Source organism: Trueperella sp. LYQ143 (genome assembly GCF_046599595.1).
Taxonomy (GTDB): Bacteria; Actinomycetota; Actinomycetes; order Actinomycetales; family Actinomycetaceae; genus Trueperella.
Genome location: NZ_JBKIWR010000002.1, coordinates 57,672 through 229,939 on the forward strand (window position 1 = coordinate 57,672; position 172,268 = coordinate 229,939).

The 172,268-nt window shown below is 53.7% G+C and carries 152 protein-coding genes, 2 tRNA genes and 1 other RNA gene; 116 read left to right on the plus strand and 39 right to left on the minus strand.

What is annotated here, in order from left to right:
* The first annotated feature begins 120 nt into the window (after positions 1-120).
* The 8 genes from rplS to ACLHIL_RS01260 all read left to right on the plus strand — a co-directional run bounded on the left by rplS (position 121) and on the right by ACLHIL_RS01260 (position 6,918).
* Positions 121-474, plus strand: coding sequence for a 50S ribosomal protein L19 (gene rplS, locus ACLHIL_RS01225; protein WP_411296044.1), 354 nt, complete (start codon positions 121-123; stop codon positions 472-474).
* 185 nt (positions 475-659) lie between these two features.
* Positions 660-1,454, plus strand: a complete 795-nt coding sequence (gene lepB / locus ACLHIL_RS01230) for a signal peptidase I (RefSeq protein WP_411296045.1) — start codon at positions 660-662, stop codon at positions 1,452-1,454.
* A 5-nt stretch (positions 1,455-1,459) separates the two neighbouring features.
* On the plus strand, positions 1,460-2,137 hold the full coding sequence (locus ACLHIL_RS01235; RefSeq protein WP_411296046.1) for a ribonuclease HII: 678 nt from the start codon (positions 1,460-1,462) through the stop codon (positions 2,135-2,137).
* A 10-nt stretch (positions 2,138-2,147) separates the two neighbouring features.
* Positions 2,148-2,462: a DUF2469 domain-containing protein gene (locus ACLHIL_RS01240; RefSeq protein ID WP_411296048.1), complete on the plus strand. Its 315-nt coding sequence runs from the start codon at positions 2,148-2,150 to the stop codon at positions 2,460-2,462.
* A 428-nt stretch (positions 2,463-2,890) separates the two neighbouring features.
* Positions 2,891-3,298: a YraN family protein gene (locus tag ACLHIL_RS01245; RefSeq protein ID WP_411296049.1), complete on the plus strand. Its 408-nt coding sequence runs from the start codon at positions 2,891-2,893 to the stop codon at positions 3,296-3,298.
* Positions 3,295-4,869 carry a YifB family Mg chelatase-like AAA ATPase gene (locus ACLHIL_RS01250; protein ID WP_411296050.1) on the plus strand — a complete coding sequence of 525 codons (1,575 nt, stop codon included), beginning with the start codon at positions 3,295-3,297 and terminating at the stop codon, positions 4,867-4,869. Before ACLHIL_RS01245 ends, ACLHIL_RS01250 begins: the two co-directional genes overlap by 4 nt.
* Positions 4,870-4,873: 4 nt before the next feature.
* Positions 4,874-6,007: a DNA-processing protein DprA gene (gene dprA, locus ACLHIL_RS01255; protein ID WP_411296051.1), complete on the plus strand. Its 1,134-nt coding sequence runs from the start codon at positions 4,874-4,876 to the stop codon at positions 6,005-6,007.
* Complete coding sequence (locus ACLHIL_RS01260) at positions 6,004-6,918, plus strand: tyrosine recombinase XerC (protein WP_411296052.1); 915 nt, start codon at positions 6,004-6,006, stop codon at positions 6,916-6,918. Before dprA ends, ACLHIL_RS01260 begins: the two co-directional genes overlap by 4 nt.
* 303 nt (positions 6,919-7,221) lie before the next feature.
* On the opposite strand, the gene ACLHIL_RS01265 is transcribed toward ACLHIL_RS01260, so the two are convergent.
* Positions 7,222-7,902 carry a M23 family metallopeptidase gene (locus ACLHIL_RS01265; RefSeq protein WP_411296053.1) on the minus strand — a complete coding sequence of 227 codons (681 nt, stop codon included), beginning with the start codon at positions 7,900-7,902 and terminating at the stop codon, positions 7,222-7,224.
* A gap of 302 nt (positions 7,903-8,204) precedes the next feature.
* Complete coding sequence (locus tag ACLHIL_RS01270) at positions 8,205-8,951, minus strand: trimeric intracellular cation channel family protein (RefSeq protein ID WP_411296054.1); 747 nt, start codon at positions 8,949-8,951, stop codon at positions 8,205-8,207.
* 826 nt (positions 8,952-9,777) lie between these two features.
* On the opposite strand from ACLHIL_RS01270, the gene rpsB reads away from it, so the two are divergent.
* The 6 genes from rpsB (at position 9,778) to ACLHIL_RS01300 (ending at position 14,934) form a co-directional block, all read left to right on the plus strand.
* On the plus strand, positions 9,778-10,638 hold the full coding sequence (gene rpsB / locus ACLHIL_RS01275) for a 30S ribosomal protein S2 (protein WP_411296056.1): 861 nt from the start codon (positions 9,778-9,780) through the stop codon (positions 10,636-10,638).
* A gap of 17 nt (positions 10,639-10,655) precedes the next feature.
* On the plus strand, positions 10,656-11,501 hold the full coding sequence (tsf, locus tag ACLHIL_RS01280; RefSeq protein WP_411296057.1) for a translation elongation factor Ts: 846 nt from the start codon (positions 10,656-10,658) through the stop codon (positions 11,499-11,501).
* Between the two features lie 150 nt (positions 11,502-11,651).
* Positions 11,652-12,404: an electron transfer flavoprotein subunit beta/FixA family protein gene (locus tag ACLHIL_RS01285; RefSeq protein WP_411296059.1), complete on the plus strand. Its 753-nt coding sequence runs from the start codon at positions 11,652-11,654 to the stop codon at positions 12,402-12,404.
* A complete protein-coding gene (locus tag ACLHIL_RS01290) occupies positions 12,401-13,294 on the plus strand; it encodes an electron transfer flavoprotein subunit alpha/FixB family protein (RefSeq protein WP_411296061.1) in 894 nt (297 codons plus the stop codon). Before ACLHIL_RS01285 ends, ACLHIL_RS01290 begins: the two co-directional genes overlap by 4 nt.
* Before the next feature lie 42 nt (positions 13,295-13,336).
* Complete coding sequence (locus ACLHIL_RS01295) at positions 13,337-14,632, plus strand: FAD-dependent oxidoreductase (RefSeq protein ID WP_411296062.1); 1,296 nt, start codon at positions 13,337-13,339, stop codon at positions 14,630-14,632.
* An 11-nt stretch (positions 14,633-14,643) separates the two neighbouring features.
* Positions 14,644-14,934 (plus strand): ferredoxin family protein, encoded by a 291-nt coding sequence (locus ACLHIL_RS01300; protein ID WP_411296064.1) that lies wholly within the window; start codon positions 14,644-14,646, stop codon positions 14,932-14,934.
* Positions 14,935-15,306: 372 nt separating this feature from the next.
* On the opposite strand, the gene ACLHIL_RS01305 is transcribed toward ACLHIL_RS01300, so the two are convergent.
* Positions 15,307-16,947, minus strand: coding sequence for an MFS transporter (locus ACLHIL_RS01305; protein WP_411296066.1), 1,641 nt, complete (start codon positions 16,945-16,947; stop codon positions 15,307-15,309).
* 257 nt (positions 16,948-17,204) lie between these two features.
* Here ACLHIL_RS01305 and ACLHIL_RS01310 point away from each other — a divergent pair, with 257 nt between their 5' ends.
* The 11 genes from ACLHIL_RS01310 (at position 17,205) to ACLHIL_RS01360 (ending at position 28,313) form a co-directional block, all read left to right on the plus strand.
* Positions 17,205-17,588, plus strand: coding sequence for an RNA-binding S4 domain-containing protein (locus ACLHIL_RS01310; protein ID WP_411296067.1), 384 nt, complete (start codon positions 17,205-17,207; stop codon positions 17,586-17,588).
* A gap of 32 nt (positions 17,589-17,620) precedes the next feature.
* A complete protein-coding gene (gene pyrH, locus ACLHIL_RS01315; protein ID WP_411296068.1) occupies positions 17,621-18,346 on the plus strand; it encodes a UMP kinase in 726 nt (241 codons plus the stop codon).
* Between the two features lie 7 nt (positions 18,347-18,353).
* Positions 18,354-18,911 (plus strand): ribosome recycling factor, encoded by a 558-nt coding sequence (gene frr / locus ACLHIL_RS01320; RefSeq protein WP_411296069.1) that lies wholly within the window; start codon positions 18,354-18,356, stop codon positions 18,909-18,911.
* Positions 18,912-19,805, plus strand: a complete 894-nt coding sequence (locus tag ACLHIL_RS01325; protein ID WP_411296070.1) for a phosphatidate cytidylyltransferase — start codon at positions 18,912-18,914, stop codon at positions 19,803-19,805. It abuts the gene before it with no gap.
* Positions 19,806-19,833: 28 nt separating this feature from the next.
* Entirely contained in the window at positions 19,834-21,102 is a 1,269-nt protein-coding gene (gene rlmN, locus ACLHIL_RS01330) for a 23S rRNA (adenine(2503)-C(2))-methyltransferase RlmN (RefSeq protein WP_411296071.1), read from the plus strand.
* Between the two features lie 9 nt (positions 21,103-21,111).
* Positions 21,112-21,657: a DivIVA domain-containing protein gene (locus ACLHIL_RS01335; protein ID WP_411296073.1), complete on the plus strand. Its 546-nt coding sequence runs from the start codon at positions 21,112-21,114 to the stop codon at positions 21,655-21,657.
* A 15-nt stretch (positions 21,658-21,672) separates the two neighbouring features.
* A complete protein-coding gene (dxr, locus tag ACLHIL_RS01340) occupies positions 21,673-22,893 on the plus strand; it encodes a 1-deoxy-D-xylulose-5-phosphate reductoisomerase (protein ID WP_411296074.1) in 1,221 nt (406 codons plus the stop codon).
* 8 nt (positions 22,894-22,901) lie between these two features.
* Positions 22,902-24,188 (plus strand): M50 family metallopeptidase, encoded by a 1,287-nt coding sequence (locus ACLHIL_RS01345; protein WP_411296076.1) that lies wholly within the window; start codon positions 22,902-22,904, stop codon positions 24,186-24,188.
* Between the two features lie 263 nt (positions 24,189-24,451).
* Entirely contained in the window at positions 24,452-25,588 is a 1,137-nt protein-coding gene (gene ispG / locus ACLHIL_RS01350) for a flavodoxin-dependent (E)-4-hydroxy-3-methylbut-2-enyl-diphosphate synthase (RefSeq protein WP_411296264.1), read from the plus strand.
* On the plus strand, positions 25,588-26,442 hold the full coding sequence (locus tag ACLHIL_RS01355) for a GNAT family N-acetyltransferase (protein ID WP_411296077.1): 855 nt from the start codon (positions 25,588-25,590) through the stop codon (positions 26,440-26,442). Before ispG ends, ACLHIL_RS01355 begins: the two co-directional genes overlap by 1 nt.
* 83 nt (positions 26,443-26,525) lie before the next feature.
* A complete protein-coding gene (locus tag ACLHIL_RS01360) occupies positions 26,526-28,313 on the plus strand; it encodes a proline--tRNA ligase (RefSeq protein WP_411296266.1) in 1,788 nt (595 codons plus the stop codon).
* Positions 28,314-28,978: 665 nt separating this feature from the next.
* Here ACLHIL_RS01360 and ACLHIL_RS01365 read toward each other — a convergent pair.
* Positions 28,979-29,812 (minus strand): hypothetical protein, encoded by an 834-nt coding sequence (locus tag ACLHIL_RS01365; RefSeq protein WP_411296079.1) that lies wholly within the window; start codon positions 29,810-29,812, stop codon positions 28,979-28,981.
* A 38-nt stretch (positions 29,813-29,850) separates the two neighbouring features.
* Between ACLHIL_RS01365 and rimP the strand changes: the two genes are divergently transcribed.
* From rimP to dapB, 12 genes are all read left to right on the plus strand, one after another.
* Entirely contained in the window at positions 29,851-30,300 is a 450-nt protein-coding gene (gene rimP, locus ACLHIL_RS01370) for a ribosome maturation factor RimP (RefSeq protein ID WP_411296081.1), read from the plus strand.
* Between the two features lie 17 nt (positions 30,301-30,317).
* Positions 30,318-31,322 (plus strand): transcription termination factor NusA, encoded by a 1,005-nt coding sequence (nusA, locus tag ACLHIL_RS01375; protein ID WP_411296083.1) that lies wholly within the window; start codon positions 30,318-30,320, stop codon positions 31,320-31,322.
* A gap of 56 nt (positions 31,323-31,378) precedes the next feature.
* Positions 31,379-31,681: a YlxR family protein gene (locus tag ACLHIL_RS01380; RefSeq protein ID WP_411296084.1), complete on the plus strand. Its 303-nt coding sequence runs from the start codon at positions 31,379-31,381 to the stop codon at positions 31,679-31,681.
* A gap of 91 nt (positions 31,682-31,772) precedes the next feature.
* Positions 31,773-34,616: a translation initiation factor IF-2 gene (gene infB, locus ACLHIL_RS01385; protein ID WP_411296085.1), complete on the plus strand. Its 2,844-nt coding sequence runs from the start codon at positions 31,773-31,775 to the stop codon at positions 34,614-34,616.
* Between the two features lie 125 nt (positions 34,617-34,741).
* On the plus strand, positions 34,742-35,167 hold the full coding sequence (gene rbfA / locus ACLHIL_RS01390) for a 30S ribosome-binding factor RbfA (RefSeq protein ID WP_411296086.1): 426 nt from the start codon (positions 34,742-34,744) through the stop codon (positions 35,165-35,167).
* A 22-nt stretch (positions 35,168-35,189) separates the two neighbouring features.
* Positions 35,190-36,254, plus strand: coding sequence for a tRNA pseudouridine(55) synthase TruB (gene truB / locus ACLHIL_RS01395; protein WP_411296087.1), 1,065 nt, complete (start codon positions 35,190-35,192; stop codon positions 36,252-36,254).
* Positions 36,255-36,258: 4 nt separating this feature from the next.
* On the plus strand, positions 36,259-36,648 hold the full coding sequence (locus tag ACLHIL_RS01400) for a hypothetical protein (protein WP_411296088.1): 390 nt from the start codon (positions 36,259-36,261) through the stop codon (positions 36,646-36,648).
* 3 nt (positions 36,649-36,651) lie between these two features.
* Positions 36,652-37,638 carry a bifunctional riboflavin kinase/FAD synthetase gene (locus ACLHIL_RS01405; RefSeq protein ID WP_411296090.1) on the plus strand — a complete coding sequence of 329 codons (987 nt, stop codon included), beginning with the start codon at positions 36,652-36,654 and terminating at the stop codon, positions 37,636-37,638.
* A 285-nt stretch (positions 37,639-37,923) separates the two neighbouring features.
* Positions 37,924-38,193 carry a 30S ribosomal protein S15 gene (gene rpsO, locus ACLHIL_RS01410; protein WP_411296092.1) on the plus strand — a complete coding sequence of 90 codons (270 nt, stop codon included), beginning with the start codon at positions 37,924-37,926 and terminating at the stop codon, positions 38,191-38,193.
* 228 nt (positions 38,194-38,421) lie between these two features.
* Positions 38,422-40,740 carry a polyribonucleotide nucleotidyltransferase gene (locus tag ACLHIL_RS01415; RefSeq protein ID WP_411296094.1) on the plus strand — a complete coding sequence of 773 codons (2,319 nt, stop codon included), beginning with the start codon at positions 38,422-38,424 and terminating at the stop codon, positions 40,738-40,740.
* A 66-nt stretch (positions 40,741-40,806) separates the two neighbouring features.
* Positions 40,807-42,120 (plus strand): M16 family metallopeptidase, encoded by a 1,314-nt coding sequence (locus ACLHIL_RS01420; protein ID WP_411296096.1) that lies wholly within the window; start codon positions 40,807-40,809, stop codon positions 42,118-42,120.
* Between the two features lie 9 nt (positions 42,121-42,129).
* A complete protein-coding gene (gene dapB, locus ACLHIL_RS01425; RefSeq protein WP_411296098.1) occupies positions 42,130-42,870 on the plus strand; it encodes a 4-hydroxy-tetrahydrodipicolinate reductase in 741 nt (246 codons plus the stop codon).
* A gap of 430 nt (positions 42,871-43,300) precedes the next feature.
* Here dapB and ACLHIL_RS01430 read toward each other — a convergent pair whose 3' ends face one another.
* Positions 43,301-44,077 (minus strand): hypothetical protein, encoded by a 777-nt coding sequence (locus ACLHIL_RS01430; protein ID WP_411296100.1) that lies wholly within the window; start codon positions 44,075-44,077, stop codon positions 43,301-43,303.
* 76 nt (positions 44,078-44,153) lie between these two features.
* Here ACLHIL_RS01430 and dapA point away from each other — a divergent pair, with 76 nt between their 5' ends.
* The 3 genes from dapA (at position 44,154) to ACLHIL_RS01445 (ending at position 49,721) form a co-directional block, all read left to right on the plus strand.
* Positions 44,154-45,059 carry a 4-hydroxy-tetrahydrodipicolinate synthase gene (gene dapA / locus ACLHIL_RS01435; RefSeq protein ID WP_411296102.1) on the plus strand — a complete coding sequence of 302 codons (906 nt, stop codon included), beginning with the start codon at positions 44,154-44,156 and terminating at the stop codon, positions 45,057-45,059.
* 108 nt (positions 45,060-45,167) lie between these two features.
* A complete protein-coding gene (locus ACLHIL_RS01440) occupies positions 45,168-46,841 on the plus strand; it encodes a ribonuclease J (RefSeq protein WP_411296104.1) in 1,674 nt (557 codons plus the stop codon).
* Positions 46,842-47,027: 186 nt separating this feature from the next.
* Entirely contained in the window at positions 47,028-49,721 is a 2,694-nt protein-coding gene (locus tag ACLHIL_RS01445) for a DNA translocase FtsK 4TM domain-containing protein (RefSeq protein WP_411296106.1), read from the plus strand.
* 155 nt (positions 49,722-49,876) lie between these two features.
* Here the strand turns inward: ACLHIL_RS01445 and ACLHIL_RS01450 are convergent, their stop codons facing one another.
* Entirely contained in the window at positions 49,877-51,142 is a 1,266-nt protein-coding gene (locus tag ACLHIL_RS01450) for a CapA family protein (RefSeq protein ID WP_411296108.1), read from the minus strand.
* Between the two features lie 77 nt (positions 51,143-51,219).
* Between ACLHIL_RS01450 and pgsA the strand changes: the two genes are divergently transcribed.
* The 8 genes from pgsA to miaA all read left to right on the plus strand — a co-directional run bounded on the left by pgsA (position 51,220) and on the right by miaA (position 57,743).
* Positions 51,220-51,810 carry a CDP-diacylglycerol--glycerol-3-phosphate 3-phosphatidyltransferase gene (gene pgsA / locus ACLHIL_RS01455; protein WP_411296110.1) on the plus strand — a complete coding sequence of 197 codons (591 nt, stop codon included), beginning with the start codon at positions 51,220-51,222 and terminating at the stop codon, positions 51,808-51,810.
* 2 nt (positions 51,811-51,812) lie between these two features.
* Positions 51,813-52,346, plus strand: coding sequence for a CinA family protein (locus tag ACLHIL_RS01460; RefSeq protein WP_411296112.1), 534 nt, complete (start codon positions 51,813-51,815; stop codon positions 52,344-52,346).
* A gap of 124 nt (positions 52,347-52,470) precedes the next feature.
* Positions 52,471-52,854: a helix-turn-helix domain-containing protein gene (locus ACLHIL_RS01465; protein WP_411296114.1), complete on the plus strand. Its 384-nt coding sequence runs from the start codon at positions 52,471-52,473 to the stop codon at positions 52,852-52,854.
* Between the two features lie 32 nt (positions 52,855-52,886).
* Positions 52,887-53,108, plus strand: a complete 222-nt coding sequence (locus tag ACLHIL_RS01470) for a DUF3046 domain-containing protein (protein ID WP_411296116.1) — start codon at positions 52,887-52,889, stop codon at positions 53,106-53,108.
* A gap of 462 nt (positions 53,109-53,570) precedes the next feature.
* Positions 53,571-54,617 carry a recombinase RecA gene (gene recA / locus ACLHIL_RS01475; protein ID WP_411296118.1) on the plus strand — a complete coding sequence of 349 codons (1,047 nt, stop codon included), beginning with the start codon at positions 53,571-53,573 and terminating at the stop codon, positions 54,615-54,617.
* Positions 54,617-55,198, plus strand: a complete 582-nt coding sequence (locus ACLHIL_RS01480) for a regulatory protein RecX (RefSeq protein ID WP_411296120.1) — start codon at positions 54,617-54,619, stop codon at positions 55,196-55,198. Before recA ends, ACLHIL_RS01480 begins: the two co-directional genes overlap by 1 nt.
* 83 nt (positions 55,199-55,281) lie before the next feature.
* Entirely contained in the window at positions 55,282-56,814 is a 1,533-nt protein-coding gene (miaB, locus tag ACLHIL_RS01485) for a tRNA (N6-isopentenyl adenosine(37)-C2)-methylthiotransferase MiaB (RefSeq protein ID WP_411296122.1), read from the plus strand.
* Positions 56,811-57,743, plus strand: coding sequence for a tRNA (adenosine(37)-N6)-dimethylallyltransferase MiaA (gene miaA / locus ACLHIL_RS01490; protein WP_411296124.1), 933 nt, complete (start codon positions 56,811-56,813; stop codon positions 57,741-57,743). The genes miaB and miaA overlap by 4 nt, the downstream gene beginning before the upstream one ends.
* A 140-nt stretch (positions 57,744-57,883) precedes the next feature.
* On the opposite strand, the gene ACLHIL_RS01495 is transcribed toward miaA, so the two are convergent.
* Positions 57,884-58,495 (minus strand): class I SAM-dependent methyltransferase, encoded by a 612-nt coding sequence (locus tag ACLHIL_RS01495; protein WP_411296126.1) that lies wholly within the window; start codon positions 58,493-58,495, stop codon positions 57,884-57,886.
* 90 nt (positions 58,496-58,585) lie between these two features.
* Here ACLHIL_RS01495 and hflX point away from each other — a divergent pair, with 90 nt between their 5' ends.
* On the plus strand, positions 58,586-60,091 hold the full coding sequence (gene hflX, locus ACLHIL_RS01500; RefSeq protein ID WP_411296128.1) for a GTPase HflX: 1,506 nt from the start codon (positions 58,586-58,588) through the stop codon (positions 60,089-60,091).
* A complete protein-coding gene (locus ACLHIL_RS01505) occupies positions 60,084-62,210 on the plus strand; it encodes an ATP-dependent DNA helicase (RefSeq protein ID WP_411296130.1) in 2,127 nt (708 codons plus the stop codon). Before hflX ends, ACLHIL_RS01505 begins: the two co-directional genes overlap by 8 nt.
* A 116-nt stretch (positions 62,211-62,326) precedes the next feature.
* Here ACLHIL_RS01505 and lexA read toward each other — a convergent pair whose 3' ends face one another.
* The gene (gene lexA, locus ACLHIL_RS01510; protein WP_411296132.1) at positions 62,327-63,106 is read right to left on the minus strand and encodes a transcriptional repressor LexA; all 780 of its coding nucleotides are present in this window, start codon (positions 63,104-63,106) and stop codon (positions 62,327-62,329) included.
* A 218-nt stretch (positions 63,107-63,324) separates the two neighbouring features.
* Between lexA and ACLHIL_RS01515 the strand changes: the two genes are divergently transcribed.
* Together ACLHIL_RS01515 and nrdR are read left to right on the plus strand one after the other, a co-directional pair.
* Positions 63,325-64,089, plus strand: a complete 765-nt coding sequence (locus ACLHIL_RS01515) for a LysM peptidoglycan-binding domain-containing protein (protein ID WP_411296134.1) — start codon at positions 63,325-63,327, stop codon at positions 64,087-64,089.
* Positions 64,090-64,182: 93 nt separating this feature from the next.
* Entirely contained in the window at positions 64,183-64,641 is a 459-nt protein-coding gene (gene nrdR, locus ACLHIL_RS01520) for a transcriptional regulator NrdR (protein ID WP_411296135.1), read from the plus strand.
* A gap of 404 nt (positions 64,642-65,045) precedes the next feature.
* Here the strand turns inward: nrdR and ACLHIL_RS01525 are convergent, their stop codons facing one another.
* A complete protein-coding gene (locus ACLHIL_RS01525) occupies positions 65,046-66,956 on the minus strand; it encodes an AMP-binding protein (RefSeq protein ID WP_411296137.1) in 1,911 nt (636 codons plus the stop codon).
* Positions 66,957-67,330: 374 nt separating this feature from the next.
* On the opposite strand from ACLHIL_RS01525, the gene ACLHIL_RS01530 reads away from it, so the two are divergent.
* A complete protein-coding gene (locus ACLHIL_RS01530; RefSeq protein WP_411296138.1) occupies positions 67,331-67,468 on the plus strand; it encodes a hypothetical protein in 138 nt (45 codons plus the stop codon).
* Between the two features lie 178 nt (positions 67,469-67,646).
* Here the strand turns inward: ACLHIL_RS01530 and serA are convergent, their stop codons facing one another.
* Both serA and ACLHIL_RS01540 read right to left on the minus strand, forming a co-directional pair.
* Entirely contained in the window at positions 67,647-68,855 is a 1,209-nt protein-coding gene (serA, locus tag ACLHIL_RS01535) for a phosphoglycerate dehydrogenase (RefSeq protein ID WP_411296140.1), read from the minus strand.
* Between the two features lie 38 nt (positions 68,856-68,893).
* Positions 68,894-71,179 (minus strand): AAA family ATPase, encoded by a 2,286-nt coding sequence (locus ACLHIL_RS01540; RefSeq protein WP_411296141.1) that lies wholly within the window; start codon positions 71,177-71,179, stop codon positions 68,894-68,896.
* A gap of 218 nt (positions 71,180-71,397) precedes the next feature.
* Here ACLHIL_RS01540 and ACLHIL_RS01545 point away from each other — a divergent pair, with 218 nt between their 5' ends.
* Both ACLHIL_RS01545 and ACLHIL_RS01550 read left to right on the plus strand, forming a co-directional pair.
* On the plus strand, positions 71,398-72,507 hold the full coding sequence (locus ACLHIL_RS01545; RefSeq protein ID WP_411296142.1) for a PAC2 family protein: 1,110 nt from the start codon (positions 71,398-71,400) through the stop codon (positions 72,505-72,507).
* A complete protein-coding gene (locus ACLHIL_RS01550; protein WP_411296143.1) occupies positions 72,504-73,919 on the plus strand; it encodes an MFS transporter in 1,416 nt (471 codons plus the stop codon). The genes ACLHIL_RS01545 and ACLHIL_RS01550 overlap by 4 nt, the downstream gene beginning before the upstream one ends.
* Before the next feature lie 346 nt (positions 73,920-74,265).
* On the opposite strand, the gene ACLHIL_RS01555 is transcribed toward ACLHIL_RS01550, so the two are convergent.
* Entirely contained in the window at positions 74,266-75,114 is an 849-nt protein-coding gene (locus ACLHIL_RS01555) for a spermidine synthase (protein ID WP_411296144.1), read from the minus strand.
* 72 nt (positions 75,115-75,186) lie between these two features.
* On the opposite strand from ACLHIL_RS01555, the gene dinB reads away from it, so the two are divergent.
* The 22 genes from dinB (at position 75,187) to dnaE (ending at position 101,708) form a co-directional block, all read left to right on the plus strand.
* A complete protein-coding gene (dinB, locus tag ACLHIL_RS01560) occupies positions 75,187-76,419 on the plus strand; it encodes a DNA polymerase IV (protein ID WP_411296146.1) in 1,233 nt (410 codons plus the stop codon).
* Positions 76,420-76,865: 446 nt separating this feature from the next.
* A complete protein-coding gene (locus ACLHIL_RS01565; protein ID WP_411296147.1) occupies positions 76,866-77,240 on the plus strand; it encodes a DUF3040 domain-containing protein in 375 nt (124 codons plus the stop codon).
* A 723-nt stretch (positions 77,241-77,963) separates the two neighbouring features.
* Positions 77,964-78,395: a division/cell wall cluster transcriptional repressor MraZ gene (gene mraZ, locus ACLHIL_RS01570; RefSeq protein WP_411296148.1), complete on the plus strand. Its 432-nt coding sequence runs from the start codon at positions 77,964-77,966 to the stop codon at positions 78,393-78,395.
* Between the two features lie 108 nt (positions 78,396-78,503).
* Entirely contained in the window at positions 78,504-79,511 is a 1,008-nt protein-coding gene (rsmH, locus tag ACLHIL_RS01575; RefSeq protein WP_411296149.1) for a 16S rRNA (cytosine(1402)-N(4))-methyltransferase RsmH, read from the plus strand.
* Positions 79,508-79,909 carry a hypothetical protein gene (locus ACLHIL_RS01580; protein ID WP_411296150.1) on the plus strand — a complete coding sequence of 134 codons (402 nt, stop codon included), beginning with the start codon at positions 79,508-79,510 and terminating at the stop codon, positions 79,907-79,909. Before rsmH ends, ACLHIL_RS01580 begins: the two co-directional genes overlap by 4 nt.
* A gap of 8 nt (positions 79,910-79,917) precedes the next feature.
* Positions 79,918-81,804, plus strand: coding sequence for a peptidoglycan D,D-transpeptidase FtsI family protein (locus ACLHIL_RS01585; protein ID WP_411296151.1), 1,887 nt, complete (start codon positions 79,918-79,920; stop codon positions 81,802-81,804).
* Positions 81,794-83,302 carry a UDP-N-acetylmuramoyl-L-alanyl-D-glutamate--2,6-diaminopimelate ligase gene (locus tag ACLHIL_RS01590; protein WP_411296152.1) on the plus strand — a complete coding sequence of 503 codons (1,509 nt, stop codon included), beginning with the start codon at positions 81,794-81,796 and terminating at the stop codon, positions 83,300-83,302. The genes ACLHIL_RS01585 and ACLHIL_RS01590 overlap by 11 nt, the downstream gene beginning before the upstream one ends.
* On the plus strand, positions 83,299-84,702 hold the full coding sequence (locus ACLHIL_RS01595) for a UDP-N-acetylmuramoyl-tripeptide--D-alanyl-D-alanine ligase (RefSeq protein WP_411296154.1): 1,404 nt from the start codon (positions 83,299-83,301) through the stop codon (positions 84,700-84,702). Before ACLHIL_RS01590 ends, ACLHIL_RS01595 begins: the two co-directional genes overlap by 4 nt.
* Before the next feature lie 2 nt (positions 84,703-84,704).
* On the plus strand, positions 84,705-85,790 hold the full coding sequence (gene mraY, locus ACLHIL_RS01600) for a phospho-N-acetylmuramoyl-pentapeptide-transferase (RefSeq protein WP_411296156.1): 1,086 nt from the start codon (positions 84,705-84,707) through the stop codon (positions 85,788-85,790).
* Positions 85,787-87,256: a UDP-N-acetylmuramoyl-L-alanine--D-glutamate ligase gene (gene murD, locus ACLHIL_RS01605; RefSeq protein WP_411296158.1), complete on the plus strand. Its 1,470-nt coding sequence runs from the start codon at positions 85,787-85,789 to the stop codon at positions 87,254-87,256. The genes mraY and murD overlap by 4 nt, the downstream gene beginning before the upstream one ends.
* Entirely contained in the window at positions 87,253-88,485 is a 1,233-nt protein-coding gene (locus tag ACLHIL_RS01610; protein WP_411296160.1) for an FtsW/RodA/SpoVE family cell cycle protein, read from the plus strand. The genes murD and ACLHIL_RS01610 overlap by 4 nt, the downstream gene beginning before the upstream one ends.
* The gene (murG, locus tag ACLHIL_RS01615; protein WP_411296162.1) at positions 88,482-89,597 is read left to right on the plus strand and encodes an undecaprenyldiphospho-muramoylpentapeptide beta-N-acetylglucosaminyltransferase; all 1,116 of its coding nucleotides are present in this window, start codon (positions 88,482-88,484) and stop codon (positions 89,595-89,597) included. The genes ACLHIL_RS01610 and murG overlap by 4 nt, the downstream gene beginning before the upstream one ends.
* Positions 89,594-90,940 carry a UDP-N-acetylmuramate--L-alanine ligase gene (gene murC, locus ACLHIL_RS01620; protein WP_411296164.1) on the plus strand — a complete coding sequence of 449 codons (1,347 nt, stop codon included), beginning with the start codon at positions 89,594-89,596 and terminating at the stop codon, positions 90,938-90,940. The genes murG and murC overlap by 4 nt, the downstream gene beginning before the upstream one ends.
* Positions 90,937-92,364 (plus strand): cell division protein FtsQ/DivIB, encoded by a 1,428-nt coding sequence (locus ACLHIL_RS01625; protein WP_411296166.1) that lies wholly within the window; start codon positions 90,937-90,939, stop codon positions 92,362-92,364. Before murC ends, ACLHIL_RS01625 begins: the two co-directional genes overlap by 4 nt.
* A gap of 502 nt (positions 92,365-92,866) precedes the next feature.
* Positions 92,867-94,087 carry a cell division protein FtsZ gene (gene ftsZ / locus ACLHIL_RS01630; protein WP_411296168.1) on the plus strand — a complete coding sequence of 407 codons (1,221 nt, stop codon included), beginning with the start codon at positions 92,867-92,869 and terminating at the stop codon, positions 94,085-94,087.
* Between the two features lie 13 nt (positions 94,088-94,100).
* Positions 94,101-94,850, plus strand: a complete 750-nt coding sequence (locus ACLHIL_RS01635; RefSeq protein ID WP_411296170.1) for a polyphenol oxidase family protein — start codon at positions 94,101-94,103, stop codon at positions 94,848-94,850.
* Between the two features lie 79 nt (positions 94,851-94,929).
* A complete protein-coding gene (locus tag ACLHIL_RS01640) occupies positions 94,930-95,340 on the plus strand; it encodes a cell division protein SepF (RefSeq protein ID WP_411296172.1) in 411 nt (136 codons plus the stop codon).
* A gap of 14 nt (positions 95,341-95,354) precedes the next feature.
* The gene (locus ACLHIL_RS01645; RefSeq protein WP_411296173.1) at positions 95,355-95,642 is read left to right on the plus strand and encodes a YggT family protein; all 288 of its coding nucleotides are present in this window, start codon (positions 95,355-95,357) and stop codon (positions 95,640-95,642) included.
* A gap of 215 nt (positions 95,643-95,857) precedes the next feature.
* Positions 95,858-96,445 carry a DivIVA domain-containing protein gene (locus ACLHIL_RS01650; RefSeq protein WP_411296175.1) on the plus strand — a complete coding sequence of 196 codons (588 nt, stop codon included), beginning with the start codon at positions 95,858-95,860 and terminating at the stop codon, positions 96,443-96,445.
* A 56-nt stretch (positions 96,446-96,501) separates the two neighbouring features.
* Complete coding sequence (gene lspA / locus ACLHIL_RS01655; protein WP_411296177.1) at positions 96,502-97,125, plus strand: signal peptidase II; 624 nt, start codon at positions 96,502-96,504, stop codon at positions 97,123-97,125.
* Positions 97,126-97,201: 76 nt separating this feature from the next.
* Positions 97,202-98,116 (plus strand): RluA family pseudouridine synthase, encoded by a 915-nt coding sequence (locus ACLHIL_RS01660; RefSeq protein ID WP_411296179.1) that lies wholly within the window; start codon positions 97,202-97,204, stop codon positions 98,114-98,116.
* 55 nt (positions 98,117-98,171) lie between these two features.
* A complete protein-coding gene (dnaE, locus tag ACLHIL_RS01665; RefSeq protein WP_411296180.1) occupies positions 98,172-101,708 on the plus strand; it encodes a DNA polymerase III subunit alpha in 3,537 nt (1,178 codons plus the stop codon).
* Between the two features lie 802 nt (positions 101,709-102,510).
* Here dnaE and ACLHIL_RS01670 read toward each other — a convergent pair.
* Genes ACLHIL_RS01670 through ACLHIL_RS01690 form a run of 5 tightly spaced genes read right to left on the minus strand, consistent with a single transcriptional unit; the run spans position 102,511 to position 106,130 of the window.
* Positions 102,511-102,723, minus strand: a complete 213-nt coding sequence (locus ACLHIL_RS01670; RefSeq protein WP_411296181.1) for an RNA-binding S4 domain-containing protein — start codon at positions 102,721-102,723, stop codon at positions 102,511-102,513.
* Between the two features lie 9 nt (positions 102,724-102,732).
* A complete protein-coding gene (locus ACLHIL_RS01675) occupies positions 102,733-103,206 on the minus strand; it encodes a Fur family transcriptional regulator (RefSeq protein ID WP_411296182.1) in 474 nt (157 codons plus the stop codon).
* Between the two features lie 20 nt (positions 103,207-103,226).
* Positions 103,227-104,165, minus strand: a complete 939-nt coding sequence (locus ACLHIL_RS01680; RefSeq protein WP_411296184.1) for a metal ABC transporter permease — start codon at positions 104,163-104,165, stop codon at positions 103,227-103,229.
* On the minus strand, positions 104,165-104,947 hold the full coding sequence (locus ACLHIL_RS01685; RefSeq protein WP_411296185.1) for a metal ABC transporter ATP-binding protein: 783 nt from the start codon (positions 104,945-104,947) through the stop codon (positions 104,165-104,167). Before ACLHIL_RS01685 ends, ACLHIL_RS01680 begins: the two co-directional genes overlap by 1 nt.
* Positions 104,948-104,975: 28 nt before the next feature.
* Entirely contained in the window at positions 104,976-106,130 is a 1,155-nt protein-coding gene (locus ACLHIL_RS01690) for a metal ABC transporter substrate-binding protein (RefSeq protein WP_411296187.1), read from the minus strand.
* Positions 106,131-106,287: 157 nt separating this feature from the next.
* Here ACLHIL_RS01690 and ACLHIL_RS01695 point away from each other — a divergent pair, with 157 nt between their 5' ends.
* From ACLHIL_RS01695 to dusB, 3 genes are read left to right on the plus strand one after another with little or no spacing between them, the layout of a single operon-like run.
* On the plus strand, positions 106,288-107,712 hold the full coding sequence (locus ACLHIL_RS01695) for a glycine--tRNA ligase (protein WP_411296188.1): 1,425 nt from the start codon (positions 106,288-106,290) through the stop codon (positions 107,710-107,712).
* Positions 107,712-108,947 (plus strand): YibE/F family protein, encoded by a 1,236-nt coding sequence (locus ACLHIL_RS01700; protein ID WP_411296189.1) that lies wholly within the window; start codon positions 107,712-107,714, stop codon positions 108,945-108,947. The genes ACLHIL_RS01695 and ACLHIL_RS01700 overlap by 1 nt, the downstream gene beginning before the upstream one ends.
* Positions 108,944-110,329 carry a tRNA dihydrouridine synthase DusB gene (gene dusB / locus ACLHIL_RS01705; protein ID WP_411296190.1) on the plus strand — a complete coding sequence of 462 codons (1,386 nt, stop codon included), beginning with the start codon at positions 108,944-108,946 and terminating at the stop codon, positions 110,327-110,329. Before ACLHIL_RS01700 ends, dusB begins: the two co-directional genes overlap by 4 nt.
* Before the next feature lie 211 nt (positions 110,330-110,540).
* Here dusB and ACLHIL_RS01710 read toward each other — a convergent pair whose 3' ends face one another.
* Positions 110,541-111,590, minus strand: a complete 1,050-nt coding sequence (locus ACLHIL_RS01710) for a hypothetical protein (RefSeq protein WP_411296191.1) — start codon at positions 111,588-111,590, stop codon at positions 110,541-110,543.
* A gap of 36 nt (positions 111,591-111,626) precedes the next feature.
* Here ACLHIL_RS01710 and ACLHIL_RS01715 point away from each other — a divergent pair, with 36 nt between their 5' ends.
* Positions 111,627-112,865 carry a deoxyguanosinetriphosphate triphosphohydrolase gene (locus ACLHIL_RS01715; RefSeq protein ID WP_411296193.1) on the plus strand — a complete coding sequence of 413 codons (1,239 nt, stop codon included), beginning with the start codon at positions 111,627-111,629 and terminating at the stop codon, positions 112,863-112,865.
* A 45-nt stretch (positions 112,866-112,910) separates the two neighbouring features.
* On the plus strand, positions 112,911-114,869 hold the full coding sequence (dnaG, locus tag ACLHIL_RS01720) for a DNA primase (RefSeq protein WP_411296194.1): 1,959 nt from the start codon (positions 112,911-112,913) through the stop codon (positions 114,867-114,869).
* A gap of 233 nt (positions 114,870-115,102) precedes the next feature.
* On the opposite strand, the gene ACLHIL_RS01725 is transcribed toward dnaG, so the two are convergent.
* The 4 genes from ACLHIL_RS01725 to ACLHIL_RS01740 form a co-directional block, all read right to left on the minus strand.
* Positions 115,103-115,366 carry a DUF6457 domain-containing protein gene (locus ACLHIL_RS01725; RefSeq protein ID WP_411296196.1) on the minus strand — a complete coding sequence of 88 codons (264 nt, stop codon included), beginning with the start codon at positions 115,364-115,366 and terminating at the stop codon, positions 115,103-115,105.
* A gap of 342 nt (positions 115,367-115,708) precedes the next feature.
* Positions 115,709-116,743, minus strand: coding sequence for a twin-arginine translocase subunit TatC (gene tatC / locus ACLHIL_RS01730; RefSeq protein WP_411296267.1), 1,035 nt, complete (start codon positions 116,741-116,743; stop codon positions 115,709-115,711).
* Between the two features lie 58 nt (positions 116,744-116,801).
* Positions 116,802-117,263 carry a twin-arginine translocase TatA/TatE family subunit gene (locus tag ACLHIL_RS01735; protein WP_411296197.1) on the minus strand — a complete coding sequence of 154 codons (462 nt, stop codon included), beginning with the start codon at positions 117,261-117,263 and terminating at the stop codon, positions 116,802-116,804.
* Positions 117,264-117,286: 23 nt separating this feature from the next.
* Positions 117,287-117,652: a translocase gene (locus ACLHIL_RS01740; RefSeq protein ID WP_411296198.1), complete on the minus strand. Its 366-nt coding sequence runs from the start codon at positions 117,650-117,652 to the stop codon at positions 117,287-117,289.
* A 220-nt stretch (positions 117,653-117,872) separates the two neighbouring features.
* Here ACLHIL_RS01740 and ACLHIL_RS01745 point away from each other — a divergent pair, with 220 nt between their 5' ends.
* The 9 genes from ACLHIL_RS01745 (at position 117,873) to ACLHIL_RS01785 (ending at position 124,306) form a co-directional block, all read left to right on the plus strand.
* Complete coding sequence (locus ACLHIL_RS01745; RefSeq protein ID WP_411296199.1) at positions 117,873-118,817, plus strand: hypothetical protein; 945 nt, start codon at positions 117,873-117,875, stop codon at positions 118,815-118,817.
* 514 nt (positions 118,818-119,331) lie between these two features.
* Positions 119,332-120,102: a MerR family transcriptional regulator gene (locus ACLHIL_RS01750; protein ID WP_411296200.1), complete on the plus strand. Its 771-nt coding sequence runs from the start codon at positions 119,332-119,334 to the stop codon at positions 120,100-120,102.
* A 146-nt stretch (positions 120,103-120,248) separates the two neighbouring features.
* Positions 120,249-121,100: a 4Fe-4S dicluster domain-containing protein gene (locus tag ACLHIL_RS01755; protein ID WP_411296202.1), complete on the plus strand. Its 852-nt coding sequence runs from the start codon at positions 120,249-120,251 to the stop codon at positions 121,098-121,100.
* 48 nt (positions 121,101-121,148) lie between these two features.
* Positions 121,149-121,222 (plus strand) — tRNA-Ile (locus tag ACLHIL_RS01760).
* A 58-nt stretch (positions 121,223-121,280) separates the two neighbouring features.
* Positions 121,281-121,730: a hypothetical protein gene (locus ACLHIL_RS01765; protein WP_411296204.1), complete on the plus strand. Its 450-nt coding sequence runs from the start codon at positions 121,281-121,283 to the stop codon at positions 121,728-121,730.
* A gap of 4 nt (positions 121,731-121,734) precedes the next feature.
* Entirely contained in the window at positions 121,735-122,358 is a 624-nt protein-coding gene (locus tag ACLHIL_RS01770) for a hypothetical protein (protein ID WP_411296206.1), read from the plus strand.
* Positions 122,355-122,837: a peptide deformylase gene (def, locus tag ACLHIL_RS01775; protein WP_411296208.1), complete on the plus strand. Its 483-nt coding sequence runs from the start codon at positions 122,355-122,357 to the stop codon at positions 122,835-122,837. The genes ACLHIL_RS01770 and def overlap by 4 nt, the downstream gene beginning before the upstream one ends.
* Before the next feature lie 132 nt (positions 122,838-122,969).
* Positions 122,970-123,476 carry a DUF3145 domain-containing protein gene (locus ACLHIL_RS01780; protein ID WP_411296209.1) on the plus strand — a complete coding sequence of 169 codons (507 nt, stop codon included), beginning with the start codon at positions 122,970-122,972 and terminating at the stop codon, positions 123,474-123,476.
* A gap of 116 nt (positions 123,477-123,592) precedes the next feature.
* The gene (locus tag ACLHIL_RS01785; protein ID WP_411296211.1) at positions 123,593-124,306 is read left to right on the plus strand and encodes a DUF4232 domain-containing protein; all 714 of its coding nucleotides are present in this window, start codon (positions 123,593-123,595) and stop codon (positions 124,304-124,306) included.
* Between the two features lie 403 nt (positions 124,307-124,709).
* Here ACLHIL_RS01785 and ACLHIL_RS01790 read toward each other — a convergent pair whose 3' ends face one another.
* Positions 124,710-125,291 carry an acyl carrier protein gene (locus ACLHIL_RS01790; RefSeq protein WP_411296212.1) on the minus strand — a complete coding sequence of 194 codons (582 nt, stop codon included), beginning with the start codon at positions 125,289-125,291 and terminating at the stop codon, positions 124,710-124,712.
* Between the two features lie 59 nt (positions 125,292-125,350).
* On the opposite strand from ACLHIL_RS01790, the gene ACLHIL_RS01795 reads away from it, so the two are divergent.
* Genes ACLHIL_RS01795 through ACLHIL_RS01805 form a run of 3 tightly spaced genes read left to right on the plus strand, consistent with a single transcriptional unit; the run spans position 125,351 to position 127,312 of the window.
* Positions 125,351-125,992, plus strand: a complete 642-nt coding sequence (locus ACLHIL_RS01795; RefSeq protein ID WP_411296213.1) for a hypothetical protein — start codon at positions 125,351-125,353, stop codon at positions 125,990-125,992.
* Positions 125,976-126,599, plus strand: coding sequence for an L-threonylcarbamoyladenylate synthase (locus tag ACLHIL_RS01800; protein ID WP_411296214.1), 624 nt, complete (start codon positions 125,976-125,978; stop codon positions 126,597-126,599). Before ACLHIL_RS01795 ends, ACLHIL_RS01800 begins: the two co-directional genes overlap by 17 nt.
* Positions 126,599-127,312 (plus strand): HAD hydrolase-like protein, encoded by a 714-nt coding sequence (locus ACLHIL_RS01805; RefSeq protein ID WP_411296216.1) that lies wholly within the window; start codon positions 126,599-126,601, stop codon positions 127,310-127,312. Before ACLHIL_RS01800 ends, ACLHIL_RS01805 begins: the two co-directional genes overlap by 1 nt.
* 222 nt (positions 127,313-127,534) lie before the next feature.
* Here the strand turns inward: ACLHIL_RS01805 and ACLHIL_RS01810 are convergent, their stop codons facing one another.
* Positions 127,535-129,343 (minus strand): ABC transporter ATP-binding protein, encoded by a 1,809-nt coding sequence (locus ACLHIL_RS01810; RefSeq protein WP_411296218.1) that lies wholly within the window; start codon positions 129,341-129,343, stop codon positions 127,535-127,537.
* Complete coding sequence (locus ACLHIL_RS01815) at positions 129,340-131,112, minus strand: ABC transporter ATP-binding protein (RefSeq protein WP_411296220.1); 1,773 nt, start codon at positions 131,110-131,112, stop codon at positions 129,340-129,342. The genes ACLHIL_RS01810 and ACLHIL_RS01815 overlap by 4 nt, the downstream gene beginning before the upstream one ends.
* Before the next feature lie 285 nt (positions 131,113-131,397).
* Between ACLHIL_RS01815 and ACLHIL_RS01820 the strand changes: the two genes are divergently transcribed.
* Positions 131,398-131,784: a hypothetical protein gene (locus ACLHIL_RS01820; RefSeq protein WP_411296221.1), complete on the plus strand. Its 387-nt coding sequence runs from the start codon at positions 131,398-131,400 to the stop codon at positions 131,782-131,784.
* A 205-nt stretch (positions 131,785-131,989) separates the two neighbouring features.
* On the opposite strand, the gene aceE is transcribed toward ACLHIL_RS01820, so the two are convergent.
* A complete protein-coding gene (gene aceE, locus ACLHIL_RS01825; RefSeq protein ID WP_411296222.1) occupies positions 131,990-134,746 on the minus strand; it encodes a pyruvate dehydrogenase (acetyl-transferring), homodimeric type in 2,757 nt (918 codons plus the stop codon).
* Positions 134,747-135,175: 429 nt separating this feature from the next.
* Here aceE and ACLHIL_RS01830 point away from each other — a divergent pair, with 429 nt between their 5' ends.
* The 5 genes from ACLHIL_RS01830 to rnpB all read left to right on the plus strand — a co-directional run bounded on the left by ACLHIL_RS01830 (position 135,176) and on the right by rnpB (position 138,296).
* Positions 135,176-135,589 (plus strand): DUF3052 family protein, encoded by a 414-nt coding sequence (locus ACLHIL_RS01830; RefSeq protein ID WP_411296223.1) that lies wholly within the window; start codon positions 135,176-135,178, stop codon positions 135,587-135,589.
* Positions 135,590-136,095: 506 nt separating this feature from the next.
* Positions 136,096-136,168 (plus strand) — tRNA-Val (locus ACLHIL_RS01835).
* A gap of 116 nt (positions 136,169-136,284) precedes the next feature.
* Positions 136,285-137,082, plus strand: a complete 798-nt coding sequence (locus ACLHIL_RS01840) for a Nif3-like dinuclear metal center hexameric protein (RefSeq protein ID WP_411296224.1) — start codon at positions 136,285-136,287, stop codon at positions 137,080-137,082.
* 102 nt (positions 137,083-137,184) lie between these two features.
* Positions 137,185-137,919: a zinc ribbon domain-containing protein gene (locus ACLHIL_RS01845; RefSeq protein ID WP_411296225.1), complete on the plus strand. Its 735-nt coding sequence runs from the start codon at positions 137,185-137,187 to the stop codon at positions 137,917-137,919.
* Positions 137,920-137,945: 26 nt separating this feature from the next.
* An RNA gene (gene rnpB, locus ACLHIL_RS01850) (RNase P RNA component class A) lies at positions 137,946-138,296 on the plus strand.
* Positions 138,297-138,361: 65 nt separating this feature from the next.
* Here the strand turns inward: rnpB and ppgK are convergent.
* Positions 138,362-139,129, minus strand: a complete 768-nt coding sequence (gene ppgK / locus ACLHIL_RS01855) for a polyphosphate--glucose phosphotransferase (RefSeq protein WP_411296226.1) — start codon at positions 139,127-139,129, stop codon at positions 138,362-138,364.
* Positions 139,130-139,209: 80 nt separating this feature from the next.
* The gene (map, locus tag ACLHIL_RS01860) at positions 139,210-140,121 is read right to left on the minus strand and encodes a type I methionyl aminopeptidase (RefSeq protein ID WP_411296227.1); all 912 of its coding nucleotides are present in this window, start codon (positions 140,119-140,121) and stop codon (positions 139,210-139,212) included.
* A gap of 258 nt (positions 140,122-140,379) precedes the next feature.
* Here map and ACLHIL_RS01865 point away from each other — a divergent pair, with 258 nt between their 5' ends.
* A complete protein-coding gene (locus tag ACLHIL_RS01865) occupies positions 140,380-140,631 on the plus strand; it encodes a hypothetical protein (RefSeq protein WP_411296228.1) in 252 nt (83 codons plus the stop codon).
* Positions 140,632-140,673: 42 nt separating this feature from the next.
* The gene (locus tag ACLHIL_RS01870; protein ID WP_411296229.1) at positions 140,674-141,297 is read left to right on the plus strand and encodes a histidine phosphatase family protein; all 624 of its coding nucleotides are present in this window, start codon (positions 140,674-140,676) and stop codon (positions 141,295-141,297) included.
* A 644-nt stretch (positions 141,298-141,941) separates the two neighbouring features.
* Here the strand turns inward: ACLHIL_RS01870 and ACLHIL_RS01875 are convergent.
* The 4 genes from ACLHIL_RS01875 to lpdA form a co-directional block, all read right to left on the minus strand.
* Positions 141,942-142,640, minus strand: a complete 699-nt coding sequence (locus ACLHIL_RS01875; RefSeq protein ID WP_411296230.1) for a DUF4191 domain-containing protein — start codon at positions 142,638-142,640, stop codon at positions 141,942-141,944.
* Positions 142,641-142,684: 44 nt separating this feature from the next.
* Positions 142,685-143,896: an MFS transporter gene (locus ACLHIL_RS01880; RefSeq protein WP_411296231.1), complete on the minus strand. Its 1,212-nt coding sequence runs from the start codon at positions 143,894-143,896 to the stop codon at positions 142,685-142,687.
* A 791-nt stretch (positions 143,897-144,687) separates the two neighbouring features.
* Positions 144,688-146,484, minus strand: a complete 1,797-nt coding sequence (sucB, locus tag ACLHIL_RS01885; protein WP_411296233.1) for a 2-oxoglutarate dehydrogenase, E2 component, dihydrolipoamide succinyltransferase — start codon at positions 146,482-146,484, stop codon at positions 144,688-144,690.
* A gap of 18 nt (positions 146,485-146,502) precedes the next feature.
* Positions 146,503-147,879, minus strand: coding sequence for a dihydrolipoyl dehydrogenase (gene lpdA, locus ACLHIL_RS01890; protein WP_411296235.1), 1,377 nt, complete (start codon positions 147,877-147,879; stop codon positions 146,503-146,505).
* Between the two features lie 138 nt (positions 147,880-148,017).
* Here lpdA and ACLHIL_RS01895 point away from each other — a divergent pair, with 138 nt between their 5' ends.
* Complete coding sequence (locus ACLHIL_RS01895; RefSeq protein ID WP_411296237.1) at positions 148,018-148,341, plus strand: oxidoreductase; 324 nt, start codon at positions 148,018-148,020, stop codon at positions 148,339-148,341.
* 675 nt (positions 148,342-149,016) lie between these two features.
* Here the strand turns inward: ACLHIL_RS01895 and ACLHIL_RS01900 are convergent.
* Complete coding sequence (locus ACLHIL_RS01900) at positions 149,017-150,432, minus strand: leucyl aminopeptidase (RefSeq protein WP_411296238.1); 1,416 nt, start codon at positions 150,430-150,432, stop codon at positions 149,017-149,019.
* 325 nt (positions 150,433-150,757) lie between these two features.
* Between ACLHIL_RS01900 and ACLHIL_RS01905 the strand changes: the two genes are divergently transcribed.
* Positions 150,758-151,210: a hypothetical protein gene (locus tag ACLHIL_RS01905; protein ID WP_411296239.1), complete on the plus strand. Its 453-nt coding sequence runs from the start codon at positions 150,758-150,760 to the stop codon at positions 151,208-151,210.
* A gap of 6 nt (positions 151,211-151,216) precedes the next feature.
* A complete protein-coding gene (locus ACLHIL_RS01910) occupies positions 151,217-152,230 on the plus strand; it encodes a quinone-dependent dihydroorotate dehydrogenase (protein WP_411296240.1) in 1,014 nt (337 codons plus the stop codon).
* Positions 152,231-152,659: 429 nt separating this feature from the next.
* Here the strand turns inward: ACLHIL_RS01910 and ACLHIL_RS01915 are convergent, their stop codons facing one another.
* Positions 152,660-153,358 (minus strand): DUF3043 domain-containing protein, encoded by a 699-nt coding sequence (locus ACLHIL_RS01915; protein ID WP_411296241.1) that lies wholly within the window; start codon positions 153,356-153,358, stop codon positions 152,660-152,662.
* Between the two features lie 127 nt (positions 153,359-153,485).
* Here ACLHIL_RS01915 and ACLHIL_RS01920 point away from each other — a divergent pair, with 127 nt between their 5' ends.
* From ACLHIL_RS01920 to ACLHIL_RS01935, 4 genes are all read left to right on the plus strand, one after another.
* On the plus strand, positions 153,486-154,829 hold the full coding sequence (locus tag ACLHIL_RS01920) for a dipeptidase (RefSeq protein WP_411296242.1): 1,344 nt from the start codon (positions 153,486-153,488) through the stop codon (positions 154,827-154,829).
* Positions 154,830-156,023, plus strand: coding sequence for a hypothetical protein (locus ACLHIL_RS01925; protein WP_411296244.1), 1,194 nt, complete (start codon positions 154,830-154,832; stop codon positions 156,021-156,023).
* Positions 156,024-156,234: 211 nt separating this feature from the next.
* Positions 156,235-156,585: a HesB/IscA family protein gene (locus ACLHIL_RS01930; protein ID WP_411296245.1), complete on the plus strand. Its 351-nt coding sequence runs from the start codon at positions 156,235-156,237 to the stop codon at positions 156,583-156,585.
* Between the two features lie 51 nt (positions 156,586-156,636).
* Entirely contained in the window at positions 156,637-157,608 is a 972-nt protein-coding gene (locus tag ACLHIL_RS01935; protein ID WP_411296246.1) for an FKBP-type peptidyl-prolyl cis-trans isomerase, read from the plus strand.
* A gap of 227 nt (positions 157,609-157,835) precedes the next feature.
* Here the strand turns inward: ACLHIL_RS01935 and ACLHIL_RS01940 are convergent, their stop codons facing one another.
* The gene (locus ACLHIL_RS01940) at positions 157,836-158,444 is read right to left on the minus strand and encodes a superoxide dismutase (protein ID WP_411296247.1); all 609 of its coding nucleotides are present in this window, start codon (positions 158,442-158,444) and stop codon (positions 157,836-157,838) included.
* 303 nt (positions 158,445-158,747) lie between these two features.
* Here ACLHIL_RS01940 and ACLHIL_RS01945 point away from each other — a divergent pair, with 303 nt between their 5' ends.
* Positions 158,748-159,170 (plus strand): two-component system response regulator, encoded by a 423-nt coding sequence (locus ACLHIL_RS01945; RefSeq protein WP_411296249.1) that lies wholly within the window; start codon positions 158,748-158,750, stop codon positions 159,168-159,170.
* Positions 159,167-160,237, plus strand: coding sequence for an anthranilate phosphoribosyltransferase (trpD, locus tag ACLHIL_RS01950; RefSeq protein WP_411296250.1), 1,071 nt, complete (start codon positions 159,167-159,169; stop codon positions 160,235-160,237). Before ACLHIL_RS01945 ends, trpD begins: the two co-directional genes overlap by 4 nt.
* A 473-nt stretch (positions 160,238-160,710) precedes the next feature.
* Here the strand turns inward: trpD and ACLHIL_RS01955 are convergent, their stop codons facing one another.
* Together ACLHIL_RS01955 and ACLHIL_RS01960 are read right to left on the minus strand one after the other, a co-directional pair.
* Positions 160,711-160,989: an Lrp/AsnC family transcriptional regulator gene (locus ACLHIL_RS01955; RefSeq protein ID WP_411296251.1), complete on the minus strand. Its 279-nt coding sequence runs from the start codon at positions 160,987-160,989 to the stop codon at positions 160,711-160,713.
* 286 nt (positions 160,990-161,275) lie between these two features.
* Entirely contained in the window at positions 161,276-161,665 is a 390-nt protein-coding gene (locus ACLHIL_RS01960; RefSeq protein WP_411296252.1) for a hypothetical protein, read from the minus strand.
* Positions 161,666-161,819: 154 nt separating this feature from the next.
* On the opposite strand from ACLHIL_RS01960, the gene ACLHIL_RS01965 reads away from it, so the two are divergent.
* Both ACLHIL_RS01965 and ACLHIL_RS01970 read left to right on the plus strand, forming a co-directional pair.
* Positions 161,820-163,049, plus strand: coding sequence for a pyrophosphate--fructose-6-phosphate 1-phosphotransferase (locus ACLHIL_RS01965; protein ID WP_411296253.1), 1,230 nt, complete (start codon positions 161,820-161,822; stop codon positions 163,047-163,049).
* A gap of 107 nt (positions 163,050-163,156) precedes the next feature.
* Complete coding sequence (locus ACLHIL_RS01970) at positions 163,157-164,497, plus strand: class II 3-deoxy-7-phosphoheptulonate synthase (protein ID WP_411296254.1); 1,341 nt, start codon at positions 163,157-163,159, stop codon at positions 164,495-164,497.
* 136 nt (positions 164,498-164,633) lie between these two features.
* On the opposite strand, the gene ACLHIL_RS01975 is transcribed toward ACLHIL_RS01970, so the two are convergent.
* Both ACLHIL_RS01975 and ACLHIL_RS01980 read right to left on the minus strand, forming a co-directional pair.
* Positions 164,634-166,805: a PASTA domain-containing protein gene (locus ACLHIL_RS01975; RefSeq protein ID WP_411296255.1), complete on the minus strand. Its 2,172-nt coding sequence runs from the start codon at positions 166,803-166,805 to the stop codon at positions 164,634-164,636.
* A 205-nt stretch (positions 166,806-167,010) separates the two neighbouring features.
* Complete coding sequence (locus tag ACLHIL_RS01980) at positions 167,011-168,075, minus strand: polyprenyl synthetase family protein (RefSeq protein ID WP_411296256.1); 1,065 nt, start codon at positions 168,073-168,075, stop codon at positions 167,011-167,013.
* Between the two features lie 126 nt (positions 168,076-168,201).
* Between ACLHIL_RS01980 and ACLHIL_RS01985 the strand changes: the two genes are divergently transcribed.
* The 3 genes from ACLHIL_RS01985 to ACLHIL_RS01995 all read left to right on the plus strand — a co-directional run bounded on the left by ACLHIL_RS01985 (position 168,202) and on the right by ACLHIL_RS01995 (position 172,218).
* The gene (locus ACLHIL_RS01985) at positions 168,202-169,320 is read left to right on the plus strand and encodes a DUF4192 family protein (protein WP_411296258.1); all 1,119 of its coding nucleotides are present in this window, start codon (positions 168,202-168,204) and stop codon (positions 169,318-169,320) included.
* Positions 169,321-169,475: 155 nt separating this feature from the next.
* Positions 169,476-169,871, plus strand: coding sequence for a universal stress protein (locus ACLHIL_RS01990; protein ID WP_411296259.1), 396 nt, complete (start codon positions 169,476-169,478; stop codon positions 169,869-169,871).
* Positions 169,872-170,094: 223 nt separating this feature from the next.
* Complete coding sequence (locus tag ACLHIL_RS01995; protein ID WP_411296260.1) at positions 170,095-172,218, plus strand: RNA polymerase sigma factor; 2,124 nt, start codon at positions 170,095-170,097, stop codon at positions 172,216-172,218.
* The last annotated feature ends 50 nt before the right edge of the window (positions 172,219-172,268 follow it).

Below are 172,268 nucleotides of genomic sequence, written 5' to 3' on the forward strand. Positions count from 1 at the left end.
CTCGCATATATCGTCTCCATATCTGCCGCAGGGGAAGGGGAACGATGTGCGAGTTTATGAGAACGAACGGGTAATCCCGGAAAGCACTCTGGCCTGCGTGCAGGGTGGTAGAGAAGAAGAATGAATATTCTTGACAAAATTAATGCGGCCTCAATGGTCGAGCGTCCGGATTTTCGCGCTGGCGATACGGTAAAGGTCAACGTGAAGGTTGTTGAAGGTAACCGCCATCGTATTCAGGTGTTCCAGGGCGTCGTTATCTCGCGCAAGGGTGGCACGGGCGTCAATGCCAGCTTCACTGTGCGCAAGAATTCCTTCGGGGTGGGCGTGGAGCGTCAGTTCCCGCTACATTCTCCGAATGTGGATTCGATTGAGGTTGTTTCCCGTGGTCGTGTGCGTCGCGCGAAGCTGTACTACTTGCGTGATCGTCACGGAAAGGCTGCTAAGATTCGCGAACTTCGTGAGGATAACAAGTAACGATAGCGAATGTGCTGGCGGCTACGTCGGCCAAGACACTCAAGAAGCGCTCCGGTTGGGGCGCTTCTGTTTTTTTTAACTAGAGATACTCTCTGCCTTAGGAGATGTGATCTACGGAGCGACCGTGGTATGAGGGTGTTTCTCTGATAATCCGATAGAGTTATGCTCAGGTTAAGGAGGTGTTAATGGATCAAATTAGTGCTGATGAGCAGCCCGATTCCATGCCTCCATCGTATCCTCCACAGGAGCGGCCTGAGCGTGCCTCAGTCGCTAAGGAGAATGCCGATTCTGAGACGAAGCGGCGCAAGGGAAAGCTGCGTGCCTGGCTATTAGAATTGGGAATGAGCATTACCCTTGCTTTGCTCATCTCAATCGTTATTAAGACTTTTTTCCTGCAGGCTTTTGAGATTCCTTCAGAGTCAATGGAATCTACCCTCATCCCTGGTGATCGCGTGATGGTCAATAAATTGGCAGATGATGAGGAGTCTTTGCATCGCGGAGATGTTGTCGTTTTTGTTGATCCTGGCAACTGGCTAGATGCATCCGATCATCCACAAAGTAGCGGCTGGCGGGCGGCGCTTAAAGGATTTGCTGAAATGACGGGAATTTTGCCGAAAAATTCTGGCGATCATTTGATTAAGCGCATTATCGGGATGCCCGGAGATCACGTGAAATGTTGCAATGAGGTCGGGCAGATTACCGTCAACGATGTGCCTATCACGGAAACCTATGTGAAATCAGGGGAAGTGCCCTCGCGAACTCCTTTTGACGTCACAGTGCCGCCTGACCATCTGTGGGTCATGGGAGATAACCGTTCGCACTCTAAAGATTCGCGCTATCATCAGGCTGCCTCAGGTTTCGGTTTTGTTCCCATTGACCACGTTGAAGGGCGTGCTTGGTTGCGTATTTTGCCTTTTGATCGCTTTGGTCGTTTGCCCTCTGGTACTGACGTATTCGACGCTGTTCCAGATGCAAAGTAGTCCACGTGATTGTCTATCCTGATCGCGCAATTGAGCGCAGATTGCTCTCCCAATTACATCAGGCTGCTGTGGGCAACCCCAAGACTCCCCAGTTCCTCGCGGGTGTTGATGAAGTTGGTCGAGGTGCCTTGGCTGGTCCGGCAAGTGTGGGCATCGCCTTGATTGACGCACACACTTCCGATGAGTTCCCGCAGGGTTTGCGCGATTCTAAGATGATGACCCCGAAAGCCCGAGCGGAGATTGTTCCCCAGGTTCGCCAGTGGGTGCGGGCCTATGCGGTTGGGCATGCGCCTGCCAGTGACGTCAATCGCTATGGGATCATCGGAGCTTTACGAGCGGCAGCCGGGCGTGCATTGGAACAGCTAGCAGATTTCCCGATAGGGATGGTGCTGCTGGATGGAGTACACGATTGGTGGACGAGCGATGAATTGCCAATCGGCCCCCAACTGCCCGCTATTCCCGTCGTTACTCAGGTAAAAGCTGACGCTCAGTGTGCGGTTGTGGCGGCAGCTAGTGTATTGGCTAAGGTGGCGCGCGATAATCTCATGATTGAGATGGCTTCCCACTATCCGGGATACGATTGGGAACGGAACAAGGGATATTCCTCGGCGCGGCATATCGCTGGCTTGCGAGAGCTGGGGCCGAGTGCAGAGCATCGAACTGCGTGGAAACTACCCAGTTGAGGAGGAGAGGATGCACGAGCTGGAGAACTACGAATCGGATGCTGAGCTAGCTTTATATCGCGAGTATCGTGATGTGGCGAGCTTGTTCCGGTTCGTTGTGGAGACGGAACGACGCTTCTATTTAGCAAATGATGTGGACGTCAAGGTGCGTGCCTCCGCAGCAGGTGATGTGTTTTTTGAGGTGACGTTGACGGATGCCTGGGTGTGGGATGTATTTCGCTCTTCGCGTTTCATTCGTGGAGCGCGGATCGTCACGTTTAAGGATGTCAACGTGGAGGAGCTTAATAAGCCTGACTTGACGCGCGAACTAGAATTCGATTCCTAAGTATGCGCTACCTGGCGTGATCGTGATAGTTGGCGAGATCTTCCTGCATAAGGATGATCTGCGTAGAAAATCGGAGAGGCTGCCCGTGCCTATCACGGCTGGTAGATAAGCGTTTTTATTCGCTAATGTCGGCGATAAAACGCGGGTTTCTGTGAGATGGGATTATCTCTTGCCGCTGTCTGCGTCAGTTATCTGCCTTAGTAGCTAGTTTTCATGCTAGGGCTGTCAGTAGTGCGGTGAAAAACAGGGTTTTGCCGCTTTGTAGTGGGCAGGAACGGGGAGATACCTGCCAAGCTATGCACTGGACGATCTCTAAGAAGCTCACGCTTTCGCGATTAATCTATCCACATGTGTTCATACGGCACAGTAATCCACATATCAGTAGGGATACCTGACGGAAAGTGGATAGGTTCCGGTGAAATCCTCTTATGACGATACAAACACAGAATATTCCAACACGTGTATTACGTTCATGTACCCGACGTGAATTAGGAGTATGGGGAGAAAATCTGGCAACTAGCTATCTGGCAGAACACGATTGGGCTATCTTAGAACGAAACTGGAACACCCGCGGGGGAGAGCTAGATATTGTGGCTTTCGATCCCCACCGCCATGCCTTAGTAGCGGTAGAAGTGAAAACTCGGCGCTCTCGTCGCAATGGCTCACCAGAACAAGCCGTTACTCCGGCAAAAGTTCAACGTTTGCGGGGACTACTCTTGCAGTGGGCTGTCATGCGAAAGAGCTACTGTGCCACATTGGCGATTGACGTTATCGGGGTAGAAGTTGATCCACAAGGGCGGCACGCTATCCATCATATCCAGGACGTGGGATCATGAGCGTCCTCCAATCCGCGCCAGAATCACATGCTCCCCGCGCTATGCCTGCTCCGGCTGGAACGGTAGGGCGAGCACGCACAATGTCATTATGCGGCTTGGCTGCGGCGCCCATTCTCGTTGAAGCGGTCCAATTAAACGGGCTACCAAATTTCACTATTGTCGGTTTGCCGGATGCGGCCGTCAATGAAGCCCGTGAACGCTTGCGAGCAGGATTTCAAGCATTAAATGTTCCCTGGCCAAATCGTCGGCTCACCGTCAATCTTTCACCGGCTGACGTCACGAAATCTGGGACGGGATTCGATCTGAGTTTAGCGGTCGCCATATTTGAATCGATGGGCTACCGATTCGCATATCCTCAGGCCGTTGTGATTGGGGAGTTGGGATTAGATGGATCAGTGCGAGCTGTTCGTGGAGTGCTGCCGGCAGTATTAGCAGCCTCAGAACAAGGGTATGAGGTCGCTGTTGTGCCCAAAGCAAATGAACGAGAAGCACGCATGGTAGGCAATATTCAAGTCATCCCGATTTATCACCTGGGGCAGATCGCCCAACTGTGTGGAATCCCAATTGTAGATATTCCGGATGAGCCACCAGAAGAGGAGAACGTGCGTTCCGACGAGGAATCAACTGATTTTGCAGACGTTTGCGGGCAAGAGGAAGCTATTGCTGGGGTGGAAGTAGCTGCGGCAGGTGGTCATCATGTACTGATGATCGGGCCACCTGGTATCGGAAAATCAATGCTAGCCCAGAGAATTCCCGCAGTTTTGCCCGATTTAACGCCACAAGACGCACTTCATGTGGCGGCTATTGAGTCCGTCATTGGAGCTAGACCAGTGACAGATTTGCCGATTCGACCTCCGCTCTGCGCGCCACATCACACTGCGACAATCGCCGCAATGGTTGGCGGTGGAACGGGTATTCCCCGTCCGGGTGCGATCACGAGGGCGCATGCGGGCATCTTGTTTCTTGATGAATATCCCGAGTTTGCTACGGCGGTGATTCAAGCACTGCGTCAGCCAATGGAAAACGGCTACATTGATATTGCTCGATCCCGTTTTCACGTGCGTTACCCCGCGCGATTTCAACTCATTGCGGCGGCTAATCCATGCCGGTGCGGGCATCGGGGCGATGGAACAAATCAATGCCACTGTACGTCACGCGATAACCGGCTGTACGAATTGGCATTATCTGGCCCTGTTCCGGATCGAATTGATATACAGCTTTCTCTGCGTCGGCCATCGCGAGCGGATTTACGTCGTGGCGGTACGATCACTTCCGATAGTATCCGGCAAAGCATTGCGCTGGCTCGCGAGCGCCAAGAGTGGCGGCTCAAGGAATTACCTATCGCTCGCAATGCGTATGTCTCAGGGAATTGGCTGCGAAATCATACGCGGATTCCCACGGCAATGAATGATCGGATAGATCACGCAATTCAATGTGGCTACATGTCATTTCGTGGGGTTTACCGGCTGCTACGGGTCGCCTGGACGATAGCAGATCTGGCTGGTCACGATTCTCCAAGCGCAGATGACATTAGCTATGCCTTTGCCTTGCGCTCGCGAAGCCGTAGGTGATCCGATGGAATCTGAACGTCACCGTTTTCATGAGGGGAGCCGCCGCGAAGCCTGGATGCGCTGGACGCAAATTGTGGAGGGTGGGGATAGCGCCGCTAATGAGCTTATTCAGCGGCTGGGCCCCGTTGAGGCATTAGTGGCGGTTAGGCAGGAACGGGGATTAACCGCCGCAGAACGACGCAGTCTTCCACGATGGCGGCAGCGCCTATGTGGTACCCACCCTCTCAATATGGCAGCACTTGCGGATCGCGGGATTCATTTGCTGTGCCCCGACGATGAACACTGGCCGATAGGTTTGGCTTCATTGGGCGCGCAGATACCGATTGCGTTGTGGGTTCGAGGATCGGTTAACGCACTGAGCCATCGAAGCAATATCGCTCTTGTTGGATCACGATCAGCCACACCCGCTGGCCTACATATTGCTCGCGATTTTTCTTACGAGTTAGCGGCAGATTTTACTGTCATCTCCGGCGGAGCTTTCGGAATTGACGCTCAGGTACACCAAGGCGCAGTTTTAGCGGAGAAACCGACGGTGGTTGTGTTTGCTGGCGGAGTGGACGAATACTATCCGCGGGCAAATGCTCAGATATTTAATGAGGTCTTGGCCTGCGGCGGGGCAATTGTGTCAGAATCTGCTCCGGGGGCGAAGCCCTATCGTTTCCGTTTTCTGGCGCGTAATCGCATTATTGCCGCATTGTCTGCGGCGACGGTGGTGGTTGAAGCGCCGATTCGCTCGGGCGCTTTATCAACAGCTCGCCATGCGATGCGAATCGGGCGAGAAGTTGGGGCTGTTCCCGGCCCGATAGATCAGCCAGGATGTGTGGGGAGTAATGAGTTAATTCGGCATGGCGCGCATCTGGTTGCTTCAGTGGCACACATTCGCGAGATGGTAGCCCCTATCGGGCAGTGTCTTGACGGGGTTGATCTATTTGAGCTTGCTGAGGACGATGAGGTGACAGTTGAGCAGCGTCGGGTGTTTGACGCGTTGTCGATTCGCCGTTCTCGTCCAGCTCAAGTGATAGCTACCCATTCAGGGATGTCGCTTCGTCAAACGATTGGCGCACTCGGAGCGTTAGCGTTGCGGGGGTGCGTCGAAGAACGTGATGGGCAATGGATTCGCATTACGCTACATTTATGACCTCGATTGCCGAAATTATGGACAGCTATCATCGTGAGCTAGCTGTGCGGCGTGGGCTATCGGAGCATACGGTGCGAGCATATATGAGCGAAGCCCAGTCACTTATTGATTTTTTGGCGCAACATTCAGATGATGTTGCCGCCTCGCTCTACCATCTTGACGTTATGGATATTCGCTCCTGGCTGGCGGCAGAACAATCAGCAGGCCATGCTCGTGCGTCCATGGCTCGACATTCGGCTGCTATCCGTTCCTTTACCTCGTGGCTGTTTCGTCAGGGGCTAGTGAATCAGGATGCGGCTCGTCGGTTGCGTGCTCCACGGGCAGCGCAGGAACTTCCGCGAATACTGAGTGTCAACCAGGCACAACTGTTATTGAATACGGCGCAGGATATCGCTCAGTCAGAGAAAAACGTCGATCCTATTGCGGTGCGAAATTGGGCCATGTTGGAGCTGCTATACGCCAGTGGGATTCGAGTGAGTGAATTAGTTGGATTAACGGTGACGAGTTTATATCCAGACGACACGATGCGAGTGATAGGAAAGGGCAATAAAGAGCGGATCGTACCCTACGGCCGCCCAGCAAGAAAGTCTCTTATGGCATGGCTTTCGGTGCGATCACAGGTGGCCCGTGCGGGAGAACCTGCATTGTTCGTCGGGCAGGCAGGAAACAGAATAGATCCTCGGGTGGTGCGTAAAGTACTTAACGATATGTGTGTAACTGCGGGTGTTCCGCGAGTTAGCCCACATGCGTTACGACATTCTGCAGCGACGCATTTGCTAGATGGCGGCTCGGATCTGCGCTCTGTTCAGGAAGTATTGGGGCACGTATCTTTGGGGACGACACAGCGTTATACCCACGTCAGTGCTGAGCGATTACGGGCCGCATTTGGGCAGGCACATCCGCGAGCCTAGCCTCTAGGAGGTCAGTACAAGAAAAGACGGGAACTGACGCTGATAGTCGTTGGCCAATGCGCAGGGTAGCTCCAATAACGGCGTTTCAGGTAATACGGATAGCGGATATTAACTAATAAAGTCGAGAAATACAGGCGCAAGACGGCGGATGGTGCAACACGGCAAATAAGCGAGGCCTTGCGACAGCAGCGAGTGAGGCTGCGAGCTACACGAGATAGGAAAGGTATCCACGGTATCTTGCCATATTGTGTGCCCTTCTGGAATGTTTATCTTTTCCTGACACGAGGTGCGGCTATGTGCCGCTCAGTTGTATAGCCGGATACGTTGATCAGCAAGCAGCGATAACGGATTGATATACTCTCGTGCACCGCGTTTAGCTCCCCAGTGCAGACACGATGAGGGCGCACAATGCGTGCCGGTGACCACGCCGATTTGTTGCCCACGAATAACCTGTTGCCCGCGCTTAACGTGTATTTCCACTGGCTCGTAAGTAGTCCGGATTCCGTCTGGGTGCTCGATTGAAATGACGGATCGATCATTGATTTCACCTGCATAAATAACTATGCCATCGGCAGCGGCATAGATTGGATCACCGGCATTTAGGGCTAAATCAACCCCACGATGACCGCGATCCCAGACATGTTGCCCAGGGCGAAAGGGACGAAGGACTGCAACCGGATGACCCGATGGCCACATGTACACGGTGTCGGAGAGCGATTCTGCAGAGGAAGGATCTCGTGCGGGTAACGAAGGGATAGCAGGAACATGCGTGGGATTAGAAGTGGAACTGCTGCCAGAATTTCCATCGGTATGTGGCGTAGCTGGTGCATGTTCTGCGGGAAGGCGCTGCTCAGATTCGCGAATGGCAGACCATAAAGCAGGAATATTGCGAGCGGCTGGTGGCAATGAAATATCAGGGACGTTCCCGTATCCGATGTGGAATACTCCGGCAAGAGTGATGAAGATAGTTACGGTTTTACTCATGCCCACAGCATGTCATCAGGAATATAAGGGTCATTTCCTAGGCAATCATGCTGTGAATAGCGAGGGCACATATCAAGCTGTGGAAAGAAAAATCATCACAGTTACTATTCAGGAGCGCCGAACATTAATGCGGTAGCGCCATGAAACCGCACGCAGTATTTCGGTTGCAACATCCGTTTTATGATGGCAATCGCGCCCCGCACTGAATAAAAAGCGTGGCGCATGAGCTGATTTTTATGCGATAGGACGCAACAAAATGACCGACAGCAGGAAGAGAACGGAAAGAGCGAAGAAGAACGATATTAGCTGGCGGATGAATGCGGTTCGGAATGTGAAGACTTCACCGAGTGGGACTCAGATTTTGACAGTTTGCGCTGGGAACGCAGCCGCAAATTCTTAATCTTCGTCCCATGCCGGCGAATCGGACGACTTAAATCCATTGCTCGTACTGGCAGAACCCAATTAAAACGACGCGCTGCCAGCCCAAATACCAGGCACACCAGAATCGCCAAAGCCATACCTAGCTCATAGGAGCCGTGAGACTGGAAAACCGTCATGATACCTGCGGCGATAATAGAAAATGTGGCGTACAGGGGATTAGAGCCAAAAATAGCTGGTGTTCTATGCACGATGACATCGCGAAGCAAACCCCCCGCCGTGGCGGTGATAACACCGAGAAAAATTGACGGGATAGGGGCTAAACCAGCAGCCAAACCTTTTGAAGCCCCCGTTGCAGACCAGCAGCCGAGGGCGAGCACGTCAGCCACTGAAAGGGCGCGGCGAGCCCATCGACCATCGAGAGGGATGAGATAGGCCAGCACCGACGCGCCAATCGCACCTGCGAGATACCACGGATCTGTTAGCGCGACGGGAAAACCAATCCCGAGGAGGGAATCGCGGATCATTCCACCGCCCAGAGCGGTGACAATTCCCAGGGTGAGAAACCCGATGATGTCGTATCCGAGGGCGCGGGCTAGCGTCGCCCCAATTAATCCGTTGGCCAGTACGCCACTGACATCGACCACACGGAAAAGCACGTCCGGATCCATGTAGCTCCCTCTGCTGACCAGATACGACAATCCCCATAGCTGAGCTACTACAGAAACCGGCGAGGACAAGCGCTTAATATTAACGAACATTTAATATTAAGACCTGGGAACTCGGCGGAGACTGCGTTACTCAGTCGGTTACTATTGTGCACGCTCAAGGCTGTTAGCGCGAATACAAGGGCGGAAATAGCTCAGCGGATTTTTTCTTTCCTTTTCCGGCACACCTGCCAATTGCGTCATCGTACCTATCGTTTCATACGTTCAGTGGGTTTAGTGGGTTACCGATTATGGAGGAAACCAAAAGAGGCGAAGAAAGAAACGGGAAGGAAGGACGGGAAACAGGGCAGGAAGAAAGAAGAGGCAAAACGTAGGCAAGGAAAGTAAAAAGTAAGAGAGCAAGGTTCCCTCAGTTACTACGGATGTGCCACAAACAGTTACGGGCATGCACAACAGTTGCGGGAGCGCCGCAAACTAGATACCGGAACGCTCAGGTGTTACCTGCTCTCTCAATCTCAGTTGCAGTGTTCAAGGCTGGCAGGTGCGACCGGAGGAGAGATGCGCGATACGGATGTAGGCAAAACCACCTTTATCTTCTAGGGAGCGCACTGGATGGGGCAGGTCGAGCTGAGGTAGGATGAGGAGGCTGTCTACGGGCAGCAATACGCGTGTTCGTTCGCTGCGCGTGCGCAGTCTCGCATGTTTCGGTGTGTGGGTCATCCTGGTCCAGATAAGTACATGCGATGGGGCACCAGGGCTAGTCGTCAGATGCGGCTAGCAGTAACCGTAAACCTACGCGCAGGTGATCTGCGCCTGAGAAAGGACGACGATGGCAGTCGTTACCCTGAGCCAGCTGCTGGAAGCTGGCGTCCACTTCGGGCACCAAACCCGTCGCTGGAACCCCAAGATGAAGCGTTTCATCCTCAATGATCGCAATGGGATTTACATCATCGATCTGCGCAAGACGATCGACGATATTAACCGCACCTACGAGTTCGTTAAAGAGACGGTTGCTCATGGCGGAAACGTGCTCTTCGTTGGCACGAAGCGTCAAGCTCAGCGTCCGATCCGCGAACAAGCTGAGCGCGTGGGGATGCCCTACGTCAACGAGCGCTGGCTTGGCGGTATGCTGACCAACTTCCAAACGGTGCATGCTCGCATTAAGCGTCTGAAGGAACTCGAGTTGGTGGACTTCGAAGATGTGGCTGGATCTGGTCGCACCAAGAAGGAACTGCTCATGATGCGTCGTGAGAAGGAAAAGCTGGAGCGCACCCTGGGCGGTATTCGCGATATGGTGAAGACTCCGTCGGCAATCTGGATTGTGGATACCAATAAAGAACATCTGGCAGTTGCCGAAGCACATAAGCTGAACATTCCAGTTGTCGCAATTCTGGATACCAATTGTGATCCGGATGATGTGGAATACCGTATTCCGGGCAACGATGACGCTATCCGTTCGATTGATATTCTGACCCGTATCGTGGCAGATGCCGTTGCGGATGGTCTGATGGCCCGTGGCGGTGGAGCTAAGGATGCCGAAGATCCCATGCCCGAGTGGGAACGCGAAGTTCTTGCTGCTGAGGAAACGGCTGCGGCTCCTGCCGAGGAAACGACCACTGAATCTGCTCCGGCAGCCGAGGAAAGTGTTGACGCTCCGGCTGACCAAGCATCTGAAACCGACGAGAAGTAACGCCGAGGAGATCAAGAATGGCAAACTTTACTGCCGCTGACATCAAAGCGCTGCGCGAAAAGACCGGCGCAGGAATGCTTGATGTGAAGAATGCGCTGACGGAATCTGATGGCGATACCGCCAAGGCAGAAGAGATCCTTCGTCTGAAGGGGCTGAAAGTTGCTGCAAAGCGCGAAGATCGCACTGCTAGCAACGGTTTAGTCCTTTCGCACATTAGCGATTCGGATGAAGGTCAGACTGGCGTTATCCTCGAAGTCAACGCCGAGACGGATTTCGTGGCAAAGAACGAGAAATTCATTGCGTTCGCAGAGAAGATCCTCGCTGCTGCAGTCGCCGCGAAGGCCACCACGGTAGCGGAAGTTCTCGCTGCACCCTCGGAGGATGGCACAGTCGAGGATTCGGTGAAGAATATGATCGGCATTATCGGCGAGAAGCTGGGTGTTGGTCGTATTGAGACGCTGAGCGGTGAGCACGTTGAGGCCTACATGCACCGTACCGCCACCGATCTGCCCCCGCAGGTTGCCGTGTTGGTTGCTACGGACGCTGCTGGCGCTGGCGTCGCTCATGATGTCGCAGTACACATTGCGGCAATGTCTCCTAAGTATCTGACCCAGGATGCCGTTCCGGCAGATGTTGTGGATAACGAGCGTCGTATTGCTACGGAGCTGACCATCGCTGAAGGTAAGCCAGAAAAGGCTGTTCCGGCGATCGTCCAGGGTCGTTTGCAGGGCTTCTTTAAGCAGGTTGTGCTGCTTGATCAGCCCTATGCTCGCGATCCAAAGGTTTCGGTTGGCAAGGTTCTCCAGGAAGCTGGCGCCACTGTTACCGGCTACGCGCGCGTTCGCGTCGGTCAGCAGGACTAACCATTACGCATAGCACGTGGGGTGCGCCGCTGACGCACCCCACGTGTTTTTATTACCGCTGAATAGCAATATGCGGGTTCACCTTAGGTGGTACCCAATGAGTAAATACCCCGAGATATGATCTGGCCCAAGCCTGATCGGAGGAAAACAGTGAATATCGCGGTCGCGTACAAGTACGCCCCTAATCCACAAGATGCTCGCGTTCAACCAGACGGCCAGGTGGACTGGTCACGAGCAAAACCTGCCGTGTCAGAAAACGATCCAGTTGCTATTGAGATGGGGCGACGGGTGGCTGCCGCCTGTGGAGCACAGCTGATTGGTGTATGCGTTGGTCCGCAGATTGTTGGAGCTGCGATGGCACGTAAGAACGCTATGTCTCGGGGATTCGATCGTGGCATTATTCTGGCTGACGATCAGAGCGCACAGTGGAATAGCACCCAGATTGCTTCGGCGCTTGCGAGCCTGATCCAGCGGGCCGAAGACGTCACTTTGGTAGTGGCCGGAGATTCATCGATTGATGACGCGCAAGGCGTGGTGCCGGCAATTATTGCAGGATACCTCCAGTGGCCAGCATTTTTAGATGTTATTGACTGCGAACCCACCGATGATGGCTACCGCATTACTCAGCGTGTGCATGGCGGGACGCGCACGGTCCGCGTCAGTGGTCCATGCGTCATCGCAACGACCTCAGATGCCGTCACCCCTGCAGTGCCCTCTATGAAAGATATTCTTGCTGCGGGTAAAAAGCCGGTTGATGTGCTCACGGCCAGCGATATTGACTGCGATGACATAGGGATAACGACGGTGGGATACCGCAAACCGCCCGTTCACCAGCGCAAGAAGCGCATGTTTTCTCATGCAGATGAGCTCGTTGCGGCACTATACGAGGACGAAGTGTTATGAGGGACGATATGACGACGTGGATTGTTACTACAGAGCCAACGATTGCTCCGCTATGCCAACTAGCCGTGGGGGAACGTCACGCTGTTGTGGTGGGCGATTGTGAGATTACTGGAGTTGATAAAGTAACCCGTCTCGCTATATCTGGGCCAGCCGAAGCATACGCACCACAGGTGGTGGCCGCGGTGGCAGCGCAACCAGGAGATATTATCCTCGTCGTAAATAATTCGGTCGGGCGGGTTTACGCTGGGGCGTTAGCGGCTGCTTTTCATGCTCCCATGCTTACCGGCGTTCGGAATATTGCTTCCGGAGCTGCCGTTTTGGGGCGCTACGGGGGAATGACGTTCCAGGATGTACAGTTTGATGGAGTCGCTGTTGGTTTAGTAGAACCAGGGGATATTCCCGCGTCGGCACAATCACACATCTCGATCCAAGCACACGACGCTCATGCGATAGCGCCGTATCCGGCAACATGTGAGAGCGAAGAAACAAACGCTCATGCGGATATTAACCTCAATGCGGCTCGCCGGATTATCGGTGTGGGGCGTGGTTTCGTGGCAAAAGAAGATATTGATTTAGCTCGGCAACTCGCTGCGGTCATTGAGGCGGAAGTCGGGTGTACGCGGCCTTTAGTTGAAGGCAAAGGCTGGATGGAACGTGACGCATATTTAGGGGTATCTGGGCATACGGTTTCCCCACAGTTATATATTGCGGTCGGAATTTCGGGGCAGATTCACCATACGGCTGGGATTGACCAGTCCGAAACGATTGTGGCTATTAATAATGACGAGACGGCAGCAATCTTTGATATTGCTGACTATGGCTTAGTGGGTAATCTATACGAAGTTTTGCCGAAGATGACGAAAGCTGTGCGTCAGCATAAGAACGGATAGACTGCTCAGCGTACCAGTTCTTTACTGCTCACGAGGAGAATCATGACGGACTACGATTTTGACGTGATTGTTGTGGGCGCAGGCATTGCGGGAAGCGTCTGTGCGACTTTACTGGCTCGCAGTGGGGCTGAGGTTCTTCTTATCGAGCGTGGGGCAGAGCCCGGATCTAAAAATCTATCTGGCGGTGTGTTCTATCCGCATGTCATGACGCATATCTTTCCGGATTTCGTCGAGAGCGCTCCCGTTGAGCGGGTAATAACTCGCAATGTTGTCGCGGCATTGACCCCGCACAGTAGCGTCAGTATGGATTACTGGGATCAGCGTCTGGCTAACCCCGTTAATGCCGTATCGGTTTTGCGTTCCAAACTGGATCCGTGGTTGGCACAACAAGCTGAGGAAGCAGGCGTTTCGCTCATTAGTGGTGTCAAGGTTGAGGGTCTATTACGTGACGGGCCCTACGTCAGTGGGGTTGTCGCCACCGGCGAGGAAATGCGGGCAAAGGTGACGGTATGTGCCGACGGGGTGAATTCCTTTTTAGCCTCTGACGCAGGTTTACGACCGGCAGTATCTGCACATCATCTGGGTCTGGGAGTCAAATCCGTCATCCAGATGGAGGAAAAGACTATCCAGGAACGTTTTGCCTTACGTGACGGCGAAGGTGTTGCATACTCCTTTATTGGGGACGCAACATGCGGGATTCCGGGCGGGGGATTCCTCTACACCAATCGGGATACGATCTCGATCGGTGTGGTTCTTTTGTTGGATGCGCTAGCGCGTAGTGGAAAGTCAAGCTCAGATATTCACGATCATTTCTTGTCGCATCCGGCAATCGAGCCGCTCATTCGTTCCGGTGAGGTCATTGAGTATGGCTGCCATTTGGTCGCTGAGGGAGGCCAGCAGATGCAGCAAGAGATCGTGCATGATGGACTGCTCATGGTTGGTGACGCGGCCGGATTTACCCTCAATACTGGCTTGACGTTACGGGGTATGGATCTTGCGGCAGGCAGTGCGCAAGCGGCTGCACAGGCAATTACTCAGGCCCTGGCGGCTGAGGATTTCTCGCGTTTGCAGTTGCGTTCCTATCTTGATCATCTGAAAAATAGTTTCGTCGGTGCGGATATGCATACCTATCGGAAAGCCCCGAAGTTCTTTGAATCCCATCCAGTAATTTTTGATGGTACGAGCGATCTGCTGACAGACATTCTCTATCGAACGTATCGTCATGATGGCCAGCCGAAAGATCGCCTCCTCCGTCATGCCCGAACGGCGTTGAAAGCATCGTCGGTGAAGATGTCCGACCTTATCCGTGCAGGTATTGGTGCTATTCGGTCCTTGTAGGAGGAAAACAGATGTCTTTTAATCTGGATAGTGTTAACGAGAGGTTAGCACGAAATGTTTTTCACACGGACGACGAATCCCATATCGAGGTCGATCAGGAGGCAGCTCGCCGAACTCGGGCTGGAGAATTGTTAGAGCGGATATGCCCAGCGCATGTCTATCAGGCGCATCCAGATGGAACTATCGGCGTGGAATATGCGGCATGTTTGGAATGCGGTACCTGCCTGCGGGTAGCCCCGCCTGGGGTGCTGCGATGGATTTATCCAACTGGTGCTAGCGGCGTCCACTATCGAGAAGGATAAGTTTGCTGCGTGGCGTATAGCTGCTTGCTGCGTGGCGTATAGCTGCTGTAGGGATGATGTATAAGTTAGGTAACGTCAGTCATATCAGGCAGGAACTGTGTGGCAGAAAGTTGCGCGAAGAGTTTAATGGCGTGAGGTGACAGGCGCTAGGTTTGCGTACATACCCGTAAACCTAGCCACGGCAAAAGTAGGATCTTCTGCGCGCAAAAGCACGCTCGCTTTTCTGCCGGGCGGGATCGCTTTTTCTCTTTTCCCTGCCCTGCTAAAAATCAATCGCGGGTTTACCCGAGGGGAGAGTTCGAGCGGATCGCCGAATTTTCGCCTAGATAACGCGAACTATTATGACGCGCTATCTAGGCGAGGTGTTAGGCCTTACTGGGCACGAATAGAGCGACGCTGTAAGCGCTGTGCTGAGCGCCGCCGCAGTTGGCTGTTACGTGCGGAATCTTGCCGTGGATGGCGGTCATGGTAGCCGTCGCGCCAGAACAAAATAGCCAGAGTTAACGCCAGCAAGATGAACAAGGTGACCATCATATAGGCCAAGAAGAATCCGACGTACCAGCCGGTATTTCCGGTATGCAGGCTAGGACCAAGCCAGAAGATGGCGGTGATGACAGCATTTCCTATTGCGGTTGTGATACGTTGACCGGTTTGTTGGACGCCACCGGCAGTGCCACCGTGCTCTGGTGGTACATCAATCATGGATTGAGTTTGATTTGCCGCGCCCATACATCCTTGACCAAATCCGAGGATCGTCAGCGGAATAGTGAGCCACCAGAACGATAACCCGTGCTCAATTGCCCATACCACGGTTGTAACGCCGAGGATTCCGACGAGCATGAGCGTCAAGGCCATAACTTGCACGCCACGACCGTGTTCAACGGCGCGCTTGCCAGACCAAATAGCTGCGTAGGCTGCGATGAGCGCGTCTGGTAGGGAAACTAATCCAACTTCTAGTGCGCTGGCGTCAAGTGCGTTTTGTAGGAACATGGCCAGGACTACGAAGATTGACGTCGTTCCCATGAATTGAGCTGCTGAAATCGCCGAACCATAGGAGAAGGTTTTAATTCGGAATAACCGCAGGTCAACCATTGGTTCATGCTCGTGTGCGGCGTAGAACTTCTCCCATAGCACCCACACCACAATAAGAAGGAACCCAACAGGAAGTAAGAACCAGAACCACATGTGACCGTGGGTCATAAATGGAAGCATGATGCACAAGACGGATAGGACGAGTAGGAAGCTCCCGAGAGGATCCAGATCAATTCGCGTGCGTGGCTTATGGACGACGCCTTCTTTGCGGCGCATAGCGATGTATTCGCGGCGGGCTTCCTTAGCGCGTTTGCCGACGTGGCGCCGTTCTTTTCCGAAGGGCAGCCAGCGAAGAGCGAAAAAGATGCCGATAAGACCGAAGGGGAAGTTGATAATGAAGGACCAACGCCAGCCATTTTGTGGCCCAAGCAGGGAGATAAGGCTGCCGGACATCAATGGTCCAGCCGCAACAGAGGCCGAGATAATGAGTCCGAAAAGAGAGAAGGCTTTAGCTCGGGCATGGCCGGTGAAATAGTGCAAGATGAGGCCGGTGATTTGGGGGGAGTACATTCCAGCGCCGATACCCTGCAAACACCGCATCATATTGAGCATGATGGCTGAGGTAGATAGGCCAACGAGGAGAGAGGCGAGGGTGAATACGCTCAATCCCACGACGAATGCCGATGAGCGCCCGAAAAGATCGCCGATCCGTCCGGCCGGAACCAGTAAAATGCCGAAGCACAGCGCATATCCGGATAACACCCATTGCAACTGAGTTGACGAGGCATCGAGGGCTTTCCCGACGGTGAACAGCACGTTGTTGACGGAGGAGACTTGTAAGAGTGACATCGTCAGTGGAACGAGCAAGACCAGAAGAATTTTGTTGCGGTCATAGATCCGATCCGATCCGGGAACGCGGATATGACGAGGATTCGCGTCCGGCTGGTTCGGCTGATGTTCCTCGGGCAAGCGTGATGACATGCAACAGTCCTATTCGTATTGCTGGAATGAAAAAAAGGCGCTTTAAAGCGCCGTCACTAGGGCTCAGGGTAACACCATCATTTTCTTGATAGCTAATAGCGTCCTGGAAAGTGTGAGCAATGAGGCAGAAAGTGTAACGGTTTTACGGCACCGCTTAATGCGCAACTCCATTTTCGCAGTGGCTAAGGAAACGACGCACAGGTATGAGCCGATCTTGAAAATACCGCTGGGAAAGGGCGGCAGGTTAGACTGTTGTTATGACCCAATCAGTGCGCATCGACCAATGGCTGTGGGCGGTACGCCAGACGAAAACTCGGTCGGCAGCAACGGCAGCGTGTCGAGCTGGGCATGTGCGGATTAATGATGAGCCGGTAAAAGCAGCGACGAAAGTTGCTGTGGGGGATACGGTTCGCTATCGAGTTGCCGGTTGGGATCGAATACTCCTGGTTCGTCAGCTAATAACTAAACGCGTCGGTGCGCCGGTGGCACGAGAATGCTATGAGGATCTCACGCCAGAGCGCCCGCGGGTGGCGATGCCTATCATGTTCCGACCATCAGGGGTTGGGCGCCCGACGAAGAAAGAACGACGCGAATTAGATCGACTCTTAGGTCGAGATTCGAACTGGGGACGAATGCGGTAAACTCAGGTCAGTACCGGAAGAAAGGTTCATCCATGACCCAGGACGATAACCATCCGCGTCGCGTTTTGTTGAAACTCTCAGGAGAGGTGTTTGGCGGCGGGGCGATTGGGCTTGATACAGAAGTTCTTATCCGTATTGCAAACGAAATTAAAGCGGCGGTTGATGACGGAGTTCAGATTGGCGTTGTCGTTGGTGGCGGAAATTTCTTTCGCGGCGTCGAACTACAGGAAGCCGGCATGGAACGCGCACGAGCTGACTACATGGGAATGCTCGGTACCGTCATTAATGCGGTCGCTTTGCAGGATTTTCTGGAAGGTGCCGGCGTTCCCTCGCGAGTACAGACGGCCATTACGATGGCTCAGGTAGCTGAAGCGTATATTCCGTTGCGGGCGATCCGTCATTTTGAAAAAGGGCGCGTGGTGATTTTCGGCGCCGGTGCAGGTATGCCCTATTTTTCGACGGATACCGTTGCGGCCCAGCGAGCGTTAGAGCTCAAATGTGATGAGCTGTTGGTGGGAAAGAACGGCGTAGATGGGGTGTACACGGACGATCCGCGGAAGAACCCGCAGGCCGTCAAGCTAGATACGCTCACGTATGACGATGCTTTGCGTCAGGGGTTGCGTGTAGTTGATGCTGCAGCGTTCTCCCTGTGCCAAGATAATGACATGACAATGCGGGTTTTCGGTATGGTTGAACCCGGAAATGTCACCCGTGCCTTGCGCGGTGAAGGTATTGGAACACTAGTAACAACGAACTGAGGACCTGATGATTGACGAAGCTTTGCTTGGCGCTGAAGAGAAAATGGAGAAGGCCATTGACGTTGTGCGCAATGAGTTTTCCAAGATTCGCTCTGGCCGTGCGAACCCGGAGATGTTTACCTCGTTGATGGTGGATTATTATGGCGCTCCCACCCCACTACAGCAGTTAGCCTCGGTGACTGTTCCCGAAGCGCGAACGATTATCATTTCTCCGTATGATCGCTCTGCTATGCGAGATATTGAACGCGCAATCCAAGAGGCTGATCTGGGGGTTAATCCAACAGATGACGGTCAGGTCATGCGAGTAAATCTGCCAGCTTTGACGGAGGAACGCCGCAAGGAATACGTCAAGTTAGCACGTGGCAAGGCAGAAGAGTCACGAGTGGCGATTCGCGCGGTGCGCCGTAAGGCAAAGGACGAGCTGGAGCGTATTAAGAAAGACGGAGAAGCTGGCGAGGATGAGGTGGAGCGCGCAGAAAAGGATCTTGAGGCGCTCACCAAGCGCTTCACCGATCAGGTAGATGCGCTTTTGGCCAATAAAGAGACCGATCTTATGGAGATCTAAATGCCGCAGGCATCCATGCAGCAAGCCGCGAATATCTATTCGCGGCTTGCCCCGCATCCGCCACGGCCGCCGCGCGAGACGACCTCGCGCGCGGGGCGTAATCTGCCGTTGGCAGTTGCCACTGCGGCGGTTTTGCTCACCATTGTGGGAGCATCTCTCGTATTTCGAATCGAGATTTTTGTTGCCCTGGCAGTGCTGTGTTTGACGATGGCCTTGTGGGAGGCAGCAGGAGCACTGCTTGCGCGTGATTTCCGTATTCCGTTTCCAGTTTTAGCGTTAGGGCAAGCCCTTATGCTGGTGGCGACGTGGAAATATAGTCTCGGGGTGGCGTTCCTTGTTTTATTGGGCGTTTTCGCGGTGACCACTGCCGCAACGCTTGTGATAAAACGTCAAGGGGCGCTCACTGACGCCTTAGCTGGATGTTTTACGGTGAGCTGGCTGGGGCTTTTAGGCTGTTTTGCGGTTGCGATGGCGAAGATGGATCATCCAGCTTTGGTTATCGTGACGTTCATCTTACTGCCGGTAGCTAATGATACGGGCGGCTGGTGCGCCGGAGTTCTTTTAGGAAAACACCCTATTGCGGCTTCGATTTCTCCGAAAAAATCCTGGGAGGGTTTTGTCGGATCGGTTGTGTTGAGCCTGCTCGTCGCTATCGTCATGGCTGGCATAGTGCTGAAAATATCGTGGATTTGGGTCATCGTCTTAGCAGTGGCGACCCCCATAGCGGCAACCGCCGGTGATTTTGCGGAATCGCTGGTTAAACGAGATCTTGGCGTCAAGGATATGGGGGCTATTTTCCCTGGTCATGGCGGAGTATTAGATCGCATTGACTCTATGCTCTTTTGTGCGCCTGTGTGTTATCTCGTATTCGCTTTGGGCTTTGGTCTGCTATGACAAATGAGATGGCAGAATGGTGCCCGCTATGAATGCTGAAAAACAAGTACGTCCTCGGGTAGAGCACGGCCCGCGTCCGACCCTGTCTTTTGAACAGCGGCGTCGGGCTAAACCACCGAGCCATCTTGCCGATCTCGATAGGCAACAGCGGCGAGAAAAACTCCGTGAGTTAGGGATTGCCCCGTATCGTGCCGATCAACTATCTGTGCATTATTTTGACCATCTGTGCGTTGACCCGTCGGCAATGAGTGATATTCCAACAGCTCAACGCGAAGAACTTGGCGCGCTATTGCTGCCGCCACTGCTGGAGAAAGTCAGCGAACAACGGGCAGACGAGGGGAAAACGTTAAAGATTTTGTGGCGTCTGTTTGACGGTGCAGTGGTCGAATCCGTTCTCATGGCGTATCCCGATCGGGCTACTCTGTGCCTATCTTCGCAGGCCGGATGTGGGATGGCATGCCCGTTCTGTGCAACTGGGCAGGCAGGATTGACGCGCAATCTATCGACGGCAGAGATCGTTGAGCAGCTCAGAAGCAATATGCAACTGGCTCGGGAAGGCGCATTGGGCGAGCCGGTTCGGGTGAGCAATGTGGTGTTTATGGGGATGGGCGAACCGATGGCGAATTACCGTGCTGTGCGCGATGCGGTTCATCGGATGGTTGACCCGTCGCCGGAGGGATTTGGATTATCAGCGCGGCATATCACGGTATCTACCGTTGGTTTGGTTCCTGCTATTGACCAGCTTGCTGCCGAAGGGATCCCTGTGACTTTAGCGGTTTCGCTCCATGCACCAGACGACGGGCTTCGCGACGATCTCATTCCGGTCAATTCCCGATTCAAAGTCGGAGAACTCCTGGATGCCGCCTATCGTTACTATCGCAGCACGGGGCGCCGAGTTTCGATCGAATATGCCTTGATTAAGGATATGAACGACCACGCCTGGCGGGCAGAACTTTTGGCGGCAGAATTGAACCGACGGGGCCGCGGCTGGGCGCATGTGAATCCGATCCCATTGAATCCCACTCCGGGCAGTATTTGGACGGCGTCGACGAAGACCGCTACACGCCGTTTCGTCGATACACTGTTAGCAGCGGGTATCTCGACAACCATTCGCGATACCCGTGGGTCGGATATTGATGGCGCATGTGGGCAGTTGGCAGCCGAGGTGGTTGATCGGGATAACGTTGCTCGACGAGCGAAGCAGGCGCAGGAGAAAGTCGATGCTCGGCTCGCAGAACATCGCGAGAAACCGCATGATCTGGCCGATCAACTGGCTGGTCGAACGAGTGAAGCATAGGGGAGAGGCATGGCACATACGTTTAAGCGAACGGGGACATTGCGCGCAGGGTACAACCCGGAGCAAGTGGACGCATTTCTGGCTCGGGCGAAACGCGCCTATTCCGGGGACAGCTCGGAAGATATTACAGAAAAGACGGTGCGCTCGTGTGCCTTTGGCTGGGTGCGTAATGGATATGATCCTTACCTGGTAGATGCCGCCTTGGATCGCTTAGAAGCGGCTTTTGTACAGCGACGCCGAGCGAAGATCATGGATGAGCACGGCGAGAAGCGCTGGTTGGAGGAGACGTACGCTCAGGCACAGACCTTGTATCCGCGATTGTTGCGCCCTGCCGGAGAACGTTTCGCCGACGCCTCAGATACTGGCTACTCCAAGAACGAAGTAGATGCATTGTTGAGCAAGATCGCTGCGTACTTTGATGCTGAAGCCGAGTTGACGTCTGAGGATATTCGTCATGCCACATTTTCTGCGGCGCGTGGGGCAAAAGCGTATGACGAAGCCGTTGTTGATGTCTTTCTTGACCGCGCTGTTTCTGTGCTGCTATCCGTCGAATAATCTGTGGTATCGCTTATGCGTGACGTCGTTATTCTTGGCTCAACCGGATCAATTGGCACTCAAGCGCTGGAGGTGATCGCCGATCATCGTCAGGAGTTTCGTGTTCGAGCGCTAGGGGCTGGGGGCGGTCACTTAGCACTTTTGGCTCGGCAAGCTGCAGATTTTCATGTTGATGTGGTGGGGATTGCCCAAGAGAAAGCCACAGAGTTTGCGCAGCTATGGTCAGAGCTTTTCCCGTCTTTACCCCAACCGCAGATCGTTGCCGGAACTCAGGCAATGACGCACATTGCGCAGATGTTGACGGGAGATAGTGAAAGCTCCGGTGTCGTGCTCAACGGCATCACTGGATCCGTGGGATTGCGCCCGACCTTGGCGGCCTTGCGTAGCGGGGCTACGCTTGCCTTGGCCAATAAAGAATCCTTAGTGGCAGGCGGATCTTTGGTGCGTCAGGCAATGTCCTGGCCAGGGCAGATCGTTCCGGTGGATTCTGAACACAGTGCGCTCGCGCAGGCTTTGCGCGGTGGACGTCATGAAAAAGGGCTGACCTCACCCGTCCTATCGGGTCATAGTGAAGTGCGCCGGCTCATCCTCACGGCATCCGGTGGACCATTCCGCGGTAAGACGCGAGATGAGTTGCGCGAGGTGACGGCACAGCGAGCTTTACAGCATCCGACGTGGGATATGGGCCCAGTAGTAACGATCAACTCCTCAACCTTGGTAAACAAAGGCTTAGAACTGATTGAGGCGGCATACCTGTTTGATATGCAACCACAAGATATTACGGTGGTAGTTCATCCGCAGTCGGTGGTACATTCCATGGTGGAATTTTGTGACGGCTCAACCGTGGCGCAAGCATCACCGCCAGATATGCGCCTGCCTATCGCTTTGGGGCTCTCGTGGCCGGATCGCTTAGATACGGTGGCTCGCCCGTGCGCCTGGGAGGAACCCTGTGCATGGACTTTTGAACCCTACGACCATGAGGTGTTCCCTGCCATTGATGTGGCGCGGCAGGCGCTCGCAACTTCTGCGTTACATCCGGCGGTATTCAATGCTGCCAATGAGGAATGTGTGGCGGCTTTTGTGGCGGGGCGTATTGGGTATTTGGATATTGTCTCCATCGTCAGTGAGATCGTGGAGGCCTTTGAAGATGCTGGAGAATTGAGCGTGGCAGCAGTGGAAGCGGCTGAGGATTGGGCGCGGCAGGCAGCTCATCAGCGGTTTATGACAGCAATTTAAGGCGTAGGATGTACATTCTCGGAGTTTTGGTTCTCATCTGCGGCATCGTGATTTCGGTTGGAATTCACGAAGTCGGGCATCTGTATCCGGCGAAGCGTTTTGGCGTGAAAGTCTCACGATATTTCATTGGCTTTGGGCCGACGCTATTTTCTCGCACGATCAATGGCACAGAATACGGGATTAAAGCTATTTTGTTGGGCGGATATGTGTCGATTGCAGGCATGTTGCCCCCAGCGAAGCCCGGGACTCGGATTTACACTCGCAAAGGTCAACTCACACTTGCTGAGGAAGCTCGTCAGGCTTCCGCTGAAGAGATTGAATCCGGAGAAGAAGATCAGGCATTTTGGCGTTTACCTGCCCGCAAGAAGCTTGTGGTTATGTTCGGTGGGCCGCTAACGAATGCGGTAATTGCCTTGGTATTGCTGACGATCGTTATGTCCACGATGGGAATGTCGACGTTGACGACGACCATTGGCTCAATCCAACCGTGCGTTCATGGCTCTGAGTGTTCTGCCCATGATCCACATAATCCGGCTACTCCGGCGGCCCTATCGCAGTTGCAGGTGGGTGATACGATCCAGGCGTGGGGTGGTGTGCCGGTGGAGAACTGGGATGAGTTGTCGGCTGCGATTGCTGCTGGTGGGATGCAGGAGCTACCTGTTTCTATCATTCGTGACGGAAAGCCGATGACAGTGCAGATTACGCCGATTGATCGGGCACTGTTAGGTACGGATTCTGCTTCCCAATCTGATGATTCAGCGACGCAGCATCGTCCGTATGTCGGAATTTCCCCGACGGTGGAACGTCAGCGGGTTTCCCTTACACGAGTACCGGCGCAAGCTGCGGATATGACGCTGGCAACTGCGGGAATCCTCGTCAAGCTCCCAGTGAATCTGTGGAATACCTCGGTGGCTTTGTTTTCCGATCAGGAACGTGATCCAAATTCCGCTATTGGAATCGTCGGAGTTGCAGATCTTGCTGGGAATATCACCGCAAGCGGTAATGCGCAGTATTCGGGGATGGATCGGCTGGCAGATTTGCTGATGTTACTGGCTTCGCTCAATATTTCCTTGTTTTTATTTAACCTCATTCCACTGCTTCCGTTAGATGGCGGGCATATCTTGGGGGCTGTGATCGAAGGAAGTAGACGTCATATTGCGCGGTGGCGGGGGCGCCCTGATCCGGGTGCATTTGATACGGCGCGGCTTACCTCCTTATCGAATATCGTGTTTATCTTGTTGATTGGAATGACGATATTGCTTGTGGCTGCTGATATTTTCAAGCCAGCTTTTTGATCTGCCGGCACTGGGTATGGGGATAGAGCTGAGCTACTGTTTTCCGCTGTGAGATGGAATGACGATCTGCTCCAGTATGGGCAGATATGTAAGTGGATATGAACTGCTATTGCCGTATGTGAGGCGATACTGCGGCTAGTAGACCCTGGTAAGAAACGTCGGTACAACACATATTCGGATTGTGGCTTTTCGGACGGTGAACCTGCGTGAAGAGTGAGAGATTAGGTGAGATAATCACATTCGTGAATACAGTTTCGCTAGGTATGCCCTCAATAAAAGACGCTCCGGCTGTGATTGCGCCCCGGAAAAAGACTCGCCAGATTACCGTAGGTGATGTGCGTGTTGGTGGTGACGCACCTGTTTCCGTTCAATCCATGACCACAACAAAGACGCATGACATCGGTGCGACCTTGCAGCAGATTGCGGAGCTCACTGCCGCTGGCTGCGATATTGTGCGGGTTGCGTGCCCAACCGATAAAGACGCTGAAGCACTTGCTGTCATCGCGCAACAATCCAATATTCCGGTGGTGGCAGATATTCATTTTCAGCCGCGGTACGTTTTTGCTGCTATTGAGGCTGGCTGTGGTGTGCGGGTTAATCCTGGAAATATTAAGAAATTCGACGATCGTATTCCGGAGATTGCGGCAGCGGCAAATGCCAATGGCACAGCTATGCGTATCGGTATTAATGCCGGGTCGCTTGATCCGCGTCTGTTACAAAAATACGGCAAAGCCACTCCGGAGGCTTTGGTGGAATCGGCGGTTAATGAGGCTCGCCTATTTGAGGACGCTGGATTCTATGATTTTGCCATTTCCGTTAAGCATCACGATCCGGTGGTGATGGTGCGGGCCTATCAACTGTTATCCGAAGCGGGGGATTGGCCTTTGCATTTAGGGGTAACAGAGGCGGGGCCGCAGTTCCAGGGGACGGTCAAATCCGCGGTCGCTTTTGGTGCGTTACTTGCACAGGGGATTGGCGATACGATTCGAGTTTCTTTGTCGGCGCCGCCTGTTGAGGAAGTTAAAGTTGGCGAGGAGATTTTGCGCTCCTTAGGTTTGCGCGAGAAGAAGCTGGAGATCGTCTCATGCCCTTCGTGTGGGCGGGCGCAGGTGGACGTCTACACTTTGGCAAATGAGGTCTCTGAAGGATTGAATGATATTACTTTCCCCTTGCGGGTGGCCGTGATGGGCTGTGTCGTCAATGGTCCAGGTGAGGCACGTGAAGCAGATCTGGGAGTGGCCTCAGGCAATGGCAAAGGGCAGATCTTTGTGCGTGGGACGGTGGTTGATACTGTGCCGGAAGATGAGATTGTTCCGACGTTAATTGCCCGAGCGAGAATCGTGGCACAAGAGATGGGCCTCGTATCAGATCCAGATGCGCGCCCTGAGGTGATTTTCTAGTGTTATGGCGACGCCGAGCACTGACGATGCGCCGTTTGGGCGCATACGATCGCAGCGCGGCGCTCGCCTTCTTAGATCGCGATCCGGTATCCACGATCTTGGCGCGGGTGCCATTGGCAGAGGCGAGGTCTTTGCGTCCGGCACACGCTTTAGGATTATTTGATGCTCAAGGGAATCTGTGCGCACTGTGTTGGCATGGTGCCAATCTTGTGCCCTGTGGTTTTGACGAATCCGGATTGGATATTTTAGCCAGAGAGATTCGTCAATCACGTCGGATTTTCAGTTCAATTGTGGGTTCGGCAGATCAGGTCATGGGATTGTGGCAGCGTATTGAGCATCGTTTTGCCCGTCCGAGAGAGATTCGGGATAATCAGCTATCAATGGTGTACGGCGGTCAACCGTGCGTTGCGCCAGATCCGGCGGTGCGATTAGCTGAAGTGGGCGAGGGTGCGCTTATCGTTCCGGCATCGGTGAGTATGTTTATCGAAGAAGTCGGTTATGATCCGCGCAGTTATGGTGATATGTATGCGCGGCGAGTCCATGAGCTGGTGCGAACGGGGCGCACGTTTGTTCGCATGGGGCGCGATGTGCGCGGCGAGGAGCGTGTGGAATTCAAAGCGGATATTGGAGCTTTGGGTGGTGGCGTGGCGCAGATCCAAGGGGTGTGGACGGCTCCAGATGTGCGGGGGCGCGGCATTGGTGCGGCTGCGATGGTGAGCGTCGCCCAGGAGATCCAACGTCGGATTGCCCCAACGGTTTCGCTCTATGTCAATGATTACAATTTTGCTGCGGTGCGGGCCTATGAGAAAGCTGGCTTTATTCAAGTAGGGCAGTACGCCACGATTTTGTTCTGAATTACCTATTAGTTCCGAGCAGGTTTTCCTGGACGTCTTTCTTGTTGTGGCGATGGGTTCGCTACACTAAAGACGTGTTTAAGATGTCAAAGTCCTTTATTAAGACCCTGCGTGAGGATCCTGCTGACGCGGAGGTCGAGTCCCATAAGCTGTTGGTGCGTGCCGGATATATTCGCCGCACTGCTCCGGGCGTGTACACCTGGCTGCCCTTAGGTTTGCGCGTCTTACGTAAGATTGAGGCGGTTATCCGCGAGGAAATGGATAAAGCAGGCGCACAGGAGCTGCTTTTTTCAGCATTGCAGCCGCGTGAACCCTACGAAAAGACGGGGCGTTGGGATGAGTATGGCCCGAACTTGTTCCGTCTGCAGGATCGCCGCGAGAATGATTACCTTTTAGCTCCGACGCATGAGGAAATGTTTACGTTGGCGACGAAAGATATGTGTTCGTCGTACAAGGATTTGCCGCTGGTGATTTACCAGTTCCAAACGAAGTTCCGCGATGAGGCACGCCCTCGTGCTGGCTTGTTGCGAACCCGTGAGTTTGTCATGAAAGATGCGTACTCTTTCGATGTGAATACGGAATCCTTGGCTGCTTCCTATCAGCTTATGCGCGATACCTATGAACGGGCTTTTACCCGTCTGGGCTTACCGTATGTTATTTGCCGGGCAGTGGCTGGGGCGATGGGTGGCTCTCATTCGGAAGAATTCCTCATGCCGTGCGCGATTGGTGAAGATAGTTATGTGGTCTCTGACGGTGGGTATGCCGCCAACGTAGAGGCTGTTACGACGCCTGATCTCGGGGACGTGGATTTTAGTTCAATTGGTGATCCGGTTGATATTGATAGCCCAGATGCGAAGTCGATTGAGCGCCTGGTTGAGGTTGTCAATGCCGCCTATCCGCGGGCAGATCGGCTCTGGGAAGCGGCCGATATGTTGAAGAACGTTGTCGTGGTGGCCACCTATCCTGATGGTGAGCGCGAACTGATTGTGATTGGTATTCCTGGTGATCGGGAAGCAGATCTGAAGCGAATTGAGGCGCAGTTGGCACCGGCAGAAGTCGAGATGGCTACGGCTGAGGATTTGGCTGCACATCCAGAGCTGGTTGCTGGTTATATTGGGCCGCGGCATATTGGTCCGAATTCTCCTAAGCGCACCTATGACGATAATGGTGTGGCGCACGGTTCGGTTCGGTATTTTGTTGATCCGCATATTCGTCGTGGGTCGGCGTGGATTACGGGTGCAGATCGGCCTGAGTGGCATACCGCGAATATCGTCTTTGGGCGTGATTTTGAGGTTGACGGGACGATTGAAGCGGTTGAAGTGCGCGATGGTGATCCAGCACCGGATGGTTCGGGGCCGTTGCGTATGGAACGCGGTATTGAGATTGGGCATATTTTCCAGCTTGGGACGAAGTATGCTGACGCGCTGGGCCTGACGGTACTTGATGAAAATGGTAAGACCCGTGTGGTGACGATGGGATCTTATGGTATCGGGGTATCTCGTTTGGTTGCTGCGCTTGCTGAGCTAAATCATGATGAGCGTGGTTTAGCGTGGCCGGCGCTGATTGCTCCAGCAGATGTTCATATTATTGCCACGGGTAAAGATGAGCAGATTTTCCATACGGCACAGAGTATTGCTGAGGAATTGGATAGTCAGGGTATCAGCGTTATCTATGATGATCGCCCACGGATGTCGGCGGGTGTGAAGTTCACAGATTATGAGCTGATCGGTGTGCCGCGAGCCATCGTGGTGGGGCGCGGGCTTGCTGACGGTCAGGTGGAGCTGCGAGATCGACGCGCTGGGGAGAACATCTCAGTGCCGGTTGATGAGATCGTTAGCCGCGTGGTCGAAGATGTGCGATCGGTGCGCTAACTAATTGCGCTAGCCGCACTGTTTATGTGTTGCGTTACTAAACGTGCCGTAAACCAGCAGGTAGCGAGCTAAGTTGGGCTGAGCGGTGCCTCCCGTAGCCGATATGATACGGGAGGCACCGCTGTATTCTGCCTCAGCATGGTTCGTCAGATATATCGGATAGCTTGTTGCGGGCTGTCTCGTCAGAACAGTGTATGGTCTGTGCGTCTCGGTGGCGGCTGCGGAGCCGTCATGCATATAGAACCTGTGTAGAGCCCTCTGTATCGGAAAATTGCCCTGCGGCACGGGTCGTGAATAAGAGCGAGACGTATCTCGGGGGGGGGGAGAGAGAGAAAAAAAAGAGAGAGGAGGGAAAAGAGGGAGAACGGGGAACAAACAGAAAGGCAAATTCTGGTGGTTGGTGCAACGCGCGTTAGTTGGTTCGTCGTTTATTGCCTGCGTTTTGGTGGTGCGTCCTAGCTTAGTGTTTTCTAGGGCTTTGGTGGAGTTCGTTTGCGCTGTGCTGCACGATAACGCCTGGTAGGGGCATGGCAGTAAAACCATATTGCTGCACGGCGTTTTCCTTAAAGCTAATTATTGAAAGAACACCCGGAACTGGTAGCACCTCTCGCGGGTATGTGCTTTGCGTTAGGCGCCCGCTTTCTTCTTCTTCGGTAGCTCAGCCCTTAGCTACTGGAGCGTACTAATCCAGGTAGCGCGGCTATCGGGGGAGCATCTGGATAATCGTGGTAGAGGTGGCACACAAAAGACGCGATATGTTGGCGATCTGTTGCGGGTGCCTGCTGAGCAGCCAGGCTTAACTGCTGTGTGAGAACGTCGTAACTATCAGTGAGGGGATCATGCGAAGGCGGTGGGGCAAGAGCTGGGCGAGTATCCGATCCGCCAGAAGCAATCTGGGCATCCAAAAGAGTACTAAGTAAAGCGATTCGCGCTAGCGGGAGGTCGCGCTGGCCAATTTGCATGTGGGATGCCGGAATCTCAAGCCACTGGCGGGCGATTTCAATATTTTCTACAGCAGCATCGTTGCTCAGGGCGCGCCCTACGGTGAGCAAATCGTATGTCCCGCACTTCTCAGCGCTGGAGACGGACTGAGTATAGGCCGATATTCCGATGGCAACGGCGGTTGGTCCAGCTGAGGAGGTGAGTGCTTCGTTTGCAAAGGAACTCAGTGCGGCCGGCAACATCGAGTAGGAAGCAGTAGGTAATTGTGGGTTAGCTTGCCCTTCGGGAGCACCCTGCGGCCACGGGACCCATACTCCGCCTAGCGCCGATACCCATTCTGTCGCGGTTGAGTGCATATTTCCGTCAGACATATCGGCGATCTGTTGGGCATGGACGGCGAGTTCTTGCCGTGCTTCCTCGCTACTATCGAGGGTCGGCACCTCAGGATCGTGGCTTATATGGGTGCCAGTAATGACCATTACGAGCGCAAAGATTCCAATACCGATCACGAGGCTGCCAATAAATCGCAGCGTTGACGCGTGTGTAGAAAGTGGCATAACTTTATCCTGCCATACGGCACGGGTAAGCTGTGACTATGGCAAAAGAACGCGAAATCGCCGATTTACTTCGTCCGGTTATCCAGGAGGCAGGGTTATACCTGGAATATGTGCGGGTAGTGCGCGCTGGAAAGCGTACTATGGTGCGGGTAATTGTTGATCTTCCGGAGGGGCCTGGCGGCATTACTCCTGATAGGCTCACTGAGGTTTCGCGAGCTATTTCAGCAGTAATGGATCAGGAAGATCCGATTGCCGGCGCATATACCCTGGAGGTCAGTACGCCAGGAGTGGATCGGGCGCTGCGTGAACCACGGCATTTCTCGCGAGCGCAGGGGCGTAAAGTTGCAATAACGCTGAGAAGTGGGCAATCGCTTATTGGTGAGGTGCTGGAAGCAGCGAGTGATAGTGTGAGTATTGCCGATGAACACGGTACTCAGATGGTTGCTTATGAAGATATTTCGGCTGCCAGTGTCGTTGTGGAGTTTTAGGAGCTTTAGGAGCTGACATGGATATCTCGATGAATGAGTTGCGGATTGTTGAATCCGAACTCGGGGTGAACCTTGATGTCTTGCTTGGCGCTATCCAGGATGCCTTGCTTCATGCCTACTTGCGGGTGCCGGGCGCGGTCAAGGGCGCGCGTGTTGAGCTAGATAAAGCGACGGGCTCTTTTGTGATTTGGGCGCCAGAGTTTGACGAGGACGGAAACGTCGTCGGCGAATTTGATGATACTCCCAACGATTTTGGTCATATTGCGACGTCAACCGCCCGTATGGTGATTAATCAGCGACTGCGAGACGCGGAGACTGCTCGTATCCTGGGCGATTTCCAGGATAAGCAGGGCAAAATTGTTGCTGGCATCGTCGAAGGGCCTGCAGGTAGCCATCCGGATTCGCGCGATCTTTTCGTTGAATTAGGTGAAAATCATGGGCTGTTGCGCGCTGAGGAACAGATTCCAACGGAACGGCTCTCTCGCGGGGATTTAGTTCGGGCACTCGTCTTAGATATTTCTGTTTCATCAAATGGGGCTTCGATTCGGCTGTCTCGCACGCATGACGATTTTGTGCGTCAGTTATTTGCCTCGGAAGTTCCAGAAATTGCTGACGGTACGGTTGAGATCGTATCGCTCGCCCGTGAAGCCGGGCATCGCACGAAAATTGCGGTGTGGTCATCGAATCGCGCTGTTGCGGCGAAGGGATCGTGTATTGGTCCGAATGGGCAACGAGTGCGGGCAGTAACAAAAGAATTGCATGGCGAGAAGATCGACATTATTGATTACGACGATGACCATGCGACTTTTATCGCGGCCTCGCTATCTCCGGCAAAGGTTGTTCGGGTTGATATTCTCAACGCTGATACTCGCCAAGCACGAGCAATTGTGCCAGACGATCAAGCCTCGCTAGCGATTGGGCGGGAGGCTCAGAATGTGCGCCTAGCTGCTCGGCTAACGGGATGGTCAATCGATATTCGCAAAGAATCGGAAGATCCTATTTCGCTGCGGTCAAGCGATTAACCTCACGAGAACGCATACGTGGTTTGTCGCACTCATTCAGGTAGACTCATCCACGTATGCCTACACACACTGACTATCGTTCGCCGTGCCGTCGCACGTGCATTGGATGTCGGCAGGTAGGCGAACGCCGTGACTTGCTGCGGTGGGTTGTCATAGAACAGGTCGTGTACCCCGACCATGATGCCTGCCGCCCAGGGCGCGGAGCGTGGGTTCACCCAGTGCCAGAGTGCGTATCGCGGGCGCTGCACCGTAAAGCTTTTGATTGGGCTTTTCGCTCCCACGTCGATACGAGCCATGTTTATGCGTGGCTCGCCAACCAGCAGGAGGACGCTGAGCGTCCCAGAGATGAAAGCGGGTAGGAAAGCCGATGGGCACCCGATGAGTACCCAGCGATGAGCTGTCTGCAAGAGGTCTGACGCCACTGCGCGCGGACCATGATGAAGGAGAAATGTGGCTAAGGTCCGCGTACATGAGCTCGCCAAAGAGATTGGCGTCACCAGCAAGCGTTTGTTGGAGGTGCTGAAAGAAAACGGCGAATTCGTCAAGTCGGCGTCCTCGAGCATCGAGGCCCCGGTCGTGCGTCGTGCGCACGAATATTTTGAATCACATCCCGAAGAACTCAAGAAAGCTCCGGCTCGAAAGAAGTCGGCAGCTAAAGAGCCAGAAGCTGCCCCAGAGCAGAAAGCTGAGCCGAGTGCGCCACCCGCACCGGCTACTGTGGAAACGGCAGCAGAGGCTACCCCGAAAGCAACATCAGTTCCCACCCCTGGTTCGCTACGAGAGCCGAATCCTGCGTCGGCTGCTAAACCTACGGCGGCTAAACCAGGGCCGGCTCGCTCGCGGGTTGCGAAACCAGGTCCGAAACCGGCAGCGCCTGCTGCGCCGGCTACTCCAGCCGCCCCTGCAGCCCCGCGTGAAGATGTCTCGGCACCTAAAGCTCCCAAGGCGAAACCATCTCGCGCTTTTGTGACCCCTGGTGAGGCAGCGAAGTCAGCCCGAGCTGCGCGAGAAGCAATGCCACGCCCACAGCAGCGCCGCGGCGGGCAGCGTCCTGGAAATTCTCCTTTCGCCTCTCGGCAGGGGATGGGCGTGCGTCGGTCTGGAAATTCCTCGTCGCATCCGCGGCAAACAATGCGTAACGAAGAGTCGAATACGGAACGTCCGAAGCGGTCAAATCGGCCGAATAATGCCGCATCGCGGCCTTCGCCGAATATGATGCCGGATCAGATCCAAGCTCCTAATGATTCGTCGCGCGGTCCAAGTCGTGGAGGGCGCGGGCGTCCAGGTGGAAATAATCGTTCTGGCGGCGCACCGCAGACGGGTGGAGGAAGCTTCGTTCGTTCGGGCGGCAAGGCTCGTGGTGGATCAACTGCAGGAGCTTTCGGTAAGCAGGCTGGTCGTGGTCGGCGTAAGTCGAAGCGAACCAAGCGGCAAGAGTTTGAAGAGCAGCAGTCACCGACCTTAGCAGGCGTTCAAGTTCCACGCGGCAACGGTCAAGAGGTTCGGGTGCGCGCTGGCTCGTCGTTAGCGGATTTTGCAGAGCGTATTGATGCGAATCCAGCGGCTTTAGTTACTGTGCTGTTCCGCATGGGAGAGATGGCAACGGCAAATCAGTCGCTCGATGAGGATACTTTCCAGCTACTAGGCGCAGAATTGGGCTATGACATCAAGATCATGAGTCCGGAGGACGAGGATCGTGAGATCCTTGAATCTTTCGATATTGATTTGGACGCTGAACGAGCTGAAGAAGATGACTCAGATCGCGAGAAGCGCCCGCCAGTAGTGACGGTGATGGGTCACGTCGATCATGGTAAGACGAAGCTCCTTGACGCCATTCGCGATGCGGATGTGGTGTTGGGAGAAGCCGGTGGCATTACGCAAAACATCGGTGCATACCAGACGCATGTGACGATCGAAGGCGAACGCCGGGCAATTACCTTCATTGATACTCCGGGTCACGAGGCATTTACTCAAATGCGTGCTCGGGGTGCGGATGTGACTGATGTGGCGATTCTTGTCGTGGCGGCTAATGACGGTGTCATGCCGCAGACTGTTGAAGCGATCAATCACGTTCAGGCGGCAAATGTGCCTATCGTGGTTGCGGTTAACAAGATCGACGTGGACGGCGCAAACCCGCAGAAGGTTCGTTCTCAGCTCACGGAGTACGGTCTAGTTGCTGAAGAATATGGCGGCGATATTCCGTTTGTGGATATTTCTGCAAAGCAGCGCATCAATATCAATGAGCTGCTGGAGACGGTATTGGCCACCTCCGATATTCTTGTGGAGCCGAAGGCCAACCCGCATAAAGCAGCTCGTGGCGTTGCGATTGAAGCAAAGCTCGATCAAGGCCGCGGCTCGGTTATTACTGCATTGATCCAAGATGGAACCTTGCGCGTGGGCGACTCCATCGTTGTAGGAACGGCACACGGTCGAGTTCGAGCGATGACGGACGAGCACGGCAACAGCGTGACGGAAGCTGGTCCGTCGCGTCCGGTACAGGTCCTCGGTTTGACTTCTGTGCCAGGCGCTGGCGATCAACTGATCGTTGCTGATGATGACCGCACGGCTCGGCAGATTGCGGAACGCCGTGAAACGGCAAAGCGTGCAGCCACTTTGGCTAAGCGTCGTAAGCGTATCTCGCTAGAGGATCTGACAGCCGCTATTGAAGAAGGCAAGGTCGAGACGCTCAACCTCATCATCAAGGGTGATTCTTCTGGTTCCGTTGAGGCGCTGGAATCGAACTTGCTCGATATTGAGGTCGGTTCGGGCGAGGTCGAGCTTAACGTCATTCATCGTGGTGTTGGCGCGGTAACGCAATCGGATGTGGATTTGGCTACCGTTGATAGCGCAGTCATTATCGGCTTCAATGTTCGACCGGCTGAGCGCGTTCAAGAGATGGCAGATCACGAGGGCGTTGAGATGAAGTTCTACAACGTCATCTACGACGTCATTGACGAGGTGGAAGCCGCCCTGAAGGGCAAGCTCAAGCCGATCTACGAAGAAGCTGTGGTGGCAAATGCTGAGATCCGCCAGGTATTCCGTTCGGGTAAGTTCGGCAATATCGCTGGTTCGATTGTTCGCAGCGGAACGATTACTCGTGGTCATTCGGCTCGCCTCATCCGCGACGGCGTCGTTGTTGCCCCTGGTCTAACTATCGTCTCCTTGCGTAGGGAGAAAGATGACGTGACGCAGGTTCGTGAAGGTTACGAATGTGGTATCACCATCGGATATAACGATATTCGCGAGGGCGATATTATCGAGACTTTCGAGATGCGGGAAAAGCCGCGCGATTAAAACGAAAGTATCGTGCTAGGCACACTCAGAGAATGCGGGACGCATGAATGTGCGTCCCGCACCTCACATGAGCTGGGGTAAAAGCTCACTTTTACGAGAAGATACAGACGGGAAGAATACGTAATATGACGAACCAACGTGCGCAGCGCGTCGCCGATCAAATCCAGCAGATTGTCGCGCGTATGCTGACCTCCAAACTCAAGGACCCGCGCTTGGGCATGGTGACGATTACCGATGTGCGGGTTACTGGAGATCTGCAGCATGCCAGTATCTTCTACACCGTCATGGGAGATGAGCATGCGGTACGCCAATCCGCAGCCGCTTTGGAATCTGCCCGTGGTTTGATCCGTTCTCATGTTGGCAAACAGTTGGGTCTGCGGTTGACGCCAAGTATTGAGTTTATTGTCGATGCCTTGCCAGATTCTGTGCAGTCAATGGAAGAGCTACTTGCTGCAGCCCGATTACGTGATGAGGAGATTCGCCGCAACGCCCAGGGCGCGGTTCCGGCTGGGGATCCTGATCCGTACCGGAGTCATGAGGATGACGAATAACTGAGGAAAAGGGATAACGTAAGTGGGGCGCAGACAAGACGCAGAACACGGCGAGCGCAGTTCCTCGTCGGCAAAACCGCGTCGCGTTATGCCGTGGGGTGATTTACCCCGTGGTTATCCGACAGATCCGGGACTGTTATTAGTTGCCAAAGATAGCGGTGTTACCTCCCATGACGTTGTTGGTGCGGTGCGGCGTGTGGCAGCGACTCGGCAGGTTGGGCATAGCGGCACTCTTGATCCGATGGCAACTGGTTTACTGGTAGTGGCAATCGGTCGTGCTACCAAGCTGATCCAATACCTTGGTCAGGTGGATAAAAGCTATCGTGCGCGGATATGCTGTGGCGTCTCCTCGTCAACCGAGGATGCAGATGGCGTGCTGTATCCCGATGAGAATCCTGTGTTAACCGAGCCTGACGTATATGGCGATGAGCGCCTTAGCCTGGCTATTGATGCCGCAATAGGGGAATTAACTGGCAATATCATGCAGGTACCTTCGGCGGTTTCTGCGATTAAGGTTGCTGGTCGTCGGGCCCATGAACTAGTTCGTTCAGGGCATGAGGTAGTTTTAGCTCCTCGGCCAGTTTGTATCCAGAGTTTCACCCGCTGTAGCCCTATTGAACGTAGCACCTTGGTGGTGCAGGGGCGTCGCGTGCCAGTTGTTGAGTTTGAGGTTGACGTCACCTGCTCTGCGGGAACGTACATTCGTGCCCTCGCACGCGATCTTGGTCAGCGACTGGGAGTGGGGGCGCATTTGCGTTCCTTACATCGGTGGCGAATTGGTCCGTGGGATGTAGAAGAAGCGTTTTCGATTTCCCAGTTAGCGTTCATGACGGAGAATTTGCCGGTTATTCCACTGGAGCAGATCTGCCGTGACGTTTTTCCAGCTATTGCGGTAAATGAGGATGAGGCGCGTCGTCTTAGCGCAGGGATGTTCATTGATCGGCGTGAACCAACTGGTCATGTGCTGCGCACTGGGCAATGGCCCGCGGTTGCCTGGTGTGATTGTGATCCGGTGGCGCTTGTCTCGCCTCGCGCTGGGCAATTAAAACCAGACTTACAATTAATGCAGACGAGGAAAGGAATATAGGGCTATGGTGCCATCGGGATGTGGATGTTCAGGCCACCGCAGGGAAGAAACAGCTAGTTCTCCAGTGGAGTCAGTCTCGGCGCAGGAGAATGCTCAGCAGGTATCGCAGCCAGATACGTCACATGCATTGTCAGGTACTCAGGTGCCGGCAACTTCCGGATGCGGTTGCGGTCACCGCCATCATCATAGGAACGTGCAGCGGGAGACCGCGCGGGCGCAGGAAAATTCTGAACACTCTCAGGCGGCGGCTTCGGGGCAAGATCCGGCGTCGCAGGAGGGGCAGATGTGCGGCTGTGGGCGTCGGCGTCGTATGGGGCGTCATGCAGGTGATACCCGTGTTATTCCTGATGATTTCTCCCAGGGGCGTCCGCAGCTCGGATTGCGTGGCAAGTAACTCGTGGATGTTCGTTATTGCCCACCTGATCCGCAGGTAGGCCCATCCGTCGTGACCATTGGAATCTTTGATGGATTCCATAAAGGTCATCACGCCATCGTGCAAGAAACCGTGCGCATAGCTCGTGAGCGGTCAATTCCAGCGGTTGCTTTGACCTTTGAACCGCATCCGAGGGCAGTGCATTGCCCCGAACATCAATTGCCGATGATTACCACCTTGGCAGATCGACTATCGCGGCTAGAGGCGGCCGGAATAGATATTGTTGTCATCCAAAAATACGATTTGGCTTATGCTCAGACGACTCCGGAAGCCTTCATCCGCGATCAGCTTATTGGCCAGCTTGGAGCTCAGGCGATTGTTGTCGGGACTGACGTGCGATTCGGGCGAGATAATGCCGGCGATGGTGAGTTCTTACGGAACTATTGCCAGAACTACGGGGTAGATGTGTATCTGTTGGCTGATCTGGTTTCTGGCAGCGGTCGCCGCTACTCATCCACCTGGATTCGAGAGCTCCTGGATGCCGGTAATGTGCGTAAGGCGGCGAAGATTCTGGGTCGTCCACATCGCCTGCGTGGGGTTGTCCAGCATGGTTTTAAGCGGGGGCGAGAACTAGGATTTCCGACGGCGAATCTGCCGAGCGACGGAATCGGTGAGGTGCCCTGTGATGGGGTCTATGCGGGATGGCTGGTGCGCATGGTGCCAGACTCTACCGCGACGGTGTTGCTACCAGCGGCCATTTCCATTGGGTCGAATCCGCAGTTTAATGCGACGCAGCGAACAGTTGAAGCCCATGTGCTAGGGCGCAGTGATCTGAACTTATATGGGGAGGATATTGCGATAGATTTTGTTGATTACGTGCGGCCAATGATGAAGATGGACAGCGTGGAGCAGTTGCTGACCCAGATGGATGATGATTTGCGTAAAACTGCGCAGATTCTCGGAGTGCCGGTGTCCTATCGAGTCAATCCCAGTGACGTCACTGCCGGTTAATCTCTTAATAAGCTGCTAATGCTCCTAATGAGATGCTGACGGCGAACGTCTCTACGGTCGGTGCGCGGCAGTGAGCCTATGTGAATGTATTGGCTGGATGACGTAAACAGAGATCAGTGGCGCACATAATAATTAGGCTTCGAGGTCAAGATCACCTTTGCGGGTAGCAGGCCGACGGAATGTGCATGTTAGGCTAGATGACGCCGTTCGATCGGCCACGGAGTGTCATCGCTCAGGAGAACCAGCCCTGGGCTCCGTGCAACGAGTAGAAGAAGGAGAAAGCGTATGGCTCTGTCTCAGGAACGTAAGGACGAGATCATCAAGGAATATGCGATGCATGAGGGCGATACCGGCTCTCCGGAAGTGCAGGTTGCCCTGCTTTCCGCTCGTATTGCTGAACTTACCGAACATTTCCGTTCGCACAAGCACGATCACCACTCACGTCGTGGTCTGATGCTGTTGATCGGTAAGCGCCGTCGTCTGCTGGGCTACTTGGCCAGTGAAGATATTGAGCGTTATCGGTCGCTCATTAAGCGCCTCGGTTTGCGCCGATAATTGTTGCCGACCCGCTCCATTAGGGAGCGGGTCGCTGCACGTTAACTGGCGCGTATTGGGTTTGCGGCGCGTGCTGCCGAATTACTGAGGCGGGGATCCGCGCGAAGCAGCGTTCATAAAATAGAAGTACAAGAGAAGGTGTCCGTCGGTCCTCGGTTGTGGTAACCGCACACAGATGGCGTTTATGACAATCGATGGCCGAGGGCAAAACATACAGAAGGAGATCCTATGGAGGGTCCAGACGTGAAGTTTGCCGAAGCCGTCATTGATAACGGTGAATTCGGTACTCGCACGATTCGTTTTGAAACAGGTCTGCTGGCTCGGCAGGCTGCTGGCTGTGCATTGGCTTATCTTGACGGCGAGACTGTTGTCATGTCGGCAACTGCGGTATCTAGCCAGCCGAAAGAGCATTTTGATTTCTTCCCGTTGACGGTGGACGTTGAGGAACGTCAATATGCAGCAGGTCGGATTCCTGGTTCGTTCTTCCGTCGGGAAGGGCGTCCAGGTACGGAAGCAATCTTGTCGGCTCGTCTGATCGACCGTCCGTTGCGTCCGGCATTCGTTAAGGGCTTGCGCAATGAAGTTCAGGTTGTAGCAACCGTTTTTGCGGTGCATCCGGATGATGCCTATGATGTGGTGGCAATCAACGCCGCATCCATGTCCACGCAGCTTTCGGGTCTGCCGTTCTCTGGCCCAATTGGCGGTGTGCGTCTGGCCCTTATTGAAGGGACGTGGGTTGCTTTCCCACGCTATTCGGAGCTGCCGCGCGCCACGTTCTCGATGGTGGTAGCCGGTCGGATTGTCGGTGACGACGTCGCGGTGATGATGGTGGAAGCAGAAGCAAGCGATCATGCGTTGGCCAATATTGCTGCCGGTGGCGCTACGCCGACGGAAGCGACGGTCGCTGAGGGTCTAGAGGCTGCTAAGCGCCACATCCGCGTGCTGTGCGAGGCACAGCAGGAATTGGCTAAGGAAGCTGGCAAGGATACTCAAGAGTTCCCGCTTTTCCCGCCCTATGACGAGGCAGAATATGAGGCTGTAGGAGCGAAGCTGGAGGGTCGCTTTGACGCATTGTGGGGTATCGTCGATAAGCATGAACGCGACGATGCGCTCAATGAGCTGACGAATTCGATCGTGGCAGAGCTGATCGAACAGTTCCCAGAGCGGGAGCAGCCGCTAGCTTTGGCGATCAACGATCACTGGAAGAAGGCTATGCGTCGGCGGGTCCTGACGGAGGGAATCCGCATGGATGGTCGTCGTCCCGAAGAAATCCGGACGATCACGGCGGAAACTCAGATCCTTCCGCGGGTGCATGGCTCGGCATTGTTCCAGCGCGGTGAGACGCAGATCCTCGGTGTAACGACCCTGAACATGCTCAAGATGGAGCAGCAGCTCGATAATCTGTCTCCCATTACAGCAAAGCGCTACATTCATCATTACAACTTCCCGCCGTACTCCACGGGCGAGACGGGTCGAGTTGGTTCGCCTAAGCGCCGCGAGATCGGGCACGGCATGCTCGCTGAGCGCGCGCTGGTTCCGGTGCTGCCCTCGCGGGAAGAATTCCCGTATGCAATCCGTCAGGTTTCCGAGGCCTTGGGATCGAATGGTTCGACCTCAATGGGCTCGGTGTGTGCCTCGACCTTATCCCTCCTCAATGCGGGTGTTCCGTTGAAAGCTCCAGTTGCGGGTATCGCGATGGGTCTTGTTTCGGGCGAGATTGATGGCGAGCAGCGTTACGTGGCATTGACGGATATTCTCGGCGCTGAAGATGCTTTGGGGGATATGGACTTCAAAGTAGCTGGTACGCGGGATATGGTGACGGCTTTGCAGCTCGATACGAAGCTTGATGGCATCCCCGCTGCAGTTCTGGCTCGCGCCCTGCAGCAGGCCCATGAAGCTCGGATTGCCATCCTTGACCTCATCGAACAGGCCGCTCCGGAAGTTGGCGAGATGGCACCGACGGCTCCACGCATCATCTCAGTCAAGATCCCAGTTGATAAGATCGGTGAAGTCATTGGCCCTAAGGGGAAGATGATTAACCAGATCCAGGAAGATACTGGGGCTGAGATCACTATTGAGGATGACGGCACGGTTTACATCGGTGCGGATAACGGTCCGGCTGCTGAAGCGGCACGTCAGACGATCAACGCAATTGCTAATCCGCAGATGCCAGAGGTCGGTGAACGTTTCGTGGGTACCGTCGTTAAGACGACCACCTTCGGAGCATTCGTCTCATTATCTCCGGGTAAGGACGGCTTGCTGCATATCTCGCAGATTCGTCGATTAGTTGGCGGTAAGCGAATCGACGCGGTTGAGGACGTCCTCAATGTTGGCGATAAGGTTGAAGTCGAGCTGGCAGAGATTGATCAGCGCGGTAAATTGACGCTACATGCCGTTCTCACCGAGGAACAGCTTGCTGCGGAAGCTGAGCAGGCTGAGGAATCCTCAGAGGATGAGCGCCCCCGCAAGCGTCAGCGGCGCGATGGTGGCGAGCGTCGTCGTCGGCGTACCCGCACCCGCGAGAACGATACTAGCGACAACGAATAATCGTAGGTAATAATCCGGTGAGGGGCGCGGATGCGTCCCTCACCGGCATATTTGTAGGTGACATGCATGGCTGTAGATTTGACTGGCGGAGCTGGTGAGGAACTACTTTTTGATGAGGACGGGATTGCGACACGACGCAGCGTATTGCCTGGTGGTATCCGTGTACTAACCGACTATGTTCCGGGGCAAAAGTCAGTGGCCGCTGCTTTCTGGGTTGGAGCTGGGTCACGCGATGAGGCGTCGGGAGCGGAAGGATCGACGCATTTTCTTGAGCATTTGTTGTTCAAGGGCACCCAAACTCGTTCAGCAGTGGATATCTCCACATTAGGGGATTTTCTTGGGGGATCGCTCAACGCGGCAACCTCTCGTCAGTTCACCGAATACTACGGGCATGTATTCTCTGGCGATCTGCCTCAACTTCTTGAGTTACTTGTCGATATGTTCGTCCATTCGACCTTGGATCGCGAGGCGATGGAGCTGGAGCGGGGAGTCATCATTGAGGAACTGGCAGCCAGTGATGATGACGTCAGCGAGTGTGCAGAAAATGCGATTATGGGTCTAGTTATGGGGGATCATCCGCTTGCTCGACCAGTTGGCGGAACGATTGAGACGGTTCGCGCGCTACAGCATGACCACATGATGCAGCATTATCGAAAGAATTACCGTTCAGAGGAACTGGTGGTGACTGCGGCAGGCGATGTTAACCACAACGAGCTGTGCCAGATATTGTGTGCGTTGCTTGATAGTGCTGGATGGAATCTGTCAGATGGTCAACTCCCACAACCGCGTCGTCGCGTTGCTGATGTGCAGTACACATCGGGGTGCAGGCGTTTTATTGCCAAGCCTGGGCGGCAAAGTGCGGTGGTGGTTGGTGTTCCCGGCTTGCAAGTTACTGACTCGCGGATAACAACATTGAATATGTTGGAGACGATCCTTGGCGGCGGGCAGTCCTCGCGTCTGTTCCAGGAAGTGCGCGAGAAGAAAGGCCTTGCTTACGCCACTTTTGCATGGTCTTCGGCCTATCCGGAGGGCGGTGTTTTTGCGATGGAATCGCAGTGCGCTCCGGAGAATACGGGTGAGGTTCGCCGGATCATGACGCAGTGTTTACACGATATTGCGGAACACGGGGTAAGCGAGCATGAGGTAGAAACCGCGTTTCGTCAGTATCGTGCCCAGGTCGTGTTCTCGGCAGAGGCACATTCTTTCCGGCGTAATCGGCTGGGGCAGGCGGAGTTGATCCGCGGGCAATTGCGCACAATTTCCGAGCTTTTAGATGAGGCGCGAGCGGTGACGGCGGCAGATATTCGTCAGTTAGCCGAGGATCTTGCACAGCGTCCACAATCTGTTGCTGTAGCTGGTCCGGAAGAAGCAAGGTCGTAGACTACTGTCATGAAGGTTGCAGTAATTGGCGCCGCAGGGCGCATGGGCACAGCGATCTGCAGTGCAATTGAGAATACGGAAGATATGCACCTTGTGGCACGCTTGGATGCCGCAGATCCCATTACCGTAGATACCTTGGCGGGCGCGCAGGTTGCGGTGGAGTTTACTGTGCCGCAGGCGACGCAGGCAAATGTCCATGCAGTTTTAGCAGCAGGTTGCCATGTAGTTGTGGGAACAACAGGGTGGACGGAGCAAAGCCTGGCAGAGGTTCGCGAGCATTGCCAGCGCGTTGGAAAGAATGCGATTATTGCACCGAATTATTCGATCTCTGCAGTGCTTTCTATGATTTTTGCCCGTAAAGCGGCACCTTTCTTTGAATCGGTTGAGGTCATTGAGCTACATCATCCTGATAAAGCGGATGCGCCTTCGGGTACTGCGATGACGAGTGCGCAGATGATTGCGCACGCTCGCCGAGATGCCGGATGTGCTGTCAGCCCAGATCGAACCCAGTCAGATCCGTATGGTGCGCGCGGGGCAGATATTGATGGGGTGCGAGTTCACGCAGTGCGATTGCGCGGTCTATATGCGCATCAAGAGGTGCTCCTAGGTAATGCAGGCGAACAGCTTGTGATCCGGCAAGATTCCTTTGATCGTGCCTCCTTCATGCCGGGAATTATTGCGGCGGTACGTGCAGTATCGCAACGTAGCGGGCTAACTTACGGGTTGGAAGACGTCCTCGATATTCACTGATCTTGACGTGCTCGGATAATACGCGGGTGTGGCTGGGAAACGCTATCTGAGAACTCAGAGGCGCTCAGAGCAGGAAAACTGGGTGATAGCTGGCGGCATGTCTGCGAGGAATAACGGGGCTACCAGCGCCTTAGCTACCAGTTAATACGTTATTTAGTGACGGGGTAGTGCGCTCAGCTATATTGCTGCCATCTGGTTAAGTTGTGCATTGCTGGCTATCTCGTTGCAGAGCGCTGTTTATGCATAGCTGGTCCGATTGTGTATCGGGCTATATGCAATAACTAGGAGGGAGCGCCTCCGAGAATGCGACGGATCTGCCCCCCCCCCGAGGGGACGGGGAAAAAGAAAAGCCAGTGTTTGTGGTCGGTGTTCGGTGATATAAGCCAGCCGCTAACCTCAGACGGAGCTATGCGCGTGCGGCTCATGGCGATCAAAAAGTCGTCCACCACAGGTGCTCTGAAATATCACCGCCATCAACGTGGGCGGTACGCCACATTCTGCGCGGGGCGAAGCCAGCAGCATGGAAAAACGATGTGGCAGCGTCATATCCGGCGATAATCCAGGTATATAACTCGGTGGCGTCATGGGCATAATCGGTAGCTGCGGCAAGTAGTCGAGCGTCGTGACCACGCCCAGCATATCGTTGCGGGACGCACAGATTCGTCAGTTCGTAGGCGCAGATCTCCTCTTCAGCCGTGTTTTCAGGACGCGGGAAAACATGAGAAGGCTGAGATTCTTCCTCAGGTGTAACAGTGTTGCAGGCTGCAGAGGGATACTCTGCGGGTGCCTGATCTTCTAAAGGGTTTTCTGCCGGTGCATATTCCGTCGGTGCATCCGCATCGCTGGATAGATTATGAGCCGTATGCTCAGACGGCGATATTGCAAAGTCAGCCGGTGAGGGCGCTTCTGCGGGGGCTGCAGAAGAAAGATATTCGAGATCCGGAAGCGGATCGCACGGAGCAAGAGCAGCGAATCCTTCGATCATATCGCCATTGAGGGCAACCAGAATATGATGCCGTTTCGAGGGGAGACGCTCAAGGGATTCGCGCCAGACGTTCGCTAATGAGCCAACATCAAACATGGCACGAATGCTAGGATCTGCCCTCCGGCCTAGCCCAGAGCTGATGCTTTCATATAACGTTTCAGCTTGTATTTGAGCAATGGCGAGAGCATCACGGACGGTAGCTGGGCGTACTGACATCTTCATCTGGATATTGTCTCAAGAAATGGCTAGATGTCGAAAGTCGCGGTGAATGAGACGGCAAGCTATTAGGGTAGAGACTATGGATAACTCACTTCCTTCTCGTTCTTTTGGATCTGTCGCAGTGGCAATGGTGACTCCTTTTCACCACGATGGTCGCCTTGATATTGATAGTGCCTGCGCAATTGCAGTCAAGCTTGTTGCAGATGGTTGCGATGCTCTCGTCTTATCGGGAACTACTGGGGAGTCTCCGACTACGCATCAACCGGAAAAGAATCTGTTAGTGCAGGAAGTGAGCAATGCAGTTGCCGGGAAGGCCATGATTATTGCGGGTGCGGGCTCGAATGACACAGCGCATGCCGTGCGTATTGCGCGCGGGGCACAAGAATCTGGGGCGCAGGGCTTATTAGTCGTCTCGCCGTATTACAACCGGCCCTCCCAAGAAGGGGTGTATCAACATATCGTTGCGGTAACTGAGGCCACGGATCTGCCGGTGATGTTATATGACATTCCGGGGCGCACCGGAGTGGCGATTTCTGATGAGACGCTTGACCGCCTAGCCCAGCATCCGCAAATTAAAGCTGTTAAAGACGCGACGGGAAATGTGCCCCAAGGGTTCGAGCGAATCCAACGCACGGGTTTGGAATTTTATTCCGGGGATGACTCCCTTAACTTTGCCTGGTTGGCTCATGGCGCTTCCGGAGTGGTATCAGTAGCCGGTCATGTTATCGGAGCGGGATTACGTCGCCTTGTTGATGAAGTAGACGCGGGAGATCTACCTGCTGCCCGCGCGGAATTTGCGCAACAGGCGCGAATCATTTCCGCCATTATGGGCGGCGGGCAAGGCGCGGTGATGGCTAAAGAAGCTATGCGATTGTTGGGAGTGATTCCCTCGTCAGCAGTTCGGTTACCGCTTGTTGGTGCAAGTGAGGAAGAAATCATTCGCTTGCGCCAGGTCTTGCGTGAAGAAGGTTTACTCACTAGCTGACGGGCGAGGTCTAATCGGCTGCGGTCAGGAGAGGGCCAGAGGCAGATTCGGCATACGCTACTGGGGAAAAGCTCGCCAGAGACGAAAGGAAAATGTCACAATAGGGACGTGACGACGAATATTCCTGCTCCTGCCGCTGCCGGCACGCTTCGTATCATCCCGCTTGGCGGAATCGGCGAGATCGGCCGCAATATGACCGTTTTTGAGATTGACGGTCGGATTCTTATTGTCGATTGCGGCGTGTTATTTCCAGAGGAATCACAGCCGGGCGTGGATCTGATCCTGCCGGATTTTGACTACCTCAAGGATCGCCTAGAGAAGATTGACGGAATCATCTTGACCCACGGCCATGAGGACCATATCGGGGGCGTCCCATATTTACTGCGGTTGCGTCAGGATATTCCCATTATTGGCTCCCAACTAACGGTTGCGCTGGTTGAGGCGAAATTAGCTGAGCATGGGATAACGCCGTATTCCCTCGTCGTTGAGGAGGGAGATACCGAGCGGATCGGGAACTTTGACTGTGAATTTATTGCGGTGAATCATTCGATTCCTGATGCGCTCGCGGTCGTGATCCGCTGTAGTGCTGGAACGGTCTTGCATACCGGCGATTTTAAGATGGATCAACTGCCTCTTGACGGTCGGATTACAGATTTGCGTGCTTTTGCGCGGGTGGGCGATGAGGGCCTTGATCTGTTTATGTGCGATTCAACGAATGCGGAAGTTCCCGGTTTTGTTGCCTCTGAGGTTCAGATTGGTCCGGTTATCCGCGATGTTTTCGCTCAGTCGCGGGGAAAAATCGTGGTTGCGTCGTTTGCTTCGCATGTCCATCGCGTCCAGCAGGTACTGGACGCAGCGGCAGAATTTAACCGAAAGGTATGCTTTGTTGGTCGCTCCATGGTGCGCAATATGACGATTGCCGCCGAGCTGGGCTATCTGACTATCCCCGAGGGGATTTTGGTTGATTTGAAGAATTCTGACGCGATAGCCGATGACGAAATCGTCTACATGTCTACCGGATCCCAAGGTGAGCCGATGGCGGTGCTGTCACGTATCGCCTCGGGTTCGCATAAACGTATCAGCGTCGGCCCGGGCGATACCGTCATTTTTGCTTCTTCCTTGATTCCCGGTAACGAGAATTCGGTTTACCGCCTCATCAATGGGTTGATGAAACGCGGCGCCAAGGTGGTACATCAGGGCAACGCAAAAGTCCACGTTTCCGGCCACGCGGCAGAAGGGGAGCTGCTGTACTGCTACAACATCGTAGAGCCAGAGTATGCGATGCCGGTTCATGGGGAGATCCGGCATCTGGTGGCGAATGGAGCGATTGCCGTAAAGACGGGCGTTCCCGCGGAAAATGTTCTACTGTGTGAAGATGGTTCCGTCGTCGATATGACTAACGGAGTATGCCGCATAGTGGGCAAAGTCCCGTGCGGATATGTGTATGTTGATGGCTCGTCAATCGGAGAGATCACGGAAACGGAACTTACAGACCGGCGTACCCTCGGCCAAGAGGGATTCATTGCAATTTTTGCTGTTGTCGATGCGCAAAATCGCACGGTCCTCGCTGGGCCACATATTCAGGCGCGCGCTATGGCGGAGGATGATTCAGTGTTTGACGCGATCTTGCCGGATGTCCGGTCGGCACTGGATGAAACCTTAGCGAATGAGTCGGCAAATACGTATCAAATGCAACAGGCAATGCGCCGGGTTGTCGGGCGATGGGCGGCACGCCAACTGCGCCGAGCACCAATGATTATTCCCACGGTTATTGAAGCCTAGCGAGGCTAGTGAGGAAGGCGAGCTAAGGAAAACGCATTACGCCACCCGCATCACATTTTGCGCAGTCCGGCGCGTAACCGTCGGAGTATCGTCCTGCGCCGACTAGGCTCGGATTCGTATATATTGGCGAGTCTGCTGAGAATGACGCAGAAAATCGCAGGAATAAAACGACGAAAGGGAGCGCGGATGGCTCGGCCGAATAAACCGGCACGATCACGTTCACAAGCGGGAAATCCCGCTTCGACTTCGCGGTCAACCAGGGGCAGCGGAGCCGCTTCGCCGCGGGCTCGCAGTACTCGCAGCGAAGTCACCCCTGATGAGAACGCTGCCCCTGATGCAGTGGGGCATTCTCGCGAGGGATTTGCGTTTATTCTCATTGCTGCGGCCATTATTGTGGCTTTGCGGGAATGGTTTTCCCTGTCGGGCATTCTCGGTTCGGTGATTCATCATGCGACAGCAGGAATTGTAGGCAACCTTTCGATCTTCGTCCCGATCATTCTGCTGGGCTGCGCGGTCCACATGTTCCGGCGAGTATATCGGGGAACGCATCGTCGTTTCGTTATCGGTCTTGCGTTAGTCTGTTTGGCGCTGACGGGAATCCTCCACATTTTTGGTGGGCATCCCAGTCCGGCTGATTCGATGGCATCGGTGGAGTCAGCTGGCGGTTTGATTGGCTGGGCAATTGGGGAAGCACTCACGGCATTATTCTCCGTCTGGGGAGCTATCCCACTCCTTATCTTGTTGATTATTTACGCGATGCTGTATTCGACTCAGACCTCGGTTCGCGATATTTTTTCCTGGATTAATGACCGTCGCCTGGCCCGTCGAGAAGCGATGGGTGACGACGCAGACGAGGAGCTGGACGACGAAGATATAGAGTCAAGAGAAATAGACTCAGGTGCGCCTCCAGCCCGCACGTCTCGGGTAAAACGTGGGCGGGCCGCCGCAGAACAAAATGATGCGCAGCCTGCTGAGGCAGGGGATGAAACCGCTGTGGTATCTCCGCCTGCGAGCCGCCAGACACGTGGAAATACGCCACCGGAACGTCTCGCTCCAACGGCCCCAACAGTTGTTACTGACACTGCGCCGCGTGCTGCGGCTCTCGCAGGGCAGGCGTCTGCGTCGGGAAAGAAAACATCCGATGCGCCCCCGAAAGATACGGAATCCTTACTCGATCGGGTCGAGCGGCTCGAAATGGGGAATATCTCTTATGCTCTCCCGCCAAGTGACATGCTCTCATACGGGCCGCCACATGTGGATCGTTCAGCAGCTAATGACACCGTAGTTGAGGCGTTAACTCGGTTATTTGATGAGTTCGGGATAGACGCTCAGGTGGTGGGATTCTCCCGTGGGCCGACGGTTACGCAATATGAGGTAGAAGTTGGTCCGGGTGTGAAAGTAGATCGGATCAGTGCGCTATCGAAAAATATCGCGTATGCGGTAGCTAGCGCCGATGTCCGTATTCTTTCCCCGATCCCAGGAAAATCGGCGATTGGTATTGAAATTCCCAATACGGATCGCGAAACTGTCCTCATCGGTGATGTCCTGCGCTCGTCGGCTATGCAGAAGCAGAGCCATCCGTTATGCGTTGGGGTAGGCAAGAATGTGGACGGAAAGTACGTCGTTGCAAATCTTGCGAAGATGCCACATCTGCTGGTGGCAGGCGCAACGGGCGCAGGTAAATCCTCGTTCGTTAATTCGATGATTACCTCGATTATGATGCGTGCTACCCCCGAGCAAGTGCGGATGATTTTGGTTGATCCTAAACGGGTGGAGCTGACGATCTATGCGGGTATTCCGCATTTGGTGACGCCCATTATCACCAATCCCAAGAAAGCAGCTGATGCCTTGGAGTGGGTTGTCCGTGAGATGGATCAGCGCTATGACGATTTAGCGTCATACGGATACAAACACATTGACGATTTCAATGCGGCCATCCGTGCTGGGGAAGTGACTCCTCGTGAAGGCTCCCAGCGCAAGCTCATGCCATATCCGTATTTATTGGTGATTGTGGATGAGCTGGCTGACCTAATGATGGTTGCCCCGCGGGATGTTGAGAGCTCGATTCAGCGGATTACCCAGCTAGCACGCGCTGCCGGTATCCACTTAGTGCTGGCAACACAGCGTCCATCCGTTGACGTTGTGACGGGTCTAATCAAAGCGAACATCCCTTCACGATTAGCATTCATGACCTCATCATTAGCGGATTCTCGGGTTATTTTGGATGCCTCCGGTGCAGAAAAGCTCATCGGTATGGGCGATGCCTTGTTTATGCCGGCAGGTCAGTCTAAGCCAGCGCGAGTCCAGGGGGCATGGGTTACTGAGGAAGAAATTGCTCGGGTGGTGGCTCATGTCAAAGATCAAATGTCTCCGGTATATCGGGAAGATGTCACGGTTAAAGCCGAAAAGAAGGTTATTGACGAGGATATCGGCGATGATCTTGAGGTGTTGTTACAGGCTGCAGAGTTAGTGGTAACCACTCAATTCGGTTCGACGTCGATGCTGCAACGTAAATTGCGTATCGGTTTTGCGAAAGCTGGACGCATGATGGATCTGCTGGAATCTCGTGAGATTGTGGGGCCATCAGAAGGATCAAAGGCGCGTGCTGTGCTGGTGACCCCAGAACAGTTACCGGAAGTACTGGCTATGATCCGTGGCGAAGATGTAACGCTTCATGCGGCTGATACGGATGGCGAAGATCGCTATGCCGATGCGGATTTCGGAGATGTCGATGTGGCGCGGGAGCCAGAGGTAACTGAGGCGTATGCTAACGGCGGCGTGATCGTGGACGATGACCGCTATGCTGATCCTCTGGATGGCTGGGAAGATCGTCCTGACGATATTGATGAAGACGCCTGGCAGCTTACTGGGCGGGATTAGCGAAACTGTCTCTCTCTTCAAACAGCAATTATCTGGGTATCGTCAGCAGATAGCTACAAATTAGGAGCCGAACCGTATTTAGGGGAGGAGAGGAGAAAAGCCTCCTAAGGAAATATGCTACAGGGTGCTGGAAAGACCCGAGTATAGAGCAGAGATTATCCTTCGCGGCTTAATTGCAGGTGAGATCCAGTTGGGGTCGGTGGAGTCGTTCGCTCAGTTCCAAAACCATTGATAACAGGATAGGTGACCTCGGCTCGGGCTGCGATTTCTGCGGGGCTCATACCGCTGTTCGTTATTTGGTTGGCAGTTAATGCGTGAAGCGGATACAGATGACGGCCATAGGGGGAGTTCTGGGTGATGACCGTCCAATCGAGGTTCGTTACGCTGGCATCTGCTGGGCCGCGAGCCTCGATTGTTGCTGTAGTAATAAGACCTGTGGTGACGCGATAGCCGTCAAGTTCGATGGATTGCCCAGAGATTTGATTTCCCATGGCATATACCAGCCACATGCCGCGTCCATGCGGACCACCAGGGAGTTTGGCGAGTGGTTCGGGTACGTGCGTGTGATTGCCGAATACCAGGTCAATTTGACCGGAGTTGGCGAGTTGTTGGGCGGTCACGATCTGCTGCGGATTTGGTTCACTGGCGTATTCCGTCCCCCAATGCATAGAAGCGATGACGATATCTGCTCCTAACTGACGGGCACGAGCTGCTTTATCAATAACCGTGTTAACTGGCGATCCGAGAGGGCCGACGACATCCCATGAATAGGGCGCGTCTGCGGGAATAGGTAAACCGTTTGTGAGCATAGTTGCGCCAATATGGGCAATCTTGACGGATTGATGCTTTCCGGTGATGGTATAGAACTGGATTTGTTGGGATTCCTCGGCGCTACGCGCAGTTCCAGTCCATCCGAGATGAGAATTAGTGAGGGCGTCGATGGTGGAGATGACGCCCGATAGACCACGGTCCATCGTGTGATTTGTTGCTGTTGCGCATCCGTCGTAGCCGATGCGGGAAATGGAGTCTGCAAGATCCCACGGCGCGCCAAAAAGAGGGTAGTTGGATGGTTTTTCGTTGGGACGGACGATGGGTACTTCTAGCGCACAGATCGCTAGATCCGCGTTCGCTATATACGGCTGAATATCAGCATATAGCGGAGCATAGTCGTATCCGCCATTTGCTGCGCGGGCATGCTCATTGACGGATAGATGCGGCAAAATATCTCCACCGGCTACTACGGTGAATTCTTCTGGTGGGTTAGTTGGTGTTGGCGTCGGTGAAACGCTGGAGGATTGTGGTGATGAAGAATCAAGCGAATCCTGCCCTGGGTTTTGCGAGGAGTTTGGCTGGGTGGAATCCGTGCAGGCAGCGAGGGTAGCGCCAAGACTGACGAGGGCAATAATAAAAATTTTCTTCATCGGGTGCTTCTTAGATGATCCTGGTAGGCGTGTACAGTTTGCCAGAAAAGCTCTGCGGATACCTTAAAGTATATAGGGTGGATACAAATAAGGTTTCGGTTGTGAACATCGCTAATACGCTGACTATCCTCCGGTTGGTGCTGGTGCCGTTTTTTATCTGGGCGTTGCTTATCCCAGATAGTCCCCATCGTTGGTTGGCGTGGGCAATTTTTGCGTTAGCGGCCCTGACGGATAAACTCGACGGCCATCTTGCTCGCTCGCGGGGGTTGATAACGAATTTCGGCAAACTAGCGGATTCTATCGCCGATAAAGCATTAATCATTTCGGCAATGGTTATGTGCTCTTGGCATGGGTGGCTTTGGTGGTGGGTGACCATCGTCTTTATTGTTCGCGAACTAGGGATCACTGTGATGCGTATGGCGGTAGTGCGTAAATCGGTGATGGCAGCAGGTCGGGGCGGAAAAATTAAAATGATGGCTCAATCGCTGGGGATTGGCGGTCTTGTTATTCCGTGGTGCGCTTTCTTGCCGCATACGATCGCAGTCGTTTTGGTGTGGGGGTGCTATGTGCTTGTGGCAATAGCTCTGGTTTTCGCTTTCACCTCAGCAGCGCAGTACATTGTGCAGGCGCGTCGTATTGTGGTTAATGACGTTTCCAGCGGGAGATAACTATGCCGGCAGCCGAGTATTTAGCACAGAGCTCGGGTGGGTATGTGGCTGAGGAAATATCTTCGCAATATCGACTAGCTCAGGAGTGTATTGCGCACTTGTCGTCGCGTCATCAGACGCTTGCGGTTGCAGAATCCCTAACGGGAGGTGCGCTCGCCTCTGCATTTGTGGATGTCAGTGGGGCTTCGCTGTGTTTTCGTGGGGGAGTTGTGGCATACACAGTTGAGGCTAAGGCGCAGATACTCGGGGTAGATCAAGGAGATTTAGCTCGTACAGGTCCGGTGGACCGCCAGATTGCCTGCCAAATGGCACGCGGAGTGGCGCGGTTATTTGGTGCGGATTATGCGTTAGCGACGACGGGAGTTGCTGGGCCAGGTTCGGCAGACGGGCATCCGGCTGGTACGGTGTGGATAGGTATTTTGACTCCAGATGGGGTGCGAGCTCGGCTATTGCAGTTATCTGGAATGCGCCAAGACGTGAGGCGGAGCACGGTTGAATGTGCTTTGCAGGAATTTCACAAAGAACTTGTGAAATAATCGAGAACTCGGAGTTCGCTTTCAGGGAATTCGCAGGATTGTCTGTCAGGATAGATGACATCGGGTTCAACCACTGATAGCGAATGGCGCAATTGGGGTTGAACCAGTAGAAGAGAGAGAACACATGACGATGATGAATGACGCGCTAGTTCGCAATGAGACGGTTCTTTTCCGTCGTGAACTGGGAGATGTTTTGCGGGAATACCGCCAGCGTCAAGGGCGGACGCTCCGTGAGGTGTCTTCCGATGCTCGTGTTTCGCTCGGCTATCTTTCCGAAGTGGAGCGCGGCCAGAAGGAAGCATCCTCAGAGTTGTTGCACTCTATTTGTGGCGCATTGAATGTACCGATGAGCCACGTTTTGCGGCTTATTGCTGATCGTATTGATATGGCAGAGGGGCGTACCCCTCCGATGATGCGCAAGGTTCGTGCGGCACGTGCTGCCGGAGTTCAGATTCCGGATACGGCGGAGGCGTTGCTGAACGGCGAGTTTAGCTCTGTTGGTGTTTAACACGTGATTCGTCTTGCTCACTGCGATATGCGATGAAACATAGCGAATTTTGGGATGTCGTTGATCGTGCTTTCGAGCATGGATTGGGGCGCTCTTTAGCTCATGATTTAATCTTGGCAGAGCTTGATTCGCGTACCGCAGAAGAAGCGCTAACAGCAGGGGTAGAGCCGCAGCTCGTGTGGCACTACTTGAGGACGGCAATGGAATTACCAGATTCCTACGAGTTTCTTCATCGCAGTTATCCCAAACGGTGAAGTGATGTTTCCCCGAGAATGTACAGTCGGTGGCTAATAATCAGGGATGGATATATCAGGTTAGGTGTGCGGCAATAAGATATGCTGCACACCTAATTTTTGCCTCGCTAGGCATGGATGAGTATGTCGGTATTTGTCGGCGTATCTGTGCGTCCAAGTATTTCCGGCAAAATCGCGAGAAAGCGCGAAAGATAGTAGCGCTCGTATTCGTCGCGTTAATAGCACAATGAGTGCGATCACAGCGACACGCGAGGACAACGAGACGATATTCGAACGAATGTTCGGCTAAAGTTATCCACGGCGACGCAATCTGCAGGCGATATGCACATAGGGTATCGCGCAGTTTGGCTATGCCTCAGGTCGGGCATAGCGTTGTCAACGAGAGGCTCGGAGAGGGTCTCTCGCAAGATTAATGACCTGATCTGTCCACCGGCTACGGCCACGAGATAAAGAGAGTAGATAATGGTAAAGAATTCTGCCGTTCCCACTGATCGGGAAAAAGCGCTTGAAGCGGCATTGGGTCAGATTGATCGCCAGTTTGGCAAGGGCTCGGCGATGCGTTTAGGCGATCGACCAGTTCAAAATGTTCAGGTTATTCCTACTGGGGCGCTTTCCTTGGATATTGCTCTTGGTATTGGTGGTCTGCCGCGGGGTCGTGTTGTTGAGATTTATGGTCCGGAATCTTCCGGTAAGACGACAGTCGCGTTACATGCCGTCGCGCAGGCTCAGAAAATGGGTGGAATTGCGGCCTTCATTGACGCGGAACACGCCCTTGACCCGGAATATGCCCGAGTATTAGGCGTGGATACGGATGCTCTGATTGTTTCTCAGCCGGATACGGGAGAACAGGCATTGGAAATTGCCGATATGCTTATTCGCTCCGGAGCCTTGGATATTATCGTCATTGATTCGGTAGCCGCTTTAGTCCCTAAAGCGGAAATTGAAGGCGAGATGGGCGATTCTCATGTTGGTTTGCAAGCCCGTTTGATGTCGCAAGCCTTGCGTAAATTAACAGGTGCGTTATCTGCCTCCGGAACGACCGCCATTTTTATCAACCAGTTGCGCGAAAAAATTGGGGTGTTCTACGGTAATCCAGAAACGACAACCGGAGGTCGTGCACTAAAGTTTTACGCTTCCGTCCGGCTTGATGTGCGCCGTGCAGACCAGCTCAAGGATGGTGCTAACCCCATCGGAAATAACACTCGGGTCAAAGTCGTTAAGAATAAGATGGCCCCGCCTTTTAAGCAGGCTGAATTCGCAATCTACTACGGTAAAGGAATCTCGCGCGAATCCTCGATTATTGATATCGCGGCAACGATGCACGTCATTAAGAAATCTGGAGCTTGGTACACCTACGAGGGCGATCAACTCGGGCAAGGCAAAGAAAAGGCATGCCAATTCTTGCGTGATAATCCCGAGATTGCAGATGAGATAGAGGCACGAGTTAAGGCAGAATGTGGGTTAGGTGTAAAGCCGACCGTGGATCCTGAGGATACTCCGATCTCCTAATGGTGGATTATCGCCTTCATGCAGATGCGAAAGTGCGTCGGCGTGCTAGTGCTGCAGAGATTGCTGCCCGTCGTCGAGAGCGGGCAGCGCAGCGCTCAGAAGAAGAATGGTATTCCTTCGCTAAAGACGTATGCTATCGGCAGCTAGCTATGATGGAGCGGTCGGTTGCACAATTGCGAACTGCCTTGCACCGTCAGCTTGTTCCTGATGAGATTGCGAACTCTGTTATTGATATGTTTTGCCAGGCGGATCTGGTTAATGACGAACGCTTTGCCCGCATGTTTGTCCGTTCTAAATTCGCCACAAAAACGACCTCGCGACGCGTATTAAGACGAGAACTCGCTGAAAAAGGGGTCAGTGCGGAACTTGTCGAGCAGGCATTAGCCGAGATAAGCGATGATTCGGAACTGGAAGCCGCGCGTGACTTTGCACAACGCAAAGTTCGCTCAATGCGGGGAATCGACGAAGAGACCATTCGACGTCGGCTTTATGGAGCCTTGGGGCGGCGAGGTTTTTGTGCGGAGCATATTCGTCAGGCGATTTATGACGCATTCGCAGGAGAAGATGGCGATGCGTGTTAATCGAACACTGGTGAGGCTAATGCGGTCAAATTCGCACTGTGGCAGGGCGCAATCACTATCGAGAAACTACTAGACTGACGGCGATGACTCTTCCCAAGACTTATGCAGTGCGCACCCTCGGGTGCCAGATGAATGTACACGATTCTGAACGTCTCGCTGGTCTGCTTGACCAGGCCGGATATGTGCCAGTAGAGCTTGTGCCGCAAAAGGCGCAGCGAGCTACTGAAGCTGGTGATATGGGGGCAGACGTCCTCGTTATCAATACTTGTTCGGTTCGCGAAAACGCGGCGAATAAGCTTTATGGCAATTTAGGGCAGTTGGCCGCCGTAAAGCGGGAACGTCCTGATATGCAGATCGCGGTGGGCGGGTGCCTGGCGCAACAACTGCGCGGCGGTATCATTGAGCGTGCGCCCTGGGTGGATGTCGTTTTGGGGACGCATAATCTCGATGTGCTTCCGGTGTTGTTGGAGCGAGCACGCCATAATAAGGAAGCCGCAGTAGAAATTGAGGAATCACTAAAGGTTTTCCCGTCAACGTTACCTACACACCGAGAATCAGCGTATGCGGCGTGGGTGTCAATCTCAGTTGGGTGCAATAACACCTGCACATTCTGCATTGTTCCGCAGCTACGAGGTAAGGAACGTGACCGGCGTCCGGGCGATATTCTTGCGGAAATGTCGGCAGTTATCGCGCAAGGAGCTATTGAAGTAACCCTACTGGGGCAAAATGTTAACTCCTATGGGGTAGGGTTCGGAGATCGTGGCGCCTTTGCCAAGCTATTGCGGGCAGGCGGCGCAATTGACGGCTTAGAGCGTCTGCGTTTCACTTCTCCACATCCGGCCGCATTCACGGATGACGTTATCGCCGCGATGGCAGAGACTCCGACGGTAATGCCCTCGCTGCATATGCCTTTGCAGTCAGGATCTGATCGCATTTTGCGCCTTATGCGCCGATCATATCGCTCCGAAAAATTCCTTGGAATTTTGCAGCGAGTTCGCGAACAGATTCCTCATGCGGCAATTACCACTGATATTATCGTCGGCTTCCCGGGGGAAACTGAGGACGATTTCCAGCGCACCCTTGATGTGGTGGAAGAATCGCGATTCGCCTCAGCCTACACATTTATCTATTCACCGCGTCCAGGGACTCCAGCAGCCGATATGGCGGAACAGATCCCTGATGAAGTGGCAAAGGAGCGGCTCAACCGTCTGGTGGAACTCCAAGAACGAATTGGCACAGAAGAAAACGTCAAACTGGAGGGGCACGAAGTAGAGGTCCTTGTTTCCACTGGTGAGGGGCGAAAAGATGAGGCAACGGAACGAATTAGTGGTCGAGCGGCCGATAATCGCCTTGTCCATGTTGCTTTGCCCGAGGGAATTACTGATCCGCCGCGGCCCGGGGATATTGTTACGGCGTGCGTCACCCACGGTGCGCCGCATCATTTGGTAGCCGATTCGGCTCGAACGAGCGGAGAATTCCGTATTCGCCGTACCCGTGCTGGGGATGCGTGGCAAGAATCTGAACGTCGTCGTCATGAACTGGAAGAAGAAGCTGCCGGTCGTGCTCCGGTGAATCTAGGCATACCGACGATTGGAATGAGGCCGCGTACCTCGTGAACGCTGTGCCGATCATTGCTGTTGTTGGTCCGACGGCATGTGGAAAGACGGATCTGTCAATTGATCTGGCGCAACGCTTGGGAGGGGCGCAACGTGTTGAGATTATCTCGGCAGATGCGATGCAGCTCTATCGTGGAATGGATATCGGAACTGCAAAAATAACACTCGAGGAGCGGCAAGGGATCGCTCATCATCAGCTAGATGTTCTCGATGTCACCCAATCAGCATCGGTTGCGGCATATCAACAACACGCGCGCACAGATCTGGAGAAAATTCGTCAGCGTGGCAAAATTCCTATGATTGTTGGCGGATCGGGGCTATACGTCTCGGGTTTGCTTGACGAACTACAATTTCCCGGCACATCGCCACATGTGCGCGAAGAACTTGAGGAAATTGTGCGTCGCGAAGGTCTTGAGGTGCTTGTGGCAGAGTTAGCACAGCGCGATCCGCATACCTACGCCACTATTGACTTACACAATCCACGTCGAGTCATTCGTGCCCTGGAAGTGGTCCGGCTGACGGGACGCTCCTATACTCCGGAATTTCCCCGACACACAAGCCATTATCCTGCTGTTCTTCAGTTGGGCATACGCCGTGATCCGCAACTATTACGCGAGCGGATAGCGGGACGTACCCGTCGTATGTTCGAATCCGGATTACTGGAAGAAGTGCAGGGGCTATGTGAGCACGGATTACGCGATGGCCCGACGGCTTCCCGAGCAACTGGATACGCTCAAGCAATTGCAGTCCTTGATGGTCAGATGGCGCCTGAGCAGGCACAGGAGGATATTGCAACAGCAACCTGGAAGCTGACTCGCAAACAGCGCAAATGGTTCGGGGCAGATCCGCGTATTATCTGGAACGATGCGGAAGATCATCTTCTTGACTGGGCTAGTGCTCAGGTGGAGCGTTTCTTGAATAACGAATAAAAGTGAGGATATGTAGAAAGGCGCGTTGATGTGAACGTAGAAATCTATATATCCATACTGGAAATGCTAATACTGCGTGGGGCTCATCAATAAAGTGATCGACAAGCGATACAGCGATTGAGGTGTGGTGCGGCGTGGTTTTAACGAGATGACGCCACGCCGCACCCATACACTCGCAATACTCGAAATCCCTTCTGAGATCCTACTTTATCCGCCGGATAGCCAGATTCTTGTAACCAGCTCAATAGGGAATCTGCGCCTAAATGACGCTGAACGACGAGATATGCCACGCCATGTGGTGCTAGCCGATCTAACCAATGGCTTAGCAGATTGTGAAGAGCTGACTTGCCGATCCGGATAGGAGGATTCGACCACAACAAGTCAATGTCAGTTAGCGAGGCGTCCTCAGTGATTGTGACGTTGTTATATCCAGCACGAGCAGCATTATGCGCAGCTAAGGTTCGCGCACGAGCATTAACGTCAATTCCGTAGACATGGGCATCGGGGTAGTGGGCAGCTAGCGCTAAAGTCAGTGGCCCCCAGCCGCATCCAAGATCAACGATACGTGCTCCGGTGGTCAGCTCGGGTAGCCCTCCCTTGTGCAGGAGAACAGCAGTACCTTTATCTAGCCCGTCAGGAGAGAATATTCCCGAGCTGGTTTGTATGCGATAAGAATGGCCAGCAATATCAATCTCTAGCTCGCGCTCATGCGAATCAGAAATCGGTTCAGCAGAAAAATAGTGCTCAGTCACGAGATATACCTTACCTGGTGTGACTTCAGGTGTCTGAGCCGCGTCCTTGTTTCCAATACCTCCCACGTGTTAGACAATAGAGGTAACCCAATGAAGGAGTCCTTTATTAACGCGAAATCCTCTCGTCCGATTCACGTCTTGTCTCATGACGGTACTGCGCTGCAAGCTGACCCGGCATATTCGGGAAGCTGGGCTGGCGATGGCTTTGAGCGGGAACAACGCTCGTCCTTGCGTCGTGTTCCGGGGTTATCGACCGAGCTGACAGATGTTACCGAGGTTGAATACCGGCAGTTGCGCCTAGAGCGGGTGGTGCTGGTTGGCGTTGTGACGGACGGCAATATGCAAGCTGGAGAAGAGTCGCTACGGGAATTAGCGGCTTTAGCGCATACGGCAGGATCAACGGTGTGCGATGGGGTATTGCAACGCCGTACATATCCTGATCCGGCAACCTATTTAGGTTCCGGAAAAGCCCGTGAGCTTGCGCAGATTGTTCATGCTCATAGCGCTGATACGGTTATTGTCGATAGCGAATTGGCGCCTTCGCAACGTCGTGCGTTAGAAGATGTGATCGACGTGAAAGTCATTGATCGCACGGCTCTTATCTTAGATATTTTCGCCCAGCACGCCCGATCTCGGGAGGGCAAAGCGCAAGTGGAGCTTGCTCAGTTGGAATATCTGCTACCTCGGTTGCGTGGTTGGGGTGAGTCGATGTCCCGACAAGCAGGTGGTCGAGTTGCCGGTGGTGCCGGTATCGGCTCGCGTGGTCCAGGTGAAACGAAAATTGAGCTTGATCGGCGCCGTATTCGTCAGCGTATGGCTAAATTGCGGCGAGAAATTGCTCAGATGAAGAATTCTCGTCAGACCCGACGTCAGGGCAGGCAGAAAAACGCAGTTCCCTCTGTTGTGATCTTGGGCTATACGAACGCAGGGAAATCCTCACTGATGAATGTTGTCACGGGTGCGGGTGTGTTGGTGGAAAATGCGTTATTCGCAACCTTAGATCCGACGGTACGCCGCGCTTATACCCGTTCTGGGCGAGAATATACCTTGACGGACACGGTTGGTTTCGTGCGTAACCTACCAACTCAACTGATTGAGGCGTTCCGCTCAACCCTGGAAGAAGCAGCAGACGCTGACGTCTTATTGCATGTGGTGGATGCGGCACATGATGACCCCTTAGGGCAGATTGATGCGGTACATCACGTCTTAGCAGATATTGATGGAGTACACGAGATTTCAGAGATTATTGCCTTATCGAAAGCTGACATCGCTGATCCAGTTAATATCGCATTGTTACGCACCCGCTATCCGGAGGCAGTTGTTGTTTCTGTGGCAGACGGGCGAGGAATAGAGGAGTTGCGCGATCGTATTGAGTCCCTGTTGCCGCACCCGACGATTTCCGTGGATCTTCTCGTGCCCTATGATCGCGGTGATCTGGTGCATCGATTGCATGAAGATGCTGAGATTCTTATGCAATCCTATGAATCTGGCGGGACGCACATGCGGGCGCGAGTGACCCATGAGTTATGGGGAGTTTTGCATCAGGCAGGGCTAGTGGAAGCAGGCCGTGGATACGGAGAAGTATCTGGTGAGTGAGGAGCCTACAGAACAATCTACGGCGGAGTCTGCCGAGCGGCCGGTTGAAGTTCAGAGGGATACCGAGGAATCTGTTGAGGAAGTTTCCGAGGAAATTGCTAAGGAATTGGCCGCATGCGACCCGTGTGAAGTTCTCAATGTGTTAATTGAGCTAATGGGAGGCCAATATCGTGACGGTCAGGCTGTCATGGTGGATAAGGTCTATCAGGCGCTCGTTGATTCCCAACACATTATGGTGCAGGCAGGAACGGGCACGGGAAAATCTTTTGGTTATCTTGTTCCAGCTCTGACGTGGGCTGCTTTTTCTGGGCAGCGGGCCATTGTTTCCACCGCAACTTTGGCTTTGCAACGCCAGATTATGACCTCAGATGCGCCGGCGGTTGTGCAAGCAATCGCGCAGCGTTACGGCAAGCATGTTGAGGTGGCTCTGTTAAAGGGCTGGAATAACTACGCCTGTATGCGCAGAGTTCAATCGGGTTCGCCCGACGAGGATTCGCTAATTTCCCGAGATGAGGGTGTTTTCGGTGCGAGCGCAGTGGGCGAAGAGGTGGTGCGTGCTCGGCAGTGGGCGCTTAGCAGCTCAACTGGAGATCGTGACGATCTTGTTCCGGGGGTTGGCGATCGGGTGTGGCAGCAGATTTCTGTTTCTAAACAGGAATGTGTCGGTACGACCTGTCTTTTTGCTGCGGATTGTTTTGCCATGCAGGCACGAGCTGCTGCTCAGGAGGCGGATCTCGTCGTTACTAATCATGCATTACTTGGTATTGAGACGACGGGAACGCCGGTTATGCCGCAAGCAGATGCGTATATTATTGACGAGGCCCATGATCTTGTTGAGCGAGTAACAACGCAATTGACGCGTTCGTTATCTCATTTCGATCTTGCTTCTTTCGCACGTTTGCTCAGGCAAGCAGGCCTTTCGGCGGATTCGATCTTGGAAATTGCTGACGATATTGACGCAATGTTTAATGCGCTGCCGGTAGAGCGCCTGACAGAGATTCCGGATGGATTGCGTGAGGTTTTGACGCAACTTCTTGGATCTGTGCAAGAGGCATTGAGTGATATTGCTGGTATGCCGCAGAATACTGAAGATGCAACAGCCCAGAAGAAGCGGTTGCGGGTTCGGGCAATGCAATTGGCTGACTTTTGTACGGATTGTTTATCTGAGGCGGTGACGTCCGGCTCGTTGGTGGCATGGTTAGGCGAATATGGCGAGGTGCGCACTATCTATCTTGCTCCGTTGGACGTCTCGGGGCGAATTGCGCGAACGCTATTTGCAGAACGTCCGGCTATCTTGACCTCAGCTACCTTGCATTTGGGTGGGAGTTTTGATGCGATGGCCCACAAAGTGGGTTTTAGTTATCCAGAGCAGGGGCCGTGGGAAGGCATTGACGTCGGTTCGCCCTTTACGCCGCATCGTCAGGGCATACTTTATGTTGCTGCGCATTTACCTCCGCCGGGGCAGGGAGGGTATGACGATGTGTTTCGGCAGGAAATCGTGGATCTGATCCAGGCTTCCCAAGGCGGAGCGCTGTGTTTGTTCACATCGAAAGAGGCTGCTCAACGAGCGGCTGACTATGTGCGACCTTTGGTTGATACGCCGGTCTTGTGTCAAGGTGATGACCAGCTATCAACACTTATTGAGCAGTTTGAAAGTGATTATCACGCGTCACTATTTGGTGTGATGTCACTATGGCAGGGAGTGGATGTGCCAGGGGATACGAATCGCCTTGTCATTATTGATCGAATTCCTTTTCCGCGTCCGAATGAACCGCTAACGCAAGCCCGTTGTGAGGCGGCAGAACGTGCGGGGCGTAATGCGTTTATGGCGGTATCTGTTCCCCAGGCGGCGCTGTTGTTGGCGCAAGGCGCGGGGCGGTTATTACGTCGAACAACAGATCGTGGAGTGGTTGCGGTATTGGATTCTCGGTTGCGTTATAAGCGCTATGCTGGCTATCTTATTGCGTCTATGCCGCAACTGTGGCGCACTGTTGATCGCGATTATGTGTTAGAGCAGCTCAGCCGCCTGGCGCGTTCGGGGCAATCGCGCCAGAATGATTCTGCTGAGAACATTGTTGATGGTCAAGATAATGAAGATGGCCAAGAGGATAGGGAGTAGTAATCCTACTGAATGATTTGTACCTGGGCGCCACCCGAGGATAGGTATCGACTTTGGTGGAGGTAAAAGCCTGGCTAGTGGAGCCATGTAAATGGGATTGGGTAAAGTATTGATCCTTAGAGCGCGCGAAGCACGGTGACAACTTTACCGAGGATGCTTGCCTCGTCGCCAGGGATAGGAGCGTAAGCGGAGTTGCGTGGCATAAGCCAAACGTGCCCGCTTTTACGTTGAAAAGCCTTGACGGTGGCTTCGCCATCAATCATGGCTGCGACAATCTCTCCATTCTCAGCAACAGATTGCCTGCGGATGACAACCCAGTCGCCGTCGCATATTGCGGCGTCAATCATGGAATCTCCGACTACTTTCAGCATGAATAGATCTCCGGTGCCGGTCAATTGACGGGGGAGGGTGAATACGTCATCAACGCATTGTTCTGCCAATATCGGACCGCCGGCAGCAATACGACCAACGGCTGGCACAGTAACAGGATCGCTGACGATGAACTCCGTGTCGTCGATGCGGTAGTTATCAGGTTGTTTATAAGGGGCAACGTGGATGGATTCGGAGGATGGTATTGCGGTAGAAGCTACCGAATTTGATACGACCTGATCGGTTTGAGTAGATCGGCGTGGATGGTTAATAGGTTCCGTGATTCCAGCATGCGTACGACCAAGCTCGGTGACATCTAAAGTGCGTGGGCGGCGCGGATCGCGCACGATGAGATTAGCGTTATGGAGTAGATCGAGTTGGTACTTGACAGAGGATGGGGATTTCAATCCAATCGCATCGCCGATCTCTCGAACGGTTGGCGGATAGCCGTGAGCTGAGATTTTATCGCAAATGACGCGCAAGATGGCCGCTTGGCGCTCGGTTATTGCGTGATGTGGCGATGGCATCGGCTTCCCTCCCTAGTCCTCTTCAATGCGATGGAAACCAATATGGCTTTCATGTACCGCATATTGTTATGTGTTGCTCGCCTCTAATTATAGCTAATTTTATTCGTGCATTCAAACATGTGTTCTAATTTACATCGAACACGCGTTCTAGACATTGCAAGTGTGGGTTGCTATGATTCAAACATACGTTCGATGAACATGTGTTCGAGGAGGCTGTTATGTCAGCATTACTGCAGGCTGATGACGTTTATTTGCCACGCGGGAAACGTTCTGCTGTGGGTGCGGCAACTGGCAAGAATGTTCGGAGCTCTAGCATTATCCGCCCAGTGTCAGTAGCAGCTGGAAAGAATGGTGATGCCGGAGAAGCTTTCGCGGCAAAATCTGCTCCGATTCATTCAGCATGCTCGAATGCGCATCGGGCTGTATTACTATCAGTCGTTCCTGCTCCGAGTTCCTTGGATATTGATTGGGCACAACAGCAGCACGCGGTGGATGATGATTCTCGGTCAGCTCGCATTGAATTTGTGGAGGTGTCTCGTAGAAAAAGCGCTGCGCATTATGCTCCTCGGGGTAATAAAGCTTTACTAAATGCTGGAGCGGCGGCAGAATCTACATCGGCGATACATAATAGGCGTGGGCACCAAATAGAGAATTATCTAATGGCTCCACGTAAGGATGCCGCCTCGCGCGCCACTTTGCGCTGTTCATCGGCTCGAGTTCGGGCGTTAAGTTTTAGTGCGTTATGTGCAGCGGTCCTTATGCTTGGCGTGCTGGTTGGCATGATGTTATTCAATCTGGTGTCTCCCGGAATCTCAGCGGGTGAAATGGTGACTGTTGGATCGGGGGAGAGTTTATGGTCGATTGCCAATTCGATTGATGCGGATGTTGCTCCGGAGCAAGTCGTTGCGGATATTGCTCAGCTCAATGGGCTGGAGTCAGCTTCGGTAGTTGCTGGGCAGGAGTTGATCCTACCGGCGTACTAGAGTGTGGAAGTTTTCGCTGATATCCGATGTATTGCTCTTGCCTAATGAGGATTTTTGTTTGCCGCATGGCGGGCAAGGCGGTATTTTATGAACATGTTCTGTCCTTTTTGTCACCATGACGATTCCCGTGTTGTTGACACGCGCACTTCGGAAGACGGAATGATGATCCGTCGTCGCCGAGAATGTCCTGAATGTGGTCGGCGTTTCACTACGACGGAAAAAGCAACCCTGATGGTGTGTAAACGTTCCGGAGCGACTGAGCCATTCTCTCGAGAGAAGATTATTTCCGGTGTTGGTCGGGCTTGCCAAGGGCGGCCGGTGACTGGAGATCAGCTTGCAGTTTTAGCTCAGCAGGTTGAAGAAACTTTGCGGGGTTCAGGTGCGGCTCAGGTAGACTCCCAAGAGGTTGGATTAGCAATTTTAGAGCCACTTAGTAAATTAGATACAGTGGCATATTTGCGATTTGCTTCGGTGTATTCGAATTTCAATTCATTAGATGATTTTCAAGCAGCGATTGATACGTTGCGATCTTCTGCGGAGTCAGACAGTTAAACAATAGGCAATCGGGGAAAATAGACTTTAGGTACTGAAAACCAGATGTTCCTACTCGGTAGAACTCCTAAATGGAGAGATGGCACTACTAAAATATGGCACCCCGTATATGCGCGATCTTGTTTTACGGCGCATCAATGAAGCGTTATCACGTGCGCGAGGAATTTTTGGTTGATGATAGCGCTCTCGTCAGTACTCCCTTCGGCGTGGCTTTGGAATGGTGCGCCGAAGGGGGGGGGGGGGAGAGAAATAAACAGAGCTTTCCCTGATGTAGGGCATTTACGATAGTCAGTTAAAAAAGCTCGACAGTAAGTAGGAGAGAGACGATTGGTTGGTTGTGGTGGATCTGGATATACTTGCCAGTTATCCAGATCCACCACAACCAACTACAGATATATAAGCGCTCAGTTTGTATCAGAAGGCGAAGAACCCTCTTGCGAGAGCTCAGAATCTTCCTTGTTACCAGCACTCTCATCTGAAGACTCATCAGGGTTCGAGTGATGCGTCGTCAACGAGGTGATAGTTGATCGAGCCGCAGCAGCACGATCCATAACAGTGCTGACATATCCATCAATATGTTGAGCTGCCTTAGATGACGCCTCGCTGACTTTCTCTCGCCACTGACCAGCAACAAGTTCCAGCGTCGCCAGCTTTTCCTTGACGTTTTTACGCATCACCTTGCCCAGTTGAGAACGAGGAAGGTCATCGAGGATAGCGATAGATTTTGGCATTGCATAATGCGCCAATTTGTCTTCAGTCCACCGCCGCACAGCTTCCAGATCAACATTTGCTCCGGGCTCTAGCACCAAGGCGGCAACAACTGATTCAGAGAAAGAATCAGTAGGCATACCCACCACGGCAACGTCAACAACGCCAGGCATATCGCGTACCGCAGACTCAACCTCAGAAGGATAGACGTTAAACCCAGAATTAATAATCATCTCTTTGCGCCGGTCAGCCATAACCAGGAAACCGTCATCCCACATGCCTAGATCGCCGGTATGCAACCAGCCATCAACTAATGTTGTTGCGGTTTCTTTTGAATCCTTGTAATACCCGGAGAAAACCTGCGGGCCGCGCACAATAATCTCACCGATTTCTCCATCAGGCAGATCAACCGTCGGATTATCTGGATGAACCACACGGACCTCGGTTGACGGATAAGGAATACCCAGCGTTGACGGACGGCGATGAGAGCTAGTTGGAGATCCGCAAATCACCGGCGCAGCCTCCGTCATACCATAGCCCTCAATAATGTAGCCCGAGTGTTCCTCCCAGCGCCGAGCCAATTCGGGATCAAGAGGCATCGCTCCACACACCGAATAACGAATCGTTGATAAATCAGCGGTTGCGCCCTTATCAATCGCGTCAAGCATCCGTTTGAACATAGGAGGCACGCCGCCGAAGAACGTGATGGGATGACGCTTATGTGCAGCAAAAAGAATATCCACATCGAAACTAGGAGTCATGACCTGAGTAGCGGCCATAGATACACACACCAGCATCGACAACTGCAAACCGAAAGCGTGGAAGAACGGCAAAACAGCGCCGACAGTTTCTTCGCCGCGTTTATATGCATTCAGCCATAGGCGGCTTTGCTCGGTATTAGAAAGCAAAGCTCGGTGGGATAGTTCCACAGCTTTTGGAGTGCCGGTGGTTCCACCCGTCATGAGCAAAACGGCAGTATCTGTGATGGCAGGAGTGTCCTCGTCGGTGAACTGATAAGGTGCATTGTGTTTAACCTGGTTATCCCATGAATGGACACCAGGAGGAACCTCGCCACGCAGTTTACGACGTTGAACCCGTGCAGCCTTAATGGGGAGCTTAAGAAGGAATTGCGACTTCTTTGGCAGTGCCTTAGTGAGATTGACAGCGAGATACGTGCGCCCCTTGAAGTTGTTGTCAATAATCAGCTTTTCGATAGTTTGCTCCCAGCCGATAACAACGCGCGATCCAATTCGCTCGATCTGAGCGTCAATCTGGGATTGCGGTGCCAAGGGATTATGCTCTGCCACAGTTACGCCAAGCATCATTGCCGCATAGAAAGCCACGTAATGCTGCGGGCAATTAGGCAAGATAAGGGAGATGACATCGCCTTTTCGGACCCCGCACATCGCAAGAACTTGAGCTGCTCGCTGAACTTCATCCAAGATTTCGGCATACGTGTATTCGCGGGCCAAGAAATCAATGGCGCATCGCTGCGGAAAATCACGGACCGCAGATAACAAAAGCTCGCCAATTGGCTCAGTAACAGGATTAATATGCGTGGGGACGCCTTCGCTGTAGTGCGAGTGTGCGCGCTCCATATGGTCCATGAGATGTCCTTCTCAAATCAGTAGCTAACATTTCTAGTTACTATTCCGTAGCCTAATGCACTGCGAACCGGCGTGCACGCCCTGAAGACAGGTTAGCTATGGGCGTGACCTGCTTGCTCTGCTACTGAGTCACGGGGCAGGGGTTTCTGGTGTAGGGCTATGCCATGAGGTGTGAAAATCCCGCTTCGTTCCCAGATTTCGTGAGAAATAGTTTTTGTGATACCTGCAATGTCGTGATGTGCAGGAGGGGAGGTAGTAGGTTGTGCTGCTTTCGGAGGGGAAGAGGAATAGGGAAAGAAAAAGAGCGAGAAAGCGTGAAGAGGAGGAAAGTGGGAGGGGGAGAGAAGGAAAAGGAAAGGAGAAGGAAAGGAGGCATGTCTGTATGGGAAGCGCCTGTATGGGATACCCTGGCATATCGGCATATCGGCATATCGGCATATCGGCATATCGGCATATCGGCATATCGGCATATCGGCATATCGGCATATCGGCACCTTGATGTGCCGGCATAGCAAGAGAGAAAATATTAGGCTGCTGGCCTGCCGCTACGGTTACAATGCGCTGCCAGCCTCATCCCGAAAAGTAATATCCGACCGCGTTGCATGTCGTACAGCCACATTACGTTACCAGCACATTGATATAACATTGCCGCTTCGCAAGCAGTGCAGTAAGCCAACAAAACGTGCCAGTTTATGGACGGCATAGAAGTCGCAGACGAATATGGGCTTTTGCCTGGCTGAGACGTTCCAAAATATGAGGTGGAATCTCGCTGTCAGTATCCGTCACCATGTATCCATATTCGCCAAGTGTGGCAAGTGACTGGTAGGTAATGTTGACGTTCTCGTCAGCAAATAATTTATTGACATCCGCTAGAGCGCCAGGAGTGTTCCAATGTACCCAAGCGACCCTATGGCTGGATTGCGCGGTAGGGGCACTGGCAATATTTGGAATGTTCACCGACATATCTGTGGAGCCTTTTCGCCAGTAATCAAGGAGCTTATGAGAAACAAATTGGCCTATTGATTCCTGGGCTTCCAATGTAGAACCACCAATATGCGGAGTGAGGATGACGTTTGGCAAGTCGCTAAGCGGGCACGAAAAAGCCTCACCATTGCCAGACGGCTCCGCTGGAAAAACATCAACTGCTGCGCCGGCCACCGAGCCATCCAGGAGTTTTTCGCGTAGCGCATCAAGATCCATCACGTGACCCCGTGCAAGATTCAATACGATTGCCCCTGGTTTAAGCAAAGCGAATTTTTCTGCATCAAAAAATCCCGTATTTTCTGGGCGTCCGTCGATATGCACAGACACGGCATCAGCAGTGCTCAACAGCTCTGTTAATGTGTTTACGCGACGGGCATTTCCTAACGCAAGGCGTTCGGCATGATCGTAAAAAATGACGTTCATTCCCACTGCTTCGGCAAGCACAGATAGCTGTGAACCAATTGAACCATAGCCGATAATGCCGAGCGTCTTTCCTCGGACTTCGTGAGAGCCGGCAGCAGTCTTATTCCATATCCCATTGTGGAGAGCATGATTTTGGGCGGGAATATTACGTATTAAGGCAATCATTTCACTCAGAGCCATCTCTACAACTGAGCGAGTATTGGAATACGGCGCATTAAATACTGCGACGCCATGATCGCAGGCGGCCTCTAGATCAATCTGGTTGGTTCCGATGCAAAAAGCACCAATGGCCACGAGATCTGGACAGGATTCAATCACCCGACGAGAGATGCGTGTCTTTGAACGGATGCCGACCATATCGTAACCAGCGAGTCGGGCAATAAGGTCATCTTCGTTGAGGGATCCGGCGATCCGGTCAACCTCAATTCCGTACCGGCTAAATGAGGAATCGGCGATGTCGTGGGGATTTTCCAGGAGAAGAATTCGGGTCATGCCTTTGCCTTCCTCAGTGATTGGAGCCAGTGGTGAGATTAAGGAGTGAAGCCAGCCGGTAGATCGCCTGTCGAGATGACGTCAAGGCGTCGAGTAGGACGAGTCATCGCGACATAGAGATCACCCGGACCATCGGCAAGGATCTCGGCCGGCTCGACAAGAATGACGATGTCATACTCCAAGCCTTTCGACATCCGTGGGGTGACAATATGTATTCTCGCGTAGAGGTCCGTACCTCCGCAGTTAAGCGTCCAGTTGTTGAGATGTGCACTGCTCTGGAGGGAATGTGCCACCTCGTCAGTGCGATTCTCGGGGACGATAATGCCGATGGATCCACGGTCAGCGCCGTATTCGTTATCCAGATCGCGCACAGCATTCTGCACGAGATCGCACAAAAGCTCCACGCCGCCACCATGAACGCGATAGCTGTGTGGTAGATCGCGGGCCGGTTGTATAGGTCGAACAGGAAATCCAGCGTGCTCCATAACCTGTTGGGCACGTTCCAGTACGCGGGCAGGAGTCCGATATGAGATCGTCAACGGTTCAATATGGCAGTGGGGGGCAATATCGGCCAGGGCTTCCTGCCAGCCTCCCTCCGGAGCACCAACTGTTCGCTGGTCCACATCGCCGACGATTGTCATAGAAATAGCCGGATTCCGTCGGGCAATCATCCGCCACTGCAGGGGAGTTAACTCCTGAGCCTCATCGACAACAACATGCCCGTACGTCCACTGGCGATCACTCGCGGCTCGCTCGGCAAGCGTGCTATCAGAACGGTTGACGTGCAGGCGTTGGGCCATCTGTTGGGCGCTGACGATTCCGCCTCCCAGATTCATGGCAGACATCGTCTGTGAGACATACTCGTTCAGGGCGTGATCTTCAGCTTCTTCTCGGGCATGAGCCTGACGTTGAGCGTTGCTCAGCAGTGGGCCAAGCAGTTCTTCAAACTCGTCGATAATAGCCACATCGGCACGGGTCATGGGGGCATCTAACGGACGATATAAGGCGTCGCGTTCCGCCTGGCTCAGTTCCGGGGCAACGCGAGCTAGCAGATGAGGTTTGGCGTAGAGCCGAGCAAGAATGGTTGTTGCCGAGGAGGGCAGCCAACGCAGATTAATCTCGCGTCGGGCGTCAATACTTTGTGCCACATCATTGCTCAGCCAATCATTTTCTTCGACGCTGCGGCCGTGAGCGTCGGCTAACTGGGTGGCAAGTTGCTGGACCAACATGGTGGCATATATATCGCGAGCTTCGTTGTGCGGCTTGTGGCTGCGTCGGGCCTTGCGTTGAGCCTCGTCAACCATATCCGGAGTGAGCATGACGTTAATGCCGTTAATCCGCATGGATACGGCGCTATCAAGCGGTTTTTGTAGGATCTGGCGCACTGTGCGTTTGGCAATTGTTGACCAGATGAGTCGCCCTTTAATTTCCGTGACGCGAGCATCGTCCGTGCCCGTGACCTCCACGTTAGGGACGAGCTGTTCGAGCGTTGTCGATACGACATCAGATTCGCCGAGCGAGGGGAGGACTTGGTCAATATAGCGCAAGAATACGGTAGAGGGCCCAATAATAAGCACGCCAGAGTGCGCTAACCGATCGCGATGGGTGTATAGCAGATAAGCGGCGCGGTGAAGGGCAACGGCGGTCTTTCCGGTTCCTGGCCCACCTTGCACCACAAGAACACCCTTGGCGGGGGCGCGAATAATGCGGTCTTGTTCCCCTTGAATTGTGGCGACGATATCACCCATTTTTCCGTCGCGGGCCGAATTCATAGCGGCCATTAGCGCGCCTTCGCCCGTGAGATTTAGCCCGTCATCGTCAGCCGAAGCATTTTCAAGTAATTCATCTTCCACTGCAGTAACAGTGCGAAAGCGAGTCTGGATGTGACGGCGGCGCCGCACCTGACCAGGTTGCGCGGCGGTCGCTTGGTAGAACGGCTGGGATTGGGGTGCGCGCCAATCCGTCAGTAAAATATTGTGTTCCTCATCGCGCAGAGCCATTCGCCCAATATGGAAAACAGTATCCTCATGCATGTCGAGACGCCCAAGGACAAGGCGATTTTCTAAGTTACGCAGTCGGATGAGGTTGTCTTCGTAGTGGGTTGCGAAGGAGTCGCGTTCGGAGCGTGCGCCAGGTGATTCATGACCTGTTTGCGCCCGCACTTCAGAAAGCCGATCGAGATAATACTGGTATTGACGGTCAAAAGCGCGATATGCCTGATCGACGAAGTGTTGTTCCTCGGCCAGTGCGCGTTGTGCGGCGTGCTCGTCTGCCGAGGATGTGTGTGCCGATGTCTGTGCTTTCTGGCGGTCGGGTGAAGTCACCGAGTTTAGCCTCCCTGTCGCGAATACGGCAGTCAATTATTCCCGATTTCGAGGCTCGATGCATCCCTTAATCCGAGCGAGCAATACGTCAGAAAGCTCACGCCGCCTAGCCGCAGTAAACATGCAGGTCACAACGGGGTGAGACGGATAACGTGGACACCGCTTAACCCGATTCGGAAACTATGATTGGCTATATAGGAGACGTCTGGAGGGCAATAGTGGATTTCGAGATCTTTTCTATTGATGAAATCGCTCAAGGATTGCATGTCGATACCCTCGTTATCAACATGATTGATCTGGGGCGAGATGCCGGTGAGATCTGTGGTGCGGTCCATTCTATCTGCCAGACGTTATCGAGCCAGGAAATTGGGGAAGCAAACTCGGATATGCTCTACGACTATCGGGCGGATTTACCGACTTTACAGGTAGTTGATGGTGCGATAGCGGGGATCTCCATTCCACGTATGAATTTAACCTTGGCCACGGACGTCAACGGGGTTCCTTTCCTATATTTGGCCGGTCATGAGCCGCATTTCAAATGGATGCAAGTTGCGCAGGAATTTTTACGTATCATCGCGTTATTTGGCGTCCAGCGAGTGTTCACTGTTGCCTGTATTCCTGCGGCTGTTCCCCATACGCGACCAGTCGATATGGTGATTCGCTCTACGAAGCCAAATCCACAAGCCCCGTTATTTGAAGGCGAGATTGTGCATCCGGCGGGGGTGTGTGATTTCTTCGAGTTGCTAGCTCAGAAAGCGGGTATTGATGTAACCAATATCCGAGTGCGAGTCCCGATGTATTTCAATACTGCATCGAATGTGTATTTTGCCGGTGCTCTTGCGGGAATTCGGATGTTAGCCCAGCTTGGTGGGCCGACGTTACCAGTGGGAGATATGGAGCGTCTGGAATTACTCCAGCGCGACGCATTGGAGGAGCAGACGGCAGGAGCGAGCGCTTTCCAGGAGTTCGTCCACCATTTAGAACGAGAATATGACGAGCGTGGCGAACAATTTGCCCGCAACGATGAGATTACCTGCGAAGTTCCCAGTGCAGAAGAAATTGGTCAGGCGGCCGAGCTATTTCTCGCGACTTACGATAAAGACCCGCTTGAGCATATTGCAGATATTGATGCGGAAAATATTGGGTCGGTAGCAAAACCAGATGACGTATCAGATGAGTTGGTAGAGAACCTAAGTGAAGCAACCAATAGCGGGAAATCCGCGCACGATCTAGCTGGGGAGCGCCGACGCGATGGCGTGCGCTTGCGTCGTGGACGCCACCACTACATCGCCGAAGACGGGTCGAATACGCAGAGCGAGGAACAATGATTCGCCGCCACAAAGTGGCTCTGCTGGTATGGCTTGCGGCGGTAGCAATATATGCAGTTGCCGTTGCTGGGCGCACTTCTTTTGGTGTAGCGGGTCTGACCGCTATTGATCGCTTTGGGATTACCGCCTCAACACTGTCACTTTTTACGGTTGTGCAGATCGGGGTTTATGCCCTTGCGCAGATTCCGGTAGGTATGCTGCTGGATCGTTTTGGTGCGCGGGTGCTGCTCAGTGGTGGGGCATTAATTGTGGCCATCGGTCAGATAGGCATGGCGGTCACTGAATCTCTTGGCTTAGCGCTGGCGGTTCGGGTACTTATCGGGGTAGGAGACGCCACGGCTTTCACTGCGGTTATTCGCCTGATTGTTTCCTGGTTTCCGCCTCGACGTGCCCCACTGATGACCCAGTTGACGGGGATTGTCGGGGCAGGTGGGCAGCTTATTTCGGCTGTGCCTTTCGCATTGATTTTGACCAATATGGGATGGAATCCGGCCTTTGTGGCCTTGGCTTTCTTAGGTGTGGTGGTTGCTATCTTAGGGGTGGCCATCATCCGAGATACCCCTCGGCAGTGGAAATACACGAATCTTCCTGATGATGACGCGGTGATTGCGCGGCAACTGTCAGCCGCGGTTGTCTCACGCGCGCATGCTCCATTCCGCCAAACTCTCCGTGAGCCGGCTGCCTGGTTAGGTTTTTGGAGCCATTGGACGTGCAATTTTCCTAACACGGTTTTCATTCTGTTGTGGGGAGTGCCGTTCTTACAGATATATGATGGCTACTCTCAGTCCCAAGCGGCAGCTATGTTGGTGATCGTCAGTGTTGCTGTTGTGATCCTTGGTCCGGTTATTGGGCATTTAACGGCGAAACATTATTTACGACGGGTGTGGCTAGTCAATGGCATTGCGTTAATGATGTTGGCAGCGTGGACGACGGTTCTCCTTCTGCCCGCCCCAACTCCGACCTGGATTACGGTTGGATTCCTCATCGTGCTCGCCATGTCTGGGGTTGGATCATCAATCAGCTTTGACTTTGTGCGTACTGCAGTGCCGGCTGAGCGAATGGGGATTGCTAATGGGCTGGCTAATATGGGCGGTTTCATTGCTGGGCTGATTGTTGCCGGTTTAATCGGGGTGCTGTTGGATTGGTCATCGGCAGGAGCGCCACTGCAGCCTCGTGATTTCCGAGTGGCGATGTCCGTCCAGTTGATCGTATGGCTGATCGGTATGGTGGGAATTGATTGTGCGCGCCGCAGGACTCGGCGTCGCCAGCAAGAAAGCGGCATTGTTGTGCCGCCCTTGCGTGAGGTTATCGCCCGATATGAGGATCGATTCCAGGAGCGTACTCGGCGTTATTTTGCGTTCATGCAACGCGCTGGTGTGCGGGGATCAGCGCACGAGGAGCAGCCAGAGTAGGGAGTTAACTGGCGGGGTCGGATTGCCCGCGCTGTATCTTCGGTGCGTGGTATGAATGTGCGGCTCTGTGAAATAACGCGACTGATCCTCGGGCTGGTTGCCAGCGCGGTGCTGGGCCTGAGGCGTTATGCGTCAGTGCCAAGCGGTTTCAGGGGGGGGGAAAGAGGGAAATCCCTGCCGGTGTTGTGCCAGTGCGGAAATCTGTTGAGGCTACCTGTTTTAGGTGGGGTGCGATTATTCGAGAAAGCACAACCTTGGCGGCGTGAAGGATGAGCGGAAGAACGCGACGAGGAGGAGCACGGATGAGACAGGCGCAGGCTGTGCGTCGGGGATGTGTGAAGATTCCTTACTGAGCGCTGGGAAAAGGCCAGCCTATTGCCTGGTCGGTGAGGAGCTCGCAATGTTCTGCTCGACGTCGTAGCTCTGCGTCCTTGAGGATACGCGCGGGTAACGGGCAGCGCCGGATAGCAGTTTGAATAGCGTCATGTGGCAATGGGCGATGCGCTGCAATAACAACGAGGTTGCCATGCCGTCGGTTCTTGAGAATTGCTGGGTCTGCTATTGCCAAAAGATGTGGAAAAACCTCGCCGATTGCCCGAATCTCTGGTAGGGCAGGTGCGATGCCGTTGTGTTCGTTACGGTCAGCGATGTTGACGCAATATACGCCATCTTCTGTTAACAGTCGGGCCGCATGAGCGTGGGCCTGTATGGTGCGCAAATGCTGTGGAACCTGCCCGTTGTGGAAGGTATCGCGGATGATGACGTGCCACGAACCGCTATTAGTATCCAGGGTTATGCGGGCATCCTGAGCGCGGATTCGCAGTCGTGGCGCGGGCGGAAGGTCGAACCATTGGCGTACCTGTTGAGCTAATTCCGGATCAATTTCGATAGCGAGTTGCCTCGCCTGCCACATCGCATCAATAGCGCGCGCTAATGCACAGCCAGCAGCTCCTAAATGCAAGGCGCGTAAGGGAGAAACCTCCGGTAGGACGGCAGATACGGCACACAAAATATGTTGCATGTATTCAAATTCCAGGTGGGTTGGATCGCTCAGATCGAGAGCTGAGGATTCCGCGCCATCAATATACATAGTGACTAAATCTCCGCAAGAGTTTAGGGTGACGTCGGACATTGCTGTGCGAGTATGCGTCGGCAATGTTTTTTCTGGAGAGTGAGTCTGGTGTTTGCGAGCCATAGCGGTAGTCTAAAGGAAGAGGAAACACAGAGCGGATGAAGCAGAACGTGCGGATTCAGGGAGGACGAGGTAATGTCACGTGCGCCGCGCACATCAGGCGCGAAACGCGATTGGGGCGCCGATGATTCAGGCACTCCGATCCTGCATGTGGATATGGATGCCTTTTTCGTCTCCGTAGAGTTGCTTGATAAGCCCGAATTGCGGGGTCGACCGGTTGCAGTGGGCGGCCGGGAACGCGGGGTAATTTCTGCGGCTTCCTATGAGGCGCGACAGTTTGGCGTTAATTCGGCTATGCCGGTTGCGCAGGCGAAACGGCTGTGCCCTCAGCTTGTGATCCTGCCAGTGCGTGCAGAGCGTTACCGTGCGGTGTCGAAACGAATTATGGCGATCTTTGATTCGATCACTCCGCTTGTTGAACAGCTTTCCGTGGATGAAGCTTTCCTTGACGTATCCGGCGCACGAAAAATGTTCGGATCTCCCACGCAGATTGCTCAAGATATTCGCCGACGTATTCGCCAGCAGGAGGGAGTTCCTGCTTCTATCGGCATTGCGGCAACGAAACATGTGGCAAAGATTGCCTCGGCTCATGCCAAACCTGATGGGATGTTGTTGATTCCGGTGCAGCGCACCCAAGATTTTCTGCACTCGCTCCAGGTTGGCTCCTTGTGGGGGGTGGGCGAGAAAACCCGTCGCAAACTTGAGCAGCGGGGGATCATCACGGTAGCTGACTTGGTGGCCTTCGGTCCCGATGCGCTACGCCATTTGTTAGGTGAAGCGCTGGGAACGCAATTATTTGCGCTCGCGATGGGCCGTGATCCTCGAGTGGTCACGCCGCAACGTGTAGCGAAATCCATCAGCCGAGAACAGACTTTTTTCGATCCGATCGACGGTGCGCAAGCACTGCGGGAGCTTCTTGCGCAGGCACATAATGTAGCGGCTCGGCTTCGTCATGAATCGCTGACGGCTTGGACTGTTGGGATTAAGGTACGTTTCGCAGATGATTTTTCCACGATTACTCGATCGGTAACGCTAGCGAGTCCAACGGATTTGGCAATGGATATTTTTCATGCGGCACGTGCCTTGTTTTACGAGGTAGATATTCGCCAGCCGGGGATTCGTTTACTGGGGGTGAAGGCGGAGAATTTTGCTGATCCGCATCGCGGGGTGCAGCTCATGTTGGATACGGATGAGCGTCAGGCGAAAGCGGAGTGGGTAATGGATTCGATCCGTTCGAAATTTGGTGATCGTATGTTGACGCCAGGATCCTTGGTTGGGGAACAGCCGTTAGAGAATAATAAAGAATAGACGGTTGGAGTGCGGCTGAAACCTGCGGGATACTCGGTGCGGATCGCGGATGGTGGTGCTCCTTTCTGCTTCGGCACTGGTATGAAAGCATAGGATTCGTCGGTGCGTATGTTGGTGTATGGAATCCTAAAGGGTATGGCAATAACTAACCGCGATACCGGCTATATGCAGCAATAAGAGCTGACGGTGACCGCGCTCTGCTGGCAACATATAGCTTTTGCTGTCTTGGGCGATGCATTGCAGTCGCGGCGCGATGCGTCTTTATTGTTGCCGAATATCAAAGATGTGTTAGGCCGTGCCTGAACGGTAAATCTAGGGATTGCGGTAGTCAGGTAAGGAAAATAGGTGTGCGGAAAGGTATGCGGTTAGGCGTGGAGCATAAGGAAACCTGCCCTTGCCGATTCGATGGGGTATCCTAGCAGTACATCGATTGGGGAGAGGCACAGATGGCGCTATCTGATTACGAACGCAAGATGCTAGAGCAGCTAGAGGCACAGTTAAAGGATGATGATCCGTCTCTTGCTGATTCTTTAGCGCCGACGAAGGAATCTACTGGGGCGACCCAGATGGCGTTTTCTCCTAAGCATCTCGTTTTAGGGCTGATTATTTCGGTGGTTGGTCTGCTGATTGTATTAGGCGGGGTGTCCATTGAGAGCGTGATTGTCGGCGTGCTGGGCTTCTTCGTCGTCTTTGCTGGAATGTGGTATTTATCGTGCGGGGCAAAGCGGGTGCCAGCAGTGGCGCGCGAGCAGCGGCAACGTTCGACGCTGAGCTTTATGGAAAAGCAGATGGAGGAGTGGCGTAAGCGTCAGCAGCAGTAAAACCTCAGCCGATGAATGTTCGCCTATGTCCTTACTGCTATACAGCCTTGGGTAGGTGTGGCTGAAAGGGCGTAATAAAAGGGAACGCTGTTTTTGCGGAGGCTAACAGTAAATATGTAGATAGATTGGCAGCTTAATGGTTCGGGTGGTCAGTGGACCACTAGTTAGATTGTTACAGCCGGATAATTGAGCTGAGGTAATTGAATATCGTGAGAAACGGGCACAATACGTGCTCGTTTCATTTTATTTCCACATATATTACTGCGTTCGAGTTCTGACGTCTCCTCTCGTATGCCTCTCGTCTATACGGCAGGCGAGGAGCCTGTTGATACAGATATGCTGTGCTGCTGCCCGTCTCGGTGTGGTTATCTAAGGCGCCTAGCTGCTAGTTCGTTAGTGGCTGAGATCTGGTCGTTACGGGATTGCTTGTTTTTTTTATTGACCTCCACTTTGCTCCACTGCGTGTGGATACTCTGATTGGGATGGCGCAGGCCCGCGAGTTTTCCCTAATCTGGCGCCTTTTCCTCAGATTGTCAGGCGGTGGGCGTATGAAGCTGTATGCAGTGTTGTGAAAAAAAAGATTGGCACAAGGTGTGATTTTTACTCCACCGTATTTTCCCTTGATATTTAGCGGAAATTTAGAGGGAGAAACTGTGTTTTGCGCTTGATTATGGAGCAAAGTGGAGTAAAGTGGGGTTAACGCTGAAGAAAGGGGGTGTCAGATTGTTCCTTGGTACATACGAACCGCGTTTGGACGATAAGGGGCGTCTGATCCTCCCTGCCAAATATCGCGATCAGCTTCAAAGTGGATTGGTGATGACGCGAGGGCAAGAGCACTGCCTTTACGTCTTTCCGATGGCACAGTTCGAAGACATTGTGGCTCGGCTTCAGCACGCTCCTATGACGTCCAAGGAAGCGCGTACATACACTCGCGTGTTCCTGTCTGGAGCTAATGATCAAATCCCCGATAAGCAAGGGCGAATCACTATTCCCGTCGCCCTGCGCGAATACGCCGGGCTAGAGCGAGATCTCGCGGTTATCGGATCAGGATCTCATATCGAAGTGTGGGATTTGACGGCATGGAATGACTACCTACAGTCCAATGAGTCCGAATTCGCTGACCGCGAAGACGAACTCATCCCCGGAGTTTTTTAACGCACGGGGTGTGATTGGCCTTCTACCGATGTCCTGCGGTAATTCCCCAACTTCAGGGCAACGGTGGAGGACCAATAACACCCACGATTGATACAGAAAGGAGGATCGGTGCGTACCGCAGCTCATAATGCCTTACACACTCCGGTCCTCGCCCGAGTCTGTATTGATATATTGCGTCCAGCTCTCAGCGGTGAGAACCCTGTGTTAATCGACTGCACACTGGGTATGGGTGGGCATGCGGAGGCTTTCCTGACGGAGTTTCCCGCATTGCAGGTCATCGGTATTGATCGGGATTCACAAGCTATCTGCCTAGCTAGCGAGCGGCTCGCACCCTTCGGGCAGCGTTTTCATGCAGTGCACGCCACGTACGACGAGGTGGATCGGGTTGCTGCGCACTACGGCCGCGACGGATACGTTGATGCAGTATTCATGGATTTAGGCGTCTCCTCACTTCAACTTGACGATGCTGAGCGTGGCTTTTCGTATGCGCATGACGCTCCACTGGATATGCGGATGGATCTTACTCAGGGGCAATCGGCTGCTGAGCTGTTAGCTAAGGTTTCGCATGGCGAGCTGACGCACATCTTGCGTAGCTACGGAGAAGAAAAATGTGCCTCACGAATTGCGGCACAGATCCTCCGATACCGCGAGAATGAGCCAATCACCCGTACTGGTCAGCTTGTTTCTATTATCGATCAGGCGATGCCGGCACCAGCGCGTCGCTCTGGTGGGCATCCGGCGAAGCGAACCTTCCAGGCGTTACGCATTGCGGTGAACTCAGAGCTGGATGTGCTATCCGCAGCCATTTGGCGGGCCATTGAGTCTGTTCACATCGGTGGCAGGGTGCTCGTTGAGTCCTACCACTCGCTTGAAGATCGCATTGTCAAAGATGCCTTCACACAGGGGATGACGTCCTCGACTCCGAAGGGATTACCTGTCGAGCTCGACTCCCATAAACCATTCTTACGCGCCGTACATCGCGGTGCGTTAAAAGCAGACGCGGCAGAGATCGCTGCCAATCCGCGTAGCGCTTCTGTGCGGGTTCGGGCGGTTGAACGCATCGCTTCCACCCCCGATCATCTCTATGATCCGGATAACTATCGAGGTGTCTCATGAGCATCGCAGCACAACACAAACCCGGATGGGCAGTTCCCGCCTCACGTCCAGTCATCGAAATGCCTGGGCTGCGCGTTGTGCCAGCCCCCGCTCCAGCGCGCGGTTTCTTCGGAACTGTGTTGCTGTGCTTGGTGCTCTTTCTCGGCTCATTAGGCGTCGCATTTCACCTCAACACGCGCATGGTGCAGGGTGCATACGATCTAAAGAACATTAATGTGGAACTCAATGAAGTTTCTGCTCGGGAAGCAACGCTGGAGAAAGAAGCGATCACCGTTTCGACGCCGGCCGTCCTCAAAGCAAAGGCGCAGCAGTTGGGTCTTGTTCCGGCTGGTGCAGCTTTGCATATTGACCTCGAAACCGGGGTGATTACTGCTCCCGCGCCAGCATCGAACAACTAAGGATCCGTATGGCTGACACTGACCGCTCGGTAGGAGCAATCCTTATCGAGAGTTATCGTCGTGGCCTGGGGAAGGGGCTGGGCGCTGACCGCGCCGCGCGGATGATAACCCGCCGTCGATTGCGGCCGTTATTCGTCGTGCTCCTCGTCGTTGCGATGGTTCTGGGTGGGCGTCTGTTCTACCTCCAGGTTGTGCAGGCAGATACCCTAGCGCAGACAGCTCAGGAATTCCGTTCCCGCACCTATCCGCTGGAAGCCAAGCGGGGAGACATCGTCGATGCAAACGGAGCGATTCTTGCGACCTCTATCGAGCGCTATAACGTGCGGGCAGATCAAACCGAGATTGCAGATTACGTCTCGTATGACGATGACGGGAAAGTCGATGGTGCTGGTGCGGCGGCAGCAGCAAAAAAACTTGCCCCATTACTGCATATCGATCAAGCCGAATTGGGCGGGAAACTCTTAGTCAAGAGCGAGGCGTCCCGTTGGGAGCTGGTTGCCTCGGATATTTCCCCCGATGAATGGCGAGAAGTCAATGCCCTGGGAATACGAGGAATCTATCCAGAGCGCTTCATGCAACGCCAGTACCCCAACGGGACGACCGCAGGCACAATTTTGGGATATTTGGGCCAGACCGCAGAATCTAATACGATCTCGGGTCGAGCCGGTATTGAGCAGAGCTACAACGAAGTATTAGCTGGCCAGGAAGGTGAGCTTCAAGTTGAAGTTGGCCCTAGTGGCACGGTATTCCCACAAGCCGAACGGCATGAAACTCCGGCGGTAGACGGTGGAACCGTTCACTTGACCATTGATCGCGATTTGCAGCGCGCAGCCCAAGATGCGCTGGATGGTGTGGTCAGTGCTCAAGGAGCAGAATGGGGAACCTCAATCGTTATCGAGCGCGGCACCGGCCGTATTTTGGCCTTAGCTGATTCTAATTCGCCAGATCCGTCCAATCTTGCGGCAACCGATCCGTCGAATTGGAATTCTCGGGCAGTTTCCGCCCTCGTCGAACCCGGATCGACCGGAAAACTCATCACGTTCTCGTCGGCTATTAATGAAGGTGCTGTGACCCCGCGTGATGTTTTCCTATCGACCACGCCGATCCAAATGCCTAATGGTGAGGTCATTTCGGATAATAACCCCCATCCGGCAGAACGCCTGACGGTAGCCGGTATCTTGGCCTATTCGTACAACTCTGGTCTAGTGCAAATTGGTGATCGCATCCCAGATGCTAAACGCTACGAGTATATGAAAGCATTTGGGTTGGGGCAGCTAACCGGAATCGAATTGCCCGGAGAGCAAGCAGGTACTTTACACCCATACGAAAACTGGGGACCACGCGGGCACTACACGACCATGTTTGGTCAAGCCTGGAATCTGACGACCCTGCAGTTAGGGCAGATCGGTTCTGTTATCGCCAATGGTGGAGTGCTCATTCCGATTCATATTGTCGATGGGGTGGAAAGCGTGGATGGGCAATTCTCCTCATCGCCGGTGGCGCCATCCCGACAAGTGATTTCGGCGCAGTCTGCACAGACGATGATTCAGATGATGCAGGCGGTGACGGATATTAACTCCACCGGCTATCTCGCGCGGGTAAAGGGGTATAACGTTGCCGGTAAAACAGGTACGGCGCAGGTCCCGGATGCGAACGGCAACCTGACGAAGCGAGCCGGTACCTTCGTGGGTATGATCCCCGCTGAGGATCCTAAGATTATTTTTGCTTCTATCGTCTATAACGCGCGCGGTGCTGGTTATGGTGGCGATACGGCAGCGGTAGTTTTCGCCCATACGGCAGAGTTTGCCATGCGGCAGATGAAGATTCCGCCGTCAACTGTCCCGCTAGTGCGATTGCCGTGGTCGGAAAGCGAGTTAGCTGCTAATGGGAAGTAAATATGATTCCGGCATACGGCTGAGTGAATTGGCACGCCACCTGGGGACGCGCCATTATGGCGACGATGCCGTTATTCGTGGTGTGAGTGCCGATAATCGGACGATCACTGCCGGAGATCTGTTCATTGCTGGGCCAGGGGCGCGAGTCCATGCTGCCACATTTGCGCAGGCAGCCTGGCAATCCGGTGCAGTGGCCATCTGCACAGATCCAGCCGGCGCATTGATGATTCCGGCGGATATTCCGCGGGTGATTGTGGATCGGGTACCCCAACGGGCAGGGGAGATTGCCGCCATCGTCTTGGGCTATCCGAGCGCTGATTTGCATAGTTTTGCAGTGACGGGGACGAACGGCAAAACCACAACAACCTTCATGATTGACGATATTTTGCGTGCCTTGGGGCGAACAACGGGGCTGATTGGGACGGTTTGCGTCCGCATCGCTGGGAGTGACGTGCCGGCTGCCTTGACCACTCCGCAGCCGGTTGATCTGCAAAAGATGCTTGCTCAGTTGAGGCAACATCAGGGAACAGACCTCGTTATGGAAGTCTCCTCGCATGCTTTAGCGCAAGGGCGAACCCGCCCGTTGTGTTTTACGGTTGCGGGCTTTACTAATCTGACGCAGGATCACTTGGATTTCCACCAGACCTTTGAAGAATATTTTGCGGCTAAAGCGAAGCTGTTTGAGCCCTCCTACTGCCAGCGTGCAGTAGTGACGATTGATGATGAGTGGGGCGAACGGCTGTACCGTCAAGCCCACGCTGTACGCCCCGATGCCATAACGGCTTTATCTATGACGGGGAAAGCGGCCCAATGGCAGGTGCATCATCGGCACGGGCGTCCGTATTTAACGGGTCCGGTTGTGGATGAGCCAATGGAAATCCGCACGGATTTAGCTGGCGACTTTAACGAGGCGAATGCTGCTCTGGCGCTAGCTATGGTGCTAACCAGCGGAGTAGATCCACAGCTAGTTCGCGATATTGTTAGCCGTCGTGGAATCTCTCCGGTAGTGCCCGGGCGCATGGAAGCGGTGGGGCAGCACCCTTATACCGTCGTTGATTTTGCCCATAACACTGACGCACTTGAAAAAGCAATGACGGCAATGCGTGCGCAACGCCCGGACGGTCGGTTGATCGTCGTCAGTGGCTCGGCAGGAGATCGCGATAAATTAAAGCGCCCGATGATGGCCCAGGCTATTTCCCAGTGCGCCGATATGTTTATCGTGACTGATGATGACCCGCACGGTGAGGATCCGGCAAAGATTCGCTCTGAGGTGATCGCTGGAATCGTGCCTGGGGCAGTATGGAAGGAAATCCCTGATCGAGCACAGGCAATCGCGGCGGCCATTGCTTATGCTGACGATACGGACGCTATTTTAATTGCCGGACGTGGGCATGAGACCATTCAGGATGTCGCTGGTACGGCAGTGGAAATAGATGACCGAGTGGTCGCCCGCCAATGTCTAGCACAGCGTCAACAGGCACGGGAGAGCACATCATGATTCCTATTTCACTTGCCGAAGTGGCACAGGATACCAACGGGCGTATCCCCGAGCCGTCTTCTCCGTGCGCTCAGGAACTGATCTGCGCGGTAACCTCAGATAGCCGCACGGTTACTGGTGGAGAGCTCTTTGTAGCTATTGCTGGCGAACGGGTCAACGGTAATGATCTGGGTGCGAACGCGCTGGCTGCCGGTGCGCGGGCGGTGCTAACGGCTGATGAACAACGCGCTCGGAATGCTGGCGTGCCGCCTGAGCGCATGATCGTCGTTGATGATCCCATTGCCGCATTAGGGCGGTTAGCTCGCGAGAATTTAGTGCGTGCGCGAATAGCGAATCCGAATATGCGCGTCGTTGCGATTACCGGATCCGTCGGGAAAACAACGACGAAAGATCTCCTCGCGCTGCTGCTCGCTGGGCGGGGGCCGATTGTGGCACCCCCAGGGTCTTTTAATAACGAATTAGGCTTACCCTTAACTGTTTTACAGGTCGGCGCGGATACCGCGACCGTCGTGCTGGAAATGGGCGCAGATCATATTGGCAATATCGACTATTTGACGTCGATTGCCCCGCCGGATATTGCTGTTGTGCTAATCGTTGCCCGCGCACATCTGGGCGAATTCGGCGGAATTGAGAATGTAGCTCGTGCCAAGAGCGAACTCGTAACCGGCACTCGCCCGCAAGGCACGGTGATATTGAATCGTGATGATGAGCGGGTCCGTCAGATGGCGGATATGGCACATACTCCGGTGGTGTTTTTCGGGGCAGAAGGCGATGTGTATGCCACTGATATTCAGATAACGGATCGTGGGTGTGCGCAGTTCCAGCTACATACCCCACGTGGGTGCGCGCCGGTGCGATTAGGGCTGGTGGGCGAACATCACGTCACGAATGCCTGTGCGGCGGCGGCTGTCGGGCATGTCTGCCAGATGACTCCGGGGCAGATAGCGGAGATTCTCACTGATTGCCAGCCAGGAAGCCCGCACCGTATGGCGGTTTCGGAGGGTGACGGGATCACCATTATTGATGATTCCTACAACGCTAATCCAGATTCTATGCGTGCTGGGATTGCCGCACTGGCCATGCTGGGAGCTGGCCGGCGCACAGTTGCAATTCTCGGTCAAATGCTGGAATTAGGGGAGGAATCGGAGGCAGAACACGCCGCATTAGGGCGGGTCCTCCACGAGAAGGGGATTGACGTGCTGGTCACTGTCGGCTCGGGTATGGAAGCCTGTGAAAAAGCGGCACGAAGGGTCGGTATTGAGGTGTATCACGTGCAGGTGAATACGGCAACGCAGCAACTTCACCAGATTTTGCGTCCTCATGACGTAGTCTTACTAAAAGGTTCTAATGGATCAGGAGTGTGGCGCATTGCAGATGCGCTGGTAAGGAAGGCTAGCTAGAGATGCTCTCAATCCTCGTTGCGGCTGCCACGTCACTGATTCTTTCGCTGTTTGGTACGCCGTTATTCATCCGGTTATTGCGCAAGCGATCGTATGGCCAATTCATCCGAGAAGATGGGCCGACGACGCATTTGGTCAAACGTGGAACTCCTACTATGGGCGGCATCATCATTATTTTTGCTACGCTCATCGGGTACATCACCGCGAATATCACCGCAGCGCGAATGCCAAATGCTTCTGGTGTTTTGCTGCTTGGATTATTCGTCGGCTTGGGAATCGTCGGTTTCTTAGATGATTTTGCCAAGGTGCGCAATGAACGATCTTTGGGGCTTTCCCCGTGGGCAAAAATTATTGGTCAGGGGATAGTGGGCGTATCTTTTGCGGTCGGCGCTCTGCAGTTCCGCAATGAGCTATATCGGACTCCGGGAACACTGCATATCTCGATTGTGCGCGACACCAAAATGTCGCTGGCTTTTGCGGGCATTACCGTCGGGGTCATGCTCTTTATTCTGTGGTCGAATTTCCTTATCACCGCGTGGTCCAACGGGGTCAATCTCACGGACGGCCTAGATGGTTTAGCGGCCGGTGCTTCAGTTATCGCTTTCGGCTCATATACTGTGATGACGATTTGGCAGTCCTATCAGTCTTGCCAGTCAATTGTGAATCCAGATCGAGGCTGTTATGACGTTCGAGATCCTCGCGATGTCGCCATTATCTGCGCTGCGATTGTGGGCGCATGTTTAGGCTTCTTATGGCATAACACCTCTCCGGCAGCAATCTTCATGGGGGATACGGGATCACTTGCCCTTGGGGGCGCTTTCGCTGGTGTGTCGATCTTGACCCAAACGGAAATTTTGGCTGTTCTCATCGGCGGGCTATTCGTGATTGTTGTTATGTCCGATGTGATTCAAATTGGAGTGTTCAAAGCAACCCGGAAACGGGTGTTCCGTATGGCTCCGCTCCACCATCATTTTGAGCTTAAAGGCTGGAAAGAGGTCACAATTGTTGTCCGGTTCTGGCTGATTGAGATTCTCTTAGCGGCGGCTGGCATGGGGTTGTTCTACGCAGAATGGTTGGCACGGCAATGAATTCACGGATTCCTGGTGCAGCCCAGTTTTCTGGGAAGCGAGTCGCAGTACTTGGTTTAGGGCTGTCGGGTCAAGCAGCAATTCAGGCTTTGCTGGACCACACTGAAGCAATCGTCAGCGCCTGGGATGGGCGTTCGCAGGCACTTTCGCAATGCGCGGCAATTAGCGAACATCAGCTTGATTGTGGTTCTCATGATGATCCTGCGCAGTTAGTTCAGCTCATTCAGTGCTGGCAACCCGATGAGGTCGTCATCTCTCCGGCTTTTGAACAGACGGGAATAGTCTGGCAGGTACTACGCGCGGCAGGCATCCGAGTGTATTCAGAGATTGAACTGGCGTGGCAGTTGCGAGCCGTTGATGATGCCGGAAACTATGCGCCGTGGTTGTGCGTGACGGGTACAAATGGGAAAACGACTACCGTGTCGATGCTGGCGCATATCCTGAATGCGGCTGGTTTGCGTGCACAAGCGATTGGCAACGTCGGGAATCCGGCAGTGAGCGCAGTATCAGATTGCTCAGCACAGGCTGCTCAGGCTTTTGCCGTGGAGTTATCGTCTTTCCAACTGGCAGCAACGCAATCGCTGGCAGCACATGCGGCGGTTTGTTTGAACTTTGCTGACGACCATCTGGAATGGCATGGGAGTCGAGAGGAATATCTTGCCGCAAAAGCTCGTATTTTCCAGCGAGCTGACCATGTGCTGATGCCGGTTTCGGACCCCTATGTTGCACAGATGGTGGCAATGCACGTGCCGGATGACGTGCGCTGCATAGGGCTTTCGCTGGGTGCGCCTGCCGCATATCAGATGGGGATAGTAGAAGAACTTGTATTGGACCGCGTCTACGCTCCGGGGGCACCTGAGAATGCCGAGGTTTTGTTTACTTTCGATGACATCCGGCATTTGAGTCCAGAAGGGGCTTTGGGCGCCCATATCATCCAAGACGCTATCGCGGCAGCCGGATTGGCGCGCACAATAGGGGTGGATAGTCCACTAATTAGCACAGCATTGCGATCCTTCCAGATCGGTCACCATCGAATTGAGACGGTTGGCATGGTTGACGACGTGCGCTACATTGACGATTCAAAAGCAACGAATGCTCATGCGGCCTTTGCCTCGCTAATCTCCTTGGATCGTGTGGTGTGGATTGTTGGCGGGCAGGCCAAAGGGGCACGCTTTGACGAACTTGTCGCAAAAGTTGCACATCGCCTGCGGGCTGTTGTCGTCATTGGTGTCGATCAAGAGCCGTGGCGGGCAGCGCTTGCCCAACTGGATGTGCCAGTAACCTATATTGCCCCCGATAGCGCTGACCCGATGGGGGAGGCGGTCACTGCAGCCCAGGGTTATGCCGAGCCAGGTGATACCGTCATTTTGGCTCCGGCTTGTGCCTCTTTAGATCAGTTCACCTCCTATGCCGAGCGGGGGCAGCGTTTTACCGCGTCGGTGGAGGGATTGGTTCAGAACGGATGACGCAGGTGGGAGCGGCACGCGAAGATACGGAACGGGCACGGCGGGATAAAGTCCAGCAGGCCCTCGTTGTCATGCTGCTATCTACTTTAGTGCTGACGTTATTGGGCGTGCTCATGGTGTTTTCGGCAACAGCTCCGGCTTCCATTGGGTTAGTGGATGCTGATCCGACGCAGCGCCTGTTTTCTATCGCGATTCGGCAAATGATTTGGAGTGTCGCTGGGATCTTCTTCGGGATCATTTTGGCGATGATTCCCTATACGTTCACCCGACGCTATGCACATCTGTTTTTGGCTTTAGGGTGTTTGCTGCAAGCTGGAGTGCTGCTCCAAGGCGGCGAAGGCGCAAACGGAAATAATAACTGGTTACATCTGGGCCCTGTCGTCATCCAGCCTTCTGAGTTCCTCAAACTGGCAATGATTGTCTGGTTAGCGCACATGCTGGCCCGCCTACAGCTTGAGGAAATTAAGAATCTGCGAACTCTCGTCATCCCTGGTTTAGGTTTCACTATTGCTGTTGGTCTGGTTGCTGCCGGGCAAGATATGGGAACGGCCATCATCTATGCGCTTATCGCTATTGGGATGTTCTGGTTGGCGGGAATGCGCGGCTGGCACATGCTTTCCTTGCTCTTTGTTGCCGGTGTAGCCACTGGTGTTTTGCTGCTCTCCAAGCCCTCGCGTATTCGGCGCGTGGGGGAGTTCATCTCCGGGCTGTTTACGTTGCCAGATATTGATTCTCCAACCCAGACCGACTACGCGCAGTTCGCTTTCGGTTCGGGAGGGCTGACGGGGGTTGGAATCGGCGCAGGCAAAGAAAAATGGCGTGATCTATCTGAAGCGCATACCGATTTTATTTACGCGGTCATTGGTGAAGAGCTGGGATTATTTGGTGTCGTCACCGTCATTGTCTTGTTTTTAGCGTTGGGCTGGGCGCTCATCCGGATCGCTATGTACCACCAGGATCGCTACGCTCAGCTTTTAGCTATTGGCGCATTGCTGTGGCTGTGTGGGCAAGCCTTATCGAATATGTGCGTGGTTACGGGTTTATTGCCGGTTTTCGGTGTGCCTCTGCCTTTCGTGTCGATGGGTGGATCGTCGATGATCGCTACCTTGATGATGGTTGGTTGTGTTAGTGCGTGCGCTCTGGGCGTACCCGGTGTCAAGGATAGCTGGCGAGTTCGCGGTAGGCTTGCTCAAGGAGTACGGACGCTAGTCAGGAGGAAGCAGTCGTGAGTGCGAGTATCGTCTTAGCTGGCGGTGGCACAGCCGGTCATGTTAATCCTTTGTTGGCTACTGCCCATGCGATTAGCGAGTTATCCCCTCAGACGCAGATCGTTGCGGTGGGTACGGCTGGAGGGTTAGAGACGGATCTCGTCCCGCAGGCGGGATACCAGTTGGAGACGATCCCGCGTGTGCCGATGCCACGGCGTCCCTCTGCGGATCTGCTTCGTATGCCACGGCATTTGGCTCAAGCGGTGCGGGCCGCCGGTGAAATCCTAGATCGGTATCACGCTAATGTGGTGATCGGATTTGGCGGGTATGCCGCAACTCCGGTGTATTTAGCTGCGCGTAAGCGGCGTATTCCGGTTATCGTTCATGAAGGCAATGCGCGCCCTGGTTTGGCAAATAAGCTCGGCGCTCGGTTTGCGGCGACGGTGGCTTTAACTTTCCCCTCGACTCCGTTGCGAGCTCAGCGGGGGATTACCGTGTGTGTGGGTCTACCGTTGCGGGCGGAAATTGAGCATTTGGCGACGCGACCTGGCGGGCGGGCGGCTATTCGTAAAGAGGCTGCGCAGCGTTTTGGGTTAGACCCACAGCAGCCCACTTTGCTCATTACCGGTGGATCCTCGGGAGCACAGCACCTCAATGAAGTGCTATGTGAGGTGGCAAACGAGATCCGTCAGGCTGGTGTGCAGGTTATTCATGTCACTGGCCGCGGTAAGGATGAGTTAGTGCGCAGTGCGGCACCAGATGATCGCTATGTGGTGTTGGATTATCTGACGGATATGGATTACGCCTATGCGGCGTCCGATTTGGTTATCACCCGAGCTGGCGCCGGGATGGTGGCGGAGGTTTCTGCGGTGGGCCTGCCAGCAGTGTTTGTCCCACTTCCTATCGGTAATGGCGAACAGGAGCTGAACGCAAAAGACGTTGTTAACGCTGGTGGCGCCATGCTAATTCGCAATAAACAGTTCACTGCCCAAGTCGTTCGAGAGCAGATTTTGCCGCTCTTCCACGGTGGTACGTTGACGCAGATGTCAGAACAAGCCCGTGGGGTTTCCCCTTTGGACGCTGCCGGGCGATTAGCCAAAATGGCCCTGCGGCTCGTGGGAGTGACGCAATGATCTATCATCTGATCGGTGCCGGTGGCGCTGGAATGAGCGTTGTTGGGCAATTACTCTGTGCGCGTGGCGAGCACGTCAGCGGCTCAGATCGGTCACATTCGGCCAATTTAGATCGGTTGCGCGCTGCTGGGGCAACGGTGTACGTCGGGCATCAAGGCGAGCATGTTCCCGATGATGCCGTCATTGTGGTTTCCTCGGCAATTAGGGAGGATAATCCGGAGCTGGTGCGGGCTCGAGAACTGGGGCTAGAGGTTATCCATCGTTCCCAAGCGCTCGCGCGGGCGGCCTGTGATCGAGATTTTGTGGCGGTTGCTGGGGCGCATGGAAAGACGTCAACCTCAGCAATGCTGTCAGTGGCTTTAGAGAGCCTGGGGCGAGATCCTTCGCGTGCTATTGGCGGCAATCTTGCTGGCGGGTTGAGTGGCGCCCACTTGGGTAGCGGTCCGGTGTTTATTGCGGAGGCTGATGAATCCGACGGATCGTTTTTGAACTATACTCCGCGCATTGCCATCGTCACGAATGTTGAGCCAGATCATCTGGATCACTATGGCTCGCAGGAGGCTTTTGAACAGGCCTTTGTTGACTTTGCTCATCGCATTGAATTTGGTGGTTTGCTGATTTGTTGTGCGGATTCCCCAGGGGCGTGGGCCTTGGCTCAGCAGGCGCGAGCTGCTGGAATTCGTACATGGACTTATGGGGTAGGTGCTGGGTTAGAGCACCATGCCAGTATTGAGATTCTCGATCCGAGTCGTGCGCGGGTGACTTTCCGTGGGGTGCCGGCAGAACTGCACTTATCCGTCCCCGGCAATCACAATCTATTGAACGCCACGGCAGCTCTGCTCGCAGGTGTTGAACTGGGTGAAGAGCTGCATCAGATGGCGCAGGCATTGGCGGCTTTCCGTGGGACGGGTCGGCGTTTTGAACAGCGTGCTGAGGTAGCTGGGCGCCGGATTATTGACGATTATGCCCACCATCCCACCGAGGTTCGGGCAACGTTGATAACTGCGCGTGAGCAGGTTGCCGCCACGGGTGGGCGAGTGTGTGTCCTGTTCCAGCCGCATTTGTATTCTCGGACCCAGATTTTTGCTCAAGAATTCGCGCAGGCATTAGCATTGGCTGACGAGGTGGTGGTTACCTCGGTATATGCCGCACGGGAAGAACCGTCGGCGGGGGCTGAAGCTGATGTGATTACAGCCCATTTACCAGGTGCGCATTATGTTCCAGATCGGTATGAAGCGGCAGCGCGTATCGCTCAGTTATCGCAATCGGGGGATATTATCCTGACGATGGGGGCGGGTGACGTCACGGAGTTAGCTGACGAGATCGCGGACGGTGTGCGATGAGAGCACCGCGCCAGCCACGCAAACCGCAACGTTTGACGCCACAGTCTCCGGCAGAGCGCCTCGCTGGAGGGGAGATTGAATCATCGCGTACACCCCAGCCTCAGGATTATATTCCGACGGCTGCCGGCGAGTATTCCGAGTGGATAGATGATGAAGATGACTGGGAGGACGAGCCGAGCGCTCCCAGTGTGCATCCTGATTATTGGCAGGAGCACCGCGCGCGAGATCTTCCGGCTGCGGGTGCGTCTACCTCGGATACACTACACGAAACTGATAATGATTCGTTAAGAGGGGCAAAACGGTGGTTGCGCGGTGGGTTCTTTTCCGGTGACGCCCAGGCGCACGATGACGAGTCTGCTCCTGATGAGGGCGCAGTTTCTGATGAGCCGCGCCGCTGTGCTCCGTGGGCACGCTGGCGACGCCGATTCTCCGTATCGGGTGAGCAAAATTCTGCCGCCGATGAGGTAACGCGAGATACCGACGAGGTAGCACATGATGCGGAGCTCGTGAGGGCAGAATCCTTCTCTTATGCTTTTGCTGGTGATTCCCAGGAGCTTTCTGCGCACGCACAGGTGGAAACAACAAGCGCCGTGCCAGAGGATTCTGATAAAACAGGTGTGAGCGCTTGGGTGCATAATCTGCGTTCGACCTGGGGCAGACGATTTTCCAAGAAAGGTTCATCGGAAACCATCTCTGATGAGGTGGCGGCACGTCGGCGCGAACGCGAACGCGAACGGTGGCGGCTGCGCTCGAAGCGGGTGGCAATACTTGGTGGAATCGTCGTATTCGTAGGCGTGCTTGCCTGGGTGCTATGCGCGTCACCGCTGTTGCGCTACCACTATCATGCCGAACAGATTTCCGGTTATGCGGAGAACACCATTGTCAATCACACCGAATTAGAGCAAATTCTTGCTCAGTATGATGGCGAATCTTTGGTAACACTGCGCGGATCGAGTATTGAAGCGGAGATTTTGGAGAAGATTCCGGAGATCGCGGCTGTTGACGTCGCGAAGAAATATCCGTCGGGTATGCGGGTGCATATTACCGAGGAGATTCCAGTGGCGTGCTTGACGCAGGATAAAACATGCATTGCAGTGGCTGGAGATGGGACGCAATTGCGGCTCAGCCCGGATCGAGCCAATACGTTACCGCATGTTGAGGTGGCCGAAGGTGTGGATCGCACGTCGGGAATCGCGGAAGCTTTACAGGTATTACGGACGATTTCTGCGCCGACGCGCTCGCGTGTAACGAATGTGTCAGTGGCTAAGGGAAATCTGATGACCCTGCGCTTAAATGAGGGGCAAACAGTGTTTTGGGGTGGCGTGGAACGCGCTGATTTCAAAGCCCGAGTCCTCGATGCGCTTGTGACCCATCCGGCACATTATTATGACGTTTCTGTGCCAGATGCGCCGGTAAGTAAATAAATAATCGCTATTGAGTTGTTGCGCTACGCATTTTGTTGTGTGCAGTTTTGCTGGAGTTGCGGTGGATTTTGTGCGATATTATCGCCGACGATATGAGCTAAACCTGCACTTGAACGCGCAATAGCCAATGTGATTATGCTGGCCGTTGGTGTTTGTGCGGAATTTTAGCAGGATCATCCCAATGCTAGCCGCTACGTCAATATGGGGCAGTAGTCCTCCTCATCTTGTTTCCCCAGTATGGTTTCACGTCATTACTTGCTGTCCTATGCGCACGCACGGATGTGTGTTGTTGAGATGAGGTACTCGATCCCGCTGATAGGAATTTTTGCAGGGGCACGGCGAATATTCTGATTGTCCTGCCTGCTATGCCGATAAAATCGCAGCGACGAAATTAGCAACACGCCGCTTTGGTCATTGATTTTACGGCAAATGCTCTCTATTTTTTCCGCGAGGTTAGAGTCGTAAAACTTCAAGTACAGCTTGAGGTTTGGAAGGAAAGACGATGTGCTCTGCAATGAACAACACGGCGAATATTAAGGTTGTCGGCGTCGGCGGCGGTGGCGTCAACGCAATTGATCGGATGATTCAAGATGGCCTGGCAGGCGTGGACTTTATTGCCGTCAATACCGATAGCCAGTCATTGATGAAATCGGAAGCTCATGTCAAGCTCGATATTGGTCAAAAAGTCTCCAATGGTTTAGGAGCAGGCGCGGATCCGACGGTGGGTAAGCGTGCCGCTGAGGAGAACTTGGAGCTCGTCGTCGAGGCTATTCGTGGCTCAGATATGGTTTTTGTGACTGCTGGTGAAGGCGGCGGAACGGGAACGGGAGCGGCGCCTGTGATTGCACGGGCAGCCCGTGAAGATGGCGCGTTGACGGTAGGCGTGGTCACTCGTCCGTTCTCCCATGAAGGCTTACAGCGTACCCGTAATGCTGATTCTGGTATTACGGAACTGCGTGAAGCTGTCGATACGTTGATTGTTATTCCGAATGATCGTCTGCTGGAGACGACGGAAGAAGATCTGTCCATCATGGATGCTTATCGAATGGCCGATAAGGTTCTCTATGATGGCGTGAAGGGCATCTCTGACCTCATCACGAAGCCCGGTGAGATCAATTTGGATTTTGCTGACGTCAAAGCAATCATGAAGGGTGCTGGCACGGCATTGATGGGTATTGGTTCAGCAACCGGCCCAGATCGCGCTTTGCGGGCAACAGAGAACGCGATTTCTTCTCCGCTTTTGGAGGCGCGTATTGATGGTGCGCATGGCGTGCTTTTGTCTTTCACTGCGTCAACGGATTTCACGCTGCGGGAGCACGCTGAGGCCTCGCAGTTGGTGAAGGAAGCTGTCGATCCTAACGCGAATATCATTATTGGTTTGAATATCGACGAATCCCTTGGTGATGAGGTCCAGGTGACGGTTATTGCCGCTGGATTTGATGAGGCTGCGGATTACCTCATCCAGAACACTCCATCAACGGCGAAGCATGCGTCAACAACTCCGATTCCCGTGGTTCCGGAGACTGAGGGTGAGGATCGTTTGCCGGGGCAGGTCAATAAAGCAGAGGCGGTAGTTGAGCCGCCAGCAGTGGAGACTCCGGTTGTGCGCCCGCGGGTCACTCGCACCGAAGCAGAGCCAATCTCTTTGGTTCCGCCGGTGGAAGAGCGTCCGACGCGGCGTCCCGATCTAGATATTCCGCCCTTCCTCTTCGGTGATGAATAAGGATTAAATAGGGATGACGCACATCGAGTGGCTTAGCTCGGCGTGCTCTCCGGCCGGCGTGCGCATTGGTGTTACCAATCGTCACGCCGGTTTTTCCGTCGGAGACTATGCCAGCGCAAATCTCGGTTTCCATGTTGGGGATGATCCGGAGGCTGTGCGGGCTAATCGGGATTCCTTAACTGCGCTCGTAGGATGTGATATTACCTGGATGAGCCAGGTCCACGGGACCCATATTGCGTCGGCTGATGAGGCTGAGTGGGGGCCATTAGGGTATCTCAGCGTGGGGCAAGCAGACGCGATTATCGTTGCTCCAGGGCAGGCAGGTGCCGTCATGGTTGCAGATTGCGTTCCGCTCGTGATCGCCGATACCCAGGGCAGATACGCAGCAGTGGTGCATGCCGGGCGCCGCGGCTTTGAACAGGGGATTGCTCAGCGAGTTGTTCAGGCCTTACGTGATCGTGGCGTGGCAGAGCTGGAGGCTTATATCGGGCCAGCTATTTGCGGAAAATGCTATGAGCTGCCCGATCAGATGGCACATGAGCTGTGGCGTCAGTTTCCGCATACTCGCGCTATTACGGCACAGGGCAGTGCCGGTATTGATATTCGTTCCGGTCTTGTCGCGCAACTGAGGCAGTGCCAGGTAAGCCGTATTCGTACCAGTAGCGTGTGTACGTATGAATCTACGGATTATTTTTCTCACCGCCGGGCCACGCATCAGGGGCAGGCGACGGGGCGTTTTGCCGTCATTGCAGCATTGAGCTGATGACACACCGGCGATGGTGTGCACTTTTCGGTGTGTTCTCAGTTATTTTGGAGGAAGCCAACGGAAAAGGACACCAGCCATGGGATTTCTTGACAAAATCACGGCAAAAGCAATGCCGCTTGAGGATTCATACGAGGACTACGAGGATTACGCCGAGTATGAGGACGGGGAGTACTACGAGGACGCCTCCGTCTCAACGATTCATCCGGTTACTCAAGCCCCGGAAGTTGCTCGGATCGTTACTGTATGGGTTTCCTCCTATCGCGATGTAAAGGACTTTGCAACGGAGTTCCGCTCCGGTATGCCCGTGATCCTTAACCTCAGTGAAGCTGCTGATGCGGAGCGAACTCGTATCGTTGATTTTGCTGTCGGGTTGTGTTTCGGTTTGCAGGGAGCATTCAGCCGGATTTCTGACGATGTGTTCTTGCTCTCTCCGCATACGGTGAAGATTGACGCACACGGCTCGGAATCGACGCACGATTACGCCTAATCCACTGTGAATTTATGGCTATTCTGGGCATAACTATCTTCTGGATTTGCCAGGTATATACCCTCATTTTGGTCGCTCGCGTCATCTTAGACATCGTTCAAGTGCTGGCGCGCGACTGGTATCCCCGTGGGGTGTTGCTGGTGTTGGCAAATATGGTGTATCGCCTGACGAATCCGCCGTTACGTTTTCTCGGTCGGTTTATCCCGACGTTGAATTTCGGTGGCGTGGGGATCGATTTCGGTTTTCTCGTGTTATTTATTGCTGTTCAGATAGTTCAACAAATGAGTTTGGTGCTGGTGTGAGGATAGAGCTCGGGTCAGATTCTCCGGTGTGAGTTCTGGCACTGACGCAGAAATCCAGCAGGATTACCGCGCACGTTATTGAACTGTGATAAATTGGTGAGGCATTCCGGTTAGATTCGCTGTGCGTCTCGCGCACACGGCATCCTCGCGTAATCTAAGCGGATCGATGCCCACACGGTGAGCATCGACTTTCCAAACGTTATGAGGAGTAGAACATGGCTCAGTTGACCGAGCACGACGTGGTTAATGTCCGCTTCAAGGAGTCAAAGGAATCCGAAGCGGGTTACGACCAGGACGAGGTCGATTACTTCCTCGATGAGGTGGCCGAGACCATCGCCAGCCTCACCGAAGAGAAGCAGTCCTTAGAGGCTCAACTGCAGGCAGCTAATGCCCGCATTACAGAGTTGGAGAACCAGCTTGGCCTCAAGCAGGCTCAGCCCGATCAGGCACAGCCCTCGGATGCTGCATCGACCGCTGCGTTCGCGCCGGTTGCAAGCGGTGATACCTCCGAGGCAGTCAATGCGGCCTCCGTGCTCACCTTGGCTCAGCGCCTGCACGATGAGCATGTCGCCAATGGTAAGGCCGAAGGTGAACGCATTGTCGCGGAAGCTGAGGCTGATCGTACTCGTATCATCACCGAGGCTGAGGATCTGCGGGAGCGGACGATCAACAAGCTCAACGAAGAGAAGGATCTCTTGGAGCGCAAGATCTCCGAACTGCGCGACTTCGAACGCGATTATCGTACCCGTCTGCGCAGCTACCTTGAGCAGTTGCTGCACAACGTCGAAGCACAGAACAACTAATTATTGGTCCGGGAGGAGGGCACCTACGGTGTCCTCCTTCTGGCTATCACGGACTCATGCGAACACGTTTTCTTCCACTTGTTGTGGCTATATTGGTGACAGCTCTCGATCAGCTAACCAAAATTTGGGCGTTACATTCCCTGGCAGATGGCACCGAGATTCCCATTCTTGGGCATGTGTTGTCATTGCGGTTGACGTTCAACTCGGGAGCTGCTTTTTCTGTTGGCGGCTCAGCAACATGGATTATCACTATTATTGGTCTGATCGCGGTAGGCGTCATTCCGGTTCTTATCCGGCGCGCGAATACCGCGATGGCTCTGACCTTGGCTGTAGTGTGGGGCGGCGCCATCGGCAATGTGATTGACCGATTATTCCGTGATCCAGGCGTCGGCGTCGGGCATGTGGTGGACTTTATCAAGTATGGCGATTGGTTTATTGGCAACGTTGCTGATATTGCCCTGGTTGCTGGGTTAGTGCTCGTCGTGGTGTTACAGCTATTAGCACCGACGCAGATTGCGACGCATAATATCGAGCAAGATGATGAGCCGACGAAGGATACCGATACGGCTGCCAAAATACCCAGCAATGCCTCAACTGCTGAGGATACGGCAGCCGAAGAACGTGATGGTGAGCTGGCGCTAACAGATGATACGGCAGACGATGAGATAGCAACGCGCTAGTTGTGTTCTTGCCCCCATTCACATGCTGAGCATTCCAGTGCAGATCGACTGACCTAAGAGCGAAAGGACGTATTTGGTGAAGTTATATATCGTTCCTGATGGCTTTGCCGGTCAGCGAATTGACCTGGTACTTTCGCGGATGTCGGGCTTATCTCGTGCGGTATGTGCGGATCTGATTGCGGCCGATAAAGTGTTCGTTGATACTCGCCCGGTAAAGAGCTCAACGAAAGTTAATGCTGGTGCTTTTGTGGAAGTTGATATGCCGCCAGCACCTAGCACTGCCCCTGTGGTGACGCCAGTTGCGAACCTGGATATTTTGTACGATGACGAAGACATTATCGTCATCAATAAACCGGCTGGGGTTGCCGCGCACGCTTCCCAGAATTTTGATGGCCCAAATGTACTTGGGGCGCTACTTGCCTGTGGTGTACGGCTGACGACCTCTGGCCCGCAAGAGCGTCAGGGGATTGTTCACCGTCTTGATGTCGGCACGACGGGAGCGATGGTCGTTGCCAAATCAGAGCAGGCCTATTCCGTATTAAAGAATGCGTTTCGCGATCGGACGGTCACGAAGATTTACCATGCGCTCGTACAAGGGCAGCCGGATCCCATGTCGGGAACAATTGAAGCGCCGATTGCTCGCGATATGCGTCATCAATGGAAGATGGCGGTTCGAGCTGAGGGCAAACACGCCATTACACATTACGATGTCATTGAGTCACTGGTAGGTGCCTCGCTGTGCGAGATCCATTTGGAAACGGGTCGCACGCATCAGATTCGGGTACACATGTCAGCGATAAAACATCCCTGTGTGGGTGACGATATGTATGGGGCAGATCCGGCGCTCAGCCAACGATTAGGGCTGACCCGCCAATGGTTGCATGCGGTACGGCTGGGATTTTCTCATCCGCGCACCGGCGAATATGTGGAGTTCACCGCACCCTATGCCCAGGATCTCACTTGTGCCTTAGATCAACTGCGTGGTGAGTAATACTGGGTCGAGTGTGCGCTAGCTATTGCTCACCGATCCTCAATAGACTGGAGCTATGGCCAAAAACTTCGCGCATTTGCATGTCCACACGGATTACTCACTTTTGGATGGAGCTGCGAAGATTAGCCAGCTCGTTGCGGAGGTAGCAGCGCAAGGTCAGCCAGCGGTCGCGATCACCGATCACGGGAATATGCATGGCGCGTATGAGCTGTATAAAACCGCAAAAAGCGCTGGTATCAACCCGATTATCGGTATCGAAGCGTATATGACGCCGGGAACATCGCGCAAAGATACCACTGCCGTCTTTTGGGGAACTGAAGATCAGCGCAAAGATGACGTATCGGCTCGCGGTACATATACCCATATCACCCTGCTTGCTGAGAATAACACCGGCATGTACAACCTCTTTAAGATGGCCTCTATTGCCTCCTTAGAGGGGACCTTCCGCAAGGCCGCACGTATTGACCGCGAGCTGATTGACAAGTATCACGAGGGTGTCATTGCAACGGCGGGCTGCCCGTCGGGAGAAGTCCAGACCCGCTTGCGCCTGGGGCAATTTGAGCAGGCATTGGCTGCGGCCGGTGAGTTTCAAGATATTTTCGGCAAGGATAATTATTTCGTCGAAATCATGGATCACGGATTGGATATTGAGCGTCGGGTGCGCAATGATTTGCTCGATATTGCCCGTAAGATCGGTGCTCCGCTAATTGCAACAAACGATTCTCATTACGTCACGCAGGATCAAGCTCGGGTACAAGATGCTATGTTGGCGATTAATTCAAATGCCCGCCTTGATGATCCCGATAGATTCCGATTTGAAGGCACCGGATACTATCTGCGTTCCTCGGAGGATATGTGGAATAGTTTTGGGCATTTAGATGGGGCCTGTGCCAATACGCTCGCGATTGCTGAACGCTGTAACGTCTCTTTTCAAACCACTGCGGACGGCGTTAACTACATGCCGAATTTCCCTGTGCCTGAGGGGGAAGACGAGACGTCCTGGTTCATCCGCGAAGTGGATAATGGCTTGCATCGGATTTATGGCGAGGTCATCCCACAGCCAGTGCGTGATCGGGCTGATTATGAGGTCAGCGTCATCGTCCAGATGGGCTTCCCAGGATATTTCCTCGTCGTGTCGGATTACATTCGGTGGGCGCGCGAACGCGGAATCCGTGTAGGGCCTGGTCGTGGTTCTGGTGCTGGTTCGATGGTGGCTTATGCACTGGGGATTACCCAGCTAGATCCGATCAAACACGGCCTCCTCTTCGAACGATTCTTGAACCCAGAGCGCGTTTCGATGCCGGATTTGGATATTGATTTTGATGAAAGCCGACGCGGGGAAGTCATCGAATACGTCGAAAAGAAATATGGGAAAGATAAAGTCGCCCAGGTGGTCACCTTTGGGACGATCAAAGCTAAGCAGTCTCTCAAGGACGCTGCCCGGGTGCTGGGTCATCCCTATGAGGTCGGCGATAAGCTCACCAAAGCTATGCCGCCGGCAGTGATGGGCACGAACGTCCCGGTCAATGAGCTATTCAATGAAAAACATCCACGTTATGCCGAAGCAGTGGAGATTCGAGAACTCATCCAATCCTCGGAGGCATACCGTTCAGTCTATGAGCTGGCATGTGGTATTGAGGGGATGGTTCGCCAAACCGGCATGCATGCCTGCGCCGTGATTATGTCCTCCAAACCGCTGACGGATGTCATCCCTATTATGATGCGCCAAAAGGATGGAGCGATTCTGACGCAGTTCGAATATCCCGAATGTGAGGAACTCGGACTCATCAAAATGGATTTCTTAGGTCTATCGAACCTGACGACCATTGAAAACACTTTGGAGAACATCCGAGCTAACGGTAAAGAGGCCCCTAATGTTGATACCTTGGCGTTGGATGACCCGCTGACCTATGAACTATTAGGGCGGGGAGATACCTTAGGAATCTTCCAGCTCGATGGATCGGGAATGCGAACCTTGCTCAAGTTGATGAAGATGGATTCCTTTTCCGATATTTCTGCCGTCTCTGCCTTGTATCGCCCGGGCCCAATGGGCGCAAATTCTCATACGAACTATGCCTTACGTAAGAATGGCAAACAAGAAAAGACCCCAATCCATCCAGAGCTAGCTGAAGATCTGGAGGAGATTCTCGGCGAAACGCACGGCTTGATCGTGTATCAAGAACAGGTCATGCGTATTGCCCAGAAACTCGCTGGCTTTACCCTGGGTCAAGCAGATATTTTGCGTAAGGCAATGGGAAAGAAGAAAGCAGACGTCCTGCAAAAGCAATATCAAGCCTTTGCTAATGGCATGCTCAACAACGGATATTCTCAGGATTCCATCGATACCCTGTGGAATATTCTGCTGCCATTCGCGTCGTATGCTTTTAACAAATCTCATTCGGAAGCCTATGCTTTGGTTTCCTATCAAACGGCATATCTGAAAGCCCATTTCCCAGCCGAATTCATGGCGTCACTACTGACGTCGAAGATGTCGGATAAGACGAAAGTAGCTACCTATCTCGCAGAGTGCCGCCACATGGGGATCAACGTGCTGGTGCCGGATGTCAATGAATCAGTGGCAAATTATGCTGCGGTTGGCGAAGATATCCGCGTCGGTTTGAGTGCGGTGCGCAACGTCGGGCAGAACGTGGTCGAGGGCATTATTAGCGCTCGCGAAAAGCATGGGGCGTTTACGTCGTTCCAGGATTTCTTGGATAAAATTCCGCTCAGTGCCTGTAATAAGCGGTCGATTGAATGTCTGGCACGGGCAGGGGCATTTGACTCATTAGGGGAGTGCCGACGCGCTGTGGTTGCCATTGTTGAGCAGGCAGTTGATGCGGTTATGCCAATTAAGCATAAGGAAGCGGCTGGGCAGTTTGATCTGTTTGGTGGTAGCGGTGTCGGAGATGTTGCCGCCCCGACGGTCGCTATGCCGGATCTGCCGGAGTGGCCTAAGCGCGATAAACTCAACTATGAGCGGGAAATGCTGGGGCTGTACGTCTCGGATCATCCGCTTTCTGGTATGGAGGCATTACTTAATCGCCTTGCTGATACGCAGGTGGTGTCGTTATTTGACGCTGATGAGGATCTTAACGGGCGCCAAGTGGCGATTGCTGGTCTGATTACCAATGTGGCAACTCGGATCACACAAAAAACGGGCAAACCCTGGGCCACGGTGACGATTGAGGATATGACTGGCCCTGTGGAAGTGAATTTCTTCCCCAAGACCTACGAACAATTTGCTGCCACGTTGGCCCAGGATCACCTTGCGGTGGTGCAGGCGCGGGTATCGGTGCAAGATGACGAGTCAGTTCGACTCAATGCGTTTGGGGTGTCGATCCCGCAGATTTCCGATATGGATGCGAATACACCGGTGAGTATTGCTTTGGATGAACGGGTGTGCATACCGGAAAAGATGGATCAGCTCGCCGATATTCTTCAGCGCTACCCTGGTGTTACTCCGGTGCATTTGCATGTGCGTCAGGGTAATAAAACGACGGTTTTGGAGCTCTCATCGGATTATGCTGTCACTCCTTCGCCGCCGCTATTTGCTGACGTGAAGGTGTATTTCGGGCGTAACTGCGTGCTTTGATGTCGGGAATGTGTGTACAGCGTCGGGCTGTATGGATTCCCTAGTGCCTTTGGCAGATATTGGCGTGGCGGGTGTCGCTTATATAGCGGTAAGGGCGCGCAGGGGGGGGGACTGCGTTTGCCACGGTTTGTGGGTGCAGGGTGTCAGGGAGAAAAGCTTTATGTTGCTCGGCGTCACCGTGGCTCGGATATAACGGCGAACGAGATCAGGCATGACGAGTGAGTGCTGCTTATCTGCCGTCGGTGCTAGCGGAAATATGCTTTTACCGGCTGCAACGGATTAGGCGGATTAGATCGCTGGGCGGCTGGGCTTTCTTTGAGCGCACATGGTTACAGGCGCTAATGCCAATGGATGGCATGCCAGGGAGCGGGTCTGATTTTGTGCTGGCTGAATGTGCGCGACCCAGCAGGAGCCAACCAGGTATTAACAATAAAATATGGAGATTCGCTGAGCTGCGTGAGATAACAACAAAAAAACCGTGGCAGCATTAACAGCGAGTACGGAGTAGGTAGCGAACGGGTGCGGCGCGGCTTGGAGTAACGGGAATAGGGCGTGCCGGAGTCGTGGGGTATTGGAACGTACCGGCTGTGCGAAATGAGCCACCTTTTACTGCCGTGGAGTAAAAGGTGGGAAGAGATATGGAAATAACTGTGCGAAATGAGCCCTTGAGGTAAACGGCTGGCATTGGGGTAGGGCTTGGAGTAGAAGCAAGGCTGGTGGTGTTTTACCTGGACTTACCTATTCCTGAGCCAGTTAGTTACCTGCCATAGGCAAAGGTTTAATCGGCAAATGCAGACGATGCTCAGTTGCAGGCGCGTACCTGCAAGGTCAGGCGATCAACGCTGACAATATCTCCGTCGGCAAGGTTATGAGAGCGGTGCATCTCCACCTCGCCATTGACTCGAACCAGGCCTTCAGCAATGATTAATCGTGCTTGCCCGCCAGTATCTGCCAGATTCGCAACTTTAAGGAACTGCCCGAGGGTAATCGGGACGCGCACGTCAATCTGCTCCATGTTGTTTCCTTATACTCGGGAATAGCTCGTGTGGATATCAGCATGTGCGCTGTGATCCTCGTGGCGACCACCGCCATAAGAGGGATCGGATTGGGGAACATGCTGGCTGCACTGGGCGCATAGCCCATAAAGCTCAAGATCGTGGGCAATCGCAGTAAAGCCGTGTTCTTGAGCGATGGTATGAGTGAGCTCTTCGAATGCCTCCATAGATACTTCCACGGTTCGCCCGCAGGAACGGCAGACGAGATGGTGGTGATGACCGCCATCCTCGCAGTAGCGATACAGCAAAATATCGCTACCTTCTTTGCGCAGGACGTCAACAACTCGGCTTTCGGCCATGGCCTGTAGGTTGCGATAGACGGTTGCCAATCCAATACTCGCTCCGCGCTGTTGGAGCAGTGCGTGAATATCCTGGGCAGAAAGAAAATCTTCCCGCTCGCGAAGTAATTCACGAATTGCTGTGCGCTGTTGCGTCATCCTCATACCGGCCTCCCACACAGATATTACCGCACCTCAGGCGATACGGGGGAGTTGTCGGATGGCTGAACCGTCACGTCAGGTGTGATATGCGGGTGCGGATGGTGATGAATGTGCGCTCCTGAACCATGCCGTAACCATAGTGGGCGGCTCAGCGTTGCCAGGGCGTAGATGATGACGGCGAGAACGACGATAGTTGCCCCTGGTGACCACGGCTTGATGTAGGTAATGACTAGCCCGCTTTCAGCAACTATCACGCCTACGACCATCGCAATATGCATAGTGCTCTTAAAGGAATGAGTGACCGTCTGTGCGATTGCGACCGGAATAATCATTAACGCGCTGACCAGTAGCGCGCCCACAATACGCAAGGCCAAGGAAACTGTTAACGCAGCGGTGACGGAGATAAGGACGGATAGTAGCTGTGTGGGAATACCGCACGAGCGGGCGTATTCTTCGTCATGGCACAAGGTAAATAAGACGGGTCGCAGACCGATGCCAATAAGCAAAATGATGACGGCGAGAACGATCGTAACGTAGGTATCGCTTTGAGTTACGGTGGAAATCGAGCCGAAGAGGTAGGCGTTGAGGTTGGCGGTGGTGCCACCGGCCATTCCGATGAGGAGGACGCCACCGGCGATTCCGCCGTAGAACAAAATAGCCAGAGCGACATCGCCGGATGCATGCCCGCGAGCGCGCATCCATTCGATGAGCAGGGCCCCGCACACTGAGGCCAGGATCGCACCAGGGATCGCCCAGGCGTCGCGCGAAGACGCATCGGCGGCGGAGGCAGCAAGCCACCCGCAGGCCACGCCGGTGAGGGCAACGTGCCCGATTCCGTCACCGAGTAAGGTCAGCCGACGTTGGACGAGATAAGTGCCGACGACTGGGGCGGATAACCCGACCAGGAACGCAACGATGAGGGCGCGTTGCATGAGGGGCGAGTGCAGCATGTCGATAAGCATTACAGCAGTCCTCTTTCCTGTGAGATATGCATATCCTGCCGAGGATCGCTGTGAGGGTGGAGATGGTCGTGGCCTGGATGGTTATGCCCGGTGCGTCCAGCGATTCGACTCAGATCGCTGGTGTGCTCTAGGACGCGCCCGGCGTCAAGTACCAGCGCTTCATGGAGTAAAGCGAGGTGTTCTTGAATTTCGTGCAGTACGAGGACGATTGTGGTTCCGCGTTCTTGTTCGCGGTGTAAGACGCGACGGATTGACTCGCGTGAGGTGTCATCAACACCAGCGAATGGTTCGTCGAGAATAAGAAGATCGGGTTTGCGCACGAGGGCGCGAGCGGTGAGGATTCGTTGTTGCTGCCCACCGGAGAAGGTGTGTACCGCATCTGTGGCGCGGTGGGCTAGGCCAACCATATCGAGGGCTTCGAGAGCTTGGGTGCGAGCGCCGCGGCCAGGGCGCATGCGGCGTCCATAGATAAGACCAGCCATAACAGTTTCCAAAGCGGTGGCAGGCACGCCAGAGGTGGCAGTAATGCGTTGTGGGGCGTACCCAATGTTGGCCCAGGGGAGGCGCGAGCGTTGGGTGATGTCGTGGCCGAGGAGGCGGATGGTTCCGTGGCTCGTGGGGATAATACCTACGAGGGCGCGGATGAGAGTGGATTTGCCTGAGCCATTGGACCCCAATACAGCCAGTGTGCGTCCAGTCGCTAGTTCGAAGTCAACCCCGCGGAGGATATGTGCGGCTCCGATGTGGACGTGAACGCCACTGGTCTGTATTGCGTGAGTCACGGATTATTCCTTAGTGTTCGAGAAAGGCTTACTTCTGGCAGCCCATAGAGTTTTGCAGCAGTTCAATATTATGGGACATAACTGCAATGTAATCCTTTGAAGGGTCACGTTGGCTCTCTAGTGCGTCCAGGATTTCTACTTTAACTCCTGCTTCGTCGGCAATGGCTTTGGCGGCTTTCATTTCGCCGTCGGTGGCAGCAAAGATGGTGTCAATCTTGTGTGCTTTCGCTAAGTCGCTGATTTCGCGTACTCGAGCTGGTGATGGCTCACTTTCTGGGTCAAAACCAGAGATACCAATTTGGGTCAGTTTTGCTTGGACTGCGAGATATGAAAATGCTTGGTGAGAAACGACGAAAGCATTGGTGCGGCACTGGCTGGGAGTGATCTTTGCAATGTCTGCAGAGAGCTTGGAGAGCTTGTCTTTGACGCTGGCCAGGTTCTTTTCGTAGTCAGCCTTGTGATCGGGATCGAGTTTAACGAGCTCTTGAGTTACTGTGTCAGCGGCACGTGCCATACGGGATGGGTCGGTCCAAAAATGCGGATCGCGAGTCCCGTGGTCGTGACCATCGTGGTCATGGTCGCTGTGTTCGTCATGCTTGTCTTGGGTGGCATCGGCAGAGTCGTGGTCGTGGCTGCCGGATTCTTTTTCGGCGCTGTCTTTGTCATGGTCGTGGTCGCCATGTTCATCGGTGCTGCCGGCTGCATGATCGTGTTCGTGATCGTGTTCGTCAGTAGCCTGTGCACCAGTAGCCTGTGCGCCAGTAGCCTGTGCGCCAGTAGCCTGTGCGCCAGTAGCTTTCGTAATCTCGGTGTATTCCAGTAAATTCACGGAATCGCCGATGTTGACGGCGTTCTTCACGCCGGAGCTTTCTACCGCGTCGTCAATGGCGTGAGAGAGCTTGGCAACATAGAAAATCAGATCTGCTTTCTGCATATCAGCTATTTCGCGGGGAGATAGCTCAAGATCGTGGGCGTCGGATCCGGGTGGGGTGAGATCGGTGACGGTGACGTGTTCTCCGCCGATTTGCGTTACCAAGTAGGCGAGCGGGTAGAACGAGGTGGTCACCGCCAAGGTCCCCGATGCGGAGGAACTACCGGATTCTGACGATGAGGTGGTATCGGAGCAGCCAGCTAGGGCGAGAAGCGCGCCGGCTGCCAGGGCACAGTACTTCTTAATGTTCATGAGAATCATTCTTGTCTAGTGGGGGTAATACCGTCAATTTCAGGCCTGCTTAGTTCGGAGTTTGTGATGGTATGCACTGTTATCGGTCTGGGGCGGAGCGTGACCGCAGTGCGCAATCTTTCGTAGAATTAACGGAGGTAGAGCCTGCATCATCCAGATGTGGGCGGCAATCAAAGGAGCAATCGCAGTGGCCAAGCCGGCACCTTCGCGTCTGGATAATGTTATCTCTCTCGCCAAACGGCGTGGATTTGTATTCCCGTCGGGAGAAATCTACGGTGGGACGCGCTCGGCGTGGGATTATGGTCCACTCGGCGTGGAACTGAAAGAAAATATCAAACGGCAGTGGTGGCGGCGCAATGTACAGTCGCGTGCGGATGTCGTCGGTATTGATTCCTCGGTCATCCTTCCCCGAGCGATCTGGGAAGCCTCAGGGCATGTTGCCACCTTTACTGATCCGCTGATTGAATGTCTGGCTTGCCATAAGCGATTGCGAGAAGATGAACTTATTGAGCACTATGCTGCCAAGCAGGGCATCGATGAATCGCAGGTGGATAAAACCCAGTTGCCATGCCCAAGCTGTGGCAATCGTGGTCAATGGACCGAACCCAAAGCCTTCTCTGGCTTATTAAAGACCTTCCTTGGTCCGGTTGATGATGAGAGCGGATTGCATTACCTGCGCCCAGAAACAGCGCAAGGTATCTTCGTGAATTTTGCTAACGTCATGTCCTGCGCTCGTATGAAGCCACCTTTTGGTATTGCCCAGGTGGGAAAGAGCTTCCGTAACGAAATCACTCCCGGCAATTTCATTTTCCGTACCCGAGAATTTGAACAAATGGAGATTGAGTTCTTCGTCGTTCCAGGCACTGACGAGCAGTGGCACCAGGCGTGGATTGACGAGCGCCTGGCGTGGTACACCGATTTAGGAATTAACCCGGATAACCTGCGAGTTTATGAGCATCCGAAAGAGAAACTTTCGCATTATTCCAAGCGCACCGTTGATCTGGAATATCGCTTTGGGTTCCAAGGTAGCCAATGGGGTGAGCTGGAAGGCATTGCAAATCGTACAGATTTCGATTTAACGTCCCATATTGAGGCCTCTGGAAAGCGGTTGGAGTACTTCGATCAGGCCAGTGGTGAACGTTTCGTTCCCTACGTGATTGAGCCTTCCGCCGGTCTGACCCGCTCCTTGATGGCTTTCCTCGTTGAGGCGTATGCGGAAGATGAGGCGCCAAATACGAAGGGCGGCGTCGATAAGCGCACGGTGCTTAAGCTGGATCCGCGGCTAGCTCCCGTCAAAGCGGCAGTGCTTCCGCTATCGCGCTCTGAGCAGCTTTCCCCGTTGGCTAAAGATTTAGCTGCGGCTTTGCGTCAGAATTGGAATGTTGGATTTGATGACGCAGGTGCGGTGGGGCGTCGATACCGTCGGCAAGACGAAATCGGCACGCCATTCTGTATCACTGTCGATTTTGACTCTTTGGAAGATAACGCGGTAACGATTCGTGATCGCGATTCAATGGAGCAGATCCGAATTCCGATTGATGACGTGGAGAGCTACCTCGCTGGTAAATTGGTCGGCTGCTAGTGAATCAGGCGGCGGATACGGTTTCCGAGGGCCTGGGCACCTCTGGTTCTGAGCGTGACTGCGAGCAGGTGCCCCCGCACAGCCATAACCATAATGCTCGGCTGAATTTGACGCCGGCAGATCGCCGCCGGGTGCGAATCGTTTTAGCGGCGATAGTTATTCCGGTGGCTGTGGCAACCTTAATCGGCTGCCTATTGTTATGGCCTAGCGCCGAACGCCCAGCAGTGCACACCCCGCTGACCAGCGGCAGCATTGTTCACGGGCAGATTGCCGAAGTTGGCGGAGTAGATAAACTCGGCAATACATCTGTGACGATGACGCTTGACGATAAGGGCGTCACTGTTCCGCTGCACGTCCCGTTTGATATTGTCTCGAACGGTCTAGAGCCAGGAGATCGCGTCAGTGCTATTTTCAATGCGGCCGCGATAGATTCAGGAACCCCGTATATCTTTGTCGATTTTGAGCGGGGAATACCGCTGGCGGCCCTGGCGGCGCTGTATGTTCTCGTTGTTGCCCTGGTTGCGCGCCGTAAAGGCCTGGCTGCAATTTTGGGATTAGCTGCGTCTCTCGCCGTGGTCGCATTCTTCATGCTGCCAGCGTTGATTCTGGGTAAACCGCCAATATTAGTGGTCATCGTCGGTGCCGGTGCGATGATGTTTTTCTCTATTTACTGCGCACACGGTATCTCGATTCGCACAACGACAGCCGTCATTGGCACGCTGTGCGGATTAGTTATTACCGGAATCCTTGCGGGGGTGTGCGTGCGTTGGGCAAATCTCACTGGAACGCTTTCCGACGGGGCTGTTTCGCTCTATGGACAACTGGGATATTTGCAGATGAACCATATCCTGGTGTGCGGCATTATTCTGGCCGGTTTAGGCGCGCTCAATGACGTCACTATCTCGCAAGTATCAGCGGTATGGGAGCTACATGGGGCGAATCCGTCGGCATCCCGTTTCACAATTTTCCGTCAGGCTATGACGATTGGCCGCGACCATATTGCCTCAACGGTTTACACTCTGGCATTCGCCTACGTCGGATCGGCGTTACCGCTGCTAATGAGCGCGGCGATGATTGAACGTGGGTTCTTAGATCTAATGGTTGTTGGCGAGATCGCTGAGGAGATCGTCCGCACTCTCGTTCCATCAATTGGCCTTGTGCTCGCTATCCCGATGACAACGGCTATCGCGACGCGACTCGCTCCAGTTGCCCCGACGCGAGGAGCTAATCAATGATGCCTTTCCCCGTCGCCCCAGCGCGGATAGAACGTGACTACGACGGTGATAACCGCCTAGTGCAAAAGATGACCGGCTGGATCCACTCATCCCAACCGACTACGAATTCCGCTTTCGATGATCGCTATTGCCAAAGGGCAGCGCAATATCCGCCTAGCAAAGCAGGCGAGACCAAAGCTGGAACGCTTCGCATTGGCGCCTTAGAGCTGGGAACCCCGATTGTGCTTGCCCCAATGGCTGGGGTGACGAATCCGCCTTTCCGGCAGATGTGCCGGCTCAGTGCGGCAGCGGCGGCAGCCGAGTTAGGGCACCCCAAACACAATGATGATCGCGCGGGAACGTATGCCTGTGATGGTTTGTATATCTGCGAAATGATTACTGCCCGTGCGCTAGTGGAACGCTCCCCGGAAAGCCTGCGAATGATTGAGCCTGATATTGGTGATCCGGTGCGTTCGATCCAGCTCTACGGGGTTGAACCGCGCAGTATTGCCAATGCGGTGGAACTGCTTATCGCTCACGGCTGGGCAGATCACATTGATCTGAACTTCGGCTGCCCAGTACCGAAAGTGACTCGTAAAGGGGGCGGGGCGGCGCTACCGTGGAAACACGATCTATTTTCCGCTATTGTGCGGGCGGCAGTTCGGGCGGCGCAACGCGCAAGTGGCGGGCGTGTTCCCGTCACTGCCAAGTTTCGTATCGGGATCGATCACGAGCATGAGACTTTCCGCGATGTGGCGCGAATGTGCGAGGACGCAGGTATTGCGGCATTGACGCTACATGCGAGAACTTTAACGCAGCATTATTCCGGGCAGGCAGATTGGTCGCGGATTGCTGAACTGGTGGCATACACGCAACTGCCGGTCTTTGGTAATGGCGATATTTTTGAGGCTGCTGACGCTCGTGACATGCTTGCGCAAACCGGAGCCGCAGGTGTGGTGGTTGGGCGTGGTTGCCAGGGGCGTCCGTGGCTGTTCTATGACCTATACGCGGACTATCACGGATCCTCCCGTCGGGCACGCCCAACTCTGCGTGATGTATCGGCGATTATTGAGCAGCATGCCCACCTCCTTGTTGAGCATTTTCATGACGAAGATCGGGCAATGCGCGAGATGCGCAAACATGTTGGATGGTATTTGCGTGGCTTTTCCGTCGGGGGTGCGGCGCGCCACGATTTAGCGCTTATTTCCAGTCGGGAAGAGCTGCATGAACGTTTGGCAGCGCTTGAGGATCAGCCCTATCCGAGTGCCGCGGAAGGCAAACGCGGGCGCAGTGGCGGGGAAAAACGAGCCCATCTGCCAGAGGGATGGTTGAGTTCGCACGAACTGAGTGAGGAACATCAACGGGCCTTACGGGAGGCTGAGATAAACGTTTCTGGCGGATAGCCCTCTGTGGGGAGGAGTAAAAACGGCGATCAGAACCGACGCAAGGGATTGGATTCTATTAGCTGCACTGTGATCACTAAAGACTGGCAAAGATGACGCCCGAAGCATTGTTAGTAAGAAGCTAACCGGCGTGTGGCGTTTGCGCGCGCAAACCTGCCAAGCGCTACGGCAGGCGAGAATAGGATGTTTTGCCAGTAGGATTTTTGGTGCTTTACTGGTCGCGTCGCCGCCAGGCAACTTCGCCAGGGGGAATGACTAAATCGTTGCCCACTTGCGGTAGCGCAATCATGGATGAGACGAGAACTCGTCCGTCGTTGGGCACATGATAGTCATACGGGCCGAAATTGATCAGCATGTCAACGGGATCAGTGATGAGCCAGATAAAACCGTCATCCGCCTGGCTATCATCAATGAGCATATTTGCCCGATATAGGTTGAGAGAATGACGAATCCGCAGCGCATGACGGGTAGAGGGTGAGTAGCCTTCGACGTGCTCATGGAAGTGTAAAATTCCTGGCAAGAAACAGCGCATGAGTAAGGTTGCTGAGGCGCTGAGCCGGCCTCCCGTAAGGTTGTATAGCCCCCCGGAACAATTCCACGATGGCAAGGCCCCAACCGCATCGGAGAGGGCAATTGCTTCAAAGAGTCGATCAGATAAAGATCGCGCATGAATTGACGGGGCATTGGTGACTTCGTAGCGCAAAACGTGAACATAATCCTCAAGGGCATGGGCAGTGATTGCTTCGAGGCTGGGGCCGCGCAAGAAGAGCGAAACGATAGCGTCGGGATTAATTCCTTGTATTTCTGCCTGTAAAAGATGTAAAGCCTGATGTTGGGCAAATTCGTGGTTTTGTGGTTGCGTTAAGTCAATCTCGCCCAGGTCAACACCGACTGCTCCGCGAGAGATCCACTCGTTGAGGATGTCGTGACGCTGGGAAGAAGTGACGTGATCCGGAGTATTTGAGTCAGAGTCTGTTACCGGAATATGAACCAAGATACGCACCCCGCGCTGTTGCGCTTTTTCCATGACCGCGGCACAGTAATGAGGGTCTGCGTCGGTGCACACCGCCGGGAAAGTGAAAACCTGTATTCCTAACCGAGTTTGCGCGCGGATAATATCAATCGCGGCCTGCATGGTAGGGACTTCATGGGGCTGAACGTGATACCACACGTGATGATCAAAACCGGGAAAGGAAAAGGACGGCGCACGATATAGCTGCGTCGTCGATGTGGATCTGAGATGATCTACTGGCAATTCCATATGCCCTATTGTGCCACGGACGGTTAAAGTTAACCTGTGTACACCAGTTTTGATATGGAACGATGGGTCTGTGAACGAGCCAAGAATCCGTCCCGCACAGATTTTGAACGGGATCGTGCCAGAGTGCTACATTCTTCGGCGTTACGTCGACTAGCAGCGAAAACGCAAGTGCTTGGTCCGGAGTCCAATGACTTTATTCGCAATAGGTTGACCCATTCGCTGGAAGTGGCGCAGATTGGGCGTTCGCTGGCGAAGAACCTGGGTGCAGATCAGGATGTGGTTGAAACGGCATGTCTAGCTCACGATATTGGGCATCCGCCGTTTGGGCATAATGGGGAGACGGTTCTTAACGATATCGCTGCCGATATTGGGGGCTTTGAGGGCAACGCCCAGACGCTGCGGGTGCTTACCCGTTTAGAGCCGAAACGTTTTCATCCGCAGGGGCGTTCCGTCGGATTAAATCTGACTCGCGCCACCATTGATGCCACGATCAAGTATCCGTGGGTTAATGGGAAGAATCCGGCGGGCCCTTCGGCAGCTAAATTCGGGGTGTATGACGAGGAACTAGATGCCTTTGACTGGGTGCGGGGCGATCGGCAGGGGACGTGCGTAGAAGCTCAGCTCATGGATTTATCGGATGATATTGCCTACTCGATTCACGATATTGAGGATGCGATTGTCCGTCGGAAATTCAACCCCGATGCTTTTGGGGTGCGCCACGAATCTGGAGTCGATGACGTTATCACGGCCACCTTGGGCTGGTATGGGGAGAAAGTGAGCGCCGAGGAGTTAGCGGCTGCGGCAAATCGGCTGTTTAGCATGCCTTCCTGGCCGCATTCCTATGCGGGGACGCTGCGAGATCTTGCCCGATTGAAGGATTTAACGTCAGATCTTATTGGGCGCTTTATTTCTGCGATCTGCCAGGCCACTCGGGAGAAATATGACCATGCCTTAACCCGCTATGCGGGCAATGTTGTTGTGCCAGCGCAAACTCGGGCTGAGATTATGTTCCTTAAAGGGATTGCGGTCTATTTTGTGATGGCTCCTCGGGAGAGCGACCAAGGTTATATTGAGCAGCGAACAATTCTGATGGATTTAGCTGATGTGATTGAAGAGTGCCCACAGGAGCGTCTTGAGCCGCATTTTGCTGATATGTGGGAACAAGCGCGGGATAATGACGCACGGTGGCGGGTTGTGGTCGATCAGTTGGCGTCATTGACGGATCAGTCAGCTCGGGAATGGCATTCGCGCTATTGCGGAATGTTACGCCACTAGAGGCATGGTCTGTGGTGTTTGTGATTGGCACGGTACAATAGCGCCGTGGCTGGGTTGATTGCACGGGCAAGTATTGATGAGGTGCGCGAACGCGCGCGGATTGAAGAAATCGTCGGTCAATATGTGTCTTTGCAAAGCGCCGGGGTTGCGTCTCTTAAGGGGCTGTGCCCATTCCACGACGAGAAAACGCCGTCTTTTAATGTGCGCCCTCAGGTGGGGCGATGGCACTGTTTTGGCTGTCAGGCTAACGGCGATGTGATTGAGTTTATTGAACGCATTGAGCACATTCCCTTTATTGAAGCAGTGGAGTTATTGGCCCAAAAAGTTGGGGTTGAGCTGAAATATGAAGAGGGAAGCCAGCGGCGAGAGTCACCGGCGGGCGTGAACCGCTCGCGGTTGGTGGATGCGCACCGTATTGCCGAAGAGTTTTATGTTGCCCAGTTACGTACCGACGAGGCTGAGCCAGCTCGGCAAATGCTGGCAGAGCGTGGTTTTGATGCGCAGGCTATCGCGCATTTTCGCGTCGGCTATTCTCCTGATAGTTGGGATGGTCTGTTAAAAGAGTTGCGGCGCAATAGCTTCACGGAGGCAGAGATTGCGGCGTCTGGGCTGGCTTCCCAGGGCGGGCGCGGGCTTTATGACCGATTTCGTGGTCGTGTAATGTGGCCGATACGTTCCATTACTGGCGATACCATCGGTTTTGGTGCGCGTAAGCTTTCTGGTGATGGCCCGAAGTATCTCAATACTCCTGAGACGGCGATTTATAAGAAATCCCAAGTGTTGTACGGGGTAGATCTGGCGAGAAAGGCAATCTCGCAGGATCGTCGGATCGTTATTGTGGAAGGCTATACCGACGTGATGGCCGCGCATTTAGCTGGTGTGCCGTATGCGGTGGCAACATGTGGTACGGCTTTTGGGGACGAGCATGCCAAGATTGTTCGTCGGTTGATTCGTGATGTTGCGAATCCGGCGGCTGGTCTGCAGTTTTCCTCGGGTGCAGTAATCGGCGGGGAGATTATTTTTACGTTCGACGGCGATGAGGCCGGGCAGAAAGCTGCGTTGAAAGCCTTTAGCGGAGATCAAAGCTTTGCAGCGCAGACGTTTATCGCGATTTCTCCGGGCGGATTGGATCCGTGCGAGGTGCGGATGACGTATGGCGATAAAGCGGTATGTGAGATGATTGAACGCCGCCAGCCGTTGTTCGCTTTTGTTATTCAGTCGCTACTTCGTGTTATTCCTTTGCATACTGCGGAGGGGCGCACGGCAGGCTTGCGGGCGGCTGCGCCGATTGTTGCAACGATTCGGGATCGGGTTCTGCGGGCGGAGTATATTCGCCAGTTGGCGGGTTGGTTGTCAATGGATGAGCGCCTGGTGGAGCAGACGGTGAAAACGGCTGGCCGCCCAGTGCAGATGTTAGAGCACGCTGATGGTTCGATAGTGGAGCGGGGCACGGATATGCCGTTGCCGCAGTTATCTGCGGTGAAGGATCCGGTGGCTCGCACGGAGCGGCTTGCGTTGGCGGCGATGTTGCAGCTTCCTGGTTTAGCTCGGGCGGCGAATGCGCAGGAGTTACCGGCGCGCAGTTTTACTGTTCCGATGCATCAGGCGATTCATGATGCGATTCGGGCTGCTGGTGGAGTTGTTATGTATGAGCGGCGCTATGAACAGCTACGTGATTCAGGTGTGCAGGATGCGGGGCAGCGTGCACAACAAGCTGGGCAGTGGTTTGTTGCACAGGTATTAGAGCAAGCTGACGGGGTGGTACATCAGGGGATTTCCCAACTAGCGATTGAGCCTTTGCCTCATTCGGGTGTGGAGGCACAGTGGCCGTTTGTTCGCGGGATTATGATGTCGTTGATTCGTCAGGGGATTACTCGTCAGATTGCCGATGTGCGTGGGCAGATGCAGCGCTCTGGTGCTGATTCGCCGGAGCAGGAGCGGTTGTTGGCGCGAATTATTGAGTTGGAAGCTCAGCGTCGGCGTTTTGATGAGGTTGATACGTAAAGACGGAGTGCGTCGCGGTGGCGCGCTGGCATGATGGGCTGGGATATTAACGCGGAAGGGACGTTAAACCGTAGCTGGCGCTGGCGCAGCAATGGGGTGGCGTGCGAGAGCAGTGAGCGCTGGTATGCCGCGAGAGGATAGCGGTTTATAGCAATATCGGGTAGCAAAACCTATGTGGCGGCACCGGCGCAGTATCCTGTTATCACTGCGCCGGTGCCGCCACGATGATTGTATTATTCGGCAGGTGTGTAGCGCTGTGCGAGGTCGCTGACTTTGGCGGTTAGCGCGCTGACATCGCTCTCTTGTGCGGCGCACATGCCCAGGAGGAACATCGTCATAGGGGCGCCAGGGCGGGAGGGGCCGTGAGCGATTGTTGAGACGAGGTTGAGTAATTCGTCTCGGTGGGTGCGGATCACGTCAATGGGAGCACCGATTTCTTCAGCAACTGCGGCAAGCCACGCATCCATGACAGCCATCTTCTTCTCTTCGTTAGACATAGCTTTCCTTCCGGTATGAACCAGTTAATAGCAGTGCTATTCACATGCCAGTTTACTGGGTCGAAACAGCTAGCGTGTCAGATGTGCAACGGCAGAGAAAATATATGTGTTGCACAGAAAAATAACGGCATATCTACATAGCAAAGGAAAATTCCACATGGGGGGGGGAAAAAAGAGAGAGAAGAGCTAAAACAGCGAGTGAGAAAGCTGCGGAGAGAGGACGGACGGCGGCGTAAGCGAGGAAGGAAAGAACCCTGCACTCAAAGATCCTGAAAACTTGCTCAGAGATCTCAAATCCCTGCTCGGAGATCGTTACAAATCCTGGAGGATCCGCCGTGAGGGCTATGCTCCGGTTGCCTCCTCAGGAGGCACGCTCGTTGGTGGAATGAGCGGAGGGGGAATCGGCGTGGTGTAGAGCGGAGCAGGCTGGATGATAGGTATATCGGAGTGAACCTCGGAGGCCTCGGGCTGCCCTGCCGGAGCTCCTGAGGTACGTGTTGAGCTGGCTGGGGGATAAGGCGCAGTGGCGTCCACCTGGTAGGGCGGGTAGCCGGTGTGCGAGGCGCTACCCCGTCCATCGGTATAGGACTGGTGTTCGTTAGCGTATCCGTCAGTATTAACCGAAGAGGCAGCGTGTGCCTCTAGTGCAGCGTCGATACGTGCCCGGCGTCGGGCAATAATCCGATCGTGGATATACGAAATCCCGACCGCCAATATATACAAGGCAATGAGGATAAAGGCTTGAATCGTCATTGGCCAGGGTGAGGGAAGAGGATTAGCGATAGCTGCGAAAACAAAACAGACAACAACCGCCCAACGCCATGCCCGCAGCATAGCCCGCCACGACAATATCCCAATGAAATTCAGGACGACGAGGACTTCAGGCAGTAATGCGGATAATCCAAAAGCAAGAACGAGCCGCATGTAGAAGGTGACGTAGGTCGTGGCGCGCAGGAAGTTCACGGCATTTTCTGGGGTGAACGATGCGAGGATTTCGACTGCTCGGGGGGCCATCATAATCCCGGAGGTGGCACCGGCAGCAAAGAGAAGGATACCGGCAAAGCCAAAGATGAGGACGTAGAGCTTCTCGCGTCGTTTGAGCCCTGGGAAGATAAAGGCGAAGAGCTGAATAACCCACCACGGGCTGGAAATGAGTACGCCAATCCAGATAGACAGTCGGAGTTTGAGATCGAAAGCTGCGCCGATGGTTTCAAAATTAAGGACTGCGGCATGGTCGGTTCGCTCAATCAGAGGAGTGGTAATCCACTTCATCGCCGGATCGTATAAAAACCATCCGGCGATGGCTCCGCAGAATATCCCAAATAAGCTCCATAGGATACGTTTACGCAGTTCCCTTAGGTGTGCGCGAATAGGCATGACACCTTCAGGATTACGGGAACGTTTCACGGCGGGAGATCTCTTTCCGAGTGCAGAATTATGCGTTTGTGTTGGGGGTTTCGTCAGTTGGATTGGGGGGCGTGGCAGGCTGATTCGGGTTAGTTCCGGCTGGGGTATTTCCTACCTCATATCCAGGGGCGGCTGCTGGGGGAGTCATGCCCGGCTGTGGATAGCCATAGGGGTAGCCGACCGGTTGCCCCGGAGCTGCGGCCGGCGGATACGCGCCAGGATTAGCGGCGGGCTGTGCAGTCGGCTGCGGGTAAGGATAGCCAGGTTGATATGCTCCAGTTCCCGGCGCTGGATAGGCGGGGGGTGGATAGCTTCCTGCGGTTGGCTGAGTTGGGGGAAGAGCTTTGTTTTCGTCCTCGCCTAGTTCTCGCATCTCTTTCTTAATGATTTTGGCAGACTGACCGAGGGAGCGGGCAATATCGGGCAGTTTGGCAGTACCAAAGAGGATAAGCAAGACGATAATAACGATGATAACGTGAACCGGTTTCATTGCGAGTCCTTTCGAAGCCAGAGCTAGGCTGGGTGTGTTGGCGCGGCAGTGGGAGGGATCGGCGGAGTTGCAGGCGGAGATTGTGATGGCGTGGCAGGCGAGCTTTGTGCTTGTTTCATCCACGCATCCATTTCCTCGCGAACGGCATTGCGAATCATCTGCCGAGGATCAAGCCCACTGAAATCCAGAGAGGACGTCAGATCGCTGAGCCCAGTAGCAGAGAGATCGGACCGAGTTTCTTCGCGTACTCGGGCAGAGAAACCTTTTGCCGCATTAATAGCTGATCGCAGGGTTCTCAGCCCTTGAATAATTGCTTCGGGACCAAGCACAATAATGCACACGATGAGAATGATGATGCATTCCCCACCTGAGATCCCAAAAAACTCCATAGCTTGATCCTACATATTTAGTGCAGTGCTCAGCCAGCGGGTAGGCAGTAAAATGAGGTGAGGACGGAAAATGTGCTCATGGGATAGATATTCGTTGGGCGTGTTTTGTTGCGTGAGTATCGCCGTGAGTTTCCGGTGCTTGTGATCTATCGCGTTATAAGAGAGTGGCAAGGGTGGTGATCGGGTAGTATCTGGCGGAACAGGAGCAGGAAATCGAACCGTGGATCAGGTGGTGAAAGATCAAATGTCTTGGCAGTCGCAGATGCCGCAACGCAGCGTCTTTGCATTTGGTATGTCTACTGCGCTACATGCGGTGAGCCGTTTCTTCGTAGAGCCACCGCAGGCTCACGTTATCGAGCGTTTTCGACGTGCGGATATGAGCCAGACGTATCCTGTTCGCACACAAGGTACTGAGGCAGCGCTAGCGCAATTAGCGTGTAGTGATGAGCCACTTGCGATTGTTGCAGCCGAGTACCGGCGCCTATGTAGTGGAACTCAGGTGTTGATGTTGACTCAACGCCAGTGGGCGCCCCAGTCCGGCGTTTTTCTACCGCAAGAACGACGTCGTGATTATGAAGCTGCCGGATATATCCCTTTGGGGATGCCTGGAATTCCACTCGATCATGTATCTGTCGAGCTCGGATTTTTGGCATACCTGTATGCGCGTGAGGCTCAGGAGAATCGGAGGAGCACGCCAAATGTATGCCAGCCTTTGGAGCAGCGTGGGGGCAACCCGCAAGCATCTGGGGATTATGCGCATCCGGTGAAACAGGATTATCTAAAACAAGATCCAGAGAATTCAGCACCTGCCCAGTGTGCGCCAGCTATTCGGCCTGCGGATGAATCTTGTGCCACCGAGCGACGAAGCCGTGAGCGATCAGATGAGCGAGATAATCAGGGCGCCTCGGGGAATGGAATACAAGAGAATACGTGCGAAGATAACTGCGAATCGTCGCGTCCAGTTAGCGCAGTATTGTACGAGTTTCGTCGTTGCCATGTGGAGAAATGGATTTACGATCAGCTTGAGCAACTGGCACGCGAGACGACAAGTACGACGTTCAAAGCGATGTGTCAGTTAGCGTTAGCGACATTGATGGCTGACGATAGTTCGAGTCGGTATTCTCCACGTGATTGCGCCAGTGCTGATAGCGCGAATGAGAGCTAATAGTTTGGCTAATGACGGTCAGGGGATTGGCTGATAAAGAGAATGGCGAATAACAGCCATCCGCTGGGATCTGTTTACTCAACACGGCCGTACAAGGTGCGAGTACTGAGAAAGATACACTGGCGAGGAAAAATGCCGATTGTTTCCGTGAATGAGCGGATACGAGGTTAACGAATAGCGCGTTGGGAAAAATACCGCGAGCGTAATACGGAATTGAACTGATTGAACTCATGCTCTGCTATGCGTTGACCCGCTACGGCGGTGCGCACTGTGCAGATAATATCCGCGTGTTATCTGGCAACAGAATGGAACCCTGAGGCTAAGGCGGGTAAGCAATAAGGTGCTAGCCGAGTGCATGCCCAAGCAGTTGGCTTCTTCGGTCTGCCCCCACAAAGGCAGGAGAGATTATTTTTTGCTCGCGCCTGTGAAAGCGTTTGACCCTAACGTAACCGAATAGTTTTTAATGAAAATACGGCATGTTGATAGGAGGGGAATGATGAGAGACGGATGGCTCGTGAAAGAGGTTGCACAGCTGTGCGGAGTGAGCGTTCGACTGCTCCATCATTGGGATCATGTAGGGCTCGTTTCACCCTCTGAGCGATTGCCAAACGGATACCGCTTGTACTCAAAGCAAGATATTAAGCGCATACAACAATCGCTGTTGTATCGAGAAACCGGCATGAGCCTAGAGAAGATCAAAGAGTTATTGGGCAGTTCGCACAGTGAAGAGAAACACCTGCGGATTCAGTTGGAACTTTTAGCGGAAACGTCTAGGCAGTTACAACAGAAAATCAACGCGGTTCGTCAGTTACTGGAGGAATGTGTGAAGGGTAGAACGTTAAGTGTTGAAGAAAAAGCGACACTCATGGGCAAAGAGTGGTTACCTGAATGGGAAGCCGAGGCTCAAGAAAAATGGGGTGAAACTTCTGACTGGAAAGAAACCCAAGCTAATCTAGCCAATCTGACGAATAATGACTGGCAATCTCATCGAGAACGCATGCAGAAAATCGAAGAGAAAATGAGTGAACTGTGCTCTGCCGGCATTTCTCCCGATGCGGATCAGTCCGTATCTGTGATTGAAGAATATCGAAAGCTCTGCTCCAAACATCATTTCGAGATTACGTATTCTAAGCATGTACTACTCGGGAAAATGTATGTGAACGATCCGCGGTTCACAGACTATTACGAGCAACGCGGCGCAGGTCTTGCGCAATGGGTATGTGAAGCGATTGAAGCAAATGCCCGAGCGCATGGGATCGATCCGAACCGTGCTGAATGGGAATAACGGTAGAGGCACGCGCACCTGGGAAATCGACCAAGATTTTCCTCTGACAGCCAGCAGGCCTTAGATTGTATGCTCAACGGTAGGAAACAAATTCGACGCACATAAGCGGATGGATTTAATGGAAAGCTCAAGGTGTTAGAGGCGATATGGGTGAGGAAGTAACCGCATTATTGCGCTGGATCCTTGCCCATGATCCACCTCGGCAGATCGTCTTATGTTGCCGGGAAACACCGACGGCATACTACGGGCCTGGCACTACCCTCGTAGTGTGGGATACCTGCCTCTATGAGGCCTCTATTGGTTTGCCTGCCCAGCTATGCGCGCTAGGCGTTGGGCATGTTGGCGTGGCGGAATGCCCACAGCATGATGAGCGCTGTCGAGAGCAGTTACTCGCATGGCAGTCGCTCACGCCCACGTGTGTCAGTAGTGCCAGCCCCGTTACCCGTGGAATACGACGTAAGCACGTCTCGCTTATCCTTGGCGAGATCACATTGCCTCGGCGGATGATACTGGGGTTGGGGCTGAGCGATCGCAGCCCTATTCCCATTCGAGCAGATGACGCCACGCGCACCTTGGCCGCTATCGACGTTCTGCGCGCTCGCGGCTTGATTCACAGTGGGCAGGCAATGGCTGCCCCCTTGGGTGCGGTTGATTTGCGTGCGCAGGGATGTAACGCCTGTGGGGTATGTGTGCAGGCATGCCCGCATGAGGCTTTGGAATTGCGTCATGACGCTACGGGTTCGCGCCTTGTTCATCATGCGAATAGATGCCGTGGGGAACGTCAGTGCCTCGTACTGTGCCCATTGCACGCCTTAAATGCGGATCATGCCTTGCCGCTATCGGACATGCTTCAACGGGAAAAACGTGTTCTTGCTCATCTTGAGACGGTTTCTTGTCAGCGCTGCGGGGCACGTCATCCGGCGTATGAGGGTGATCTGTGCCAGATATGTCAATTCCGTAGCGCACATCCCTTTGGTTCGATGTGGCCGCCTGCGTGAGGTAAACTGTCTGGGCAGGCATTTTTCGTTGAGGAATGTCATGCGTTAGCCCCCATAGCTCAGATGGTTAGAGCAGGGAACTCATAATTCTTGGGTCGCGGGTTCGAGTCCTGCTGGGGGCACAGCGGATAGCTTTGTTCACGCTGCTAGGCAGGCTCGTCATCTGGGGAAAGGCAGAGTATGGGTGCTTTCCAATCTGGTGAGGATAACGCTGAAGAAGGGTTCGCCTTTGAACCGTCATCCCACAATGCCTCGCAGGTCTCCGCTGCCTTGCCAGTATCTGAGGAAGAACGACGAGTTGCCGAAGAACAGCGGATTGCTCAGGAGCAACTGCGTGCTCAGAAACGAAAAATTCTTCTGTTCGGCCTCATTGCGGGGATTGTCTTGATGATCCTGGGATATTTTGCCGGCTCACATGTGCGATCAATGAAAGATAACAGCAATAGCTCTGCGCCCTATTCGGAGGTTTCCGCTGTTCGGGCAGCCGATGGAGATCAGTTATGTGACATAACAGTAGGGCATATATGTGAGCTGACGCTTGAAGCGAGCCATAGCGATAACCAATCTTTTTGCAGTGGTGCTGTGCTGTGGTCTGAGATTCCTGTGCAGTTAGCGTCGGTGATGGGGTAGCGATATGAAATTCCGGCGTTCGTCTTTGGTTCACCGCTCCTATCCTGAGATTTTGACGAAAGGGCGGGGTAAACCGGCAGCCGCGGCGAAAATTATGGAACTTGATCCGGTGCATCGTTACCAGGGGGCCTCGGTTGTAACCTTTGATTCTTCTGACGATCTAGTGTTGACTGCGGAGAAATCAGAGGATTTTTCTGGCTGGATTGCAGGGTGGGATGGCATTTTCGTGGTGCTGACGCAAGCTGAAAATCGTGAAAATATGCGGGAATATGCCTGGTCGGATTGCGAGAGCGCTTCTTGGGATGAAGAACTGCGTCGGCTCGATATTTCTTTCGTCGATCCAGATATGGCTCCGTTGTGTTTACGTGTTCATCCGGATACTGATCCTCGAATGGTGACGATGATCTACGAGCGTATTGAACGCTCCATTGTTTATATGATGACTACCGAGTTATCTACGGGCGCAGTGGCACGCGGATATGTGCGTCGTAATGCCGATGATTCGCTCTTTACCCAGATCATTGTCGATGGGTCGATGCATGCCAGCGATCAACTTGCTATAGATGTTCTTGATGCGCAGTTACGTGAGACTGTAGGCATTGATATGGATGAAGGAAGTGCTTTATGACCTATCGCGATATTCGCATTGTTGGTGATCCCGTACTGCGTACTCCCTGTGATCCGATTACGAAAGTGACGCCAGGGATTCGGCAGCTTGTGGCTGATTTGTTGGAGACTGTCGATGAGCCAGGGCGGGCCGGCTTGGCAGCGAACCAGATCGGGGTGTCGTATCGTGCCTTTTCCTGGAATATCGACGGGAAAAAGGGCTACATTCTCAATCCGGTTATCGTCGAGCTGTCAGAGGAGATACAAGACGGTGAGGAAGGGTGTTTATCCGTCCCGCAGTTATGGTTTCCGTGCCAACGTTCCTGGTATGCCCGTGCGGAGGGGATTGATCTAGCGGGTAATCCCGTGGTTGTTGAGGGTGAAGAGATTTGGGGGCGCTTAATCCAGCATGAGGTGGACCATCTAGATGGGCGCTTGTATATTGATCGTCTTGCTCGCTCGGAACGGAAGAAGGCGCTACAAGCGCTGAAGGGTCTGTGAAGTGCGGCAGGTGGAGGCGGTCGCTAATAGCTCGTAGGGGTCGCCGAAGCTATGACGATTAATACGAGTGTGGTACATTAGTTGTGCCTGACCTTGGTGGGTGTTACGGGGAATTTCACCCAAGAGGAGGTCATGGTGAGTACAAAATCCACTCGTGGAATTATTTTCATTCATTCCGTCCCTCCGGCGGTTCAACCGCATGTTGAATGGACGGTAACAAGCGTGCTCGGATATCGTGCGCACTTTGAGTGGACGAAACAGCCAGCCCTGCCGAATATGAATCGCGGCGAACTCTCATGGACGGGTGAAGCTGGAATTGGGGCCCAAATCGCCTCGGCATTAGGTGGTTGGGAACACCTGCGCTTTGAGATAACAGAAGAACCCACTGCGATGACGGAGGGTGGGCGTTGGTCGTGTACTCCCGGATTGGGAATCTTTTATGCGCAGACTGATCTATTAGGGAATGTGGTCGTACCAGAGAATCGAATTCGAGCAGCTATCGAGGATTCTCACGGTGATCCGCAGGAGCTGCGGCGATTGCTTGACGTGGCATTGGGCCAAGCGTGGGATGATGAGCTGGAAGTATTCCGTTACGCTGGGGCAGGTGCACCGGTACGGTGGTTGCATCGGGTGAGCTGAGGTGGTTCACCAGCGCTGGTCTAACGCATTGGTAGGCCCAAGGTGTACCCAAATGAGCGATATTTTCAGTGGTTGATTCTCTCGACTCTCGTCGTGTGGCGGCGTAGGATAACGCCATGAAAAGACAGCGTGGTTGTTATGTGTTTACCCTTATCGCTGTAGCAGCGCTCAGCTTATCTGCATGTAGCGATTCTTCTGAGATAAAGCAGGGAACATCTGCTCCATCATCAGAGTCGAGTTCTTCGCAGGCGGCTTCTTCGTCAGCTACTCCGTCGCCCTCGTCGGCACCATCGGCGGCAACTCCGTCTTCTGACGCGACACAGCAGGTATCTTCTTCGGCGGCGAATCCTTCAGCACCGGCGCAGCTAGCTCCAGATGAAAGCGTCATCACGAGAACCCTGGATGGCAAGCCGATTTGCACCCCAGAACAACTGCACATGCAGGTCGTTAATCCGCCGGGATCAGGAGCGGCGGGATCTATTCACTACCGTGTGGATGCTAAGAATATCTCTACGCAGGCATGTGCTATTCCGGCGTCCCCGGCTATGCAGTTTCGAGATGCGTCAGGGGCAATAGTGGGGTTCCCTCCTGAATGGGATGGGGGAAAGTCGGAAGATTTTGTTACCATCGAGCCGAATCACACAGCATCAGCGGATCTGAGCTGGGGTCAGGTTGGAGCTTATAGCGGATGTGGGGCGGTAACGGCTAAAACGGTGGATATGTACTTAGCGCAAAGTGGACGCAAGGTCAGTTCACAGTTTGATGCTGATGTGTGTTCGGCGTTCTCGAATACGACTATGAAACAGTTCCGCATTGACGCTGCGGGGTGAGTAAGAAAGATACTGACTATCTTAAGGGCGCGGGAACATAGTGAATAATTCCTGCGCGATGGGGTGCTCTGGTTGTGCGTGCAGAGCACCCTTTCTATTGTGAGCAGCCACGGCGTTGGTGGCGCGATGCTGGAGCAGAATGCCGATGAATGGGCTGCAAAAAGAGGGGCAATAGGGTTATAGGGCAGAATGTGCGGGTTTTGTATGGGGTTTTTGTTGTTGTGGTGCGGGAAAGTCGGGTTTTAATTGGTGGTGGTTACCTATGAGGTTGGGTGAAATGTATTGCGATTTTCCCGATTTTTCGTTGTGATAGCAGGGAAAATGGGTGTTATAGTTGGCGTGCTGCGAGGGCTTGACTGTCGATTACTTTACGTCGTTTAGTGTTTCGAGTAGTTCCTGGCCGCTATTCGCCATTGAAGAACCGCGCCAGATCATTCATCGCCTCGGCAATATCGCCGTCAGAGCTGAGGGGCTGTGCGGAAGTGCTCTCAGGTGATTCTGTGCCGCCAGTCGCGCTGCCAGATGGCGAATCGGATCGTGATTGCGGCGCATTGTGCTCAGAATGAGCCTCGGAATTATCGGCCTTTCGCGTGGCCGGTATTGGGTGAGATGAGATATTCGACGAGCTGGAAGTGCGAGAGGGGGAGGAAGGTAGCGAGCTAGAAGATAATGAGTCAGAGGGTAGCGAGCCAGGCAGTGTATTCTCGTTCAGCTCGTCAATATCGGCATATTCTTCTGGAACCTCAGTTTCAATCAAGCGGCATAGCTGTGCAACCGTGCGAAGCGCGCACATATCAGCATCGTTTATCGCAATATGTGCGATCTTTTCGCAGCCGACGCCTAATGCCCACACACTGAGTTGATCCAAACCAAGATCGTCATATAGATCAGCTGCCGGGATGATCTCATCGGCTGGAATCTCGGGAGCAAGCTCGGCAAGAACAACGCGAATTCTGGCGAGGGCAAGATCGTGAACAGAGGGCATGTTATTCCTGATGGTTTTCGTGTCGGGCAGTATATGGGCGAATCGGATAGGGTAGAGCTATGGCTTTTATCGATCTTATGCGTCAGGTTCTCAATACGGACGATCACAACTCTATCAGTGTTCGTCAGGCTGTAGAACTGCGTGATCGGTTAACTGAAGATCCTAACGATACGGCCGCTTTTGATGAGCTGGCAGTGCTTATTCGGCAGGCGCATGACATGCACCAAATGGCTGATCCGCTAATCGGGCAAAGCTCGCAAGGTGATGGCGTGCGGATGGACCTAGTCTTATGGGCCTTAGGTGAAGAAATTGGTGCTGATCCGAGGGCATGGTATCCGCTGATTCAGTTAGCCCGACTGTGTGAGGATACTGACGTGGATATGGCTCAGCGCTATTGCGAGATGGCGGCAGATCGAGAACCAACAGGGATTGCCCTCACTCATGGCATACGGCTTTTGCGCGAGTTAGGGCACAGTAACGCAGCCATTCAGTTAGGGCTTGGCCGCTGGAATCCGGTAGAACATTCTTCTGCGGTCGCGGTGGAACTTATTGATACGGCACTGTCAGCTCAGCGCCGACATGAAGCGGAGCACTACGTATCCCTGCTGGCAGATTCCGGTGCGCCAGCGCAGGTAATAGCGGAACTAAATAGGCGCATAGCCGCGTTCGGAGAGGAGAACGAAAATGGCAACCTTTATTGATATTCATCCAGATAACCCGCAGCCGCGTAATGTTATGAAAGTTGTGGATCGGATTCGTCAAGGAGAAGTCATTGCGCTGCCGACGGATTCGGGATATGCCATTGCATGTAGTTTGGCAAATAAGGCGGGGCTTGATCGGATTCGCGCAATCCGTCAGGTAGGGGAAAAACATCATTTCACCTTGTTGTGCCATGATTTCGCACAACTTGGGCAACTCGTCATCGTAGATAACCGGCATTTTCGGTTGGTTAAGGCCTTAACTCCGGGGCCGTACACGTTTATTTTGAAAGGGACGAAAGAAGTTCCGCGAATGACGTTGAACCCGAAGAAAGCAACGGTGGGTGTTCGTATTCCGCAACATAAAATTGCGCAGGCAATTGTCGGTGAATTAGGTGAACCATTGCTATGTTCAACTCTGATTCTGCCGGGCCACGATGAGCCACTGGCAGAGGGCTGGATCGTCAACGATGAAATTGGGCATCTCATTGATGTGGTAGTGGATGGCCCAGTGGGAACGGACGGGCCAACCACAGTGGTTGATCTATCCTCTGGTGAAGTGGAAATTGCCCGTGAGGGTGCTGGCGATCTATCAATGTTTGGAATCTAATGCTACGAGCACTGCTATTTGATCTAGATGGGACCCTCACTGATTCGGCGCCGATTATTACTCGCACTATTGCGGCGACGATGCGTGAGCTGGCTGGTGAGGATCGCCCGGCTGAGGAGTATATCCGCTTTGTAGGGCCGCCTTTGATGTCAACATTTACGACCTTAGGGGTGCCGAAAGACGATATTGAGCGATATATTGACGACTATCGGGCACGCTATGCGCAGATGTGTAAGGAGACGCAGGTATTCGCAGGTGTTGTCGAGCTGCTTAAGGAGGTCCGGGACGCTGGATATGCGACTGCGCTTGCCACATCAAAAGTGCAAGAAGTAGCACAGCGGATCTGTCAGGATCTCGGCTTGAGTCAATACCTTGATGTGATTCGCGGGGCGTCGAACGAAAAGGTCCATCAGAGTAAGGCCTACGTTGTTGCGGCAGCATTAGATGATCTCCATCGCCGTGGAGTAATAGACGCTGGGGCAGGCTCAGCAGTTGAGGCGCAGGACGTTCCGCAGCTTTTGGCAGGGGAATCGGTGCGCGAGGACGTGCTGATGGTGGGGGATCGTATCTTCGATATTCTGGGTGCTGGCGCGCACGGGATTCGGACGGTCCTCGTTACCTGGGGAGATCGCTGGCCCGAGGAAGAGGCCCAGGCTTGGAAGGTCGTGCATACCCCGCAGCAGTTACTGGATCTCGTAATGGGAGATCGGTAGGGATCTCCCCAGGGGAATCGGCTTACAGCTAGCTAGGATTCTGATCGGTAGTGTAGCGGGCCGGATAGCGCCCATATCATTGTGGTGATGGGCGCTATCCGGTCTGTTTTTCGTAGGCAGATACCGGCCGGTAGGCCTACGAAAAACAGGTGGTGTATGTGTTGCCGGAGCTGACGAAAGCTCCGGCAACACATACACCACCCGCTACATCCCGCGCGTAGGCTAATCGTCGCTATTATCAGCCCCAGAGAATTGGGATTGATACAGGTCGTAGTAGGCGCCGCCGCGCTTTAGGAGCTCTTCGTGCGTACCTTGTTCTACCACGTCACCGTCAACCATCACCATAATCAGATCCGCATCGCGAATCGTTGAGAGGCGGTGGGCGATCACAAAGGAGGTGCGTCCTTCGCGCAGCTCGTTCATTGCGCGTTGGACGAGCATTTCGGTGCGGGTATCAACTGATGAGGTTGCCTCGTCAAGGATGAGGATACTTGGATCAGATAGATACGCACGAGCGATGGTAAGGAGCTGCTTTTCGCCGGCTGAAATATTGCCGCCTTCGTCATCAATATGGGTCTGGTATCCGGCGGGCAACTGGCGAACCAGATGGTCAACCCCGGTGGCTTTTGCGGCGGCGACGATCTCTTCGTGGGTTGCGCCGTCCTTACCGAAAGCGATATTTTCTGCGATTGTGCCGTCAAACAGCCAGGTATCCTGGAGTACCATTCCGATCTGACCGCGCAGCGAATCAGTAGAGAACGTATTGACAGGTACTCCGTCAATCGTGATCGCTCCGGAATCAATCTCATAGAAACGCATCAGCAAATTAACAAGCGTCGTCTTTCCTGCTCCAGTCGGGCCGACGATAGCGATTTGCTGACCCTGCTGGACCGTCAAACTTAACCCGTTGATAATGGTACGCCCCGGATCGTAGCCGAAGTGGACGTTGTCGAAAACGATTGTGCCTTTGCGCTGTTCGGCTGGTACGAGCTCTTCATAGGTGGCGGTAGCGTCGGGTGCCATCTCTTCACTGTCAAGGAAATCGAAGATACGTTCGCCGGAGGCCGCACCTGATTGAAGCATTGACGCCATCGAGGCCAGAGTGGAGATTGGCTGATTGAGCTGGCGTGAATATTGGATAAAGGCTTGGATTCCACCGATCGTCATCCGCCCGCTGAGGACGAAAAGTGAACCGGCGATAGCGATAATAACGAAGCCAATATTTGCCACGAACCCCATTGTCGGCTGGGCAAGCTGAGAGATGAACTGCCCTTTATATCCTGCCTCATAGAGCTTGTAGTTGGCCTCATCGAACACCTCAGTGAACTCATCTTCTAAACCGTAGGCGGTGACCACATCGAGCCCGGTGAAGGACTCTTCAACGATGGCGGATACGTCACCCGTGAGCTTCCACTGTGCCCTAAAATGCGGGCGAGCTTTCTTTAAGATCACCAGGAGAGCCGCAATGCCGAAAGGCAGCACTGCCAACATCATCGCTGTGAGCAGCGCAGAGATCCATATCATCAAGGCGATAATGCCAATGAGGCTGTAGATTGAATGGATCACCTGATTTAGGGTCTGCATCAGAGTTTGGGTGATGTTATCAATATCGTTGGTCACGCGCGAGAGCAGATCGCCGCGCTGTTGCTTATCAATCCATGACAGCGGCATGCGGTCAATCTTCGCCTGTGCCGATTTGCGCAGACGATAGCCCAAATTTTGGACCACTTGGCGGATGAAGATTCCAGCGGTGAAATTTGTGACGGCAGAGATCGCATACAAGATGACGATGAGAAGCAAAATTTTGCCTAGGCGAGAGAAAACGACACCGCCATGCTGAATCCCATCAATAATCACATTCGTGGCATCGCCGAGGAGTTTCGGTGCGAATACCGAGCTGGCTACGGCAAAGAGCATGAGGATTACGGCTGCGAGGATACGCCGCCACTCGGGCTTGAGTAGGCGGGCAAGGCGCTTAAGCGCACCTTTGGTATCGCGAGCTGAATTCTGGGTTGGGTCTGCTGGCCTCATCGTGCTTCCTCCTCACTGAGCTGGGAGGAAACGATCTCTTGATATGTCTGGCAGGTATCCATAAGTTCGTTGTGGGTGCCTGAACCGATAATCTGCCCAGCTTCGAGAACGTGTATCTCGTCGGCATAGCGAATTGTGGAGACTCGCTGAGCGATAATCAGGATCGCAATATCCCCAATATATTCATGTAAGGCAGCGCGCAGGCGGGCGTCCGTTGCGTAATCGAGTGCGGAGAAAGAATCGTCAAAAATAATCAGATCCGCTCCGTGCCTACCGCCGTCATCCGGCAGGCAACGATAGATAGCTCGGGCAATCGTGAGGCGTTGACGCTGACCACCAGAGAAGTTTTTACCTCCGGATTCAACGCGAGTGTCAATATCTTCGGCATGATCGGAGACGAAATCCCATGCTTGGGCTGCTTTCAACGCAGTTTCAACGCGTTCGCGATCCACTGGGGTATCGGGGGAGACGACGCCGGCAACATTAGACGCTACCGTCCCAGAAAAGAGGAATGCTTTTTGGGGCACGACGGCGATACGGCGGCGAAGATCGGTGAGATCACAGTCAGTGACGGGAATATCCCCAGCGCGTACCTGACCACTGGTGGCATCAATAAGGCGAGGAAAGAGGCGTACAATTGAGGATTTTCCGGATCCAGTTGAACCAATGATTGCGCAGACTTTTCTCGGGCTTAGGGTCATTGAGATGTGGGAGAGTACCGGGCGTTCAGCTCCTGGGTATTGTAGCCCTACGTCATCTAAGGTGAAGCTCAGCGGTTCAGCAGGCAACATGCGGGGAGAATCTGGCCCTTTAATTGAAGGGCGGGTGTTGAGGATTTCGTCGATTCGCGTTGCGGAAACCTCGCCGCGGGGGAAGAGCATAACCATCATGCCCGACATCATCACCGACATCATAATCATCATTAGATAGCTGATATATGCCGTCAGGGTGCCCACCTGCATGTGACCAGAATCGATGCGCACCCCGCCAAACCAGACGACGGCAGCCGAGGAGATTCCGATAACGAGGAAAGCCGCTGGCATAAGAAATGCCCACAGGAAACCGATCTGAAGCCAGATTGAGCGTAGCCGATGGTTGGCGTCGGTGAACTTATCTTCTTCAGTTTTCTGCCGGACGAAAGCGCGGATCACGCGAACGCCGGTGAGTTGTTCGCGGAGTAAGGTGTTGATTCGGTCGATACGGGTTTGCTGAGTCTTGTAACGAGGGGATAGGGCCCGCATGACGAAGAAAATAAGAAGCCCTAATACTGGCACGATGACAACAAGAAGTAAGGAAAGTACTGCATCTTGTTGAATAGCCATAAACACTCCGCCAAATCCCATCAGCGGCGACATCACCATGACGGTGAAGGTCAAAAGAATCACCATTTGTACTTGGCTGACGTCATTTGTGGTGCGAGTAATTAGCGTCGGTGCGCCAAAAGTGTGCTGATCGGTTGCGGAGAAGGACTGAACATGGCGGAACGTCCGAGCGCGTAGCTCCCTACCAAGCCGCATGGCTGTTTTTGAACCGAGATAGATTGCTCCAGCCATGGCTGCGATCTGGAGGCACGCAAAGACCAACATGATGCTGCCATAGCGCCAAATCAGCGGAATATCGTTGCCGAGAATACCTTGATCGATAATTTTTGCATTGAGTGCCGGAAGCACCAGGGAAAGTAGAACCTGGAATGCTTGTAGGACCATAATCGCAAAGAATGCCGCCTTGTGGCGTTTAAGGTAATCCCAGCCGATTCGAAATAGATGCACAGTGCTCCTTTATCTTCTGCGTGCCCGTGATATTGCCGGTGACGAGGAGAGCTTGGCTCGAACGGGAAAAGATGAGTTGTGAGCCTGCACTGCGACGCATCTGCTGTAGGGCACTAGATCCACTATTCGCCTCTTGGGTCAGCAAGTCAAAGGTGGAGCGGGTTAGATTTCCCACGGCTGCTATACGCTACGTATTCAGACTGTACAATTCTCTAATTAATAATAGATATTGCGCCTATAGCGATGGGTAACCGCGTGCCTACAAAATTGTGAAGAGGAGGAGTGATGTCTAATCTGCGTTGGGGGTTCGGCCTCATACTCGCTGTAATATGGACGGTCGCGATGATCGCGGCCTGGTACTCCACCCATATTCTCGACGGAATTCGCCAGTCTGATTTCCGATTCCTGCTCCTGATCCCAGCGCTGATTGTGCTTTACGTATGTTCTGGAGTTGCGAAGAAAACTAATCATCTCGTGCTTCTCATCGCAGCATTGGGTTTTATCCTCTGCCTCTATGCTCAGAATCCTCAGCTTCGCGCAATCTCCGCCCACGAATCGCTAAGTGCTGCTGGGTGGGTAAAACTCTGGGCGCTGATTGTGCTGTGTTACTGCTCGATGCTTCTCATGGTGCGTCAGGGCAAAGCCTATAGTAAGCAAAGGAAAGAGCTATAGGGTTCACGTCTGAATTCAATAAGACGGCGGCTATTGTCTGGGCAATAGATAGTGAAGAGAGTTCGCCGAAGAAAAAATAGGGATCAAGAGACGTAAGCCAAATATGGTCTGTGGGGCTGAGAATCATCAGGATTCTCAGCCCCACAGACCATTACTATGCAGTTAGCGCACTGTCATAACCGCGTTATAACACGGTAACGTGAGCTTAGACGGCTGGCTCGTTCGGGTTGGCCGTGCCGGATTCCCCAGCTTCTGGGTTGAGCAGCTCGTAGCGTCGGATGGCTTCGGCAACCACATGCCGACCAATCTCGCCTCGATCAGCGAGTGCCTGCAAAGCGCGAACCACCATAGAGGCAGCGTCAATGCGGAAATGGCGGCGGGCGGCTGCACGAGTATCAGCAATGCCGAAACCGTTAGCTCCAAGCACGTAATAATCCGAGGGAATCCACGGGCGGATCGAATCTTGCACCTGCTTTTCAAAATCAGAGGTGGCGATAATCGGACCAGCTTCATTCTTTAGCTTTGCTGTCACGTAGGCTTCGCGCGGTGCAGCTTCCGGATTGAGGAAGTTGTATTCATCTACTTCCATCCCGTCGCGGCGCAGCTCGTACCATGAGGTCACAGACCATACGCCAGCGGCAACGCCCCAATCCTCACGCAGCATCTGGCGAGCCTCACGCGCCCACGGCACGCCTACGCCCGAAGCCAAAAGCTGAACCGTCGGCCCCTCGCCTTCTGGGGATTCGACGCGGTAGATACCCTTGAGAATTCCCTCAACATCGACGTTCTCCGGCTCGGCTGGCTGATGGATCGGCTCATTGTAGACGGTGATGTAGTACATGACGTTCTGATCGCGACCATCTGAACCGTCGCCGTACATCCGCACGATACCGTCGCGCACAATATGGCGAATCTCGTAGGCATACGCTGGATCGTATTGGACAACAGCGGGATTGGTTGAAGCAATCACATGGCTATGCCCATCCATGTGCTGCAGACCCTCGCCGGTTAGCGTCGTGCGCCCTGCAGTAGCGCCCATAATGAATCCGCGGGCCATCTGATCGGCAGCATGCCAGAACTGATCGCCAGTGCGCTGGAAGCCGAACATAGAGTAGAAAATATACACCGGAACCATTGGCAAACCGTGGGTGGCGTAGGAGGTGCCAACCGCAGTAAAGGCTGCATTAGAGCCTGCTTCGGTGATGCCGGTGTGCATGATCTGCCCCTTTTCGGATTCCTTGTAGCTCAGTAGGAGATCCGAATCCACGGCCGTGTAGTGCTGGCCATGCACATTGAAGATTTTTGCCGTGGGGAAGATTGCGTCCAGGCCGAAGGTTCGGGCTTCATCGGGGATGATGGGCACGATACGATACCCGAAGTTCTTATCTCGGATGAGATCCTTAAGCAGACGGACGAAAGCCATCGTGGTGGCCACCTTCTGCTTTCCGGAGCCGCCTTTGAGCACATCCCAATGTTTCTCATCTGGCATATCGACGCCATTGACGACGACGCGGCGTTCTGGCAGGTAGCCGCCCAGCTTGCGACGGCGCTCATGCATGTATTCCAATGCCGGATGGTCAGGAGCGGGCTTGAAATATGGTGCATGGTAGGGATCGTCAAGCTGGCTATCGTCGATATCTAGATGCAGGGTATCGCGCAACAACTTCAGATCGTCGGCGTTGAGCTTCTTCATCTGGTGCGTCGAATTGCGCCCAGCGAAGTTTGAGCCGAGTGCGTAGCCCTTGATCGTGTGCGCTAGCACAACGGTTGGTTGATCCTTGTGTTCAACTGCGGCCTTGTAGGCGGCATAGACCTTGCGGTAATCGTGACCGCCGCGCTTGAGGCTCCAAATCTTTTCGTCGGACCAATCAGCAACCAATGCCTTAGTGCGTGGATCGCGCCCGAAGAAATGCTCGCGAACGTAGGCGCCATCATTTGCTTTGAAGGTCTGGTAGTCGCCATCGAGCGTCTCGTTCATGATATTGACGAGGGCACGATCCTTATCGGCTGCGAGCAGTTCGTCCCACTCGCGCCCCCAGATTACCTTGATGACGTTCCAGCCAGCGCCCTTGAAAGAGGCTTCGAGTTCCTGAATGATCTTGCCGTTGCCGCGCACCGGACCATCAAGGCGCTGCAGGTTACAATTCACAACAAAGGTGAGGTTGTCGAGGTTCTGGCTGGCAGCGAAGTGGAGCAAACCGCGAGATTCAACTTCATCCATCTCGCCGTCACCCATGAAGGCCCACACATGCTGCTGGGTGGTATCTTTCAGGCCGCGTTCGTTGAGATAGCGGTTGTACCAGGCTTGGTAGATGGCTGAGATCGGCCCAAGACCAAGCGAAACCGTCGGGAACTCCCAAAAATCTTGCATTTGCCGAGGGTGCGGATACGATGGCAGACCGCGCCCACCAGAGCGGCGGGAAGCCTGCTGCCGGAAGGAATCGAGATCGTCTTCCGTCAGGCGCCCTTCGAGGAATGCGCGGGCGTAGTTACCAGGGGAGGAGTGACCTTGGAAGAGGACTTGATCGCCGCCTCCAGGGGAATTCTTGCCGCGGAAGAAATGATTAAAGCCCACTTCGTACAGGGTTGCTTGAGCGGCGTATGACGAAATGTGACCGCCAACGGCAACATCTGGATTTTGCTGACGGGTAACCATAACGGCTGCGTTCCAGCGAGTCCAGCGGCGGAATTCGCGTTCTAGTTTTTCATCACCAGGATAGAACGGCTCGTCATCCACGCCAATAGTGTTGACGAAGGGGGTGACGATATTCGGGGGAATGGAGATACCGCGCCGACGGGCATGGTTTTGCATTGCGGTCAGCAGGTATCGGGTGCGCGGGCCGCCTTGGTTCTCGATTAATGCTTCAACGGAATCAATCCATTCTTGAGTCTCTTCCGGGTCAATATCTGGGACCTGGCTCAGCAGACCGTTGATGAGCGGGCGGATAGGCTGTTGACTCACGTGTAACTCCTCTACTTGATGCGCGGCTGTGTGGGTACATCTGCCTGCTGCGCGATGTGGTAGCGGGTAGACGCCCTTTAACGCTAGTTCTAATGTACCGTTTCTCTTTGGCTATCCCTACCGAGTCACTGGATTTACAATGGGAGAACTCTCACGATTTTTCTCTACGTTAAAATAATTGCGGATGGTCGGTGGGCGTGTTAGACATGGGCTTCTGACCTCGCATGTTAAAAACTGTGGGTCTGGTGTGCTGGGCTTTCGGCAGGTGCTACCGGCTATGAGCTCGTTCCCAGGCTCACCGGATCAACGGTAAAGACGTATAGATAGAGCAAAATTCAATCGTTATGATCCGTGTATCATCCTGCATCTTGGGCTGTAGGGCTTTAGAATGTGAATCGTTGGCATACCGCACGCGAAAGGCAGAACACAGTGTCCGGGGTTTCCGGTAAGGAATTTGGGTTTCAATCTGGGCAGATTGTCCAAGAGTTTGGTTATGACGACGATGTGGACTTCGATGTGCGTGAAGCTATCGAACACGTGCTAGGGGAGCCGCTCGTTGATGAAGATTTCGATGCTGCAATCGACGGGGTTATCGCATGGTGGCGCGCTGACGATGGTGACACCGATGATCTCACGGATTATCTTGTGGACTGCTCATCTGGTCTAGCAGACGAAAACTCGGTGATCTGGCTATTCGTTCCGGCTCGCCATCAGGCACACGCTGTTCCAATGGAAGATGTCAACGAAGCTGCTGATACGGCAGGTCTATCAGTGACCTCAACACGATCCTTGCCGAGCGGATGGACGGCATTTCGCGTCGTCACCCACGGGCGATCATATTAATAGCGCTAAATCATAGTGATAGCGCGTAATATCGCCGATAATTCTGTGTGATAACGCAGTGAATCCACTCAATTACATCCCGTAATTAATAACTCGGCTAATACCTCGCCGCGCCCCTCGGCTACTTTGGATAATGCTCGGTGCGCAGTGAGAGCTTTACTGTTATGCGACGGATTAGGTCTAGCTATCACTATCGTGTAGCTATCACTATCGTGTAGCTGTCGCTATCGTGCTGGTGCATTCGTTCGATTGTTGGGCTGGGAGACGGGATGAACTGAGCGATGGCGCGCGTGAGTAAGCAATACCCGTCTTTGCCAGCAATAGGCGTGAAAATGATATTGCGGGAGCGCAGGCGTCCTGGGTGAATTCAGTTCTTTGCATTCAGGCAGCCGCAGCAATCCCTTTCTGGGCTTCTGGGTTTCTCAGTTTCTCACCGTGATGAGTGAGTGGGGAATATCGCACGGTTTTATTTTTCATCTGCCGGTAAGGACGTTAAGATTATCCGCGGACCCTTAGCTCAGTTGGTAGAGCAACGCGTTTACACCGCGTGTGTCATCGGTTCGAGTCCGGTAGGGTCCACGATACGCCCGTATCTTCCGTGATAATCAGGGGATACGGGATTTTTATATCTGCTCAAACATGGTTTTGCGGCTTTTGCTCTTCGTTCCTCGCCTCTCGTCGTTTAGGCTATTGCCATGATTACTGTGGGTGACGTTATTGAAGTCATGGAGCGAACCTATCCACCGTCGTTTGCGCAGGATTGGGATCGGGTCGGGCTAGTTGTCGGCGATCGCAGCGATCCTGTTGAGCTGATTGGTTTTGCTGTTGATCCATGCCAAGCGGTGGTAGATGAAGCAATTTATCGCGGTGCTCAGATGATTATTACCCATCATCCGCTATTTTTACGAGGAGTTTCCTCGATTGCGACGGACCATGCCAAGGGCGTGTGGGTTCACCAGATGATACGCAATCAGGTGGCATTATTTGCTGCTCATACGAACGTTGATAGTGCCGCTACTGGATCAGCGGTGGCATTGGCAGAGCTGCTTGGTTTACGCGATACCGTCCCGCTTGAATCCCTTAATGAACATTCCGATCTTGGTTTGGGGCGAGTTGGCCGATTGCCAGTGACGATGACAGTCCGTGAATTGGCACTGCGCTTGAAAGCACTGATTCCCACTACTCCGGCTGGCATTCTGATTGGCGGTGACCCACAGAAAATTGTTTCTCGGGTGGCGTTATCTCCAGGATCCGGAGATTCCTTCTTAGCTACTGCTCAGGCGGCAGGGGCAGATGTGTATATCACTGCCGATTTACGGCATCATCCAGCGACGGATCATTTATGGGATGGTGGCTGCCCGCTTATTGGGCTGACGCATTTTGCCTCAGAGTGGCCGGTGCTGCCTCGCATGAGAGCTGCTGTGGAAAGCGAATTGGATGTGCGAACGTATATCTCCACGATTGTTACTGATCCGTGGGAAGAGCGCTGCTAATTCATAGCTGAACGATGACGGTTACTGGCGTACGTGACATTAGCCCTAGAGACTAATGAACGTTGCTATCTATAAAGGACGTGCTAGCACAGGAGGATGATCGTGGTTCGAGCACCCCGAGCAGATCAATTGCAATTGTTGACAATCGTTGAGGAAGATCGAGAAATAAACCACCTGACCTCACGCATTGAAAAACATCCGTTGCGTGCTGAGCTTGGTCAGACGATGAATGAGATTGCTCGAAGCGCGCGCAATATCCAAAGCGCTCAAGAAGAATTAGCGGCAGCTCAATCCGATTTAGCTGCCGCCAGTGAGCACACTGCTCGTCGGGCACAGACCCTTGCGAAAAAGAACTCACAGTTAGATGCCGGTATCGGGATGGATTCGCGTGAGCTGTTAGCCTTACAGGCGGAAATAGCAACGAACCAGGCGCTCCTTGATGAGGCAAATGAAGCAGAGTTTACTGCCTGGGAGCGCGTCGAACAGATCGAAGCTGAGATCGCGCAGATGCAGCAAGAGATGGCAAGATTCCAGGATGTGCTATTGCGAGGGCGGAGTCGCTTGGAAGATGAGGTTGCGCAGTTAACGGATGAGCTGGACGATATTCGTAGCAAACGGGATCGTCACCTCGCTGAGCTAGATCCTGCATTGCAAGAAGCATATGCCCAAGCGGTAGCCCGCGGTGGCTTGGCTGTGATTGCAGTGCATCCGAATGGGGATACTTCTGGTGGGATTCAGCTATCGCCCATTGAGATGGAGAAGATTAAATCTGCAGATCCAGAGGAGATTTACTTCTCAGAAGATTACGAGTGCATCGTTATCTTGCTGGAGGCGTAGCACAGTACGCGGCGTTATACTGAAATACAGTTGGTTGGGTGGTCGCGGCACTACGGTGCTGAGGAACGTCCGGGCTCCACGGAACACGGTGGTGGGTAACGCCCACTCGGAGTGATCCGCAGGAAAGTGCCACAGAAAGTAAACCGCCGCAAGGTAAGGGTGAAAGGGTGAGGTAAGAGCTCACCGCGTATCGGGTGACCGATACGGCACGGTAAACCCCACCGGGAGCAAGACCAAGTAGCGCGCTATGAAAGTTCCGTTCGCGTGCGGGTTGGTTGCTAGAGCCTAATGGCAACATTAGGTCGAGATGGATGGCCACCACTGGAGGCGTAATCTGCGTTTCAGTACAGAACCCGGCGTATAGATCAACTCCCTGTGGCCCGCGTTGCGGGCCACAGGCGTATTCACTTTGATCTATCGTGGCAGCGCCCGTCGTATTGTGTTATCTGCGTGCCTCTTCATAGGCGACGCGAGCAGCCCCGATAACACCTGCAGCATTGCGTAATTTTGCGGGCACGATTGGGGTATCCAACGGAATCAGAGGAAGAAACTTCTTATGATGTTTCGATATTCCGCCGCCAACGATGAATAAATCGGGGGAGAACAACATATTGATATGAGAAAACACCTGAGTTAACCGCTCGGCCCACTGCTCAAAACTCAATCCCTCCTGGGTGTAGACCGCGGAGGAAGCAAAACGCTCTGCGGTGATGCCGTTATCCAAGATGAGATGCCCGAGCTCAGTGTTAGGAATAAGCCGCCGTTGGCGTACCAGAGCCGAGCCAATGCCGGTGCCTAAGGTCAGCATAATGACGGTGCCCCGATGCCCATGTGCCGCGCCATAGCGTACCTCGGCGTAACCGGCAGCGTCGGCATCGTTGAGGACGAAAATGGGGCGATCTACCTTTTGACGGATAATAGAAGCCACATGCTGACCGCGCCATTCTTGGGATAGGTTTGCCATGAAAGGAACGACTCCTGCCACAATAGGCGCAGGAAAGGAAATGCCGACGGGCAAATCTGCCGGAGCTTCTAGCAGATCAATAATTTCTCGGATAACTCCGGCAATCTGGAGCGGAGAACCGTTTTCTGGAGTGGGAATACGGTAGCGCTCAGTAATGAACTTTCCGCGTTTAACATCGACCAGTGCGCCTTTAATCCCTGATCCGCCAACGTCAATACCGATTGCGCAAGGGTGTGATTTCGTCATATTTCCTCCAGGAGACGGGCTGCTTTTAAGAACGCTGGGCAGCAACTGGGGCACACTTTACCAGCGCTGAATAACAGATGTTAGGCATCTGAGGGCAATGCCGGCGAACGTTGCCCGTGGCTAGGCAACGTGAGGATTTCCGCGCCGTTCTCCCGAACCACAATAGTGTGCTCCCATTGAGCGCTACGAGTCCGGTCGGCAGTGACGACGGTCCAATCGTCATCCCATTGTTCCCAGGCGATACCTCCGAGAGTGAGCATGGGTTCTATAGTGAATACCATGCCCTCTGTGATGACGTCATCGTATCGAGGCGCAGCGTCATAATGGGGAACGATTAAACCGGAGTGGAATGCCTCTCCAACCCCGTGACCAGTGAAATCTTCTACTACGCCGTATCCAAAACGGTGGGCGTAGGACTGAATAACTCGACCGATAACATTCAATGCCCGCCCTGGCTTAACAGCCGCAATTCCGCGCATCATTGCGGTATAGGTGCGCTCGCAAAGCAGGCGAGATTCTTCATCGACGTGCCCGACGTAAAACATGGCATTTGTATCACCGTGCACGCCATCTACGTATGCGGTGACGTCAAGGTTCACGATGTCACCTTCCACTAAGGGGCGATTATCGGGAATACCGTGGCAGATAACTTCATTAATAGAGGTACAAATGGATTTGGGGAATCCCATGTATCCCAAGCAGGACGGATATGCGCCCTGTGCGATGAGGTATTCATGGGCGATAGCGTCAAGTTCGTCCGTAGTAATGCCCGGGCGAACGGCTGCGCCAGCATGATAGAGGGCGTCAGCGGCAATGCGACTGGCCCGTCGGATCTTTTCAATAGTTTGCTCAGATTTGATCTCGCGAGCAGTAACGATCTCTGGCCCGTCGTGGAAGAGATATTCAGGGCGAGCAATATCTCCGGGAACTGAACGAATAGCGGATATTTGACCAGGGCGAAGCGTCCCGCGGGGTGCACGTGTTCCTTGCATAGGATTCAGTGTAGTCGGCGCTGTGGAACAGACCAACATAGCCCCTCGTCATACGAAGCAGCTAGCTTCGGTGTAGTGCTGCTGGTCTTTTCGCGTGTCGAGTAATCTTGATAGCAGCAAAACAGAAAGTAGCATACGCATGGCTACTGTGGAATGTGTGCAGATCCAGCGTCCTAGGAATACGTCTGCCGCCACGTTTATGATGGAATATTGGAAGGAGCAGGCAACTGTGCGAGGTATGTGCGGACGGAGGCTGGTATGACAGCACAATCATCTTCGTCATCGCGGTATTGGTTTAATATCCGTACCGGAGAGGTTGCTAGTTCTGATACGCCACTGTGGTCAGCTCTTGAATGCATGGGGCCATATCCGAGCGCTGCTGCGGCCCGAGACGCCTATCTGATTTCCACAGCACGCAATATGTGTGCCGATTATGCCGAAGAGGAATGGCAGCATCGGGACGATGATGAATTTGATAGAGAACAACGTCGGTGGGAACGCAACTGGTAAGAAACCGATACGAGGCAAGAACAAGATAAAAAGGGGAGTATTGTGCGTCTGATTTTGGTTCGCCACGGCCAGACCTATCAGAATGTTGCCAAGACGATTGATACGGTGCATCCAGGGTCGGTATTGACGGAAGAGGGCTGGCAACAAGCCAATGACGTGGTCAACGATCTGGTGGCATTAGCTCCGCAGTCCATTTGGGCATCGACCTTGACTCGTACCCAGCAGACGGCAACCCCGTTGGCAACGCGATTGGGTATGGAGATTAACGTCCGTGCCGGATTGCGCGAGGTTGAAGCGGGCACCTTAGAAGGGGCACACACCCAAGCCGGTTATGACGCATATACGGCGGTGACGCACTCGTGGATTGCCGGCAGACTCGATCAGGTGATGGGAGATAATCCTGAGGTAGATGGGCTGCGTACCTTGGGGCGTTTCGATGCGGTTGTGCGGGAAATTGAGGAGCGCGCAGAAGAGTGCGCAGTCATTTTTACTCACGGAACGATGATGAAGACCTGGGCTGGTGCTCGATGTACTGGCGTGGATCGCCGGCATTGGGGGGAACCAATGAAAAACACGGGAATAATTGTTGCTGAGGGCGATCTGGACAGCGGCTATCAGGCAGTGTCGTGGATGGGCCAGCGCATTGCGGGGCGGTCAGAGGCATAATACGCCGAAAGGTAGAGATAGCCCGTCTAACATAGGCGAATATCTGTTGGGAAAATAGGCGCATGTGGATGGTGGTTTTTCGGCGTGCTGCCTGTTATCTAATATGAGTGTGCATTGTTCCGCGGTGGCGCGTTATTAAATATACGGAACATTCGGGCCAATAGGCGTCAGCTATGGCATAGTCCTATATCCCTCAAAAAGGTATAGCTTCTCGAGGAGGGAAGAGAAGAAAGGGAAGTCAGGAGTAGAATAGCTCGCCGAGAAGTTTCCACTGGGCGGCTATATGCGTAATGCCAATTGGTAGCTATCTTTGGGCAGTGGGTGATTTGTGTTGCAAGCGTTAGTCATCGTCATTCTGGCGAGCTACTAGCTGATTCTCCCGTCATTCTGCTTCGGGACGGGAGGACGAGGAAAAGAAAAAAATAACCACAGATAGCGGCATCGATAGCAAAAGGGAATGACGAAACATCTTGCAAAACCCCTGCGCCAATACACCCCAACTGATAAAAAGACCTACACGTAATACTTGTAACGGGAAGGCGTCTGGCTATTTTTGTTCATCGGGTGGTGGAAATGTACATGGGCGCAACCATGCACATATCTGCATTGGTTGCGCCCACATTTACGCTGATGCGCCGTCAGTTCTAGCGACCGCGCAGCGCCCTACGATCTGGACGGGCGTTATATGGATCAATGCCCTTGGGAATCGGCAGTGAATTCGTTGGAATCGCCTTCATCCGGGCAGTCACTGCGGCAACTTCCTGATGGGTAATCTGCTTAGGTAGTTTGCGCAGATGCCGTTCCAATTTAATGAGCGGAACTTGGTCTTCCTCATTGCCGGTTTTGACGACGACAACCGGAGCTGAAGGTGCAACACGTTTGATTGCTTGGCGTTCTTCGTTGATAAGACGATTGACACGGGCGGAGGGACCTTCAGAAATAAGGACAATACCGGGGCGCCCAATTGCACGGAAGATCATGTCTTGAGTCCGGACATTGAAACGAACCGGCTGTTCTTCGACTACCCAACCGCGCTTAATATTTGACAAGACTGCTCCTGAGGCGCCAGGTACTCCGTCAATTTGCCGGAATGAGGCACGCTTAACGAGCTGGATGAGCACGGATAAGGTGAAAGTAACACCGAGGATGATTCCAAGGATGCTCCAAATAATCCACCGACCGGTAGCGAAACCAGCGGGGAGCAGCACAATGATGCCGAGAGCAAATGCCCCTAGGAGAGCCCAAGGAGTCCATGAGAAGGTCTTTTTTGAGATTCGGTAGGCATCACCGAGATAGGAATACCACCGCTTCTTCTTGGGCTTATTTTTCTTATCTTTCGCCATTTCCTGTACTTCCTCGTTTAGGGGACGCTTAGAGTTTAGTGGATCTACCGCCCGCTCTCAACGGCGACAGCACGCAGATGGTGCTCATCGTATCGACCAAAGCTGAGAGCAACCAGCATCATAGCCAGACCAAAGCCAGCGGCCATCATGAAACCCAAGGAAAGATGACTCTCTAAAGCCTTGCCAATTAACGTATTCGCTGTAGCTACTCCTAAAACATTGGCAGAGACGATCGCAGTATTAGCTACGCCGTCGCCGCCACGCGGTGCCCATTGCCCAGCGAGGGTGAAAATAGCAACGCCGACCGGCCCAATAAATAATCCAGCAATGAATAAGAAGACAGCGAGCAGTGCTACATGATGTGCGCATACGCATAAGAGTGCGCCACCGGCGAGGCCGATTCCTCCCATCCAGATGCGAGTCACATGACTCATGCGGGCAGGTAGCCCAACGGCGAGCAGTGCAGTGATCGCAGCCGAGAGCCCCATTGCTGAATAGATAAGACCGCCCATAACGGCGATCCCATGATCTTTAGCAAAGGCGGTGACGGAGGTCTGCATTGCTCCGAAAAACATGCCCATGCACCACATGGTGATAAAGGGAGTGCGGATCCGGCGCATAATGCGCGCAAAGGATGGCGTATGTGTAGCCGAAATAGCTGGTGGTAGTGCAAAACGTGATAACGCAAAAGGAATTACACATGTTGCGACGAGAAGTGCCGAAATAACCAGGGGAGCTGCAGGATGGATCGCGGCAGCTAGAATGCCGACGGCTGCTGGGCCGAGAACGAAAACCAGTTCGTCGTTAACTGTTTCCCATGACATGGCGGCAGGTAACTGATGAGAGCTGGCCAGGGGATACCAGCGAACGCGGGTAAGCGGGCCGATTGGGCACGTCGATACCCCAATAAGAGCGGATAATCCTACGAGAACGGCGCTAGGAGCATTGGCGCGCGTTGCCATAACGAGGGAAAGTAACGCAATAACATTGATGGGAGCAATAGCCAACAGGGGGCGCCGCTGCCCATAACGATCTGTGAGGCGGCCAATTAATACATTCCCCACGGCATTAGAAATCGCTAGCGCGGCGGAACAGTAGGCTGCGATTTCAACGGAGTCGGTAGCGTTGACGATAAGCGTCAAAACCCCAATGATAATCATGGAAATGGGGAGACGACCGAAGAACGAGATCACCATATGCCATATTCCAACCAGGCGGGGTAACTCACGGTAACCAGCCATTACGCTGTTGCTCATGCAGTTCATCCTTTCGGGAGAGACGGAGCCGTCTGGCTGGCGTGGTGTGTCCCGACGAGATCTCCGGTATGAGTAAGACCTCGGGGTGCGACCATATGTTGTGTTCACTGTGGCACGGCACTACTCGCAGGTAAGCGGTTGCCAACCTGCACATAGGAAGAGACGTTGAATTCTCAAGACGCTCCGATGAAGAAAGTGGACTCTCCCTATACCCGGATGGGGTGGTGACCAGAGGCTGCATACTCACATTCCGTATTTATGCCTAAGCAAGTATGAGCCGATAGCTACCTAAACGCAAGCAAAACGGTTAGATGAGTGGTGTGGTGTCGGCAATGCCTGCTCCCACAGGGTGTTGTTTTTCGCGAGTATTGATCGTGTTGATGGCGAAAATCCTGCTGATTGGCTGTGGGGTCTGAAGTGTGCATATCGAAATATCCCGAAGCTGAAATGTGTTGAGCGAGATAAAAGCGCGAAAGAAATGATGGGAGAAAAGGAATGCAGAAAAGGAATGACGAAGAATCCGCAGGGGAGGGGAAAAAGACAGGCGAGCAATGTGAAAGCCTGGGGGGGGAGAGAGAGAAGAGATACGCCGAGCGCTAGCAAGACGTGTAGGTGGCGATACGAGGAGAACACAGAGTCGGAGTGGGGGGAGAGAGAAGGAAAAAGACGGAAAGAAACATCAAGAAAGAAAAGCGCAAAACAAAATAAAACGATACCTAAAGAAACTGTGTGGGGCGGTAGCAAAACTACCGCCCCACCGTCAGAGAAGTACCCGTTTAACGAGTTATTCGCTAGAGAACGTCGCTTGCGAAATCTCCCTCTTCTAGCCGCAACTTCACGTCACGCAGATAGCGAGAAGCCGCAGCTCCATCAATGATCCGGTGATCGTAGGAGATACACAGGTAGCATTTAGAACGGATAGAGATGACGTCGTTTCCGTCTGCGTCCTTTACGACACCAGGGGCAGTGAAAATAGCACCCGTGCCGAGAATGGCGACATTCGGCTGATTAATAATCGGGGTATCCATGATGGCTCCGGCCGAACCCGTATTGGTGATGGTAAAGGTTGATCCGGTTAACTCATCAGGCTTGATCTTTCCATCGCGGGTGCGGCCAGCAAGATCAGAAATCTGCTTGGCAATACCAGCAATATTCAAATCCCCACAGTTCTTGATAACCGGGACGAATAAGCCACGCTCGGTATCAACCGCAATGCCGACATGCTCGACATCGTGGTAGACGATCTCATTATCTTCGACGGAGGAGTTAATAATGGGATGAGCCTTGAGAGCTTCCGTCGCTGCTTGCACGAAGAACGGCAGATACGTCAGTTTGACGCCTTCGCGCGCCTGGAAGGAATCCTTGGCTTTCGCGCGCAAAGCAACGAGTCGGGTGACATCAACTTCCATGATGGTGGTCAATTGAGCGGAAACCGCCAAAGAATTGACCATGTGCGCGGCGATTGCCTTACGCACGCCGGTCATCTTTTGGCGAGTGCCACGCAATTGTGCAGAGGCTTCAGCCTTCTGGGCAATTTGCGACTTTGCGGTGGCGGCGGAAACGCCAGCCGTTGAGGGCACGGGAGCCTGGGCGGGTGCACCTGCCGGAGTGGCGGGGCTAGCAGCCGGAACGCTTGGCTGGGCAGCGAGAGCCTGGGCGGCCTGTGCAGCGGCTTCTACATCCTCGCGGCGGATACGCCCACCGACGCCCGTGCCAGTCACCGTTGCCAAGTCAACACCGCGCTCTTTAGCGAGCTTGCGCACGATAGGCGTGACGTAAGCAGACTTACCATCTGGTGCAGATGCTGGGGGTACAGGAACCGGCGCAGCAGGAGCAGCAGGAGCTGGTGGGATCGGCGCAGGCGAAACAGGGGCAGGAGCAGGAGCGGTGTGCGCAGGAGCCGGTGCTGGCTCGGCTGGTACCGGCTGAGGTTCGACCTGATCGACTGCTGGTGCACTCGCGGCCGGATCATCGGCGCTGGCAGATACCTTGCCGCCAATAATGGCGAGTACCGAGCCAACGCTGACAGTTTCATCTTCCTGAACGCGAATTTCGCTGAGAACGCCGGAAGCTGGCGCAGGAACTTCGGTATCGACTTTGTCCGTCGATACTTCCAAAATAGGCTCGTCAACCTCGACGTGATCGCCGACCTGCTTGAGCCACGTCGTTACCGTGCCTTCGTTGACAGACTCACCCAGAGCCGGCATGGTGACTTCGACGCCCGTGCCGCTTTCCTCAGGTGCTGACGCGGGGGCAGGATCATTGGCTGGTGCTGGTGCCTCGGGAGCTGGAGCAGGTTGTGACTCAGCGGCAGGTGCGGCTTCAGATGTGGTATCCGAGCCAGCGGAGGAGCCATCTCCGATATAACCCAGGACCGTGCCCACTGCAACGGTTTCATCTTCTTGGACTTCAATGCTCTCCAGCACCCCAGAAATCGGCGCAGGAACTTCGGTATCGACTTTGTCCGTCGATACTTCCAAAATAGGCTCGTCAACCTCGACGTGATCGCCGACCTGCTTGAGCCACGTCGTTACCGTGCCTTCGTTGACAGACTCGCCCAGTGCGGGCATCTTGATTGCTTCAGACATTAACGCATTACTCCTGTGTTAGTTGTGGGTGTGAAGCGGCTTGCCAGCGAGGGCGAGGAGTGCTTCTCCGATAGATTCATTTTGAGTGGGGTGAGCGTGGATTAGACCGTCGAAATCCTCGGGGAATGCTTCCCAGGCGGTCATAAGCATGCCTTCACCGACGTGCTCACCCATGCGCGCGCCAATAGCATGGAAACCAACAATTGGCCCGTCTTTCTCTCGAACGATTTTAACGAAACCTTGCGTGCCAAGCATTTGGGATTTGCCGTTACCCGCCAGGTTGAATTCGGCGGTTTCGACGTTCTCTTTCCCGTACTTTTCCTCAGCTTTTTCTTGCGTCAGCCCGACGGAAGCGATCTCTGGATTGCAGAAGGTGACTTTCGGAATGAGATTTTCGTCGATAACCTTCGGGTTAAGCCCAGCAATTTCTTCTGCCACAAACAGACCTTGTAGGAAGCCACGGTGAGCGAGCTGAACGCCGGGAACAATATCTCCTACGGCATAGATATTACCGACGCCGGTGTGTAGCCGTTCGTTGGTGATAACGAAACCGCGATCAATCGTGATGCCCTGTTCTTCGTATCCCAGGTTTGCCGTAGACGGACCACGCCCGATAGCGATGAGGAGATATTCTGCGTCATACTGTTTGCCATCTTGGGTGAATACGTGGACGCCTGATTCGTCTTCCTCGACCCGATCGAACATGGTCTTGGTCTTGAATGCGATCTTGCGCTTACGGAACTGGCGCTCAAGCATCTTCGAGATCGCGGCGTCTTCATTGGGAACGAGGCGATCCAGACCTTCGATAATGGTGACCTGCGCGCCATAGGAAGCCCATACGGAAGCAAACTCACATCCGATAACGCCGCCGCCCAGGACGACCACTGAATTGGGGACGACATCCATAGATAGCGCTTTTTCTGAGGTGATGACCCGATTAGTGATCCGCTGGCCAATCGTCTTGGAATACGATCCGGTTGCTAGGACGATATTCTTTCCAGTGATGTGCTGACCGCCGACCTCGACAGTATTCGGCCCAACCAGGCGACCCCAGCCGGTAATAGTGTCAATTCCGCGGCCGTCAATGAGCCCAGTGAGCCCCTTATACATCTTGTCGATGACGGAATTCTTGTAGGAATTTAACGCGGTCATATCAATGCCGTCGAAGCTGCCCTTGACTCCGATTGACGCAGACTCGCGCATTTCATCGGCAACCTCTGCGGCGTGCAGGAGAGCTTTCGTCGGGATACAGCCACGGTGTAAACATGTGCCGCCGACCTTGTCACCTTCGATGAGGGCCACAGATAGGCCTAATTGTGCACCTCGCATAGCACAGGCGTAGCCGCCTGAGCCGGCGCCGAGGATCACGACATCGTATTCCTTGGTTTCAGTCACTTACCTCTCCCTTGAGAATCGTCGGTGCTGGCATTGCCAGTGTCTTCCCTGTAATTATTCCACTTCATGATCGAGAATGTGCAATGAGTACTCTGGGAGCGTGAACCTGGTTGCCTATTGATCGCGTATGATCGCCGTGTGGGTATCTTTTCGCGTAATGGGTCTAGCAGTGGCGGTATGTCGCAACGGCGCGCCAAAAATGAGACGTATGCTCATCTTGAGCAGTTTGCCGCCTCGCGCACTGGGGTAGAAGCATATTTTGAGGCGCAGACCTCACGAGAACCAGCGACGGTTGTGTTTGTTGCCACTGACGGGGAGTGGACACGCCGTAAAGTCCCTAATCTCGATCAGGCGGTGAAATTGACGAATCGTTTAGGAATCCCACTCTTTGATGTGGCACGGACTGGCTATCCGCAGTCGATGCGGCAGTGGTCGGCGCGTCAGCAGGCTAATCGCGGCTAGTGTTAGCGCAATGGTAAGTGGGGGGGGGGTTATACCTCTGCGCCACTTCTGAATATTTGCGGGCGGATTTTACTAGCGATTTAGTTAGTGCTCTGACAATTTAGTTTCGTGGCTGCGTGGCACGCCACTTTAGTAGGTAGTAAGTCGAGTAAATGGCTAGTAAAAACCAAACAATAGAGCTACTTAGTAAAGCATTTACTAAAACCAGCGCGTATAGATTTGCGGAAAGACGAAGAGCGCAGCACTGAGAAGCGAGTGAGAACGCGCGTTACGATGGCATATCGCGGCGATAAACCGAGGCAAACCGTAGATAGAGAGTCGCAGTTTAGCTGTAGGAAACGAGTGAGTATTGGACTGTGGAAAGTTCATACCGTGTTTCAGGCACTTAGGGTTAGGGCTAGAAAATGGCAGCGCCCGCGCCCGCAGAAAAGCCGTATAAAACTCAGAAAAGTATCGAAAGCTTGGAGCGGATCCTCGTTTGTTCATCAGCCGCTTGATTGGTAGTGAATTAAGCGTTGATAGCCGTATGGGGTGTGGTATATCAACCACACCCCACAGGAGCTACTAAATCGTCAGTGCCAGATAGATAATTCAGCAGATAATGCTGCTCGATTCCTGCGGGCGGGGGAGCATGCCCCCCCCGCCTCAACCCGCACCACGGCAAACGAACGAGCGTTACCGGCTCTCCACCGCCCGAAGAAGGGTGCGAAGCATGACGCCAGTTGCTCCCTTCGGCGTCGATCCATACGCGCAGCCACGATTAAAGGACGGACCAGCTATATCGACATGCGCCCACGCCGGGCAATCGACGAATTCTTTGAGGAACAATCCCGCGGCAAGCATACCGCCGTAACGGGAACCCGCATTGCGAATATCAGCAACATCGGAATCCAAGTTCTTACGCAGATGTGTTGGCAGGGGCATATGCCATGCCGATTCGCCAGCTTCTGCCGCCAATGTACACAGGCGTTGAGGGAGATCATCCGTCCCCATAATGCCGGTGACGCGCTCGCCCAATGCGACCATCTGAGCACCCGTTAACGTTGCAATATCAATAATCCGATCAGGCTTCTCGGCACTGGCCATCAGTAGACCGTCGGCCAGAACAAGGCGACCTTCTGCGTCGGTGTTATTAATCTCAACGGAGGTTCCGTTGCGGTAAATGATGACGTCATCGGGGTGCCCAGCGATTCCGGAGATCATATTCTCCGCACAACACATCCATCCGACGACGTGAACTGGCAGCTCCAAGCGGGCTGCCACGATGACCGTTTGGAGGACGGTGGCTGCACCGGCCATATCAGTTTTCATTTCAACCATTGCCTGTGCGGGTTTGAGAGAATATCCGCCAGTATCGAACGTGATTCCCTTACCAACTAAGGCAGTCGTTGACTGGGCGTCAGGATGGCGATACTCAACCCGCACTAAACACGGGCGATTCTTTGATCCTCGCCCCACGTGGATAATGCCTGCTGCACCGATCTCAGCGAGATCTTTGCCCTGGTAGATACGGACGTCACAGCCAGCAGCACTGGCTTCCTCGTCAGCGATTTGTGCCAGCGTCTCGGGTACCAGATGATTCGGAGCCATATTGACCAGATCACGAACCCGATTGGTTGCCTCGCTGACGATCTCCGCACGGCGCAGCGCGTCTTCATCGGTACTGTCGATAACGAGCGTGCCTAGTGGGGTCTCTTTGGCCTCCTTGTATTCGGTAAAGACGTAGGAGCCGAGCAGGATTCCCTCAATAGCAGCAGGAAGATCGGCAATATCAGAAGCCAGAACCAGTCGATCTAAACCTCGTGCGGCACGCGCAACACTGCCAAAGAGGCTTCGCGTTGGATCTTCACCATCTGTGGCGTCATCAGCAGCGGCAATTGCGACAATAACGCGGTAGCTCGGATTAGCAGGGTTAGCTAGTGTCGTGACACTGCGAGCATTCAGCGTATGCAATGCGGTAAGGAGCTGAGAACAAAACGTCTCATCGGTGATTTTAGTGTCGAGGGTGATTTCTTCATCTTGGCGTTGCGCACAGATAAGAAGATGAGTATTGAGATCCTGGGAAAATGATTCACGAATAATATTGACCATCCTCCCAGTATAGGGCTGCTCGGTATGTGACTGCTCAATGCGCAGTCACCAGCAGGTACATCGAGGTATGCTATCGCGCATGTAGCTACGATATTGAGCGGCGATTGCGGTATCGAGCACTATTGAGATCTCCATGAGGTATTCCCATATCGCAGTCGCGATAATATCTACGTAGGCTGAGAGCCGATGGCCAATTGCGGGGTATTCCGTCAGAAAATACCTCACCGGCAGGTATTGGCGCTGGCTTCTCAGCTCTAGCGGGTCTAGGCTGTGAGAGCGAGTAACGCAGAACGCAGTAAGGATTGGGACGACACAAGGAGCAAAGGTGGCACACGAGCAACGACGGCTGACTGATGACCGCAGCCGCTCTCGCGGATGGCCCTGGATTTTTATTGTGCTTTTGTGTTTTGCCGCAGTGGTATTTGCTTGGCGCGCCATTATCGCCATAACAACTCAGGTACACCTTGGTCATTACGCGATTGCCGCAACATCATGCGTTGTTGCTCTCGCCTGGATCGGCGGTTGTATGGGGACTTTGCACAATGGTCGCAGAATGCGGATATGTGCTTTTGCGTGTTGGGTTGCCAACTTGTTGCTAGCGATCCTTGGTCTTGCAATTCCACAGGTGTTCGATCCGTCTAATCCGGCGTATGTAGCCGGAAAGAGTTATGTTTTTCTTCCTACCTGTGCCATTGTCCTAGTGTTGATATGGCATATCTGGTCGCAGCCGGCGGCAATGGCAGCTCGGCAAAGCGAGGAATCGCAACGTCGGAGGTAAATAATTATGGGTCTGTATCGTCTTGTTTTTGATCGTGTTATTACTCGTATTGATCCCGAACAGGCCCATCACATAGCGATGCGGGCGATTTCTGCCTTTGGAAAGACCCCGATTCTTCCTGGCCTTGCTCGGCGTGTGGTATTTTCTGCCGGTCGAGTCTTGCCGTATCACGTCTGCCATATTGGTCGCGTCGTTCCCAATATTGTCGGTATTGCTGCCGGATTAGATAAAAACGCGGAGGCTGTGCTCGGGCTAGATGCACTAGGTTTTGGTTTTATCGAGGTGGGGACGATTACTCCGCGCCCGCAACCTGGTAACGATAAGCCACGGTTGTGGCGTCATCTGGAAGACCGCACAATCCGAAACCGCATGGGATTCAATAACGATGGGGTAGACGCTGCAGTTATCCAATTGCGTGCGCTGCGAGAGCACCGACGCGGTAAAGACGTGGTGGTCGGGGTCAATATCGGGAAAAACAAATGGGTGACGCCCGAACAAGCCCCTCAAGATTATGCGATTTGCGCCCATAAACTTGCTCCCTATGCTGACTATCTGGTGATTAACGTCTCCTCGCCAAATACGCCAGGCTTACGGGATTTGCAGGCGGTTAGTTCGTTGACGGAGATTATCCGCGCTGTGCGTGACCATGCTGGCACAACGCCAGTTCTTGTTAAGATCGCCCCAGATTTAGCTGACGAAGACATTCGTGAGATATGTGAGTTAGTTCGTCGGGAGAAGATTGCAGGGGTGGTGGCTGCTAACACCACGATCGGGCATGATCGCGGTGAGGGCGGGCTCTCTGGCCCGATTCTGTTGGACCGCACCGTTGATATTGTGGAGATAGTTCGCGCCGAATTGGGTCAGCAAGCGCTCATCATTGGGGTAGGCGGTATTTCTAGTGTTGCTGACGCCCGGCGGGTGCTCGATGCGGGAGCGGATCTTGTGCAGATCTATACCAGTTTCATTTATTACGGGCCGTGGCTTGTTCGTAGTCTCGCCCGCGGATTGCGCCGACGCTAAGCCGGCATTTTGCTGTCAGTAACTAGGTGCTAGCGCTGGCTCTTAAGTTGCTTTTTGCGATTAGCGGCTCAGCTATCGCACGCGGCGCGAAGATATCTGTATCTTTTCTCTTCTTACCGCAACCAGGTGAGGAGCAAGTGGAGAAGCTGAGGTGAAAGGGCGTGAAGCCGTTGCCCTGCAGCGGCGAAATACCTGTTAGGGATGGTGGTGCTCCCGCATAGAAACGGGAGGTACGGCTGTACGTCGCTGGCGCCCAAATGCCGGATAACGCGGGAAAAGAACTGATCGCGCAGGCTGTATATTTCAGCATTGCGCGATCAACAGGTTACATAGGTACGAGGGGCAGGGAGCTATTAGCCCTAGCTCTTTAGCTTTCAGCAGCTAAACCCCAAATAATTCTGATAACTCCTCAGATATATCTCGGTATCTTTAGCGGCGCTTGAAGAATCCCAAACCGCGCCGACCATTGCGGCGAGCCTGCCGCGCGGCTTTAACGTCCTGACGCGATGAGCCTTTAGGGAACTCTCCCCGCTTGACCTGCGGAACCGGGAGCCGCCAGCGTCGGACATAGAAACAACGCCCGAGCATTTGCATGAAGAATCCTCGGGGGAGGCTGCCAAAGTGATATTCCGCGAGCATTTTCGTCTTACGCGCCAAATAAACGGCGTAGACCATCATGGCAATGAACAAGGCGTAGATGACCCAGATGACGGGAATAAATACCCGTGGCCAGCGGTACTGCAAAAACATGACCGGAATAAGCAGCAGAGCGAGCGGCATGAACATGGATGAGTAAGGGCCTGTCGCGTCGATATAATTTCGCGCCCACGCCCGCTCGCGCCCTTGATGCTGCGGTGGCATATTGCGCTCATCACCAGTGCGCATTGCTTCTTGCTGTTTGTGGTACAGCTCATTGGATCGGGCGCGTTGCTCGGCTCGTACCGCGCGTTTTTCGCTGCGGGACATTGAGCTGGTATCAGCAATGAGGGGGCGGCGTCGGGCAGCTTGAACATCCTTACGGCGCGGGGTGGGGGCGCCTTTTGCGGGGGTGTATCCCTTGGGAAGCGGAGCTTCTTGCTGGGAATCATGGGGCTGCTGCGACTGTGTCTGCTTCTTGAATCCGAACACGCTTATCCTTATATGCCTCGAGATATTTCACTCAGTTATCGTGTCCAGTGTAGTCGGCTTAGTCATGAAACGCGTCTCGTAGCGCGGTTAAACGCACCACGAAGCGCTATCGCGGTATCGTGGAGGCATGAATTATCAGGATGTGAAAAACGCAGTAGACCAATCCATGCCGCAAAATATTGCAGATTTGACTGAACTCGTTGCGATTCCGTCGGTATCTGCTGATTCCTTCGATCAGGCGCATTTGAAGACCTCGGCACAGTGGATTGCTCAACGTGCGCAGGCGCTGGGCCTAGATACGCAGATTATCGAATTGAATACTCCGTCGGGGTTAACTGGGCGGCCAGCTATTTTGGCTCGACGTCCAGCAGAACCTGGTAAACCGACGATTATGCTCTACGCTCATCACGATGTACAGCCGCAAGGTGATGAATCGCTGTGGAATACGGATCCTTTTACCGCAACTGAACGTGATGGACGCCTATACGGGCGGGGTGCTGCCGACGATAAGGCTGGCGTTATTGCACATTTGGCGGCAATTGCTGCAGCAAAGCCTGGAGTTGGAATTACTCTGTTTATTGAAGGGGAAGAAGAAATTGGATCCCCGACATTCCGTGATTTTCTGCGGCAATACCAGGAGGAATTAGCCGCCGACGTCATTATCGTTGCTGATTCGAACAATTGGGCGGTAGGAACGCCTGCACTGACCACCTCTTTGCGGGGAGTGACGCAAGTAGAGGTTGAATTGCGCGTATTAGACCACGCCTTACATTCTGGGATGTACGGTGGCCCGATTCTCGATGCGGTGACTCTCGCCTCCCGCCTCATCGCCACTTTGCACGATGACAACGGCGATGTTGCAATTGACGGGCTCTTAGCGCGAGATGAGACGGATGTTGACTACCCGGAGGCACAATTGCGAGCCGATGCGGGAGTTCTGGACGGCGTAGAACTTGCCGGTACTGGATCGTTGACCTCACGTTTGTGGACGAAGCCTGCTCTTGCAGTCACCGCGATGGACGTTACTCCAGTGGATCTGGTATCGAACACTATTATCCCCGCCACTCGTTTTATTCTCTCCCTGCGGGTATGCCCAGGGCAGGATTCAGCAGAAGCCGCACAGGCACTGTGCCGTCATTTGGAGGCACACGTTCCGTTCGGTGCGCAGTTGAATATCACGATTAACGAGTGCGGTCCTGCTTTTGAAGCACCGGATTCAACGCCGGCGGCAGAGGCTATGCGCTGGGCGTTGCGGGAAGCCTGGGGATGTGACAGTGTGGATATTGGAGTTGGCGGCTCCATTCCTTTTGTTGCAGATCTATGTGAGGTATTCCCACAGGCACAAATCCTTGTCACAGGGATTGAGGATCCAGACTCGCGGGCACATTCGGCTAATGAATCGCTCCATCTTGGAGATTGGCGTCATGCAATTGTTGCCGAAGCATTGCTGTTAACCCGTCTAGGGGAATAAATGTGGGTTGCCCTTGCTGGCGCCGCATTACCCGGAATTTCTGCGCGAGACGTTGCTAGCCAGGCACGGGCTGCCTGGCTAGCAGCCCGCCCGACGGATGAGGTTAGTGCTTTTCCCGTCAGTGATGGACTATATCTCGCTGAGCTGGGATCGGGTGTAGAAGATGTTATCCGCACCCGTCATCCCCACGCACACCGACGTCTTTTAGCTGATGGTGGTGACGCGGGAGGTGTTCCAGTATGGCAGTGGGATGATGAAGCCAGTATTGATCTGAGCGAGAGATACGCGTGGGATGGCGATCCAGGGAGGCTCGCTGGCTCTACTCATTTCCTTGGTCAACTCTGCAACGAACTCATCGATAGCGGGACGACAGGGATAACTATCCATTTGCCGCGTGTGATCTCTACCAGCGATCTTGGAATGGGGATGGTCTGTGCCTTAGCCGGTGTGGATGATGAAGATATGGGCAGTATCCTGCCGGTAAACGGGGAGGGGTGTGAACCATCCTTGCTCGTGCAGCAGTGTGACCGCTATGCGAGTATTCCCGCACAACAGTTGCGAGAGTTGTATGCTCAGGCACGGCGTTGCTTAGGGGATACTCGAATAGGTTTTACATATCCGGATGAACTATCCTTACGCGGATTAACCGGAATGGCCCGCACCTGGCATCAGGGTGGATACCCTGGGAAGCTAGCTCAAGAATGTGAACGTCATATTGGTCGCTGGTTTCATCATTTGCAGCAGGCCGAATCCTCTCGTCACATACTCGGAGTCGGCTTGGATGATCGAGTGGCGTATTCCGGGGTGGCTGGCGGTCTAGCGATGAGCTTATTGGCCTTGGGGGCTTTCGCTCGTCCGATTGGGGCATGGTCCATCTCGGATTCTCCTGTAAATGCGGATCTTGTTATATACGTGGGGTATCGTCTGGGATTAAAGGTTCCCAGCACTTTAACGGCTCTCGCGCAGCGATGCGAAGATGAGGGGAATCCGCTAGTTGGGGTATTCGAACATGCCGATGTACGCCGAGGTGAGCTGCCGCGGTTAGGGCTGTGTGGAATGTACGAGTTGCCTGGTGAGGGTGCTCTTGCGTTTCAGGGGGTATCGCATACAGATTCCCTGCAATTAGAACATAGGCAGATGGTCATGCGCCTCCAGCAGGCAATAGGCCGCGTTGCCCGAACATGGGGGTGGTGATTGTGGTGCGCACGGTGTTAGTAATCCAGTAATCCAGTAATCCAGTAATCCAGTAATCCGCGGTAACGTGCGTAAATCTGGAAGAAAGAGCGCCCGCGCTGGCGGATCGTCAGAGCATCTCAGTGATCTTCAATGCGCTCAGAGCTCAGATATTTCGCATAGCTAATTCTTGCCGGTAGGCTGGGGTAGTACACACGATTTGGAGGTAGAAATGAGCGAAACGGTCGATCCGACGACGCACGGAGTCATGCTGACTGAAGGTGCTGCTCAGAAAGTGAAATCGCTGTTGGAACAGGAAGGGCGTGACGATCTGCGGTTGCGCGTGGCGGTTCAACCGGGTGGATGCTCAGGCCTGATGTATCAGTTGTATTTTGATGAGCGCATGCTAGACGGGGATCTCATCCGAGATTTTGATGGGGTTGAGGTTATCGTTGATCGGATGTCGGCTCCGTATCTTGATGGGGCAACCATTGATTTCGCGGATTCGATTGAGCGTTATGGCTTCACGATTGATAATCCGCAGGCTGCTGGTACCTGTGCGTGTGGCGAATCATTCCACTGAGATAATGAACGAATCACGCTAGGTTCGTGATGGTCAATGAGGAGTTATCTTATGCGTAAATTTGCCAGTGTTTTGGCCGTGTGCGCGGTCTTTGGGCTAGCCGCTTGTGGGGATTCGCAACCGTCCGAATCGCAAGAACCTGCGGGAGCATCATCGAATACGTCAACGACGCAGGCGTCTCCTGAGCAGATGCCGAAGCTTGATACCTCTGGCAGTACTCCAGTGTTGGATTTCCCTAAAACTCCTGCTCCGGCGGGATTGCAGGTTTCTGTTCTGGAGAGCGGAAGCGGTCGCGAGATTGAGAGCGGCGACGTCGTTGTGGCGCATTACGTCGGGCAAGTATGGGGCGAAAAGACTCCTTTTGATTCCTCGTTCTCGCGGGGTGCGCCGACGTCATTTTCTTTACAGCAGGTGATTGCTGGGTGGACTCAGGGGTTATCCGGGCAAAAAGTTGGCTCGAAAGTCATTCTCTCTATTCCACCAGAGCTGGGGTATGGCCCAAGCGGAGGGCAACCTGCCGCAGGAATCGGCGAAAAAGATACGATTGCTTTCTACGTTGAGCTACTTGATGCCTACGGGATGAATCAAGCCGGTGATGCTGACGCGACCTTGCAGGTTAATCCGGCAGATTTGCCAGTACAGATCAACGGAAACCTTGGCGAGCCGATTACGGTTTCGGTCAAGAGCGGTGCGGCACAGCCTAGTGGCGAGCCGGTGGTTCGTGTCATTTCTCGGGGTTCTGGTCAGCCGGTTGGCGGTCATGGCACGGAGATGTATATCCAGTATGCAATGTCGTTGTGGGATAACGCCCTTAATGAGGCGACGTATGGTTCTTCGGGGCCAAAGCCCATTAAGATCGGTTCAGGTCTTATCTTTGATGCCCTTGAGAACATCCCAGTTGGCTCGCGTGTCTTGATTGAAGTTCCAGCTTCAGAAGGCGGCGATAAGAAGGCAGCACCAGCCTATGCCGTAGTGGTCGATATTCTCGGTCAGATTCCGAATGGAGCGGGAGCGAGCCACTAAAATAGGTGAGGATCGACCAAAATATTAGGTAGTCGCAGTAGCGATATGCCCTTTGACCAACACCAAAAGTGGGGTTGTGTGAGCAGATAGCTCACACAACCCCACAACTATATACGTGCCAATATTTGCGCTGCGCGTTCAACTTCCGCCGTGGTATATGGGTGGCCACACAGCGATTGTGCACGCATAGCCGATTAGCGGACTACGCGGTAGAACGCGGCTTAACCTCAGACCAGTTCGGTGCCACGAGCATGGGTAAACCGAGCGCTGACGTCCTCCCAATTGACAACATTCCACACTGCCTTGACATAGTCTGCCTTGACATTGAGGTAATCGAGATAGAAAGCGTGCTCCCACATATCAAGCATGAATACGGGGATAGAACCCACGGGTACGTTGCTCTGCTGATCGAATAACTGGTAGGTCGTCAAAGACTGGGAGATTGTGTCATAAGCAAGCACTGCCCAGCCAGATCCCTGGATACCAGTTGCCACAGCGGTGAACTGCTTTTGGAAAGCGTCGAAAGATCCGAACGCATCCTCAATCGCTTCTAATAGTTCACCTGTCGGGGCGCCGCCGCCGTTCGGGCTAAGATTCTTCCAAAAAACCGTGTGGTTTGTGTGACCACCGACGTTGAACGCAAGATCTTTTTCGTATTGGTTGACCGCAGCAAAGTCATTCGCCTCTCGGGCTTTTGCTAGATTGTCAAGGGCTTTATTTGCCCCGTCAACGTAGGCCTGATGATGCTTTGAATGATGTAGCTCCATGATCTTGGCCGAGATGTGTGGCTCCAAGGCGTCGTAGCTGTAATCGAGTTCCGGAAGCGTGTAAACCATAGCGGCTCCTTTTAGTTTTACGGTGTGCAATCACGGTAATCACACGTATCTATCCAGTATTACGGACTTTGACCTGGACGCAAGGGTGTTCCGCAGAACTTGGCGTATAGCGAAAATGCTCGCTGATCAGTCAAAGGGATGTGTCATACGGGTAACGAGGTGCTATTTCTGGGGATATTTCCGCGAAAGATGACGTATTTGGGCGGCCTATGGGATTTTGGGAACGACCCGTGAAGCATGGAGATGATGAGAAGGCATAAAAGTCGGTAGTATAGGTGTGTTCAATCCCTGATGGAGGTAGTCATGTCCCACGAGGTTTCGGCATCTGAGGAAAACGTCGTCAAGGTTATGGTGTACTCGGATAATCGCACCACCCGACACGATGTGATGCATACGGTTGGTCGCCGAGTTGCTAAGGATCTTCCGGCTATTGAATGGACGGAAGCGGCGACGTGGGAAGCTGCCTATTTGCTCGTGGAGGAAAATCATTTTGACTTGCTGATCTTGGACGGCGAGACGGCAAAACTAGGTGGAATTGGCTTTGGCAAGATGGTCCGTGATGAGTTAGTTGCCGATATGCCGTTCATTGTGCTGATTGGCCGCCCGCAAGATGAGTGGTTGGCTCGTGTTTCGCGCCCCAATGCGATTGTGAGCTTCCCGATTGAATCGAGCGAGTTGAATTCTGCAGTTGCGGCAATCTTACGTTCTCGGGGTTCCCGCGCATGAGCTCTCTGACCTGGCCGGATATTACTACTCGGCTGATGTCCCGTCATGATCTCAGCTCTGATGAGACGGCATGGGCAATGGATCAAGTGATGACCGGGCAAACCTCTCCGGTGGTTCTCGCCGGTTTTCTGACGGCATTGGCAACCAAAGGTGAAACGACTGAGGAGTTGCTCGGTTTAGCGAACTCTATGCAAGCGCACGCGGCGAGGGTGGATCTTTCGTCGGATTCCTTGGATATTGTCGGAACCGGCGGCGATCGGTTGCGCACAGTCAATATCTCAACGACGGCGTCCTTGGTTATTGCTGCAGCTGGTGTGCGGGTAGTAAAGCATGGTAACCGCGCTTCTTCGTCAAAGTCTGGTTCGGCAGACTGCCTCGAAGCTCTCGGAGTCGATCTCGATCTACCGATTGACGCGGTAGAAGAGGTTTTTCGCCAGCTAGGCATTACCTTTTTATTCGCAACCAAGTTCCATCCTTCGATGAAATATGCGGCGCAGGCACGGCGTGAACTCGCTGTGCCGACGGCTTTTAACGTCTTAGGGCCGCTGACGAATCCAGCTAAACCGGAGAGCTCGGCTATTGGGGTATCGAATCCAGCACATGCGCCATTGGTTGCCGGGGTGTTGTCCCGTCGTGGCAATCGTGCGCTAGTTTTTCGTGGAGAAAACGGCATGGATGAGATGTCTGCGATTTGCCCAAACCATGTGTGGGAAGTACGTGAGGGTGCCGTCACTGAGCATCGTTTCGACGCGGTAGCTGAGCTGGGGATTGCGCAAGCTAGTGTGGATGATCTTCGCGGTCAGGATGCCGAGTATAACGCGGCAGTAACACGCAATGTGGTGCGGGGTGAGCGGAGTAAGGTGCGTGAGGCAGTAAGTCTGAATGCAGCGGCCGCTTTTGTTGCGGATGGTCGTCTTCCCGGGCTGGAACCGCATTCTGGGTCGTTTGCGCAGCGAATGCAGCGCGGATTTGCATTGGCAGAACAGACGATTGATTGTGGTGCGGCCAATGATCTCTTGGAACGTTGGGTACAGCTATCGCAAGAGCTGGCGGCCGATAGTAACTAGCTGCCAGTTACGCGCCTGTTCGGCGCAGGCAGATCGTACTTAGTGTGCAGGGTAATGGCGTGATTTCGTTGCTACCCTGCCGCGTCAACGTTTCGACTGGTATTGCGTTTAACTTAGTGAATTAAGCCTAAAATCTTAAACGTTAAGCCTGATTACTCGGCACGGTTAATGATCTAATATCAACGCTAGCGTATTGGCAGTAAATAGGCGCCGTGCCTTTCAAAGTGCTCATTGTGAGTGTGGCCGCGAGCCCTGCCGTCTGTGTGCAAACTCTGCCAAGGGATCTTGTTCGCTATGGCATCCTCCGCTATCGCGTGTTCACTTTGTACTCTCACCCAAGGAAAGAATATGGATCGCTGATACTGTGTCACAAGGAGGCGAGTAGCTCGGAGTTTCCCGCACGTTATATGAGTCGGCGTGAAGTGCCAGGCATGTTGGCAGTCGCCCTCGCTCAGGTAAATGCCTGAATACGATCAGTCAAGGCCAATGTCGTAGGCGGCGTCAAGGTCGGCGCGAGAAAATTCCTGGAAAGCAAGGTAGGTCCGGACGTTACGAACGCCACCTACCTTAGCGATACCGTCAGGAATGATTCGCGCGAGATCCTCGTGGTGGTCGGCACTGACAACAGCAATTAAATCAACATCGCCCGTGACGGAATACACCTGTTGAACATGCTCGATACTTGCTACTGCTTGGGCTACCTCGGGGATGTGATGGACGTCAACGTCGATCATAACAATTGCAGAGATCATAAATGCTCCTGTGCTGTGTAGAAGAGTAGAGATGCAGATATGCAGTGGTTTCTTAGGCTACATGGCTAAATGGCATCCCTTGCGCACCCTCATTCTACGACGTGAATATGGCAAAGGGGAGCTATGAGCTGGAAAAGAAATGTTATGTCGGTGTAGCGAACAGGAAAGACGAAAAAGAAAAGACGATATAGCCGCTCGCTAAAACGGGAGATCGAAGAATTACTCAGTAAAGGCGAAATCTTGTTGACGCTGGCTATTGCGAAAATCCCTCAAGGCTGGAGCTCTATCACAGGCGCGTGCCGTCATCATCTTCGTTATGCCGCCAGGGGGAGCTAACGAAGACGCCAGCGGCAAAGGCAAGGGCTCCGCCTAGCGGTAAGATCATCCGCCAGGTTTGTGATAGCTCAATGAGATGAAAAAGCTGGGCACAATATACGGCGATGATGAGTGCCACAACGCCGAATAAGAATCGGGCGAGGAAAGGCTGGGCTGGGGGAGCACTGGGTTGAGCCGGAGGAAGTAAATCCGGGTGAAATTCCTCTGCTTCGTCCATCTCATCAGCGATTTCGTCTTCGCTAGGTGGGCGCCAGGTGCGGAAACCGTATGCCTGCGGATCGGGAAGCCCGCGAGTGATTTCGGCAAAGCGGGCATCGATATCGTCATCAGAGTGGGACATACGTATCACTGTAATATATTGTGCTTCGTCTGTGAGATTTAGGTTTACTGCGGGTAGGTCTTTCGGATGTCGATGTTGGTGATGTGCTCGGTACAATGAGAGAGTTCGTATTTCCGGACGCTGCGTCGTCCAAAATGCTAGAAGGAAGATCATAATGACGATTCGTCGCGTTGCTCTGTTGACTGCTGGTGGTTACGCCCCCTGTTTATCAACTGCTGTTGGCATGCTCATTGAGCGTTACACCGAGCAATTGCCGCAGGCAGAGATCATCGGGTACCAGCACGGATACCACGGTCTGTTGACCGGCAATTATGTCGTTTTTGATGAGGAGGCCCGCAAGAATGCTGCGGTATTAACGCGCTTTGGCGGTTCTCCGATTGGAAATTCTCGCGTCAAGTTGACGAATTCGAAGAACCTGATTGAGCGTGGTCTGATTAAGCCGGGGCAGAACGCGTTGGAAGTCGCCGCAGAGCAGCTGCGTAAAGATGGTGTGGATGTGCTGCACACTATTGGCGGCGACGATACCAATACGACGGCAGCGGATCTGGCTCGGTATTTACACGAGCATGATTACGAACTGACGGTTGTGGGCTTGCCGAAGACGATTGACAACGATATTGTGCCGATTCGCCAGTCTCTCGGGGCTGATACGGCGGCACAGCAGGCGGCGTTGTTTGCACAGAACGTGGTTGCAGAACACCGAGTTAATCCGCGTACCTTGATTATTCACGAGATCATGGGGCGGGCCTGCGGATACTTGGCAGCTCGCGCTTCCCACTACTACCGCGAGTGGATTGAATCTCAAGAATGGGTGCCTTCGGCTGGGCTTTCTAAGGAACGCTGGGATATTCACGCCCTGTATCTGCCGGAGATTACTTTCGATCTCGATGTGGAAGGTTCGCGTCTGCGTCGGATTATGGATGAGCAGGGGAACGTCAATATCTTCTTATCTGAGGGTGCTGGCGTAAAAGAGATCATCGAGGAAATTTTGGAAGACGGCGGCGAAGTGGAACGCGATCCCTTCGGCCATGTCAAGCTCGATACCATCAATCCGGGAGAATGGTTCGCAAATAAGTTCTCGAAGATCATTGGCGCGGAGAAAGTGCTGGTGCAAAAGTCCGGGTATTTCTCTCGCTCGGCTCGCTCAAATGATTTTGATTTGGAACTTATCGGTAAGATGGCTGATCTTGCTGTTGAGTCGGCAATCGCTGGGACCCCTGGTGTGGTAGGTAACGACGAGGAAAATGGCGATGTGCTCTCAACGATCAGCTTTGAGCGGATTGCTGGGCATAAGGCTTTCGATGTGAGCCAGCCGTGGTTCCATGATCTGATGAGCCAGATCGGCCAGGAATGGGAGCCGCAGCCAGAAGATGTTGAGGAATAATTCTCAGTTTATATCTTAGTTGTGGTATCGAAAGGGGCGGATTTCCGCCCCTTTCATGCTGTGGACGGCAGTGAGGTTCTCAGACGAGAATGAATAGAATCGGTAGCATGTCAGATGAGCTCAACGATATTCCCGCAACTTCCCGCTGGCGAAAGCTACCGGCATTACATCAGCCGGATTATCCAGATGTGCAGCATCTCGCGCAGACGGTGGCATATTTGCGAACCTTACCGCCGCTGATCTTTGCTGGCGAGGCTGATTCGTTGACGGATTATTTGGCGCGGGCGGCGCAAGGTCATGCCTTTGTGCTGCAAGGCGGAGATTGTGCCGAATCTTTTGCGGGTGCTACTGCTGATCGGATTCGGGCGAATATCCGGACGATTCTGCAAATGTCTGTGGTGTTAACCTATGGAGCCTCTGTGCCGGTGATTAAATTAGGGCGGATGGCTGGGCAGTTTGCAAAGCCGCGATCCTGCCCGACGGAAACCCACGGTGAGGTGACTCTCCCGTCATACATGGGGGATGCGGTTAATGCACATGGGTTTACTGCAGATGAGCGTATTCCAAATCCGCAGCGCCTTATTGAGGCATATCAGCATTCCGCAGCAACCTTGAATCTCATTCGGGCCTTTGTTGCCGGAGGGTTTGCTGATTTAGCTAAAGTCCATGAGTGGAATAAGGGATTTTCTTCTAATCCGGCTTATCGTCGGTATAACTCACTTGCTAGTGACATCGATCGGGCAATGCGCTTCATGAAAGCAGCGGGCGCATATACTGATTCGTTGCGCACGGTGGAGTTCTTCTCTTCTCACGAAGCATTGTTGCTCGATTATGAGGATGCAATGACTCGGATAGATTCTCGATCTGGCTTGCCATATAACACGGGGGCGCATTTTGTGTGGATTGGGGAACGTACTCGTGATCCGCGTGGTGCGCATGTTGAGATGCTCTCGCATGTGCGCAATCCGATTGGGGTTAAGCTGGGGCCTGAAACGAAACCCGATGATATTCGGGCTTTGATGGATAAATTGAATCCTGAGGGGATTCCCGGTCGATTGACCTTCATTACTCGCCTCGGAGCGCAGCGGGTAGTGGATGTGCTACCAACATTTATTGAGACAGTGCGCAGTGATGGGCGTCCGGTAACGTGGATTTCTGATCCCATGCACGGCAATACGATTTCGGCTGGCAAATTCAAAACCCGACGTTTGGGTGATGTTCTCAACGAAGTGCGCCGCTTTTTTGAGGTGCACCGAGATCTAGGGTCAGTTCCTGGTGGTTTGCATGTGGAGTTAACGGGCGATGATGTTACTGAAGTGTTAGGCGGCTCAGAAGAAATCGTGGAAGAGACTCTCGGGGATAGATATGAAACCCTTGTCGATCCGCGGCTGAATCATCAGCAGTCTTTGGAGCTCGCGTTCTTAGTTTCGGAGATTCTGCAAAGCTAGGTAAGGCAGCAGGTGACGAGGATAAAAAGAGAGTATAAAACTATTGAGATAGTGTCGCCTGGGCAGGATCAAAGCGCCTAGTGCGCTAGGTCTGGCATAGTGATTAGCCGTGATACCTAGCAGGGCGGGAATCGCATCAGACGATCGTCAGTGTTATCACTGTTCCACGTGGGCGCATTTGGCCTGCGGCTGGCGATTGCGAGCGCACAGTACCGAATAATCCGCCAAGGACTCGTTCAGTTTTCACGGTGAACCCTGCCTGCTCTAAGATCCGCGTCGCTTCGTTTTCCTGTTTGCCAAAGACGTCGGGAACTTCGAATAATTCTGGGCCTTTTGAGACGTGGAGCGTGATTTGATCGCCGCGGTATCGAGTCTCGCCTGCGGCGGGTTCTTGGGAGATAACGATTCCTGCTGGAACCGTGTCGGAGAATTCTTCTTGGCCGTTTGCGGTCAATCCGATTGAGGAAAGTTTGGCGGTGGCGTCGCTGAGGGTCGCATTGCGCAGATCGGGAACTGATATGGGTTCGCGTCCTTTAGAAAGGGTCATGACGACGGCTGATGAATGGGGGACCCGTTGGCCAGCCGCAGGATTTTGAGAAATCACAAGACCTGCTGCCACAGTTTCGGAATAGGCTTCAGTGAATTGCGGGGTCAAGCGGTTATCCGTCATGGTTTTTTCTGCATGTGCCTTATCTTGGCCGGTAACGTCGGGAATGGTGACGTGTTCTATTCCGGCTGAGATAATGAGCGTGACGGGATTACTGGGGTGGATATCCGTGCCGGCAACTGGATCAGTGCTAATGGCGTTGCCTTGCGGTACGGTGTCGGAGTATGCCTGGGTCACTTTGGCTGTGAGTCCAGCGTCCTGGAGGGATGTCAGGGCGGTTTGCTGGTTTTGATTGGCTACATTCGGAATAGCGACACGGTGCCCGGGACCTTGGGCAAAATACCACCATGCGCCCGTGCATATTGCGGCCAGTAGGATAAGGAATACGAATGTGCCTATCCAGCGTTTACGGGAACGACGAGGAGGGGCAGCAATAGGGGTATCGTGCCGGTTTGTGCCGCTGGTGCGTATGTCGCTTGTAACGGTGGATCGTGTAGTGGCGTTCACGTTAGCTACCGGCGTGGTGGCAGGTGATTGTGATGATGAGCGGCGCCAGAATCGAGCGCCTTTGCGTTGTTTTGGTGAGGCGTGGAGGCTACTGGCTTTTTTGCTCTGTGCCCTGTTATCCGTGGTGTGTGGGAGAACGTCGGTTTTAGTTAGTGATTTTTCCGCCGTTTCTGGGGAGTCCAGATGAGCTGACGGGTAATCACCATGCGCGATAACGTCAGTGATACCGGAGGGAATTGGCGTTACTGCTCCTATGTCACTGGTATTGCGTGATGTATTGGGGAATACAGGAATTCGGCGGATGGCAAGATCTTCAGGAATAGTGGCGATGATGTCTTCCATTGCGATAAGCGCTGCGCTGCCATCTTGGGGGCGCTTATCGGGGGATTTTGCAGTGAAGAGCCCGATAAGGGAATCGAGGGCCGGAGGAATCCAATCGGCTTGATCGGCTAATCGGGGAGTGGGTTCGTTGACGTGTTTGAAGGCAACTGCGATAGGGGATTCGCCGGTAAAAGGTTGCCGCCCTGCAATGAGTTCGTAGAGCATGATACCGACGGAGTAAATATCGGCAGATTTCCCAGTGTTGCCGTCGGAGATGAGTTCTGGGGCGACATAGCCGACGGTTCCCATCAGGGTGCTTGTCTGGGTGGAGGTTGCGTCGGAGGCTGCCCGAGCTAACCCGAAATCTGTTACTTTGGCGCTGATCGTTGGATGTAAGGCGGCAGGGTCAATGCTGCTGCTCAGGAGCACATTTTCGGGTTTGAGGTCGCGGTGGATAATGCCAGCGTGGTGGGCGGCGCTGATTCCGCGCAGGACGTGTTCGATGAGAGTGAGACTGATGCCCAGCGGTAAAGAACCGTTTTTATTCAGCTCGGATCGCAGATCTGGACCGTGGACGAGTTCCATGACCAGATAGGGGCGTTCGCCGTCTACAGTATGGAGGACCCCCTGATCGTGGACGGCCACAATATGAGGATTGGATAATCCGGCTGCGGAGCGTGCTTCGAGGATAAACCGGCGCACGAAATCTGGCTGTTTTGCCAGATGGGCATGGATAACTTTAACGGCGACGGAGCGTTCCAGACGTTGATCGGTAGCACGGTAGACCGTTGCCATTCCGCCGCGTGATATGCGGGCAGTAATGACGTAGCGGTCGTCGATTACGGTGCCGAGGAGCGAATCTGGTGCTTTCACGTTTCCTACAATAGCGCGCAATATGCCAAAACTCGGTGGCGACTGTCCGGCGTGAGAAGGACTGTGAGGCAAGCTGGATCACGGTAGAGAGGTATCGCGATGCCGTGGAGTGCTGTACGGGCAGGGGGGGGAAGAAAAGACGTTGAGATGCCGCAGGCAGGTGGAGAAGCGTGGGATAGGCAAGGTCAGGGAGATAATCTGAGGATTAAGCGCGCCGGTGGCGTAATTGTTCGATCAGTTCTTGGAGAAGTGGATTCGGGGGGAGCTTTTGGGCTGCCTGATAGGCGTGGAGTTCGTATTGGGCAATGAGATCTTCATGAGCTTGCCATGCGCCACATTCGCGCACGATTGCGCTGAATTCGGCAACTTCTGTGTGTGTGAGCGGCTGGCCTAGCATATCTTCTAATCGTTTGCGGTCTTGGCTGCTGGCTCGCTCGCGGGCAAGGGCTAACAGGACGGTTTGTTTCCCCTCGATAATGTCTCCGCCGGCAGGTTTTCCGGTTTTTTGTGAGTCGCCAAAGATTCCTAGTTCGTCGTCGCGGAGCTGGAAAGCGATACCTAGTGGGCGCCCTACGTGGCTCAAAGTATTGCGTTCTTCTTCGCTGGCTCCGGCTAGCGCAGCCCCGATGAGCAGTGGTAATTCCACAGAGTATCGTGCTGATTTATGGATGACGACGTTCATCGCGTGCTGATAGGCCTGCTGGAGATCGGTATGAAGAGGGAGGAACTGCGCTCGCGTATCAATGAATTGCCCGAATGCGGTTTCTGCGGTCATCTCGTGGAATAGTTGCTGGGCGCGGCGTTCTGCCTCAATATCTGCTCCTGGCGCCTGGGTCATGGCAATTGCAGCAAGTGATAGTAGGAGATCTCCGAGAAGGATTCCGGCTTTCCTGCCGTAGTCTGCGGCATTTTGTGGTGTTGTCTGCGGGGTGTGTGCATCGCGGAAAGCGATATGTGCAGCGGGATGACCGCGGCGAGTTGCTGCTTCGTCGATGATGTCGTCATGAACCAGAGCGGAGAGTTGGTATAGCTCAACGGCGAGATATGCGTTGAGTGCTTCGTCGTGACCGCAACGTTGTGGGCCGTGATAGCCGTGATAGCCAGCGGCAACGAATTGAGCGCGAACGTGTTTTCCGGATTGCGCTAAATCGCGTGCTGGTGCGCAGAGCTGTTTCCAGTCCGTATGTTCTGATATGCCGTCTAAGAAGTGCGGCGGAACGGTGAGGATATGGTTGAGTTGCGCCGTTAACATGCTGCGATCCAATGCCATAGGGATAAGACTACCTGAGCCCAGTGGGAAATATTTTCCCTACACAGATTGCTATTGCGTACTAGCTATCCACAGTGTCGATTGCGCAGTACGGCTTTGCCTCAGCGAACGGGTGAACTTATAGCTATGACTTTCACATTAGATACCCATCATGACGCGCTAGCGCTTATTCCGTACCTTTTGGGCTATTACCCGCGTAACGCTGTTGTGCTGTGCGCTCTGGATCCGACGGCGAGGGATAATGCGTATTACCCAATAATGAAAATTGGTGTTTGCGCACGTGTCCCCGCAGTGATTATTGACGCGACGCTCGAATTTATTGATGAGTTCTCTCCAGCAAATCTCTACCTGGGCTGGTTTGGGAATTCACTGGCTGACATGGTGGCAGATCGCGATTCCTTGGATGTGCTTGATACGGCCGCTTTGGCTGCACAGCGCATGTTTGACGCCCACGAGCGCTATCCACAATCGGGATATGTGAACGCGGCGTTGACTGACTACAGCGATTGGATCGCGGTTCGTGACGCATGCGCTCAGGGAACTAATGGGTTAACAGATCTGAGGGCTTCAGGGGTGGTGGCGTCATATCGTCAGCTTGCTAGTAGTTCGGCGGTTGTTCAGTGTGTATTCCAGGGGCGAGCACCACAAGAGGATGAGCCTATCGCGGCTCTCCCGCGTCGGGAATATGACGTTCGAGCACCTGCGGTTGCAACCTGGCAAGAAACAATGCGGCATCTGTTACATGGCGGAGATAATGCCGGAGCATGCCGCTCGTTGCTGTGGAATATGTGGAAAAGCGCCTTACATCGGTACGTGGCCATGCCTGGTGGCGATCTAGGATCTTTAGATACTCAAGCGATCGGCTATCTCAATGCCGGATTGAGCGAGCCAGAAATCCGTGATTACGTTATCTTGTACGCGATTTCTGATTCTCACGAGCACATGAATCACGGCGATATGGCTTCGCAATTTGATGCGGTTTTTGATCGTCGCAAGCATCCTTCCCGTCACCTTGCTCCGGCAATTGAACTGCTGGATTATGTGGCAACCTGGAGCGCAGATATTGATCCGGCTGCGTATGCTGTTAGCGGGTACCTGTGCTGGTGGATAGGGCAGAGGAGAAAAGCAGCGGATTGTGTGCGTCTGGCTTGTGCATCTGATGGGTCCTATCGGCTAGCTCGGTTGGTAGAACAAGCGTTGCAAGCTGATATACCTGGCGGTGGAATACGGGTGTGTGAGTTATGAGTACATTTCTTGATATGGCGGCAGTGGGCAGAAATCGTAAAAATAATAAAGTGGGTAATGACCAGCGGAAATAAAAGAGGTGCTCGAAAAGTCGATGACAGGGATACGCCAGCCAGGTATATTGCGTTGTGGTAAGCGAGAGGTAGGTGAGGCAGATGCCCGTCATCGTTCCAATTGTTCCAGGGCAACAGGTAACGCTGGAAAAGGCCATTGAGGTCTGCCGGAAATACGACTCGACTTTGATTGCTCTGTTATATCGACCTGCTAAGGACTATGACGCAATAGACGTCGATCAGGAAGTCGATGCGTTAACTGATGTATTAGAGGAAGCCGATATTGCATTCAGTGTAGAGGTGCGTTTTGCTGACGGTGAATTATCCGAACATATCTCTCAACTGGTTGAAGAACGCCAAGCTGAGCTTGTCGTCGTTGGCCTAGCTCGTCGGCCTGCCAACGGCAAGATAGTGCTCGGTTCACAGATCCAACGGCTGTTAACTGATGTTGATTGTGCGGTCCTTGTGGTTCGAGACGCATTGGATGTGGCGAAATAGTTCGGCCGTGGTGCGCCGCAGGTATGCCCGCACTCAATGGGGCTAATATAGGCATAGGAACCAGGGCTTTGGTAAGTCAGTGAGTGATATAAGATATTCTGGCGCAGATATATCTCCTAGGGAGCTATTGAAATTAGCTGATTAACTCACATAGGCAGACAAAAGTCAAGGGGATCGGTATAATAGGAAAGCTGTATTCGACTTCCAATCCGAAAGGGTGCATGTGAGCACGTCGACTTCCACACGCAAATCATCCTCATCGGCGAATCGAGATGTCATCGATATCGCAGCATTGCCGGAAAAGACAGTAAATGAACTCCAGACCATCGCCCGTTCGCTAGGACTTCAGGTGCGTACTCGCATGGTCAAAGCCACCTTGGTGGAGATGATTACTCAGGCGGCAAATGCGCCGTCATCGGATCTCCCAGAGGCATATGGCGCCAGTAATGATGATTCACAAACTCAGGTGCAGATAGAGGCGGAATCGCAGACGGCAAAAACGAAATCCTCGAAGGCTACGGGCAAGAAGACGGCTGCCAACGGCGCTACTAAAGCTAAGGCTGCTTCCGCATCGGCTGCAACGGCAGCAGCGGATTCGGGCGCGGAGCTGGATTCGAATGATGAAGCAGCAGCGCAGGCTGTGGCTGAGCAGCCTGCTGTAGGGCGAGATTCGTCAGCTACGGTGGGATACAGCCCCAGCGATCTCGATGCGATGAAGGTCAGTGAGTTGCGCACTTTGGCTTCTTCTCGTGGTGTCGCCAAAGCCTCGAAACTGCGTAAGACTGATCTTGTTGCGGCTATTATTGCGGCAGGTGAATCTGAAGCGGCGCATACGCCAGCACAGTCAGAAACAGCTAAGGCTTCCCGCGCGAGCAAGAAAGCATCGACGGATTCTGCGGCGGCTGATTCCGCTAAAGAACTTCCAGCGTCACAGTCGGCCAAGGGGCGGGCAAAGAAAAGCGCTAAAGCCGCTGGCGAGCAGGCAGAAGAAGTAGCACAAGCACAGTCAGCGCCGGATAAAGCGGAATCATCATCTCGTGCTTCGCGGCGTTCTGCCAAGAAAGCGGTGGATGAGATAGCCGCCGATGAGGATCTAACAGCAGAAAATGTAGCCGCTGGTGAAGAATTAGCTGAGGTTAGCGAAGAATCAGCTCCTACTCCTGATGAGCCTGACGATCTTGACGGCGATATTGACCTTGATGATGACGTTCTCGATGAAGATCTGGATGATGATCTCGATGACGACGATCTTGACGGCGATATTGACGATGATGATCTCGATGACTCCGAAGATGAGGACGAGGAAGATAGCGGCGAAGAAAACGCTGACGAAGAGAAGTCTGTTGTTATTACGGCGGCGCGGGATTCCAAGGGCGCCTTCGTGGTCAAGGATTCGGACGATACCGACGAGCCGGCACAACGGGTTCTGGTTGCCGGAGCGACAGCCGATCCAGTTAAGGATTACCTCAAACAAATCGGTAAAGTTCCGTTGCTGAATGCGGCTGAAGAAGTTGAGCTGGCGCAGCGCATCGAGGCTGGTTTATATGCGCAGCATATTCTGAATACCACCGAGATTGAGGATCGTAAATATCGTCGAGAACTGGAACTGATTTCGCGTGATGGTGCTAATGCAAAGAAGCACCTATTAGAGGCAAATCTGCGTCTGGTTGTCTCTCTGGCGAAGCGTTACACGGGTCGAGGCATGTTGTTCTTGGATCTTATCCAGGAAGGTAACTTGGGCTTGGTGCGAGCGGTAGAAAAGTTTGACTACGCTAAGGGCTTCAAGTTTTCGACGTATGCTACCTGGTGGATTCGTCAGGCAATTACGCGGGCGATGGCCGATCAGGCACGCACCATCCGTATTCCAGTTCATATGGTTGAAGTTATCAACAAGCTGGCACGCGTTCAGCGCCAGATGTTGCAAGATTTAGGCCGTGAACCCACCACTGAAGAGCTTGCTGTTGAACTGGATATGACCGAAGAAAAGGTTATTGAGGTCCAGAAGTATGGGCGAGAGCCGATTTCTTTGCATACCCCGCTTGGCGAGGACGGAGATTCAGAATTTGGTGATTTGATCGAAGATTCTGAAGCGGTTGTTCCCGATGACGCGGTGGGCTTTACGCTCTTGCAAGATCAGCTCAACCAAGTATTGGATACGCTGTCAGAGCGTGAAGCTGGTGTTGTTGCCATGCGCTTTGGCTTAACAGACGGGCAACCAAAGACTCTCGATGAAATCGGCAAGGTCTATGGCGTGACGCGCGAGCGTATTCGCCAGATTGAGTCAAAGACGATGTCGAAGCTGCGCCACCCCTCACGTTCCCAAGTGTTGCGGGACTATTTGGAGTAAATGCACTAGCGAGGTTGTCGTAATAGCCGTGGCGGCTTGGATTTCTCATT

Coding starts and splice junctions, on each gene's coding strand:
- rplS (WP_411296044.1), top strand. CDS start 121: ATGAATATTCTTGACAAAATTAATGCGGCCTCAATGGTCGAGCGTCCG.
- lepB (WP_411296045.1), top strand. CDS start 660: ATGGATCAAATTAGTGCTGATGAGCAGCCCGATTCCATGCCTCCATCG.
- ACLHIL_RS01240 (WP_411296048.1), top strand. CDS start 2,148: ATGCACGAGCTGGAGAACTACGAATCGGATGCTGAGCTAGCTTTATAT.
- ACLHIL_RS01245 (WP_411296049.1), top strand. CDS start 2,891: ATGACGATACAAACACAGAATATTCCAACACGTGTATTACGTTCATGT.
- ACLHIL_RS01250 (WP_411296050.1), top strand. CDS start 3,295: ATGAGCGTCCTCCAATCCGCGCCAGAATCACATGCTCCCCGCGCTATG.
- dprA (WP_411296051.1), top strand. CDS start 4,874: ATGGAATCTGAACGTCACCGTTTTCATGAGGGGAGCCGCCGCGAAGCC.
- ACLHIL_RS01260 (WP_411296052.1), top strand. CDS start 6,004: ATGACCTCGATTGCCGAAATTATGGACAGCTATCATCGTGAGCTAGCT.
- ACLHIL_RS01265 (WP_411296053.1), bottom strand. CDS start 7,902: ATGAGTAAAACCGTAACTATCTTCATCACTCTTGCCGGAGTATTCCAC.
- ACLHIL_RS01270 (WP_411296054.1), bottom strand. CDS start 8,951: ATGGATCCGGACGTGCTTTTCCGTGTGGTCGATGTCAGTGGCGTACTG.
- rpsB (WP_411296056.1), top strand. CDS start 9,778: ATGGCAGTCGTTACCCTGAGCCAGCTGCTGGAAGCTGGCGTCCACTTC.
- tsf (WP_411296057.1), top strand. CDS start 10,656: ATGGCAAACTTTACTGCCGCTGACATCAAAGCGCTGCGCGAAAAGACC.
- ACLHIL_RS01290 (WP_411296061.1), top strand. CDS start 12,401: ATGAGGGACGATATGACGACGTGGATTGTTACTACAGAGCCAACGATT.
- ACLHIL_RS01295 (WP_411296062.1), top strand. CDS start 13,337: ATGACGGACTACGATTTTGACGTGATTGTTGTGGGCGCAGGCATTGCG.
- ACLHIL_RS01300 (WP_411296064.1), top strand. CDS start 14,644: ATGTCTTTTAATCTGGATAGTGTTAACGAGAGGTTAGCACGAAATGTT.
- ACLHIL_RS01305 (WP_411296066.1), bottom strand. CDS start 16,947: ATGTCATCACGCTTGCCCGAGGAACATCAGCCGAACCAGCCGGACGCG.
- ACLHIL_RS01310 (WP_411296067.1), top strand. CDS start 17,205: ATGACCCAATCAGTGCGCATCGACCAATGGCTGTGGGCGGTACGCCAG.
- pyrH (WP_411296068.1), top strand. CDS start 17,621: ATGACCCAGGACGATAACCATCCGCGTCGCGTTTTGTTGAAACTCTCA.
- frr (WP_411296069.1), top strand. CDS start 18,354: ATGATTGACGAAGCTTTGCTTGGCGCTGAAGAGAAAATGGAGAAGGCC.
- ACLHIL_RS01325 (WP_411296070.1), top strand. CDS start 18,912: ATGCCGCAGGCATCCATGCAGCAAGCCGCGAATATCTATTCGCGGCTT.
- rlmN (WP_411296071.1), top strand. CDS start 19,834: ATGAATGCTGAAAAACAAGTACGTCCTCGGGTAGAGCACGGCCCGCGT.
- ACLHIL_RS01335 (WP_411296073.1), top strand. CDS start 21,112: ATGGCACATACGTTTAAGCGAACGGGGACATTGCGCGCAGGGTACAAC.
- dxr (WP_411296074.1), top strand. CDS start 21,673: ATGCGTGACGTCGTTATTCTTGGCTCAACCGGATCAATTGGCACTCAA.
- ACLHIL_RS01345 (WP_411296076.1), top strand. CDS start 22,902: ATGTACATTCTCGGAGTTTTGGTTCTCATCTGCGGCATCGTGATTTCG.
- ispG (WP_411296264.1), top strand. CDS start 24,452: ATGCCCTCAATAAAAGACGCTCCGGCTGTGATTGCGCCCCGGAAAAAG.
- ACLHIL_RS01360 (WP_411296266.1), top strand. CDS start 26,526: ATGTCAAAGTCCTTTATTAAGACCCTGCGTGAGGATCCTGCTGACGCG.
- ACLHIL_RS01365 (WP_411296079.1), bottom strand. CDS start 29,812: ATGCCACTTTCTACACACGCGTCAACGCTGCGATTTATTGGCAGCCTC.
- rimP (WP_411296081.1), top strand. CDS start 29,851: ATGGCAAAAGAACGCGAAATCGCCGATTTACTTCGTCCGGTTATCCAG.
- nusA (WP_411296083.1), top strand. CDS start 30,318: ATGGATATCTCGATGAATGAGTTGCGGATTGTTGAATCCGAACTCGGG.
- ACLHIL_RS01380 (WP_411296084.1), top strand. CDS start 31,379: ATGCCTACACACACTGACTATCGTTCGCCGTGCCGTCGCACGTGCATT.
- rbfA (WP_411296086.1), top strand. CDS start 34,742: ATGACGAACCAACGTGCGCAGCGCGTCGCCGATCAAATCCAGCAGATT.
- ACLHIL_RS01400 (WP_411296088.1), top strand. CDS start 36,259: ATGGTGCCATCGGGATGTGGATGTTCAGGCCACCGCAGGGAAGAAACA.
- rpsO (WP_411296092.1), top strand. CDS start 37,924: ATGGCTCTGTCTCAGGAACGTAAGGACGAGATCATCAAGGAATATGCG.
- ACLHIL_RS01415 (WP_411296094.1), top strand. CDS start 38,422: ATGGAGGGTCCAGACGTGAAGTTTGCCGAAGCCGTCATTGATAACGGT.
- ACLHIL_RS01420 (WP_411296096.1), top strand. CDS start 40,807: ATGGCTGTAGATTTGACTGGCGGAGCTGGTGAGGAACTACTTTTTGAT.
- dapB (WP_411296098.1), top strand. CDS start 42,130: ATGAAGGTTGCAGTAATTGGCGCCGCAGGGCGCATGGGCACAGCGATC.
- ACLHIL_RS01430 (WP_411296100.1), bottom strand. CDS start 44,077: ATGAAGATGTCAGTACGCCCAGCTACCGTCCGTGATGCTCTCGCCATT.
- dapA (WP_411296102.1), top strand. CDS start 44,154: ATGGATAACTCACTTCCTTCTCGTTCTTTTGGATCTGTCGCAGTGGCA.
- ACLHIL_RS01445 (WP_411296106.1), top strand. CDS start 47,028: ATGGCTCGGCCGAATAAACCGGCACGATCACGTTCACAAGCGGGAAAT.
- ACLHIL_RS01450 (WP_411296108.1), bottom strand. CDS start 51,142: ATGAAGAAAATTTTTATTATTGCCCTCGTCAGTCTTGGCGCTACCCTC.
- ACLHIL_RS01460 (WP_411296112.1), top strand. CDS start 51,813: ATGCCGGCAGCCGAGTATTTAGCACAGAGCTCGGGTGGGTATGTGGCT.
- ACLHIL_RS01465 (WP_411296114.1), top strand. CDS start 52,471: ATGACGATGATGAATGACGCGCTAGTTCGCAATGAGACGGTTCTTTTC.
- ACLHIL_RS01470 (WP_411296116.1), top strand. CDS start 52,887: ATGAAACATAGCGAATTTTGGGATGTCGTTGATCGTGCTTTCGAGCAT.
- recA (WP_411296118.1), top strand. CDS start 53,571: ATGGTAAAGAATTCTGCCGTTCCCACTGATCGGGAAAAAGCGCTTGAA.
- ACLHIL_RS01480 (WP_411296120.1), top strand. CDS start 54,617: ATGGTGGATTATCGCCTTCATGCAGATGCGAAAGTGCGTCGGCGTGCT.
- miaB (WP_411296122.1), top strand. CDS start 55,282: ATGACTCTTCCCAAGACTTATGCAGTGCGCACCCTCGGGTGCCAGATG.
- hflX (WP_411296128.1), top strand. CDS start 58,586: ATGAAGGAGTCCTTTATTAACGCGAAATCCTCTCGTCCGATTCACGTC.
- lexA (WP_411296132.1), bottom strand. CDS start 63,106: ATGCCATCGCCACATCACGCAATAACCGAGCGCCAAGCGGCCATCTTG.
- ACLHIL_RS01515 (WP_411296134.1), top strand. CDS start 63,325: ATGTCAGCATTACTGCAGGCTGATGACGTTTATTTGCCACGCGGGAAA.
- nrdR (WP_411296135.1), top strand. CDS start 64,183: ATGTTCTGTCCTTTTTGTCACCATGACGATTCCCGTGTTGTTGACACG.
- ACLHIL_RS01525 (WP_411296137.1), bottom strand. CDS start 66,956: ATGGACCATATGGAGCGCGCACACTCGCACTACAGCGAAGGCGTCCCC.
- ACLHIL_RS01530 (WP_411296138.1), top strand. CDS start 67,331: ATGTCTGTATGGGAAGCGCCTGTATGGGATACCCTGGCATATCGGCAT.
- serA (WP_411296140.1), bottom strand. CDS start 68,855: ATGACCCGAATTCTTCTCCTGGAAAATCCCCACGACATCGCCGATTCC.
- ACLHIL_RS01550 (WP_411296143.1), top strand. CDS start 72,504: ATGATTCGCCGCCACAAAGTGGCTCTGCTGGTATGGCTTGCGGCGGTA.
- ACLHIL_RS01555 (WP_411296144.1), bottom strand. CDS start 75,114: ATGGCTCGCAAACACCAGACTCACTCTCCAGAAAAAACATTGCCGACG.
- dinB (WP_411296146.1), top strand. CDS start 75,187: ATGTCACGTGCGCCGCGCACATCAGGCGCGAAACGCGATTGGGGCGCC.
- ACLHIL_RS01565 (WP_411296147.1), top strand. CDS start 76,866: ATGGCGCTATCTGATTACGAACGCAAGATGCTAGAGCAGCTAGAGGCA.
- ACLHIL_RS01580 (WP_411296150.1), top strand. CDS start 79,508: ATGAGCATCGCAGCACAACACAAACCCGGATGGGCAGTTCCCGCCTCA.
- ACLHIL_RS01585 (WP_411296151.1), top strand. CDS start 79,918: ATGGCTGACACTGACCGCTCGGTAGGAGCAATCCTTATCGAGAGTTAT.
- ACLHIL_RS01590 (WP_411296152.1), top strand. CDS start 81,794: ATGGGAAGTAAATATGATTCCGGCATACGGCTGAGTGAATTGGCACGC.
- ACLHIL_RS01595 (WP_411296154.1), top strand. CDS start 83,299: ATGATTCCTATTTCACTTGCCGAAGTGGCACAGGATACCAACGGGCGT.
- mraY (WP_411296156.1), top strand. CDS start 84,705: ATGCTCTCAATCCTCGTTGCGGCTGCCACGTCACTGATTCTTTCGCTG.
- murD (WP_411296158.1), top strand. CDS start 85,787: ATGAATTCACGGATTCCTGGTGCAGCCCAGTTTTCTGGGAAGCGAGTC.
- ACLHIL_RS01610 (WP_411296160.1), top strand. CDS start 87,253: ATGACGCAGGTGGGAGCGGCACGCGAAGATACGGAACGGGCACGGCGG.
- murC (WP_411296164.1), top strand. CDS start 89,594: ATGATCTATCATCTGATCGGTGCCGGTGGCGCTGGAATGAGCGTTGTT.
- ACLHIL_RS01625 (WP_411296166.1), top strand. CDS start 90,937: ATGAGAGCACCGCGCCAGCCACGCAAACCGCAACGTTTGACGCCACAG.
- ftsZ (WP_411296168.1), top strand. CDS start 92,867: ATGTGCTCTGCAATGAACAACACGGCGAATATTAAGGTTGTCGGCGTC.
- ACLHIL_RS01635 (WP_411296170.1), top strand. CDS start 94,101: ATGACGCACATCGAGTGGCTTAGCTCGGCGTGCTCTCCGGCCGGCGTG.
- ACLHIL_RS01640 (WP_411296172.1), top strand. CDS start 94,930: ATGGGATTTCTTGACAAAATCACGGCAAAAGCAATGCCGCTTGAGGAT.
- ACLHIL_RS01645 (WP_411296173.1), top strand. CDS start 95,355: ATGGCTATTCTGGGCATAACTATCTTCTGGATTTGCCAGGTATATACC.
- ACLHIL_RS01650 (WP_411296175.1), top strand. CDS start 95,858: ATGGCTCAGTTGACCGAGCACGACGTGGTTAATGTCCGCTTCAAGGAG.
- lspA (WP_411296177.1), top strand. CDS start 96,502: ATGCGAACACGTTTTCTTCCACTTGTTGTGGCTATATTGGTGACAGCT.
- dnaE (WP_411296180.1), top strand. CDS start 98,172: ATGGCCAAAAACTTCGCGCATTTGCATGTCCACACGGATTACTCACTT.
- ACLHIL_RS01670 (WP_411296181.1), bottom strand. CDS start 102,723: ATGGAGCAGATTGACGTGCGCGTCCCGATTACCCTCGGGCAGTTCCTT.
- ACLHIL_RS01675 (WP_411296182.1), bottom strand. CDS start 103,206: ATGAGGATGACGCAACAGCGCACAGCAATTCGTGAATTACTTCGCGAG.
- ACLHIL_RS01680 (WP_411296184.1), bottom strand. CDS start 104,165: ATGCTTATCGACATGCTGCACTCGCCCCTCATGCAACGCGCCCTCATC.
- ACLHIL_RS01690 (WP_411296187.1), bottom strand. CDS start 106,130: ATGAACATTAAGAAGTACTGTGCCCTGGCAGCCGGCGCGCTTCTCGCC.
- ACLHIL_RS01695 (WP_411296188.1), top strand. CDS start 106,288: ATGTGGGCGGCAATCAAAGGAGCAATCGCAGTGGCCAAGCCGGCACCT.
- dusB (WP_411296190.1), top strand. CDS start 108,944: ATGATGCCTTTCCCCGTCGCCCCAGCGCGGATAGAACGTGACTACGAC.
- ACLHIL_RS01710 (WP_411296191.1), bottom strand. CDS start 111,590: ATGGAATTGCCAGTAGATCATCTCAGATCCACATCGACGACGCAGCTA.
- ACLHIL_RS01725 (WP_411296196.1), bottom strand. CDS start 115,366: ATGTCTAACGAAGAGAAGAAGATGGCTGTCATGGATGCGTGGCTTGCC.
- tatC (WP_411296267.1), bottom strand. CDS start 116,743: ATGCCTATTCGCGCACACCTAAGGGAACTGCGTAAACGTATCCTATGG.
- ACLHIL_RS01735 (WP_411296197.1), bottom strand. CDS start 117,263: ATGAAACCGGTTCACGTTATCATCGTTATTATCGTCTTGCTTATCCTC.
- ACLHIL_RS01740 (WP_411296198.1), bottom strand. CDS start 117,652: ATGGAGTTTTTTGGGATCTCAGGTGGGGAATGCATCATCATTCTCATC.
- ACLHIL_RS01755 (WP_411296202.1), top strand. CDS start 120,249: ATGGGTGAGGAAGTAACCGCATTATTGCGCTGGATCCTTGCCCATGAT.
- ACLHIL_RS01765 (WP_411296204.1), top strand. CDS start 121,281: ATGGGTGCTTTCCAATCTGGTGAGGATAACGCTGAAGAAGGGTTCGCC.
- ACLHIL_RS01770 (WP_411296206.1), top strand. CDS start 121,735: ATGAAATTCCGGCGTTCGTCTTTGGTTCACCGCTCCTATCCTGAGATT.
- def (WP_411296208.1), top strand. CDS start 122,355: ATGACCTATCGCGATATTCGCATTGTTGGTGATCCCGTACTGCGTACT.
- ACLHIL_RS01780 (WP_411296209.1), top strand. CDS start 122,970: ATGGTGAGTACAAAATCCACTCGTGGAATTATTTTCATTCATTCCGTC.
- ACLHIL_RS01785 (WP_411296211.1), top strand. CDS start 123,593: ATGAAAAGACAGCGTGGTTGTTATGTGTTTACCCTTATCGCTGTAGCA.
- ACLHIL_RS01790 (WP_411296212.1), bottom strand. CDS start 125,291: ATGCCCTCTGTTCACGATCTTGCCCTCGCCAGAATTCGCGTTGTTCTT.
- ACLHIL_RS01795 (WP_411296213.1), top strand. CDS start 125,351: ATGGCTTTTATCGATCTTATGCGTCAGGTTCTCAATACGGACGATCAC.
- ACLHIL_RS01800 (WP_411296214.1), top strand. CDS start 125,976: ATGGCAACCTTTATTGATATTCATCCAGATAACCCGCAGCCGCGTAAT.
- ACLHIL_RS01805 (WP_411296216.1), top strand. CDS start 126,599: ATGCTACGAGCACTGCTATTTGATCTAGATGGGACCCTCACTGATTCG.
- ACLHIL_RS01810 (WP_411296218.1), bottom strand. CDS start 129,343: ATGAGGCCAGCAGACCCAACCCAGAATTCAGCTCGCGATACCAAAGGT.
- ACLHIL_RS01820 (WP_411296221.1), top strand. CDS start 131,398: ATGTCTAATCTGCGTTGGGGGTTCGGCCTCATACTCGCTGTAATATGG.
- ACLHIL_RS01840 (WP_411296224.1), top strand. CDS start 136,285: ATGATTACTGTGGGTGACGTTATTGAAGTCATGGAGCGAACCTATCCA.
- ppgK (WP_411296226.1), bottom strand. CDS start 139,129: ATGACGAAATCACACCCTTGCGCAATCGGTATTGACGTTGGCGGATCA.
- map (WP_411296227.1), bottom strand. CDS start 140,121: ATGCAAGGAACACGTGCACCCCGCGGGACGCTTCGCCCTGGTCAAATA.
- ACLHIL_RS01865 (WP_411296228.1), top strand. CDS start 140,380: ATGACAGCACAATCATCTTCGTCATCGCGGTATTGGTTTAATATCCGT.
- ACLHIL_RS01875 (WP_411296230.1), bottom strand. CDS start 142,640: ATGGCGAAAGATAAGAAAAATAAGCCCAAGAAGAAGCGGTGGTATTCC.
- ACLHIL_RS01880 (WP_411296231.1), bottom strand. CDS start 143,896: ATGAGCAACAGCGTAATGGCTGGTTACCGTGAGTTACCCCGCCTGGTT.
- sucB (WP_411296233.1), bottom strand. CDS start 146,484: ATGTCTGAAGCAATCAAGATGCCCGCACTGGGCGAGTCTGTCAACGAA.
- ACLHIL_RS01900 (WP_411296238.1), bottom strand. CDS start 150,432: ATGGTCAATATTATTCGTGAATCATTTTCCCAGGATCTCAATACTCAT.
- ACLHIL_RS01910 (WP_411296240.1), top strand. CDS start 151,217: ATGGGTCTGTATCGTCTTGTTTTTGATCGTGTTATTACTCGTATTGAT.
- ACLHIL_RS01920 (WP_411296242.1), top strand. CDS start 153,486: ATGAATTATCAGGATGTGAAAAACGCAGTAGACCAATCCATGCCGCAA.
- ACLHIL_RS01925 (WP_411296244.1), top strand. CDS start 154,830: ATGTGGGTTGCCCTTGCTGGCGCCGCATTACCCGGAATTTCTGCGCGA.
- ACLHIL_RS01930 (WP_411296245.1), top strand. CDS start 156,235: ATGAGCGAAACGGTCGATCCGACGACGCACGGAGTCATGCTGACTGAA.
- ACLHIL_RS01935 (WP_411296246.1), top strand. CDS start 156,637: ATGCGTAAATTTGCCAGTGTTTTGGCCGTGTGCGCGGTCTTTGGGCTA.
- ACLHIL_RS01940 (WP_411296247.1), bottom strand. CDS start 158,444: ATGGTTTACACGCTTCCGGAACTCGATTACAGCTACGACGCCTTGGAG.
- ACLHIL_RS01945 (WP_411296249.1), top strand. CDS start 158,748: ATGTCCCACGAGGTTTCGGCATCTGAGGAAAACGTCGTCAAGGTTATG.
- trpD (WP_411296250.1), top strand. CDS start 159,167: ATGAGCTCTCTGACCTGGCCGGATATTACTACTCGGCTGATGTCCCGT.
- ACLHIL_RS01955 (WP_411296251.1), bottom strand. CDS start 160,989: ATGATCTCTGCAATTGTTATGATCGACGTTGACGTCCATCACATCCCC.
- ACLHIL_RS01960 (WP_411296252.1), bottom strand. CDS start 161,665: ATGTCCCACTCTGATGACGATATCGATGCCCGCTTTGCCGAAATCACT.
- ACLHIL_RS01965 (WP_411296253.1), top strand. CDS start 161,820: ATGACGATTCGTCGCGTTGCTCTGTTGACTGCTGGTGGTTACGCCCCC.
- ACLHIL_RS01970 (WP_411296254.1), top strand. CDS start 163,157: ATGTCAGATGAGCTCAACGATATTCCCGCAACTTCCCGCTGGCGAAAG.
- ACLHIL_RS01980 (WP_411296256.1), bottom strand. CDS start 168,075: ATGGCATTGGATCGCAGCATGTTAACGGCGCAACTCAACCATATCCTC.
- ACLHIL_RS01985 (WP_411296258.1), top strand. CDS start 168,202: ATGACTTTCACATTAGATACCCATCATGACGCGCTAGCGCTTATTCCG.
- ACLHIL_RS01990 (WP_411296259.1), top strand. CDS start 169,476: ATGCCCGTCATCGTTCCAATTGTTCCAGGGCAACAGGTAACGCTGGAA.